Genomic DNA, 230686 nt, shown 5'->3' on the forward strand with positions numbered 1-230686 from the left:
CGCACATTGCATTTACTACAGGCTCTGGAGTTGGAGTAGTGCTTGCAGCGTCCAAATAGATTACTTCATTAAGTAAAGGAATATCCGATCTGATATCAATATTTTGAGTATTTTCCATGAAATACGCTCCTAATTAATTTTAAGTCTATTTGAACCCAGTATAAAGTTACAACTTATTTTTCCTCTATTTTTCTTCTAATTTCACTGGCCATTTCCATGGTAGATGCATTTCCACCAATATCCCCAGTTACAACTTTACCTTCACTTAAAACTTCAACCAGTGCATTTTCAACTGTACGGGCTGCACCATGTTCTTTAAGGTAATCAAGCATCATTACTGCAGATAATATCATTGCAGAAGGATTTGCAATATTTTTTCCAGCAATATCTGGCGCGGATCCGTGCACTGGTTCAAATAAACCACTATTTTCTCCGATATTAGCAGATGGTATTAAACCAAGACCACCAACAAGTCCTGCACCCTCATCTGAAAGTATATCTCCAAATAAATTTGTAGTAACGATCACATTAAACATTTGAGGGTTTGTAATGAAAAACATTGCTGTTGCATCAACATAACGATCATCGGTTTCAATATCTTTATAATCTTCAGCAACTTTGTAAAAAATGTCTTTAAATAATCCATCTGTTTTTTTAAGTACATTTGCCTTGTGAACTGCTGTAACTTTATTTCTGCCATTTTCTTCAGCATAATCAAATGCAAACTTGCAAATTCTTTCTACAGCATTTCTTGTGGTAACTCTTAAAGCAGTGGCTCCCTCTTCTGTTTCTTCTTCAAGCCCAATATAGAGATCTTCTGTGTTTTCCCTAACAATTACAAAATCTAAATTGTCAAACAAAGCTTTAGTGCCAGGGTATGATTTAACAGGCCTTAAATTAACGTAAAGCTCAAGTTCCTGTCTTAATCTGACAATAACATCCGCTGCTGATTCTCCAGCAGCACCAAACAGACATGCCTGCGATTCTTTTACTATATCAATTGTTTCTTCAGGTAAAGGAACTCCTGAGACTGCTTTGCATTCATCTCCTGCGTCTGCAAATGTGTAATCAAATTCAACTTCAAGTGCATCTAAAACATGTAATGCTGCTTCCATAACTTCTTTTCCGATACCGTCTCCAGGTACCACCGCTATTTTGTACATTAAAACACCTTTATCCTTATTTATTAACTGTAAAATTATCTAAAATTTAAGTTTAAACTATTGTATCTATTTTAACATTAACCTTATTTTTATATTTTAATTATTATTTTTGCTTAATTTCGCCCATATATATAAAACTGACATATTCAATGTATTTTCGTCTTCAAACTTACAAACATCGTAATTTGGACTGTAACCATCGTTTTTTCAGATTATATTGATTAGTACATCTTAAATAAGTTTGATCAAAGAATATTCATTTTTATGTTAAAATTGATTGTTTATAGAACTTTAAATTACAAATTTCCTGTTGTAAAAATCACAACGGGGCCTTTTGAACATATACCCATTGTAAACTTCAATAAATCCACATACATACAAATATAAGAACCAATTTTAACTACAATTTTCCCCAGAACCACATAATCCATATCAAAGAGCACTTGATGACATAAAATCGTGCCCACCCCTAAAAATTAATAATTCATTGATATTTAACAAATCTATGTATTATATGCCCATTCATAGCCTTATCAAGCGAGTCTGCAGGTATTTGATGATCAAAAATGATCATAATTTTCTCAGGATCCCAGACTCTAGGAACCTTAATTTCATAAAAAAATTCGGCACATAAATTTTCAGTAATATTACAGGTCATTTAAACATCAATATTAATCATATGGACATATAGATCCATATTATATTCATTAGAACATCTTTATGCGAAAATACACTATTTTATAGTTCCATATGTTCCCAAAATACATCTAAATTCACATAATTAATCAAAATGCTAAAATAAATATTTATTTAATGTTGAAGGCTGTAAAAAGCTTAATTAGGCTGAAAAAAGTTGGCATTTTTAGCAGTTAAGCATATATATCGGGGTGTAAATAGTACTACATATATTATATGACATTAAATTAATTCTTCTAAAAATTTATACATGTAGATTTTAAGTGAGGGCTCAAGATGGAAAATGATGTAAAAAGCGAATATCAGCGAATCAGTGACAAAATCTCATATGACGATTTCCTAAAAAGAATAGAGGACATGAAAAAGGATTATGAAGATGTAAGTTTTATGGATGAGCTTGATATTGCAAGGATGATAGTAGGAGAATATATAGACGAAGAAAACGTTCCACTTGCAAAGGACAACGAACTACGTAAAATATCCGAATTAGAGACAGGTTTGCATGATATAAGCATAACTGGTCGGATAATGAGAATCTCCAACGCTAAAGCATTTGTAACAAAGAAAGGAAAAGAAGGTAAAGTACAAAACATTATGTTATCAGATGATACTGGGGAAATTAGAGTAGTACTCTGGACTGATAACATCAAACAACTTAAAAACTTTTCTGAAGGAGACATTGTCAAAATAAACAATGTAGAAATAAAAGATGGATACAGAAGTGAAGAGGCCCACTTACAAGGCAGATCAACCATCGAAAAAGTTGAGGGCGAAGAAGCAGATAATTTACCAGAATATGCTGAAAAAATAACAAAAATTGCAGACATTAAAGGCGAAATGCAGGTTAATGTAATTGCAAGAGTAGTTAGAATTTCAAGAATAAGAACCTACAACAGCAACGGCAGAGAAGGACAATTCATTACCCTGGATTTAAAGGATGATACAGGTTCAATATCCTTAACTTTATGGAATAAAGATGTTGAGATTATTAATGAAATAGAACTCAAAGAAGGAGATTCTATAAAAATATTAGGTGCCCAAAGCCGTGTTAGAAATGATGAAGTTAATTTAACTCATTCCTGGATTGGAAGGATAATAAAAGATAATTTCGATGTTCCCGAGTATAAAGAAGAAGTTATGAAGATCGGAGACGCCCATGAAATGAAAGATGTCACTTTAATGGGAGTTGTGAGCAAAATACAGGATGCTATCACTTTTCAACGTTCAGATGGAAGTGCTGGATCTGTAAAATCAATTGTAATTTCAGATGAGACAGGTTCCATAAAAATAACTCTCTGGAATGATGATACCAAGCTCGACATCAACAAAGGAGATATCCTGAAAATCACAGGTGGAAATATTGAATTTGATGATTATTCAGAAACTGGTTACAGGGTGAACACTGGATGGAGCAGTAAAATAGTCATAAATCCAGAAGAAGACGCTGGTTTAAAAGAAGTTCTTGAGGAACACAAAAAAGAGCTTGAACCAATCAAAATTGAAGATTTACATAAACTTGAAGATGAAGGAGAAGAAGTGGATATCATTGGAAGAATGATGGATCTTTACGATGCCAATGAATTCCAAAGAGCAGATGGAACTACAGGACTTGTAAGGTCTGTTAAAATCGCTGATGACACTGGAACAGTTCGAGCATCACTATGGGATGACAAAGCAAAGCTCAGGTTAAATAGAGGCGATCTTGTAAAGATAGAAAATGCAAAAACCAGGTTTAGAGACGACAGTGTGGAGCTTAGCATTGGAAAAACAGTTAGAATAATTAAAATAAGTGAGAATGATGCCCAGAGCCTTCCACCTATTGATGAGCTTGAAGGGGAAATGTATAAACCAATTAAAATTAGCGCTTTAGAGAACATAAAAAGTGAAAGAGACGAAGTTGGAATAATTGGACGTATAATTAATTTATATGATGTCAATGAGTTCCAAAGGTCCAATGGAACCATGGGAATGGTCAGAACAGTAGAACTTGCTGATGATACTGGTTCTGTTAGAGCTTCATTTTGGGATGAAAAAGCTGAAATGGGGTTAAACAGAGGCGATGTAATTTGGATTAAAAATGCAAGACCAAGATTCAGAAATGATACTGTTGAACTCAGTGTTGGAAGAGCCACAATGGTAATCAAACCAAAAGATGAAGATATAGCTGCACTTCCTTCACTTGAAGAAATTGAAGAATCAATATATAAAACCAAGAAAATTGAAGAACTTACAGAAGATGATAAAAACATCAAGTTAAGTGGACAAATTATTGAGGCATATGGAGATAGGATACTCTATGAAATGTGTCCAAATTGTAATAAAAGAGTAGAATACGTCGATGATGCATTTGTATGTGATTTCTGCGGAGAGGAAATACAACAACCAAACTATCTCATGATAGTTCCATGTGTAATTGAAGATGACACTGGAACGGTCAGAACAACATTCTTCAGGAAACAAGCTGAAGAATTAATTGGAATGACCACTGAGAAGGCAAATGAAGTGATTATGACGACTGCAGATGAAGGATCACTTGCAGGAAAAGTCGAAGACCTGATTGGCAGCGAGATTACTGTAATCGCAGATGCAAGCTTCGATGAATACAATGAGGAAATAAGGCTCATTGCAAAGAAGATAGTAAAATAGGAAATAAGTTCAAAAATGAATAAGGCAACAGGTGCAGTTTTAAAATATAGAACTTAGATTCCAAAAACTCCTCAAAAAATCTATTCAGATTTTTTGGGCGCTTGAAAAATGTTATACATTTTTCAACTAATTTTACAAACTTTAAAGGAGAATCAAAATGGTCGAATTAGGAGATTTACCCGGTGTTGGGGAAAAAACTGCTCAAAAGTTGATAGATGCAGGTTTTGCAGACATGATGAGACTTGCAACAGCAACTGCCAAAGAACTCAGTGTAAAAGCTGAAATCGGTGAAGGGGTCGCTGAAAAGGTCATTGAAGCTGCAAGGAAAGCTGAATCAATTGATTTTGAAACCGCTTTTGATGTGATGGAACGTAGGAAAGACATAGGTAGAATAACCTGTGGAAGTACTGCTCTTGATGAACTCATTGGTGGTGGAATCGAAACACAATCCATAACAGAAGTATTTGGTGAATTCGGTTCAGGAAAAAGTCAGATATCTCATGAACTTGCAGTTACAGTACAGCTTCCAGAAGAAAAAGGCGGTCTTGATGCAGAATGTGTCTTCATAGATACAGAAAACACATTTAGGCCAGAAAGGATAGAGCAAATTGCAGGAGGATTTGAACTTGATAATGAAGAAGTACTGCAGAAAATACACATTGCAAGAGCCTTTAATTCAAGTCACCAAATCCTGATGGCAGACAAAATAAACGAGTTAATCCAAAGTGGAACAAATATAAAACTGGTTATAGTAGATTCTTTAACTGCGCACTTTAGAGCAGAATACGTAGGAAGGGAAACACTTGCAACAAGGCAACAAAAACTAAACCAGCACCTCCACACGTTACAAAATATTGCAAACACCTACAATGTAGCAGTGTTTGTTACAAACCAGGTGCAGGCAAGACCTGACGCTTTCTTTGGAAGCCCAACAAAAGCTGTCGGAGGTCACGTGCTTGGACACGCTGCAACCTACAGAATATGGCTTAAAAAGGGCCTTGCTGGAAAACGAATTGCAAGACTCGTAGACAGTCCTCATTTACCTGAAGGTGAATCTGTATTCAAGATAGTAACTGAAGGTATTGTTGATTAAGTTACAATGTGAAATAGCATGATAACATTTCATGCCTATTTTCTTCTTATTTTTTGAATTTGTTTTTCAATTAAAAATTGAGATATAAACTTGTTTTAAAAACATAAAAATACAAATTACTAACTTCTTTTTGCCCAAATTCTATAAAATCCTTTAAAATTATAAGTAATAATTATTTCAGGATAGTATTAACCTATTAAGTACAAAAGTAGATACAATAAAAAAGTTTATTTTTAATAAAGTATTACATTTAATTAGAGAAAAATTATCTAAGAAAGTGCATACTTAACTCATTTATAATTCGCCAATAATCTAAAGACACCACTTAAAACAATTATTAAAGTCATTTAGCACAATAATTGACTTAAAATCCAATAAAACTTAAAATAAATCACGCATTAATACTTGCAGGAACTTTACTCACTTATTTCAGTTAAATAGATAGTTTCATCCATAAATTTTGAAAGGGGGTATTTATGGACATGAGTCTAATTAAAAAATTAAGGCTTTCTTTATCGATCATAACCGGTAAGTTAGTAAGATTTGGGCTTAAAACAACAGGAAGGACCGCTACAGCATTACCTGGGAATATTGCGCTTAGAATAGAACCAGATCTTCTGAAAATCGTGAATGAAAGATGTAAAAAGAAAGTTATTGTAACTGGTACAAATGGTAAAACTACCACAAATAACTTAATTGCCCATATATTAGGGGGCAATTTTAAAAATGTCCTCTCAAACTTGAGGGGTGCAAATATGCCCCAAGGCATTGCAAGCAGTTTTATCGAAAACAATAAGGACGAATACGATTGGGGAGTCTTCGAAGTAGATGAAGGCTCTTTTACAAGAATAATGAGAGATATTGAACCAGATTATATCGTTGTGACCAACTTTTTCAGGGACCAGCTCGACAGATATGGGGAAATAGAAAACACTGTATCCATGGTTTATGAAACCATTAAACCTTTAAATACATCCCTTATTTTAAATGCAGACGACCCACTTGTATCTAAATTTAAAAATTTAAATAAAAATAATATATTCTACGGGATTAAAAAGAATAAATTCAGCAGCAAAAATGAAAAAATAGTGGAAACACGAAATTGTCCATCATGCAACAGTTATATTGATTATGAATATTTTAACTATGGACAATTAGGCAGTTACAACTGTAAAGAATGTGGATTTAAAAATCCCTATTATGATTATTACATTGAAAATATCAATTATAAGGATAACAAATATTGTTTTGATATTAATACTGCTAAAGAAACATTTAAAGATACATGTTTTGAGTACGAAGGAATTTACAACATTTATAATTGTTGCGCAGCATTTACGTTTAGCTGCGAAATAGGAATTGGACCATCTGAAATTATTCATAGGATGGAAAATTTTGACTATAAACTAGGAAGAATGGAAGAAATTAAATTTAGAGACAAAATCATAAAAATTGTGCTAACTAAAAATCCCATTGGACTTACAGAAGTAATTAAAAGCATATCCCATGATAAAAGAAGAAAAGCCATTCTTTTTATTTTAAATGATAATCCCGCAGATGGCCAGGATATCTCATGGATATGGGATGCAGGGCTAAGCAAATTCAAGAACATCGAAAACTTAAAAAAAATCTATTGTTCTGGAAAAAGGGCCGAAGATATTGCACTAAGAATTGAATACGCCCATATTCCTACAGAAATTATAAAAATAGATGATGACATGCAGGAATCAATCAAAGAAACAGTTCATGAAGATGTTGAAATTGCATATATACTGCCCACATACACAGCAGTTTTCGAGACCAGGGACATGGTACTAAATTTAACACATGGCAAGTAACCACGATAAACTGTTGAAACTACTCACATATTACATGTCTTGACAGAAGTTTCCTAGATTAAGGATTCCTATTAAATTTAATGTTACGTGGAGGATAAATTATGGAATTAAATATATACCATATGTATCCAGATATTCTAAATTTGTATGGAGACATTGGTAATGTAATCTGCCTGAAAAGGAGATGCGAATGGAGAGGGATTACTCCCCATATAATTAATTTTAGCTTAAATGAGGAGAAACATGATTTAAGTGAAGGAGATATCTTTTTTATAGGCGGCGGATCGGATAGAGGCCAGGGAATAGTATATTCTGATTTTTTAAAATATAAAGATTCTTTTAAAGATATTATCGAAGATTACGGTGTTGTCCTTGCTATATGCGGAGGATATCAACTTTTAGGTGAGAAATATATTGATAATGAAGGTAAAGAAGTCTCTGGTCTTGAGATATTCAATTATTCGACTGTAAGTGAAGAAGGAAGACTAATTGGGAATGTTATAATTGAAAATCAATTAGGATTAACTCCTAAAACTATTGTAGGGTTTGAAAATCATGGTGGAAGGACATACAGCGACTATAACCCTTTAGGGTTAGTAAAATCAGGATATGGAAATAATGGAAAAGATAAAAAAGAAGGTATAGTCTATAAAAACTGCATAGGTACCTATCTTCATGGCCCCATACTTCCAAAAAACCCGCATTTAGCTGATTACTTAATTTTAAAAGCATTACAAAGAAAGTACGAAGTTGAAAAATTACAGTCTTTAAATGATGACTTTGAAAATTTAGCCCATAAAAAAGTAATAAAACTTTACTGTAGATAATATTTTTTTATAAAATAAAAAGCGGCCAATGTGATATGATATGTGTGAACTGCTGGGATTATCATTTAATACACATGTAAGGCCTAATCTGTCTTTTAAAGGATTTCGCCTTAGAGGTAAAGCAAATCCTGATGGATGGGGCATATCTTTTTACCCAGATAAATCTACACAGATTATAAAAGAGCCTTTAGAAGCTGAAGAAAGCTTATTATCCGAATTTATCGAACTTTATCCTAAAATTAAATCAAAAATATTTGTTGCACATGTAAGACTAAATAGCGCCGCACCGCCTGCACATATGAATACTCATCCCTTTGGACGTGAATTAAACGGCATAAGTTTTGCTTTTGCACATAATGGAAATCTAACTAATTATCAAAAAGATTTTGACATTTCTACTTTTAAACCGATTGGTGAAACTGATTCTGAAGCTGCTTTCTGCCATTTACTCAACAGAATAAAGGAAAAAAAGATTAAATTTTTTGATAATTCCAGTTATAGATGGTTACTTGATGAATTAAGGCATATCAACAATTATGGCAAATTTAACTGTATTTTTTCAGATGGCAAACATTTATTCTGTTATTATGACATGAACGGATTTAACAGCCTATTCTACCTTCACCGCGAGGCCCCCTACCACCATACACATCTTTCAGATGAACATTTTGATATACATCTTAAAGAACAAAAATCAACTGAAAAAGAAGGATATATAATAGCTACACGACCTTTAACTGATGAAAAATGGCAAAAGTTTGAGCCAGGGGAACTTAAAATCCTGAAAAATGGCAAAATAATTCGTAATGAGTGAGATTTAATATTCCCCCGAGTTGTTAAATTTATTATTTAAACTAACAAGATACATTCGATTTATTAATGATAAATCACAATTTATAATATAGAACCTGTTTTAAAGCCGTGAATTATTTTTAGTTTTCAAATGCATTTAAAAAAAGCTAAATTAGTATTTAACCATTATTAATAGTGTTAAGGGAATTATATGAACTCAGTTGAAACCATTATCCCCATCATAGCCATGATTCTTCTTGGTTATGTCTTAAAAAGAACCAATGTTTTAAAGGCGGAAGACGCAGTATCTCTAAATAAAATTGTGATAAATATTGCAATTCCATCACTCATATTCCTTGCAATATACAAAGTAAATTTATCTATTCTTCCACTTATAGTTCCAATTCCAATTATATGCATATCTGTTGGAATAATTTCTGGTTTAATTGCTTATTTGATTTTAACTCTTAAAAATTACCCAAATAAAACTAAATGGAGTGTTGTATCAACTAGTGCTCTTTTTAATTCTGGTTTTCTTGGATACCCTGTTGTGCTAGGTGTTTTCGGAACAGATGGATTTATAAGAGCTATTTTCTATGATATGGGCTCTATGATCCTTTTTATAAGTTTTGGAATATTCTTCCTTTTAATGCTAGGTGGAAAATATTCAGATATTTTAAAAAGATCACTCCTGTTTCCTCCACTTTGGGGAATTATCATGGGTCTCCTGTTAAATTTTTTAAATATACCACTTGGATATGTAATTACACAAACATTAACTTACTTAAGTGGCGCTGCCATACCTCTTATAATGATATCCTTAGGGTTATCTATGGAATTTAGAGGAATTAAAGAACATATTGGACTTGCATCATTAGTATCCTCCATAAAATTAGGTATAGCTCCATTAATAGCATTTATAATTGTCCTTATTCTAGGTATGGGTGGCCTTGAAAAATCAGTTACAGTTTTAGAAGCAGGAATGCCCTCAGCAATGCTCGCACTTGTTCTGGCCATTACCTATGAGCTAGACATAAAAGTATCAGCAGCATGTATCTTTTTAAGTACTGTACTGAGTATGATAACTCTCCCTATACTATTATTTTTAGTATGAGACTACAGAATTTGAAGTGATTTAGGGCTTAATTTGGTGTTTCATAAAGAAAATGAACATTATACTATCAAAAATATAAAAAAAATAGAATTAATTTTAATTAAAAATTTCGATGTATTCGTCAAATTGGACTGTAAACTCCATAAAGCTGGTTTTCTTTATCCTAAAAAGTTCAGGAGCTCACGGTTAACTTCTTCAGTATGTGTCCAAGCAATACCATGTGGCCCATCTTTTATTACCACTAATTTACTGTCTTTCACAAAATCAGGCATACGTTTTCCAGAATTAGGGAAAGGAACAATTCGATCCTGATCACCATGAATTATTAGTGTTGGCACATCAATACGCTTGACATCTTCTCTGAAGTCTACTCCCCATGTGTCTACACAATCAATTGACCCTTTCATTGAAGCTTCGACTGCAGTATTCCAGCTTGCCTGATATGCATGTTTACTGACTCGTTTACCTTCGAAAACATCCATATTGTAGAAGTCTGTGCAGAATTTAGTCATAAATGCTGGCCGATCCTCAGTAACTGCGTTTTTAAGCTCCTTAAAAAGACTTTCATCTAATCCTTCAGGGTTATCATCAGCCTTACGAAGGAAAGGAGTGACTGAAGAGATAAGAACAACTTTACTTACATCTCCAGTTCCATATTTTCCAATATATCGAGCGATCTCTTCACCCCCCATTGAATGACTGACCAATGCAAAATCATGTAAATTTAGTTCAGCAATAAGCTTATGCAGGTCTTCAGCAAATGTATCAGGGTCATAACCTGACCAGGGTTGGCTGGAATTTCCAAATCCTCTTCGGTCATAGGTGATAACGCGATAACCTGCATCAAGTAGTGCAGGTATCTGCTTCTCCCATGCACGGCTACTTAATGGATAACCATGAATTAAAATTATCGGTTTTCCTTCACCATAATCTTCATAATGTAAATTTATATCGCCTGAATTTCCTTTACCTACTTTAATAAACGGACACATTTATTTACCTCCACTTTTATTTATACATGTTTAGGCCCAATATTCTAATGAATAAAGCTTTTATAAACGATTTAACTGAGTATACAAAGTTTAAAGATATTGCACCTATTATAATTAAGATATTAAAACTATTAAAAACTTATTATTTTTTAAAGTATAAGTATTACTGACAACTATTCATGTCCCCATAAATGAGCCAGTTAACTATAACACAGAAAAAATAACGCATTAAAACAAGCCTGATTTCAATAAAAAATCTATTTAAATTAGTTTTTTAAACCTGAAACCCATTCAACAGCTAGTTTTAGAGAACAACTAATTCTATGAAAATAAATCAATTAAAAGTAATATATCTAAATTCAATTTAAATCTTCAAAATGAAAAATAAAAATAAATTTAGAGGTAAGACTTTACGTACCTGGATTTTTCATCTCTTATTTTATCCAGTATATACTTTTCATTATCCTCATTTATTATTTCTTTGGCCTTAGGAAAAATTTCTTTTTCTTCTTCATCGATATGAAGCTCTATAATCTCTTGAAGTACTCCCATTTTAGGCATCCATCGTTCGTCGCTTTTATCCAGTTTATCTAATTCATAGATCAATTTTTTGCCAAGTTCATGTTCCTCATATCTTTCAAGGACCATGAATGATTCTTTTTTCCTGAGTGCTGGATAAAAATATATCTCTTCTCCCAGCATATGGGATTCCCATTCTTTTTGGATTTTAGGAAATTGTGAAGGGTCCTTATTTTGTATAGTTTCCCTCAAAAGATTCTTTATATTATCATGGTCATTCTTTAGTAATTCATAAACATTATTTTCTGCCATTTAATCACCTTCTCAAAATCTTTGATTTTTTGTGGTCCCAAAACCTACGATTTTTCATAGCTTTGATTTAATTTAAGGGAACTTTTTTCTAAATTTTTATACATTAATAGATCTGAACTTTAGTAGTAATATTTTTTACTTAATTATTAGTAACATTTTTAAAGTATGCTATTCAAAAGTATAGCTCAAACACAGTTACAAAATTAAAATCATATATAATCAATTATTTTAATCAATAAACGTTTTTTTTAATGGCTAATTTAAAGTTATCTTATCTTATGAGATAACACTATAAAAGAGAGGTGATAATTATGGCACGACGTGGTGGAATGACTACAGAAATACAACAGGCATTAAAGGGTATGGATTACCCTGCAAGTAAACAAGAGTTAATGCAACAGGCCCAAAAGAATAATGCAAGTCAAAATGTTATGCAAGCCATAGAAAATCTACCCGAACAAAAATTTAACTCACCTACTGATGTTCAAAAAGCATGGGGACAAGAAAAGAGATAAAATGTGGGATTAATTCCCACAATTCCTACTTTTCTTATTTTATATTCTAAAATAAATCATTAATGATTTAATTATTTTAAATTATTTAATATTAAATTTCATTTTTTAAATCAAGTTAAAATACACCACAATTGATTGAGGATCTGCTCGTTTAATACATGTTAAAATTTATACCCCCTTATAAAAAAAGAGACAGTTAATAGTTTTGCAAAATTTAATAATAAAAATGAAATCCGATGAGTATTTTTATTAAGTACAAAAGCGAACAATACTTTTATTAAATAAATTTCCCTTACGGGAAAAACAGCAGGTCTTCAATGTTCTCATATATAAACTTTGTATAAAAAAATAAATAGAAAAGTTTATCTGTATCATTGATAGACCTACACCCATATACATAAAAATCATTCATCACACATGTGAAAGGTGATCTAATGGCAGAAGAAAAAAAAGTAGAAACTAGTGAAGAACCTAGAATAGGTGTATACGTTTGTCACTGTGGTATCAACATCGGTGGTGTTGTTGACGTAGTGGCAGTTAGAGATTATGCAGCCACACTTCCAAACGTTGTTGTAGCTGAAGAGTACAAATATTTCTGTTCAGACCCAGGTCAGGAAAAAATCCAGAAGGATATTAAAGAAAAGGGCTTAAACAGAGTAGTAGTAGCAGCATGTTCACCAAGGCTCCACGAGCCAACATTCAGAAGATGTGTATCAGAAGCAGGATTAAACCCATTTTTATTTGAATTCGCGAACTTAAGAGAACACGATTCATGGGTACACATGGATGAACCTGAAGCAGCAACTGAAAAAGCAAAAGACTTAACAAGAATGGCAGTTGCAAAAGCAAGGTTATTAGAACCTCTAGAAGCTGAAACAGTTAGCGTTACAAATACCGCTATGGTTATCGGTGGAGGAGTTGCAGGTATTCAGTCAGCTCTCGATTTAGCTGACATGGGATTCAAAACTTACTTGGTCGAAAAGAACCCAACCATTGGGGGAAGAATGGCCCAGTTAGATAAAACATTCCCAACTCTCGATTGTTCAATGTGTATTCTCGCACCTAAAATGGTAGATGCAGGAAAACACGAAAATATTGAATTATTAGCTTACTCAGAAGTTAAAGATGTAGAAGGATACATCGGTAACTTCAAAGTAACCGTAGAAAGAAAACCAAGATACGTAGACGAAGATCTCTGTGTAGGATGCGGGTCATGTGTAGACGTCTGCCCAATAGAAATACCAAACTACTTCGACGAAGGAATTGGTATGGTTAAAGCGGCATACATTCCATTCCCACAAGCAGTACCTCTCCTCGCTACAATCGACAAAGATTATTGTATCGAATGTGGTCTCTGTGACCAGATATGTGAAAGAGGAGCAGTTCAGCACGATCAGGTAGCTGAAGAAGTTGAACTTGACATAGGTACAATCATCGTTGCAACCGGTTACGACCAGTTCGACGCAAATGAAAAACTTGAATACGGATATGCAGACAACGCAAACGTTATCACAGGATTAGAAATCGAAAGGATGATTAACGCATCAGGACCAACAGAAGGTCACGTATTAAAACCATCTGACGGTAAACACCCAAAAAGCGTTGCATTCATATTATGTGTTGGTTCAAGGGACGAAAAAGTCGGTAACGAATACTGTTCAAGAGTTTGCTGTATGCACTCCATGAAAAACGCTCAGCTCGTTAAAGACCACGAACCTGACACTGAAGTCACTATCTATTACATGGATATAAGGGCATTCGGTAAAGGATTTGAAGAGTTCTACAAACGGTCACAAGAAAAATACGGTATTAAATTTATCAGAGGCCGGCCAGCAGCAATTCTCGGAAACCCTGACCAGACCCTTACAGTAAGGGCAGAAGACAGCTTACTTGGAAGAGTAACTGAATACAACTATGATATGGTTGTACTCGCAGCTGGACTCGTACCACCAGCAGGTGCTAACGAATTAAGACAGACCATTGGGCTCTCCAAGAGTGCAGACGGTTTCTTAATGGAAGCTCACCCAAAACTCAGGCCTGTAGACACACTTACTGAAGGTGTATTCCTTGCAGGTGTAGCACAAGGACCAAAAGATATTCCTGACTCCGTAGCACAAGCATCAGGTGCTGCAGCAAGAGCAGCAATTCCAATGGTTAAAGGTGAAGTGGAAATTGAACCAATTACTGCATACACCGATGAAGACGTATGTGGTGCATGTGCAGTTTGTGTAGAACTCTGTCCATACGGAGCTCTAGCAATAGACGAAGGCCATGCAACTGTTAACATAGCTCTCTGCCACGGATGTGGAACATGCGCTGCAGCATGTCCATCTGGAGCAATGGACCAGAGCCACTTCAAGACTGACCAGATTATGGCTCAGATTGAAGCTGCAATGGGCGGAACCGGAGCACAATCCAAATAGATTAAGGAAATTATTCCTTATCTTTTATTTTTATTTTACAACTATTTCTAACTAATTAACTGTTTTAACTACTTATTTTAGCTTTATAATAGTTTTAGCGCGTTTAATGAAAGAATTTTAATTATAATCATTTTAATGTCCTGTTGACATATACTTAAAGCGTTGGATGCAACTTAAATATGTTTCAAAGCGTTTAAAACTCTTCATTTTTAGCCAGATGTTTTAAAATGATTATTTTAACTAATCAACTGATTTATTTCCAAAAAGGATATATTAATAATATACAAATTAAAGATCAAAATGTATTAAATTACAGTTTATTTTTAAGAATTTTGTAAGGATGGGAGTTTAAAATGGACTACAATGAACTTGGAAATAAATTAAAGGAAATCTTGAAATTAAAAAATGATCCAGTTGCCATAAAATGGTCTGTAAAAGAACCAAGAGATATTGAAAAGGAAGAAGGTAAATCTAGATTTTCTACCAAACTTACGAAAATCGTAGATTTTCGTGCCAACGAAACCATCGGTTTCGTGGCCCCAAACCTTTGCATTTGAGGGCTCCAAAAATTCTATGAATTTTTGAGAGCTAGACAAAGCTATGCACGGCGAAACTTTCTATGCAACTGCTGAAGAAGAGGAATGTATGGGTGGTGCAAGATATTCGGGACTTAAAGACCCAAAGGAATTCCCTGCAAACATGCAAAGTGGTGCATTTTTAGTTCCAATGGGAGTTTACAAGAATATACCTGCAGTTCAACGTTCGTGGAAAAATAATTTGAATGTAGAATGCGGGATTTTTAACGCCGTTATCTTTGCCCCCCCCCCCTTGTAAATGCAGAATTTGAACTGACGTGATATTTGTAGTCTGCAATGCAAAACAGGGGATGGAAATACTCCATGCAAATGCGTATGATTCGGGTGCACATGGCTTAGGTGCTGATTCAGGACCAATATGCAGCTCAATGGCCGCAGTTCCTTATATGACTGGAAAGGTCACCTACGGTTTTGGAGATGTGGGTTCCAGACAGCATATGGATATTAACCCAGAAGATATTATGGTTGCTATTCCTGCAAGTGAATTTTCCCGTATAATATCCAACTTAGAAGAAATGAGAACCAAAAAATTCTTTAAGGAAAGGTGATATTAATTTATTCGCTCATGTCCAAGTCTGTGTACATTTATAATTCATGCTATAACTGGTTAATTTAAATTAAAAATTTCAAGATGTCAACCCATTTGTTTTGTGAACATTCAAAACATGAGCGAATTTATTTTACATTCTTAATTTATCCAGACACTTTTAATTTTGCAGAATTCAGTTTTTTAAGAAAAATCATAGAACTATTTCAATAAAAATCAGAATTTTCAGTGATTAAGTAGTCATTTTTGAAAGTATTTATACTCATTTATTTTATACATAGTTATGTAAAGCTACTTAATTTACATTTACTCGGAGGCAATCAATGTTTAAAGATGAAAAATGTACTCCCGATGTCAAAAACGGAGGACAATTAATGTACGAAAATCAAAAATATGCTCTTAAAATCAAAGAAGTTACTAAAGAACATCATAGATGGATGGAAAATAGTATAAACTTAATTGCAAGTGAAAATATAACCAGTATAGACGTAAGGGAAGCTCTAGCATCAGACCTATCCCACAGATATGCGGAAGGTTTACCATGTGAAAGGCTCTATGAAGGCTGTGAATACATAGACATAATTGAAAACTTAACAATTGACCTATCCAAAAAACTGTTTAATGCTGAACATGCTAATGTACAGCCAAATTCAGGGGTCGTTGCAAACTTAGCCTCATTTTTTGCCCTTACAAATTATAATGACCTCCTTATGGCATTAAATGTGCCTGTAGGTGGCCATATAAGCCATGCAGAAGTCAGTGCAGCCGGAATAAGGGGTTTAAGAATCAAATCACACCCATTCAACAGCGAAACAATGAACATCGATGCCGATGCTATGAAAAAAGAAATTATAAAAAACAAGCCCAAAATGGTTCTTCTTGGCGGTAGTTTATTCTTATTCCCTCACCCTGTAGAAGATGCACGTGAAGCAGCAGACGAAGTAGGTGCAAAAGTTATGTACGACGGAGCACATGTACTCGGTCTTATAGCTGGTGGCCAATTCCAGGACCCTCTTAAAGAAGGAGCTGATATTCTTGCTGGAAGTACCCACAAGACCTTCCCCGGTCCTCAAGGTGGTATGATCCTCTGCAAAGAAGACATAAAAGATAAAATAGACACAGCTGTATTCCCTGGAGTTGTAAGTAACCATCACCTTCACCATGTAGCTGCATTAGGTATTAGTTTAGCAGAAATGCTTGAGTTCGGTGAAGATTATGCAAAACAGATAATTAAAAACGCTAAAGCTCTTGCACAGAGCCTTTATGAACTTGGCTTTGATGTTCTCTGTGAAGACCTAGGATTTACAGAATCTCACCAGGTAGCTATGGATGTTAAGAAAGTAGGCAGTGCAGCTAAAATGGCAAAAGACATGGAAGCTAACAACATCATCCTTAACAAGAACTTACTCCCATGGGACGACCGTAAACGGACCGATGATCCATCCGGCATAAGGGTTGGTACACAGGAAATAACCCGCCGTGGATTAAAAGAAGCTCAAATGGAAGAAGTTGCAGAGTTCATCAAAAAAGTAGCCATGGAAGGTAAAGACGTTAAAGCGGAAGTTACAGAGTTCATGAACCAGTACAACACTGTACACTACTGTTTCAGAGAAGATTTAGCTTATAAATACATTGATTTCTAATTCAACTACTCCCCAAATCTTTTATTTTTCGGCGCGCCAAACACGAAGTGTTTGAGGGCTTTTTTCATAAAAAAAGCCGTCAAAAAATCTTCGATTTTTTGGGCCGCGAATCGAAGATTCGCCGGGATTGATCAAAAAAATCCCTCGAAAATCTTAGCTTGCAAAATTTTTAATTTTGCAGCCCCAAAATTCTACGAATTTTGAGGGATTTTCGGGGCATGTGAAAATTTTCAATTTTCACGGTTGCGAAATTTCATTTCGCAAACATCAAAAACCTTTGTTTTTTGAAGGCCTCGCGAAAAAACTCTGTTTTTTCGCTGCGGTAGAAAGAAATCAACTATTTATTCCCTTTTTTAATATTTCATTAATTAAAAACAATCAAAATTAGAAATCAATATCTTTCTATTTTTTTAACTTTTCAATACTATTTCTATCAATTTTAAAGGCGAAATCAAATTCTCGATTATCTATCTAATTTTATAAATACCACTTTTCTCATATATTGAACAAATTAAAGTTTACAATTTTAATACATTTACGAGGAGATTGAATGAAAATAGCCTTTGGAATTACAGGAGCAGGTCACTTACTTTCAGACAGTGTTGAATTAGTGGAACAGTTAATGACAAAGCATGATGTAACTGTTTTACTTTCAAGTGCAGGAGAAGAAGTTCTCAAGATGTACGGACTTTACGAAAGAATAGAAACAATAACAGGCGGATATTACAACGAATTAATCCGGGAAAAAGACCAGAGATTCAGTTATCCTATAACCGGACGATTTTCACTGGGGAAATATGATCTTCTCATTGTATCCCCTGCAACTTCAAATACCATTGGAAAAATTGTAAGTGGTATTGCAGATTCACTGGTTACAAATGCAGTCGCACAATCTGGAAAAGGCGGAGTTAAAACATGCATAATCCCAGTAGATCTTGAATCAGGGGATGTTGAAACCGTACTGCCATCCAAACTTGAATTAGATACATGTCAAAAATGTGAGCCATGTGCCGCTGCAGCCGCTTGTCCAGGCAATGCAATAACTCCAGGGGTTGAAATAGATCTCCTTAAATGTGAAGGCTGCGGTGCATGTGCAGCAGCATGCCCATTTTCAGCGATTTCTGCCGGGAAAATAATCACCATCCACATGAGGGAAATTGATATTGAAAACACCAAAAAACTCTATGAATTTGAAGGTATTGAAGTTTTAGAACATCCTTCTAATTTAAAAAATCTTTTTTAAACAGAAAGTAAAAATAATAAGTCCACTAAACCTTTATTTTTCCTACAGGATTTAATAAAGAACCATTCAGATTAAAAATATTAATTTTTATTACATTTCTTTTCCAAATATTACAACATATGGAACGCTCACACCCCGAATGTTGTGCAAACAATATCGCTTCATTTTCGTGTGTCACTGTTAATTAAATTGCATTTTTTTAAGATAAATCCCCTATAATCAATTAAACTACAATTTAACATAAAGTATAACTAATGCACAGGATCATGGACATGTAAAAATCGCAATTTTTACGGTCACCAAAACCTTCGAAAACTGTTAAATCTTCGATTTGACGTATCGAAAATTGTAAATTTTCGAATGCTTTGTTTTCGAGGTTCCAAAAATCTCCGATTTTTGAAGACTGTCGGTTTTTGTGAACATGAGCGTTAGAAACTTTTAAGAGGGTATCAATATGGCAGATCAAAACCATCTGGAAAAGTATCGTGAAAAAAGAGATTTTGAAAACACTCCTGAACCATTTACAAGTGAAAAAGTTTCAGATAAGCCAAGATTTGTAGTACAAAAACATGATGCAAGTAAACTCCATTATGATTTCAGGTTGGAAGTTAACGGTGTTTTAAAGTCCTGGGCAATTCCCAAGGGACCTTCTACAGATCCCAGTCAAAAAAGGCTTGCAGTCCCAACAGAAGACCATCCCTTGGACTATATTGATTTTGAGGGAGTTATTCCTGAGGGAAACTACGGCGCAGGCACTGTAATTGTCTGGGACACTGGCACTTATCACAACTTAAATGAAAAAAATGGCCACAAAATCAATATGGAAGAATCTATCAACAAGGGACACGTGGATATCTGGCTTGAAGGCCATAAACTTAAAGGGGGCTATGCCCTTATACGTACAGGAAAAGGAAACCGGAAATTCTGGCTTCTTTTGAAAAAGAAAGATGAAAAAGCAGATAAAAATAAAGACATCCTGATTGATCAGCCAGAATCTGTATTAAGCAGACGTACCATCGATGAGATCATATGAAAAATACGGCAAAAATGAATAAGTTTTTAAAAGTTTAAAAACAAATATGATAGCTAGGAGGTAGTGCATTGGCCGAATCAGAAAATAGAGATTTAAATTATCTTATTGGTGAACTGGAAAATGGTGATTGGAGAAGAAGAGAAGATGCTGTAGAACTTCTTGCAGAATTAGCAGAACCCAAGGCTGTAGATCCTTTAATTAAAGCATTGAAAGATGAAGACTGTCATGTTAGAGAAGCTGCCGCTTTATCGCTTGGTATTTTCGAAGATAAAAAGGTTATTGCTCCACTAATTGAAGCACTGCATGATGAAAGGGCAAGTGTTCGATATGCTGCCGCAGTTGGCCTTTCTGGAGCTGGAGATAAGAGCGCTATAAATCCACTTGAAAAAGCGTCTAATGATGAAAATCCTGTGGTAAAAAAAGTTGCTCAGATGGCTCTAAATTCAATAAAAGAAAGACAATAGAACCACCATATTACTTATTTTTAAATTTATTTATTTAGCATTTTCACACGTAAAATCTAATTCATCCCCTATTTCCGTACCTGATGACTCAATAGTGCCTTTTTCCATTTCTATGACATATTTTGCAGGATTTTTAGGAGTATAAGTTTTCCATGGATCAATTGAAATTATATCAACTACTTTTTTATCAACATCTGCAAAAATGATATCCAGAGGAAACCTTACAAAAAACATGTGAATAGCTGAACCACTTCGACTTCTACTACTTGGAAGCTTTAAAATTAGTCCACGTTTAAGTTCCTTTTTGAACATTGTTCCCCTTAATCTTGAGAAGAATGTATCTGCAATTTCGCTTTCGCCAAGTACAGTAGATTTAGTTCTGTTCATTACTATAAGATGTTTACTATTTGGATAATTCTGCATTTTAAAGCCTCTTTTTATAAATTAAAATTATATGCACATTTTCAATAATCATATGACATTTAACATAAGTATTAAATTTTTTAGATTATCTTACTCTATTCTTTATTAGTAGGGTAAGAATATATTTAAATATCTTAAAAAATAAGAACATATGAGATCACGGTTACTTTGACTTTACATTTTATGACGTATTTGTATAATTAAAAGGGAGGACATTTATGAAAAAAAATATTTTCATTGAAAAGCTCATTCAAAAACCAATTGAACAGCAAGAAATAGAGATAGTAGAAAGAAAAGGTATAGGACACCCCGATAGTATCAGTGACGGAATAGCAGAATCCGTAAGCAGAGCTTTATGCAATGCATATATCGAGCAGTTCGGAGAAATAATGCACCATAACACTGATGAAGTTCAAATTACAGCAGGAGAATCAGACCCAGTATTTGGCGGCGGAGATATAATCAAACCTATGGACATTCTCCTTACAGGAAGAGGAATAGCCGAATTCCATAATGAAAAAAATGGAAAATTAGAAATAAAGAAAATGGGCCTTGACAGAATAGCCATAGCTGCTGCAAAAGAATACTTACGAGAAAATATCATAAACCTCGATGTCGAAACTGCCACAGTCGTAGAATGTAAAATAGGACACGGATCAGGCGATTTAACAGACGTATTTAAAAGAAAAGGAGAAGCACCTTCATCTAACGATACATCATTTGGTGTAGGTTACGCGCCATTTTCAGAAACAGAGAATATAGTACTCGCTACAGAAAATATGCTAAACTCCCGAGACTTTAAAAAGAAATATCCTCAAGTAGGTGAAGATATTAAGGTTATGGGACTTAGAGACGATAACCATATCGTGCTTACAGTTGCTTCAGCCATGGTTTCAAAATATGTTAATGATCTTGACCATTATATCGATGTAAAAGCAAAAGTACACGATGAAGTACAGAAACTTGCCGAAAAGTACACAGAAAGAAATGTAGAAGTTTATATAAACACTGCAGACATTCATGACCCAGAAAATCCTTCAGTTTATCTGACTGTTACTGGAACTTCCGCAGAAATGGGTGACGACGGTTCTGTAGGACGTGGAAACCGTGCAAACGGGTTAATAACACCAAACAGACCTATGTCCATGGAAGCAACTTCCGGAAAGAACCCAATAAACCACGTTGGTAAAATATACAACCTTTTATCAAATAAAATTGCAAATGATATAACTGAAGAAGTTGAAGGGGTAAAACAGGTACATATAATGCTTTTAAGCCAGATAGGAAAACCAATTAACCTTCCAAAGGCTGCAAGTGTCCAAATGATTCTGGAAAATGGATACCAGCTTGAAAATGTTAACAAGCAGGTAGAAGAAGTCACAGATTACTGGTTAGAAAATATAACAAGCATAACTGACATGCTTGTAGCTGGTAAAATCAGGACTTTCTAAGCAAATTTTAAGTGAAAAGGTATATACAATGTATGATGCTTGAATATGCCCCTTAATCTCTTTTTTTTAGCGAATAAGTTTTATATAACTTATATTTTAAATATAATTAGCATAATTTCTAGTAATAGAAAATTCATTTTATAAATATGTAAAGTTATAGCGTATAGACCAAATATAAAGCTTCTATAATACATTTAACCTTTTAAATAAGTCTATTTCTATTGAAATAGTTTAATATATACATTTAGCACATCATGAAAGTTAATTTCTTATAAATTTAAAATAAGTAAATATTTATATTTACTTAGTACAATATTACCCCGTGTGAACTTGATAAGATTAAAAGGGGTGAAAAATTGAAAAGGCAACTATTAATTTTAATTATTTTTTCTATATTAGCCTTGATAACGTGTGAAACAGCTTCAGCATCACCCGATTTAGCGGTAACTTCTGTAAATGTGACAAGTAATGTTTCACCAGGCAGTACAGTAACAATAAATGATACTGTGACTAATCAAGGTGATCAAGCAGCAGATGGATTCACTGTAGGCTATTACATACAGGATGAATATGCTGTAGTTAAAAAACCTGCTAGTCAGCGTAATGCATCTATTTATGGAGATAAAGTAGTCTGGTCTGATTACAGATATGATCGGCAGGAAAGTGATCTTTACTATAAAAATATTACAGGTACAGAAGACGGAGTTATTTATACTCCAGGTGATCAACTTAATCCTGCAATTTATGGAGATGTAATTGTATGGCAGGAAAATTTGTCCTGGTTAGGTAATTCTCATTGGCAAATTCTGGGTTATAATATTCCAGGTAGAGATGATCCAATTAATGATAGTATATACCTATTATACAACACAACTTCTGATCAGATCAATCCATCAATATATCAGGATAAAATAGTCTGGCAGCAGCAGAGATCAGACGGAAGCTGGGACATATATTTATATGACTTCCCAATCACAGACGATATCGCGATGCCCAAAGAGAAATGGATTACGCGAATAACTAAAGACGGTGCTAATCACATTAATCCGTATGTTAATGGAAATTACATTGTATGGCAGCAAGATAATGGAGACGGCATCTGGAATATATACACATATGATCTTTCTACAGGAGATATAAATCGAGTATGTCAATCTTCAGAAAACCAGACTAATCCTGCGCTTTATGGAGATAACGTTGTCTGGCAGCAGTATAACACAACCAGTAAAAACTGGGACATATACATGTATGATCTTTCCGCAGATGAAGAAACCCAAATAACCCATAATACATCCAACCATATTAATCCTGCAATTTACGGGGATAAGATAGTGTGGCAGGACAACAGGAACGGGAACTGGGACATATACATGTACGATTTAACTCTTGGAATTGAAAGGCAGTTAACTATAGACAAAGGGAACCAGATAAACCCTGCAATATATGATAATAAAGTTGTTTGGACTGATGATAGAAACAGTAATGAAGACATCTACATGACAGATGACCTCACATTAGCACCAGAATATACTCGTTACGTTTCAGGTCTAGCAGCAGGAAAATCAGATAGTGCACTGACAAATATAACTTTACCATCGGATTTAAAAGCAAACGTCAATTATTACATACTAGTTATGGCAGATGCAGCGTACGATAACAGCGTTTCTGAATCTAACGAAAATAATAATATAAAATTCAGCGGTGCAATGATTGTACCTGATGCCGACCTCACAATGCCTTCAGTATCTGGGCCTGCTACAGCTCAAACAGGCGGATCAATGGTAGTAGTAAATACTGTGAAAAATATAGGGACCAAAAACTCAAATCCATTCCATGTCTATTTCTATCTCTCAAAAGACGGCACTACATTAAATACCAAGATTGGATCTAGATTTGTTTCAGGAGGTCTCAAAGCAGGTGCATCAAACACTGCATACACAAATCTTACAATTCCATCCAATATCTTTGGAAGCTATTATATTGTAGCAGTAGTTGATCCTCTAAATAAAACATGTGAAACAAATAAATTAAACAATATTGTGGCTTCTTCAACCACTACAAATATATGTGCTCCAGATCTTGTTATTACATCAATAAGCACAGGAACAACCACATACAAAAGAGGAGACAAAATAACCATCCAAAACACAGTAAAAAACCAGGGAAGCTCCACATCAAAAGGTTTCTATGTTAACTTCTATCTCTCAAATGACAGCACTATTACCACATCTGACACCTACCTAGGACAAAGATACATATCAGGAGGTCTCAACGCGGGCATATCAAATACAGAATACACAAACTTTACAATCCCATATGATGCGTCTGGAAATTACTATATCGGGGCGATAGTTGACTCAACTAACACCGTATTTGAATCAGACGAATCAAACAATATAAAAGCATTCTCAACTACCATAGAGGTATGTTCACCTGATCTTGTTATTACATCAATAAGCACCGGGACAACCACATACAAAAGAGGAGACAAAATAACCATCCAAAACACAGTGAAAAACCAGGGGAAAATTGCATCAGGAGGATTTTATGTCAATTTCTATCTCTCAAATGACAGCAACATTACCACATCTGACACCTACCTAGGACAAAGATATATATCAGGTCTCAATGCAGGTGCATCAAATACAACAACCACAAGCTTTACAGTCCCATCCAGCCTATCTGGAAACTATTATATTGGGGCGATAGTTGACTCAACCAACGCAGTTTTTGAATCAGACGAATCAAACAATATAGCGACCTATTCAAACACTATAAATGTAGTCCTTCCTGATCTTGTAGCTTCATCAGTAAGTGCAGGATCAACTTCGTACAGAAGAGGCAGCAAAATGACTATTAAAAACACAGTGAAAAACCAGGGAAAAGTTTCATCCGGAGGATTTTATGTCAAAATTTACATCTACCGAAGCTATAAAGGCAAAATAACTTCCATATACCTTGGTAGACGATACATTAGCTCACTTAAAGCAGGGGCATCAAATACAGCGTACACTAAATTAACTATACCTTCAACTATAGCAAAAGGACTTTACTACTGCAAGATGGTAGTCGATACAGAAAACAAGGTATCAGAGTCCAGCAAATCAAACAATGTGATTAGCAGCGGAACATGGGTGAATATATTTTAAATCAGGGATCTCAAGCTAGCTTGAGAAGAGGGGCAAATACCTCCCTCTAAATTCTTTATTATATCCCCAATATTTTAATTTTTAAAATAACATATCTTAAAACTAAATTTAAACTTTTTTTAAAGGCAAATATAAAAAAGTAGTACATAATTACAAATAAATTTTAAGTTTAAGCTAAAAAGTTTCAGTATAATACCTATGTCTCTAGAGACATAGGTAAATTACTTAATTAATGGCCATCCACTCAATCTTCCCAAAATGAGAGTGGCAATTCATCCTTTTTTATAACTTATTAATAAGGTTTTCGGTAAAATTATAATTTTATAATAATTGACGCCCCATTTGAGAGTTCAAACAAGAGGGTGAGCGGGGCGCCATAATTAGTATAGTGATATTGTATAAAAATTAGTAGGTGTAACATCCCCCCGGAGGCGATACGATCAGTATTAAAAATAGTATCGTTGTAATAGGGGATGCACTACTAGTTAAGATTAAAGGTATTTATATCTTTTTCTATTTCGCAAAAAAATACTATTACCTCAAAAAATATGCGTTAACTTTTAAATATCTGCGAATCAGATATAGATCAAGAATAAATTAATGAAAAAAATGTAATGAAGCACAGAAATTTTTACAAAAAAGCTGATTCTTATATTTAATTTATAAATACCCTAAGGAGAATGAAAATGCCAATAAAAGAGGCCAAGAGATCATACGATACAAAGCTTATAGAAAAAGATATTCAAAAGTTTTGGAATGAAAACAGTATATATCAAAAAACAGACAAATTAAGAGAGAATAGTCCTAAATTTTCATTTTTAGACGGCCCTCCTTATTGTAGTGGTAAAATACACCTGGGAACTGCATGGAATAAAACCATAAAAGACACTTTTTTGCGCTTTAAAAGCATGTCAGGTTTCAACCTGCGGAGACAAGCTGGATGGGATACTCATGGACTTCCTATAGAACACAAAGTAGAAGGGTTACTCGGTTTAAAAAGTAAAAAGGAAATTGAAACTAAAATAGGAATTGCCAATTTTGTAGAAAAATGTAAAGAATTTGCAATCGAAAATAAAGCCCTCATGACCGATCAGTTTAAAATGCTGGGTATATGGATGGACTGGAATAATCCTTATGTTACTTTTGATACTAAATACATGGAATCCTGCTGGTGGACCCTAAAGAAAGCAAACGAAAAAGAACTTCTTATAAACGATCTCAGAGTTATAACATGGTGCCCCCGATGTGAAACAGCACTTGCACTTGCAGAAATCGATTATGAAAATAAAGAAGACCCTTCAATTTATGTTAAATTCCCATTAAAAGAGTCTGAAAACGGTAATGAATACATACTTGTATGGACAACAACACCATGGACCCTTCCTGCTAACATGGCAGTATGTGTACATCCTGATTTTGATTATGCTTATGTTAATGTTAACGGCGAAGTTTATATAATGGCAGAAGCCCTTGTTAGCTCTTTATTCGAAGATCAAGATTATGAAATTCTTAAAACAGTGAAAGGTAGTGATCTTGAGGGCCTTGAATATCAACACCCACTTATAGATGAAATACCTGTTCAAAAAGAATTTACGCATAAAATACTTCCAGGAGAACATGTAACTTTAACAGAAGGTACTGGTTGTGTTCATACCGCTCCAGGACATGGTCCAGACGACTTTGATATTGGTAAAAAATACGGTTTACCAATATTCTGTCCAGTAGATGAGGCAGGACTATTTAAAAAAGAAGCTGGAAAATATGAAGGCGAATTCGTAAAAGAAGCCGATCCTTACATCATAACTGATTTAGATGTACACGGTTTACTCTTTAAAGAAGGCATAATTGACCACAGGTACGGGTTCTGCTGGAGATGTAAAACTCCTATTATATACCTTGCAACACAGCAGTGGTTCCTTAAAGTTACAGACATTAAAGACAAAATGTTATCCGAGTTAGACCATGTTGAATGGGTTCCAGAATGGGCTGGTGAAAGCAGGTTCCGTAACTGGGTTGAAAATGCAAGAGACTGGACAATATCAAGGCAGAGATACTGGGGAATTCCAATTCCAATCTGGAGATGTGAAGACTGTGGAGAAATAACCGTTATAGGATCCATCGACGAGTTAAAAGAGAAAACAGTTAAAGGAACTCTCGAAGGAGATTTCATACACAGACCGTATGTTGATGAAATTACAATCCAGTGTGAATGTGGGGGAGACATGAACCGTGTCCCTGACGTTTTAGACGTGTGGATAGACTCAGGAGTAGCAGGATGGGCAGCTCTGCACTATCCCGAAGAAAAAGAAATGTTTGATGAATGGTTCCCTTACGATTTCATAACAGAAGGACATGATCAAACTAGAGGATGGTTCTATTCACAATTAGGGTGCGGAGTAATATCTTTTGACAAAGCACCATATAAAAAAGTTTTAATGCACGGATTTACCCTCGATGAAGAGGGAAGAAAGATGAGTAAATCCCTCGGAAACGTAGTAGCGCCAGAAGAAGTCATTGAACAGTACGGAGCAGATATACTAAGATTTTATCTACTCTGGGGAAATAAACCATGGGAAGACCTGAAATTCACATGGGATGAGATTAAAAACGTCCAGAAAATGTTCAATATTCTCTGGAATGTTTATGTATTTTCAACTACCTACATGGCAATAGACAATTTCAACCCAACACTGTACACTGAAAAAGATCTTAAATTAAGAGATGAGGACAGATGGATAACTTCACGTGCTAATTCTCTTGCAAAAGAAGTAACAGAAGCTTTAGATTCATTATATCTCCATAAAGCTACAAGGGCTATAAATCATTTCATACTGGAAGATTTGAGCAGATGGTATGTTAGACTCATAAGAGGACGTACATGGGTTGAAAAAGAAGATCCTGATAAATTAGGAGCTTACTTTACACTATATAACGCCTTAAAACTTCTAATTAAAACAATGGCCCCAATAACTCCCCACATTACCGAAGAGATTTACCAGAATCTCATAAAAGGAGTGGAAGAAGATGCTCCTGAAAGTATACATATGGAAGACTGGGAATTCAATGAAGACTTGATTGATACAGAATTAGAAGAAAATATGGATATCGTCAGAGATATCATCGAAGCATGTGCAAGAGGAAGAGATGTTGCAAGATACAAACTTAGATGGCCCGTAAGCGAAATTGTAGTTGTTTCTGAGGACAAAAAAGTTTTAAGCGCAGTTGAATCACTTAAAGCTGTCATAATGGAACAGGCCAATACAAAAGAGATCATAGCAACAGATGAATTTGAAAACCTCAAGATAATTGCAAAACCTAATTTAAAGACCCTTGGACCAAGACTCAGAGGCGATGCACCAAAAGTAATGAAACATCTTACAGAAGCCGACGGATCAGAGATAAAAGCAGTCTTAGATGCTGAAGAAAGTTATTCTGTTGAAGTTGATGACAGAACCATAGAACTTGGTGTTGACGATATTTTATTTGAAACTGAACTTCCAGAAAATCTTGTAAGTGCAGATTTCGATTCTGGAAATGTATTCATAAACACAGAAGTCACTGAAGAAATATTATCCGAAGCAATGTCCAGAGAACTTATAAGAAGAGTTCAAGACATGCGAAAAGACCTTGACTTAGATGTTGAAGCCAATATTCAGGTATTTGTAGAGTGTGATGAAGGTTTCAAAGAATTAATTAAACCATTCTTTGACTTTATTTCCAATGAGGTACGTGCTGAACAGCTGAGTTTTGAGGCACAGGAAGGAGATTATACAAAAGAGTGGAAGATTGAGGATGAAAACCTTAAAATAACTATCAAAAAAACATAATAAAATATTAAAGTGTTTTTGATCAACCGCTCAAAAATTCGTAGAATTTTTGGCCCCCCGAAAATCCCTCAAAATTCGTAGAATTTTGGGGCATCGAAAATTTTTAATTTTCGAAAGCTATGATTTTCGAGGGCTTTTTCCTAAAAATGTTGAAAGGTGGAAGATTGAGGATGAAAACCTCAAAATAACAATTAAAAAAACACAATGAGGTAACAAACCTCAAATAACTCTTAAAAATATACACTAATTAAATATATTAACTACAGCGTGATATCATGACCCTAACAGATTCAGAATGTAAATTTGTAAAAAAAGAACTGGGACGAGACCCCAATTCATTGGAGTATGGTATGCTTGACATAATGTTTTCAGAGCACTGCTCCTATAAAAGCAGCCGTCCTATTTTAAGATTATTCCCAAACGAAGGTAAACATGTTATCCTTGGTCCCGGAGACGATGCGGGAATTGTTGAATTGACAGATGAACTCGCACTTGTTATTGGAATGGAAAGCCACAACCATCCATCCGCAATTGAACCTTATGGTGGTGCTGGAACAGGTATTGGCGGTATACTTAGAGATATCATTTCTATGGGTGCCAAACCGATTGCATTACTTGATTCATTAAGATTTGGACCTCTTGAAGACCAAAAATCAAGGTACATATTTGAATATGTGGTAAAAGGAATTTCAGATTATGGAAATAGAGTAGGAGTCCCAACTGTCGGTGGAGAAATTGAATTTGATGATAATTTCAAATTTAACCCGCTTGTAAATGTTATCTGTGCAGGGCTTGTTAATAAAAGCGATATTGTATTAGGTTCTGCACCTAATGTAGGTGATATCTTTGTCCTTATGGGAGGTACCACAGGAAGAGACGGAATACATGGAGTAACATTTGCATCTGAAGAGCTTACAACTGAATCTGAACTCGAAAGCAGACCTGCAGTTCAAGTAGGAGATCCTTTCACTAAAAAAATGGTTATGGAAGCTACATTTGAAGCACTTGATAAAATTGACGTGGTTGGACTCAAAGATTTAGGCGGCGGAGGCCTGACATGCTGTGTTTCAGAAATGGCTGCTAAAGGCGGAAATGGGGCTGAAGTAGAACTTACAACAATTCCACTTAGGGAAGAAGGAATGACACCATATGAAATAATGCTTTCGGAGTCCCAGGAAAGAATGATTTTTGTTGTAAACCCTAAAGATGTGGACGCGTTAATGGAAATATTCAATAAATACGAACTTCCAGCAGCAGTTATTGGCAAAGTTACAGATACTGGTAGCTTAGTTTTGAAAAAAGAAGGCGAAGTTATAGCAAATGTTCAAACAGAACTTCTTTCAGATCCTCCAGTTGTTAACAGGGAATCATGTAATCCAAAAGAAAAAGGATGCGGACCATCTGAATCTGCGGAATATCAAGAAGTAGAAGATATCGATCCTCAGGAATCTCTTCTCAAACTTCTCTCCTCACAGAACATCGCAAGTAAAAGCTGGGTTTACAGGCAGTACGATCACGAAGTACAGATTAGAACTGTTATTAAACCCGGCGATGATGCAGCAGTTCTTAGAATTGATGATGAAAAGGCCATTGCACTTACCTCAGACTGTAACAGTATACACACAAAGCTCGATCCATACCATGGAGGGGCTGGAGCAATTGCAGAAGCCATAAGAAATGTTGTTTCAATGGGTGCTGAACCAGTATGCGTTGTTGATTGCCTGAACTTTGGAAACCCTGAAAAACCAGATGTTTTCTGGCAGTTTAAAGAATGCATCAAAGGAATGTCAGACATTGCAAACAAATTTGAAACTCCAGTAATAAGCGGTAACGTTAGTTTTTACAACGAAACTGAAGGAGTAACTGTAAATCCTTCCCCAGTTGTGGGTGTTGCAGGTCTAATGAATATAAAAGACATTAGAACTATGGATTTCAAAAATGAAGAAGATAAAATCATATTAATCGGTAAAACTTATCCTGAGCTTGACGGTTCCCAATACCATAAAGAAATTTTTGACATTGTCCAGGGAAAATCTCCAAAGGTGAATATGGATGCTGAATTTGAATCTTCAGAGGCAGTTCTAAAAATAATTCATGAAGATGAAAATGATGCGGTAACAGCGGTTCATGATTGTTCAGCTGGAGGAATAGCCGTTGCAGTTGCTGAAATGGCAATTTCAGGTGATCTTGGAGCAACTATAGATGTTTCAAAGGTGCCTAAAGAAGATAATATAAGTGATGCTGAAACATTATTTTCAGAGTCCAACGCAAGATTCATTGTTACAGTTAAAAGTGAATATGTGGATGAAATATTAAACAAAATAAATGCTCCTGCAGCAGTTATCGGAGAAGTTGGAGGTAAAACTTTAACTATTGACCAGAATCTGATAAATGTAGATATTGAAAAGCTCAAAGAATCATATTATGGAGTAATAGAAAAATTCATGGCTTAATTAGCATGATACAAAATTTTACGGCCTGATGATATGGAAAAAGAGAACTTCAGACAGTTGATTCATGCATCAGGTATCTTTATTGTTTTTGTAAATATTTTTTTAAGCCCCCTCATTGCCATACTCACGTGTATAACAATTGTGCTTATTGTAGAAGCTATTTTTAGAATCGATGAAAATAGAAAAGTATTCTTCTTTTCTTTTATTTTAAGGAAATGCAAACGGGAAAACGACGAACGAGGGTTTGTCTATTTCTTTATTGGAATTATACTGACACTTTATTTATTTAAATTTAACATAGCTATTGCCAATGCTGCAATACTAATTTTTTTACTGGGAGATTCTGCATCCACCATATTTGGAAAAAGATTTGGAAAAACACGGCTACCATTCAATGAAAGGAAAACTGTAGTGGGAACATCTGCATTTTTTATTGTTGCATTAATCGGTGCATTAACTCAACTTCCATTGACTCCTGCATTAGTTGGAGCATTATGTGGTGCTATAACTGAAGCATACAGCCCTATAGATGACAATATTCCAATTCCAGTGATAGCCGGTATTGCAATGAGTTTAGTAGTATACCTTATATAGTAAAGAGATGAAACAATTAATTTCAATATCAAAGTTAATCTTGACACACAATTGAAAATTAAATTAAGCCGGTGAAATATTGCGTCTAAACAAGTTGAATATCATTGGAATCATTATGATTCTTTTTGCAGTCTTACTCGCGGTTACAAGTTTTCTGGACAGTACCATCCTAACACTTACGTACCATCTTATGGAAGGGTCATCTAAAGGTAAATCCCTAATTCTTTTTGCAGTTATGGGCAGTTTCCTGTTACTTTACCCTTTATTCCAATCAAATGGACTAATTGGAAAGAGAATATCATCACTAAGCCCTAGCTTAAAAATAGATGCCCAGAAGTATCTTAAATTCACCATAATAACTATATTCTTTACATATATAGTTGGACTGCTCATTGAAGTCTGGATAAGAATAAAACTTGGCGTGTCCCTTTTCACCATGTTCGTGTCTTATACTGGAAATGAATTCAGCACAACTGCATTAACACATAGTCATGCGTTTAAATCAGTTTTAGGCTATGTAATTCACTCGATGGGAATACACGTTTCTTCAACTATAAATACTGGAGTCCCACTTGCACAGTATACTGTTCCATTCTCACTTATCATCTTAATTACATTCCCCCTGATTTATATAGCAGGAATAACTGCTTTAAGTGAAAAGAGAGACCTTTATAAAGTTTTGCTCGCATTTTTCCTGACCCTCTCCTTTATTACAATGCTTGATGGAGGAATGCTTGATTACCCTGCATGGATTGCTCTTGCGGGTCTTCTAATAATTTATTATGTCAGCAAAAAACCTTTTTCACCGCGAGATTTGTATAAGCCGGCCCTCATAATGGCATTGATTATTATTCTCAGAGTTTCAATCAGTGTATTTGGATCTAATACTGATTTTCATGAATTAACAATTATAGACCCTGTAGACAACATAAACCTAAATGGTTACGATGTTTTAAGTATTCAAAAAGAAGGAAATAAAACAATAGTTGAATTACCCGGAAATCTATCTGATAAACCGCTTTTACTCAAATTGATTCCTGATTTAAAAGGTCAGTGTAGTGGGTTCGCACTTTCATGGAATTATAAAGCCTGGGTATAACTCAGCAACGCCAAAATTTTATTTTTAACCGTGAATTCCATGTCAAGCCTGTGAAAATAAGGTCTTGCATGCCGCACCTTCGTGCGGTAAAAAAAATTAATTTAGAAAACTAAAAAACAGAAGAAATAACATTATTCAAGATAACTTTTGCTGATATTTTTTCCCATTTTAATCATACGTTCATTAAACTCAATGAACTTACTTAAAATTTCCTCTCGGCGCTCTAAAATTAGTCTAACCAGTTGATATTCAGTTGAAATTTTCAAATCCCTAAAAAATACAGAATTAGTATCTCTTACTACCAATATATCTCCTTCAGCCACACGTAGCCTGTAAGAAGTATTGGCGATGATTTCTATTTCATCTCCATCTTTTGTATAACTATTTACTATTTCTGCAATTCTATTCAGTTCAGCATATATCCTGCTTTCAATTTCCAAGCGTTCCTCATGTAATTTTCTAAGATCTTCAGACATGATACCACAAGAATAAATTTATATTAAAAATATTTAAATCTTTGTTAAATCTTTAAGAAATAATTAGAATTAAAAGCCATACATGTTATTTATATGCTAAAACAGATTTGTTATTATATATTTTAAAATTTCATGGCGTAAATCCAAATTTAGATTCATATAATCCGCTTAACCTACCAAAATACCAAATTTAATACATAAATAAAAATTTAGAGCCTAATAGCTCTTTCATGTCTAAAGTATGTTACAGCCAGTGCAAAAATTAGGGTAGATGCTAAAATCGTAGGAATGAAAAATAATATCATATCCCATGAGATAATTGGAGTTGAAGATAATTTAACCATTAGAACTGTTGGAATAATATTTAAAATTCCTTCAAGATAAGGCATTTTTATAAAGAGAGGCATAAAGAAGATAAATGTTGCAAACATTAAAGCAAGTGTTATAGCCGAATTTGCCTCTTTAGTACTGTCAACAAGCATAGATATCAATATCCCCATCCCAATAAATGCTAAACCAATGAAAACAAGCATGAAAATTAAAACAAACACGTTATAAATTGGAACCCCAAGCAAATTCAGTAAAATGATCCATGCAATGCTCTGAATCAGTGAAAATGAAAGAATAGGTAAAATTTTTCCAATTACTACCATTGAACTTGAAATAGGAGTCATAAGAATCATTTCAAATGTTTTTCTCTCTTTTTCCCCCACAATACTATCTGTTACTATGTTACTTGCAAGGAAAAACGGGAGGAGGAGAACAAATGGAACTATGAATCCATACATTATTTCCACAAAATAAGAAGTATTTAAGGCCAATTTCGCTATGTTATCCTCATTAATATTTATTTGATTTAAAATCACTGGATTTTCAATTTTCTGGATCATTTCTTTACTTATTCCTGCAGATTGCAGTTTCTTTTCTAATTTAAATTTATTTACAGCATCACTTATTTTTTCAGATACTATTGGGTAAAAAGGATTAGATGTATCTGATTGAACAAGTATATCCTGTTTTGGAGAAGATGAAACCGTAACTACAGCAATTAATTCTGATCCAAGCAATTTATCAGCTTTACTCATATTTTTGAAATAAACTACATTCAGTTTTTGGGCACTTAGATCATTTGCAATGGTTGAATTTTTCAAATCTTCAGAAATCCCCACTGTAAGATGGGATGTAACTCCAAACTTATCCAGGAGTCCAGGATCAGTTATAACAGCACTTCCTACCCCCAAACCAAACGCCCCAAGAATTATAAATATCTGAACAAACACAACCATGATGTAAATTCGGTTAGTCAATATATCTTGAGCTTCTTTTTTTGCAAGTGCGATTACCTTCATTTTATCTCCTGTAAATTACAAATGATTAAATTCATATGTAAATCTTTTTAGTTAATTTCCTAAAAGCCCCCTGGCTTAATATGCACATAAAATTTACATCTAATTCATCTTTGAAATATTCTTAATACCAACTAATTCAAGGGCCAACCTTACTATACCTGGCCTTGGTCCAAACATTATATCATCTCTTTCAAAGAGTTTTATTGTAATCCAATATGATATGGCACTTATAATAAGTATAGAAATGATTGGAATCATTAAATCTGTCATAGAGATGGGATCACCTGAAAACAGGCGCATTACAAGGGTCATTGGAGAGATGTTAGCTGCGGCTGACTTACTTGAGATATAAGCAAGGGCTGGGATCACGAGAAATCCAACAATCCCTATATAAATAAAGCTTAATCCAATCCCTGCCTCTTTATAATTCTTAGAATATGCTGCTATGACACTTGTTATCCCCACGATCGGAATAGAGGTTAATATAATCACTAAATAAACTAAAATAGGATTTTTAAGGTCAAAACCTGCCACTAACAGTATAAGAATCCACAGTGCTACTTGAACAGCTATTACTAAAACTACTGCCAAATTTTTTCCAATTATAATTTCTCCATGGCTCAAAGGCATGGCTATCAATATTTCTCCTGTTTTCCTCTCCTTTTCACCTACAATACTGTCGATGATCATATTTCCAAAAAGGAAAAGGGGAAGGAAAAGCAGGATTGAAACCATCATTTTTTTAATAAGCTGTAATGGTAAGGACTCTCCTTTTTTTTCTTCCCTAACATCAGGGTCAATTGTACTTGTGGAAGGAACCAGTGAACTTATCCATTGATTAGAGATAGAAGAAGAAATAACTTTAACTGTAGAATTTACCTCCTCAGTCACCACACTCCTCTTCGGATCGGCATAATCAACAAACAGATTTAAAGTAATAGGTTGGAAAGTATCTATTTTACCAATAGAATTTTCAGGAACAATCAACGCAGCTGTGGCCTTACCACTTTTAACCTGGTTTACCGATTCATTACTTCCGAGTGGAGTTATACCAAGAACTTCATGATTCAATTGTTTTTCAAATAAGCCACTTGTATCTGAAACGCCCATTGAAGCAAAATTAGTCAAAGATGGAGATAACGTAACGCCGTTTTCAGATTCTATATTGCCAATAAACATGTTTAAGAAAACTATCATTAAAACTAAGACAGAAAGCTGCATTAAAAAGATCATCAAAAACTTTCTGCTCGAGAGGGTATTTTTAAACTCCCATTTAGTTATAGTTGAAAATCTCATGATAAAACCCTGAAATATCTATTTCACAGCATGAATGAATACATCCTCAAGTGACGGCTCTTTAGTATTTACAGATGCTACATTATGTCCAATCAAGCTAACTATATCTGAAATGTCTTCTTTAGAATTTAAAGATACTTCCAGATTTTTACCCTTTAAGTTTACATTTTCTACAGAATTAAAATTAAGAATTTTATCAGTATCTATATCTGCATGGTTAATTTTTATCTGGAGTATAGTTTGACCGTGAATTTTTGCCTTAAGATAATCAGGAGTGCCCATATCCCTGATTTTACCTCCACTTAAAATCGCGACCCTATCACAGAGAGCATCGGCTTCTTCCATGTAGTGAGTGCACAAAATTATGGTCTTTTCACCTTTAAGGTCTTCTATAAAACTTCTAATTGAAAGTGCAGTAGCAGGGTCCAGTCCCATTGTAGGTTCATCAAATATAATGATTTCTGGATCGTGGATTAAAGCCCTTGCAATACCAATTCTTTGACGTAGCCCCTTTGAAAATGTGTTTATTTTATGTTCTGCGCGATTTTCCATTCCAACAAGCTCAAGAAGCTCATAAACTCTATCGTTAAGCTTTTCTTTTGGGACCCCATAAAGTTCACCAAAATATCTAAGCAGATCGCGTGCTTTAAACCTTTCATATAAATTTGGCTCTTCTGGAAGGTACCCTATCATTGATTTAGTTGTAATTGGATCTTCCAGAACATCGTGTCCACCAACAAAAACAGTCCCCATATCTGGTTTCAATATACCACATATTATCCGTATTGTAGTGGTCTTTCCAGCTCCATTTGGCCCTATGATCCCTAAAAGCTCTCCTTTCTTAATATTCAGGCTTAAATTATCTAAAGCCTGTATTTCACCAAAATATTTAGTGAGAGAGTCTATTTTAATCATATCTTCTTTTAAGTCCAAGGTTTAACCCCTTAAAAACTGTTAAAATCCCTTAAAATCTGTGATTTTGGGGATCCTCAAACGCGAAGCATTCAAAAATCTCTGATTTTTGATGCGTCAAAATTCTTATAATTTTGACAGCGTTTGGGACATGTGAAAACCTTTGGTTTTCACGGTTGCGGAACATTAAAAAATCTCCGATTTTTTATGCAACGAAAAATGCAAAGCATGCAAACACTTCGTGTTTGCTGTTACAAAATCGTAGATTTTGTAAACATTTTTCTCCTGCTTTGTTCTGCAAACATCGGAAATCTTGATTTCCAAATGTTCGAAAAATCTTTTTGATTTTCTCAACCTCAAAAAATTTTTTATTTTTTTGGGCCGTCGAACACATGGTGTTCGGGCCCTACAAATCTTTGATTTGTGGCCAAGGAAACATAGTTTCCTACGGCTTAGAAATCAGAGCAGTCGAAAATTCATAGAATTTTCGTCGCGTCAAAATTTTCAATTTTGACAGATTTCGAAAGGTTCAAAAAATTCATAGAATTTTCCTCAACTTTAGCGTTTGAAAGTTAATTCTTAATTTGTACTGTTTAAATATTTAGAGATATTGATTAGATGTGTTATCTAATATTAATAGTTTATACAAATCTGACAAACAGAAAGCAACTCCTTGTTTAATATTTGATACTATCCAACTTTTTATTGCAATATTTAATCAAATAATAACTTTAAAAGTGGTAGCACAAAACATTAATAATAAAAAATACTTAAATTATCTTATTGTAAAACACGTTCTTCAAGTGTATTTCTCCTTAATTAGATTTATAAAAACGTGGTAAAATGGAAAATGAAAATAAATATAAGAAAGCTGCTTTTGCAGCAGGCTGTTTTTGGGGTATTGAAGAAACATTTAGGACTACAAAAGGAGTCATATCTACTGCGGTAGGTTACATGGGAGGGCATACAGAAAATCCGACCTATGAAAATGTTTGTTCTGGAAGAACTGGCCATGCGGAAACAGTAGAATTGACTTATGATCCTTCGGTGATCACCTACAATGAATTACTGGATATTTTCTGGAAGATCCATGACCCCACAACGCTTAACAGACAGGGGCCAGATATAGGTGAACAGTACAGATCTGTAATTTTCTACTACGACAGCGAACAGGAAAAAGCAGCACGTGCTTCAAAGGAAGAACTTCAACAATCTGGTATGTATAATCGAGATGTTGTAACCGAAATTGTACCTGCAGATAAATTCAAATTTTACATGGCTGAAGATTACCATCAGCAGTATTTGAAAAAAAGAGGACGCAGCAGCTGCAGATTCTAAAATAATTTGCATATAAAAGATATAATTAATTTTATTTCATTTTTTGTGCCTAAAAACATGTTAATTATTTGACATGATATAATAGAGTAATACAAAATAGTGATTTTTGACATAAATTACAAGTGTATTACAAAAATACTATTTAGGAAGAACTTAGATAATTTCCAGACATACATTGCAAGTGTATAACGAATTAATTCAAAAATACTGGTTTTCAATAAGTACAGTCCCTACCACTTAAAATTGCTCCAAATAATTTTCTACTATGGCATCAACTATACACGGCGCATTCCATCCTATGATATCTGCAGCAGCTTCTTCAAGCTCAGGAGGTACATTTTCCATACCGTAAGGCCTGATGACAATTATGGGCTTTTCTAATTTATTTGAAATGTCTATTTGCTTCTTTATAATATCTTTATACTTATTGTATAGCCCTGAAAGAATTATTACAACTCCTACAGGCATTATCTGTTCTTGAAGCTCTTCTCCAGTGATCTTATCTTTTTCAAGTATCCCATAGTTTTTAAACTCAAAATCATGTGCTGCTGCCAATTTCTCAGTAAACGTGTTATATTCTTCCTCATTTTGACCTATATGGCTTATAAATATATTATATAATCTTGATTCTGATTCAAACATTTCATCCACCTACAATTTAATGATCATTTAATTATCATTAATAGAAATTATGGATAAAATTGGTAATTTATTTTTTGATTTAAAAATAGAAATACTTAAAATCTAAAAAGAGGTAAAGGGTTTAAAACGATCTTCACCTCTTAAACCGTAGCTCAGCCCTAACGAATCATGGATTTAACTGCATGTATTATACAATTAAATAATTATATCCATAAGCTCTGTAAGGAACTGTTTTCCATTTTCCGTTTTGGTATAGTTGAACTGATCTGTGTCTGCTGGAATAACTTGTCGCGTATTGAATTACTCTTGATTTGTAGCCTGCAGCTTTGAATTTATTGTTTAAATATGCACTGTATGCCCAACAATCACCTGCATGGTATTTAACTAAGCCAGAAGCAGTACTAACTCCACTTCGGTAGCCGTATCCTGCAGCTGATTTCATAATTGAGTTTAATTTTGGGTCGCTGAATGTATCTGCTTTACCGCTTGAGGTATAAGATGAACTACTGGAACTTGATGCTGCTTTAACTGTACTGGTTTTGTATTTATAATAATATTTCCAGGTATACTTCCAAGTGTACTTCCATGTATAGTACCATCTACCGTGGGATTTATACCAATGTTTATACCAGTGTTTGTACCAGTGCTTATACCATACTTTAACTTTTACACTGGACGCTGCATTCACTTTCAAAACGTCTGTGTGTTCGTTTAGACCAATTTGAGCATTATCATCCGATGCACTTTGGTCCGATGCCCCCACCGCAGAGGGCAAAATGCTTATTGCCATAGCTATTGCTATTAGCAAAGCATACATAGATTGTCGCTTAATTATACCGCCTCCGTGTCCAAAAGTATTAATACACCTACTTAGTACTTCTTGGACAAAACAATAATCAACTTACAGCATATATAAATGTTTTGGTTTTTTTGTCAAAAAAAAGCCTTTATAGCTCTCTTTTTTAGATTTAAGACTCTTTTAAAGTGTATTTAAATGTCGAATTACAGATTAACGCGTTTAGTTTGTATTTTTACTAAATTAGCTCTAATTAAACCCCATTTGAAAAAATTGTCACTAATTGATGCTATTATACATCTAAATTACACGCTCAAATTATGTATAGTATTTACTATCAAGTTCATTCATACATATAATCCTTATACGCATATAAATGTCAAAAATACAATCTACAATATGCTATTTACAGAATTAGCCATTAAATATATGTTATAATAGAAATGATACAAAATTTCATATTTTCCAGATTAATTGAAAATATTATTATTTAAAATGCCCTTCAAAAGTCGATTTATAGTACAGCCAACCCCATAAAACTATAACTTACATACAATCATATACATAACTACTTTTTATACTCAAAATCCATTACAATCAAATTACGGAAGTAGACTGAAATGTTCATATCTGAATTGATACCAGTTAAGGATGCGCTAAAAATCATAGACAACATTGAAATTAAACTTGATATTGAAAGGATTCCTCTTGAAGAAGCATATAATAGAGTCCTTGCAGAAGATATAAAAGCACTTTTAGATTCTCCCTCCTTTGACCGATCTGCTATGGATGGTTATGCAGTAAAAGCTGAAGATACATTCGGATCCTCTGAAACCAGTCCTGCATATTTAAAAGTTGTAGATAGAATAGGTGCTGGCGATACGTCAAAAATAGTTTTAAAGCAGGGTGAAGCTATAAAAATCGCTACTGGGGCACCAATACCAGAAGGTGCAAACGCAGTTGTCATGGAAGAGTATACCTACGAAGAAAACAATGATTTGGAAGTTTCAAAAACATTATTTCCAGGGGAAAATGTTGCCCCCTTTGGAGAAGATTTTAAAAAAGGTGATGAACTCCTAAAATCAGGGGAAATCTTAAGACCTCAAGATATTGGGATAATAACGTCTGCAGGCCATGATACCGTAAATGTATTTAAAAAGCCCAAAATAGGTGTGATAACTACTGGAAACGAACTTGTAATGTCTAAATCAGAGATTAAAGGGGCTAAAATTATAAATTCAAATTATTATACACTAAAAGCACTCGTTGAAAGTACTCTTGCAGTTCCAGAAGTTACCCATTGCGTTGACGATGCACAAAAAGTAAAAGAACAAATTGAAATATTTTTAAAGTCATATGATGCCATAATAACCACTGGAGGCACTGCCATAAGTAAAGGAGATGTTGTGGTAGATGTGGTTGATAAAATGGGAGAAGTTTTAATTCATGGAGCAGCTATAAGACCTGGAAAGCCCTTTGGATTTGGAGTAATAAATGAAACCCCCATATTCATGCTTTCAGGATATCCTGTAGCTTCAATGGTGCAGTTCGATATTTTCACTCGCAATTACCTTCTTAAAATGCAGAATATTCATAAAGAGTTCTCAATCATTAAAAAAACAGCATCTAGAAAGATTGCGTCAACACTTGGCAGAACAGATTATGTTAGAGCAAAAACAGAAGGCAATTTAGTACATCCCCTTAAAATAGATGGATCTGGAATTATAAGATCTATGGTTGAATCCGACTGTTATATCTTGATAGAAGAAAATGTTGAGGGTATAAACGAAGGCGAAGAATGCGACGTTTTACTTTACCATTCGTTAAAGGTATAACTAATTAGATTCATAGTTAAATTTTCAAACTGACAAAATTTATAATTAATATTACGATATAAATAAATATTAACAAATAATAATTTATTATGTGGATTTAAAGGTGATCATGTGGACCCTTATTATGTAATAGAACTTTATGCTATAGCATTTGTTGTTATATGGGTTTTAGCCCTTTTATTTAAGGACAAACTAAAAATTGATGTAAGTGGCCCTCTTTTAATGAGGAGAACTACTCGACTGAGGGATTTTATTGACTCTATTGCTCAAAAGAGTCCCCGATTCTGGCGATGGAGCATGAATATTGGAATACCCATAGCTGTATTTTTTATGTTCCTAATGCTTATTCTACTTGCATATACACTAATAATGGCAATATACGGAATAGTTATTGGTCATGGAGGGGGAGCGGCAGCAGCAGGTGTAGGTGTTGCAATTCCAGGATTGGCCATTCCAGGATCTTCATTCACCGTACCATTTACATATGGATTAATTGCACTTGTAACTGTCATAGTTTTTCATGAGTTTGCACATGGAATCCTGGCAAGGACTGAAGGGATTAAAATCAAATCAATCGGACTACTATTACTTGCCGTTTTACCAGGTGCATTCGTTGAACCTGATGAGGAAGAAGTTAATAAAGCTTCCCGACCTGCAAAACTCAGGATTTATGCCGCAGGATCTATATCTAACCTTGCTGTGGCAGCTGTTGCCATATTACTTATGAATCTGCTGGCATTTTCATTTGTTGGTCCTTCTTTCCATCCGCAAGGAGTAGAAGTCCAAAATACAATGCCTAATACTCCTGCTTATGGAGTTTTGCAAAACGGAATGGTTATAACTCATGTTAACGGCTACGAAGCGACAAATATAAGCACATTTACGGATATACTAAACACTAAGGTTAAGCCCGGTGAAGAAGTTAATATTACGACTAATCAAGGTACGTTTAAACTTAAGGCAATGGCAAACTCTAACAATACAAACCATGCTTATCTAGGAGTAATTGTACAAAATCATTTGACTGTTAATCAAGATGTTACCAGTAAATATGGAGATATAATACCATGGTTCCTGTACAGTTTATACTGGTTATTCTACTGGATAGGCTTTTTAAACCTCGGAATTGGAACTTTCAACTTGCTTCCTTTAAAACCTCTTGACGGAGGATTAATGTTAGAAGAGCTCTTAAATTATGTAACATCAAGCGAATTAGCAAATAAAATTACAAAAACTATTTCAATAATTTCACTCGCACTTGTCGTAGGTTTATTTAGCGTGCTTTTCGGGTCATTAATTGTATAAATGGCTTTATTAAGCCATAATACTATTTTTTTTAATAAATTAATTCTTATCCGTTTTCTCTACCCTACTTATAGCCTTTTCAAATGCCTCTTTATGGAAATTAGCTGCCATCTCCTTTTTACACTCATCATCAGTGAACAATCTCATTTTTGGTGCCCTACAAGGATAATGCTGCAATTTAAGGCCTGCTTTAACAGGTAAATCTTTTAAATCCTGCCCTATCATTTCTTCAGCTACAAAATACGTTGATCCACATGGAGAAGACCTTAAAACTTCTATATCAACAATTTTGTCTCCCTGGCAGTTTACCCTAACAATTGGCCTTCCAAATTTGGATACAAACTCATCAAATACAGGATTACCATTTTCTTGAAGATCACACATGTTTTCAGGGCATGTAACATTTCCCAATCTTTCAAGCTGATTTTTAAACCCTTCCCCTCTCCAGGCAGCCACAATTACCCACCCTACATTATCATGGATCATTTCAACAAGGTCAAGAGCAAGATCCGGATGAAGAATATAAGTTATCAGTATATCTGCACCTTCCAGCCGTTTCAATGCATCCTCAGGAATCTCAATTTCATCCATGAACATGGATACAGGCGGTTCAAGCTCAACAAAATCCGCGTCAAATTCTTTACTTATATATTCATATGCACGTTCTCCATACGGACCATCTGTAGCTATTGCAATTTTTAACATCTTTTCAATCTCCTAGTTCCCATTTACATATATTCAAATTATTTTACTAAATCTTCAATTAAACCAACAATTTCTGGATTAATAAGTTTATAGTGTATCCATACTCCCTCTTTACGTCCTTTGATAAACCCTGCATTTTTAAGTACATTTAAATGATGTGAAATAGTTGATTGGGGCTTTTCAAGAGCCATAATTATTTCACAAACACACAGCTCCCCGTCCTGCAATAAATAAAGTATTTTAAGCCGGGTCGGGTCTGAAATTGCTTTAAATTGATCTGATCTGACTTCAAAAGTTTTATCAGAAGGAATTTTAGATAAAATTTCCTTTAAATTTTCTATCTGGTCATTACAGGGTTTTCCCTTGCCGGTAATTTCACATGTTTTCATAGTTATCCCTGTTAAAAAGCTCAAATTTCGGAATATTTTTCACTCTTTAAATGTGTTAATTTAATCATGCTTTTTCTTTTATCCATTTCTTGATTTCATCTACTGATGGAAGTCTTCCCATTGATTTTATTTCACCTTCAACTGCGAATCCAGGCATGGACATTAAGCCTGCTTCTAATATTTTATCCATATCTTGAATTTTAACGATTTCTATATCCATATCTAATTCTTTTACTGCTTTTTTTACAGCCTTTTCCAGTGCTTTACAATTAGCGCATCCAGTACCGTATACTTGAACTTTCATTTTTTATCACCTTTCTCGGTTTAAATTTTGTCATAAAATGATTTTAACCTATTATGAAATTAAACAGGTATCCTATCAAAATAATAGATACTGCCAGTATTCCAACAAACACTGCCAGAAGCTTTGGTTTCAACACTTTCCTTAAAATTATCATTTCAGGAAAAGAAAGTGCCGTAACAGACATCATAAATGCCAGTGCAGTACCTACAGGAATACCTTTTTCAATAAACACTGCTACTAACGGTATAATACCTGCAGCATTAGAATATAAAGGAACTCCAATAAGAACAGCTACAGGAACTGCTAAAGGATTACCTGGACCAGCATACTTGACTAATAGTTCAGCAGGAGCGTATCCATGTATTAGCGCACCTATACCTATTGCTATAATTACATATGGAGTGACTCTCTTTAAAATGTCGACCATATAGTCCCAACCATATTGAGCACGTTCTTTTAGTGTCATTTTTTCTAATCCAGTTACATTACTACCCGTAGCTTCCATTTTTTTCAGCATTTCATAAACATAGCTTTCAACTTCGCCTTCCAGTTTAAGCCTTCCTATAATTATACCTGCAGCTATAGCTATTATGAGCCCTGAAAGAATATATAAACCAGTTATTTCCCACCCTACCATTCCTAAAAGCAGAATAACTGCTATTTCATTTACCATTGGTGATGAAATCAAAAAAGAAAATGTTACACCCAGAGGTATGCCCGCCTCTACAAAACCTATGAATAAAGGCACCGCTGAACATGAACAAAATGGAGTAATAGTACCTAGGAGAGCTGCCAGTATGTTGCCTAAATACTCGTTCTTCCCGCTGACAATCTGTCTTATCTTAACAGGCGAAATATAACTCCGGAAAAATGATATTACAAATATTAAAACAGCGAGTAAGATCAATATCTTAATAGTATCATATATAAAGAAATTGACTGCGCTCCCCAATGAAGAAGTCTGATTTAAGCCCAATAATGTGTATGTAAGGTAATTAACCATTTCCTGTAATATATCTGCCAAATTATCGCCAACTTTTTTTTAAAGTTTCATTATTTAACTGCCTTAATTTGAACACTGGTGATTTTTCCTACCAGCCGTTCGTCCATGTTTGGCTCTGTGAAATAGTGCTGTTCCACAGTTTGGATATCTTTAAATCCTGCTTCTTTTATTGTATCCAAATAAGCTCCTTTCTCCATAGCTCCTGCAATGCAGTTAGACCATGCGTCAAAACTGCGTTTAATCTCTCCAGGAATATTTCCCTCTGTCACCAGATCTGATACTAAAATATGCCCTCCCGGCCTTAAAACCCTAAAAGCTTCTTTATAAGCTACCAATTTATCAGGCGTAAGGTTAATTACGCAATTACTTATAATAACATCTATAGAATCATCATTAACGGGTAAATTTTCTATTTCTCCCAGTTTAAATTCAACATTTTCATATTTACCTTCTTCAGCATTTTTAACGGCAGTTTCTACCATTTCTTCAGTCATATCTACTCCAATGACTTTACCCGATTCGCCAACCTTGTTTGCTGCAAGAAAAACATCTATTCCCCCGCCAGATCCAAGATCCAATACTGTTTCTCCTTCTTTAAGATCTGCAAGTGCAGTAGGATTGCCGCATCCGAGCCCAAAAACAGCTTCTTCAGGTATACTTTTAATATCTTCCATGGTATACCCTGCAGCTTTAGCCTGTTCAATTGTTAAATCAACTCCAGAGCAGCAAGAACAATAAGATTCTTCTTTTGTCGCTATTTTTGAGTATCTACCCTTTACAAACTCCTTAATTTCTTTTTCGTCCATTATATGCACCATTTCAAATAAGTTTAATTCTATATATCCAAATATATGGATATATTAAATATAAAATTATTGATTTTTCATATAAAAAACAACAAAAATTCAAGCTTATATACTTTGAACTTACAAAATTCATAGTGTCTAATTCCGAAAGGTGAAAAAATAAATGAAAATAGCAATAGTAGGTGCTGGAGCCGGTGGGCTTTCAACAGCCTCTAACATAAGAAAATACAATAAAGATGCGGAAATAACTGTAATTACCATGGGGAAACATATTGCTTATTCCCCTTGTGCTATCCCCTATGTTTTAGGTGGGGAAGTAGAGAATTTTAAGGATATCATTATGCATGAAGCAGAAGATTACCTTGAAAAGAACATAAAGATCATAACTCAAGCAGAAGTTTTTGACATATCAAGCAGCGAAAATAAAATAAAATACCGTCTTATAAACGAAAAAACAGAAGAATATGAATTATCCTATGACTATCTCATTATAGCAACCGGGGCAAGTTCATTCATCCCTCCAATTGAAGGTACTAACCTAAATGGTGTTTTCAAGCTTAGGACCCTTGAAGACGGTCTTAAAATCAATGAATGGGCTGAAAAAAGCCAAAATGCAGTGATTATAGGGGCGAGTTTAATAGGTGTAGAAGTATCATATGCACTCCGGCAAAAGGGCCTTAATGTTACAATGACTGAGATGCTACCTCAAATCATTCCAAGGTCACTGGATCCAGATATGGCAACAATAGTTCAGGATTACCTGGAAAAACACGGCATAAACGTGATTTTAGGGCAGGGAATTGACAAAATCATAGGCGATGAACATGTAGAAGGGGCTGTCTTTGAAGACAATGTTATAGACGCTGATCTGGTCATAATGGCTACTGGAGTCCGGCCTAAAACAAAATTAGCCGAAATGGCAGGGTGTGAACTTGGAAAATGGGCAATAGTGGTCAATGAAAAGATGCAGACATCCATACCAAACATATATGCAGTTGGAGATTGTGTAGAAGTATTCGACGCGATAACTGGAGAGAGCACTCAATCCATGTTAGGAACAACTGCTGTAAGACAGGGAAAAATCGCAGCCAAAAATATCGCAGGAATAACTGCTGAATTTAAACCAGTCCTAAATTCCAATGTCTCCAAAGTTGGAGAACTTGAATTTGGTGCTGTAGGCCTAACAGTTGCATCAGCACGGCAAAACGGAATAGATGCGACATATGGTAAAATTAGAGCTCTTACCAAAGCCCGTTATTATCCTGGGGCAAAAAGAATTGATGTTAAAATTATAAATAATCTTAAAGGACGGATTATTGGATGTCAGCTGATTGGGGAAGAAAGAGTTGCAGAAAGAGTAGATATAATGTCACTCGCTATAATAAAGGGCGTTACCTGCTCTGAACTTGCAACTACAGAATTTTCCTATGCCCCTCCAGTTTCAATGGTTACAGATCCAATTATTCTGGCTGCAGAAGATGCTTGCAGTAAATTAAAATCAGTTAATAAGGAAGAACAAGATTAGTTCTCCTAAAACTTTTTTATTTAAATTTTTAACGCTAAAAAAATTATAATTAACTTAATTATCCAATTAAGCTATCTAAACTTATTCACTTTCTTGCTCATTTTTAAAAGGAACCGCGAATTTTTTCTCAATTTCCTGCCTGTAAAGCGTGTTCATGGAGCAGAAAGGTATAATTCTTCCGTCTGGAACTGCATAGTGTATTACACATCTTCTAACTCTATCCTGATCAAAATTCCATGGATCCATGAAGTGCATGCATGCAATAAGCAGTGACTTTTTATGAAAATCTCCAAGTGCAGAATAGGACCTTTCTTTAAATACTGAGGTCAATATTTTCTTTATATCAACTGATTCTGGTGCTTTTGACGTGTCTATAGTTTTGGGAAGTCCAACTGTTGCCCTTGCTATAGTTTTAGCTTTGCCAGTTAATCCTCCTTTTTCAATATCTTCAGCACTTTTTGTTAAAAGGCCGAATAATCTATCTACATCTATAAACTGTGTAACTGGAATAATTTTATCATCATCAATAAAAATATAAGTAGCAGCACCACAATGAGGATGGCATGTAAATGTAACCTGCTCTTTACCTTCTATAGCCGCGACAAACTCAGAAATTGGGACAACAGATGATGCAGGGTAAAAATCTTCTACTTTAATTTTAGATTCAGTCTGCTCCTCAACTAATTTCTCAAAATCAGGGATTGTTACACGCTGTTCTTCTACTTCATCTGCCGGTGTTCTACCTGCAAATGAAACAGGCTGGAAGTTAATTCCCCTTATAATATCAATATTATCGATTGCAAATCTTATTATATCCCCTACTTGCTGGTCATTTATCCCCTTTATAAGTGTTGGAACTAAAACAATTCCTAAATCTACTTTTCTACAGTTTTCAATTGCCTCTAATTTAGTTGAAAGTAAATCTCTGTTCCTTATTTTGAGGTATGGCTCCTCTGTAACTCCATCAAATTGCAGGTAAACAGTGTTTAATCCTGCTTCTTTAAGCTCTCTTGCAAGGTTTGGATTTTTCGCAAGCTTTATACCATTTGTAGCTATCTGAGTATGTGTAAAACCTTCCTCCTTGGCAAGCTTAACTAGATCAACTATATCTTTCCTGACGGTTGGTTCCCCTCCAGCATACTGTATTGCAGGAGTTGAAACAGGCTGATTATTCCTTAAATTCTGAAGCATACCCCTTATCTCTTCATATGTCGGTTCATAGAGACTTTTTGAAACAGCGGCATTTGCAAAACATACGGGACATTTCATATTACACCTGTTTGTAACATCGATAAGACCCAGAATAGTGTGGCTTTCATGTTCATGGCATAATCCACAATTTGAAGGGCATTCACCATTTAAAGCAGTTTGAGGATTTTCAATTCCTTCCCCTTTATGATCATACTCCGCCGCGTTTTTATAAAGTTCATCGCTGCTCCAGTATGTATTTTCAAACTTTCCATGCTCGTCGCATTCTTTTATTATCTTAACCCGGTCTTCACCTTCATCAACTTCAGCATCAATAATTTGAAGACATTCCGGACATAAACTCTTAGTCTTTTTTATAACCATTATAATACCTCCAGCATCCAATTGGACTTTAAAAATTAAAATTAAATAATTATGATAAATTGTATCCCTTTTGAAGCGTGTTAAATCCCCTTTTACGTTTCACCTCTTAGGTAGTACAACCTATTTCAATAACGTATTTTATTATTGCCAAATCCATATTTTAAAAAATCTACAAGACTACTTGAATTTTCAAGCACTTTTTCCATTTTATAGTCTTCTTCTTCATCAAACATTTCGTTAAAATGGAATACCATATAGTTCAATATTTTTAGGATGAAATCCTCAGAAAATCTATTATTAAAATCTCCATCTTTAATAGCTTTTTTGATTCTTTCCTCAAGCCATGCTTCCTTATTTCTCTCAAGGATATTTTTCGCATATTCGTAAATTTCACTTTCCCTTTCCTTCCGGAACATTATACCCAGTTTAAAATACTTGGGAAATGCAACTGCAAACTCATAAGCTATCTGGACCTGCACTTTAAATCTTTCAAAGATATCTTTTCCTTTAAGATCATCAATACATCCTTTCATACGGTCATTTATGAATTTGCACTCAGCTTTATGGGCAGATTGAAGTAAAAACACGTAAAAAGCCTGTTTATCTTGAAAGTGATAGTAAAAGGTACCTTTGCTGATACCTGCATTTTTAAGGATAATATTTAAGGAAGCATTTTCGTAATTTTTCGCTGTAAATTCATCTAAAGCCGCCTCAATAAGTTCATTTTTTCTTTTAAATGACTTTTGTTCCATTTAATTTATCCTCCATCAGATGGCCTATAAATGAAAGCAGTATATCCTTTTAATCTTCAATACATACACTCTCAATATATACTGGTTTTAAGTGTATTGCAAATATAATATATAAACCTGATGGTCTAGACTATGCAGTCTACAGAATTAAAATTGTTTAAAATAAAAATAGTTTAATTTTGAGGAATTTTCTTAAATTTTATAAAAATTTAAATACTTTCCTTTTCTTAAACTTTTGAAACCTTTTTCAAATGTATCTTATGACCATATCCTTTTTGTTCTTTACTGATTCTATACCTGTAACCTGTAGCCTCTTCAAGTGCCATTGCTGAAGTATTGGTATAAGGACATGTTGTTATTAAGACTCCTTGTTTTTCAAGCTGCTTACACAATCCAAAGAAACGGCAATTTTTTATTTCAAGTTCGGCTTCTCCATCCCTAACCTCATATTCCATATCTCTTGCAAATTTATGTTTAATGAAATATTCTTTTACAGATTGAAAAGCAGATTCTCCATTTGTAAACTCAACACCGTCTTTTTTCAATTCATTGGTAAACGTACGGCCTATTTCTCTAGTTACAGAGTAAGATCCCCTCCCAGATATTGTCCAGAGGCCGTGTGTTAAAGCCAGTATCATAAGAGCCATTGGACCTTCCCCTTCGGATCCTATCTTTTCATCTTCAAGGGGGAAAAACTGATCCTTTTCTATACCGCATATTGGGCAAACCCAGTCTGCAGGAAGATCTTTTAAATCGGTACCTGCTTCAATTCCATTTTCAGGGTCTCCACTACTTGAATCGTAAATATAACTGCATATATCACACTTGTATCTCATTTTATCATCCAATTAACTTTTTTTACCATGATTAAGATTTTTAAGCTTTAGAAAATTTTTATATATCGTTTGGCTTTACCCGAACTATTTATATATTATACACAAATAATGCATATAAATGTTGCTATCTAACTTAAAACCGTAATTAAAAGCAGCTAAAGAGTAATACAGAGAAGATAATCTAAAAATCCATAAAAACATAAATTATAGCCTCAAATCAAATAATAATCTACTAATTACAGAATATGCTTAATAAAACATTCCCAACAATAAAAAAAAAGTAGACCCTTGAAAATTGTATATTTTCAAGGGCGTGAAATGAGAACTTTACTCATCTATCCTAAAATTGCTTTAATATCTTCTTTTGGGTCTCCAATTGGTTTTATATCGTAATTTTCGACCAGTACATTTAGAATATCTTCATTTACCCATGCAGGTATAATTGGACCAAGGTAAATACCTTTAATTCCAAGTGCAAGCAAGCTCCAAAGGATTGCAACGGCTTTCTGCTCCATCCAGCTTAAAACAAATGTGAGTGGAAGCTCGTTTATCTCCAGGCCAAATAATTCTGAAAGTGCAGCTACAATGTCAATTCCAACTATTGCATCGTTACATTGACCAAGGTCTATTAATCTTGGAACTCCCTCAATATCACCAAGCTGAAGGTCATTGTACCTGTATTTACCGCATGCAAGTGTCAATACAACTGTATCTTCAGGTAAATTTTTGACAAATTCTCTATAATAGCTTGTTTTTGGCATTGGGGAATCACATCCTCCAACTACAAAGAATCTCCTTATTTTTCCCGCTTCTACTAATTCTTTAATTTTTGGGGCAAGTGAAAGGACTGTGGAAGCTCCAAATCCTGTTGTAAATACTTTTTCTCCAGGTTCATCTGGAAGTTCTGGTAAAGATTTTGCTTTTTCAATTACTGGGGTAAAGTCGTAATCGTCTATATGCGGGACTCCAGGTAACTGTGCAACTCCTGATGTGAACATTCTTTCTTTATATTCATCTGTTGGTATTAATACACAGTTCGATGTTCCAAGTATTGCGACAGGGTACTTTGAAAATGTTTTCCTCTGATCGAACCATGGTCCCCCAAGTTGCCCGACAAGATGGTCGAATTTTTTAAATTCAGGATATCCATGTGCAGGAAGAAGCTCTGAGTGTGTGTAAACGTTAATTCCTGTCCCTTCTGTTTGTTTAAGCAGTTCATATAATGCTTTAAGGCTGTGACCCGTAGCAACGATACCATGACCTTTTACAGTTCCAGTTTTTACTTCTGTTGGTTCAGGTTCGCCGTATTTTTCTATAAGAGCTTTCTTTAAAAGCTGCATTGTTTTTATGTTCATTTCCCCTGATTCAAGAGCAAGTTTTACAAATTCTCCTGTATCCTGGTTAACATTTGTTAGTGTAGAGTAAAATCCTCTTTCTAAAAATCCATCTACTTCTGGATCGGTATATCCCAATTCTCTTGCGTGGTAAAGATATGCAGATATACCTTTAATTGAAAACAATAGATTGTCTTGAAGTCTTGCAACTGTTGCTCCCTTTCCACAAACACCTTTTACTGTACAACCAGTTCCTCTAGCAGTTTGAGAGCACTGATAACAAAGCATATCTAAGTCTTCTTTTACAGGTGGACAACTTCCGCCTCCTGATGATTCAGAACTTTTCCTACCAAATAGTTCAAATTTCATGTTTTTCCTCCATCTTACTGTGTTCGTCTGCATACGAATGTTTCATTATCTACGAACAATAGCATATATAATTTTCGGTTTTGTTTCATAGTGCACGAACAAAGTATATAAAGAACACCAACATACTTTGTAAACAAGAAAAGTTATCTTATTCAAAAAAATATGATTATCAAAAAAGTTAATATTTAAACATATCATTTTATCTAGGACTAAAGTAGAACTAGATATAAACCTTAAAGAGAGGCTATCTTATGAAAGACACGAATCAAAAAAAATCCCACGATACCCAAATCGGATTATTTGCAACATCAAAGGGTATACGAGCCATAGATAGTCCCGTAAAGTCTAAAATATTATCAATGCTTAGAAAAGGAGAATTAAGCTTTGATCAGATAGTAGCTTCATCTGGAAAGGCCAAATCAACTGTATCAGTACACCTCAAAAAACTGGTAGATGAGGGAATAATCGATTCAAAGCCTGACCCTCAAGATGCACGTAAAAAGATATTTTTTATAAAATCAGAATATATCGGCGAATTGGCACGAAATAAAAAACAGGAAGACGATTTAGAGAGTTACGTCTCCAGCTATGTTTTAAGCGACGGAGACCCGTTCGAATTTTTCAGATTAATGTTTAAGACCATACGTGTAGGCCTAATAAACCAGGGTATTAATATTGACCCCATACTTCACGATGCAGGGATCAAAGTAGGAAAAGCACTATATGAAAGAGTAGCTGACCCCGAAATGAGCAAATTCCTCGGAAATATCGCCCAGTTCTGGGAAACCCACTATCTAGGTAATGTTGAAGTTAAAAATCTTGAACCTTTAATAATTAACGTCAGCGAATGCTATGAATGCAGGCATTTGCCTTACCTTGGAAGACCTGCATGTGCATTTGATGCAGGAATATTAGAAGCTCTTTTTTCATCTTATTACAATGATAAACGAGCCGTTACTGAAACAAAATGCTATGCTATGGGCAATAAATACTGCTGCTTTGTTATAGACAAAAATGAATAGTCAATAAAGACTATTTCAAATTTGTGAGCACTTCAGAACCTAATTTTTTAATATCTCCACTTTGAGAGTATTGATAAAGACCCGCGTATGCAGGAGCTGAATCTTCACTTTTTGGAGGTATAATAACAGCAAATGTCATGGTACATTCATTTTTATCTATCCAGGTACCTGAATTTATATAGACATTCTTTTCCTGTTTTTCATTGAAGGATGTTATGACACGTGCCTCATGAGAATGTCCAAATATAACTATCCTCTTATCAGAATTAGGGTTATTGAAATACTGGACAGATGATTGATCATCAAGATGACTGGCCAAAGCTCCTTTCAAAACTGCTTCTGATGTAGGTATTTTAACAGGGACTAAATTATTAGTTTGCCTTTCCTCCCAACCTTCAATAACTCCCTTATGTAATTTAACATCGATATAACCATTATCTAAATTCTGATATGGTAACACATCGCTTATTGAATAAAAGCCAGTAAATCCATCTATATTTGTGTTTATGACCTTTTCATCGAGCCCTTCTTTTACAGGTAAATCTGTAATAAGGCCTTTCCAGACATTCCAGTAAAGGAAATAAAGATACTGAACCTCTCCAAGTTCATTTTTATTAACAACAGGTAATGGATCATCTCTTTTAGGGCGCCCCTGAATAACTGAACTTGTTGCCATCCTTGTAAAGATATATCCCGGAGGCAGTATGGAATCTGTTTGAGTTATAGATCTGTTTGAAAAATCAGGTGCACAGTAGAAATTATATCTATGTCCATGTTCAACAACTATTTCAGGGAAATCTCCAGGAGTATATGCCCCCAAACCTTTAACATCACGGGCTTCAAATATTCCCGGCATGATGCTTTGAATATCTTCGGAATTTATCAATAAATCATGATTTCCAGGTACATATGTCACCTTTATTATGCCTTCTTTTATTATACGGTTAAAGGCATCCATCACAGGTTTATTGTTTACAGCCACTGCCTTTACAAAGTCCCGCTGTGTTTTTCCATTAAATGTATCCAGATTCATCGGAATAAACCATTCATCGATTAAATCACCGGCTATAACCAGTTCTTTGACATTTGGTGAAGTTCTAACTTGATCTAAGAACTTAACCAGGGCCTCCCTGTTTCTGTTAATTTCAGCGTAGCTGTCGTTTGCACCTAAATGGAGATCACTTATACATAATATCAACGTTCTTTGATTGTTTAAATCCAAAATGCCCTTTGAATCCAGATTAAATGAGTAATCTACAGCAAAGTAATTTGTAAATTCTTCTTTTAAAGATGTTCCACTTACAGATTTTACTCCGCCCTTTATGTGAAGTTTATACTCTTCCCCTTCAGTAAAGTTTGTATTGTCAGATTTACTGATATAAAGAACAGATGATGAATTTTCATCAGAACCTACTATAATATCTTCTTCTATCTCTTTCCCATTAGATTTAACTTTATAAAGTTTTATTCCATCTGAAACTGTATCCATATCTAAATTCTCGCTGAATACTATATTTAATTTCCATGTAGGGCCAATGATAGATGGATCTTCTATTTTATCTGATAAAGGAATCTCTGTTTCTACATTTAGCAGTAGTTTAACTATTTCTTTAGAATTCAAAGGACTAACCTCCTAAGTTAAGGTGTAAACCTAAGCACACTATTTTATTAATTAAATTAATTTTATAGACAAATATAAATTCTCAAGCTTCCATTTAAACATTTCTTTTTATACATCTCCAAAAAATAAGATTATAATTTATTTAATAAAAGGAGCATAAACCGATTAAGAAAAATAACGCTTAATAAAATGATTTACAAATTAAAAGAGTTAATTATATCATTTATAAAGAATTTCCATGATTTTATCCGTGTTTTTAAAGTTTTCTACAACGTAATCTGCCCCACAATCCACTAATTCTTTAACACTGTACATTCCAGTAGCCACTGCTATAGTTTTAAGGTTATATGCTTGAGCTGCTTCTACATCACGAGGAGTATCTCCCACGACAAAAATTTTATCCCCCTTAAATCCAAACTGGTTTTTTGCAATGTTTAAAGCTTTTTTAACCATTAATGAACGGTCAGCGTTGTCGCTTCCAAAACCTCCAAATGAGAAGTAACTATCAAGACCTGCCCTTCCTAGTTTAGCGTGGGCTATAGGCTCTAAATTTCCTGTTACTAATCCTAAAAGCACATTTTTGCGCTGGAGCTCCTCTAAAAGTTCAACAGTTCCCTCAAATACATGTATATCTTCACACTGTACATTTTTCAGGTAGTAATCAGCCATGAAATCCAAACAGTTTTGGAAATCTTTCTGGATTTCTGCTGTAGTTAATCCCCCTAATGTTAATATTTCCTGTAAAATTAGTTTATCACTTTTACCTGCGGCGTTTACACTGTGTACATAATCTTCCATGCCGTAAAATTTCTTAACACCTTCTATATAAGCTTTATAATGACATTCCGCTCCCTGAACTAATGTTCCATCGATATCAAACAGCATTAAAATATTATTTTGAACCATTGTTACCATCTATAATTTTTTAACTTTTGAGATGAATTATAATTTTCAACTTAATATAGTCAACCCACCACTTCAGCCATCTTTTTAAATTCAATTATTTAAAGTTCATTTTTGATAATTAACCCTATAAATATGATTTAAGAAGATATAGGAATATTAAAAGCAGATCAAAGGAAATTTAATGATGTATATAGTCAAATAAATTTTATTTAACGCTCCTGTCCATTATTATGTGCATGGTTTATACTTCATTAACATGTTATATTGAAAAAAAACAAAGCTTGCAAAAACTATGTTTTTGCAGCTATTTAAAATAGTTAAGAAAATTCCCCAATATTAAAAAAAACAAGTAATTTTTAGTGAATTATAAAAAAATCAGGTTTTGAAATTTCCGTGGAGCCATTATTTCTTTAATTCTTGAATGAATATACTGCTTATTAAAGACATAATTCGGCCATTTTCATGATAATTTAGTTTTTTATTTTCCAGAGGGTAAAAATAATTTTTTTCTATGCCGCATACAGGGCAAACCCAATCTGATGGAAGATCCTCTAAATCAGTCCCTGTTTCAATTCCATTTTCAGGATCTCCATTAGCTGGATCGTAAATATAACTGCATACATCACATTTATACATTTATATCACCCGAATAAGGAGGGAATGAGAGAATAAGACAGAAGCGGTAGTCTCATTTATTATTTCTCTCATGAATTTGAAATTGTGTAAGGAGAGATATAAACCCTCGAAAATCTTTCAAAATTTCGATTTAAAAGATTTTCTGGGCCCTCAAAATTCATAGAATTTTGAGCAACAAGGAACGGAGGCGGTATTGTCCTCATTAACATCTCTCCATAACTTTAATTATGTGATAGAGATTAAGTCTATGCAATATGCTCTTGATTTAATCTCTCAATGAATTAAGCAGCGGAGAGAACTTAGATGAAGGGTGGTAGGTTAATTATCGTACAGTATCTCTCCACAAAGTTAATTCAATTAAATAAGGGAGAGAAATAGGTGATCTTTAAGAATCTCTCCCAATTTTGGCATGAGGGAATTGATGATAAACTGAAGCACATAGTTTATTTAAAATATCTTTCTAAAATTCCCTCTAGCATTTTAGCATGGCGGCCTTCATCCCTTGAGCTTTCATCAAAGAAATCATGAGCCGGGTCAATATCACACTCTTTAGCTTTTTTAGCTGCGGCTTTCTTTTCATTGTTAGCCATTGTTTCACCATTTAACATCATTTCAATGTTTTCTTTGAGGGAAGGCTTAATAATTCCACCAAGTTCTGCAAAATGGGAAGCGTGGTTAGCTTCATCCAGTGCAATTCTTGTCAAGACTTCGCCTACTTCTGGAAGGCCGTCTCTTTGTGCCTGGCGGGCCATAGCCAGGTACATTCCTACTTCCTGGCATTCTCCGTTAAAATTGGCCTGAACTGCTTCTTCTATATCTGTGTTTTTACAAATTCCAATTTCGTGTTCGTTTATTATTTCCATTTTAATCTCCTCTATTCCAATTTATTAAAGCCCTTTTATCTCCTGAGCAAGTTTTTTACCTGTCTGGAAGCATTTTTCCAGTTCATCTGCATCAGGTACGTAATATATTTCGTATTGATCTTTTACATCGAATCCACAGTTTTTAAGCTCTTCAGCTAATTTTTTAGGTGCTCCGCCTTCACCACCCATTGATCCAAAGGTCACAGCAAGGCGTTCTCTACCTGTTCTGTTGAACTTAAGGCCGCGGAGGTAAAATATTAAATCTCCTACACTTGGGAACGGTTCATCGTAAATTGTTGGGGCTCCCAGAGCTATCGCTTTACTGTCAAGAATATCTTTCACAATTTCGCTCCTTTCATCTTCGTGGAGGTAATATACTTTTACATCTACTCCTTCACTCATAGCTCCATTTGCTATTGCATGGGCCATCTGCTGGGTTGAATAGTGCATGGTGTCATATATAATGGTTATTTTATCTTCGCATTTTCCAGTGGCCCAATCGCTGTATGCACCTATTACTTTCATTGGATCGGTCCATATCTGCCCGTGTGCAGGGGCAATCATCTTGATTTGTTCAAGAAGGCCTAAATCAGTGACTTCCTGGAATTTTTTAAGTACCAGTTTTGATATTGGGGTGATTAAATTGGCATAAAATTTTTTAGTGGCATCCATAAGCACGTAATCTGGTATTTCATTATCATAAAGCTGTGGGAAGCATAAGTGCTGTCCAAATGCATCATTAGGGAATAAAATACCTTCTTCTGCGTACAGTGTAAACATGCTGTCAGGCCAGTGTAATAAAAATGCATCTAAGAAAGCAAGAGTCTTTCCTCCTAAATCCAGAGCGTCACCAGTTCCTACTGTAACGAAATTAACGTCTGAAACACCTGGGAAATGTTTTTTAAGCCCTTCAACTGCAATTTCAGTACAGTATACAGGTGCTTCCGGGAATTTTTTGTGCAGTTCTGTTAAGACTCCACTGTGGTCTTTTTCAACGTGGTTCTGTACAATCACATCAACTTTAAATTCTCTACCTTCCTTCTTGCAGGCGTCTTCAACACGTGCTATTAATTCTGGAAATGTTCCAGGGTAAGAATTATCTATTAAAGCTGTTTTATCTTCCCCAAAAACCATGTAAGCATTATAACTGGTTCCATCAAGTGTGTAACCATGATATGTTCTTAAATCCCAGTCTAATACTCCAACCCAGTATACTCCTTCCTTAATTTTCATTGACTCTGCTTTCATATTTTTGTCCTCCGTTTTAATATTTTAGTTTGGTTTTATTCTGACTGTATGGTACTATGCGAACTAATTCTATATAAGTTTTTCTGTTTGGTTTTTTCCGAACGTATTGATATACCCGAACTAGTTATATATGATGAAAATCATATTCTCTAAACGTGATTGGTAATGGCTAAAAAAAATCAGAAGAAACAGAAGAACACGGGCGTGAAACTATTCTCAACTGAGAAAGGAATAAATGTCATTAAAAGCCCCATGAAAGCTCAAATATTGTCTTTACTTGAGAAAAATGAAATGAGCTTTGACCGCATCGTGGAAAACACAGGCAAATCCAAATCCACAGTTTCAGAGCACCTTCAAGCCCTGGTAGACGATGGAATAATTGATTACAGGCCAGATCCAGAAGATCGACGGAGAAAAATATTTTATATCAAATCACGCCACTTAGGAGATGTATCTTCTATAAAAGAACTTGAAGAAGGTGCAGAACATTACTTTGCAGGAGTTTCCAATTACAAAGATCCATTTGAATTCTTCAGGCTCATGTTTAGAACCATCAGGGTTGCTCTATTAAAAGAGGGCATAAATATAGATCCTTTACTGCACCAAGCAGGCATAAAAGTTGGGGAAACAGTTTACAATGATCTAGAATCATCAGATACAGAAGAATTCATTAAAAACATTGCAGAATTCTGGGAAGGAAATAAATTAGGGCGAGTTAAAATTGAAAGTACTGAGCCTATAGTTATAAATGCCTACGACTGCTTTGAATGTGAAGATTTACCCCAGATTGGAAGATCTGCATGTGCATTTGATTCAGGAATATTGGAAGCAATTTTTTCAAAACACTTCGGCCATGAAGTTAACGCTGATGAAGTCAAATGCTACGCTAAAGGCGATGACTACTGCTGTTTTGTAATAAAAGAAAAGGAACTTGGAAATCCCGATTATAAAAGTTTAACATCGTAAAATAGTGAAAACATACACTACTTCTTATTATTTTTAAATTTAACAATGGTAGTGGATAAATACTTCTTATCCTCTACAAATCCATTAAATATCTTTTCATCCTTCATGCTGCAGTTTTGAACAGATATTATTTCTTTATCCCTCTTATCCTGATTTATAATGTCTTCAAGCATATCAGAGTGCCTTGATGTTTTCATTATAACAAATGTATCCCCACATGCCATAATCTGGGATAACCTTTCATCTACCTTCGGCACTATAACAATGATCTCATCTTTTTCTGCAAGCTGCATTTTTGCACTTGCCGCACACCCTGTAAATGAGGTTATGCCTGGAATTATCATTGTTTCAAAGTCCATGCCTTCAATTATCTTGAACACGTAAGAGAATGTACTGTAAACAGAAGGGTCCCCTAATGTTATAAATGCAACATCCAGTCCTTTATTCAATTTCTCAATTATAACATGTGCAGCATCGGCCCAATACTTTTGAAGCTCATTTTTGTCTTCAATCATGGGAAAAAGAGGTTCCAAAGTTTCATACTTGCTTTCACGATCATTTAAAACCGGATTTATAATTGATAATGCCACACTTGGCTTTGATTTTGAAGATTTAGGTGCACATATTACATTGACTTTATTCAGTGCCTTTACGGCTTTTACTGTTAAAAGATCAGGGTCTCCAGGCCCCACACCTATACCTATGAATTTGCCTTTTTTCATGAATTTACCTCAAATATAATCTTTAATATCTTTAAATCTTAATTATTAGCTTTAAAATAAGATTAAATTGTATTATTGACTTATTTAAATAGATAATATATGGAACTTACCTATTTATAACATTATTAGAATATAAATGATTATGGATAATGGCTTTTTTTGCAGCGAATGTAAGATGATAAAACAGCGATGCATTTGCTCTACAAAGAAATTAAAGGAAAACAAATCAACAGGAATTCCAAGAGATCACATAGCTAGTCTTAAAATGGAAAATCCCAGTGTAAAAAATAGAATACTAAATAATTTTCCATTTGAAGAACCAAGGGAAGGACAGCTGGAGATAATATCAAAAATTGACAGTGCAATCGAGGAAGGATACAAATATATAATCCTTGAAGCAGGGACTGGAACTGGAAAATCAGCGATAGCAACAACGCTTGCAAGGATGTATGAACCTGCTTATATCCTCACCATGACAAAACAGCTCCAAAGTCAGTACGCAAATGAATTCAGCTATCCTTTAGTTAAAGGAAGAGGAAACTTCTCATGCAAGTCTGGAGATTTAGAGATAAGCTGTGATAATGGAATGTGTCAGACAACCCCCAGATCACAGAAATTTTCCTGTGACTTTGGTGTAACCAAAACTGAGGGTGATGAAGCTCATTTTGCATTTGAAGATGCAGGAGGATTTCCATATTACTTCAAATCCCTGGACAAATGCAGCTACTGGCAGCAGAAAGCAGATGCCGCAAACAGCGACATAACCCTGATGAATTATGATTATGCACTTCTTGAGCTCAATTACGTGAGGCACTTTCCAAAAAGGAATTTCATGGTGCTTGATGAAGCCCACAACATCGAAGATAAGCTCATGCGCAGGTTAGAGGTTAATTTACTAAATCAAAGTCTTGAAAAAGATATTAAAAAAACGATACCTCCACAAATGCTGAATTTCGAAGACCCCGAAGAGTGGATACTTTTCGTTGAAATTCTCCATGATGCCTACAAAGAGATCAACACTAAAAAACTTCCCAAAAATAAGGGCGATAGAATAGTTAGTACTCGGTTTAGACTGCGCGAACTCCTGACTAATTTAGAAGAGCACGCTGAAAACTGGGTTATAGACCCTACCCCTGGCGGAGTGTCATTTAAACCATTGAAAATTGATGTATATGCACAGAATATGCTGTTTAAACATGCAGATATCTGTCTTTTTATGAGTGCAACTATCCTGGATCATCGTTTATTCTGCAAATGGCTTGGAATTGACTATAAAGAGGCTTATCCCCTTAAAATCAAAAGTAATTTTCCAGCATCAGGACGGCCGGTTTATATAAAACCCGTTGGGAACATGTCCCAGAGATCAATTAAATTTACCGCACCTAAAACACTTCCAATCCTTAAAAGGATCATGGATCATCACAAACATGAAAAAGGGTTGATTCACACACATAATTATAAATGTCAAAAATATATAATGGCTAATCTAAAAGATCCACGGTTAATGGGCCACACTTACATAAATAGAGAAATGAAACTGCAGCAGTTCGAAAAAACAGATAAACCAATGGTGCTTGTAAGCCCGTCAATGAGTGAAGGTGTAGACCTCCCCTACGAAAAATGTCAGTTTCAGGTGATTTATAAAATACCATTCCCTTACCTTGGAGATAAACAGGTAAACAGCAGGAAGAAACATGACCCCAAATGGTATGCTTATAAGACCATTATGACTCTTATTCAAGCTTATGGGCGAGGAATGAGAGCAGAAGACGATTTCTGTGCAACTTATATTTTAGACAGGAATATTAAAATGCTGTTTAACAATCCACTTTATAAGGCACTTGTCCCAAGATCATTTAAAGAAGCCATCGCCTTGGAGGAAGAATGGCTAATTACTGACAATTTTGAGGAAGAATACTAGCTAAACCTTTACCAATCCTTTCTTTACATTTTAACTTATTTTTCATATTTTAAAATCCACAGCCCCTGATTTTTATCTGTAATATAAATAAAGCCCCGCCTGTCAACCAGTACATCTTCAGTTTGTGTAACCAGTTCCCCCTCAGGCATTGGACCATAACGTTTTCTTGGCTCAGGAGGCATAAAATATCCAACCTCAACTGGCAAACGTGGATCTTTGACATTATAGACCCTCAAACCAGCATTGAAATGGGCAATATAAAATAATTTACCCTGTTTTTCCACATCCTTGTTGTGCTGCAATATATTAATATTATGCGGGCCTGACCACCCTCCTTTTTGGAAAAAATCGTGATATAGTGCATTTTCAGGTGGAATTGGCTCAGGGAACAATGACAGCAGCATAGGATTTGATGAGTCTGAAATATCCACAATTGAGGCATGATGTAACGGCCCTTTACCATATGACGTGTCCTCCGAATTAACATATGCAAGCCCTTTTTCAGGTAAAGGAAGCACGCTGTGCATGCCGAACTGCAAGTGGAATGGTGGACTAAAACTCAAACGGCTTACTTCCACAGGTTTAGATACGTCACTGATATCAAGTATAATCATGCCCTCCGATCCATAAGGTAAGTATGCCCGGTTATCCACTACATATGGGGGCCCGTGCAATGATATATAAGGATTATGTGGCTTTTCTCCACTCGCTGTATGCTGTCCCGGCGCCCACCACCTTCCATCTTCGACTGGTTGGGCTGGATCGTTGATATTAATGATCACATAAATGTTTCCATCATATCCCGGCATTCCTGCCGCTAAATGTACATAACTACCTCCCGAATAAAAATTCCGATGGGTACCAGTTCCTCCGGTGCGAAATTGCCCTAATTTTCTTGGATTAACAGGATCACTGATATCCCATATGAGCACGCCTTCATCAAAGGGCTCATTGGGATTTCCTCCAAAGTTCGGAAATATCTTCTCCAGTGCAGTGATCATTATGTTATCTGATACTTCCATTTGAAGAGTAAAAGTATTTTCTGGACCGGAAATGAACTTAGCCAATTTAGGCTCTGTTGGATCTGTAACATCTATAATACTCCATCCAGAATGCCAGAAATGCCCAGTATAAAGATACCACCTCCCATCATGTTCACGTATTGACATTTTAAAGGCGGGTCTCCCATCTAGATCACTGTATCCAACCACTTGGACGTTACTTGCCACAAATCCTTGAGGAAGTTCTTCCTTCATTTTATCCCCTTTAATAAACACAGTTATAACTCGTAAATTCCAACGAGACGAGCCTGTACAGTGACATGGTCAGCGATAGCATCTAACAGCTGTTCACGAGTTAATCCCGGTTTTAAGTTAAGAACCTTGTCAAGAGCATATAACCAGAAGTAATAATGATGGGGCCCGTGTCCTGGAGGCGGAGCTGGACCTCCCCACCCCTGTTCTCCATATCCAGTGGTGCCTTCTGTAAAAGCCTTTTTTCCTTCACCTTCAGCAATGCCTGTGATATCTGCAGGTATACCATATACAACCCAATGGGTAAATCCATAAGGAAGTGGAGCATCGGGATCATGGCAAATTAATGCAAATTCTTTCGTATCAGGTGGAGCACCGCTCCACTCCACTGGAGGAGAAATATTATCCGCATCATATACATAACATTCTGGAATACGCTCCAGAGGGTCAAAAGCAGGGCTGTGTATTTGGAGATCTCCTAAATTCAATGCCATAACAAACCTCCTTTAAAAAATATTTCAATTTTAAATATTTCAAGTTGAAGAAGTATTTCTGGTTTGTATTATGTAATTGATTTTTCATATGATCTATTATAATCCAAATCCATAATCCACGCTCCTATGTCCTGATAAAGAATAATTTAAAGCTTTAATATATTGTAAATGATGATAACATCCAAAATTATCAAATAGATACACATATCAAACTAGTATTAAATATACTGTTTATTTTCCAGTATAAATTGATAAAAAGCCGCTGTAATTAAGTTGTAATTTAAAAACTATTTTATAATGAACTTATCTTCAGAGGCAAAAAAGATTTCAGGTAAATGGGTAAGACAACATAATCGTTTTTAAAGTTAATTTGTAATCAACTGTTTTTTAGCTTTGTAAAAATTCTGAAATTTGTGGAAATATCTGTTAGATTTAATATAATCCATATCCAAATAAAAAAAAATTTAATTTTTTCTAGAGTCTTCTACAGAGCCGTTTTATTAAACATTACTGTAAATACATATTGACAATTAAATCACCTTTAACAGTTGAATATTTACCCATTTCCATAACAAAAATAGTTTTTATCAAAGTTTATCTGTTACAAAAACCAATTATGAACTGGTGATTTTAATGTTAGAAACAGTCAGTGATGAAACGGTGATAGATAGAATTTCCGGTTCTATATGTCGGCAAGTAAAAATGGAAGATGCAGAAATTAGCAAAGAAGAATACTCCCATTTAAGCAGTAAAATGGCGAAATACATAGATATTAATTTCACTTCTAATTTTGAATATGAAATAAACTACGAGATCCCTAAAAATATCATGAGAATAGGCATTGACAAATATATGAGCCCAGAATTACCTGAAGAAAAGCTTCTTGAAGAGGAAAAATTATTTAGAGAACGACTAACCGGTTTCAAAACAGCTTATAATCAGTTTAAAGAGGAATTTAAGAAATAGACTTTTCCAGATATTTATTTTAAAAATGTTATGCCTTAAATTAAGTATTGTTTATTTTTGTAAATTATCAATTAAACCTATCGTGCATCTGAACTGTGCAGAGTTATATAAAATTAAGAACATGGATTAAAAAACACTGCTTAAAATGAAAAATTCTTTTAAAATAACTTAATTTATCTATTTTCCGGATATTTTTTAAGGTCTACCAGTGCCGGGCCATGTATAACCTGTCCATAGTAATTATAACGGGACCCGTGACATGGGCAGTCCCATGTTTTTTCTGCGGTGTTCCAAACTAGCGTGCACCCCCTATGGTTACAAACTGCCTGTAAACGATGCATATGCCCTTTTTCATCAAGATATACCGAAAATTTCTCTTTCCCTTTGCTTATCACACGAGCTTCATCCCTGGATAAATCAGGGACTTCCATGTTTGATGGCCATGCTATTTCATTTCCCTGGAACTTCCGGGCGATTTCTAATTTTCCATCATCAGAAGATACAATTGGTTTTGAATTTTTAAATCGTAATGGATCAAATAACTCCACTAAAGGATTTTCTTTGCCAGTTATAAGATCTGTAATTAAATAAGCCGCAGTCGTAGCGTGAGTCATTCCCCAACCTCCAAAAGCAGTTGCAACATAAACTCCAGACTTAGAAGTTTCTCCAATGATAGGCAGTCCGTCAGGAGCGGCATTATCCTGATTAGACCAGTGATATTCAATCGATTCAATTTCCCAATTATCCTCAGCATATTCTTCTAACCGATTATAACACTTTCTGGTATCAATAGGAGTCCCAACAATTTGGTGTTCGCCTGCAATCATGATCATATTACCCCTATCAGTTGGAATTGATCGATATGTGTGAAACGGGTTGAGACATACGTACATCCCATCAGGTAATGTTTTTCTAGCATAATATGCCATTATATATGATCTTGTTATTTTTAACTGAGTGTAAAGATTATCTGGATCATATATTGGGAAATGAGTGGCCACTACAACATTATCTGCTTTAATGGAGCCATTATTAGTTTCAATTTCATAAGGAGTCCCTTCTTTTATCTTAAGAACTCTTGTATTTTCAAATATGTAGCTTCCTTCGCATGTTATTTCTTCAGACAGACCAAGAAGATACTTACGGGGATGAAATTCTGCCTGATTCTGGTAAACCACTCCTGCTTTGGCATTAGGCGCAAAAGAAATATCTTCAACATATGATACTGGAAGTCCAAGTCCAGGTGCTACTTCTGCTTCAGATTTATATATACCTGCCTCCTCTCCAGCTTCAGTGTAAATATAACAGGGAGTCCTGTGGAAATCACAATCTATACCATATTTAGATACTAAATTAGAAACAGATTCTACAGCTTTTAAATTAGCTTCAGCAAACATTTGGGTCTTTTCTTTGCCTAAATTATCCATCATTGTACTGTAAAAAAATGCGTGTGCACTGATCTTTGCAGTAGTAGTGGCAGTTATATCTTCCACTATACGCCTCGCTTCAATCACTGCAACTGATTTACCCACTTCTTTAAGCATTATTGCAGTTGTAAGGCCGGCTATACCTCCACCAAGTACCGCAACATCTACTTTAAGCCCAGTTTCCAATTTGGAAAAGCCTGTTTCAGGAGTACTATCTATCCAGAAGCTTTTTGCTTTTCCAGGTATTTCATCTGACATTTTTATCTCCTACTTTTACCAAATAACAATTTGCATCTTAAAAAATAACAATTTGCATCTTAAAAATAATGTATCAGCTAATATCTTACTGATTCAAGGGTATTCAGTTATTTTATAAACTTAATGGAACACTTGTAGAATGAAAAATCAATGGAATTCTAATGTATAACTTGACATTATATTATTATGTCTGATATGACTTATTAGACTTGCGATTTTTAAACAATTTAGTAATTTAAAATTTTAAAACCCTAAATACTTGTATAATCACTTAATATTAACCAATATACTTTCACCCTCAACTTTAACATTAAAAGTGGGTAAGTCATAAGTTTTTACCGGTGCAATAATTTTTTCTAAGCGTTCTGAATATTTCTTGAGTGCAGGAACTTTTTCCTCTCCAGGAATGGATGTAAGAACTGGTTCTTTAATATTCTTTCCAGTGGTAACGTCAAATTGAGAAGCATGCAACGGGCATATAACAGTGGTTCCCTGGAGACGCCCCATAGAAAGCCTTGCATTCATGTGGCCGCACCTGTCGCTTACAGCATAAATTTTTCCGTCAACATTTGCTAAAAGAATTTCAGTATCTCCTTTCTCAACATGTTTCATACTTCCTTCAGGTAATTCATCCATCTTAGCAACTTCAACAAAACTAATTCTATCACCTCTAAAGTCTATTTTAAAAATAACAACTGATTAAAGCATATTTAATAAAAAAATAAAATTATAATCGTTTATATGTTACTCAGTTGTTTATAAACTCAAATTCTTCTTTATTACATGATTAAAGATTAGTTTACACTATTTTCACATACAGATAAACCAGGAGTAGTAATAATTATTGATTGTGTAACATTTAATAATTTCGCAGGTTGAAAAGTGAGTTTAAAAATTTGATTAATAATTAGCATAACCAAATGATTTCTTTTATCCGAGCGATAGCGAGGCAGATCCAATTTATTTTGAAATCTTCAGTGAATTAAGTTAATGAATCAAAATTAAAATTTATTGAATTAAATATGCGATTAAAATTAGAATTCGCTTTGATTTTAGATTTCCGCAGCGAAGCGAGGATTTTTTGTTTAAACTTTTTCGAGGAAAAAGTTTAGCGGACCTGGGGGGATTTGAACCCCCGACCTTGGGATCCGAAGTCCCACGTCATATTCCTGGCTAGACTACAGGCCCATTTAAATAATTTTCAAATTATGATCAAAATAAAAATGGTACATTATAGCTTATAACTTCATTCATTATAAATTTATTGTAATTTAAATTGAAAATAAATGAAAAAGAGTTTCCATCTGTATTCAAAGAAACGCTAATTTTCATACATACAAAATAATTAGCTCATTGAGATTTTGGGATGATCATTGGAACACCTTCAAAGTTTTTAACATGTACATCGACCCCATAAGTTTCTTTTATAATTTCGGGGGTTATAACTTCTTTTCCCCCAGTAGTGAACACCTGCCCCTCTTTTAATATTATAAATTTATCAGAATATCTTAAGGCAAGGTTTATATCATGCATAACCACAATTGAAGCGATATTGTGGGTATCTGATACTTCCCTTATAATCCTCATCACTTCTAACTGATTTTTTAAGTCAAGGTCACTGGTAGGCTCATCTAAAAGTAAAATCTGAGGTTCCTGAACTAATGCACGTGCTATAACAACTTTCTGCAGTTCTCCACCGCTCAGTTCATTTATGTACCTGAGTGCGTATTCTTCGAGGTTCATGACCTTCAGTATTTTCTCTGTTAATTCTATGTCATTCTTGGAAACATCCCATTTTATGTAAGGCTTTCTACCAAGCAAAACTGCGTCAAAAACTGTGACAAACCCTGTTTCTGAACTTTGAGGTACATAACCAATTTTTCTTGCAATTTCGATGTCTTTCATTTTCTTTATATCTCTATCTTCAACGAAGATCATGCCATCTTTAAACTTCAAAATCCGGTTTATGCATTTCATTAATGTAGATTTTCCAGACCCGTTAACTCCCAGTATTGAAACAAAATCTCCTTTTTTAACCTTAAAGTTCACATCTTTAAGTACTGCTGCATTTCCATAAGAAAATTCGATTTTATCAACTGAAAGAACCATTTTATCGCCCCATTTTTATTATTAGATAAAAGAACAGAGGTGCCCCTAAAAAGGACGTTATAATACCCACCGGCAGTATAATAGGTGACAATACCGCCCTTGCAATTGTATCCGATACTAACAGTATTAAAGCACCGAGAATAGCTGATGCAGGGATTAAAAACCTGTGGTCATTTCCTATAACTCTCCTCATGATATGAGGGGCTATTAAACTTACAAAACCTATAACTCCCAGAAATGCCACCACTACCGCTGATGTAAATGAAGAGATCAGCATTCCATGCAGCCTTATACGCTCTGTATTGACCCCTAATCCTTTTGCAGTCTCTTCTCCGCTTTCAAGGCTGTTGTAATCCCATGCATGATACATGAAATATATCAAAGCCGGTACCAGAAGTATAAACATGAGCCAGACATCGTTCCACATTGCCTTTCCAACATCACCAAATGTCCAGAATACAGTGGCTGCAACCTGAGTGTCAGATGCAAAGTACTGTAAAAACTGTATTCCTGCAATAAATAATGAACTCATCGCTACCCCTGCAAGTATCATTGCCTCAGGTGTTATACCTCTAGTCCTGGCTATTAACAGGATTATGCTGACGCCGATCATTGCCCCTGCAAATGCTGCAAAAACTGTGAGATAAGGGTTGTTTATAATAACCGCATCCGCCTGCACGCTGTTTAAAGTCCCTGCTCCCAAAACTATAATTGCAAATGCCGCCCCAAAAGCCGCGCCCTGTGTAATTCCCATGGTATAAGGGCTGGCTAAAGGGTTCCGAAGTACATTTTGCATTATACATCCTTCAATACCCATGCAGCAGCCTGCAATTATAGCCGCCAGAATCCTTGGAATACGGATGTTCCAGATGATCAAAGCTCCGTCTGCCTGCCTGTTAATTAAAGCATTGATTATGTCATATACAGACAAATTTGCAGCACCTACTTTAATTGAACATATCACTGCTATAACTAGAGCTATAACTAAAAAAACCCCAATGTATGTTTTATTCCGTATATATGACTTATAGTCTGTAACTGTTTTATCTTTAAAGCTCAATTTATCTCACTTTTTTAGCTATTACAATTTTGTCCCTTGAAATTCTTCCAAAAGGGGTGTTAAAACGAGTTATCTTGTGAACGTCCACCACTGAAAATCCCAGGTCTTCCAAAAATTCCAGGTATTCATCAAACAGCAGGTCTCCTTTAAATGTAAATTTTCTAGCTGTTTTATGTGACTTTTCAAAATTGGTGAAATTCCATTCCATATCATCCAGAACATCCTCTAAAGAACCAGGTTGGTCTTCTGGAAAATACTGTTTATTTACAAATAGTCCGCCCATGTTCAGAGAGTTGTAAACTTTTTCAGCGATTTCAGGGTTTTTACCCCCAGGATTGTAAGATGAAAAGATGATATCATAACTTCCGCCAAAATCATCGACGTAAAAGTTTCCAGGAATAGTCTGAACACTGGAATCATACTTCTCAATAAACTTCCGAGTTTCTTCCAAAACATCCGGAAGGTCAAAGACATAACACTGCAAGTCTGGATTCACCTGGCTAAATGCAATAGGATACATCCCATGGCCTCCTGCAAGGTCAAGTAAAGTTTTTGCATTCTTAAATTCATCGTAGTCTGACAACAGTTCAACTGTGTCCTGCAGTTCTCCACATAAGCAGTCGTCAGCCATTCTCTGCACAACCATAGGAAAAATAACCTCTTCTTTTCTTGTTATATTCCCTTTTATGCTGTTAGATAAGTTATTCCATAGATTAACATTCTCTTCTAAAGCAGATATGCATCTAATCCTACTATAACTAGATTTTGAGTTTAAATATAGCTGTGAGGATCTCGTATTTTTATAGAGCTCTCCTGATTTTTCCACCAGGTTCAGGTTTACAAGTATCTCTAAAAGGTAGTTTGCCATTACTGGTTTAATTCCAAGTTTTTCAGAAAGCTGCGTGTAAGTCATTTCCTGTTCTAAAATGTCAAAAACTCCCAGTTCTATGGAAGTTTTAAGGACATTGTATATTTTTAAGCAGTTTAAAGTATTTTCAATAAGTCCATGTAGGTCCTCTGCTGAAACATCTGGACGTTCTGTAATATTCATCTCCTTCACCCCGTAATTCGTAAAATTTGGTTCAAAATGCGTGGCATTTCTTCAACCATTAAAAAAATAAAAAAGAATTTAAAGATTTAACTGTTTGAATCCTCCATACTTCTCCTTCAGGCTGCTGTATATCGATGCCCCGTTTCCAATATCAAAGTTGGTGAATATTTCACCGGCTTTTTCCTCTGGATCTACATCTTTAAACTGCTCTGGATAAAGCACTTTTCCAATATAATAAGCATTTGCAAACATTTCATCCTTATTGTAACTGTAAGCGCAGTAACTTAGTATTCCATAAACATTTCCGTCCTTTATAGCTTTAAGGTTGTTGTACTCTGGGTTTTTACTGGTATCGTTAGTTACAGATGCTAAACTGGCCTCTTCAATGAATATAAAGTTAGGGTTCCATGATATCAACTGTTCTGGATCTATTTGAACTGCATTTGAAGTAGCATTGGCCATATTACTTGCTGCACTTGCGACATTTGAAGCATTCAACATTACAAACGGAGGATAGTACGGATTGGTAGATGTAATGCCATGAGCTCCCCTGTAAGCCTGTCCACCAACATATGCTGTCAGTTTACTGCTGCTTGAAATGTTCTTTGTTCGGTTTGCAAGGTCCTTCTGAGTGGAATCAATATAACTAATAAGTTTCTCTGCCCGGTCTTCCTTACCCAAAACCTTTCCCATTACTCTTAAAGATTTTTTATAGGTATCCATCTGATCAGATGTTCCTACAGCCCCAGTATACACAACAACTGCAGGAATACCTGTTTTATTTTGTATTAAATCTGCATCATCTGCACTTCTGGCAAATACCACGTCTGGCTTGAGTTTGGCTATTTCTTCATAATTTATTATATTTTTACTTCCATCCCCCACAACAGGAAGGTTCATCAGTTCAGGATGGGCCATTATGTATGGCAGCGTAGATCCAATTCCTGTAAAATTGGTTTCTACCTGTTCTATTCCAACCATCTTATCACTGGCATTCAAATATACAATTTCCCTGCCAGAACATCCCGTTCCAACAACTTTATTTACCTGTGCCGGAACCTGAACAGTTCTGCCTGCAACGTCAGTTATGGAAACAGTACCTCCATTACCTGAACTTGCACTACCTGAACCAAAAGCATAGATCAAAGTTCCACATAATAATACCCCTATAATTATAACACCCGTTATAAAATTCCTATTGATAAAATCGCCTCCATTTTGTATAGATTAAGCAAAATCAGTTATAATACTTTCGATCTAAGTAATAATACATTTATAAATGAACTCTTTTAAAGTAATACTTAAACAAGCGATAATAACACGTTTATAAGCAAATTTCAAAAATGTAATACTCAAAAAGGGGCATTTTGTAATACATGATCATGGATCCCCATTTAAAATTAGAACATACACCAAGAGCAGCAAAATAAAAAAAAAACTGTAACCATCATCTTAGATGGTTTTTTAAATACAACCAATATGGTTAAATTATCAAGATTAACTCACTTTCTTAGCTATTATCATTTTATCCTGTGCTTTATTTCCAAAAGACGTGTTAAAATGGTCTATGCGATGTATGCCCACTATAGAAAATCCAAGATCTTCTAAAAATAAAAGATATTCTTCAAATGTCAAATCATCCTTAAATGTGAACCTCTCCTTCGCTTTATTGGATTTCTCAAAGTTGGTGAAGTTCCATTCCATATTATCTAAAAGATCTTCCAGCGAGTTTGAGTCAGCTTCAGGGAAGTACTGCTTAGTTACAAATAATCCTCCCTGATTTAATGAATTGTAAACTTTTTCAGCGATTTTAGGATTTTTACCTCCAGGGTTGTACGATGAGAATATAACATCGTAACTTCCGCCAAAATCATCGGTGTAAAAATTTCCAGGAATAGTCTGAACACTGGAATCATACTTCTCAATAAACTTCCTTGTTTCTCCCAAAACATCCGGGAAGTCAAACACGTAACACTGCAGATCAGGATTTAACTGGCCAAACGCGATTGAATACATTCCATGGCCTCCTGCAAGGTCAAGTAAAGTTTTTGCATTCTTAAATTCACCATAGCTCGCCACCAGTTCAACTGTATCCTGCAGCTCACCACATAGGGCATCTTCAGCCATTACCTGTATAATGAACTGGAAAAAGTTCTCATCTTTTTTTGCTGTTTTACCTTTTAAGGTATGTTTTAAGTTATTCCAAAGATTAAGCGGTTCTTCCATAGATAATATACAGTTAATCCTCTTATAATTCGATTCAGAATTCAAATATGTTCCTGAAACAGATGTATTTTTATAGTTTTCCCCTACTTTCTCTACCAGCCCTAATTTAACAAGTATTTCTAAGAGATAATATGTCAGCACTGGCTCAATTTCAAGTTTTTCAGAAATCTGCCTGCACGTTGTATCCCTATTTAAAATATCAAAAATTCCCATCTCTATCGAAGTTTTTAAGATGTTAAATACTTTTAAACCATTCACAGCATCTTCAACAGTGCTCTGCAGTCTTTCCAACGATATTCCAGGGCGTTCTGTAATATTCATATTATCACCTCAAAATTTTATTTTTAAAATTTTAGAAAATGCGGAGCTTTTCTAACCTTTCGGAAATCAATGACTTCCGATGCCTGAGGAAACTCTGTTTCCTCGGCCGCAAAATTAAAAATTTTGCAGGCATTAAACACTTCGCGTTTGAGGGTCCCAAAAATCTATGATTTTTGAGGATTTTGTGGTTCAGAAAATCATACCATTTCTTAAACCTCAAAAAATAAAAAAAAGTAAATTAAAGATTCAGTTGTTTAAAACCACCATACTGTGTCTTTAATGTACTGTAAACTGATTCACCATTTCCAACATCGAACTCGGTAAATATCTCAGCAGCTTTTTTCTCTGGATCTACGTCCTTAAACTGTTCAGGATAAAGCACTTTTCCAATATAATAAGCATTTGCAAACATTTCATCCTTATTATAACTGTACAGACAGTAGGTTAATACCCCATAAACATCACCGTTTTTAATGGCAGTAATATTTTGATACTCCGGATTTTTAGCTGTATCATTTTCTATTGTAGCTATACTGCCACCTTCAACGAAGATGAAATCAGGGTTCCAATTTATCAACTGCTCTTTATCTATTTGAATAGCATGAATGGTAGCATTTGTATTGTTAATTCCACCTGCAACATTTGAAGCATTTAACATTACAAACGGAGGGTAATATGGATTTGTAGATGTAATACCATGAGTTCCATAGAAAGCCTGTCCTGCAAGATAAACTGTTTTATTACTGTTAATATTGCTAGTACGTTTTGCAAGGTCTTCTTGTGTGGAATCAATGTAACCTGTAAGTTCTTCTGCCCTATCTTCCTTACCTAAAACTTTTCCCATCATTTTTAAAGAGTCTTTATATGTATTCATCTGATCAGATGTTCCAACTGCACCCACATATGCAACAAGAGTTGGAATACCTGTTTTAGATTGGATTTCATCTGCTTGTTCTGCAGTTCCAGCAAATACCACATCTGGCTTGAGTTCTGCTATTTTTTCATAATTTACGGTATCCGTCTTTGCATTTCCAACCACAGGTAACTTCATCAGTTCAGGATGCGCAATGATATAAGGCAGTTGATTTCCCCATCCTCCTGTTGAATTAGTTTCTATCTGTTCTATTCCAACCAGTTTATCACTGGCGTTCAGGTACACTATTTCTCTAGCTGAACACCCTGTCCCTACAACTTTATTTACCTGTGCAGGGACCTGAACAGTCCTGCCTGCAACATCAGTTATAGAAACAGTGTTTCCACTACTTGAACTTAAATTATCTGAACCTAAAGCATAGATCAATGTAGCACTTAATAATACTACAATCGCAATAATACACGCTATCACCTTTGAATTTATAAAATCACCTCCATTTTGTATAAGTTAAGCAAAACAAGTTATAATACTTTCGATCCAAGTAATAATACATTTATAAAGAGGCCGTTCAAAGGTAATAATTTAGATTATAATAATAACACATTTATAAGCAGAAATTAAAAATGTAATACTCAAAAAACTCTATTTTGTAATACTTAAAAAGTAAAAAATCCATTTTAAGTAATATTTTTAAAAAGGGGTATTAAACTGAAGTAAAAATTTTTAAAGATTTCAATTAACTTCATTTTTTACTTTCATGCCAATACCAATGTTATTAACAAATTTGTAGTATCTAATAAACGTTAAATTTGATAAAAAAAGAAAAATTGAATTTAAGTCCTTGAATAATCATTGAAACATGGAATACACACGATGCTGCCATTTTCTACTCGTGCCCTGTGCTCTGCCACCATTTCACCACATTTAGCGCATTTAACTGACTGGAATATCCTGGCTTCTTCAGGAATTTCAATTTTAACATGTTCTATTTTGAATAATTCCTCATCAGGCATGTCAAGGATATCAAAAGAGGCTTTATCCTTTTTTTCTTCAAATTTTGATTTTTCTTCTTCACTGGCAGATCCAGAAAAAGCTTTTTCTCTAATTTCAGCAAATTCAGGGTCCATTTCATCTATGCTCATCTTTAAAGACAGACGCAAAGTATCCCCAGTTTTCCTGTTTACAAATGAATACACATTTTTTCCATGATCTTTAAATATTAAATTTCCTTTACCCATAGTACATCCTGTTACAACCTGTATTGCATCAACACTGCAGCTGTCGTTTTCCACAATAGCCAGGAACTCTTCATCTATTGCCCTATCTGAACCAAGCTCTTTTATGGCTATTTCAGCTGCACGGTATCCTATAGCGGTCCCTGGACAAACATGTCCATGAAACTTAGTAACTTCTGAAAATGGTAATATCCGTATTGACTCTTCCATATTATCACCTGTAATACTTTTATTTTTTAGATTATTGAAAAAAGAATATATTTCAAGCTACCTTATAAATTTGCCGATGAAATAAAAAAAATAGAAGAAACTGTTATCCCCTATAGTCAAGAAATAGTTAAAACCCCAGCACTACAAATATCTATATTTATGTAATGCCAGTTATCAGCTTATTCAGCTCTTCTATGGCAGAATGCATATCTAAAGATTCACCTTGAAGGTTTGTCTGGGCAAGGGTAGACGAATAAGGCAAAATACCTTTAATCGTTATGTTTTTTGCAGCCAGCATCTCTTCTAAAATTAGCCTTGTTTTCTCATCAACTTTATTTAAAACAGCACCAAAATTTTTCCCTGCTTCTTCAGTTAACTTGGCTGCCTTTTCAGTCAATAAAACAGCATCGTTAGAAGGATCAACCACCATCAAAACTGAATCTGCACCTTCCACTATTCCCCTTCCAAAATGTTCTACTCCAGCTTCAGTATCTATTAAAACCCACTGGTCTCTTTCTACTGCCAGGTGGTTCAGGAAATCCCGTGCTATAGCGCCCATAGGACATGCACACCCTTCCATAGTGTGTTCAATTTTTCCGATCTGCATTAAAGCCAGATTCCCATTCCAGCTGACAAATTCTGGTGATAAACTATTCAGATCAGAGTTTTCCATGAAAAATTCCGCCTGCTCGTTTTTTTCTTCTTTAATTTGGGCCATTAACTTGCCCATTACTGCAGGTTTGCCTCCCAAATAATCCATAAGTGCATTTTCTGCAGGTTTAACTCCAAGCATTACCCCTAAACCCAAATTAGATTCATCTGAATCTACTACTAAAACTGTTTTTCCCTGTTCTTTAAGTTCTTTGGCCATTAAAGTCACTAAAGTACTTTTTCCACAGCCGCCTCTTCCACTAATAATTATCTTTGGCATAACAATACTTCCTGCTCATTTACCTGTACCTGGTACCTCTTTTTTCTCATACATCCAGGATAATGGATCTTTACCATCTTCAAACATGGCCCCATAAGGTTCGAATTTATCAATACTCTTAACAGTGCAGAAATGCATTCCCTTGTCTGATTCTGTCATCATTAACGGTTTAGCATTTTCTAGATCCCAGGAACCATCTTCAGGGTTGTAAACATTATCATCTATCTCCAGATGTACCACTTTACCCATAATCAGCAAATAAGGGACACCATTATATTCTTCTTCGTGCATGCTGTGGAGTTTGCATTCCATCCACGCGTAACAGCCTTCAATTCCAGGCACTTGAACTTTTGTAGAAGGTCTTTCTTTTAAATCTGCCAGTTCAAATTCATTAACATCGAAAGGAACATGCATAGCTGTTGGTATCACTTTATCAGCCATATCCGCACCAGGCATGTTGATAACGAATTCTTCTGTGCTTTTAATGTTAACAAATGTATCTCTCATTTTCGCTGAAGCCACACAAACCAGATCAAATGGGCGTAAAATAGGCATGACACATGAATAAGGTGCTATGTTTCTAACGCCATCTTCACTAACTGTAGAAATAAATGATACAGGCAATGGTATCAGCGACTCTCTCTTAAAATTTTCCAATATCATATTACCACCATTACTCCTTAGATTTTCATCCATATAAATATTAGCTTTTTATTAAATAGTATTACTTAATTAGCAAAATACACCGCCAATGTATTATCAATATAAATTAAAATTACCTTAAAATCATTAAAATAAGCTGAGTTATGCATTTAAAAGGCTTTAGTCTGTAAATTAAATTTTTTATATAGGATATAGTATAAATTATTACACAGTAAATTAGATTAATAAAAAAATACTGTCTTCAAAATATTTAATTTTAAAAAAATCAATTAAGCTCAAAGAGGAAATAAACATGCTTGCAAAAAGAATTATACCATGCCTTGACTGTGATTTAAACGTGCCACACGGGCGGGTTGTAAAAGGGGTTGAATTCAAGCAGATTCGATATGCTGGAGAGCCTGTTGACCTTGCAACTCGTTACTATGAAGAAGGGGCGGATGAAATTGTATTTTTAGATATTACGGCATCTCACGAGCGTCGAGAGACCATGACTGATGTTATTAAAGCCACTACTGAAAATGTATTCGTTCCAATTTGCGTGGGCGGGGGGATAAGAAAGCCCGAAGACTATGTTAACATGCTAAAAGCAGGTGCTGACAAATGTTCTACAAACACAGCCGCTATTCACAATCCAGATCTTATTAATGAAGCTTCAAAAGTTGTAGGTTCACAGGCATGTGTAATCGGGATAGATGCAAAGCGCCACTACGTTGAAAACCCAAAAGAAAGCGATGATAAGATCATAGTTGAAACAGATAAAGGCTACTGCTGGTTTGACTGCAGCATATATGGCGGGCGTGAATTCACTGGAATCGATGCAATTGCATGGGCAATTGAATGTGAAGAACGCGGAGCCGGAGAAATCCTGTTAACATCTATGGACCGCGACGGAACCAAAGATGGGTACGATAATTATCTTAACAAAGCCATAAGTGAATCTGTAAATATTCCAGTCATTGCATCTGGTGGTGTAGGTAATCCACAACATATTTACGACGCGTTTACACAAGGCAAAGCAGATGCCGCTTTAGCTGCCAGTATCTTTCACTTTAAAGAGTATTCTGTAGGTTCTGTCAAAGAATATTTAAAGAAAAGAGGAATTCCTGTCAGACTATAATTGTCAGCAGGAATTTAATTATGCTCTTTAAAAAAAATTAAATTTTGAGTAATCCCTTAAAATATTCATAGATCTAGTTTAGAATTTAGATATTCCAATTTATTTCTCAAATTTGTAGATAATCTACTTAAAAGGTACTTTTAATACAAATTAAAATTTAATTTTAACTGCTGAAAATCTAAATACCGATTAATTAATTAATAATTTAAAATTAAAGGTATTTATTACTTATTCTGTATTTTCACTAATTACAAACATTTAAAAACATATAATTAAGTTTAATATTCTATTTTATAGGTTAGATAAAGTAAATAATATTTTATAATAATTTTTAAATGATATTAAGTTAAATATTATATTTAAATTGTATTTTGGTCTTTTTTTTAGTTATAATCAGTTAATAAATTATTATTAATATATCGGAAAATTTAAAAGTTACATCATTCATATCACAGTATTAACTAAAAATATTATATGAGGCAAAATTGCGGGAAAGTGAGTTAAATGAAAGGAGAGCCTGATCTATACGATAGAGTCAGTTTAAATTCAGATGTAACGGTTTATGAACTAGAAAAATATGAAAATGAATCTAATTTTGAGATAATAGAAAGTGTATCCTTCAATAGATGTATCATATGTGGTAAAATTATAGCTCCATGGGAAATTTACGACCATAAATACTGCAAATATTGTGCAGATGTGATTAAATCTACAAATAATAAGCCTTATGGTATGTGTATTAAATGCAATAAGCCTTTTCCTATTTCCCAGCTCTATAAATTAAAATACTGTCCAGATTGTGCAGAAAGAATTCGCACCTGCGAATGCTGCAACACAGAATTCGTTTTTGAAGACGAAAACTCTTTTATTTGCCCATCATGCATAAATACATTATCTAAAGAGTGTATCAAATGTAGAAAAGAATTCATTCCAGAAGGAAATTACAGTTATTTCTGTCCTTCCTGTTATAAAAAGTATCAAACAAATATGGAAATTCAAATCTTAGAAAATTCATCACATGATATAGAACTTCATAAACCACATAAAAAATCAACTGACTTCCATTCTTTAATTAAAAATTTGAATGGGAATAATCCAATTAAACGAGCCCTCGCCCTGGAAACTGTATGTAATATTAAAAATAAATATGCTTTACCAGTAGTAATCAGTGCTTTAAAAAATAAAGATACGAATATCCGGTGGAAAGCAGCTAGATACCTGGGCATTTCCAGAGACAAAAATGCGGTAAAGCCTTTAATTGAAGCATTAAAAGATAAAGAGTTTATTGTCAGGAATAATGCTGTTTGGAGTCTGGGAGAAATAGGAGATAAAAAGGCTATAAAACCTTTAACTCTAGTTTTAGAAGATGAAAATAAATATGTAAGATGTAGCGTAGAAGAAGCTGTTGAAAAAATAAGAAATAATTAGAACAGTAGAGGTTATATCTACTACTTGAAAATAAAAATTAATAATAGCTTTAACGTCTAATCAAGGAGTATGTTAAAACGTTTTTGGTAAAAATTAATTTATTTTCCATTAAAAACTATTTATAACAATATTACATCTAATTTCAGCTATATATCTCCTTAAAATAAATTAAGGCTCTAAATTAGAAGACTAAGAAGAACAAATCCACATAAACCCATAAAATATATATGATATTATTAAAAAATATTAATATTATATGTAACAATATTTCCTAAAAAGGGAGGGTTTTTAGTTAGATTTATAGCTGAAAATATGGAAAAAAATCGAATCAAATACATTGAAACTGATCTTAAAGGTATTCAACTCCTAAGATCAGCCCAATTAAATAAGGGCACTGCTTTTAGTGATACAGAACGAAAAAAATTTTTCTTAAAGGGCCTGCTGCCGCCTGTTATAGAAACTATAGAGGATCAGATGCAAAGAGCCTATCATCAATATTCTTTGCAGACAGATGACCTTCAGAAGAATATATTTTTGAATAATCTTTACAATACCAATGAAACCCTCTTTTTCAGGCTTATATCAGAGTATATTGAAGAGATGATGCCTATAATTTACACGCCAACTGCAGGGCTGGCTATCCAGCACTACAGCAGCGAATTTAGAACACCCCGCGGTATTTATATTTCATATCCTGATCAGAACAATATTGACGAGATCCTGAATAACCTAAGCAACGATATTGATCTGATAGTTCTAACTGATTCTGAACAAATACTTGGAATAGGCGACCAGGGAGCCAATGGCATCGGAATTTCAGTAGCTAAAATTGTAATTTACACCCTATGTGCAGGGATTAATCCCAAAAAAATGCTTCCAGTGATGATTGATGTTGGAACCAATAATCCCCAGTTACTTCGTGACCCTCTTTATATAGGCTGGCGTCATTCCAGGATCCAGGGAGAAGCATATGATCAGTTTGTAAGTAAAGTAATAACAGCCGTCAAACAAAAATTTCCAGATGTGTTTCTTCAATGGGAAGATTTCGGAAAGACAAAAGCTCGATGTAATCTGGATCAATATCAGGATAAAATATGCACATTTAACGATGACATACAGGGTACTGGCGCCGTTGCCATGGCAGCTATCCTCAATGCTTCAAAATTAACCCATATCCAACTATCAGATCACAGAGTATTGATTTTCGGTGCTGGAACAGCTGGCTGCGGTATTGCAGACAGGATCTGCGAATGGATGATAAAAGAAGGGCTGAGTTCTCAAGAAGCCCGTTCAAGGTTCTGGCTTATGGACAGTCAGGGGCTTATAACAAATGATAGAGAAAATCTAGATTATTTCAAAGCTTCATATGCCAGACCACAGGAAGAATCTCAAAACTGGGATAAAAAGAGCAAAATTACATCTCTTTTGGATGTAGTTTGCAATGTAAAGCCCACCATCCTTATTGGTACCAGTGCAGTGAATAACGCCTTTGATATAGAAGTAATTAAAGCCATGGCTTCTGGTGTGGAATATCCCATCATTTTCCCGCTTTCCAACCCCCCCATAATGGCAGAAGCAACTCCTGAAAATATACTCCGCTGGACAGATGGGAATGCCATTGTAGCCACAGGAAGTCCTTACCCTGATGTTATATTAAATGGTAAGTCCATATCAGTGGCCCAATGTAATAATGCATTGATATTCCCAGGGCTAGGCCTAGGAATAATATGTGCTCAGGCAAAAAGAGTGACATCAGGAATGATTGATGCTGCGGTTAAAGAACTGAGCAATTCTGTTAACCTGCAAGATGATCACCACTCCAGATTACTTCCTGAAGTCTCAAGACTGCAGGAAGTGAGCAGAAATATCGCAGTAGCAGTGGTTAAGAAAGCTATTGTGGAGGGAACTGCCAGAATCAACCCAAATGAGGATATTATGGAATTGGTTAATGAAAACATCTGGAAGCCCGTCTATGTTCCCTATCATTAAATAAAACACTTTAAGTTGAATAAAATAGATCCTTAACTTACAAAAACAAATAACATTAAATCAAAAATAATAAACATGAAAATCCGCTGCCCATGGGCTGAAAAAGACCCTTTACTTATAAAATATCATGACCAGGAATGGGGTAGTCCAGTCCATGAGGATAATCTTCTTTTTGAGTTCCTGGTATTAGAAGGAGCACAAGCTGGTTTAAGCTGGGTTACAGTCCTTAAAAAACGGGAAAATTATCGTGAAGCATTTGACAATTTCGATCCTGCTAAAATTTCCCGTTACAACGAGGAAAAAATCGAGGGACTAATGAATAATTCCGGCATAATACGCAACCGCCGTAAGATTTTATCTGCGGTCACTAATGCAAAAGCTGTTTTAAAGATCCAAGAAGAGTTTAGCTCATTTGACTCTTATATCTGGCAGTTTGTAGGCAGAAAACCGATCCAAAGTAAATGGAAACATGCCGAAGATTTACCCACATTTACCGCCCAATCTGAAAATATGAGCAAAGATTTGAAAAAAAGAGGTTTCAAATTTGTGGGGCCTACCATTTGCTACGCGTTCATGCAGGCCGTGGGAATGGTTAATGACCATGTTGTAGATTGTTTCAGGTACTCAGAAATTAAAAATAGAATTTAAAGTCTAACTGAATAGAATCCTAAACTTTCCACTAAAAACGTAGATTTAAAATATAGATTTTTTCATTCTTTTCTTGATTCTGATATCAAAATAAACCCTAATGCCAATAAAGCAAGCCCGCCAGGTACAACTCTACCAATTAATAAACTAATTAATAGTATAACCATACCAATTATTCAGGATAAAGTCCCCAATCTAAATTTCCATTTAGCTTGCATAAGATCATTCTATTTATATATAGAACATTCAATTACAATTTTTTCATTTAAATATAATCCATTGAATAGATATGCTAAAGAATTAAAAGAAGGATAATTTTATCTATTTTATCTGTCCGGAATTAGATTACAATTAGTTAAATAATATCATTAACCTAACCAGAACTAACTCTTCATTTGTCTTTCTATCAAATATTCTGTGGGAATTATCAGGATATACACAATAGAACTCCAATGAGGGATTATAAAAGAGAGCCCCATAGCTAGCAGAGTAATGAGTATAAATGACATGTAAACCCATTTATAGATAGATATTCTGACAGGATCTACTTTTTTATGGATCAACCCCCTTCTAACAGCATAAAACCAGTTTAAAGAAAGAAATACTGCAATTCCCAGCATGTTTAAATTGAAAATGAAGTGAGCCAGCGGAAATTGACCGTAATCTCCCCCAGTTAAAGTGTTAGAAAATGGGACAAGAACGATGAAAAGCAGCCATATCATATTTATCCAGAGCAGAATTTTATCCACCTTTTCTATCTGGTGAAAAGTACGATGGTGTATGTTCCAGAACACACCTAAAAGGACAAAACTAAGGACAAATGATAAAACATCAGGCCATATAGAATAAACAGCGCTTTGGAAGGAAGCACTAGTTACCGGGCCGTTAATAGAAGGAACAGCCAAATTTAAAACCAGTATAGTCATTGCAATGGCAAATATCCCATCTACTAATGTTTCAATCCGACTAGTTGGCATAAATAAATCAGAATCTCTATATTCCATTATTATAAACTCCTATTTTAAAATTATAACTTTTAGTTGATACAAATCATATTCTTCAGATAATCACAGGTATTATCAGTAATTAAATTTAATAATTCTACCCATATCTAATTATAGATGAAATTATATTTAAAAACATTCAAGTAACATGTCATTAGACTTAAGGTAATATTATTTGCAATGAAAAGACCGAGACGATAATATGAAAGATGAAAAACCAGTATTAGGCTTCGATAAATTCCTGATGATGGCACTTTTAAAGGACGGTCCATTAAGTAAAGAGGAACTATGGGAAAAAACCATCTTATTTTTATCCCTGATCTGGTACCAACAGTTACCTGGTAAAGGCCAGCCGTTAACCCAAAACTTGTTCTTTAAAGTTGCCAGTATACGCTCCAAAATAGAGGACGGAAAAGCAAGTAAAGCCACAGGTTCCCCTGAAGAGGAAATGAAAAAGCTGATTGAGAAAGACTTGGTTAAATTAAACGATGAAAACAAATATGAGTTGACCCCTGAAGGTCTGAAAAATGCCAAAATATTCAGAGAGCACATGGAAAAAAGTGCCTCATCAGCAGTGGGTGAGTTAACACCGTCCAGTACTGCCAAAAACACTACTTTTTTAGATGCATTCCTTGCAGTACTTAAACTGGGCAGCGGTATAATAAGCGGGAGTGTTGGATTAATAGCAGATGGTACAGATGCCACTATGGACACAGTTGAATCTATTATGGTTTGGCTTGGAATCAAGTACCATAGAGAGGATCTAAGTACTATTCTGGTAATAATAGGGTTGTTTGTGGCTTCCATAAGCGTTTTATTTGACTCTGTTACCCACATATTAGGAACACTAGCTGGGCATTCAGATCCTATGACTCTACCATTTCTGGTTATAGCTGTTGAAGGAATAGCCATATTGGCAGCGGTCTTTTTATTCTATTACCAGCGCTTCGTTGGAAAAGTTTCCAACAGTTTGACATTAATATCACAGTCTGTGGACTCTAAAAACCACATATTCATCGGTACCTCAGTTATTATAGGTGCTATTTTTGCCATATATGGTATTTACTTCGTAGACGCAGTTATAGGATTATTTGTAGGAGCAGGTATTTTCAGAGATGCTGTTGGATTGCTCAGGGAAGCTATTTCAGCTCAAAGAGGTGAAGAAGAAGATTATTCACAGGAATATAAATTACCACTGGAAGAATGCTGGGAAGAGAATAAATTAATGGCATTCAGAAACTGGATATTATACGCTTTATGGGCAGAAGATCTCAAAACACAGCCCGAAATTATAACATCCCTTAAAAGGGCTTTCCATCCTGATAACTACATTCCAGTACTTAGTGAACTAAATGCAACCTGTAAAGAACACTATGACTTTGAAGGCCAGTTTGAAATTCTGATACATCCATTAAAAGAACATGAACTTTTAATTGAGGAAATTGAAGAGTATGTTATAACTGAAAAAGGTGGAAAACATCTGAAAGCCTTTTTTGACAATTTCAGATACTATGATGTCCACTACTCCGACAAAATATTGCTGGCCATGACTCAAGATACAAAAAAATGAGAAGATATACATGAAACCTGCTTACTTTGATTTATCTGTTGAAAATCTCAAAGAAGCCCGTCAGTTCTTTGAAAATGTTTTTGGCTGGCGCTTTGAAAAGATGTCATTGCCATTTGAGTACTATCGAATTCAAGCTTGAGATCCTGACGGACCAGGAATAGACGGAAGGATTGGAGAACTTAAAGATTTAACATTCGGCAATGGAAAACCTTTGTCAGTGGTAACGGTACCTGTCGTAAATCTCAATGAAGCTATTGAAAAGGTTAAAGAAATCGGATGCAGTATAATAGGGCCAAAAGCTGCTATTCCATGCATTGGATGGTATGCAACGTGTGCTGAACCTGGAGGCCTAATGTTTGGCATGATGCAGCCAGATCCTAAAGCCCAATGAAATCTAAAAATAAACTTGTTCAGATGGAGAATTGACAGGACCCCAATCCAGCTCCTCCACCTTATATCTTATAACTTATAAGTTATAAGATATAACCTAATTCATGACTGTTTTCAAGTATATAAAAAGATAGGGATAGGTTAAATAACCTAAAAAAACTTAATCATGCGCTTGGAACCTTTCTAAATAGATTAACCCCATAAATCTCCCCTGAGATGCAATAATTAGAGGATAAATCAGTAAATTAGCTGCAAAATCAGTGATGTATACATTAAGAGAAATCATTGCACCTACACTGTAAAATATCATGTGGAGAAATCCGGCAAACAATATTAAATAAGCAGCCATTATTGAAAGCCCTGTTAATGAAAGGGCATATTTTTTCAAACCAATGCATTTTATATCCTTGAACACCATTTTAAAATCAAAAGCTGCTCTTAATTGGTTTTTATAAGCCATACGGGGTATTGCTGTAATACTTAAGATATACGCTGAAATATAAAACAGTGATGTAAGCATAAAAAGTCCGATCATGAGCCCCGGATTCAAATTTGCATATCCCATTTTTACGAGCACAAACAATGCAAATTCAGAAATCAACCCAGGTAACATGAAAAATATTACCACTGTAGCGACTTTCAAGCCATCGATAAACATACCTTTCCAGTTTTCAAATGGGGGCAGTTCATAGTTGCCTTCTATTGTGTTTTCAATTATCCTCATAAGGTACCCACCTGCAAATACTGCAGGTACAATCAGAAATACGCCAGAACAGAATAAAAGCCCCAATCCCAGTATCCTCTTGGAATTAGAAAAAGGATACGAGATATACGAATCAGAAAACATTTCAGTTATATTCATAAAAATTCTCCATTTTAAATATTAAATAACATTTCAATTAATAATATCCGTTACATTATTCTCTTTTAAATGAAATATAAATAGCTGATGTAAATGAAGCTTGAGAGATCATTTTATGAAAGAAACACGTTGATTGTAGCCAGAGAACTCTTAGGCTGTGTTTTAGTACATATAACTCCCGAAGGCATAACTAAAGGTAGAATTGTAGAAACAGAAGCTTATATGGGCCCCGAAGATAAAGGTGCACATTCTTACGGAGGCAGGCATACGCCAAGAATGGACCCGCTGTATAAAACAGGGGGATTTGCCTATATTTACCAGCTGCACGGTTATAATTACTGCATTAATGTAGTAACGCAGAAAGAAGGAATACCTCAAGCAGTGCTTATCAGGGGATTAGAACCTGCGGAAGGTCTGGAATTAATGGCAAAACGACGAAAAATTGATATTTCAGATAGCAGGAAAAGTAATCTTAAAAATCTGACTAATGGTCCCTCAAAGCTCTGCCAGGCCATGAATATCAATACTTCTATTAATGGAATTGATTTATGTGGCGATGAAATTTTTATTACAAATCAAACTGGTTTAAAGAGTAACGAAGATATTGTAGCTGCACCTAGAGTTAATATTGATTATGCTGAGGAATACAGGGATAAATTGTGGAGATTTTTGCTCATGGGAAATGCATTTGTAAGCAAAGGTTATAAAAGCCGAAACTTTAAGAGGATGTAATTCTAGCAAGACTCAATTTTTAGTAGATATTTTCCTGTTAATCCCCTTCTAACCATGTTTATACTATTTTTTCATTTTTGAAGGTGTCACCAACTAATATATATTTACATTTTTTAAAATGGCAAAAGTTTTTAAAACTAAAAATCTATAGTTTGACTCTAGAAAAGCTGATTTAAACGATTATAATCCGCTCTTCTAAATTATGGAAAACGGATAATTCCAGTTAATTATACCTTAACTGAAAAAAGCATGGTATTTGGAGCGTTGACAACATGATCAAAACACTTGAGCTAGACTCTTTCGAACAGTACTCTACCATGGGGAATGCCCCAAAATGCCCAAAATGTGGCATTAAAACATGTTTTAATCCATACAGTGATTCTTATAAATGTATTGCATGCGGTTACACTAAACACGTGTCAGAATTGGCTAAAACTCAGAGCTATGTTTCTTTTAGAGATTCGGTTGATTTAAACCAGGACAACAAATATAAAGACCCTTCTTTTATTAACCCATCTAAAGATGAATATAAAACCTGGAACCACATTAAACAGCTTTCAAAAAAATCATATGGAAAATATGACAGAAACTATGAAGCTAAAAAGAAAAGAAAACAGAGAATAGAGAAATATCACTCATATGTCGATATTATCGGCAGTTTAATTAAAATGGATCCCTACTCAATTATAGATGCCAAAGAGATGGTTATATATATTATGAACCAGGACAGGGCCATGAAAAATCTCTGCGGTAACTGTAAAATAGAGGTAATTTTGTCCGCCATATGTCTTTACACTGCATTTATTAAAAATAAAACATCACTTAATCCCGATTTACGCTCTGATCTAGATGAATACTGCTCAGGAAAACTTACTGACAGGTCAATTAGTACTATTTCGCCCAGAGCAGAGCAATATTATGAAAAAACCTTTAAATTAAAGTTTAATGCAGGATACATTATGGAAAGAGAATAGTCCCACTGTGTCCCATATAACTAACAAGTTGGAAAGAGACCAACAGTTAGTTACTTCTTTTATATTAATAATCTAACATTTTTAATTCTCTATTTTAACCAAATATTTACCTGATTTTAAAAATTAAGCATATTATGAAATTAATATTCCCCCAAAACTCTTGTTTTAAGATTTGTATATTAAAATTTATATAACGAAAATTTCACTGTGTCCCATATAATTAACAAGTTGGAAAGGAGGCAGCAGTTAATTATTTCTTTTTGTGTGACGCTCTAAAACTTTTAATTTTATATTTAAACTAAATTTTTATCTGATTTTAAGGATTAACTTAGTTATGAGGCTTAATAATCTCAAATTTTTGTTTTAACGATATTCTGTTAAAAATCATATAATGAAAAAAATCTCGCTGTGTCCCATATAAACAATAAGTTGGAACATAGCAACAATTAATTCTAGTTTTAATTAAAATTTTATAATGTCTAATTTTACGTTAGGTGTATTTACTTGATTTTTTAAAATTAGATCATAAACTATAACATTATCTGAATATATTTAACTCCACTGTGTCCCATATAACTAACAAGTTGGAAACGTGCCCCAATTAATTCTATTCTTGATATTTTATATGCCTATTTTTGAGTTTTAATAGATATTCTCAATTATTGGATTATGATTTTTATTTTAAGTGGATCTTTTATAGTCTATAATATCTTATAGTCTATAATATCCTCTGCTGTGTCCCATATAATTAACAAGTTGGAAAGGAGCCAGCGGCTAATTCTATTTTTGATTAAAATTTTATAATGCTCACCTTTGTATTTATTCCAGATTAACATATTCAACTAATTTTAATTTATTCGAATCATGACATATGCCTACACATTAGTAATAAAACATACAAATTTATTACTATCAAAGAACATAATATAATTAATGCCTGAACTGAACTCCTTAATTGCCAGCATTCTACCCTACGCCCTAGGTGCAGCAGTAAGCCCTGTTATCTTAGCCACAATATTAACTACCGTTTCTCCCACAAGAAGCCCGCGCTTAGCTTCATTCTCCTATTTGTTTGGCGCGATTATATTTTTCCTTATTGTGGCATTTTCAGGCATGTATATTGGCAGTGGCCTTTCTGCTGTAGCCCTGGGTACAATCCACATCGGTGCCATAACTGAAGTTGTTTTAGGCAGTATTCTGATTATTATAGCATTGAAAAGTATTTTTATCCGTGAAGAATCTCGAGAAGGTGGCCTTATCGGATTTGTAAGTTCACTTCGAGAAGATAAGACTTCTTCAACCTTCATAAAATTTTTCTACTTTGGATTCATCGCTTTCCTGGCCAGTTTCGTTACAGATATTCTTGTACTTCAGGCAGGCACTCTTATTGGGCTTTCGAATCCAGGATTTGCACTAGCTGCAGAAACAGTTATTATATTAGGTATTATTACACTTTTAGTGGTTGAAATACCGTTTATTATTTATTTAATATTTGCAAGTAGAGCAAGAAAAGTATTAACTCCTGCCCGTAACTGGATAGTTAATTACGGCGACTATTTTACAACTACAGTATACCTAATTCTGAGCTTTTTCTTCCTTATCAGAGGATTCATGTTTATTTAATTGGATTTAAATTTTGGCAGTTTCTAGCCTGTTAACTTAATTAAACTATTAAAACATGTATCCAATCCATTTTAAACTCTTATACTCCCTTTAATTTGCAACAGGCCTGCATATTCATCTATTCAGTTCAAAGTAGTAATAAAAACTATAATTTTATTACTATTAAGTTAACATAGTATTAGATGCGAGGTGTTTTCCATGCCAGATATTATAACAACAATTAAAGATCCTGAAGATATTCATTTTATTCTTAAAAAGAAAGAAATTGAAGCTGAAAACGTGATAATTTTAACCAAAGGTGATATTCACGGGCTTTTAAATGTTGAAAGAGAGGGATACACTATCAAATTTTTAGAAGGAGACTTCTTCGAAATACTGCATGATATTAAATGTGTTTTTGACCTTACCCCAGAGCCCTGCTTCATTGCAGGCGAAAATGAACTCGACATGTATGTGACTTATTATCTAGCTCAACTCCAAAAAACAATTCCATTCTACGTTTTAGATGATGATAAACTTATATTATTGCCAATGAGCACTTCACATGCATTTACTCATGTTAAAAAGCAGATAATGGAATATTTACATGACCATAACCAGTCCGAGCCTGACGACGTTGTAAGCCATTTAACCAGAGAGTCAGGAGGCAGGGGCAGGAAAGATACATATTCAAAATTAACCATCAACCAGTATTTGCATGAGCTTGAAAGCGCTGATTTAATTAACAGTGAAGGTAACAAATACTCACTCAACGATAAAGGCTCCAGATTCATGGAAATTCTAAGGTAACATCTTAAAATTAAACTCTTTATATTTTTAAAATAACAATTGTTTAGCTATTTTTTAATATTTTAACCAAAGCTATGGTTCATGTGATTAATTTTAAACACCATTACTAAGTTTTAAAATATTTATATCATTTTTAAAAATTTAATCCAGTGAACTATAAATAGAGCATCGCTACAACTCCATACCATATTAGAAAAAGGGGATCAAAATGGAAAAGAAGAAAGTAGCAAAATATGTGGGACTAGGAATAGTTTTAATCGTTTTGATAGCTTTCGCATCTATAGGTCTTGTAATGGGAGATGTTATGAGCTATACAGCAACAGGTTCACAAACTTTAAATCCCAACGGAACCTCAACCGGGAAAGCGTTGGTGGTCTACGATCCAGGAATTACAGGGACAGCGAAAAACGTGGCCGCAGTAATTGCAGGTGATCTACAAGCAAAAGGATATACAGTCACTTTAGCAGGCATTAAAAGTTCAAACGTCATGAATACAACCGGATATAATGTTATTGTTATTGGAGGGCCAGTTTATGCTGGACAACCTGCAAGTTCATTACAATCATATTTATCAGATATAACTCCACCTAAAGAAGCAAAAATTGGTGTATTTACCACAGGATCAGTTGCTGCAAACAGTAATAACACTGCATTCATCAAAAAAGAAATAGCTTTGAATAACACTAATATATACCAGGTAGCAGATGTAATGAAGTTTGTAGATACAAATACCATCAATCAAAAGGCTAGTGAATTTGTAAATGGTTTGCTAGGACAGAGCTGACTTAATTTCAATATTTGAAGTAGGTATAAGCCATCTCATAATCAGAATAATTATTGCATAGTTAAAAAGTGTCACGTAATCTAGTGGAGGCATGAAATATGTCTAAAAATGAAACTAAATCTATCCTTTATCAAAAAACAGCCGGTTTATTAATGGTTATCAGTGGTATTCAATTCATGTTACTTGTAAGTATTGCTGAAACATTGTATCCCGGCTATAATACAGCGAAATATGATCTGAGTTCCCTGGCAGATCTGCCAATACATGAACCTTCATCAACTATTTTCAATGTAACTGTATTTGTAGCAGGTTTACTGGTTTTTATAGCTGCTTACTTTATATATAAACGATACCACGGCAAAATTTTCCCAGTACTTTTAGGCCTTCTTGGAATTGGAGCCATTGGAGTAGGCATATTTCCAGGATACACTGGAAATGTTCATGTTATTTTTGCAATGACATCCTTTCTCTTTGGAAGTTTAGCAATGCTGGCTTCTTTCACTATTTTACGGGATTCACTGCTTAAATATGTTCTTATAGTGCTTGGTGCAGTTGCATTTATTGATATTCTGCTTGTAATTATCCTGCAGGACATGAGCCCTTTTATGGTATTTGGTACAGGGGGAACTGAAAGACTTATTGTTTATCCAGTTATCCTTGGAGTAATTGCTCTAGGAGGCTATCTTACAGGATCAATACATCAAGAAAGTTAATGGGGTTATAAATGAAATAATGCTCTGTTAAGAGCATTATATTTTTGATTTTTAATTCTAACTAAAATTTTAATCTAAAAAATACAAAAATATACGTATTTTTACTAAATATAAGATACTATACATCTCATTTTATGTTTATATCCATTTTAAAGTCTTTATTTATATTGTTTAAATCATAACCACAACCTTTATATACTTTGGTAATATATTACCTATACAAGTAATATATTACCTTTGGAGGGAAAAAATGGACAAAAAAGTAGTATATATAAATTCAATTTTTATCGCTGTTCTTGCAGGTATAGCAACTTTATCCGGCTTATTCTGGAAAGGACTGTATAAACACGAAACAATTTCCATGGCAGCTCAAGCTATGGGCCAGGACTTAATTACACTGATAATAGGTATTCCAATACTTATGGGATCTCTTTATTTAATCCAAAAGAATTCACTTAAAGGCAATTTAATCTGGATGGGAACTCTGTTTTATTTCCTTTATTCTTATGCATCAATGTCCTTTTTAGCATCATATAACCAGTTATTCCTGGTGTACGTGGCTTTATTTTCTCTATCACTGTACACTTTCATTTATGGGCTGCTATCACTGAATGTAAAAACTATCAAGGAAAGTATCACCCCTGGAAAAACCAGCAAAATAGCAGGAGCATTTTTAATCTTTTCAGGAGCAATGATAGCTCTAATGTGGGTAAAAATGATAGTTGATTCGTTATTAACAGGTATTGCTCCAGCTGCACTGGAAAGTTACACTACACTGGTTATTCAAGCCCTGGACATAGGAGTGGTTTTCCCCGCTACTCTACTTGCAGGCATATTAATCCTAAAAGGTAAATCATGGGGATATGCTCTTGTATCTCTACTTTTAATAAAAGCATCACTTATGGGAACTGCTATACTATCCATGATATTCTTCATGGCACAAAATGGAGTAAGTCCGGCAACAGGACAGGTTATCTTCTTTGCAATAATAACTGTTGCAGGAATTTTAATCTCAATTTTATTCTACAACAGGATAAACAATCCATTATACAAAAATGGGCATATTGAACCTAAAAACAGGGAAGCAGCTGCAGACCTGTAAAAATGAAGAGTAATGTAAATAAAAGTGTATTACAAGGTAATTAAAATGAAAGTGTTACTCATTTATGGGACAAGATACGGCACAGCCGCCGAAATTGCAGAAGAAATAAGAAAAGTTATAGAAAGGGAAGGTATTGAAGTTGATTTAGTAGATTCTAAGGGCATTAAAAACTACGATATTCCACCTTATGACATGGTAATTATGGGAAGTGGGATCAAAATAGGCAAATGGACCAAAGGATCGCTTAAATTCATGGAAGATAATAAATCTGCCCTTTCAGATAAAAAGGTGGCACTTTTTGTCACATGCGGTGCCGCCAACATGGAAGAAACCATAACAGAAGGACAGGAAAAATACCTGGATGAAGTGGCTCTAAAATATTTATCGGGTGAACCTGTAGCTACAGGACTTTTTGGAAGCGTATACGACCCAAATGCCAGCCACGGTTTAATGTATAAATTAGCCACCAAGTTCATTATCAAAAAAGGACTGGATAAACAGGAGATAGATACTAGTAAACGTATCGATTACCGAGATTGGGACGAAATAAGGGGATGGGCACTTAATCTAGCAAATATGTTAAAGTAGCAGCCATTAGGTTAGAATCCAAACAAAAGCCGTTAATCCATCTAACAAATTTTTACAAAAAAATTTATTTTTTAAACAGCATAATATACCTTAACTAAAACGCTCCTGTCCATTATTATGTGCATGGTTTATACTTCATTAAAATGTTATATTGAAAAAAACAAAGCTTGCAAAAACTATGTTTTTGCAGCCACAGAACGAAGCTTAAGAAAATGTGCAACATTTTCTTTTGCCGGAGGAAACCCTCGAAATCTATGATTTCGGGGGCAACAAATCAAAGCTGACAAATCTTTCGATTTGTCGCGTCAAAATTGCAAATTTTGACAGCTGTAAAAATGCTATGCATTTTTTACGCATAAAAAATCAGAGATTTTTTAATGATTTGTTAGTTAAATTTCCTCGACCACAAAAACCTGTGGTTTTTTGTAAGTTTCATGTTTGTAAGCTTTGTTTTCCAGGTCTCAAAATCCTAGATTTTGAAGACCTTTGGACTTGAAAGTTTTTTCAATCGGAAAAAATAAAAAATTTTTCCATACTGGTTAATCTAAGTTGAACTTATTTAAAAAAAATCCATTTATTTAATCAACAAATTACATAATAATTTAAATAGTAACTATTTGCACAATAATCCAGACATGAGCGACTTAAAAAGGAAGGTGATTCTATATGTGTGAGGATAGAAACTGTGATTGTAACCATCACCCAGGACATCCTGGAAGATACCACCGGCACCATATGAAAGGCTACAAATCACTAGTTAAAAGGACAGGAAAAGATGTAATTGTACCAGAAGTTCTTTTAGAGGTTGCAGATGTAGATGTTGGCGACTTTTTAGAAATTAGCATTAGAAGCGTTAAAAAACACCACCACCATGATAAATAAAACTTTCTCTTTTTCTTTAAAATTTAAATTTTTTTATAATTTTCAGTCGTATTTACAGTTTAATGAATAAAATTTAGATTATTATTTGAATTTGGGAGATATGACAATTAATTATTCATGTATTTATAAATTCTTTACATTCTTTACCTATTTTACAGTGATTAAATACCTTTTAAATAAAATTATTTTTATTGTAACTGATCCCCCTGTTAATAATAAATTTTATATATTTAGTAATACTAAATAATACATATTACACTATAGTGTGTTTTATACGACTGGCATTGCAACAATAATAAGACATTCCGAAAATATCGCTTATATCCATGAGCAAATGAGAATACAATAGACAAAGCCATAATACTCACAAAAGAAGGATTATATTACCCGAATAATAACGGTGCCCGTTTTATGAAGCTTTTAAGCTAATTTGTATTTAAAGTCTTGGGCATATCTTCATTTAAAAGTGATTTTAAGCCACATTACAAAGTTTGGGGTGTATATAATCTCTTTAAAAAAATTATTCTCTTTAAAAATCTCAAATTATCTCTTTAATCTAAAAAATGCCAGAAATAAATTCCTATTTTTAAACATCCGAATTCTACTAAATTTTTTCGTTTTATTTATATGCCTAAAAACTTTTTTATATGAGTTCATTATTATGGTGACTGAATTCACAATGAGTAATAAAAACTATAAATTTAATATTAATGAAAAAACATAATATCATAATATAATAAAAACACGGAGGTTTTAAATGCCAAGTCTTATAACAACAATCAAAAGGCCTGAAATTATCCAAAACATCCTTAAAAAGGAAGATTTTCAGGCCGATGAAGTTATAATGTTGTCGAAAGACGCTGAAAGAGAAAAAGATGGTTATAAAGTTATTAATTTACAAGGCGACTTCCATGAAGTTGTAGGCGAAATTAAAAATGTTTTTGAAGAAGTTGAAGACCCCTATTTCATAGCTAGCGAAGATAAACTTGATCTCTACGTAGCTTATTATTTAACACAATTCCAGGCATCCACACCGTTATATGTTTTAGACAAAGGTGGACCTGTTTTCCTTCCTGTAAATCCTGCTCATCGTTTTGGTAGTACAAAGATAAGAATACTTGAAGTTTTAAGTAAAAATAATGGCATTACATTTAACCATCTTCTAACTCTCCTAAGTCGTTCATATTCTAAATCTAAAGGTAAAAGGAAAAAATATTCTGAATCAACAGTTTACCAGTACCTTCAAGAATTAGAGAATATGGGTTTAATAGATGTTGAGGTTAAAAGGAATAAAAAATATGCAATCAACGAAAATGGAATTCATTTTATAGAACACATAAAATAAAATCTAATTTTGCAATCTTATCCCTGATTCCCCTTAATTACCTTACTAAATTTAAAATCCGTATTTTACTAATTTTATTATACATTTGTGGTTAAATTGCTGGAGAAATAAGATGAATCCCAAAGAAATTGAAAATAAATTCCCATATTCAGGAATTCCAACATTCTACAAACTCCAGCACACAACTAACTTAAAAAACGTGGATGTGGCTCTAATTGGAATCCCATTTGACCAGGGCACTACAAATCGATCTGGAACGCGCTTTGGACCTCGTGCAGTCCGTATTGCATCCCAAAATTATGGAATTTACATGCATTCTGATGAAGGTGCCTATGATCTAGAGCAAAAAAAGCATATCCTCCATGGTGTAACTCTCATAGATTATGGAGATGTACCTATCCTACCTACATCCACAGCCACCAATATGAAGATGATCTACGATACCTTCAAAAAAATTATAGAAAGCAATGTTTTTCCTGTATGTTTTGGTGGTGATCATTCAATTACTTTTCCAATTCTTGAAGCATTCGATGTCGACTTTGACATAGTTCATTTTGATACTCACCTCGATTTTACAGACAATGTATCAAATGTTAAATTTTCCCATGCAAGCCCAATTAAACGCGCATCTGGCCTTAAGACAGTTAATAATATCACACAAATTGGGATTCGTGGATTTACCGATAGAAAAGCAAATTATGACGAAGCCAAAAAATACAACTCCAAAATTATAACTGCTTCCAATGTCTTTAAAAATGGAATCCAATGGACACTTGGAGAAATACCTGAAACCGAAAATATCTATGTAACCCTTGATATTGACGCCCTTGATATCTCTGCAGTGCCTGGAACAGGTACTCCAGAGCCAGGAGGTTTAAGTTACCTGCAAATGAGAGAAATACTACAAAATTTACCGGGTAAAGGTAACATAATTGGTTTTGATGTTGTTGAAGTTAACCCTCTCTATGATGCAGGGAATATAACATCACAGGTCGCTTCTCGGCTAGCATTGGACTTTTTAGGGGCAATTTTCTAAATCTATAGATACTGTTGCATTATTACTTAATTTTATAGCAAAAAATAAATTTAGGATATCAACTATATCCCAAACTAGTTGGTGGTCTGGATTTATTCTCATAATCATTTTCTTTTATTACAATAGTATCTGCTGCCCTATCCCCTAATCTCTGATTTAAATCACTGTCAGATATGAGAATCATTCCTATAATGTAAAAGAAAAGCCCATCTATTAATCTTAAAATATTTCTTCCAAAACTTGCACCATAACCAATCATGCTCTGATCTTTTTTTACAACTCTTAGTTTAAGCGTTCTTTTTCCAATAGTCCTCCCTTTGCCTAAAGGCCCTTCTAATAAAATAAAATATCCAAAAAAGACAAGTGCATACACTAAATATGCAAGTAAGTTATACGAATCATCTGTAAAATACATGGCTAATACGCTTAAAACAAGTACAACCAATACGAATACAAGTACTGTATCAATTATATAAGCGGCGATTCTACTTCCTAAGCTTGCCAGTTGAATTTCACTATTTTCAACAGGTTTTCTAGAGTGACTATGACTCATATCCCCTTTACTAATTTTGTTTCCATAATCAGGGTTTGATTTCACATTAATATTGTGTAAATTTTCCATATTTTTATACGAGCTCAATTCTTCACCGCAAGAAATACAAAAATTATCATCTTCCGTACTCTCTTTTCCGCATTTTGGACAATACATTCAATCACCTTATCCCCTATGCTATACAGTTGCTGTATTGTAATATTTAAACTCACTGCCGATGAAATCAAGAATTTTTCAATATCCTAAAAATAGAATCTTCCAAAGAGAATCATGTACGGGTTTTAGAAAAATTATTGTAATTTGATGATCTTAAATAATAACGATGCATTATGAAAACCAGATTTAAAATAGAAGCCCATGAATTTAAAGGTCCATTTGATATTGAACTTACTATTGGAAGCGGCCAAACTTCCCAGCCCGCCTGGGAAAAGAAGGGAAAATATTTTCAAGAATTAATATCTGTAAAAAATAAGCCTTGTCTTGTAAAAATATCCCATGCTCCTAATACTGATGATCCCATTGACATAATAGCTGAATCTAAAGAAGAAATAGAAAAAGAATACATTAAAGCTAAAATAATGGAAATTTTTGGGTTAAACGATGATCTCCCCAAATTATACGATTTTTTAAGGAGTGACCCCAAACTGGAACCTACAATCGATTTTTGTAAAGGATTAAGGCTATTTAAAGCGGATAATATATTTGAATCAGTTGTATGCTCCATAACATCTGCCCATAACTCCATAAGGCAGTGGAACAAAGCTATAAACCTATTAAAGGAAAAATTTGGAGATGAATACAAATTCTCATCAGGTACATTCTACTCTTTTCCTAGCCCCCAAATACTTGCAAATGCCCCAGAACATGAATTTGATGAAGAAACATGTAATCCAGAACTGCTTAAAACACGGACATCATGGAAAGACCTTAGAAGCTGCCGTGTAGGTTACAGATCAAAATATATAATTAAAGCATCTGAAATGGTTCAAAATGAAATAAATCTACATGAAATTAGCAAAATGAATTATGAAAATGCCTTCGACACGATACTCAAAATTCCAGGAGTGGGACCAAAGGTAGGTGACTGTATTCTTCTTTATGGCTATGGATTTGGAAAAGCATTTCCAGTAGATATATGGATAAGTAGAATCGTTGCCAAGCTTTATTTTGACGGGAAAAATGTAAGTAATCCTAAAATGAGGAAATTTGGTATAGAACGATTTGGAAATTATGCAGGTTATACTCAGCTGTATCTATTCCATTATGCACGAAAATCTGGGCTTATGAAAACCTTGAAAAAATAGCTAGCAGATAATATTCCATATTAAATAATATCAAAACAGTGGTTAAATAAAGTTATTTTAGCTAAAAAAAGCCTAAAATAATCATGACTACGAAAAAATAGGATATTTACTGATTTAAAATGTAAAAGGTCAAAGAAATTGAGTGATTTATATGGGAGAGGTTTCAGATGCATTAGATGAAGCAGCGAAATCTCAAGGGAACATCGAATATAATTCAACGACATATACCATTCATTTTATGAGTTTATTCCATAACTCACATTAAACCCTTCAAAATCAGAAGTATCACTTTTTAAATGAGATCTTATAAAAAATGAAAATATAAGAGTAACCTGAATTAAAGTCGAATTATCATTCTATAAGTGATTTCAATGGGAGAACTTTCAGATACATTAGACGAATTCAGCAAAGTTTCAAAAGAATTCCAAGGGAAAATACAGAAAATTTTGAAGGATAAGTACTGCTGGAAATGTCCAATGCGAACTACAAGTAAGAACACTTTTTGTAATGAGTTAGACGCATGGATCAGACTTACAGGTGCATTTGAAAGAGGAGTTCAAGATAATATACGTGAAGACATTGATTTAAAGGATAATTTAGAGATTATAACTACAAGATATCTATCAAAGCTCTTGAAAAAATATAATAGGCCTTTAAAATATAATAAAACAATTATTTTAAAATTAAAAGAAGATGTCGAGCCATTTGCTTTTAAAAATGATCTGCTTTTTATTGAAGAAAATCCTGAATCCGTCAAAGTTGGTGATCTGATTTTATGGCCCCAAATTTGCCCTGTATCGTTTTACTGGTTTTCAAAAGCTAAAATACTCGGCATTATCCCATTTAAAATCCTGAAAGTAGAAAAATCATTTCAAAAAGAAGGGCGTAAGTTCGTTAAGGTAGAAAACGGCTTAGAAATTCTATTAGAACATATAACTGGTAAAATAATCAAAATTATAGACAAAGCTGATCCTGTATACTCAAAATTGAATTTATAGCCCTAAAAGCTTAAAAAAATAGGGGTTATTTAAAATTAAAAATTTTATTTGACAAAATAGCCTATATATGTAAGTATATATGCCATAAATATCAATATAAGCCCCCAACCATAGCGTGAAGCAGTTTTATCACCCTTAGATAAAATATATGCTCCAAAAATTACAGGCACTATGGACGCTGCAAAACCCTGCATATATCCATTTTTGATGAAATATATCCCTAAAAGCAGCACCAGTATGCTTATTGCATATCCCATATTTACCAATGTTTTGTATTCAAATGTTTTTCCTTCTTCTTCCACTTTTAACCCCCACATACTATTTTCATATAAAAATAATTTTTACAAAGTATCCACACAATTGGTAAGTAATTTCTTTAATTTAGACTTATTTGAAGGCCATAAAATATATAAAGAACTAATTAGCTTTAAAAATGATGAAGGTTCAGGTATTTCAAGTTTATCCCGCATTTCCTCTGTTGCTGGAAGTCCAGCTAATTTGAGCCTGTTTAATATAGGATCCGCATAACCAGTTGATTCTGCAAAACCTCTGCCAATTGAATGTCCCTCTGGATCTTTTAAATATACTGCACCTTCTGAATAATGTAATCCATTTGCAAAGAATCCAGATTGGCCTCCGCTGACAATTGGGACCATGACAAAATCCCTCATATCTTCTGGAACATCTTCACCAAAGCTAAATTCCCATTTTTGAGGATACCATACATTTGTGATAGGATATAAATCTGTATCCTGTGATTTATCACTTTTTATCCATTCAGTTATCTTTAATCTGCCTTTAACATTTTTAGAGTTATTTTTCTCATCTACATATTTTCCTGATGCCTCAACATCCATTGTTCCAGGGGAATTTGGCCCAGTTTGATTAAGAAACTGCATCATTTCATGTGAATGGATAGATGCCATTGTTAACTCTCTATCTCCCTTAAATTGGGCCATGAACCAATCCCATCCTCCTGCAGCTTTTTTGTTCATATTATTAGCCGCCCTTAAAACTTTTACTCGGGGGCTGCCTGCCGGGAGCATTCCATTACACCATTGATGGTCATACCAGAACTTGCCGCTTTTCAGGGAAATCTCATCTCCGTTGATTCTCAAAACACTTCTATCTGGATCAACTCTAATGTTAGGTACAGAATAATAAAGCGTTCCAACTCCTCCACAGCAGGGATCACATCCCTCTTTACCCTGAAGTAAATATTCTTTGGTCTGTGTGAGTGTAATATCCACTTCAATTTCGGATGGCGAATCTGGATTTAAATCAAAGCCTTTTCCCTTTATTTGCATGGGGAATGTGCTGTCTTCATTTAATGACTTTATTTCATTCTTACCCAACGTATAATTAAATGGATTATTTGAGAAATCTACTAATCCAGTTGTGCCTGCAACTACAATAGGTTTAGAACGGTAATGTTCTCCTCCAGCTTCACTTACAGCAATGTGTAATTCAATAACCTGATTTTCAATATCAGAAAGTCCAAAATGCTTTGCTATATCTACAGGAAGTAATGCGTATTGCCAGAACATAAATTGAACACCGTATTCTTTCCCATTCTCGCCAACACAGCTTCCTACAATAAAATGCCAGCCTAATTGATAATCCCATTGAGGAGCATCATCGCGAGGAATTTTAAAATCAGCATTTGCAGGTATTGGATTATAACCCTTAGAACTGTCCATACCTAAAAAAAATGTCATCGCATATGCTTGATGGGGTGAAAGTGATTTAGAATGCTTAATTAAAGTTTTATAAACATTTTTGTAGCTCGGAGTGAATGAATCGGGGCGTTTTAATCTCTCTTCTAACAAATACTGCATTCTCTCTCCAAAACTTTCATTACTATTTTTTTCACTTATCAATCTTTTAATTATTCCTTCAGGGATCTCTTCGGCATTAAATTCCTGCATCCATAGAATCCGGGCTATATTATCTTTAGTTTCACCATCTAATTTATCAATTAAATCATAGCTTTCCATATGGCCACTTCCTTATTCTCTGTTTTACCAGCTATTCATTAAATAAATCACAGCACCAAAATCATCTTTAGTATTTATTATTTCTCTTCAGTTATTATCCTTTTTGCATAAAAAATATTAATAGATAATAAACAGATAATAAGAGTAAAGATTATGCAGTGTTGAAAAAATGAGGGGAAAAGGAAACTCAAAACGCTTGAATAAATCTAATAAAGTCAAGAAAACCTTGACTGAACTTATTGAATCATATACTTATGATGAAGACATAGACCACATAAAAGATATTTTAAATGCCCTTTTATCCTTTTCTCTTAAAGAAATTTCAGATATCATATTAGAAGAGGCAGTTAAATTAACTGAAAGCAAATACTGTTATGTAGCCTATGTAGATCCTGAAAATAAAGATAGTGTAGGTATTTCATTCACTAAAATGACACATGAATGCGATATGTACGAAGAAATTGGTGAAGCAAGGTTTCCAGTAAGAAAAGATGGGACCTACGGCGGACTTCTGGGATATTCACTGGATACAGGGAAATCATTTTACACCCAAGATGTTACTGGTCATGAAGCTGCGCATGGAATTCCAGAAGGGCATACTCCTGTAAAACAGTTTTTATCTGTTCCTGTATTTTCAACAGGCGCAATTACCGGCCAAATTGTCATCGGCAATCCTAAAAAGGATTATACAGATAAAGATCTGGAAATGATTGAAAAAATAGCTGTTTTTTACGGTACAGTTCTTGAAAAATTATAATTTAAATAAAAAAAAGTAAACCCTTGAAATCTATGATTTCGAGGTATCACAATCAAAGATTGTGAAAATCCTGCAGAAATTCATGAAATTTCTGCGGCACTTAAAATTTCGTTTCAAGCGTTAAAAATCTATGATTTTTAACAGCCCTCGAAAACAAGGTTTCAAGGGATAGAAATTGATTTTATCTTAATGCTTCAGGTGGGTTTCTATTTCTTAAGAAGATTGCTGCGATGTATCCAAGTCCTAAAGTTATTAGAACACCTACAATCAATGCCACTATTCCACCATAAGGATTATCTTCACCTAAAAATGGTATAGTATAATCTGGCATTGGTGCCTCATAAATTCCTGACTCTTCAGTCGTAGATACGTCTTCTGCAGTCTTTTCAAGTCCATCAGGATTGCTTGAAGCTATAAATGGCGCTAAAACAGCAATTATTATGCAGATTACTAATCCTCCCAGGACTAATTTTTTGTCTTTAGGACTCATTTTGCTGCAGCCTCCATAGATTCAGATTTAACTTCTTCAACATTCTTTTTTCGGTTCCATGCAAGTAAATCAGGTCTTACACTTTCAAGTCCCATGATTACTACTACTGTTAAAACTGCTTCGATGATTCCTATTAGCGCATGGTATATTCCCATCATTTCAAGTCCAGGTACAAGTGGGAATGTTCCGGCAAGCCACATTTCTACTGCAACAGCTTCTGCTGCCAAGAAAATAGATAACCATGATGCTACAGCTATGGCTGCTATTTTTCCTATTGATTTTCTTAGGGCTTTAAATGTGAAAAGTCCCACGAAACCACCTATAATTCCCATGTTAAGTACATTAGCACCTATTACTGTTAATCCTCCATCTCCGAAGAATAAACCTTGAACAAGTAGTACTAACGTGAACACTATAACCGCGGCCTCTGGAGCACAAAATACAAGTGCGACTAATGCTCCTCCTACCATATGCCCGCTCGTTCCAAATGCTATAGGAATATTCATGGACATTATAGCAAATATACCCGCAGCTAAAACTGCCATTAAAGGAACCGACTTTTCATCAAGGTTCTTTCTGGCCCATTTCTGTGAGAAGTATAATGCCACAATAAGAATAACAAAATAAATGGCACACTGCCACAAAGGTATAAATCCATTTGGTATATGCATATTTTTCAATCCTCCTTTTACTTTATAAGGATCACTTTTAAGTTAATGAAGTATTACTAAACCTAATTCTAGAGGATGAAAGTTAATACTCCATTTTAACGCCCTATGACCCTTAAACTCTCCGTCTATGCCTTTTAATTTTTAATCATATAAAGCTTTCCATCAGTATTACAAAGACCATTATTTTATCATTAAAAGTAATAAAAAAGTATTACGACGGTTCTATTTTTAATTGAAAATGTAATAACATACCATTTCAGCCATGCAATAAAAAAGAAATAAATGACAATTTCTGATCGTATTTAGATCTATACTAACCTAAAACTCAGCTTAACCTATCTTAAAAAAATAGATGAAAAAATATAAAAAAGTAACCGTCAACCCTCAACCATAATCAATTTACCGCTGCTAGGGTCCTTATATACCGTTCCCATTTGAACGTAACCCTTTCCTTGTCCTGATTGGCTTTGTGGTGTACTGTTGAGTTGTTTACCCTGTTGAATTTCAGCGGCTTTCTTCATGGCCTCCATGGTCTGTTTTTTCTCTTCTGGGGTTGAATCACTGAAAACAACACTCTGCATGTTCCATGACACGACCAGAAATATAAGGAACCCCACGGATAAAACAAGCATTGCATCTACTAAATTAGAGGTGCCTGCCATTGGGTCTTCTTCAGAGGTGTTAAGTAATCTGCGCCGGTTTTTTCGAAGCATTTTCTAAGACCTCCAGAACAGATTCTGCCAGTGTTTCAAGGGTTGAAAGGTTATCTTCATACCAACGTCTTCTAACCTTAGAAATAACATATGCAATACCTCCAGCAGCTAAACCAACAACAGTGGTATCAAAAGCTATTATAATCGCCTGGGCAAGAGTGTTTATATCTCCACCCCCTAAAGCTGCTAAACCCGGACCCATTGGTATTAATGTACCCATAAGTCCAAGGGTTGGGCCAAGCCGTGTTACAATATCTGTCTTCTCAAGACTTTTAGCTATTTTATATTCTTCATTTTCAATTAACTTTCTTGCAAGGGATTCCCTTGATTTTAAGCCTAAATCATCAGACTCTACAATACTCACCAGTATCTCCTTATGATTTTCAGATAAATCACTTTTTTCAACCACTTCCAGTACATGTTCTGGGGTGCCAGGGTTTGACATGTCTTTTATAAGTTTTTTAACGTCCCCCACTTCAAATTTAACCCTGCTTGAATATTCAGAGAGTAAACCTCCAAAACTAACTATCGCATAAACCATAAAGGCTAGCAAACCTATAATAACCGGTATAAGAAGACTCTGGGATATAACATGCAAAGCTGCGCTTAATGCTTCGCTTCCAGGAATTGTCGCCATTAAATCACCTCATTTATTTTTGTATTAAAATACTCCTCTTTTTTGTCACATAAAATCCTGTAAATACAAGTACTACAACAATTAGTAATGCATAAATCAGTGTTTCTGCAGATGGAACAGTTAAAGGACTCATTTGAGATTGAAGAACTGTACTTATATTTGGAATAACTATAGCAGAAGCTAAAAAGTAAAGGCCAACAAAAAGCATGAAATTACCCAGTAAAACAGGGTAAGGCTTTTTTAAAACCTTTACTATTGCACCAGATGCAAAATAAAAAGCAAGTATAGTTATACTAAGGAAAACAGCCGCATAATCCCCAACAAACGCTGTAGAAACTCCTATAAATGGAGAAGCCAGCACTATAGCTGCTATAACTGCCCCAAAACAGCACGGACACGGTGCAATCATTGCAGCACATGATGCCTTAGCATGATTCTTACGATGCACTTTCCACTCCCTAATGGTGTGAAAACCTGCATACATAATTATTACTGACATAGCTAAAAATATAGCGAAATTATAATCATACACAACCTTATAAACAATATCAGTGTGTCCCGAAACTAAAAATGCTAATATAAATATTCCAAGACCGTAAACAGCTGATACTGCCACTGCAGCCTTTTTTGAAAGCCCAGCAAATCCAGATGCAAGCCCGATCTTAATACCGAACACTAAAACTGTAGATAATATTCCCATTTGCCATAATAACTCTAACATAGTAATCAACCCACTTTTTATAGTTTAATTCAATATAATACTTTCTATTTCATTTTTATTATTACTTTTAGCTTTTATTTCCCCCAAAAAATAATACTATTTAATTAAAATTATTACTTCTGGTATTTATTTCAAATATTAGTAATAATTATAGAACAGTTATTACCTAAAAGCTCAAAATATACTTATTTTTATTACAGCATTTCGCCAAATCCGATACCCTCCAGACAATTCCAATTTTCAGTCAATAAAATTCAAAAAAATAAAAAAAAGGAAAATTTATTTTTTAGACTGTTTTAACAGGTTTAAAATATCTTTTTTGAAGTAACCAAGGCCAAGCATGCATAAAATTGATATTACACCAATTATAGCCAGTGCCGGAACTCCTGAAGATCCTGACGCACCACTAGAAGCTGCTGTAGATACTTCATAGGCATTTTTACTACCTGAAGCTACTGAAGCACTGTTACTGCTTGAAGCACTTTTAGTTGCAGCTGTAACCGCTGCTGCTCCAACACTTCCCACGCCGCTTCCAGAAGAACCGGCGCTGCCACTGCCTTTACCTGTACTAGATTGGCCTTTATCAGAATTTTCATTCTGTGAATTTGCCCCTTTAGAGTCTACAGTTAAAGTTTGACTAGTAGCCTTATTCATCATATCCGCGAACTGTTTAAGCTGAGCCGTGCTCAATGAAGAGCTCATCACCACAAAATTGCTGAAATCAATGTTAGCACACGTGTGGTGGCAGCAGGTAACACCATACTGATTAGCGTAATTAATATATTGATTAGCAAGTTCAGTTAAGGTAGCCTTTTCAGCACTCCACATGTTTCTCCGGTTTGCCTCAAGCATCCATCCCAATATAGACGTATATGCGTAGGGGTTCGATTTAAGCAGGGCACTGCGGACATCCGGATTGGTCATGTAATCTTTAGCCAGGGTTTCGTACATCCAATCCTTAACTACGTTGGGCTGCACTGCATCCCATGCAAACATGTAACTTATCTCATTTGCAATTTCATGGGCACCTGAAAATCCTTCGTTAAGCATTCCCTCTTTCCACTTAGGATTTGCAAGTCTGGTTCGGAACTCAGTGGCTAAAAAGTTATCCAATGTCTCTATCTTTGGATTTAACCGTGTGTTGGCAATGTAAACACTGGCATCATTCCCAGAAAGGCTTTTTACAGCCATTGAAAGACCACCCAGATACTGGTAAACATCGTCGTTGTCTAAAACTCCATAATTGTTGTCCCTCACCTGTACAGTTGCCTGTACAGTTTTCAGCTGATCCTTGAACGCCTGAAGTCCCTGTAAACCATAAGTCCCTGCACCATAGATGTAGGACATCCTTGAGAGGTATGTGTCCACGAGATCAGACTGATCTTTCCACTTGGACGTGGATGGTACCTGTGCTGCAACTCCAGTTCCATAACTTCCAGGCGCTTCTCCAAATATTCTGGCCCCTGCCAGGATATCTGCATCTTTAGAGCTCATGCCACTGTTCACATACTTGTTATAGTTGTTCTGGTAGTGCTTCTTAACGAAGTTGTTGCTGGTGCTCTCAGACAGGTTTGCGACCTGACGGAAGGCGTTATCCAGAATGTCTATGGTGTAAGAGAATGTATCCCTGAAGAGACCGCTTATTGTTACAACTACATCGACACGGGGCCTCTGGAGCTCACTCAACGGAGTTACCTTAACACCTACGAATCTACCGGACTTCCATACTGGTTCCAAACCCATGTACCGGAGTATCATAGCTATGGTCTGACCATTAGTACGCATGGTTTCAGTTGACCAGAGCACAACTCCCACTGTTTCAGGGTAGTGTCCATTTTTCTTGTAGTAATCTTTTAGCATGTCATCAGCCATTTTTTTACCTATCTCCCAAGCTGCTTGATCTGGAGCTGATCTTGGGTCAAAGGAATAGAAATTGGAACCTGTCGGAAGCACATCTGGTTTACGAATTGGATCACCACCCAGAGCAGGTGATACGAATTCTCCATTCAAAGCTGCAAGCAGAGCCTCCATTTCATAGTTTTGAGATATTGCCGCCCTTATTTTTGCTCGGAACTCCGCATTGTCTCGGTTTGCAGGATCAAAGCTCACTATGGATTCGACCATCTGATCCAAGATGGTGCCATTCAATGCAACTCCAAATGTATGGAGTCCATAGGGCATGAGTGTGGCTGCAAGATCCTCTAAATGGTGTTCAACTTCATTTTTAATTGTTTCGAAGTTTGCAGTGTTCATGTTGAGATCAATATCCTGATCCAGATTCAGTTTAGTTACAAGTGCTCTGATCTGTTTTTCCAGAGCTGTTTTACGCTGTTTGTCTGCCGTATTGTCATAGCTGTTTATGAGATCCTGAAGGGTCGAAAGATCCCCATAGAGACCTGAAATTATGAGTGGAGCTGTGAGGTGATCAATTATCACTGCGTAACCCCTTCGTTTAGCCTGAGTTCCTTCTCCAGTGTTATCAACAATATAAGGGTAGATGTTAGGCATATCTCCAAGAAGAATATCTGGCCAGTCGTCTTCACCAAGTCCCACACTTTTTCCCGGCAACCATTCCAGGGTCCCGTGTGTTCCCATGTGTATAACTGCATTGGCGCCCATATTCTTCTGCAACCACATGTAGAATGCAATGTATTGATGAGTGGGCGGTAGCGTTGATGAGTGGGCGATGTCTGTGGAGTTTTCTCCCCATCCCCTCATCGGCTGTGCACCAATGAATATGTTACCCAGCATGATACCAGGTAAAACAATTTTACCATTATATACCATGACATTACCTGGGGCAGGACCCCATTTAGCAATTACTTCGTCTTTAAGTTCTTTAGGTAATGTATTAAACCATTTCATGTATTCACTGAGAGGTATGGTTATTGCACCTGCATCCACAACCTTTTTAAGCTCTCCTGGAGCCCATGAACCCACGTTATTTCCAGCTGTCAGGAACAGGTTAATTATAGATTCAACTGAATAGTTGCCTGATACTTTGTACCCTGATGCTTTAAGTGCTTGGAGTATTGCTGATATACTCTCAGGAACGTTGAGATATGAAGCACCGACTCCATCTTTGCCCCCTGCAGTGTTATAGTAAATAATTGCTATCTTTTTCGCATTGTTAGGGAGTGTTTGAAGTAATATCCAGTTATAAACCCGGTTAGTTATTCTTTCTATCCTATCCGGTAGTGGCTGGTAATTTTTGACAACGATTCCTGTGTATGGATCAGTTTCTGCAGATTCAACCCCTCCCATAATGATAGGTTCGATCCTTCCTTCCATTTCAGGCATTGCAACCTGCCAGTAAACTTCACTGGAAAGTCCTGAAGAACTGTTCTTCCAAGCTTCAAGGTCTGAAGCATATATAGGGGCAAATATTGGCACATTCATCTTTTTCAGAAGATCTGTGCTGTTTTGAGGGTTATTGTATATGATATTGTAACCAACACATGCCACAAGGGCACCTATACGAGAGGAGTTACCATTCAAAAAGTATTTTGTTATGGCATTTGCCCGGGCAGTGTCACTTGATGCTGTTATAGCCAGAACCACATTCAAGCCCTTGGCTTCCAGGCTTCTTAGTATACTGATGGACATTTCACCGTTTCCATTGAAGAATGTAGAGGCGTACATCATTATACCTACCCATGCCTTACCAGACTTGTAGTGTCCGCTCTGAGTGTACCATTTCAGGTAGTCGTTCCAGGTTGTAAACTGTGGTGTGGTTGAGTCTGGATGGTATATGAACTCGGTTGGATAGTTTATGACGCTCAGGTTTTCAGAGGGTTCAACATACATGCCAACCCTTTGAAGTGCTCTGAGCTGGAACCTTTCCATGTTGTCTGTACCGGTTCCGTCCCAGTAGGTACGAAGCTCTGTGTCATTGGAATCGATGCTGTCGTTATTTAAAAATGCAACACCACATCTTAAAGCCATTATTTTAGCCTTTGAATCCTGCAGAAGCGGCATTAAATTTGAAAGTGTGCCGGATTCACTTATCATCTCTATGACTATGAGATCCGCCTTGGATGCCGAGTGTTTTATCTTCGCTTTGGTGTCTGCAGATGTTAAATCCGTGCTGGTGAAGAATTTCATGTTGAAGTAGTAGCCCTTGTCCCTGAGTTTCTTGTTGGAATCAACGAACGGCTTGGCATAGGACGAAGATCCACTTATTATAAGCAGGTTATATGCCCTCAAATTTACAGATGTATCACCATAAAGTACAGGATCCGTGGCATCTCTCTGTGAGACTAATACATTCACTGTTTGAGACACATGCCCTAAGGCACCCACAGTCAGTTTGAAACTTGTTTTATCACTGATAAAATTAACCTTATACTGATTATTTTTAACCTTAACAACATTCACATTAGTAATAGTTTTCCCACTGGTGTCTTTTACTTTTACAGTTGGTAGTTTGTTACCAGAAAGAGCCTCTGGATGTTCTAAAGTAACATTCAAGGTGATTTCTGGATCAACAGGTTGTTCTGTACTTTTAATATTATTAGAGTTTGATATTGAATTGTTTATTTGAAATTGACCTGTATCATTACCTCCCTGTGAATTTGCTGCTGATACTCCTCCACATAGAGCTAGCACGAAAACAAATGTAATGATTAATAAAATCGCTTGTTTTTTAATCTTTTTCACCTCCAAAAAATCTCTAATTTTTTGGGGTTTAGAAAATCTCGAAAGAGATTTTTTTCAACCTCCAAAATTTTTATTTTTTGGGGTTCAGAAAATCTCGAAAGAGATTTTTTTCAACCTCCAAAATTTTTATTTTTTGGGGTTCAGAAAATACGAAGTACTTTCTTCAACCTCCAAAATTTTTTAGCAAGTATCCTCTTATTCAAGTATACTTGAATAAAAATCAAGTATAAGTGATATTTAATATTATCTATTTTTTCAAGTTTAGTTTAAAAAAATTAAAGTAAATTTTATATATGAAAAAGAACCAGTCATTGTTGTTGTAAAAAATAAATAATAAAAAAGACATCGAAATGGATCTACCATAAACCTCCTTATTCACGAATAAGATGTCTTTTTAAGGTATCTGGGTTAAACCAGATTCCTATACCCTTTTTTATAGAAAATTAAATTATTATTTTTGAGAAGTTAAAAATTAAGCCCGTGTATACAAAAAATAAAAAAAATAGGAGTTATTTCCTTTTAAATAGATTTGGCATATCCTTTCTGAAATAACCCGCACCTATCAAACCAAGTATAAGGATAACTCCTAATATTGCTGCTAACATTGTATCTTCTGAAGATCCAGATGAAGTTTCTGGTTTAGTTATCTCATACGCTTTTTGTCCCTGATTACCTGCACCAGATTGTGATTTCTGCGAACTTTGTGTAGAACTTGCAGCTGAAGCGTAAGTAACTCCGTTAGAAATTTGACCTGGTGATGAAGTTCCACCTGTAGAAGTAGATCCTCCCTGTTGCGGTTTAGAAGGAGTAGACGTTGCAAATACAGGGTTCTGTGTGGAAGCATACAATTTGATTTTAACTCCATCCACAAGCACAGAATTCATATTTTGGAACATCTCGTTTACAATATTCATGTCCAGAGGATCACCACTCCATCCATTATCTTTAATTGAAGTAGCCAAACTATTAGCTAAAGCTCTTCGAGTATCAGAATCTGCATTCCAGCGGTTTGAATGGATAGCCTGCATAAGGTTATACATGATTGCCTGCTGTGTGTAAGGATTGTTTCTTTTGAAATAGTCATTAAGCCCCAAATTCAAGCTATCTCTGACATATATATCATAAATTGCTTGGAACTGGTTTGAAGTAGCAGTACCTGGATTTAATATATCCCACGCCAGCAGATTCGTAATATCCAAGAAACGGCTGGCTGCACCTGGTCCCTGAGAAATTAATGCGCTAATCCAAGTAGGATTGAAGTAACTAGTTCTTAAATCACGGGCTATCGACTCAGCTAGAGTTTCTGTTTTGGGTTTATCTGGATTTTCAAGATTATTTATGACCATTACAGGTGCAGTACCAGTTATTTTAGTGATAGCTGCGCCCAAACCCCCAAAGTACGCATAGTAGTCGTCATCACCAAGCAGGTCGTTAGCATTTACATCTCTGCTGAAAACCGCCATATCAGTTCCATTGAGGATTGCTGTGTAAAGGTCTACAAGAATTTGGGAAGTCGCATTTGAACCATATAAATAACCAAATGTATTTATATAGGTGTCAATGACTGCCTGCATATTATCCCCACTTTTACCCAGGGTAACCTCTGTTAGCGGGTTATGGTGATTTCCAGGTTCTTGAGAGAATATTCTGGACATCGAAAGCTGCTTAGCATCCCCATCACTGTAGCCTTTTTTAATAAGCATCTGATAGATACCATCTGAATGAGTTTTAACGTAATTTGTTGTGCTGTTGATGGTCGCAGCATATCTTACAGCAGCATCAAGTACATCCAGGACGCATTTATAGTCGTTCAAGTAAAGAGAAGTTGTAGTGATTACAACATCGATTATAGGCCTTCCAAGATTAGGGATTACCTCTGTACCGTTAATATATCCATTACTATCCCATTTAGGTTTTAAACCCATCAAATAGAGTATTTCAGCTTCCATTACACCCTTATCCTGAATTGAATGTGTAGCCCACAGCATGAAGGCTACTTTTTCTGGATATTTTCCATGCTGTTTATAGTAAGAAGACAGCATTTCGTCCACCAGTTTCACAGCGATATTCCATGCTTCCTTGGTAGGTACTGTTCTAGGGTCAAATGAATACATGTTATTTCCAGTAGGAAGCACATTTGGATTTGTAATTGGGTCTCCAATGTTAGATGCAGGAATATAACCCCCATTTAATGCTTTCAAAGTGCTGTTGATCTCGTTAGTTGCCAGTTCAAGATTATTCATGTATATTATGGCCAGATTTAGATAGGCCGTTAAATCAGTTTTAGTTTGGTTTAAGACCGATTTTTGAGCATCTTCAGCTGACATTTTATCAAATAAAACCTTTTCAAGCAGTAAATATACCTGATCATCAGTTAATTTATTCGCGTTCATGTAATCTCTAAACTGGTAACCCAAAAGCGATTGTACCATATAAATAGAATAATTTCCCGTTGGGGGTTCACCAAGCACGTGTAACCCAAGCGTGATGTATTCTGATTCCATTTCCTGCAGATAATCCTGCAGTTCAATAGCGAACTGATCGAAATCCTTGATTGTAGATAAGTTCACATTCATATCTTCATCAAGATGAATAGTTTTGGTCAGCTGTAAAATTGTACTTTTAAGTTCTGCCTTGATGGATGCCGATGTTGATTGATCGAAATATGTATTCAACTTCTGGTTCAGTACTGTTAAATTACCATAAAGCCCTGAAATAGTCATAGTTGGTATTAAATGACTGATCATTACCGCGCCCTGTCTTCTTTGAGGTAAAGTAGATTCACTTCCCTCTACAGTAAATAGATAGATTACAGGCATGTCTTGACTTACAATCGCAGGCCAATCATTTTCACAGTCCAGACCAGTTGCACTCTTTCCTGGTAACCATGCCACCGTACCGTGTCTTCCAAAGTTGATCAATGCATCTGCATTATAAACATTATTTAACCAGAAATAGAATGCCAGGTACTGATGAGTCGGCGGTACGCTGCCACTGTGATACATCACTTCCCCATTCTGAGTGTAACCACGGGATGGTTCAGGAGCCAGAATGATGTTTCCATACTGGATTACAGGTAAAACTAGATACCGTGTACCGTTTTTAGTGTAAACCATTATATCTCCAGGAGCTTCACCCCATGCATCAATAACTTCCTGTCTTTTAGCAGCGTTAAGCTTGTTAAACCATGCTAAATATTGAGATTCAGGAACTAAAACCACAGGATAATTTTCAACCAGCTTTTTCAGGTCTCCAGGTGCCCAGTTACCTATATTTGAACCCTGATTTCTGATGATCACCGCAAGTTCATCTGCTGTAGGAATTTTTTTATTTCCTAAATTATAGCCGCTGTCTTTCAAAGCCTGTAAAAGGTTCACTAAACTGGCATATGCATCTAAATGTCCTGCACTAACTCCAGAACTCAATCCTGGCTGTGAGGTCCAGTAAATGATAGCTACTTTCTTATTAGCATTTGATTTGTATTTAAGGTTTATTTGAGCTATTGATCTATCAATTATCCAGTTTATTTGCCGTGTGATTGGTACTGTTTGAGCTATACCTTTAGAATCTGTTTCTGTGGTTGCAACAACAATGGGATCAATTATACCCTGTTTTTCTCCATTTGTAACTGAGTATGCAAATGTAGCGGATCCTATTCCCTGAGTAGCATTTAGCCATTTTTCATATGAATCTTCATAGGTCAGTGCTTTGATAATAGGGACATTTATGGAAATTAATTCAGCCATTGTATCATTATATGACCGTATCATATCCCATCCGGCAGCACGATAATGCACAACTAAATCTGGAAGGAATTTTCCTTTATACAATAAAAACGTGTTTATATCTACTTGACCTAAAGGATATGTTTCATGATCAAGGAAATATGGGATTACATTGTACCCTTTTGCTTCAAAACCTCTAATTAATGCATCTACTGCAGCTGTATCTGCTTTGTTATATGAAAACTGGCCAAACATAACTGCTACTGTTGGCTTATTTGAATTATATTTTTTGTACCATGCCAGATAGCTGGTTAAATTTGAAAATACTTTATCCGCATCGGGATGATAAATACCGACCTTAACTACAGTACCCGGGGCCTGATAAGTATCTTTTACTCCCAGAAAATTCACTGAGATATATTTTATCATATTCTTTGCATTTTCTGGTGAAAGATTGGTCCAGTACTGCCTAATAGCAGAAAGCTTTGCAGAATCCACATTTGTCGGATTTGACATGTAATAAGTTGTTGTAATGATCACAGGTATATCCTTAGCTTTCGCTTCCTCTATTAGGGGAGTTATTTTATCTAGATTCGGCGTTGAAGTGTATAGATAGTCAATAAATACCAGGTCATATTTAGTGAGATTGAGACCCGCTGGAAGATTTTTAAGTAAGTAGACTTCACTTGTAAAGTGGGTATTTTGATCTAATGCATTCATTAACGTATTTGATACTGCTGAAGAACTTGTAAATAAGAAAACTACTTTTGGTTTTCCTAATTTAAAAGTAGCAGTTCCTTGTAATATTGTTGAATTATTTGAAGTATATTGATGAGTATTTACTATTTGAGACGAAGATTTATGCCCCGTGTAACTCGATGTCACGTTGAATTGAGTTAAATTACTTAGAAATCTCAGTTCATATTCCCCTTTGCTATTGGTCTTAGTAGAACTTAATTTATTTCCATTACCTGATACAGTCACATTTACTCCTGGAAATGGTTTGCTGGTAACACAGTCAAGAACCTGACCTGTAATTTTAACCTCTTTTAATGAACTATTTTGAGAGGAGCTGCTGAGATCAGTTGAATTTATCGTGCCCCCAGAATCACCTCCAGTAGTAGTATTTGCTGCAGACACTGTTCCACACAGTGCCAATATAAAAACAAATGTCGTTATTAGTAATATTACTTGTTTTTTAATACTTTTCACCTCAAAAATCAATGATTTTTGGGTTCAGAAAATCTCGAAAGATTTTCTTCAACCCCCTTTCCTATTTATAAAAGGGTTTAAAGTCTACCAATATTTAATACTTTTTATTACTTATTTATTATTACTTTCAGGTTCAAATTATGGAGTTTAGTAATAAAAAACACATAAAATTATTACAAATTGAGTAAATATTGTTGAATTTGTAATAAATTCTCTAAAAATTAAGTAAGGTCAAGAAAATATATTATACAAGATTAATGACAAAATAAGACTTTTTAAAATCGCTTAAACGTATCCTATTTAAAAAAAAGAACGTAAATAATATTTATTTATATATTATGTACATATTAAGCATTTTTTTATAATAATAATCTTTTTAACTCATAAAATGACATAATTGGTCTTTAAAACTTGAAAAAAAGCAGAGTTTAATGTTATTACTGAATCCTTTAAAAATTCCTAAAAAAGTGCAAAAATGCAATAACCAGAGTAAATAAAAAATATTTATTCTAAATCCTTTTTAACAAAGATAAGATTTTCATCATAATTTAAAATGTATTCTTCAGTTCGCCAGTTGAGTTTTTTTAAAGCGATTTCTACTGTTTCTAAATTCTCTTTATTATATGGAAAAGTGGTCCATGCAACACAGGTGGATTTTCTTTCAAAATCAAAATCTAATTCTTTCAATTTTTCTACTACAAAATCCAATGTTGTTAATTTTTTCATATCTAACAATTCAACGTTATCCTTATAATTCATATTATATCCCTCAAAAAGTTTTTAGGGCATTTTAAATACATTTGAGCGAAATTTAAATGCCCTATACTTTTTAATTGCTTAGGTATGTTTTGGGTTAATTTTTCAAATGTCCTAAGGACATCAAGGGGGAAACTCATGGCAAGACCGTCGAAAAATCTTCGATTTTTCGGGCCTGCAAAATCAGAGATTTTGCAAGGGTAAATTAATAATTAAAGAAGGTATTTTAAACCATTCGTAATAATCAACCAGCTCTTTGCCATTACAAAGAAAGATTAGCGCTTTTTATATATAATACTTTCTATTTATTTGGTATTATTACTTTCATGGCCAATCTAAACAGAATCTTAATACTCATAAAAAAAGTAATAAAAACAGGGGTGCTTTAATAATAACTACAACAAAGTTTTTTCAACAAAAATCAGGTTTTCATCATAGTTTAAATTGTATTCCCTCTTCTCCCAGTCAAGTTTATTTAAACAACTCTTTACAACTCTTAAATTGAATTCATTGTAAGGAAATGTTGTCCATGCTATGCAGGAACCTTTTCCTGCAAAATCTGTGTTTAAAATTACCAGTTTCTCTATTACTTCAGATTCAGCCAAATAGTTATGCTCCACTTTTACTCCCCCGAAATGGAAATCAATATAAAAAATATAATTAAATATCTTATATCTTCAAAACCATTACATTTTAATGTTAATTCTTAGTTTTCCTCTGTTTAAGGAGGAAAAAACATGACAAAGCCAGCAAATCAACATTTACGGTGTGTAAAAATCTTTGATTTTTAACAGATACCGAAAATCAAATTTAAAATATAAAATTATAAATTTTGACATAGATTTTGATACATGTATTCGTATTTAAAGTAATACAAATCTAGTCTTTGCCATTACAAAAACCAATTATAGTTTTTCCATATATAATACTTTCTATTTGGATTTTATTATTACTTTCAGGGCAAATTTAGATGAAATAGTAATACATATACCAAAAATAATGCTCTAATATAATGAGTATCCATATTAATATTCCAATTTCTAATATATCCAGTTAAAACTAAACTTAAAAATGAAAACTTTCTATTTAACCCTGTTACATTAAAAAAAATAAAAGTTAAATCTTTGTAAATACCACCAAGCTTAAACCAAAATAAAAAGATTAACTCCAATAGCTATTTGCCATTCTTCTTTGAGATCTCCAAATTCAATTCCTCAATCTTCTCCTTTAAAATATCTTTCGGCCGTTTCAATATAGAAGGGTCTTCAATTATTTCTTTTGAATACCTCAAAAGTTCCGAATCTTCAAGTAATTCCTTTGAATGCTTTACCAGTTCTAATTCATTTATTATTTCACTTGATTCTTCAAGTATATCCTGTGGTGCAGGTATTATATCTGACTCCTGAATTATCTCTTTAGTTTCAGTGATTTTCTTCCTGTAGATACCCACTGGAGAAAGTATAAGTATAATTATGCTTAAAAAAGCCCCTAACATCATTATCAAGTGCATTCCACTTGTAAAATTATATGCCGCCAGGTCATAGAGCTGATTTTGCTGTAAAGCATCCGGGCTTATGGTGGTATACAGCAGTATGCCTGCAATTGATACTCCAAATACCATTCCCAGATTTCTCATGGTTACTAAAATACTAGAAGCTAATCCTTTCTTTTTATCAGGTATAACGGTCATAATGGCCCTGTTATTTGGGGCCTGAAAGATTGCAGCGCCTATTCCTAAAAGAGCTAATCTCCATACAACATCAAAGACATTAGAGAACATGGTAAGGGAGGTCATAGAATAAAATGCTAAAGCGCTTATTAATGCTCCCATAATTGCCAGAGGTCTTGAACCTAGCCTATCAGCCAATGTCCCACTTACAGGGGCCAAAATCATCATAACTACAGGGTTAACAGTTAATACAACTCCAGTTAATGCAGGATTACATAGTAAAACCTTCTGCAGGTAGAAAGGCATGATAAATAGGATCATATACATGCAGATATAGTTGAAGTACAGACTGAGGTTAAATGCGGAAAATGTTTTGTTTTTAAATATTTCAAGATCCAGAAGGGGATCATCTGCCCTTTTCTCATTCCAGATAAACAACATTAATGTTGTTACAGCCACAACAGCCATTATTATTGTTAAATTATCTAATTTTGATGTCTGAATATCATTAAGCAAGTATACTACAGAAAAAAGGCAAAAATACTGCAATATTGCTCCAGGAACATCTAATTTAACTGGTTTAGTTTCATCTCTTGTTAAAACTTTATAACAAAGCAAAAAACTGGTTATACCCATGGGAATATTTACCAGAAATATAGTTTGCCAGCCAAAGAATGTTTGTATTAACCCCCCAATTGCTGGACCAATCGCCAAACCTGCAGATATGGCCACTGCATATATACCTAAAGCTTTACCAGTTTGACTATGTGGAAAAGCACTCTTAACTATACCTAAAGACACTGAAATCATCAACGCCGCAGCAATTCCCTGTAAGCTCCTGAAAATTATCAAATAAGTTATTGAAGGGGATAAACTACATAAAATTGATGTAGCAAGGAAACTAATCAGCCCCGCCATGTATACCCTTTCATGACCATAGAAATCACCCAATCGGCCAAATAATAAGACAAAACCCAGTAAATTAATTAGATAAGCCGTTATTACCCATTCTGAGCTCGCAATAGTTGTAGAAAAGAAAGCAGTGATTGTAGGTAATGAAACATTAACAATACTAGCGTTAATAGGCACCATTATGGTCCCTATGGCAATTGCAAATAATATCCTCCATTTTTTCTCTAAAACATTCAAAACAGTTTCACCTGAGTATGAAATAGGACCCTATTTAACTTTATTTTATATAATAAGTTGCTAATAAATTTTTTGAACATGCTGATCCTTTAAAATTCAACCATTTATTTATATTTAAAAGCATATTAAGCCATTAATTATGTCAAAATCAAACAAAACAAATAAATTAAAGATGCAATTTTTAAAAAAATTCATAACACCATTTAAAATAAAAATAAATTAGAATAGAGTTATTCGTCAAAGACAGTAACCTTATTCATTACGTCATTCTGTTTTATTTTGTTTACAACATCCATTCCTTTAACAACTTTACCAAAAACGGTATGTACTCCGTCAAGGTGTGGCTGTGGAGAATGGGTAATGAAAAACTGACTACCGCCAGTGTCTTTACCTGCGTGAGCCATGGAAAGAGCTCCTGCACCGTGTTTGTGAGGGTTTATTTCACATTTTATAGTGTAACCGGGCCCACCAGTTCCATTTCCTTTAGGACATCCTCCCTGAATAACAAAGTTAGGTATAACTCTGTGGAAAGTCAGGCCGTTGTAAAATCCTTCTTTTGCAAGCTTTTCAAAGTTAGCTACTGTATTTGGAGCTTCTTTATCAAAAAGTACAAGTTCTATATTCCCTTTATCAGTTTCAATTATTGCCTTTTTCATTTTTTTCACCATCGATTATTTATAATCAAGTAAAAATTTTTAAAATATTAATTAAATTCAAATTTATAGAAAGTGTATTTAATTACTTTCTGAATTCCAGTAATTCTCCCATGAAATAGTGTTTAATGAGATATTAAGATAGATATTTTATCTATTATATATGAATTTAACTACATTTAATCTTTAAATTAACAGATATATGTTTGAAAAAAATGAAATGATCAACTTAAATCATATTTTATTCTTTAGACCCATAAAATTTTTAAATTTTCCGGATGATTTAATAGGCTACAAAACAAATTAATTTAGTAAAATAAATTTCAAAAAGATAATAAAATATTCTACTTATTTGTTACGAAGGTGATTTAATGAATACGGAAGAGATTATGGCTTTAGATAAGGAATACGTCATGCAAACATACGGACGGTATCCTTTAGCCCTTGCAAAGGGACAGGGATCTGTGGTTTGGGACGTGGAAGGTAAAACGTATATTGACTGTTTTGCAGGGATTGCCGTAAACAACGTAGGGCATTCGCACCCAAAGGTTGTAGAGGCCATCTGTAACCAGGCTAAAAGGATGATTCACTGCTCCAATATCTATTATACACAGGAGCAGGTAGAATTAGCAAAATTGCTTACTGAAGTTTCTCCGCATGATAAAGCATTCTTCTGTAACAGCGGTGCAGAAGCAAATGAAGGGGCTGTTAAACTCGCACGGAAATTTACAGGAAACGGCGAAATAATTGCCATGGAAAACTCATTCCACGGACGGACTCTCGCCATGATTACAGCTACAGGCCAGCATAAATACAAAAAGGGATTTGAACCACTATCTCCAGGGTTTACACATGTTCCTTTCGGAGATATCGATGCCGTCGCAGAAACCATAACCGGTGACACAGCTGCAGTTCTGGTTGAGCCAATACAAGGTGAAGGAGGAGTCATAGTACCTCCAGAAGGCTATTTAAAAGAGCTTAAGAAACTCTGTGATGAAAATGACGTTCTTTTAATCTTCGACGAAGTTCAGACCGGGTTTGGAAGGACTGGAGAAATGTTCGCATCCGACCTTTTCGGTGTAACTCCAGACATAACCACAGTTGCTAAAGCATTAGGTGGAGGATTCCCAATAGGTGCTGTACTTGCCCAAAAAGAAGTAGCAGAAGCATTTGAGCCAGGAGACCACGCAGCAACCTTCGGTGGAAATCCACTTGCATGTGCCGCAGCAAAAGCCAGTATTAAAACCATAATTGAAGAAAGTCTCCCTCTAAAAGCAAAAGAAATGGGAGAATACTTTATGTACAAACTCAACGAACAGAAAAAACTGTACGGCATAGTTGAAGATGTGCGTGGCGCTGGTTTAATGATTGGAATGGAAATTGATATTGACTGTTCCAATATTGTGACCACTGCAAGAGAACAGGGTGTTCTTATAAACTGTACAGCAGGTAATGTTTTAAGGTTTTTACCACCGCTTAATATAGATAAAGGTCAGATAGACACTGTTACATGTGTTTTAGAGACTATTTTAAGTGACCTTTCTTAAATTTTATTTTTTAGAGGACATTTTTCTTTTTCTTATTTTCAAATTTTAAAACCATTAATTTAGCTTATTTTCATAAATCAAGCTCTTTACGCCTATTAACGTCCATAAGTCTACGAATATAACCTCTACCAAACATAATCATAAGAAGTATAAAAAGTCCAGCAAAAATATAAAACATACCCATATCTTCTAAATATTCATTGGTTCTAAATAAGAAGATATAAAGTAACGTTAAGCCCCATAGTGCAATTACGCTAAAAATAGCCATATAACAATTTTTATTATAATAGCCTTTATTCTTAAATACCCCAGTTATAATCCAGAGTATCCCTAACAATATAGCAAATATGTTAGGTAACAAGTCACCAGATAATAAAAATAATGGTAATCCCGCAACTATTAAAATACAACCAATTGTAATTATTTTTGAACCTGTTTTCATTTAACTACCTCTTAGATGAACAACTTTTTTGTATTAATAAATTTACCCAACATTATAGAATATTTTTAACTAAAGTTTATGATGCTATTCTTGATGCACTTGAAATTATTGCTGTTATGGTATCCATTATTTCTATAACTACTGCAACATACTTATAATCTCTTAAATATTATAAATTTCAAAAATATATAACATACATATGAAATTACATAAAAATAGCCTAATATTAGCCCTTTTTTTAGTTATAAAATTCTTAAATTTAATTTATTCTGTAATTAAATTATTAAATACCCATAAGAATATTTTAAATAATTAATACACAGTTTTATGATATAAAAATGTTTATAAATGTTCCAAATATTATTTAGATATATATTTGCGTTGTATTTCTACTATTTGAATTATTATCAATAAAAATCAAGTAGATTCAAAATTTCAACTATTTTTCACTCTTTATTTCAACAATATCCCAAAAATGTCAATCTATTTTCAATAAATACCATAAATTCCAGTTAATTTTCCAGTTTTTGAACCTCAACATAAAACACTTTTTATAGTAAGAAGAGAATAAATTTAATGTTTACTTCTTTTTTGGGATTCCAGAATTGAAGTTATCAAAACTGAAAGTTTGCAAATCAAAGCTAGAAATGCTTTGAATTTTTCTTGCATAAAAATCATGGTTGATAATTTGCACCCAAAAAACAAGTTTTTTGGGAAATGGAGAGATATGATGCAATTTGATCTTAAAACAAATGAAAACGGAAATTTAAGCATCGGTGGAGCAGATGCTGTAGAACTTACAGAAAAATATGATACCCCTCTTTACGTCATAGACGAGATGAAAATAAGAGATAATTACAACAGGCTGTACAACGCATTTTCCAGCCAGTACGAAGACTTTAAAATATTCTATGCCTGTAAAGCTAACACAAACCTTGCAGTAATGAGAATACTGGAACAGGAAGGAAGCTGTATTGACGCAGTATCCCCTGGAGAAGTGTATACCTCACTCCTTGCTGGATTTGAACCTGAAAGGATCTTATACACAGGAAACAACGTCACTGACGAAGAACTTAAATTCGCAGTATCATCAGGCGTTACAATCAATCTGGACTCAATTTCGGCCCTTAAAAGGCTTTCAAAATTAACCGACCCTGAAAAAGTTAGAATATCATTCAGGGTAAACCCAATGGTAGGTGCTGGACACCACGAACACTGTATAACTGGTGGTGAACTATCTAAATTTGGCGTAATGGAAAAAGAAGCAGCTGATGTTTACAGCTTAGCGCAGGACCTTGGATTTACACCAGTTGGAATTCACACCCACATAGGATCTGGAATACTTGACCCGGAACCATTCATGCTCGCAGTCGAAACCCTTATGGACATTACAGGAAAAGTACACGAAGAAGCAGGAGTTAAATTTGAATTTATAGACTTCGGTGGCGGGCTTGGAATTCCATACGAACCACATGAAAATAAACTTGACATAGACCACTTCTCAAAAGAAATTGTAGGCCTCTTTAAAAATAAATTAAACGAGTACAACCTTGGAAAACCTACAATGTACCTCGAGCCAGGTAGATATATAGTAGGGAACGCTTCAACACTCCTTACAAAAGTAAATACCATAAAACAGAGTTACAGGAAATTTGCAGGTGTAGACGCTGGTTTTAACACACTTTTACGCCCTTCAATGTACGGATCATACCACCACATCGTGGTTGCAAACAAACCAGAGGCTGAAAACACCCAGAATATCGACATCGCTGGAAACGTGTGTGAATCTGGAGATTTATTTGCAAGGGACAGGCCATTACCTGAAGTTGAAGAAGGGGACATTCTTGCAATCTTAAATGCTGGAGCATATGGATTTTCAATGTCATCACAGTACAATTCACGCCCCAAAACTGCTGAAGTACTTGTAACTGACGGTGAAAGTGAAGTTATAAGGGAAAGAGAAACCTTTGCAGATGTTCTTGCAAAACAGAACGTGCCTGTAAGACTTTTAAAATAGATACAGATTAGCATGCATTAAATAAAAGATAAAATTGTTATGAGGCTTTTAAAGTAGATACACAAGTTACAAAAGTTCCTATGACTTAAATCAATATATAACTTGTAAAGTTTTAAAATAGACATATAATCCACTAGTTTAATGCTTCAAAAGCCTATTTTTAAGGGGCTTAAAATAAATGCTCCTTAAACTTTTAAAAATAACTATCTATCCAAGAAAACTAAAAACAAAATCTTATTAATCTAACGAGGCTTAAGTAATGAGTTTAAAAGAGATTAAATTTTCAAAAATGCACGGACTTGGAAACGATTACATTGTAATCGATGAAACGAATGGAGAAATTATTCCAGAGGACAAAAAACCAGAAGTTACAGCAGAACTCTGCAGACGGGGCTTTTCAATTGGGGCTGACGGGGTTATATTCGTTACTCCATCTACGTCTGAAGATATATGGTTTAGAATCTTCAATTCAGACGGTTCTGAAGCTGAAATGTGCGGAAACGGGATAAGATGCTTCTCTAAGTTTGTATATGACAAAGGGATCATTAATAAAGAAGAAATAGATGTTGAAACGCTCGGCGGTACCAAAAAAGTAGAATTAACCATCGAAGATGGAAAAGTAGCATCTTCAAAGGTTAATATGGGTAATGCAACCTTTAAAACATCAGAAATTCCAATGACAAGTGATAAAGAAGAGTTTCTTGACAGCGAATTAACTGTAAGTGGAAGTCCACTTAGAATAAGTGCTGTAAGTGTTGGAAATCCCCATGCCATAATATTTACTGATAACCTTGATGAAGTACCCTTAAATGAAATGGGCCCTATAATTGAAACCCATGAAGCATTTCCACAGAAAATCAACGTACACTTTGTAAAAATATTAAGTAAAAATGAAATAGACATGATTACATGGGAACGCGGCGCTGGCGTGACATTTGCCTGCGGAACTGGAGCTACTTCCTGCGTACTGGCTGGGTTCAAACTTGGAAAACTCGATAACGATGTCCTGGTACATCTTCCCGGTGGAGATCTTAAAATAAATATTTATGAAAATGGTGAAACTTTAGGCGCGTTCATGGAAGGGGACGCTGTCTTAGTCTTTGACGGGATCATCAAAACTAAGATTTAGTTTTGATGGACTGGCAAAATTGAAAATTTTGCCAAGATAATAAAAATTAATATTTAATTTTTATTGCCTATCAAAATCAAAGATTTTGATAAAATAATCGAAACTAATATTTAGTTTTAGAAAAATACGCAGTATTTTTCTAACCGGAGGAAACTAAGCATTCGAAAATTGAAAATTTTCGATGCGTCAAATCGTAGATTTGACAGTTTCCTCGGCCACAAAATTTACAAGTTTTTAGGCTATCACAATCTTTGATTGTGATGCCCCAAACGTTGCTCAAAATCTATGATTTTGGCACAAGCAAAAACGGAGTTTTTGCATGCTTCGCGTTTGAGGGCTCCCAAAAAATCGAAGCTTTCGAAAATCTCCGATTTTGTAAACATTTCCTAACCTATCGGAAATCATAGATTTCCGATGCCGGAGGAAACTCTGTTTCCTCGGCCGCAAAATTAAAAATTTTGCAGGCATCAAACGCTTTGCGTTTGAATGTCCCAAAAAATCGTAGATTTTTTGAGGATTTTAAGGGATTTTTACAAGAAATAAAACTTAATCTTTAAGTTCTATCACCTATCAAAATATGAAAATTGAGCTTTAATTAAATAAAAGCTCTTACTATTTAATTTTTTTTAAATATTTAAATTCTAGGCTTTTAATTTATTTTCATTCTAAGCTTTTTAATTCAACACTAACCTGTAGTATAATGTAAGTTGCATTTGTAGATTATTCGCTTGTTAACGCCATGTAAACCATTATTCTTCCAAGTTCGGTCATTAGATAGAAGTCTTCAGTCTCTTTTCCTTTTTCTAGAAGATCTGTACTGTAATAAACATGTGCCTTCTCCTCACCAGCTTCAAATTCTTTTGTTTCAAAGTATTTTAAAATTCCTACATCAGATAATTTTTTTAAGTATCCTTTTGCACTATCTTCTGTAATCCCAAATTCCTTATTAATAGATTTAGAATCAATAAATCCATGACAGTCAGCTAATTTTAATATTTCACTCTCTTTCTCACCAAGCACACCTGCAGGGATGACAGGAAGCTGCTGAAGCTCTCCATGACTTAGTACATATGTTGGATTTAAAGAACGCATTTGAGCAAACCATAAAAGATATACACCGATTCTATCTGGCCTAACTATAATTGAAAAATCATCCTCATCATTTAAAATAGCATTAACTTTATGGATAATATCTTCAAATCGGTTTTTTATCTTTACATAATCCGTTTTTACTTCAAAATCTCTGAATTTCGCTTTTTTGGATGATATTATTATCATCCTATCTGGTTTAACTTCAGATACCGCCTCTTGAATATTATTTTTACTTTTAAGATTTGTTATCAATATTTTTTCACTCATGATATCACCAACAAGCTAGAGGTAAAGAAATAGAAAAATTTTAGTTTTTTATATTAAAATAACTATAATTTTCTGAGTGTATGTTCAAGCACAACTGCATTATTGTGTTCTTTATCTTTTGCAGAATAAATTAAAGTTACTTTACCTTTATCTTTTTCTATTTCCTTTATTTCATCAATTAGCTTACTTTTGTCTTTTAACTCACTCGAAAATTCATTGAATTTTCGGTGCCCCAAACATGATATGTTTGGGGGCTTCTTCGTATTTGTTTTCAAACTCTTTCCATTTTTTAGGGTCGTGCGCAAAACATTTTCTTAGATCATTGCTTGGTGCAATCTCTTTCATCCAGGTATCTAGATTTGCCTTTTCCTTGGATACTCCCCTAGGCCAGATCATATCAACGAGAATTCTAAATCCGTCATCTTCACTGGATGACTCATAGGCCTGCAAAAATCTGTGATTTTTGCGGCCACAAAACCAAGAGTTAAAGAAACTTCGTTTCTTTACACCAAAAATCTGTGATTTTTGAAGTTTTGTAGGCTCTTTTTATCTTTATCATTTTATCACTTTTAATACTATGGTTAAAATTAATAATAAGTTTTTTTAACCGTCAAAATCTTTGATTTTGTGGCATGAAAAATTTTCAATTTTTCGACGGCCGTCAAAAAATCGTAGATTTTTTGGGTCTCAAAAATGTAATTTTTGAAGACTGTCAAAAAACCATCTGTTTTTTAACGCACGAAAAATGAAGCATGCAAACACTCTGTGTTTGCTGTGTCAAATCAGAGATTTGACAATATTCAAAAATTGAAAATTTTCGATGTTTGCAAAACATTTGGTTTTGCAACCGTAAAAAATTGAAAATTTTTTACATTTTGAAAGAAATCTACGATTTCCTGAACAGCAAAAATGTAGTTTTTGCATGCGTCAAAATCGTAGATTTTGACGTATCGAAAATTGAAAATTTTCGAATACTTTGTTTTTCGACTGCTGTCAAAACTTTTAATTTTAACACCTGCCATTGATTTTTCCATTTAAAAGAATTCTACAAATATAAAAAACGAAATATAACTTAAAAACTACAGGGCATAACTAAAATTTAAACAAAAAAGTGGCAAATTAGTTTTTACTTTATTTAAGGCAAGTAAACACAAAAAATTCAATTTTAAAAATACTGAATCAAAAATAAAAAGGTAATATATGTTAAATTATCCTGCCCTTTGAATGCATTCCCTTCTTAACTTCAAAAGATCCTTTTTCCTTTTTTTAAGGTCATCTACTTCTTTAACAATTTCGGGGAATTTCTCCATGATACATTTAACTACTTTATCTTCATGGATCCATGTGCAGTCCTGGCAGCTCCAGACTCCTTTGTCTTTTATCCATTTACCCCCAGTAGAACTATCTCCGCATGGATAAAACGGACAGTAACAGAAAGTACAGCTCTGTCCCTCTTCATGACATGGATAATATTCACAATCTAAATTAGGGCCTTCAACTATTTCGCCCTCTAAAAAGCGTTCATAGAACTCTTTTGAAAGTGGATGTATATCTGATCGGATCATATAACCCCTTGGAGTTATCATATATCCATCCTGAACGTAAGTCATGGAATTTCCGATAATTACAGTTGTAGACATGTTTATTTCATGATCCTTAAGTTTTTCAAGTGTTGTTACTGTAGTATCTACTCCATTATCTCCACTTTTTACTATCCCAACAGGAGTAGATGGTTTTTTGTTTTCAAGTAAGACCCTGTAAGCTTCATTAAATGGTTCTTTCCTTGTTTTACTCCTTGGATTATATATAGCAATTACAAAGTCCCCTTTTGATGCAAACTCTACCTTTCTTTTTATTTCAGATAAGGGAGTTAAAATATCACTTAAACTTATAACTGCAAAATCATGGAGAGGTGCCCCAAGTTTGGACGCTGCAAAGGTTGCTGCAGTTACACCAGGTATAACTTCCACTTCAATATCACTGTACTTGCCAATTAATTGAAAAACAACATTTCCCATTCCAAATACGCCGGGATCTCCAGAACTTATAATTGCAACATTCTTACCTTCCCTAGATTTTTGTATAGCTATTTCAGCTCGTTCTATTTCATCGCCCATTCCCTTTTTAATTATTTCTTTCCCATCTAGCAGGTCTTCTATGGGTTTTATGTAAGCTTTGTAAGCGATTATAACTTCACAGTTCTTAATTGCATTTAAAGCCCTTATACTCATGTCTTCTCTGGAAGGCCCTATGCCTATAACGCTGATCATCGAATCACCATGTTAAAAAATTAATTATTCTTTATAAAAATATAGTTAGTTTAAGCTTTAACTTAAACTAATCATTCTATTTAGATTTTATCTGCTTAAGCGATGTTATCTTGATTGTGTTAACATCCACTGCTATACCTTTTGTTTTCTGCTCTCCAGTTGCTGTTGCAGTCAAATTATAAGTCGCACTTTGGCTTATTACTATTTGCCCACTTGTAAACGCACTATTAGAACTATTTGCAGTTGTTTCATTTTCCTTATACCCTGTTGCTGAAATAGTCACATTTACGTTACCGCCACTTGAGCTAACTATTATAGCAGATATTGAGTCAATATTAATTCCATCAAGCTGAGTTTTACTTTTAAGGGCCTGTGAAACCCCATCCACATTTGTAACATTGTATGTTTTAGTGATGCTCACTTTTGAACCTATGCCTATACTGTCCCAAATAGCAGTTAGTTTACTGACCTGCATATCTATAACTTTCCCAACATCAGGGGGTTGGGAAGTTACTATAGTGTACGAGCTTAAAAGTCCTGCTTCAAAAATTATCCCGAAGAGTAAGAGGAAAAATATAAATTTTATAATCCTTGGCAAATTTTATCACCTTAAATAATTTATTTTAGTATACTTTCTTAACATGAATTTTTAAATTGATTAACTTAGTTTTGTGAGTTAAATTAGATTAATATTATAATATGATGTTATAAATATACATACAAAAAGCTTTGCACGGGGTAGTCATGAGCGATGATATCATTTTAAAGTTCACCAATGCCAACATTTTGATAAACGATAAAGCATATGAACGCATAATAACTCAAGAAAATTCAATTAAATTCACAGAATCATTAATAGAAGATATAGTGTACTCAAATCAGAATATAATTGTTTTAACTGAAGAAATTCTGGATCAATACCTGGAAAAAAATGGTTTAAAAGAAGAAATAAATAACGAAATTATCCCAGAGAATGTGGATATAAACCCCCCTGTTTCCCAGAGTAAATTCCAAACTGGAATGCCCTTTGATTTTCACGTGATTCAGGACACCACTAAGAAATCATATACAAGCGGGGAAGTTAAGGACTTTATTACTTATTTTAACAGCAGATATGAACAATTACGTAATATTTTAAATAAAAGAAGGGAATTAAAGGATCACCGCCCTATTAATAGAATAGGAAAGAGTGAAGAGGTCATCAAAATAATAGGAATGGTAAATGACATCAAAAACACCAAAAACAGCCATAAAATAATAGAATTAGAGGATGAGACTGGAAGTACTAGTGTTCTTGTACATAACGAAAGCGGTCAACTCTATGAAAAAGCTGAGAAAATTGTAAGAGATGAAGTTATTGGTATAATTGGAAGTAAAAAAGGAACATTAGTAATAGCCTCAGATATTATACAGCCAGGAGTTCCAAGAATCGCTGAAAAACCCATGGATTTTGGAGCAGTTTTTATTTCTGATGTCCACATAGGTAGTTCTACTTTTCTTGAAGATGCATTTAATAGATTCATAAAATGGATAAACGGAGATTTTGGTGATGATAACCAGCAAGAAATCGCTAACGATGTTAAATATCTAGTTTTAGGCGGAGATACAGTTGATGGAATTGGTATATACCCCAACCAGGAAAAAGAGCTCACTATAAAAGATATTTATGAACAGTACGACGAAGCTGCAAGACTTCTTGGAGATATCCGAAGTGACATTAAAATAGTAATATCCCCCGGAAACCACGATGCAGTAAGATTAGCCGAACCACAACCTGCCCTTCCAGAAACATACGCCAAGTCCCTTTACGAGCTTAAAAATGCAGAATTTGTAAGTAATCCCGGAGTTGTAAGTTTAGATGGGATTAATACACTTATATATCATGGAAGAAGCTTCGATGATATGGCGATGTCTGTCAAAGGGTTTTCCCACCAGCGGACAGATTTGGTAATGACTGAACTTATAGAAAAAAGGCATTTAGCACCCATATATGGGGAAAGAACCCCTCTTGCATCGGAATATGAAGATCATCTCGTCATAAAAGAAGTTCCAGATATATTCCATACAGGGCATGTGCATATTAATGCATATAAACGGCATAAAGGTATCCACCTGATAAATTCAGGAACCTTCCAGTCCCAGACAGAGTTTCAGAAAATTTACAACATCGTGCCAACATGTGCAGAAGTCCCAGTGATACATAGAGGCTCATTTAAACTCTTAAAATTTGCTTAAATGTGAAATAGTTTCACATAAATTTATTATTTTCATGATTAAATCTTTAAAAATAGCTACTTAATAAATTATAAATAAAAAGACATTACATCAAGTGATTTAAATGGATAAAAACCTAATTATAAAAGGATTAGTTGATACTTCACATTATGTTTACAAAAAAGGCCTTGTACCCGGAAAATCTGGAAATATAAGCTGTAGATTTTATGAAGAAGGAATATCAAAAATTGCAATTACAAGAAGCGGTATTGCCAAAAGAAACGTAGAAGCAGATGATATTATCATAATAGATATGGATGGAAATGTACTTGAGGGAGATAAAAAACCATCTATGGAAACTTTTCTGCATCTTGGAATCTACAGGGAAAGAGATGACATAAACAGTATTGTACATTCACATTCGCCATTTGCAACTGGTTTTTCAATGTCAGGTAAAAAATTAAAAAGATTAGAAGGATTTGGACCCATTGAAACTCCTTATATCCCATATGTGAAGTATGCAGCACCCGGAAGCGAAGAACTTGCTAAAGACACTGCTTTCATGATGAAAGACAACGATGCAGTGGTACTGAAAAACCATGGAACAGTTGCTGCAGGTGTCAATCTTGATGAAGCAACTCTTCTTGCTGAATTTATAGAAGATATTGCTAAAATACAGTATATCGCACACACTTTAAGCTTAAATTCTGATACATCAGTCTAATTTTAAAATTAATTCAATAATTTTTTCATTTTAAATTATTAAAAATGAGGCAGAGAACGGAGAAAGTTCTCTGCCATGTGGAGTTAATTAAGTCATGTTTTTTTTGTTTGGTATGGAATTCGCTTTCAACCTAGATATCCTATCTTTCGTAGTAATGACGGGTGAATCTGTGATATACAATAGTTAGGATCTAGAATATTGTTTCAAGCTCATTTCCCAATATCATACATACATTACCTAATTCTTCTAGCGTTGCCTGTACTACTCCACACAAACCATTAACAATGGTTACAATTAGGGGTTCACAATTGGTGGATACATTTGTACTTATCTGCGATGTATCTTCAGATAATGGAACATCTGATGAGTCAATTACAGTAGAATTACCATTATCTAATTCATTTACACCCTCATCTTGACTCTCATTTAATTGATCTATATCATATGGGCCATCATATCCAAATTCAATGTTTAATTCAGCGAACATGTAATATCCGTCTCCATCAAACTGATCATTTGCGTTTAACTCATCAAAATTATCATTTTCATATGACGGACTTGATACATCACCCAGATAATCAGTGCCTTCATCAACAGTATCTAATACTTCCAACAAATCATTACCTGTATCATCAAATTCATCCATACTTGCGGAGTCATCCATATTACTGTCATCTAGTTCATCAATGTGCTCAATATCTTCACCTGGCGCATTAAATGAACTAACGGTGTAATCATTAGTTTCATCTGACTGATCATCTGATGTATCTTCTAAATCTGATTGATCCACCACCATGTAATTACCAATATAGTTACCATCATCGTCATATCCATCAATATAACCACTATCTCCATCTGCTGGATCTGATACAGCAAAGGAAGTTACATCATCATTAGAGGATTCTGTTACCTCAGCTACATTTTTAATATTACTATTGATTTGTTTAACTGCTTTAGAAGTGGCAGTTTGTTGATCTGCAGGGGAATTTGCTGCAAATGCTGGTGTCACTCCAATCATTAAGATTACAAGAAAAATTACCATCCATAATTTCATACCATCACATCCAATTATAACAATTCATGATTTTGATTAATAAGTTTCATAGTATATAATCTTAACTATTTTAACGGCGTATTAACGGCTATTAATTGTTCTATTAAGGCAATATTGCTCTTAAGTGACAAATAAGATTTATATAAGATCATTTTACAAAATTAATATTACTATAACTGAATAGATAGAAACAAAGTCATATTATCCAAAATTCGAATTAAATATACTGACAAATAGCAAATAAAGTCTAAAATTTGGACTAAATATACGAAAGTAGAATAAACCTAAATTGGACTAAATATTTGACAGGAATTAGTGAAATAAAGTCCAAGTCTCAGACTAAAAACAGTGAAATAAAGTCCAAATTTCAGACTAAATACTAACAAAAACAGTAGAATAAAATCCAAGTCTCAGACCAAATATACTGACAAATAGCAAATAAAGTCCAAATTTTGGACTTAAATTTAGAGAAAATAATTAATTTACATAATGCCTTCTAAAAACCTTAATTTATTTTCAACTTTACACTATTATTCAAAGAAGCATATTATCTCAAATTAGATTAAGTTAATTAATTTATTTTCAACTTTACAATATTATTCAAAAAAGCATATTATCTCAAATTAGATTAAGTTAATTAATTTATTTTCAACTTTACAATATTATTCAAAAAAGCATATTATCTCAAATTAAAATTATTAAATTAATTACAGATCTACAATGTTTAAAAGATAAATAATTCACTTAAACTAGAAATTAAAAGTTAGATATGATATAGATCTAAAAAAGAAAGTTTTGAGAAAATATCAGCTAAAAATAACCTTAAGTTACCTATGCTGACATCAATCAAAAGTAGCTAAATTAAGTTAATATTTATTTAAAATTAAATTCAGTCTCTAACAGACTCTAGTTCGCTTAAAATATTCCATATAAGGGTTCTCGCATGTATTGGGATGTTTGGATCATTACTAATTTCATCAAGTATTGAAATTACAGTACTTGCACGAACAGTAGGCTCTTCCGCATCTTTTGCCAATATATCCTTAGATTCCTCTGCTGCCCTCCTAATATTTCTAGGAACGCTTGTATCTTCCATTATATGTTGTAATATCTGATTAACACGATCAAATGCCTCTTCATTCATAATGTGACCTCCATAATATTTTTAGATAAAAGAATTCATAAAATAATCTAACTATTATTTTTTATATTTGATAAGCTAAAAACCTTTTGGTATTTCCATAATTCACTTATTTTTATTTGAATTTAAAAAATTTAAGATTTCATCCATGAACTTCATATCAAAGGTAATATAACCTGCTTTATCATTACATAACTTTAATTTTTTAGCCGTTAGAAACCACAGCAATAGATATAGTAACGCCATTAAATGACGTTTTCTTCAATACAAGTCTAGAATTCTTTCCAGCTGCTATTAACGCAACTGGCTCACAAACTCCATAAATACCAAATTTTTTCTTAACAAATGATGATTTTGAATATCCATCATAGTTAAAATTTTTTAATTTATCTAAAGGAACTATTTCAAGGGGCATGTTAAATTCAGAAACTGCTTCAATTATTCCCTTCTCATTCCTTTTCATTTCACCTGTTGAAATCACATCAATTCTTGCAACTGGTAATTTAAGAGTACTCATTGCACTTGTAATTGCACCTTCAACCTTTTGTTTTGAAATGTCCCTTCGTGCACCTACACCAACCACGAATTTTTTAGGTTTTAAAATAATTTCAGTATCTTCAAATAATACTTTTAAATTATTTTCACCAGATTCAACCAAATTGTAAGAAGATTTAACCTGAGGATCATCTGAAATAAAGCTAAGCCTTAACGGAACAAATAGTTCAGGAAATTCATCTCTGACTAAAGCAGAATTTATACTTTTTATTCCTCCCTGATTTTTAATATCCAGATAATATTTTTTTGCAAGTGAATCTATCCCTAATTTACCATGTACATCTGTAGCTGTTGTTATAACCGGGTCTGCGCAGGTAATTTCTGCAATTTTCTTTGTAATTTCATTGGCACCACCAAAATGACCTGAAAGTAAGCTTATAACATGTTTTCCAGCGTCGTCCATGACCAGGACTGCAGGATCTTCCAGTTTACTTTCAAGTAATCCGCAAATATTTCTTACCATAATTCCAGATGCCATTATGCCAATTATACAGTCATATTTGCTGAATACAGATTGTAATGTCTTTTTAACGTTTTTGTGGAATATATCAACGCCGGTTATTGTAGGATCCTCTGCAAGATTTTCCAGGATTTTAGATGCAAGATCCTGAGAATCCTTGGTTATGGTGATTATTGCAATTTTCAAAGAAAAAATCTCCATTATACTTCAATTAGAATGTAACTTCTAAACAAATACCATATATAAAATAAGTTTTCTACATTAAAATACTGTTTGGTATAGAGTAACATCATACCACTTTAAAATTTCATAATATACTCAATTTTGGCATTTAAATGGCAGTTTAATTTAATTATAGCACTTTTTAATTTAAGTTTTTAAAAAGGCGAAAAAATTTAACTGATATTAAAGAAAATAAATACATCTCGATAAATTTGATGAACTTATTGAGGTTAATAGTGAAAGCTAAGAACTATTTAGAAAAAGCGGCTGAATATCAGCTAGAAGTGAGTAAGCTGTTATGAATCGTGTCTTCAAGGACATAACCCATCTAATTTTTTTAAATCAAAATTACAGCAATTTATAATATTATTATTAAATATAAAAGATTTATAAGCATATATTCAACAGAATATTTATATTTTTTCTCTTTTTTTTGGATTAATGAAACACTAAATAACAGTTATAAAAAATAAAAATTAAATTAATTGCCTTAAAGAGATAGGAAAAAGGTTTAACACCTTTTCCATTCGGGTTTAACCTGGAATGTTACTAGATAGAATATGATCATTATGACTGCGATACTTATGAGTTCATAGGCCGGATCTATTGCTGCCTGAGTAAATAGCGATGGTGTTTGCAGAATTGAAGCTTGAGGATGAATGATAGCCGATTCATAGATATTATTAGCAGCATGCATACCAATAGCTAGCTCTAACGTTCCACTTTTAAGAGTGATAAATGCTAATGAGAATCCAACTACTACATAATAAACCATTGCTAGAATTCCACCTGCACTGATTTCAGGGTTTACTATATGGGGTAATAAGAACAAAATACCGTTTATCAGTGCTAGCACTAAAAAATTTCTGGTTAACAGCCCTGTTCCCTGCATCCAGTAACCTCTGTAAGTGAGCTCTTCACTAGTAGTTTGAAGTGGTATCAACACTAAAATAAATGGCAGGAAGTACAAAAACTGCGAAATATTACTAGCATTAAACTGGATGTTTGATGGGTTCAATCCATATAAAAGAACATCTGAAAGGACTAAAAGCAGGAAAAAAAATCCAAACCCATAGAGAATAGGCTTCACGTTGATATTTTTAAATGGAGTTACAAGTGTAGAAAATGGTCTTTGATGCACATAACGGACGCTTATGAACACCCCAATTATTCCACAAATTGCCGGACACATGGTAACCACAAAATATGCCAGCGGGGTGATTGAACTGATGTTAAGTGTTCCAAGATTAACTGATGATCCAAAGGCCATTGCAACGATGAATTGTACTGCAGCGCCAACAATATAAATAAAAAAATAAATAATAAATATTCCAATAATATACCTTATTAAACTTGTTTTACCTTTACGAGCTTGATCAAGAAATGTTTCCATTAGATATCACCTTTTATTAGCAAACCAAATATTGAATTATCTCTTAAATAAACTTTTCTTACATAAATTCATTAATATTAACTATTTCATAGCAAATAACATATGATTTAATCTTATTTATCATGAATTAAAAAAATTTAAATGATTCTAATGAAAAGAAGTCTAAGAATTATTTTTTTTAAATTTATTTATTCATATCTCCTCTGATTAATATTAATTAACAGATACTTGCAATCAATATGAAAAAGAGATGAATAGACTATTTTAATTTTCATAGGCTGTCCCAGTCCTACCAAATCATATGAATACCCATTCATAGAAATGATCTGTTTCAAATATCAAATATTTAACATAATCAGTTTATATATCTCATGAACTTTGTAAATATTTTATTTGCAATTATGAGGAGTAATAGAATATCTCTTACTTTTTTAAATAGTCCTGCAGCGATAATTTATATAATCACTTAAATATGGCTTTATAATTTTTACCTATTAATAAAATATGCCCTATTTTTTTAAATTAATACATTAAATTACATTTAGGCAAAAATGAATTAATTAAATCTAAATTATCCATTTATCAATCAAAAATAATCTTTTTTAAAACCCTTTTCAAATATAAAAAAGAGTAAAATATATTACATTTACAAATAAATTTAATACTTAGCTAAGAAAAGCGTATGGGTAATGGTAAATAAAAATTCACAATCGAGAGTTATTTAGAATTATATCTTGGTGTATCCATGTACGTAATAGTAATGGGCGGTGGAAGAGTAGGACTTAACTTATCATCCTTTTTAATTTCAGATGGACAGGAAGTTACACTTATTGAAAATAACGAAGAATTATGCTCAAAGGCCGCAGCAGAATTAGACGCTATGATAATTTGCGGTAACGGCACCGATACAAAAACGCTGGAAGAAGCGGAAATAAAAGGTGCGGACGTTTTCGTGGCAGCTACAGGAAATGATGAAACAAACCTGCTGGCATGTATCCTTGTTAAAGATTACAACGTTCCCAAAATCATTACCAGAATAAGCGATCATACCCATGCTAAAGCATTTAAAAATGCAGGCATCGATTCAGCCATAAGTCCGGAACTTACTGCAGCCAGTTACCTTGAAAAAATAATACTAAGGCCAAAAATAGCAGATCTGGTAGTCCTGGGAAAAGGAGATGCAGAATTACTCGATGTTAGTGTAGAAAATGACAAAGTCATTGGCAAAAAAATAGGTGATATAAGTCCAACCAAGGATTATATCATAGTATCAGTACATGAAAATGGAAAAATAACAATCCCCATGATGGACACAATCATTGAAAGAGGTTCTAAAATCTCAATTCTTGCAAAAACAGAGTCTATAAAGAAAGTTATAGATTTATTCACATAAAAAGATAATATACATTTAAATATGATTTAATAAGCTTAAATGAGTTAAAATAAATGATTAAATACATTAATACTTAAACTTTTAAACAAGTCATAAAACCCAATGTACAAAATGAAAACATACATATTATCATTATAAACTTCTTTTTTCTGGCTTCTTTTTTATAAAATTCATGGAGCATATAATAAATTGCCCCTATAATCAGGAATATACCTATTAATAAAAGATAATAATTCATATATTTAGTTTAAAAATTGTTGTATAAATATATTCAAGCTAAATTCATTAAAAATTAAAATACATTCTCAAAAGAAGATAAAAATAAAATATAAAGTTTATTAATTACAGCATACTCTTAAAAAATCATAAATATGTGAAAGGAGTATAGCAAAGAATCTAAATAGTAAATGGATTACAATTCACAAACAAATGAATCCATAAATCATATCAAAGCTGTAAAAATCCCAAATAAAACAGATGCAGCTAAAATAAATAATAAAACCGTTATTTTAGACAGCAATACTGCTTCTGTAATTTTGTCAGTTGTTAATGGGCTTAATTCATCCCCAATTTCATAATAATCTATTTTTTCAAGTTTAATATCAAGAGCACCAGCTGCTGCGGCCATAGAAAATCCTGAATTTGGACTGTCTGGTTTTCTCGCATCTCTACTCATTATTTTATATGCATTTTTCCAGTTTAACCTTAAAAAAGCAGCCGCAATTACAATAAGAACTCCTGTAATCCTTGCAGGCATAAAATTCAAAACATCATCCAGTTTTGCAGGAAACCAGCCTATTTTTATCTTTTCAGGTGTTTTGTAGCCTACCATGGCATCAAGCGTATTTATAACCCTGTACACAACAGCCCCAAGAACTCCAAATATAAATGCATAAAACAAAGGAGCTATAATAGAATCTGTAATATTCTCTGTTAGCGTTTCTATTGTTGCAGATACCAAATCTTCTTCATTAAGTTCCATTGTATTTCTGCTTACAAGATAAGACATTGATTTTCTCGCTTTTTTAATATTATGATCTATATCATTTTTCATACTTTCTGCAGAAGTTAATAGGACCTTAATTGCAAATGTAGTCGATAAAATTATAGAAGAAACTAAAATGTATAGTATGTAATTGAATGCTGACAGATGGAGTAAGACATAGGTTGCAAGTGTAAAAATCATTACAGCCATGAATGTTAAAATTATTCCAGAAATTTTACTTCTGTAGTTGATAAGATACTCCCTGAAAAAATCTATTACTTTCCCCATCCAGACTACAGGGTGTATTTTTGCAGGCAGTTCACCGAATATGACATCGATAATTACTGCGATTATGATTATAAAGAGAGTTGATTGGAGATACATTGAATTCCTCTAGATTTATTTATATGAAATTTTGTAAATTAGTTTATATTCTTGAATAATCTAATATTCTTCGAAGGAATAAATATGGATATCGTAGGCATATTCTATGAAGTATCTAAAACTATGCGTTCAGATTTTTAAAAAACGCGAAAAACAATTGAAAAACATCCTAGACTAAATATAAAGTCATATGAAGAAATTTTTAGAAAGTTTCTTAGAAAATATTTGCCTGAATCATTAAATATAGCTACAGGACTCCTTGTTGATTCTAATGGGAATTTTTCCAGGTAACTGGACGTAATTATTTCAGATAAGGCAAAAACACTTATTTTCTTCAGTGGTGGAGATATTCGAGTTATACCAATTGAATGTGCATATGCAGTTATTGAAATTAAGGCCTTTTTAAATTCCAAAGAATTAAATAATGCCTTTAAAAACATGGAAAGTGCTAAAAATCTTGAAAAAAAAGCTTATTTTAAAGAAAATGGCCCTATTACACATATAAATAAATTATATGGAAAAATGGGAAGATTGGCCTTTAAACTATTATATTTTTGCATATGACTCTATTACCCTAGTTAAATTGGCTGAAACAGAACATAAAAAACATTGATAAAAATTTGCCAGAACACACGAAGATAGATAGCATTTGTGTTCTTGATAAAGGAGTCATTTGTAATAGAAGAAATGATGAAAAAATAGATGCTCTTCCACAACCAGGATCTAATCTTCATGTTGTCCAAACGAATGTTTCACTTCTTTTACTTTATGCATTGACCAGTATTTATTTTAACCAGTTAATATCCCCAATTTTAATTTTAATAGTTATTTAGTAGGAATTAAAATTCTAAAATAACAATTTTTATAACTAAACATTGTTAATCAGTTGAAAAGCAAGATAGGACTATATTTACATCAAGAAATGTGAAAAATATTTTATAGAATTTTTACACTTGAAATTTAGCTATTAGACGTTAAAATAATTTATATTTGTAAATACACTTGAAAAGTAACTCTATTATTTTTAGTACATCTCATATTTTTTTCACTTGAAATCAATCTATTCAACATATTTCACTAAATTTTATTGATTTACACTTGAAATACAACTGTTAGTTACAGAATCCAATAAAAAATCTTAATTTACACTTAAATTTAACTGAAATAATTTTAAGAGTTATATATTTTAAAATTTACACTTGAAATCTATCTATTTAACATAAAACAATAAATTTTATTGATTTACACTTGAAATACAACTGTTAAGTACATAACTTGATAAAACCATTAAATTTACACTTGAAACTTAAGTCTAATAATTTTAAAATTTGTAGAGTTAAATTTTACACTTGAAACGCGCCTATTCAAATTAATCTCAACAACTTTTATCGATTTACACTTGAAATTTAACTCTAAGCGCTAAATTCATAATATTGTTAAATTTTAATAATTTAAACATGGTTTAAATGATTTTAAAGGTTGTATATTAAGACATTACATTTAAAATATATCTATTTAAAGTAATTACAACGCGTTTCATTTAGTTATAGCAAAAAGTACATTTACATGTCACATGATAAAAAAAAGTTAAATTTACACTTTAAACTTGGCTTTAAGTACTAAATTTATAATAATATTAATTTTAACATTTTATACGTCATTTAAATAATTTTAAATGTTATATTTTAGAATATTAAACTTGAAAGGTATCCATTAAACTTAATTTCAATAATTTTTGTTGATTTATACTTAAAATTAGTATTTATGTGTTAAATATAACAAAAAGATTAAACTTACACTTAAAAAACAACTTAGACTAATTTCAACAGATTTATAATGACTTTACACTTGCAAAGTAACTAAGCTAATTTCAACATGTTTACGGTTATTTTACACTTGAAACGCGACTCTACTTATTTTAACATGTTTAATACACTTAAAAAGAAGCTGTTCAAATCTGATTTTATTACTCATTATCGCTTAACTATAACTTGAAATTTGCATGTTGAAATGACAAAAAACTAAACTTACACTTGAAAGGTAACTAAGCTAATTTTAACAAACTTATAGCTCCTTTACACTTGAAATAAAGGTTATGGTAAATAAAAATAAAAAATTTAAATTTAAATCAATTATTTTTTTTCTAAACATTTTATAACAAGACAAATTTTAAGTTACTTTTTTAAAAAAATTTCACTAGACAAATTTTAATATAATAAATAGATTTTTTAAGCATGGATTAAATATGGGTATACTATTAAAGTACAAGTTACACTTGAAACGCAAGTAGGTGTTAAAAAATGTCAAAAATTGAAAGTAAAGTTCAAAAATGGCTCTCTGATGAAGGTCTCTTCAGACAAAAAGTTCCTGATGACAATACAAATTTTCATTTCATGATAAATTACCCTGAAGGCCATGTTCTAGACATTATTCAGCCAAAAGGAAAAGATGACATGGTTTTAATTGCATGTGCAACCAATGTAAGTCCAGAACATCAAACTGAGATTAAAAAATTATCAAGTAAAAAAAGAGAAGATTTTATCTGGGATATAAGGTTTCTTTTAAATAGTCAGTTCGTTGATTTCCAGCTGCAGCATCCAGACAATATTTTACAGAATTTTGTAATTACAGAAGAAATTTTTGAAGATGGATTGAACAAAGACAGGTTAATTTCAACTGTAAAAAAGATCTTCAGAGCCAAGTTACAGGGAATCTGGAAAATACAGAGAGAATTCGGACTTGGAGAAGAGAGTCAAGGAAGTATTCAACAGGATAACATGTATGTATAACTCTTAAATTCATTTTTTAATGGATATAAATTTTTTATTTTGATTTTAGCATATTTTATATAATTATAATTTGATTATAATCATTTATATATAGTTATAAGTTAAAATATGGCTATAAAACTTATAAATACGTGATTTATATATTTTCCTGGTTTTTTACGGTGTAAACTTACAACCAACAGGATGTATTATATCAAAAATTAAAACAGATATTACACTTGAAATAGATGTCATGAGACTATTTACTAACTTAAATAATAAAACAAATGCATTAATCTATTACTTATCATGAAATGTGTAATTCATGAAAAGAATATAGAAAATATCAGGATAAATTTAATTTTTAAATTTTGATACAGTTGAAATTGTAGTCAAAATAAAACAAATTTTAAGGTATAACAACAAAAAATACAATCAAATTTACGGTTAAAACATCATAAACAATCTAAAATTTAAATTATATTCATAAATATATTATTAAAAGATTAAATCTAAAATTTAAACATTGAAACACATAACTAACAAAATACACTTGAAACATAACTGTTTTAAGAGAAACCTAACACTGAAAACAAATACAAAAAAATGAAAATTATTTTTTAGATTGCATATTACAAAGCAAGACATGCATTTCAAGTGTAAATAATTTCTCAAAAATTAATTTTTAGTCAAGAAGACATGCATTTCAAGTGTATTATAAAATAAGCTTTGTAAAGTAAAAATTTTTTATCTGTTTTAATATCTTTTTTTCATAAAACCACTTTAAAAAAAATGTAAATTTTATCATATCATCTTTAATTAATAATTTAAATCATAAAAATGACTTTTATATTTATTTTAAAATAACAAATTTGGTTACGATATAATATAAGGCCAAAAAAACTTAATAAATTGATTCAAAACATTTAGATTATACAAACATTCATACTAAATAAATTAAGATTAAATATCCTGTTTAGATCATATTTATCAAGTTGTACTATGCTTTTTACATCAAAATATTAAATTATTACTTTTTTAATGGATAAAATACTTTTTTACAGTTGAAATGTATGTTATTTAAGATATATGTGAAAATACAATATTTAATTTCATTTTAACTGATTTTTTAATCATAATGAATATTTCATATATTTGTAATGAATTAAAAGTTGTAATATTAATAAATAAAGCTAAATGTAGCTTTAATGACAAAAATATTATTATAATGGTAGTTTTATGTATTTTAAGATATAAAAATAAAATATAAGCAAATGATTTTAATATAAAGTTTTTATAATTTAATAGATAACATAAATCATTGATTCCATAGGGTTTTTGACTTAAAAATTAAGTATATATTATTTATATTTATTTTTACCAGATTTAAACGATTAATTAACAAATTTATACTATATAAAATACTTTAATCTATTTTTAGATTGTAATAAGCTCTAAATTATGATTATAAGTTCAAAATAAATTCTAATCTATTTTTATATTAAATATATGGTTTAAAATTATATTTTATATCAGTTTAATAATTTGAATTATTTTTAAAATCCAAACAGCAGGTAATGTTTCATTTTATCAAAGTTAGTATAGGGTTTATCTATTATTAAAACTGCATAGATCCTGCTAATAGTTTTATAATTTACTTATTCTACTTTTATATAAATTATTTTGTATAATCAAATGAAATTAAGCTTTAATTTATAAATAGTTAATTTTATGCACTTTTAAATTATAATATATATTATGTTTTACACTTAAAATTCAATTATTGGACATATAATTACAATATACAGCTTATTTACACTTGAAATATAACTCTATTAATTTTAATGATTTTATTATAGCATTATACTTGAAATATATGTTGTAATAATCTAAAAAGTATAATAATCAGATATTATTATTAATTATTAGATTATGTTCTAATATTTTTAATTTACCACAATAACTGCAAGTGTAAATATAATTAAAAGCAATAATTATTTATTTGTACCAAATTGAAATATTTTCAAATATATTTCAATTCATAATTTGATTAAAAGTTTATTTATACTTATTTTTTCTTATTAAAATTATAATTGATTTTTATACCTTTAATAACATTGTATTATACTTAAGGGATTAAATACAGCTTAAAATAGTTATTAAAAACAAAATATTTTTTTAATTATTGTATATCAATTAGAACTTTTGAACTGGACTATTTTTAATTTAATTATATCTAATCTGTTTTTATTATTATACTCCAATTAAAAAACTTGAAAAATTTATTTTATTTGTAAATATTAATAAATTAAATTATAAAACTTCTAAACTACTTTAGTTTCTGTATTTTAACTATTGTAGATGTATTATACGAAAATATATCCAAATACTATTTTTTTAAACTTAAAGTTGAGTTAAAGCGTATATTTGATATAATTATTATAAATAGAACTAATATTTACTATTTTAAAATTACAGTTGAAATATTATTAATATCCTTATTAGTTAGATCTAATTTACACTGGAAAAACTACTGGTATCTACAATCATAGGGGTTATATTGTCTTATTTGCATTATATTTTTGTTTCAGGTTCAATTGTACTTGTTTATTTTATGTATTTCTAATTTTTTAATTATATTTGAGATATTTGAAGTTATCTACGTTGATATATTAAAAACTAAAATAAATTGAGATATCAATATTAAATTTAATACCTTTCGTTAATTTTATTTATAATTAAATGCTCATTAATTTATTTACATCTAAATTTACACTTGAAATAGTACTGATATTTATTTTAATTACTATATAATCTTGAATTATATTTAAAATATTCAATTTTTTCTTAAATTGACATATAATCTCACATTATGCTTAAAATGGTACTGATATGTTCAATTGATCTATAATTTTAAATTACACTTGAAATAGTATGATATATTTATCATTTATTAGTTTACAATTTTAAATCACGTTTAGAATAGTACTAATATGTTATTAGTTTATAACTTTTAATCACTTTAGAATGGTATGATATGTTTATTGATTTATAATTTTTAATTACGTTTAGAATAGTACTGATATGTTATTAGTTTATAATTTAAATTAGACCTGAAATAGTGTAGATCTATTTTAATTGGTTCCTAATTTTTGAGTTAAACTTAAAATGGTGTATTTTACATTAATTAAGTTAAATAGATTCAAATTACATTTGAAATAGATGTTAATAAACTTTAATTGATTAATTTTAAATTATATTCGTAATAATTTGATGTATTTTAAATTGATCCTTAACTTTAAGTTACACTTGAACTGGTACTGATATTTATTTTAATCAATTTATAATCCTGAATTAAACTTGAAATATTGCATCTTCTCTTAATTAGCTTATAATCTCAACTTATGCTTAACCAATACTGATGTAATTGGTTTATAATTTTAAATTATACTTAAACTAATGCAGATCTAATTATAATCCGTTCATAATTTTTAATTACTTAAAATAACATTGATATTTGATTTATAATTTGAAACACTTGAAATGATGATTTTATATTAATTAATTTAAATAATCTTAAATCATGCTTAAAATAGTGTTAAATTTACTTTAATTGACTTTATACTCTTAAATTAATCCTTAAAATAATATTAAGTTACTTTAATAATCTTATACTCTTAAAATATACTTAAAACAGTGTTAAGTTTATTTCAATGAATTTTATACTCTTAAATTAATCTTTAGAATAGTATTAAATCCATTTCAACTGATTTTATACTCTTAACTTGATCCTTAAAGCTAACTAAATTTGCTTAAATGAATTTTATACTCTAAATACATTTAAAACATTATTAAACTTGCTTTAATAATCTTATAATATTGAATTAATCCTTAAAGCTATGCTAATTTTAATTTAATTGATTTTATACTCTTAAATTAATTCTTAGAATAGTAGTATTAAATTTACTCTAATTAGTTTTATACTATTAAATATCGTTAAAACAGTGTTAAATTTGCTTTGATAATCTTATAATATTAAATTAATCCTTAAAATAATATTAAGTTATTTTAATAATCCTATACTCTTAAATTAGCTTTAAATAGTGTATTTTATCCTAATTAATTTAAATCTTAAAATAGTACAAGCATCTACTTTATTTAATAATCTCAAATTATGCATAAAATACCACTTTTTAGCATATAAACTGTTCTAATGTTTTATTTAAATATTTAATTATGATTCATGGTTCTTCTTGAATTACACTTGAAACAGTACTATTATTTGGTTTATATTAAGTATAGAATATACCTGAAATATTTTTATTTAAAGTTAAATTTGAGATATTTTTTCAACCTTATTTCAATATAGTCTCATTTACACCGCATTTAAATATTAATATGTTTCAATTGTCGGATGTTTACAATAATGCAAATTTGTTTATGATCTTTGTACATTTGATACAGTTGAAATGACTCTCTGCATAAAATCATTCATTAATTCATGAATCAAATGTTACACTTGAAATGCATGTCCCTTACAAGATTAAAATTTCAAAATATTTTAAAGAATTATTTGTTTACACTTGAAATGTAGGTCTCATTATCTACGAATTAAACCTGATCTAGAAAATCCATTTAAATACTTCAAATCTGATAAACATTGGATAAAAGTATTTTATATTAAAAATTATATTTTTAAAAGGCTTGAATTTTATTTTAAAGTTACGAAATCTTGTTTTTATAATTTATTAATACTTTTATTTTTTAAATTATTAAGTTTAACTGGCAACATCTGCTTCAAAATGTTTTTTACACTTGAAATGCATGTCTCTTGTTAAAATGAAAATTTTAGTTTATGATTTTTTTACACTTGAAATGCATGTCCTTTTAATAGGAAATTTTAATACAAATAATGTTGAATTTATTATTTTACACTTGAAATGCACCTCTCTGTTTGAACATTTATATGAGTTGAGTGACAATTTAATTTACTAGAGAAAGATTTCAAGTGTATTGATATTTTTCGATCATTCTTTTGAAGCTTGAAGTATTATTAATTAAAGGCTTCTTTTAACTATAAATAAGTGGTCAGTATGAACATCTTTGAAGAACTCGGTGAAAAAAACACTGTTTTTAAGTGCAAAAAATTTTTGGATCATAGATTTTTACCTGATAAGTTACCTCACCGTGAAGAACAGATCCGATCTGTTGCTAAATATTGGATTGAAGCTTTAAATAGCGTCACTCCACCAGATATAACTATTTACGGTAAGACAGGTACTGGAAAGACAGCAGTAGCTAAATTTACAAAAAAACAATTATTACAGATGGCAAAGGACAAAAATCTTAATGTAAGGGTAGAATATGTAAGATGTACTGATTACACAACTGAATATCAAGTTATAGCTCATCTATGTCAGCAAATGGGTCAAAACGTTCCTTATAGAGGTTGGACAAAAGCTGAAGTGATACAATCATTCAGAAATCTTTTTAAAAAGAATGTATTTGGAAAGGACCTTATTTTAATTATTCTTCTTGATGAAATCGATATATTATTGAAAAACGATGGTGATGGTCTTCTTTATACTCTTACAAGAACTGAAAACGTTGCAATTGCGTCTATAAGTAACTACGTTGATTTTAAAAAATTCATAAAACCAAGGGTAAAAAGCAGTTTACGTGATCGAGAGATTGTTTTCCCACCGTACAATGCTCAACAACTTGTTGATATCCTGGAAGAAAGGGCCGCATTGTCTTTTAGAGACAATGTCTTAAATGATGATGTAATTCCACTTTGTGCAGCTCTTGCAGCAAAAGAAGAAGGTGATGCTAGATATGCTCTGGACCTCCTCAGGACTTCAGGTGAACTTGCAGATGAAAAATGTTCTGACATCGTATTTGAGGATTATGTAAGGGAAGCAAAGGACCATATTGAGCATAACAAAGTTACTGATATCATAATGACTTTACCAAGCCAGCAGCAGAAAGTTCTGGAATCATTACTCTATCTTACTAAAAGAAAAGAAGAAATAACATCCGGAAGACTCTATGAAGTTTATAAAGAAGTTTCTAAGGGAGATTCAGTGTCTTACCGGCGAATATTTGACTTTATAAATGAATTAGAAATGTTAGGGCTTATTTCAACTAAAACAATCTCAAGAGGTAGAGGTAGAGGACGAACAAATATTATAGATTTACAGTGTGAAATTAGTCTTCTTGAGGATGCTATGTGGAGCGCATAGTGTCATAACTTTATATTTTTATACCTATAAAAAAAATTAAGGATTAACACAAGCATAAAACTTATTTTCACTTGAAATGTATCTTAATTATATTTTAGAGCGTTTATCTTAAGATTAATTAATTTTTAGTATTTTAAAATTTTTAAAATAAAAAATAAATGATTTATATTAGTTAAAATTAGTTTTATAGATTACTCATAGCTAATATAATTAACTGACTTTATTTAATTACTGATTTTAACAGGGCCATTCTAACAGGTACTCCATAGAAAGCCTGTTCAAAGTATCTGCCCTGTGGAGTATTATCAACATCATGCGATATTTCATCGATTCTAGGCAGTGGATGCATTACAATGGCATCACTTCCCTCTAAAAGCTTGGAAGTAATTGTATAAGCCCCTTTGATTTTTAAATATTCTGCAGGATCAGGGAATCTTTCCTTCTGGATCCTTGTCACGTAAAGAACATCTGTTTTATCCAATACATCATGGATATTTTTAGTTTCATACACATCAACTCCACTTTTACTTAGGTCATGGAGAATTTCGCGGGGCATTTTAAGTTCTTTTGGTGATACGAAGCTCACATCAACATCGAACTTTGCAAGTGCATATGCCAGGGAATGTACAGTCCTTCCATATTTAAGGTCTCCCACAAGTGCAATACGTAAGTCATCAATTCTTCCAAGGATTCGTTTCATAGTATAAAGATCAAGCATTGTTTGAGTTGGGTGCTGACCAGCACCGTCTCCAGCATTTATTACAGGAACATCAACTATATTCGCGACAAAACGGGCAGTTCCTTCCATATTATGCCTTATAACAAGTGCATCAGAATATTCCCCTACTATCCGCACGGTATCTGTTAAATTTTCACCCTTTGTTGCAGAACTTGTCCCGGCTTCTGCAAAACCAATTGTGCTGCCGCCTAAACGTTTCATTGCAGCTTCGAATGAAAGCCTTGTCCTTGTTGATGGTTCATAAAAAAGCATTCCCAGCAGTTTTCCAGACAGCGCATCTGATTTTTTCTCTGATCTAGCGATAGGTTCCATTTCTTCGGCTAGTTTCAGGATATATTCTATATCTTTTCTGTCAAAATCCCTTATTGAAATAATATCTTTTTGATTGAAAGCCATAAACACACCATAACTGAACTTTTAAGATTATTCGTAGTGATTTTAAGTTTATTGATTAATTTGAGAATCTAATTAAAATATTCTTATTTTCTTTAGATTCTAATCATATTTTAAGTTTATAGTAAATGACATATGAAAATTCCCTCAAAAAATCAAAGCCTTCAAAAACCGCTGGTTTTTGATGTTTGAAAATCGTAGATTTTCAACCGTGAAAATTTTCAATTTTCACATGCCCCGAAATTCTACGAATTTCGAGGGATTTTTTGGGGCATGGAAAAAATTTCTAATTTTTTCCGGTTGCGAAACATAGTTTCGCAAACATCAAAAATGTTGTCAAATCTCTCAAAACCATAGGTTTTGGAGCCCTCGAAAATCAAAGATTTTCGGGGCGTCGAAAAACATTGTTTTCGACAGCATAAATTGAAGCTGTAAAACATGCTGTGCATGTTTTACGCATAAAAAATCTACGATTTTTTAAGATTTGTAAGCTCTGATTTGACACAGCAAAAATCTACGATTTTTGCATGCTTTGCATTTTTGAAAGCTGTCAAAAACTGAAAGTTTTTGACGCGACAAATACTTGTGTTTGTCAGCTATGAATTTTCACGGTTACGGAACTCTCGAAATTCGTAGAATTTCGGAGCACAAAAATCTCTGATTTTTGGAGGTTAAATCACATAAACAAATTATCTTACTAAATATTGGTCATTCACTGTGTTATACTACAAATTCCTTGCAAATGTCAGGTAACCAGTATGGCCCACAGCTCTTGTTTTAGGCCTAGTTCCCTTAGCTTTTACTTCAATTTCGCGTAAATTACATTCAACAGTATTTAGATCTGAAAAACCGAATTTTTTAAGCACTTTATGAAGTATCTGGACCTGTTCAATGTAAGGAGCATAAGTCGCAATATAACCTCCAGTTTTAAGAGCCTCTTTGGCATGTTCTACAACATCCCACGGCCTTGGCAAATCCAAAAATATTACGTCAACATCTTTTTCTTCGATTCCTTCACTGATATCTTTGCATTTAATATGCACGTTTTCAAGGCCAAAATTCTCCACGTTACGCTTTGCAATTTCTGTAAAGTCTTCACGGATCTCGTACGAGTTCACTTCACCTTCTTTTCCCACGATATTTCCGAAATGCAGCGCAGTTGCTCCGGCTCCAGTCCCGGCATCAATTACCCTGTCGCCAGAACCCATACCTGTAAATGCTGTTATAATTCCTATATCTTTAGGTAGGATTATTGAACATTTTCTTTCCATTAAATCAATGTAGTCATTGATATTTGCCTTTAAAACTTTAAATTCATGACCTAAATGAGTTTTAAGGATATCTCCAGGTTTACCATTTTCCATATCCTCTTTTGTTATAAAACCAAAGTTAGTGTGAAATTCTTCATCCCGGGCAATGTATTTCTTACCCCTTTCATCCATTAAAATGCGCAATATTTTCACTCCTCATGTTTAATAATATGTATTTTGAATTTAATTTAAGTTGATAATTAATTGCTTGATATTTGATTATCCCTATTTTGTATATTTAAAATAAAGTAAATAGCACTATTTGATCATGTATCTATTTAAGGTAACCTTAAATAACCCCTATTTTTCAGTTTGTCTACTTTATAAGGGTATTCCAGCGTATTTTTGATCTTTTAGATAATATTTATTTTGTATCTCTATTTATATTATTTTGTAAGGCTTATTTTTCTGATTCATCAACTTCTATGAGCTTTTTAGTTTTATTTTCACTGATTTTTCTAAAACCTGAACTCACCACATCAACTATGCTTTTGGCTATTTTATCTCCAATTCCTTCCACTGATTTAAGTTCTCCCTGTGATGCATTAATGATATTTTTCACAGAACCGAATTCATTGAGCAGTTTTTTAGCAGTAACTGGACCAATATTTGGCAGTGACTCTACAATGTACAGCTGCTGTTCGTATAATGTAAGTGGTTTTTTCTCGGTTCTGACCTGTACAGGTGATTTGTCCTGTATCTGTTCTCTTATAGCGATTCTTAAAATCATTGCTGCAGTGTCTTCTTCAGATCTTGTTGGAATTATTGGAATACCAAAATCAACAGCTATAGATGATAGAGCTCCTCTTATTGCATTTGGATTAAGGAGGGAAGAATACAGATCATCTCCTTCCAGTATAATTACAGGCTTTCTGAAGTTTTCCACCAGCTCTTTTGCTTGTTTATACAGCCTTTTGTCAATAATTGAGCCTACAAAGTCTTTTGCAGTTTTTCGTTCGATTCCAACTTCACCACTAACTTGATAATCTGCTACAGGGAGAGCTTTTACTTCAATAACTGCTTCTAATTTATCAAGTTCGCGTAAAACTCTGGAATTACCTTCCCTTGAATCCGCGTATATTAGAGGTTTTATAACCTTTTCTCCATCTGTTTCTTCTACTCGGGGAATCATTTTTACAATTTCATTCGGTGCTATATTTCGTTTAACTCTCTTAGAAAGCTGTTTTTTCATCCGGTTCTCTTTATTAATACTTGTCCAGTAATAAGCCTCATCTCTAGTACCTTTAGTAATTAAAATGTACATTTTACCTTTATTTTTCCTTCCAGTTCTCCCACGACGTTGTATCATTCTTATTTCTGATGGAACTGGTTCATAGAGAATTACAAGGTCCACTGCAGGTATATCGATACCTTCCTCGGCAACACTTGTGGATATTAAAACATCATAAACACCCATTTTAAAAGCTTTGATTACTTCTTTCTGTTTTTTCTGGGTTAATCCCTTTTCACCTTCTTTTGAAGCCTGGCCAAAGAATTTTACCGCATTAATTCCTTCTTCCCCACATTTTTCATATATTCGATCTACTGTATCTCTAAACTGTGTGAAAACAATTATTTTAGAGTCTTTATTATTAAGCTCTTTTTTTAGAATATCTGCCAGTAATTGAAGTTTCGGGTGTTCAATTCCATTTTCATGTGCTTTCTTGGTGAGGCGAATTGCATTTGAAAAATCTTCATCCATGAGAAGGCCTTTAGCAGCCTTTGTTCTTTTCTTTTTTAGGCGGTCGAAATACTTGTCAAGTGTGCTTATTCCCTGGGTCTCCAGGAGTTCAACAGCATGCATTGCATTTATAACTGCAGTTAGCACTGAAACTGCATAATAACATTTTTTAGGTGGATTAGAACTCTGTGCAATTCTTTTCTGGGCAGCCCCTTTAGCTATTAAAACATCCTTTTTACCCATATTCACTGACTTTATAACGCCCATTTTCTTAAGCGTATTCAGTCTTGCCTTTAAGGTGGTGTCAATATATTTTTTTATTTCTTTGAGCTCTTCTGTAAGCTCCGTCTTTATCCATTTGACTTCAACTGGGTTAAAGTAAGGTGCAACGTCAGGATCTTCTTCGCTTTTAATGATCACCTCATTTATAAAGAGATTTTCGCATACTTCATTAATTTTATCTTCAACTGACCCTGGAGAAGCTGTAAGTCCAAGCACCAATGGATGTTTGCTTTGCTGCAGGTATTTACCTGCTAAATAAACGTAAGAATAAGATCCAACTCCCCTGTGGCATTCATCAAATACGACCAGTGAAACGTTTTCCATGGAATATCTGGACGATATCAAGTCCGATTCTATAGTTTGGGGGGTTGCACATATGACTTGATGATCGTTCCATCTTTTAATTCTCTCTTCTGGCTTTACATCACCAGTTAAAGATGTTGCTGGAATATTTAAAAATTCCCTGAAGCTTTCCTCGTGCTGGACAACAAGGGGCTTGCTTGGTGCGAGAATAAGAACTTTTGAGCCCTTGAAATTTTTGATCCGCTCTGCTCCAACTAAAACTGCTACTATTGTCTTTCCAAGCGCTGTAGGTGCTACTATCATTGTGTTTCCTTTTTTAAGCACGTCTGCAGCTAAAAGTTGTTGATAAAGCCGTGATTCTATTTTTTGATCCTTGATTAGGGGGTGTTCTATCCACTTTTGCATGGTTTTTATATTGGGCATGATCATATAAAAAGTTCAATTTTAAATTGAGTATATGAGATTGAAATATTAACTTAATCCATTTAAATCCTGAAATTAGGATCTTAACCAATTTAAATATATAATTAAGCTATTATATCCTTTTAATAGTTAAAAAGAGAAAGCTTTTTTATATGGAAATTAATTCATAATTAAATAAGATATAATTAATTCAAAGTGCTGTTACATTATCTAATTTACTCGGGGGGAATTTTATGGATATAGGGGATTATTATTCAAAATCGATTGAAAGTTTTAGAAGAAATTGGAAAATAACTGTACCTTCAATAGTAGCTTCAATATTAACTGTATTATTACTTATTGTGGCCTTTTTTGGGGTAATGGCAACTTTATCGCCAAATTTAAGTATTATAGGAAATTTCACACCATCTATATTCTCTCAAATTAATTCAAATACACTGCTTACAGCTGGCCTGATTCTACTAATCATCGAAATACTGATATTTATTATAAATGCATTTAGAACTGCTGCTACAGTTGGAATGGCTAAACAAATAATAATGGACGGTTCTGCAAGTCTTGATACTGCATGGAAAGATGGGATAAAATTTTTCCCTAAAATATTCGTGGTTTCAATTATAAAAACGATTTTAACAGCTATAATAGCTATACCTATAATTTTAGGATTTTATTTGCTTTTTAATAATATGATACTAAGTGGAATTTCAGTGGTTTTAATCGGATCCATAATACTCTTCATTGGGTTTATTTTAATTTCACTGATATTCTTTGTATTTAACCAGTCAATAGTTGTAGGCCAAAAATCAGTTATAGGCTCAATTAAAGACAGCTACGATATATTCTGGAATAATAAATTAACTGTATTTCTGGTTGCACTCATTAATACAGTTATCTCGATGGGAATAGGTTTTATACTGGGGATTATTTCGATTCCTTTAACTGTTGTAGCCGGTCCATTTGCAACTCAGATTTTAGGGCTTTTGGTAAGTATCATACTTGTTCCTTATTTTGCCCTGGTGATGACTTACATGTACATGGAATTAAAAATGGGTTTCCAGTGGATTAATGGGGATGTAAAGGATCATATAGTGTCAACTGAAAAATAAGAACTTTAACTGGTAATATGAGCTTTAATAAAAATAAGAAAATGTTTAAATCCTAAAAAAAACATTAAGTTAGATGAAAAAAATTAAAAAGCGTAAAATAGAGAAATAGGTGTAATTTTGTCTATTTTCAACAATTATATTTTCAAAACCCTCGAAAACTGTTAAATCTTAAAAAATCTACGATTTTTTACGCGACAAATCGAAGATTTGTCAGCTTAGATTTAACGTTGAGGAAATCTGCGATTTTCGAAAGTTTCTTTCAATCTCAAAATCTAGAAGATTTTGAAGATCATTGAAAACAATATTGTTTATTTTTTAAATTAAATTTTGAAAATCGGTAAATACCTCATTATCTATTTTTCGACAATCATGTTCTCTAATTCATCGAAAACAACATCTAAGCCGCACATACTGGGCACGTAATTCGCTGCTTTAGCGGAATCAACTCCAATAACATCAAAACCAAGCTCTTCAATTGGCGCAACTACCATGCATGTATCACAGACCATTTTTCCGCCGGCTTTTTCAATCATGTCAGTGTAACCCATCCTGTCGGCCGCGGCCTTTACTGAAATTGAGGTGCAAACCCATAATTCGTTTTGAAGCTGTTTTCCAGTCACTTTCTCTGCAATAGTCTTAATTTCTTCGATGGATGCATGTGGACAGCCTAAGCATATTAAATCTGGTTTTTTACTGCTTGTTGAAAGTTTTTCTTTTGCTTCGTTGATTTCTTGTCTGCCAATGCTGATTTTTTCCAGATCGCTGGTTTTCAACCCTTCAAGTGCAAACTTGTATTCTGGAGTTAAGTTTTCAACATGGTAAAGTGCAACGGCGCCTGATGATGCAAGTGCAGCACCTAAACTTTTCAAATTATCTCTTTTTGAGGTGTTTTTAAATTTAAAATAAGGTACTCCGTCACCCACAGCTTTCCCAATAATGTAACCAATAGCACCGTAATCTGTTCCCTTAATTTCAGTATCAAGTTCAACAATTAAATTAGCTTTCCTTTCTTCGTCGAGATGGTAACCATATTCTGGGGTTTTTCCACAGATTGCAGCCGAAAGTGCTCCAGGCCCTCCTTCTCTGTTTGTTTTAGCACCGATTACTGAGTTTACATATGCTACAGCAGATGATTCGGACCATGCGATGTGATCTCCGGTCATGGGAACGTTCCCGACAAGATAAGGAGTACATGTACATGTGGTGGTTATATCCATCTTCCTGTAGGCTTCAATTATCTTTAACTGCCATTTTGTAAATTCATCACTAAATCCAAGGTCTCTTCTATCGAGGTCAACACCAGCAGGGTTTAAGGTTGATGGAACTATGACTTCTGCATCCTGAGCCATGTCCTCTAAAAATTCTAAACCGGCATCTCCAATTGTTTTATATGAAACTCCGGATATCTGTGCTGATGTTATATTCACCAGTTTTTCAGCGTTGTATATATCACCTAAGGCGACTAATATTTCCATACTTTTTTGAACTGAAGACCCGTATTCGCCTTCGAGCATTTTTTCTTCTTGGGGTGTAAGGTACATAAAAATCACTAAAATTTTTAATTTATTAGCTTCCAGTTGAAGCTAAATTGGTGTATTTTTTATATTTAATATCTTCAAGATTTATTTTGAATTTATTTTTATATTCATTTTAATTTAATTTATATTTACTTAACCCGATCAAAAATAGTAATTTATTTTATTTTGCATGTTTTATTGATAAAACTGCTTGATAATGAGTTTTAATGGATAAAATGTTGAAACTACTTGAAATAAATCACTGGGCTGTATTAAAACAAATTAATAAAAATAGAAATGGGAATTTAAGTTAGAACTGGATTTAAAATAAAAAAAAATTCATTGACGGATCTGAGTCCCAACTATCTCATCAACGATATCAGTGAAATTATCCATATCTTTAAAAGGCACCACTGCACCTGCAGCGATATTATGGCCTCCACCAGCTCCATTGAAACTTTTAGCAGCTTCACCAAGGGCATAACCCAGGTTCACGCCTTTTTTAATGAGGTCCATGCTGGTCCTTCCAGATATTTTTATGATATTGTCCATCTTTGATATGGCAATCACTGGCTTATTTGGGTTTAAAATTTCAAGTTCAAGTCCAATACTCGATATTGTACCCATTAAACTTTTCCTGGCTTTGTCTTCAGTGTAAATATATTGGATATTATCTAATTGAACTGATCCCTCTTTTTTAATCCAGTCTATGCCTTTAACCAGACCGTCTCTGTATTTTTTAGCAAATGTTATGCCTTCTTCAAGAGCATTCTCTCTTTCCCCAATGCAAATGCTCAGTCCGACACCGTATTTTTTATTTTTACCGCAGGCATCTAGGATCCTTGAATAATCTTCGATATTTCGTAAAGCGGGAGTTTCACGTGGTATGCTGTAAACTTTGTCAAATATTTTAGGGGTTATCTTGATGAGTTCTTCTTTTAACAGGTCCTTTTCTTCCTCTGCTAAATCATCGAACTTAATCCCATAAGATAATCCTCTATCTTCCAGGAATGCTTTAGTTCCTTCAGGATCTCCAGAAATACCCTTTAAAGCAGGGTTAAAAGTATATGAAAGCGCTTTATAAAGTGGTTCTTCCTTTTTATAGGTTATTTTAAGGTCTTCATGTTCTTCGATTACACCTGCATTAAGACCTTCATCAAGCATCATCTTGTTGACGCCTATGATCTCTTCACTGCACTGCATATCTCCGTAAGCACCGACTAATGCAAGTCCTGTAAGCTCTACATTGTCCATTCCACGGACGGTTAAATAAGAAACTCCTGAAGCACTTACGTCTCTTGTTCCGTCCATTCCAAAGAGATGAGGATTTACATGAATTAAATTTTCATATTCCTTGTCTTGATCACCTAACACCTGATGATGGTCGGCAATTATGGAATCCGCTTTTAATTTACTTATAAGATCAGGGTATGCACTACCCATATCACAGAAAACGAATAATTTGTACCTTTCGTTCCTTAATTTTCTTACGAACTCTTCTTTGAGTCTTGGAACTATTGTGACGTGGAATTTACCGCCTTGTTTGGAAATTGCGTTACACATTACTCCTGCAGCGGACAATCCATCAGAATCATTGTGTGAGATTACTCTCACAACATGATCCTTTTTAATATGCTCCTTTAAAATGGAGCAGGCTTCTTCAGCTCTATTTAACAAGTAATGCTGCGCTTCTTGGGTCATATCTCCATCCTTCAGGGAGTACACCTTCGTTTGTGTAGTATCTGACTAATCTTCTTATTTTAGATTCGATAATCCTTAAACCTCTCCTTGTGTGGAGGTCTTTTGGATTTTCTTCAAGGTGTTCCCTTATGTTTACAGCTCTTCTTATGAGGTTCATGAGATCTTCAGGGTATTCAAGTCCCTGGTCATGTTTTTCCAGAATTTTGGTTATTTTCTGGCCGGTTATGAGTTTAACATCTGGGATTCCGTACTGGTCTCTTAATATAATTCCGATTTTACTTGTGGAGTTTCCTTCTTTTGTGAGTTTTAAAATTAACTCTTCTATTTCTTCGGTTGAGTATTCAACCCATTCAGGCTTAATTGCCATTAAAATCACCTCAAAAATTTTTTATTTTTGTGCCTCGAACACGAAGCATGCAAAAACGAAGTTTTTGCTGCGTCAAAATTCAAAGAATTTTGACAGTGTTCGGGCATTCGAAATCGGAGCCTATAAAAATCGAAGATTTTTGTGGCGTCAAAATCTTTGATTTTGACAGATTTCGAAAGGTTCGGAAAATCCCTCAAAATCTTCGATTTTGGGGCATCAAAACCTAAGGTTTTGAAAGCTTTGATTTTCCTCAACCTCTTAATTAATTAGCTTAATTGAATTTTCAAATAGTCAGTCCTCTGCAGCATGCTTATTTAACCATGATGCAAATTTCTCAAGTGACCTTCTCCTGTGAGAAAATTCATTTTTTTCATCTGTTGTAAGCTCTCCAAAGGTCTTATCATATCCTTCTGGAATAAAAAGCGGATCGTAAGCAAATCCATGATTGCCCCGCTCTTCGTATGCAATATGTCCTGGAACAGCGCCTAAAAAAACCTCGGGCTCGGCTTTGGGTGTGCAGTAGCCAATAACCGACCTGAATTCGGCGTACCTGTCTTCAACATCATTCATGAGCTTTAAAATGCCTTTATTACCAAGTGTTTCCTGCACGTAGGACGAATAAGTCCCTGGAAACCAGTTTAAGGCTTTAATAAGAAGACCAGCATCTTCTACTATTGCAGGTCCTTCTAGTTTGCTTGCAGCATACTCTGCGCCAAATTTGGCTACATCGACCAGCTCTCCCTGCACTTCAGGGTAGCCTAAATCTGTATGTTCAAGCTCTATGCCAAATTTTTCAAAAATTCCTTTGGCTTCTTTAACTTTGTGTTTGTTACCAGTTATAAAGTTTATGACTTTGACCATTTTTTACCATTCCGCCTGAAAATCGATCCTGTGAATGTTTTCTATTTCTTTGAATCTATAATTAAATTTAACAAATCAATATAAAATTATTTAAATTCTGTTAAAACTTGCTGGAATGGTAATTGAATGAATTGTTATTCTGGATTGTAGCGTAAATTTTTCCGTTTTTTCTGTCTATCATACAGTTCAGTCTGCACCAGATCAGCAACTTTTTTATGGCTGTCACGGTAGGCATCCCAAACTGAAATACACCATCTTTGGATCATTTCACCCCTTTCATGGCCTCTTGGAGCTTCAAGGACATCATAAACTGTAACATACCCTCTTTGCACGGGTAAATCAAATTTTGGCCATTCTTTTCTATGTTTTGCCAGTTTAACATGTGCTATTTGCACTTCTCTTCCTGAAAAGTCTTTTTCTATATGCAGATAAAGGCCAATAAGGGCGAATGTGATGGTGATTGGTTTTGTATTTTCATCTGCATACTGAGCTGCAAAGGCGTTAACTGCATACTGGTGGATAAATGAAGGATCTGGATGAGTTTGTGTGTAGCAGGAAAGTTTGTAGAACATTTCCGGTTCAGATTTCGCTGTTTTCATGGTTGTATTCCTTATCTGACTGTAGCTGAGAAGGTAGTAATTAATCTTGCCCTGTATTATTTACAGTGTACCTTCTTCTTCCCTCAATTTCATCAATTTTTTCAGCTATCTCTCTATAATCATCGGCAGTTTCATATCCTTTCAAGATTTCTGTAAAGCATAAATCTGCAATTTTGTAGTGGATGCCACCGATTGCTTTTTTAAATACCAGGAGGTCAACACCTTTATCCTCAACTAAGTCTGAATTTTTTCCAAGTCCAAAGTCTATGAAAACTACGCTGTCATCTTCTAGAATTAAATTTGAAGTTGTAAGGTCCCCGTGAATTATGCCGCAGTTGTGCAGCTTTGCTATATTTTCACCTATTTTCCTTGAAATCACTTTTATTTCATCCAGGGAAGCATCTTCAAAAACATCTTTAATTAGTTTTCCTTCGATTTTTTCTAAAACGAGGGCATGTTCTTTCCTATTTATGTCATATATGAGCGGGGTTTTGACTTCGCACATTTTGGCTTCGCCTAAAAGTTTTGCTTCTTTCTTTGTCCTCTTTTTCCGCAGCCTGCGGTCAATTTCAGGAATTCTGTAACTTTTTGGGATTCTCTGTTTAACAAATGCTTCGTGATTCAGCCATTTACATGTGTAAATGTTTGCTTCTGCCCCTTTTTCTGCAATTTTCCCCGGTAAAACCAGATGTTTTCCTGATTTATGCATCCAGGGAACGTCAACCTGGTCTGTCCTGTACTTTTGGATCACAGTTGTATCCTCTATCTGCTGAGTTAACCCGTATTTATACATCAACTGCCCCATCCAGGCAATCATAGCTCCATTATCTCCACAGTACTTCATAGGCGGCATATAAAACTCTGCAAAATGTTCTTCGGCCATTATACTTACCATTTCGCGCAGCCTGCTGTTTGCAGCAACCCCTCCACACAGCAAGACTTCTCGTTTTTTAGTATGAGCTAAAGCTCGCTCTGTTACTTCAACAAGCATTGAAAAAGCAGTTTCCTGTAGACTGTAACATACATCACTTAAAGGTGCTCCACCTTCGTATTTCCTTAAAGCGGCAGTTAAAAGTCCTGAAAATGAAAGATCCATTCCTTTAACAGCATAGGGAAGTTTAATGTATTCTTCTGCTTTACCTGCCAGTTTTTCAACCTCTGGTCCTCCAGGGTGTCCAAGGCCAACATCCCTTGCAAACTGGTCGAGGCAATTTCCTATAGCTATATCCAGGGTTTCTCCAAATACTCTGTATCTTTCAGACTCAAAAGCGATTACCTGAGTATTTCCTCCACTTACATAGAGCGAAACCGGATCTTCTGCTCCAGTTGTGAGTTTTCCAATTTCAACATGACCTATACAGTGGTTTACTCCAACTATGGGGACATTCAGCGAAAGTGCAAGAGATCTTGCAGCAGTTGCGGTGGTTCTAAGTCCGGGTCCAAGTCCTGGGCCCCGAGAAAAAGCAACTAAGTCTATATCCTCTATATTTAGTTTTGATTCTTTAAGAGCGTCTTTTATTAAAGGAACAATTGCGGCAGCATGATGTTCTGCAGCTTCACGTGGATGAATACCCCCACTTTCTGGAATTAGGGGATTTCCACATGATGCTAAGATCCCACCGTTGCTGTCAACGATCCCAACCCCTGTCTTTTCTGCAGTTCCTTCTATTCCTATACAAATCAATTATATCACGTCAATAAGTTCAATAAATCTATAAATAGTTATATTTGGCTTTAAAGAGTTAGCCATTTATTTACCAATAAATAATTATATTTTTATGTATATCTAACACTCATGTGCACACTTCATGCTTTATGTTAAATTATAATATCAATTAATTATGAAATTATATTTGGAAGATTGTAATTTACTTAACCATATAACTCATAAAAATTCAAAGTAATATCGGCACAACCATTTAGACATGGGCGTATCTAATACTTTGAACGTGTAATTAAATAATTTTTTAGTTTTTGTTAAATATCTACTTCATGGATATGTTGACTAAATTACCTATAATTTTGTATATATGGCATTAATCATGTTATTTAATGTATATTTTTAGTTAAATTTGATTTAAAGGGTATGTGCTCTTTTATTTAAGATTAAAATGTATTTAAATAATTATAATTTTGTTAGTTACACTTGAAATGGATGTCTTTCGACTAAGTTTATATGAATATGCAACTGTTTTAATTATCTAAGTCTTAAATATTCTGTTTATGTCATTTAATTAGAAGGTATTTAAGTTTAAAATACTTTATATGACTTAATTTTTGATATATCTTGAAAATAAGTTTAAATTTTGCTTGAATCAAGCTGTATCTCATTTCTGCGAAATCATGCAAATTATATTATATTGAATTTAACAAATAGAATGCAAATGAGTGCAAGGATTAGGTGAATATCAATGAAAACTTTATCAGATAATGCAATTTCAGATGCCAGTACCATTAATAAAAATATAAAATGCTACGGATCATCAGAAATTTTAAGTGAAATAAAAGAAAAGGATTCTTTATTTTTATGCGTAATGGCAACTACAAAAACGTCTAATATTCCTGGAATAACTGGAGCAGGCGCTACACCTGAACTTACAGAATATACTCCTGCTGCAGATCTGGAACTTGTAATATGCGGCGAACCAAAATGTCTACCCGAGATCCCACAAACAGTGACTGGAGATGCGGTTGCTCCAACTCCGGCGGTGATAACAAAAGCATCTCTTGAACTTGCAGATGTCCCTATAATGGTAGTTGATGCGGGGGCTGGAATAAAACCGGATCTTCCTTACATTAAACTGGGCAATGGGCCTGGTGAAGATGTAAGAACTGGAAATGCAGTTCCAAATGCAAGAGAAATATTTGAAAAAGGAGTTTTACTTGGAAAAACTTTATCAAAATTAACAGATCACCTTATAATTGGAGAAAGTACTCCTGCAGGAACAACAACTGCTTTAGGTGTCTTAACAGCCTTAGGATATGATGCGAAACAGAAGGTAAGCGGGAGCATGCCTGAAAACCCCCATGATTTAAAATATGAAGCAGTAATGGAAGGCCTTAAAGCTGCAGGGTATATGGAAGGAGAAGTTGTGGAAGACGCCCTGAGGGCTGTTGAAATCGTTGGAGATCCAACTATCCCTGCTGTAGCAGGAATTGTAATGGGTTCATCTATATCCATTGTGCTTGCTGGAGGTACACAGATGACTGCAGTGTGTTCTGTTATTAAAGGCATTGATCCTGAGTTTGATTTCTCTAAGCTGTGCATTGCAACAACTATTTTTGTTGCAGAAGATGAAACAGCAGATATTAACCAGCTGACCCGTCAGGTTGCTGAAATAGATATTTTTGCAGTTGACCCTGAATTTGAAAAATCTTCCGTTGCAGGGCTTAAAAATTACTTAGACGGTTCTGTAAAAGAAGGGGTCGGTGCTGGTGGAGCAATGATGGCTGCATTACTTAAAGATGTTCCTATGGATAATATAAGATTGAAAATCGAAGAATTATGCGATAAAATCTTTTAACCATATGTTTTGAAGATAAATGTATTATCAAAACGTTAAAAATTAGATTGAACATGATTGGACATGAAAATTTAAATAAAAAAGTTATAAACTGCTTGAAACATGCGGCACCATCTAAATACTCTTTTTTAATTTTTAGTTTATTTTATGTATCTGGTCTGGTATTTTCAATCTTAAAACCACAATATGCGGCATCTTTTTTTTATTATGGGTTCTTTCTTGGAGTTATGGAAGTTAAAATACAATTTCCAGATATTATTTCATTAAATTACATTCTAAATCAATTTATTTATTATTTAGGAAGAATTTCATTTGATATTTTTTTAAATAATATTACATTAATGGTTTTATGTGTCTTCACAGGTGTTGCTATTGTTCCTGTTATGTTAACAGGTTTATTCGCGTTTTCAGGGTCTCTTACAGGCATGCTTGTAATGAAATTTGGAATTTTTAAGGCTGTTTTGATACTTTTAGGATCTTTTCATCTGCCGCTGGAGATTTTAGCTGCTCTTTTATCAATAGATGCATTTTTAAAGTTTTATGGCTCTTTTGCAAATGCAATATTGAAGCATGATTTCACTGTATTTAAAGCTCTTAAAAATGAATTTTTGCCTTTGATTTTAAGTATTGCTGTAGTTTTAGCTACCGCTGCTATTTTAGAGGTCTTTTGGAGCACGTGGTGGGTGTACATCCTTACTAATCACTATATTTCGTGGTATGATTTCTATTTTGGTGTCCGCTCTGTTTTTGTATACTAATTTTTCAGATATAGGAAGCTTTAAATAGGGCTTATGTTAGAATTACATAACATGATGTTAGAAATTTATAACTTTATGTTGGAAATAAATAACTTAAAGGGGAGTTAAATATTTAAGGCTGTGAAAATATGGAAAATAAATTTAAGTATATGATATTGGGATTTTTGGTGATTGTGGGAATTTTAGGATATATATTTAAATCAAACAGTATGCTGTATTATCTCCTTATTTCCTTACTAGGGGGTTATTTGATATCAACAGCAGTTGATCATTTATTAAAAGAAGCAAAAAACAAAGGGAAAATGAACCTACTTACCTGGTTTGGGTCTGCAGTATTAATTCTGTCAGGGATTATGGTGATGGTTCTTGATGTAACAAACATTGTTTTTGGAATTCTGGTATTTTTAGGATTATTTGCCTTAATGATCAGCTTTTTTTACTATATTGGCATGGAAGAGCCTAAAGATGAACGTTTGAAGAAAATAGGGACTACTGCTACCACTTACTCGTGGCATCTAACTTTACTTATCCTATGTTCTATCCTTATTTCTAGTATATGGTCTGGAGATAAGAGTGTCAGCATATCCAGCTTAGGTTTGATACTGTTTGTTATGGTGGCTACAATGCTTGGCGTTAATATCTATTTAAACCGAAAGGGTGATGTAGACTAATTAATAAGATTTTAAATTTCTAAATCTTGAATTATTGTATAAAACAGCTATATGGCTGAAAATGGAGAGAAGTGAATATAATGGAAACAGAATTCAATCACTACTGGGGTTCGTTAGGAATTTTAGGCTTAATGGGATATGTACTGGAAAGTCCAATATATTATGTCTTTTTTGGGTTTTTCTTGCTTTTTTTAGTGCCTATTTTTAATAAATTTAGAAAAAAAGAGGATAATAAAAGAAATGAAAGTAAATTTAGCAACTATGACATGTATAATGTAAGTATATGGTTTGGTTCAGTGGCTTTAATGGTTTCGGGGATTATAATGGTAGTTACAAAGACTATGAGTGACTTGCTATCGGTTTTCCTTCTTTTGGGTATAATGGGCTTGATGACTAATTTCTTTACATATATGGGGATGGATAAAAAAGCTCGAGATGAACGTTTAAGGAAAATAGGAACATTTGCAGCAACTTATTCATGGTATATAACTTTAATATTCGTTACTTTCCTTGTATTAAATATGTACTGGGGGCAAAATATACACAACCCAATTGAATTAATGGGCGTGACAATTTTTGTCATGGTATCTACCATGCTTATAGCTAATACAGTTTTAAGCCGTAGGGGCGACATAGAATAAGTGGGATCATATGAAAACAAGAATAAAAGAATTCAGGGCTAAATACAACTTGACTCAGGCGGAACTTGCTGAAAAAGTTGGTGTCAGGAGGGAAACTATTGTATTTCTTGAAAAGGGGAAATATAATCCCTCGCTTAAATTAGCTCATGATATTGCTGTAATTTTAGAAACTAGCATTGATGAACTGTTTATTTTTGAGGAATAACAGTTCGAAAAATTAATTTTTAAAAAAAATAGAAAAGTAGTTTTTATAAATGGTAGATATAGCTTAAAATTATTGCCAGCGGACCTACTATCCAGCAGTAGTAAGCAAATGGAAGTAAATTTCTTTCCTTTATTAATTTTAGCATAAATTTCACGGCTAGATAACCGCTTATAATTGCAGCTATAAAACCAGCTATGGCAGCTGCACTGCTGATATCCATAATAGAACTGATGTCCTTTGCCTGCACGAGGGCTGCCCCTAATATTGCAGGTATGGATAGTAAGAAACTATAACGTGCTGCTAATTCTCTTTCAACTCCTAAAAATAGTCCTGTAGAAATTGTAGCTCCTGAACGGGATATTCCGGGGGCTATAGAAAATGCTTGAGCAATACCAATTATTATGGAGTTTTTAAGGCTCATTTCTTTTAAGCTTGTTTTGTCACTGATTTTTCTTGACACCATCTCTGATCCCCAAAGTAAAAATCCAGTTACAATTAAAAATACTCCTACCATAGTTATGCTGTTAAATAAACTTTCGAAGCTTGATTTGAAGAGAATTCCAGCTAATCCTGCAGGTATACTACCAATTATTATAAACCATGCTAGTTTTTTGAATTGGTTTTCTTGTAGGCCCTTGAGGAACTGGCCCCGAGGTATGTCTAATAAGCTGGAGAAGAATGATTTGAACATGTTTACTATATCGTTCCAGAAATAAGCTACTACCGCTATCAGTGTTCCAATATGTAACAGGGTATCATAAGCTAAGCTTGAGGTGGTCCCAATGATGTAAGGGACAAATACCAGGTGAGCTGAGCTGCTTACAGGTAAAAATTCAGTTAATCCCTGAACAATCCCTAGAACTAGTGCTTGAATTATATCCATTTTATCACCAAAATATTATATTTAATAGAAATTGAGTTAAAATTATTATTAATTTGAAATGCATTTTAACTCGTGTACGTTTATAATAAGAACTTAATATACATTATCATTCATAAAATTGATGGATAATTTTAATCAAAACATGATTTTGGGAATTATACTGCCTTTATATGAAGTTAAATGGATTCAATAGTGATTTAATGAAAAAATGGATATTTGTATTAGCTGTCTTAGCTTTAATTATTGCAGTCTCTGGATGTACAACCAGTCAACAGGCACCGGCTAATAAGACTTACTCTGAAAATGGTTTATCATTCATTTATCCTGGAACTTGGAGTGAACTAGATAAAACAGCTTATCAGAGTGCTTTAGATGATAAAGGTGAAATATTAGCAGCTGTAGGTGATGGATCTACAATTTTTGGGGTAGCCCGGCTTAACAAGATTAAGAATCATACAGATGTCACATTGAACAGTTTGGTAATATATTATAATGCTACGCTAAACGTTAACGGTACAAAATATGTATCAGAAGGCCCTGTAACTGTTGGTGGAGTTAAAGGATATGAAATAACTGTAAAAGCATCAGAAAATTATTTATCTGGAGTTTTGTTCATTAAAAATCGTACAGCTTATCTGGCTGTTTTTGAATCCTCTGATAATGATCAAAAAACGTTTAATCAGATATTAAATAGCCTTAAAATACCTTAAATTTTATTTTTTTATCATATTGCATTTTAATTAATATATGAAATTCTGCATTTAATGAAGTTTTAACAAATACTAGTATAAGTTTTTAGGTTTAAGTTTTAACTTAGAACTTATAAGTTGTAACTGACTAACTTCTAATGCATTTTGATTATAACTTAGAAGTTATAACTTATTCTTAACCAACTTCTAATTTGATTTCAGTTTTAACTTGGAACTTATAAGTTGTAATTGATCTATTTCTAACTCCATTTCATTAGAACTTAAATCTTATAACTTATTATTGACTAACTTCTAACAACATTTTTCTTATAACTTGGAACTTATAACTATGTTGTAAAATTAATCAAATTTTTAAATGAGTTAAATTTTTGAATTTAATTGAAAGAATGGATGGGTAGTTCTATTAAAAATGCTCTAATAACTTATAACTATTATCTTATATCTTATAAGATATAACTTATAATCTTAAGATCCGTTGTAATTATTATAATTACTCTATAAAAGTTAACCAGCCGTGTTCATCTTCCTCAACACCTCCAACGATGTTGAAGAACCTGGTCTGTAATTTTTCTGTAATTTCTCCCCGCTTTCCATTCCCGATTTTTATCCCGTCAACAGATCTGACAGGGGTAACTTCAGCTGCTGTACCTGTCATGAAAATTTCATCTGCAAGGTAAAGCATTTCCCTTGGAATGGGCTCTTCATTTACTTTAATTCCCATATCTTCAGCTAATTTAGTTATAGAGTCCCTTGTGATTCCAGAAAGCAGAGACAAAGAAGCGTGTGGAGTGTACAGTTCACCATCTTTAACTAAAAATACGTTTTCACCACTTCCTTCACTAACTGTTCCATGGTAATCAAGCATTATTGCCTCATCAAAACCATTGCTTACAGATTCCATCTTTGCCAGTTGAGAATTCATATAGTTGGCCCCTGCCTTTGCCATATTAGGAAGTGTATTTGGCGCCATTCGCCTCCATGTTGAGACACCTATATCTACACCATTTTCAATGGCCTCATCACCAAGATATTTTCCCCATTCCCATGCTGCAATTACAGTATCCATAGGGCAGTTCAAGGGGTAAACACCCAATTCTTTATATCCTCTAAATGCAATAGGCCGTATATAGCAGTCTTTTAAGTTGTTAATCTTTACAGTTTCGATTATAGCATCGCAAATTTCATCTACGGTGTATGGAATTTCCATCCTGTAGATCTTTCCAGAATTAAACAACCTTTCAACGTGCTCTCGCAAACGCAATATAGCGGAGCCTTTTTTTGTGTTGTAGCATCTTATGCCTTCAAATACGCTTGAACCGTAGTGAACAACGTGAGATAGAACATGTATATTTGCGTCTTTCCAGTTAACGAATTCACCGTTAAACCATATTTTTCCAGTTTCATCAAAAGCCATTGTTATCCCTCTTTTAAACTTTGATTAATTTTAAGAAATCAATGTATTACGCTAAATCATATTCCTGCTATTGGATTTGATTTATTTTTCTATGCAATATTTATCAATAGTATATAATAAAATGTAGGAATATAAAAATCAGTTGATAATTTGAATTAGTTTAGGAAAAGTTTATATAGGAACAAAGCTTAAATTTCATTTTCCGAAGTTTATTTCTCAACGCTTTTTTGGAAAAAGTTTATATACATTACTTGACAATAGTCAAAAATACGCATAAAGGGCCGGTGGTCTAGGGGTATGATACCTCGCTTACAACGAGGTGATCACGAGTTCGAATCTCGTCCGGCCCATTAGAATAAACTAACTATTTTTTCTGCATTAATTTAGCAAAGTTAATTTTCATGTTAACCATTTGTTATTTATCTTACTTTTAACACGTATTTGAAATATTTAACCTGATTTTAAAGACTTAAATTAAAATAAATTGAAAATAAGTAGTTTATTTATTTAAATGAGATTAAATAGTTTTAGAAAATTTCTCCTATTTTAAAGATTTTAGAAAATTACAATTAAGTTATAACGCCTAAAAGTGTTGAATTTACAAAAAATATATAATTTTTAAAAGTTTTTGAGGATTTAGCACATTAATTCAGGTTAAAAATATTAGTGCTATGTATATAATCAGGGTCACGAAAAATACTGTACTTCCCCTTATTAGAGTTACAGTTATATCTCTTTCTACAGCCATTACTATTCCATAAGACAGCACAGCTGCAATAAAAATCCTTAAAATCCCTAAAAGTGCCTTATTTATATGTATAAGATAGGGTATAAGTGTTGAAACAGCTAATACAATTATAATAAGTGCTATTGGATTACTTAATAAAGTTTTACTCCATTTTTTAAAGTTATTGGATACGTCACTATTTGATATATTCCTTTTCTTCCCGGTCAGCGAACCTCTTCTACCCCGACTTAGGAAGGAACTACCTGCAGAATCAGAAGGAAGTACATAGGTTTCTTCATCCTCTTCTACTTCTTCGTCATCATAATTTTCACTAGTTTCTATATTCTTCTTGGAAAGTGATTTGGCAATATTCATCAATTCATCTTTATCTATGAGGGTGATATTTCTACCATTTGCATAACCCAGGGCATTATCTGAAAAAGTTGAGGTTGTTATAACTATTACCTTGGATGCCTGGAGGGTTTTTGCTACCATTTCCATTTCTTTAAGTACATCTAAACCTACTTTCCACCTTTCTTCGTAGTTTTTACACGCTACTACTACGCCGATATCTCCTAAAACAGTAGGTAAAACTCCGTATATGTCCACAAGGTGCTTTGATGTTTTAAAGTATTTATGGACCTTAAATCCAGACTTTTCCATGATTTTAGCTACAAAATCGACCAATCTATTTTTTTCCAACTTCCTCACCCTTGAATTGGAGATATTCAATTATATTAGATGTATCAATGTTTTATAAATGATTTATATTTCCCTATTTTCATTAGTTAATATGTTGTATTTACTTTTAACTGATGGTATAAATAATATTTATTTTTATTAACTTCCAGTAACCTTTTTGAATGTTGAAATATAGATATGTGCATCATGCGAATTTTAATAACTAATGATGACGGGGTTAACTCATCTGGGATTGTAGCAGCAAAAGATGCTGTTCGTGAACTTGGGGATATCTACGTCGTGGCACCAGCAACACAGCAAAGCGGAATAGGACATGCACTCACACTTTTTGAACCAATGAGAGTTAGTTCATCTAATTTAAGGGATGGAAGCGAGGCTTATTCAGTTTCAGGAACACCAACAGACTCTTTAATACTTGGAATGTATGAAATAATGGATGAAAAACCAGATCTAGTTATTTCAGGTATTAATATTGGTGAAAATCTAGGCATGGCCGAACTTACAACTTCGGGTACCATAGGCGCGGCAATGGAGGCCGCTGCTCATGGAGTACCTGCTATAGCTGCTTCTATACAGGTTACAAGAGATGATATTAAATTTCACGATGGCCATGTAGACCTTGATTTTAGCTTCGCTCAGAAAGTTATAAAAAGACTTTCTAAGATGATCATCAAAAAAGGCCTTCCTGAAGGAATCGATTTTTTAAATTTAAACATCCCTTCACATCCAGAAAGCCATAAAATTAAATTAACACGGCTTGGAAAGAGAATGTATTCTATCCATATTCAAAAAAGACTTGATCCAAGGGGAAGAGAATATTACTGGATCGCAGGGGATCCTGTAGGAGTAGATGAAGAGGGCACTGATGTACATGTGCTCAGGTATGATAAATGTCCTACTATAACTCCTGTATCGCTTGATTGTACCTCTGATCTTCATTTAATGAAAGATTGGCTTGAATAAATAAATTTTTTATTTATTAACAGTCTATCGGGATCTGATGGAAATATTAGATATAAACGGAAAACAAATCCATAGGAATCTGCAAGTTAAGTATATAAGGACGCATACAACTGGAAAGGTAACTGATATTCTAGTTAAAGAAGATACTGTATGGGTTAAACTTGATTCCAGCGGTCTTTACTATAGGATTGATTATATTGAGGTCATCGAAAATAATGGAGCATATATAAAGCCAGATAAAAATAAAAAAAGAGTAAAGTCTGGAAAATTTGGCGTTGCGAATCCAGCTGTGATTTCTGATCATGCAGACGGCCCTGGTTATGGAGGGGGTTGAATTTCTATTTTTTTTAAACGGTTAAATTTCTTTTAGATTTAGTAAATTAATTTAAATATCTATTTTTTGTTTATATTCTATCAGATGCTGTTGTTTGTTTTTACGGAGCAATATTGCTCTAAAAGAGCAATTAGAACTCTTAAATTAACCTTAAAATAGTTAATATTATATATCATAATACTTGTTTATTAATTGATAAGCTTGAATATATATGAATTATTAAAATTCATCATATTATGACTTTTAGAGACATTATGGGCTCAGTTTTGGGCTAATTACTGGCTGCAGAATATACTATAGGTTGGGAGAATTTTGATAATATTTAATATTAAAAAAGGCCATCTTAAATAAGGAGTAATCAACATGTCCAGGATAACATTTTTAGATAATGCATCGGGAAGTAAAAACAATTGGTGGAGATACATTTTAACCATTATTTTAACATGGCCAGTGCCTATGGCAGTGACAGCAGTGATTTTTATCCCTGTCTTCATAATTTTTGGATTAATAGCTATAGCAACCAATACTTCGGACATGTCTTATACAATAGCTTCAAATCCTTTATTTGAACTTTTATTAACTGGTATATCTGCCGCAATTTCGATTTTACTCCTTTATTTATGCATAGAATTTATCCATAAAAGGAAATTCATATCTATAATTAACACGGTCTGTAGAGTAGATTGGGTAAGAATATTAAAAGGTGCGGGAATATGGTTTGCTATTTTAACAGTCGGGTCATTAATTGAGTTAATAATTGATCCAGGCAGTGTTAAAGTAACTTTTAATCCAAGTACATTTATTTTCCTCCTGCTTTTGAGTCTGCTGGTATTTCCACTTCAAGCATCCTTTGAAGAGCTGTTTTTTAGAGGATATCTTATGCAGGCAGTAGGGATACTCACAAAAAAGCCAATAATTCCTTTAATGGTTACATCTGTAATTTTTGCGGCTCTTCACTTCTGGAACGGTACAGATATGATTATGAGTGTAGATATAGTGCTCCAGGTATTTATTATTGGAATAACACTTGGTATAATAACTTTAGGAGAAAACAGGCTGGAAACAGCAATGGGAGTGCACATTGCAAACAATATCTTTGTCTCTGTAGTAGTTAATAGTGCAAGTGGTGGATTTGAAGGTCTTCCATCTATATTAACATCATATGGAACCCCTAATCCTGTAACAGATGTTCCAATATTTGTTTTATATGCTTTAGCATTGATAGGCGTTGTTTTCTGGAATAAAAAAGATATGTTGCTCAATATTTTCAGGGATACAGTTGATGTAGAAATGGATAAAATTGAAGCTAAAGAGATTTAATTAACGAAATGGGGTGTTACAATGCATTATGTTCACCCTATATTAAATCGAATCTTATTAATTCATGCTAAAATAGTTAATATTATATGCTAAAACATCAGTATACCGAATTAGTATTAATTATGAATAAATTATGAAAAATAATCATTTTTCATGTTATTGAGCGTGGAAAATTGAGAATGAATGAAAAATGGAGATAAATTATGAAATTTCATCCAATAGTTAAATTATGGGGAAAACCAGTTCAAAAGACAGTGTCAATGTTTAAACGATAAAAAATTTAAAGAGCTTAATATTGGACAATATATCTCTGATTATTTTTTAAATTTCAAATTTAATGGAGGAAATACATTGAAAAATGAAGTTTTTATTTTAATGGGGCTTATTGTAATTACTATATTAGTTACAGGTTGTATTGATCTAAATAATTACAAATTAATGGGAGAATATAATCTAACGAAAGATAATAATACGCAAACTGTTATTATAACTCTTCCGGAGGGAGTAAATCACGCTAAAATAGAAATCGTGAATATGACAAAAACTACTAACTCTGCTGTGAGTTTAGATTGTTATGCTTTGAGCATAATTCCTCAAGAAGGAAAACCCGCATCTAACTATGCTAACAATACAGTAGATTATGAAGCATTTTCAATACAAGATTCTCCTGTTCCATTAAATAGAAGTTTAACATTAGATACAAATAATGCAAAGAGCATATTAATAGTGCTTTCTTCTGGAAAAGGCATTGTTAAAGTATCTACAGCTTAGTTTAAATTATAACTCTTAATTTAGTTTTTAATAGATTATAATACAAAAAGAGGACTATTTGGGAGGATAGTCATGTCGTACATTACATTTACTACGACTACAGTTACAACAGAACAGGTAGTTTGGTTCTTTGTAGGCCTATTATTGTTTTATTGATAGTTGTATGGCTAGTTATTAGACATAAAAAGAAATCAGGAATGTGAAATGGGTGGAATGTTAAAGAATTATAATTTAAAATCTTATTAAATGAGCTTAATGGAGTTTTTAGAGGAACTTAATTATATATGCGTTAATTCCCTGAAAAATTTTATTTCTTCTCTACTGATTCCCCTTAACATAAAAATAATTGTTATATAAACAGCTGAGCATATGATGATAGTCGCTAAAATCCCAATAGCAGATACTGGGTTTATAACTAAAATAACGGTTGACATCACTATAGATGCTATAAGACTTTTAAGCAGGAATTTAAAGTCAAATTCTATTTTAATGTATTTTTGAGAATAGATTAAAGTGACTACTAAGGTAAACAGGTATGCTGTGAGTGTTGCGATTGCTGCGGCAATTATACCAAAACTGGGTATGAATATAATATTTAGAATTACATTAATGGCAGCAGCAGCCATCCACTGTGAACCCATAATTTTTGTTTTCTTTTCCAATATCAGAATTTGGACAATTATCCCATATAATCCCACTAAAAGCGCGCCTAATGCAACAAAAGGGGTTATAAAATAACCATTCTGTGCGAATTCTGGTTTATGTGTTATTACAAGGAGTAGTGGTTCTGATAGAAAGGATAAACCAAAGACTGCAGGTATCGCTAGCAGCATGAAATATTTAATAGAATAGTCTAAATGTTTTTTAACTTCTCCTATTTCATTTTGATCATAATATTTTGACAGTAAAGCTGGTAAAATAAAACTAAACGGTGCTGCAAACATTGTTATTACAATACCCAGGGTATATGCAGGCGTATAATAACTAACAAATGTTGTTCCCAGTATAAACAGGATTAGATAACGGTCGCTTGCATCTACTATCCAGCTGGATAAATTACCTGGAATTGTGGGCATACCAAATGATAGATATTTGCGTATGCTTTTAAATTTAGGGAGTTTAAATCCAATTTGGCGAAGAACTAACCAAATTGAAGCTAAAGCTACAATAAATTGCGCTATGAAATATCCAAATATGGCTCCTTCTATTTTATGGCCTGATTCTAGAAGGCATACTACTATGGCTACCATGAGATATGTCTGTATCAGTGAAAGTATTGAGATTATTTTCATCTGCTGGAATGTTCTAAAGAAACTGGAGAAAGAAATGTATATTATACTTGCTAAAGTAGTTAAGGTCAATAATGTGGATATTACTGTATTGCCATTAAAAAGAATTAATGCTATCTGTTTTGATAATAAAAGAAGTATTATTGAGGTAATTATGCCTACAAATAGTAATAAAAATGTAATAGAATAAAATTCTTCTTTTATATTCTCTTTTTCAGTTTTAATAGCTAAAAATCTAACCATTGAATATGGAAGGCCTAGTGTTACAATTAAGGGTATGATCCCAACAGTTGTAATAAATATGGTCCATATTGCATAATCTTGAGTTGTTAAATTTTGGGTTAAAAATGGCAGTAAAATAAGTGAACTTAAACTTACAAATATATTTGTCACGCCGAATAAGCCAATTCGCTGTACAAAAAGCTTATATTCGCTCAAAAGCTCACCATTATCTGATTATTAACAAATGCTGTATTTGAGTCTTGTATTTTTGTTAATTCTGGTATTTAAATCGATGTAAGTATCAAGACATACAAGGTTAATAATAGAATAAAGTAACATATTAAGATTACTAAAATACACATTTCTACTTTCTATTTAAATAAATCATTACTTGCCTATGATAGGTAAACTGGGTTTAAAATACAAAAACAAGCTAAAATCACTAACAAAAATTTGGATTTTAAATAGCTTAATCCGAGATATGGGTTTATTAATAGTAAATGATGTAAAAAAGTTAAAAAACGAATACATTTGGTAAACAAGGATTAAAATAAAGTTCTTTTATTTAACCACAGGCATACCTAAAATATCCTTTTCTCCTTCAAAAACGGCTTTTGCGATCTGGGCGCTTCCAACAGAACCTGATCTTTCCCCAATTCTAACAACCGGTGCAATATTTTCAACCTCTTTTTTAATGGCACCAAATATATCGATTGGTTCTTGCATAGATCCAGTAGAGCCAGTTAATATAATCCCATCAACATTTTTTGCTATTCCTGCAAGCCCATAGATCTCCATCACGATTGTCATAATCATGGTATCTATAGCAAGTTTTGCTTTACTGTCGCATTTTAAATAATTTTTAATGATTTCATCTTTCATATGGCTTACTTTTCCATATACATCAGCTATTTTTACAGCTCCTGCACGTGAAAAACATTCATTGGCAGTTCTAACTCCGTCATCGATATCCCTAATCATTTTAAGGTCAAGCGGGCCGTGAATAGTTCCCATAGCACCTATACATGCATCCATTGCTCCTTTGATTATCCCGTCTTCAATCAGCATAGTTACCGTATTAGAACTGATATCTGCTACTATCATATTTTTAAAGCCTGTTTCCATGAACGCGTTATAACATATACTGACTTTTTCAGAGCTGGCATGATGAGAATAAGCAGCTTTAAAACGTTTATCAAGGCACGTGGTTTCATCGTGAATTCCAGGTATTACAACTGTTGGAATCCCTGAATTTTTGATTTCATCGTAAACTGCTGTTCCGCCACCTGTTACTTTTCCAGCGCCTTCCATTGATTTAATTCCTCTGTTTTTCACTTTTTCTATTGGAGTCACGGCTTTTAGGGCATCTCCCATGGCATAGGTTATTGCCATGAGGTCAATTGAGTTTAAATCAACTCTTTTTGAAAGTTCTTTTAATGCAGAGACTTTTCCAGCAGATAAGTCTTCCCGCAGGATTTTAAAATGAGTAGTTTCGTTATCGAGAATTGTAAAAGAGACTCCTGTAGTCCCATGATCCATTCCAACAAATACCATGGATTCACCTTTATGCAATTATAAAATATCAAATAATTTCGAGCTTAAAATTTAAAAACAAAAAAAGGGGATTATTTTTGTAATCCGCAAAGTTTCCTGAGTTTTGTACCTACCTTTTCAATCTGGAGGTCGTCTTCCATTGCTCTCATTCTACCGAGCATAGGAGCTTTGGCCTGGTTTTCAAGGGCAAATTCTTTGGTAAATTTACCAGTCTGGATTTCTTTGAGAATTTCTTTCATAGCAGCCCTTGATTCGTCGGTTATAACTCTATCTCTTCTTGTAAGTCCTCCGTATTCTGCGGTGTTACTTACATCGTGCCACATTCCAGCAAAACCCTGTTTGTATATGAGGTCTACTATGAGTTTTAATTCGTGGCATGTTTCGAAGTATGCGATTTCTGGCTGGTATCCAGCATCTACAAGTGTTTGGAAACCTGCTTTTATTAGCTCAGTTGCTCCTCCACAGAGTACTGCCTGTTCACCGAATAAATCAGTTTCTGTTTCTTCTTTGAAGGTTGTTTCAAGTACTCCTGCTCTTGTAAGTCCTGATCCTTTGGCCATTGCAAGTGCAATTTCTTTTGCATTTCCAGTTGCGTCTTGTTCGACTGCTACGAGTCCTGGAACTCCAAATCCTTCTTCGTATTCTCTTCTAACTGTTGCACCAGGTGCTTTTGGAGCTACCATTGTAACATTAACATTTGCAGGTGCTTTTATGTAGTTGTAGTGTATGTTGTACCCGTGTGAGAATGAAAGGGTGTTGCCTTCTTCTAACCCTTCTTCAATTGCGTTTGCATAAACTGCAGCTTGAATTTCGTCAGGGATTAATATGTGAATTACGTCTGCTTTTAAAGCTGCTTCTTCCATGGTTAATACAGTTAAACCATCAGCTTTTGCTTTATCCCATGATGCTCCGCCTTTTCTAAGTCCGACAACAACATTTAATCCACTTTCAGACATGTTTAATGCTTGTGCCCTTCCCTGGCTACCATAACCTATAACTGCTATAGTTTTATCTTTTAAAACGTCTAAATCTACGTCTTTTTCGTAATGTATATTCATTTAATGCCTCCAAAAAATATTTTCACTATTTTTTGAGGTTCAGAAAATCTCTCAAAAATTCTTCGAATTTTTGGAGCACGAAACCAAATGTTTCGTAAGCTTCGATTTTTCTCAACCTCCCGATGATTTTGAGTTAAACGATTTACCGTAATGGGTAAAAAATTAATGCCACTACAATATTTGAACCGTGGATTTATAAATTTTATCATAGCATATTTTTGACCCTAAATTAAGCGCTGAAATTAGAAGTTGTGTGCTAAAATAGTAATTCCTAGGAAAATTAAGACAAATAGTAAAATTATGTGTCCGTATTTTTTAATTTTATCCCCTAAAATACTGTTTTCTACCAAATTAAAGCTGATATAACACCATACTGCGATCATTACTATAAATACTGATATTACAACGAGCATCTGATGGAGTCCTATACTTGCAAATAGGGGGACATAAACTCCAATATTATCTCCGCCGTTTGTAAATGAAACAAGTGCCACCAACGATGACTTTGAATTTCTAAATTTTGAAAAAAAGCCCTTATTTTCTTCATTTATATTATAATTTGCTGAAATATCTTTGTTATCTTTTAAATCCTTTAGATTTTTGAGCCCGATAATTATGGGCAATATACCAAGCATCCCGATCCAGTTAACTGGAATAACTAACTTTAAAAAATAGCTTAATGCACTTATGGCAATTAAAGCCATAACTCCAATATACTGACCTAAAACAATCTGTTTAACCTTAAATTCTTTATTTGAAAAGAATATCATTAAAACAAAAAGATCATCAAGATTAGTTGCTATAAACATTGCAACAGCTGTAAAAATTAGAAAGATAAATTCTATCATGGTACAAAATAATAAATAGGGGCCCTCAAAAATCGTTGATTTTTGGGCCGAGGAAACACAGCATGCAAACACAAAGTGTTTGCTGCCCGGAAAATCGTAGATTTTCCGACGGCATTCGAAAATTTTCAATTTTTGATGTTTGAGGAACATAGTTCCTCAACCGCAAAAAACTTTGTTTTTTGCATGTTGAAGGAAATCTTTGATTTCCTGAACAGCAAAATCCTACGGATTTCGCATGCGTCAAATCAAAGCTGGAGAAAAATGTTATGCATTTTTCTACGCGTAAAAAAATCGTAGCTTACGAAAATCGTAGATTTTCGTGCCCCAAAAATTCTTCGAATTTTTGAGGGATTTTTTTAAGATTTGACAGTTTCCTACGGCATGTAAAAATCATAGAATTTTCGAGTGCATTAAATAGTTTTAACACCTCTAGACATTGCAGTAGGGCCTGTCCTTGCAATTTCTTTGATTCCGAAACCTTTTACAAGGTCGATAAGAGCGTCAATTTTATCTGATGCCCCTGTCATCTCTATGGTGAGAGTTTCAGGGCTTACATCTATTACACGTCCTCTAAAGATATTTACATATTGAACAACTTCGGCCCTTACTTTTTCTGTTGGTGAATGAACTTTAATCAGGCAAAGCTCTCTTTTAACAGTATTTTCAGGCTCCAGATCTCTTACTTTAATGACATCTATGATCTTGTTCAACTGTTTTGTAATCTGTTCCAGGACTTTCCCGTCGCCTTTTGCAATTATGGTCATTCGAGCGATTTCCTCTTGCTCTGAAGTTCCAACTGTGATGCTCTCTATGTTAAATCCCCTTCTTGTAAAGAGTCCTGCAACTCTCTGGAGTACACCAGGCTTATGAAGTACAAGTGCGCTAATAATGTGGGTTCTTTGATCTTCCATCTTAATCACCTGCCCTTTCTTTAGCTGTTTCATGATATGGTATATCTTCAGAGTGGTTAGACTCGGTTTTGTACTCCCCAACTATTTCGGTGAGGCCGCATCCTGGCGGTACCATTGGAAGGATTTCATCTGGATCAATTGTAACGTCGATGAGTGTTGGTTCACCTGAGTTAATTGCACTGGACAGTACCTCACGAAGTTCACCAGGCTTTTCTACACGGTCTGCAGCAACTCCAAATGCTTCTGCAAGTTTAACAAAGTCAGGAGACTCTCCTAAGTGAGTATGTGATAACCTTTTCTCGTAAAATAGGTTTTGCCACTGAGCAACCATTCCTAAATATCTGTTATCTAAAACACATATTACAACTGGAATGTCGTATTCTTTCACAGTTGCAAGTTCCTGTGATACCATTAAGAACCCACCGTCACCTGCAACAGCTACAACATCGCTTTCAGGCATTGCAACTTTTGCACCTATTGCAGCAGGGAACCCGAATCCCATAGTTCCAAGCCCTCCAGATGATAAGAATGTTTTAGGTTTTCTGGATGTGAAGTAGTGAGCCATCCACATCTGGTTCTGCCCAACATCTGTTGTAACGATTGTATCATCATCTACAGCTTCTGCTATCTCCTTTATAACCTGCTGTGGTTTTAATGGTGTGTCATCAAATGACATTTTAGGTATGCATGTCTGTTTGAAGTTTTTAACACGGTTTACCCATTCCATGCTTTTATTGCTCATTTTATTTTGAGAGATAGCTCTTATGAGGTTTGATAAAATGATCTTTGCATCACCAACAATCGGAATGTCAACATCTACATTTTTCCCTATTTCTGCAGGGTCGATATCTATGTGGATTATTTTGGCATTTTTAGCAAATTCACTTATTTTTCCGGTTGTCCTGTCTGAGAACCTGCATCCAACAGCAATCAGACAATCACATTTATCTACAGCAAAATTAGCAGGTAATCTGCCGTGCATCCCGAGCATTCCAAGGGAAAGGTCATGATCTTCAGGGAAAGATCCTTTACCAAGAAGTGAAGTTGTTACAGGAGCTTTAACTAATTCTGAAAGCTTTAAAAGCTCTTCTGATGAATTTGATATAATAACTCCGCCACCTGCAAGTATAACTGGTTTTTTAGCGTTTCCAATTAAGCTTGCTGCCCTCTTTATCTGTAAAGGGTGGCCTTTTCTTGTTGGTTTGTATCCTGGTAAAGTGATTTTGACATCATTTTCAAAATCTAGTTCCTGTTCCTGGATATCTTTTGGTAGATCTAGAACTACTGGTCCAGGTCTTCCTGTTCCGGCTATATAAAATGCTGATTTAACCATTTCGGGAATTTCTTTTGAAGTTATAGGTTGGAAATTATGTTTAGTAATAGGCATTGTCATTCCAATTGTATCTACTTCCTGGAACGCGTCATTACCAATTAGTCCTGTTGGAACCTGTCCTGCAATAGCTACGATTGGGGATGAGTCCATATAAGCAGTTGCTATCCCTGTCACGAGATTTGTTGCTCCAGGACCTGATGTTGCAATACAAACACCCACTTTTCCAGATGCCCTTGCATATCCATCTGCAGCGTGAGCTGCGCATTGTTCATGTCTTACTAAAATGTGTCTTAGGTCAGAATCGTAGATCATATCGTATAGAGGAAGTAACTGTCCCCCGGGATATCCAAATACAACATCTACTCCCTGATTTTCCAGTGATTTAAGTAGTGCTTCTCCGCCTCTCATTATAAACACCTGTAAAATTTATGTATATTATTGGCTAGTTTTCATATTTATTTATTCTGAGATATATTAATGTTCATATGATCTCTTTTGGATAGCTGGAATTAATTATGATCCAACCATACTTAATATTTAAAATTAAATTAATATTAAAGAGGATATTCTCATTTTTAAACCAGATTTAGATCCAAAAATAATCAGTTAGCAGCAATATAGGCTCTAAACTTATTTTTTTATTAGTTGAAATATTAATGGGTAAATACTTAATTTATAAGCTTTGAATATTTTAAAATTTCCTCAAAAATTGGAACATATAATTAAATCATGTATCTGCTGAATCTAATGTCTTTAATGACCTTGCTTGTTAAGAACTTCTTCTATAGCGCTGCGCAGTTCACTATCAACAAAAGGTTTTACTAAATAACCAAAAGGCCCTGTTATTTTTGCCCTGTTAAGTGTCTGATTGTCAGAATGTGCTGTAAGATATATTATGGGAATATCAAAATGTTCACGTATTCGCTCAGCAGTTTCTATTCCGTCAATTTCTCCCTTAAGTACAATATCCATCAACACTAAGTCTGGTTGGGATTTTTTAACTTCTTCGATAGCTTTTTCTCCAGAAGATACAACAGCCAGCACACCATAACCAAGACGTTCTACTTTATCCTGTATATCCAGCGCCACGATGCTTTCATCTTCAACTATCAGTATATTTACCATTATTAAGCTCCTCTAATGACTTCTCTGCATTAATTTAGTTCATGCTGTTATTTATAGCCATTTTTTCTAATTATATGTAATTATTCATTATGTTGTGTCACTTGTATTTTCTTTAGGTTATTGCTGTTATCTGATAAACATATAACGAGCAGCAATTTTAATATTTTTAATAGTTTTATCTATAGGTTTATCTATTAAATAATAAACCATTTTTATAGGGGTCATGTCTATAGATTTATAAAAGGAGAATTTATAGAGATAATAAAAAATCAGGAAATTTTTAGTCTTTAGTTTTTATATCAAAAATAGGTACTTAATTTAAAATTTCAATTTCACATGATTTTATTTAAAGGAGGATTTATATGAAGATTCTTGTAGTAGGTACAGGGGCGAGGGAACACGCTATTTGTAAAGCAGTAGAAGGAAATGCAGAATTATACTCAGTTATGAGCAATAAAAATCCGGGGATAGCGCGGATATCTAAATATCAGATAGGAAGTGAAAACGATATTGAAGCTGTAAAGAAGTTTGCAGTGGAAAATAAGATTGATATAGCTGTAATTGGGCCGGAAGCCCCTCTTGAAAAGGGTATTGTAGACGCACTGCAGGCAGAAGGCATAGGCTGTGTTGGGCCAACCATGGAAGCAGCTAAAATTGAGACTGATAAAGTTTTCATGAGAAACCTTTTTGAAAACTATAAAATACCAGGATCTTTAACCTACAGGGTTTTTGATAACTATGAAGATATCAGCGATTTCATCGATGAATTTGGGGAAGATATTGTTGTTAAACCTGTAGGGCTAACCGGTGGAAAAGGAGTTAAAATTGTTGGAGAACAATTAAAAGATCTAGAAGAAGCTAAAAGCTACGCTAAAGAAGTAGTAGACACTAAAATGGGCGGATATGCCAGTGTAGTACTCGAAGAACGAGCTATAGGTGAAGAATTTACAGTTCAGGCATTTGTAGATGGTAAGAACATAGCCCCAATGCCTGCAGCTCAGGACCACCCATATGCATTTGAAGGAGACGAAGGGCCTATAACTGGAGGAATGGGGTCTTATTCTGATAAAGGGGGTTTACTTCCATTTTTAGATAAAAAAAGTTATGATGAATCTGTTAAAATAATGGAAGAAACAGTAAAAGCTATTAATAAAGAGGTTGGACCTTACAAAGGATTTTTATATGGACAGTTCATGCTGTGCAGGGACGGCCCGAAGCTCATAGAATACAATGCCCGGTTCGGTGATCCAGAAGCCATGAACGTTCTATCTCTGCTTAATTCTAATTTTGTAGATATCTGTGAAGGCATCGTTAACGGGAATCTTAAAGGAGCTAAATTTGAAGATAAAGCTACCGTTTGTAAATACATCGTGCCAGAAGGATACCCTGGAAATGCAGTTCCAAACCAGGTAATCGATGTGGACGAAGCTAAAATTAACGAAGCCGGCGCCCAGGTTTATTATGCTGCTGTAAATGAAAAGGATGGAAAAGTTTACTCCTCTTCTTCAAGAGCCCTTGGCCTCGTTGCAATTGGTGAATCAATAGAAGAAGCTGAAAAGCTGTGTGAAGACGCTACAAAATACGTAAAAGGTGATGTTTATCACAGAAGGGATGTTGGAACAACAAATCTTGTACAGAAACGAGTTAAACACATGGAAGAAATCAGAAAATAATTCAAGGAGTAACAAAAGAATTACATTATTTTATAGTGAATAACCAAATACTCTGGATTAATTGATCTATAAAAAATGTATTTTGTTTTAAACCCTCAAAAACCAAAGTTTTTGGGGTTCAAGAAATGATATACATTTCTTTCAACCTGCAAAAAATTTTTGATTTTTGCGGTTCAGGAAAAACTGTCAAAAATCTACGATTTTTGACGCAGCAAACACGAAGTGTTTGCATGCTGCGTTTTTCATTCAACCTCTAAAATTTTGTTAACAAAATTTTGGGGTTTCGAAAATCCTAAAGAATTTTCCTCAACATCCAAATAATAGCTGATTTTTTGGGGTTTCGAAAAATTCCATTTTTCCTTCAATTTATTAAATCTAAATTCAATTAATTATCTAAAAGTTATTAAATTTAAAAAGTTATGTTATTTGCTATAAATTAACTTGAAAATCTCTAATAGCTTATTATTAAACTGAAATAGAATAGAATGAATTATAATGGATGATGAACTGAATAAAAAGGTTAAATCATTCTGTTTTGCTTAAATTCTCTAGAAAATAATTCATTTAGAATTAGAGAAAAGTAGATATAGTATGATTTAAATAAACATCTCCTTCAATAAATAAGGCATAAGGAATACAATTTGGAGTGAAAATATGAATCATCTTTTATCAATGGAAGATGCCCGGGATCATGTAAATGAAATACTGGATCTCTCTAAAAAATTTAAGAATGGAGAAATCCCTGGAGAACCTTTGGCTAAGAAAACACTTGCCATGGTTTTTGAGAAGGCATCAACAAGGACTAGAATATCTTTTGAAGTTGGAATGTATCAGCTTGGTGGAAACGCGCTTTATCTATCTAGAGAAGACCTTCAACTTGGTCGTGGTGAAATAGTAGAAGATACTGCCAGAGTTATGAGTAGATATGTTGATGGAGTAATGATCAGGGCCAAGGAACATGATGATGTTTTAGAATTTTCACGATATTCTGATGTACCAGTTATTAATGGCCTTACAAACAAGGAACATCCTTGTCAGGCATTTGCAGACATTTTAACCATATATGAAAAGAAAAATAGTTTTGATGTAAAACTTGCCTTTGTTGGAGATGGAAACAACGTCTGTAATTCATTATTATTTGCATCGGCATTTGTAGGGATGGACATGGATGTAGTATGCCCTCCGGGATATGAACCGGATGCTGAAATATTTAAAAAGGCCAAAAAATACGCTGAAGAAACTGGTGCAGAACTTAAAATAGGTAATGATATTGAAGATGGAGTTGAAGGTGCCGACGCTGTTTATACTGATGTATGGATCAGTATGGGAGACGAGGAAGAGGCTTCAAAAAGACTCAAGGCATTTGCTGCTTATCAGGTAAACAAAGACCTTATGGGTCAGGCAAATGAAGATGCAATTATTTTGCACTGTTTACCGGCTATTCGGGGACAGGAAATTACTGCAGACATGTTGAATTCCGCCCAGTCAGCAATATGGGACCAGGCTGAAAACAGGCTCCACGCCCAGAAAGCGGTGCTTTACAAATTACTGGGGAAGAAATAACCCAGATATTTTCTTTAATACAATTATTTTTTTTCATTCAATATTGTTTTTTAAATTTTAAGCCACTTTTTCTAATTTATTTAAATGAAGCAAGAAAACCATTTACAACATCTCTTGCAGACTGTATTAACGGATTTTTTGATTTTACAGGTGTTTGCATATTCTTCAACCTGTCGATTCTGAAATAAACAGGAGGATGAGTATCCCACGATAGCCATTTTGGAATTTTAGACCCCACTTTTTCCATTTGGAGCCTTTGATATGCTATTTTTCGAAGCGCCTCTGCAAGTACATCTGGCTGACCAACCTTCATGGCTGATAAAAGGTCTGCCCTGGTTTCAAAGAACTTGGCAACGAAGAAAATAAGGGCCATGATTACTATTATGTATATTATGGGGTTAATAATTACAATGGGGAACAGGACAGTAAATCTCAATAGGAACTCGCCGGAGATTATGCTGAACAGTATTATGGGGTCTCTTCCTTGAAGATGCCCCATTTCATGACCTAAAACGCTTAATATTTCCTTTTCATTTAATTGAACAAGTAAACCAGTTGTGATGAGTACAAGTCCTTTACTTGGGGTAGGACCAGTAGCTGCTGCATTTGCAATCATGGTATTTGAGATCACGATTTTAGGCATAGGCAGGCCAAAACTATCGGCAGCTTTTTTAACGATGTCGTACACATTGACGGTTTTATACAGGCTACGGTATGGATTGCAGCTGAAGCCGTACTTTTCCAGAACTTCGTCTCCAAGCTTACAGGTAGGCTTTATGCCCTGATTAAATGTCCTTTCGTAGATTTCCTTTTTTATCTGCGTTACAGTTTCTTTTCCAAATTTTTCCTGAAACTCTTTAAATTCTTTAAATGGCAGCTGGTACTCCAGTATATGAACATAAGGATTTTGAAGGGAAACATTCCATTTATTCCCATATGCAAGGATTTTATTTGAAAAAAGGACAATTACAAACTGAGAAATTAAAATAAGGGCCACTGCATAATATAATCCGAATAAAAAGAATAAAACGATATTAAATGCAAAAAACAGGATGTAAACTAAAAGGAGGCTGCTGGTAAAAAGCTGGTCTCCAGTGCGTTTTTTGGATGTAGGGGGCTGCTCGGGTATGACTCTTTCTCCTTCCACCCATGAAAAATAAATGGTTGAACTGCGGACGTTATCTTCAAATAGATGAACCATGAAGTAAATATCGTCTTTAACTGATTCTGTAAATTTAGAAGGAGTTCCATCAATGGGTATTAATGTGAGTTCTACAGGATTTCCTGATTTAACTTCTGCATCTATCTGAAAACCCTTTGTAGGGTCTCTTGCTGTAAATAATAATCGATTACCATTGTCTTCTCTTATTATTTTCGCATTTGAGAAGTACTCCGGCTTAACCATCAAGTAATTTTCATCAATAAAACTTAGAACTTCGTCGTGGTATTCTTGGGATATATCAAAATCAATTAAAAAAGTTTGAGTTTCAGGGATTTCAATCATTATATAACTATTATTTGTCTTTATAAGTTAAATAATTTATGAAAACCCATTTAGAATCTTTTCTTTTTAAAAAGGGATTCATATTTCAGTTAATGAAAAAGAAAAAAAATTGGGAATATACTGGAAACAACCTCTGGTTACATGGATTCAGGGGCTTTTATTCCCATAAGATCAAGACAGTTTCTAATAGTTATCCTTGACTTATCCACCAGAAGTAACCTGTCAACCTCTTCTTCTGCACCTATTACTGGAACAGACTTGTAGAACCTGTTGAATGTCCCTGCCAGGTCCATAGCATACTGTGCAAGAGGATGTATCCTGTTAATTTTTGTTGATTCTTCAATAATAGATGTGAACTTAGAAAGCATTTTTACAAGTTCTATTTCAAAAGGATGGTTTAAAATTTGGTCGTGAGTATCGATACCTGCATCAAAACCTGCTTTTTCAAGCAGCTTGCATGCCCTTGCATGGGCGTATTGAATCGATGCACATCCCCTTTCAAAACTGAGGGCTTCTTCCCATTTAAACACTATATGCTTTTCTGGAGATAATTTAACTATGAAATACCGTATAGCACCTATACCAATGTCTATAGCAATTTTAAGGGCTTCTTCATCAGTTAAATCTGACCTCCTATTTTTAATTTCAAAAAGAGCACGGTTTACCGCTTCATCAACCAATTCATCCACTGAAATAAACACTCCTCTTCGTGTAGACATTGAACCTTCAGGGAGAGTTATAAACTCATAAAATACAACTTCTGGGCTTTTTCCATCTAATAAGTTAAGTGCTATGCTTATCTGGTCCACTGCAAGCTTGTGGTCGGATCCTAAGATGTCTATCATTTCATCAGAGTTGTCTGATTTTTCAAGGTGATAAGCAAGGTCCCTTGTTGAATAAAGAGAAGTTCCATCGGATCTTGTAAGTACAAGCTCTTTTTCTATGCCGTAATCTTCAAGGGGAAGGTATAAAACTTCATTTCTTTTAGTGTATTTACTCAGTTTGTTCAGAATTCCGCTGACGGCTTGATTTCTTATAAACTTGCTTTCCCAGACAAAAGCGTCGTGGTAAATGTTTAAATCATTTAATGTGGACTCAATTCCACTTATGCATTTTTTTACGATGTTTTTAAAGACTTTTTCAAGCTCTGGATCAGTACCACTTTCATATCTTTTTAAAAGTGCACTAACTTCTGTTTTAAGGCTCTCGTCGGCACGTAATTTTTCATTTATCTGGAAGTAGATTTTTCCAATTTCATGATCTACTTTTTCTTTTTCTTCTATTTTAAAATCGAAATTTAGTAATCCCCAGGCAATTATGCCTATTTGCCGACCCATATCATTTACATAATACTGAGTTTCTACATTATACCCGGCAGACCGAAGTATCCTTGCTAAAGAATCTCCTATTATCGCATTTCTAACGTGGCCAATGTGTAATGGCCCGTTAGGGTTTGCAGATGTGTGTTCGAGGATTATTTTTTTATTTTTATCTTCTAACTGCCCGTAATTTTCATCTATGGAGTCTAAAACCAGTTTTGAAAAGTTGTCATAATTTATGAAGAAATTGATGTAAGGACCTTTCATTTCAACAGACTTGAAAATTTCAGGAATTTCTATAACATTTAAAATGTCTTTGGTTATTTCCATGGGTGGTTTTTTAAGCTGTTTTGCAAGTTGAAATGAGACTGTTGATGCGAGATCTCCAAGATCTGCATTTGGAGGTTCCTCAACTTTAATTTCAGATGGTTTTTCATATCCTAAAGATTCAATTGCACTTTCTAAAGATTTAACTGCTTCTTTTTCTAGCATTCTGTACATAGATTCACCGTATAATCGTTATAATGTATAATTAGCTTGATTCAGAAATCGTATACATTTATGAAAATTAAATAAATAGTTTTTCAAAATTCTTTATAACATTAAGATATTTAGTTATTTTCTATTAAATAATATTTTCAAAAAATTATATAAATTTTTTAAACTTTCGAAATCTGTCAAAACATGTGTTTTGACACAGCAAACACTGTCAAACACAAAAGTGTTTGATGCCGGAAGAAATTGCGCTTCTCGGCCGCAAAACGAAGCTGGAGAAAATGCGAAGCATTTTTTTGCCGGAGGAAATCATATTTCCTCGGCCGCAAAAACCAAAGGTTTTTGCAGGCTTAAAAAATCAAAGATTTTTTAAAGTTTTGCAGGCAACGAAAACGGAGTTTTCGTATGCTTTGTGTTTGCATGCTCTGATTTTTGTCGATTTTCAAAATTACAAATATTTAAAAAAAATTAGATTTTAAAATTTTATAATCCCCTAATCCAAAGTGAAATATATCCAATTTTAGGTATAACAACCGGCTTTCCATTTGATGTTAAGACTTTTGAAACTATTTGATTTTGATAAACTGGTTCTGGATCTTGTGCTGGATTGTTATCTCCTTTTGCTATAAAATAGGTGGTTCCATTCTCTGCTTTATGAACTGCAATAACCCTATGAAGTACCTCTTCTGGAATCCAGGTTGCATTATAGATTATTATATCTCCAACTTGGATTTTACTGGGGTTATTTTCAACTTTAACAATATCTCCTCTGTAAATAGAGGGTTCCATGGATGTTGAGACCATAACTACATATTCTGTAGATCTTGAACTGCTTGATGCTGAAGTAAGCCCTATTACTCCAATTACAGAAGCTATGCCAACTACAGCAATCATACAGACTATTAAAATTAAGAGTTTAGCTTTTTTCTGCATTCTGATTTAAGCCTCCTAATAAAATTAATTTTTTGATTGGGTGTTGGTTTTCCTTAGTTATAAAATAATTGAAATATTTAGTATCATATTTAAAAAAGTAAAACGAAGTTTAAACTCACTGAATTATTTTAAATAAATAGATAGGCAAAAATAAGCAATGATTCAAAATATGAAGTAATATTTTATTTATTAAAACTGATTTATGTATTTAAATTTAAAATAAAAAGATAATAAATTGATAACCGTCAATTTATATAATCTTATCATAATCCTCTGATCCATAGCGTTATATATCCAATTTTAGGTATAATCAGGGGTTGCCCACCTATATCAACAACCTTCGAGATCACCTGGTCTGGGAATTGTACTGGATAGGGGTCGGCTGTTGGATTGTTATCTCCCTTTGTTATGAGATACGTGCTTCCATTAGACGTTTTATATATCTCTTTAACTCTGTGAATTACAGGTTCTGGAAACCATGTTGCATGATAGACAACTATATCTCCTACCTGGACGCTGCTTGGGTTTTGATCTACTACGACTATGTCTCCCCTGTACATTACGGGTTCCATACTTCCAGAGACAACAACATTCATATGCTGCGCTATGATTACTCCTGCGAGTATAATTATAATGTAGGTTGCTATTTCTTTATAATTCACTTTTTCACCTTTATTAAGGGTATCATAGCTTAATTTAAAATATATTTAAGAAATTAAGCCTTAATTGAATATTGGCAATAAAAAAAGAAATTGCCAGTTGATTTTATTATAATCCTCTAATCCACAGTGTTATATACCCTATTTTAGGTATAATCAGGGGCTGTCCATTTATGGATACAACTTTTGAAACCACCTGGTCTGGGTATTGTACCGGATATGGATCGGGCACTTGGTTGTTATCTCCCTTTGTTATGAGATACGTGCTTCCATTAGACGTTTTATATATCTCTTTGACTCTATGGATTACATCTTCATTAACCCATGTTGCTTTGTAAACAACTATATCTCCTACCTGGACGCTGCTTGGGTTTTTATCGACTACGACTATGTCTCCCCTGTACATTATGGGTTCCATACTTCCTGAGACAACAACATTCATATGCTGCGCTACAACTATTCCAATGAGTATGATCACGATATAAGTTGCTATTTCTTTATAATTCACTTTCTCCCTCTATCAAGGATTTTGTCTAAATTTATGGACTTTAAATGATTTATAGATTTGCCCAAATATTATTTTTTAATATTATGTGATTTATTAAGTCAAGTAACATAAACTTACTGGCCCTGCGATTTTAGGCAGATTATATTCAAATTAAAGCATGAAAATTGGATTTAAAAAGGAAAGATAAAAAATTAAGTTTTTATTATAATTACCTTAAAACAGCTCCTTTATCTGCAGAACTTGCCATCTTTCTGTATCTTGAAAGCCATCCTTTAACCTTTTTATCGGGCATTACTACATTTTCAAGCCTATTTTTAAGTTCTTCCTCTTCAACTTCGGTTTCGAGAATTCCGTTATTCATATCTATTTTTATAATGTCTCCATCTTTTAGGGCAGCTATTGGCCCTTTTTCCATAGCTTCAGGAGATATATGTCCAATACAAGGTCCTCTTGTTCCGCCGGAGAATCTTCCATCGGTTATAAGTGCAACTGTTTTTAACCCCATGCCGGATATGGCAGAAGTTGGGTTCAGCATTTCACGCATTCCAGGGCCGCCCTTTGGTCCTTCGTATCTTATTACAACTACGTCCCCTTCTTTGATTTCATGGTTAAAAATTGCAGTAACACACGCGTCTTCACCGTCAAAAACTTTTGCTGGGCCAGTGTGTACTTTCATATCTTCATTTACACCTGCTACTTTAACTACAGATCCCCTTGGAGCTAAGTTGCCTTTTAATATTGCAAGTCCTCCTTCTTTACTGTAAGGATTACTTAATGGCCTTATAACTTCATCATCTGCAACTTCTGCATCTTTAATATTTTCACCAAGGGTTTTTCCAGTACATGTTAGAGTATCCTGGTTTATTTTATCTTTGATTACCTTTAAAACCGCAGGTATGCCTCCAGCATTATCTAAATCCAACAGGCTGTGAACTCCTGATGGGCGCAGTTTGGTTATGTGCGGAATTTTTTTACTAAATTCATCAAATGAATCAATGGTTATATTAACTCCTTTATCTTCAAGTTCGCTTGCTATTGCAGGAATGTGTAAAGTAGTATTTGATGATCCTCCAAGTGCAAGATCAGCTGCTATAGCATTTTCAAATGCTTCCTGAGTCATTATTTTAGATGGAGTTATATTTTTATCCAGCAATTCTATTATTTTGGCTCCAGATTGGCGTGCTATTTGTCTTTTTTTAGCGTCAACAGCATGGGCTGTTGCGCAGTATGGTAAACTCATTCCTAATACTTCTGTTATGCATGCCATTGTGTTTGCAGTGAAAAGACCGGCACATGAACCTGCTCCAGGGCATGCACATCTTTCAAGCTCGTCAAGTTCTTCCTCTGTCATTTTGCCTGATGATACGGCCCCAACACCTTCAGAAACAGATATAAAATCTACTGGTTTACCTTTAAACTCACCAGGTTTCATAGGTCCTCCTGTAACGACAATTGAAGGTATATCCAGCCTTGCTGCAGCCATTAACATTCCAGGAACTACTTTATCGCATGTTGGGATTAATACGAGCGCATCCATCTGGTGGGCCTGTGCCATGCTTTCTACAGTATCTGCTATTATCTCCCTTGAAGCAAGGGAATATTTCATTCCTTCATGACCCATTGATATGCCGTCGCAAATGGCCATTGTATTAAATTCGAAAGGTACTCCACCTGCTTCGCTTATTCCCTGTTTAACTGCATCAGCTACTTCATTAAGGTGAATGTGTCCGGGTACTATGCTGGTAAAACTATTTGCAACACCTATAAATGGTTTGTTCATTTCTTCATCTGTTACTCCGCATGCTCTAAGTAAAGATCTGTGGGGAGCTTTTTGTAATCCTTTTTTAATAGCATCGCTTCTCATTGAATCACCATAAAACTTCTATTTAAGATATATTTTACAAATAACGAATAATACTGACTTAATCCTATTTAAACGGTTATTTTTGATTAATAGAATTAGTGTATTAATATCTTTAAATATAATCATATTAATTTCTTTTTATGTATTATAAATGTACTGTATTCTATTTTTATTGATATAAAATGATCTTATGTCAAATTTCTAGTTATCATTTGCAATTTGATTTAATGTTTAAATGCATATGGCAGTACGTTCTAGTTTATATGTATTTTATAAGTACAAGCTCTGGTGGAACTCAACAGGTTAGACAGGTTATAATGCCACGTTTGATTTGAAGTTCATTACTTATAGATCAAAAAACAGAGTATTAGTATGCATATAGATATCGTCTTAAAATTTTTAATTGCTTTAGCAATTGGGGCGTTAATTGGGATTGAAAGGGAACGAAAACAGGTAAATAAAAGTGAATTTGCAGGTATCAGGACATTTATCTTAATTGCACTCATGGGAATACTTTCTACATATATAAATGAAATTTACTCTAATTTTTTAGTTATATCTTTTTTAGGTTTAATCGTGCTTGTAGGCTTAAGTTACATGGTAAGCACACGGGAAACTGGAGACATTGGTATTACAACTGAGGTTGTAGCTCTTCTTACTTTTATTTTAGGTGCATTATGTTACACTGATGATGGAATAAAAATAGCTCCAATATTTGCAATTATAATAACAGCTTTACTGGCGGCAAAATCATATATACATAAATTTGTAAGGAAAATAAGTGAAAAAGAGTTAATAAATACCCTGAAATTTCTTATAATTGCATTTGTGATTCTTCCATTACTTCCTGATCAGACAATGGGGCCTCTGGATGTATTCAATCCATATCAAATCTGGCTTGTAGTCGTTTTTATTTCAGCAATAAGTTATGCGGGATACATAATGATGAAATTAGTTGGGGCAGAAAGGGGATTGGGATTAACAGGGATCGTTGGAGGACTGGTATCAAGTACTGCAGTTACAACGGCAATGGCCTCAAGGGTTAAAGAAAGCGAGTTTATTATAAGAGCAGCAGTATTTGCAACGGTTATAGCGAGTTCAATGATGTTTTTAAGGATTCTTTTTGAGGTACTGGTTATAAATCCTGATCTTGTATCTCTTCTTATGGTCCCGATGTTAAGCATGGGAATTTTAGGGATTGCACTCGGGGTACTGGCATGGAAAACTACAAAAGTTAAGGAAGTTGGGGAAGAAATCAAATTTAAAAACCCTTTTTCCCTTAGACCTGCACTCATATTTGGAGTTCTGTTTTTAGTCATTCTTTTCATGTCAAAAATTGCAGATATCTATTTTGGAAGCAGCGGCCTTTATGTGGCAAGTATTATATCTGGCGTCGCTGATGTTGACGCTATAACCATAAGTATGGCGCTTCTTGCAAAGACTACTATCTCACAGGATGTAGCAGTAACTGCCATAACCATTGCAGCTATTTCTAACACTGTAATGAAGTTTGGAATAGCTTTATTTATTGGTACAAGGCGTTTTGGACAAATAATATGCGTAATTTTTGCTGCAATCATTACAACTGGACTTATCGCCGTCTTCTTTATTTAAATGGATATTTTCTTTTTAAGTAGCACGATTGTTTAATTTTTATAATCAGAAATATTCACTAAAGTGATCCAATAAAAATTTAAATACTCTAAACCTAAAGTTTAATGACAAATATAAAATTCATTTAATTGAAATAAATAGTATCAAGCAAAATTATTGATTTTAAAGTTTAGAATCATTTTATAAATTATTTCAGTTTACAGGTGAGAAAATGAGGATACTTTTGATTCACTCTGATTACTTAAGATATAAAACAAAGTCCAAAACAAAAATAGCGGAAAAAATAGAAGATGAAAAGAAAGGCGGCGAATTTGACAACGCTTTAGTGGTTTTTACTGCAGTTGAAAGGGAAGATGAAAAAGATACAGATGCAATAATTGAAAGTGCTGTATCTGAAATAATGAACGTTTCAAGCCAGGTAAAACCTGATAATGTGATTATATACCCTTATGCTCATTTAAGTTCATCTTTGAGCTCTCCAGATTCTGCAAAGAATATTTTAAAGGGTATGGAGTCTAAATTAAATGAAGAAGGGGTTTCAGCCTCGAGGATTCCATTTGGCTGGTACAAGTCATTTGAAATCTCATGTAAAGGACACCCATTATCTGAACTTTCAAGGACCATAACTGTAAAACCTAAAGAAGAGGAAAAAGCAGAAGAAGAACCTTCAAAATGGTACATTTTAAATAAAGGAGAACTTTCAGACCCTGAAGGGTATGAATATGAAAATGAGGATCTCAGAAAATTGATGATGTACGAACTGGGTAAAATGGAATCTTCTGGCGAAGAACCACCTCACGTTAAATTAATGCGTGAAAAAGGTCTTTCAGACTATGAACCATCTGCAGATGTCGGTCATTTACGCTGGTATCCTAAAGGAAGACTAATCCGTGACCTTCTTTCAGATTACGTTTACAATCTTGTAACTGAATATGGGGCTATGCCTGTTGAAACTCCAATAATGTACGACCTTGCAGACGAAGCAATACGCACACACGCAGATAAATTTGGAGAAAGGCAGTACAGGATGGGTACTAAAAAAGAACTCATGCTAAGATTCGCATGCTGCTTCGGAGCGTTTAGAATACTTTCAGACTCCTTTTTAACCTGGAAAAATCTCCCAGTTGGGCTTTACGAGCTTTCAACATACAGTTTTAGATTAGAGAAAAGAGGGGAAGTTGTAGGTCTTAAGAGACTTAGAGGGTTTACCATGCCTGATTTCCACTCTGTATGCAGGGATATACCTCAGTCTATGGAAGAATTTGAAAGGCAAATTGATATGTGTATGCAGACTGGAGATGACCTTAATGTAAACTATGAAGTTATTTTCAGGGCGACACAGGACTTTTTCGATGAAAATAAGGAATGGATGTATAAAGCTGCAGAAAAGGTTGGAAAACCAATGCTTCTTGAAATTTTACCAAGACGTAAACATTACTGGATATCCAAAATGGACTTTGCAGCTATTGACTACCTTGGAAGACCTATAGAAAACCCTACAATACAGATAGATGTTGAAAGCGCTGAAAGATTTGATATAAACTACATCAATGAAAAAGAAGAGGAAGAATATCCTATAATCATCCACTGCAGCCCAACAGGAAGTATAGAACGTGTTATAGGCAGCTTACTTGAAAAAACTGCCATTGAACTTAGAGAAAACCCTAAAAAAATGCCGATGCTGCCTGTATGGCTTTCACCAATTCAGGTGAGGGTGATCCCAATTGCTGAAAGGCATTTCGATTTCGCCCTTTCACTTGCTGAATACTTGAAAGACAGCAACATAAGGGTTGATGTTGATGAAAGGTCTGAAACAGTAGGTAAAAAGATAAGAAACGCTGGAAAAGAATGGGTTCCATATACTATCGTAATTGGAGATAATGAACTTGAAAAAGACCAGTTTACTGTAAACATCCGTGAAACCAATGAAAAAGTATTGATGGATAAGGATGAGTTAACTGCGAGAATCCACGATGAAATTAAAGGAATGCCGTTTAGAAAGTTACCGTTACCTGTAAAGCTTTCAAAAAGAGTTAATTTTTAATTAACTCTATTACTTATTCTTCTTTTTCTATTCTTTCAATGGTTATCTGTGTCTGAGAACCAATTATACCATCAGTAACAATTTTTTTAGCACTCTGAAACTGTATGACTGCATCACGGGTTTTTTCTCCAAAAATACCATCTTCTTCTCCAGCTTTATAACCATGAGCATTTAACCAGTGCTGTATATCCTTTACCTGTCTTCCAGTGTCTCCTTCTTTTAATATATGTTTCATATTTAACACTCCTTAAAATCTGATCTTATACGTGTTATTTTATAATTAAAAATTAATAAAATTATACCCTTTTTTAATAAATAATCTCTTGAAGATAATTGTTTCTAAGCATTATACTTTTTTATTATGATAATTATTGAAGGGTAGGTGTTTAAAAGCGGTTATTTTCAAGTTAATTAGCATATATGGAAATAGTTATATTCTATTAACTTTTGCAGTATCACTAAATTTACCACAAGTCCATAATGTATTCTATTTTTTAAGTAAATCCCGATTAATTTCGTTATATCTGCATTCATTTAGAAAGCTTTAAAAATTATAAGTTATAACTTAAAATTTAGAAGTACAAAGGAGAAAAGTTTATGGGCGAAACAATTGCAATACTTAACCAAAAAGGCGGCTGTGGAAAGACAACCACTGCAGTTAATTTATCAACAGCTTTAGCACTTAATAATAAAAGAGTTTTATTAATAGATATTGATCCGCAGGGCAATGCCACAACAAGCTTTGGGATACCTAAAAGTGAGATTGAAAAAACTATTTACACTACGCTAACCGGAAAAAACCCCGTAGAAGAAGCAATCATCCCAACAGGAATCGACAGACTGGATCTTGTTGCAAGTAATATAGCACTAAGCGGTGCTGAAATTGAATTAAGCGGTGAAATAGGGTTTCATTCAATATTAAATGAACGTTTAGAAAATATAAAAGACTCTTACGACTATATTCTCATTGATGTTCCTCCATCCCTGGGGGTACTTACCATAAATTCGCTGGTGGCATCTGACAGCGTAATAATCCCAATTCAGGCAGAATTCTATGCACTTGAAGGAATGGCGGATCTTATGGAAGCTATGCAGCTTGTAGGGAACCGTTTAAACAGCCCTTGCAACATAAAAGGTATTTTACTTACTTTATATGACTCAAGGACAAGGCTTGGAAGGGACGTATATGAAAACGTTAAAGAATACTTTGGAGAGAAAGAAAACATCTTTGAAATAAGTATTCCTCGAAATGTTAAACTCGCAGAAGCCCCAAGTCACGGAAAACCAGGTGTTCTTTACGACGAAGAATGTAAAGGTTCAACTGCATACATGGAACTTGCAGAAGAAATAATAAATATGGAGGCTGCAAAATGAGTAAAACAGATAAGAAACAGGGAGGAGCGCTCGGACGAGGATTAGATGCATTAATCAGCAAGGAATATGTTAAAGATTCCGAAGTTGAACCTGTTAAAGAAGAAATTGTCACAGAAGAGCCAGTAAAAAACTTAGAAGAACCTGCTGAAGTAGATGTAATTCATCAAAAAATAATAGATGCAATTTTAGAAGATGTCCAGAAAAATCCCCGAGTTTCATTTTGGTCTGCTAGGACTGCTGCAGTGTTGAGGTTTTTAAGAAAAACAGAGCCTGAATTCAGTATCAGCAGTGAAGCATCACTTTTAATGGAAGAAGCGGTAAAGGAGAAATACCCTGAAATCTGGGAAATGTTTGAAGAACACCTCTAAACCATGAAAATCAAGATTTTTAAGAAAAATCAATATTTTTTTCTATTTTTATTAAAATTTTTAACACCCCAAGTTGAAGAGTTTGGGGTGCTAAGTTAGATCGATCCTGTACAAATCATATAATTTTATGGCAAGATTTGAAGATCATTTCCTACTATACTGGTTATCACTTATAAGTGAGTAGGTATAAGTTACAAGTTGTAAGATTTAACTTATAACTTCAAAGTTATAACTTATACTCAAACTGAATTAAAGGTTGGGGGGTGTGTTTAACAAAAAATTAGAAACTTAATGTAGCTTGATAAGATTTATTTAGTTTTATAAAAGGTTCAGCACGTTTTACAGCCACGCCCAGCTCTTGAAGCTCTTCTAGTTTTTCAAAACGTTTGCCCCGTTTCCTTAAAGTTATAATTCTTTTTGCAGATATTTTACCTATCCCTGGAACTCGTATAAGTTCATCATATGATGCTTCATTGATTTCAGTTGGGAATAAGTCCATATTATTCAGGGCAAAAGAATATTTGGGGTCTATTTGCGTATCTATATTCCCATTTTCATCGAATACCAGTTCATCTAAATTAAAACCGTAGGAGTTTAATAAAAAATCAGCCTGGTAAAGCCTTGAAGTTCTTTTGGGATGAGGTATCTCATGGTTTTCAAGTGGAGTATCTTCTAGTGGGCTAAAAGCACTGAAATAACTTCTTTTAAGTTCTAATTTATCGTACAACTTTTTGGTCATGCTTAAAATTTCTTCATCATTTTCATCTGTAGCCCCAATGATAAACTGTGTGGTCTGTCCTGACGGTGCCATAGCAGGGTCCCTTTTTGCTAATTTGCTGATCCATTTCATCCGCCTTAAAATATCTATGTTGTAATTTTTAGTGCTTGTAAGTTCTTCAAATCCATCAGGAGTTGCAGCTTCCATATTTATGCTTACCCTGTCTGCCAGGTGCATGGCACTTTTAATTAAATCGTAAGATGTCCCTGGAAGGATTTTAAGGTGTATATATCCGTCATACCCGCAGTCTCTAAGTATCCTTGCAACTTCAACTTCCTTTTCCATGGAAGTGTTTATGTCTCCAGAAATTCCAGAGCTTAAGAATAATCCTTCCACGTGTCTTCTGTTGAAGTAATTCAAAAACAGGTTTGAAAGTTCTTGAGGCGTATATTCAAAACGTTCGCAGTTCCTGCCGCTGCGGTTTACGCAGTATTTACAGTCATTTGAACATTTATTAGTCATTAATACTTTGAATAAAGGTATGCAGCGCCCATCCGGTGCAGTACTATTGTATACTCCCAGCATTTTGCCTGATGCATAAATTTCGAAATTGGGGTCTGCGTAATTACACAGGTCGTACTTTGCTGATTCTCCAAGAACTTTGAGTTTTTGTACCGTATTCATTATATCATATTATATCGAAAATAGTATTATAATTTATTCTAAATGAGTAATGGATAAGTATATGTCTGGTACCACTACTTTTACGAAAATCTAAATTTTAGTTTAAAATGTATTTTAAAATCATTTTTATCATAATATTTTAAGTATATAGTTTTTATTTTTAAATCCTACAAAAAACTCATATAATTTAGTTACATAAAGTTTATTACGTATTATATTGCATTAAATATTATTTTAATAATCTAAATAACAAAATAATGGGTTTATATGGGTTAAAAAGAAATTTTAAATATTTTTATCGAGGTTATAGTTATAAAACTCAACTTAAATTATTTAAAAAATTAATCTTGTAAAAACATAATTTTATTTTCTGAATGTATGAAAGTACCAGTCAATTATTTTTTTAAAAGGTTAAAATTAGTTATTAGCATATAAATTACTTTTTTTGGAAGATAGTGCTGAAAAATGAGTGACGTAGTCTAAATTAAATTAGGGGTACTGCTGAACATTCTTTTAGAAGAAAATATCTGCAAGAGGAAAACATCTAATACTTAAGTTTTTATAAAATAGGCCCCTTTGGAAGCTATTATACTAAAAATAAGAACCTCTAACAGGCATTTCTGTTTCTAAAATATAATTCCTTTTAATTCAGTTTTAAATTAAAAAATAGGATGTAAATGGGCCTTTTTTTAGATTTTAGACCACAATATTTAAATGTAATAATAAATACAATATCCGTATTACAAAAGTGATTGTTTAAAAAATATGCGTGGAGGAGATATAATTACGCCAAAACAATGGTGTTTACCGATAGTGATACTTAGTGTTGCCCTGGTCGGATTGTTTTCTGGAGTTTTAAATGATCAAAGCGCAAATTATTCAACTGGACCTAAAGTTGTGCAGTCCCCACCTCAAGCAAATACTGCTCAAGTAACTTCTGAGCCAAAAGCTAAAGCTAAAGTTAGAAAGGACGCACTGGTAGTAACTGCCAGGTGTTCATGCAGTTGTTATCAAGATTATAAATTACACGACCCTTCATGGATAAATTATTGTCCGGTATGTCATCAACGTGGCACGCTTATATTTGAAAGAACAAGCGACTGCCCTGAAGGAATGATACGATGCACTTGTTGTGATGCCGATTTCTGTGCAGTGCACGGTAAAGAGCATGTTTGCAGCCACCCTACATATTTGATGCCTGCTTAATCGAATGATTAAGTACAAAAATTCTTTTTTTTCACCTGAAAATCTCTCAAAAATTAAAGCTTGCGAAACTTTCAAAAACCATAGGTTTTTGAAGCACAAATCGTAGATTTGTAAGCGTTGTTTCGCGCCATCGAAATCTCTGATTTCGTGGCCCCGAACACTAGGTGTTCGAGGGCTCCAAACCCTTTGGGTTTGAGAGATTGTGACAGCTATCAAAACTAACGTTTTTATGCTCTGAAAATCCTTAAAATTTTGATTTTGGACTTTGAAAATGAGTTGGGGCTATGTTCAGTGTTTGCATGCTTAGCATTTGACGTATTTTAAATAACAGTACAGTATCATCTATTTGAATACAGTCAAAATGTATAAATAACAAAACATCACCATCTCAAAATGGTGATTGAAGATGTCAATTTACATGATCATAGGAATCATTATACTTATCTTAATTATTTTAGCAGTAGTTGTTGGGATAATTTTCATGTACAATAACCTTGTTGGATTACGTAACCGGGTTAAAAATGCATGGTCCCAAATAGATGTTCAGCTAAACAGAAGGGCTGACCTGATACCTAACCTGGTAGAAACAGTTAAAGGGTATGCTAAACACGAAAAAGGTGTATTCGAAGAGGTTACTAAGGCAAGATCTGGCCTTATGAACGCTCAAACAGTTCAAGAAAGTGCAGAAGCAAATAACATGTTAACTGGTGCTTTGAAAAGCCTTTTTGCGGTAGCAGAAAATTACCCTGATTTAAAAGCAAATCAAAATTTCAGGGACTTACAAAGTCAGCTGGCAGAAACTGAGGATAAAATAGCCTATTCAAGGCAGTTTTACAACGATACTGTACTCATGTACAACAACAAGATCCAGATGTTTCCAAGCAACTTAATAGCCCGCCAGTTTAACTTCACCGAGTCAGAATTCTTTGAAGTGGAAGAATCAGCTCGTTCAGTTCCAAAAGTACAGTTTTAGGTGGGTTCAATGGATAAAAAACATTTTATCTCATTTACTTTACTATTTTTACTTACAGTCTCAGTATTTTCAACTGCAGCATTTGCAAAGGATTATTCCATACCTTCTATTGATATGGATCTCTTTCCACAGAGCGATGGAACGCTGCATGTTAAAGAAGTCATTCATTACTCCTTTACAGGGACTTACAATGGAATATACCGAGATATACCGATAAGCGGTAACCAACAGTTGAAAAATATAAAAGTATCAGCACAGGGAGCTTATACTGCATCTACAGTAACTTATTCTGGGGGGATGGAACAGATAAAAGTATATTTATATTCTAACTCTCAAAAAACAACTCCCATAACTGATAAAGATGTTACAGTTACCATTGAATATGATTTTTTACATGGAATTAAGTTCTACAATGATGTGGCCGAACTCCAGTATGAATTAGTGGGTACACAGTGGGACAAAGATATTGGGGCAGTTAATGCAAATATACACCTCAAATCAAGTAATGGTGTACAATACTGGTTAAATCCTCCTTATTTTGCTGAAAATTCCAGCTGGAGCGGCAATACTTTAAATGTAGTGGGTAAAACTGTTCCTTCAGGAGATTTCTTTGAACTCAGGATGGTCATACCTAAAAGTCAATTTGCAGCAAACCCCACAAATGGAGTTATAATAAACCAGGACGGCTTGAGTCAAATTGAAAAGATTCAAAATGATTATCAAAACGAATTAAACTTTAAATCAACTCTTTATGCAGTACTGGCAGTTATATTCTTACTCGCATGTTTCATACCTCTGCTTATTTACTTCCGCTATGGAAGGGAGCCAAAAATCAACTACCGGGCAGAATATGAACGGGATGTGCCAACTGATGATTTACCTGCTGTGGTAAATGCTATATCTGGTAAAGGGTTAGGCAAAAAAGTAGGCGAGCCTGACATGGATGGGTTTAGAGCTACTATAATGGACCTTATAAACCGTAAATACCTTTTAATTGAGGATGTTCCAAAAACACTTGATAAGGATAAGGATAAATCTATTTCAATTAGAGTCAACGAAAACAAAAATCTGGAAGAACTCACAAACTTCGAATATGATGTCATCACCATCCTGAAAAAGTTTGAAGAGGACGGTGTCATTAATTTAGATAACCTTAAAACTGATTTAAAGGATCGAGACATGGCACAGTCATTCAAAGAATCATACGGTATATGGGAAAGTGATTTAAAAAGTGAATTTTTAAATGATGGAATTATGGACCAGATATTCCTGAAAAAGGGAGACACATACCTCAAGATTTTTGGAGTAATTGGTTTAGTTGCTGCAGCAGCTACATTCTTTTTCACAATATCTGATCCTCTGCCAGCATCGGGATATGCGTTATTTGCGTCATTTGTTCTGGGTATTGTGGCCATTATATCGCTTATAATGCCTCAAAAGGTTGCAGGGCAGTGGACTACTCATGGTGAAGAATTTGATGCTAAATGGCATAACTTCAAGAAATATATCCAGGATTTCAGCCTCATAAAGGAATATCCACCTGAATCTATTAAGGTATGGAACAAATATCTGGTATATGCAACTGCACTTGGGGTGGCAGATAAAGTCAGGAAAACCATGGAAATGAGTCTTCCAGATGACCAGCTGGCCCAAAGTGATATCTTCCTGTTCCACTACTACGGTGGATACTGGCTCCTTTCGTCTGGTTTAGACACTGGTATGAACACTGCAGCAGCTGCAAACTCCGGCGGAAGTGATTTTGGTGGAGTCGGCGGTGTCGGCGGTGGATTTGGAGGAGGTGGAGGTGGAGCATTTTAAGCTCTCTTCAACCTTTTAAAATTTTAATCTTTTTATTTTTTTCATAATTTCAAACTAAATTTTTAAATATTACTTTCTATTATTAAATCATATGAATATTTATGTAGCTTTTTACTACCTATCAGCGATTTTAATGTTATTAGTATCTTTTATACCTTTAATTATTTATTTGATGTATGGTAGGGAACCAAAAATTAGTTATAGCACAAATTATGAAGTGGATTTACCCACTGATGATCCTCCTGCAATTGTAAACGCTATATGCAGTGGTTTTTCAAAAAAGGTTGGAGAACCAGATATGAACGGTTTTATAGCTACAATAATGGATTTAATTGATAGAAATTACCTGATTTTAAGTAATAAGACACATGATGGAAAATATAATTCGCCAGGATCGCTTTTCCTGGAGATTAATCCTGACTATGATCCAGATACTCTTTGGGATTTTGAAGTAGGTGTTTTAAATTTTTTGCAAGAGTATGAGCAGAATAGTATCATATCTATGGATTTAGTTTCTGAGAGCCTTCATTATTATAATAGTGCAGACTTCTTCAAAGAAACATATAAAAATTGGAAAAATGAAGTTAAACAAACTTTATTAACTAATGGAAGCTTAAAAGAAGCATTTTTAAGGAAGGGGGATAAATACATAAAGATTTTTGGAATTACAGGATTAGTATTATCTATTGTAGTCTCCTATGTAGTGCTTTCTGACTTTTGGGCATTAACATTTACTATTGTATATTTGTTTTTTATATATTCTGCATTCTTAAAGACAAAGGATACACGCACGATAATTTTTGGGATTGAGGGATTGATAATAGTTGCTTGGTACTTATTTGAAATTATTTCTGGTTCTTTACTATCAGTTAAAATTCTCTTTCTTTCTTCATTAGTTTTAGGGGTAATATCTATGGTTTCATTAATGCTGCCTGAAAAAATTGCTGGTCAATGGACTAATTATGGCAGGGAATACTATGCAAAGTGGCATAGTTTCAAAAGATATATTGAAGATTACAGTTTAATAAAAGAATATTCTCCCGAATCGGTTAATGTTTGGAATAGATATCTGGTATATGCTACGGCTTTAGGAGTTGCTGATGAAGTTGAAAATGCAATGAAGTTTTCAATTCCGTATGATCAATTGAGGGGAAGTGATCTATACAGTTTCCATTATTACAATAGCCCCACAGCTATGCTTAAGAATGCATTAGATGCAGCGTTAGAGCTAGATTAACTTCAATTCTAAGTAGAAGATTTTGCAATGATTTTTAGAAGATATATCTTAACTTAACCTTTGAACTCTAAAAAAAGAGGATAGTAACATGTACATTGATGTAAATAATTATTTTATAAGTGTTTTAATGATCTTAATATCATCTATGCCTATTTTTATTTACTTAATGTATGGTAGGGAGCCTAAAATTGATTATAGTACAAAATATGAAATGGACTTACCAACTGATGATCCTCCTGCAATAGTAAATGCTATCTATGATGGTCTTTCAAAAGAAGTTGGAGAACCCGATATAAATGGCTTTAAAGCCACAATAATGGATTTAATTGATAGAAATTATTGATTTTAACTAATAAAACATCTAATGGGGATTATTGCTCCCCAGGATCACTTTTTCTGGAAATTAACCCCGAATATGACACGGATACCCTATGGAAATTTGAAGAGGAAATTTTACACTTCCTTAAAGAATATGAACAGGACGGCATCGTATCTATGGATTTAGTTTCTGAAAGTCTTCATTATTATAATAGTGCAAGATTTTTCAAGTATACTTATAATAACTGGCAAAAAGAAGTTAAAAAGGCAATAATGGATGGAAATTTTAAAGATACATTCCATTCAAAAGGTGATGAGTATTTAAAAATTTTTGGACTTTTAGGGATGGTTGTAGCATTAAGTGCATTTTTTTATGCATTAGATCCAACACGTAATGCATTTCCTGTTTTGATATCGTCTATTATTTTAGGAGTAATGGCGCTAATTTCTATTATTTTACCTCAAAAGGTTGCTGGACAATGGACTACCTATGGCAGGGAATACTATACGATGTGGCATAACTTTAAAAAATATATTGAAGATTATAGCTTAATAAAAGAATATTCACCTGAGTCAGTTAAGGTATGGAATAGATATCTGGTTTATGCTACAGCTCTAGGCGTTGCTGAAGGAGTTAAAAGAGCTATGGAACTGTCAATTCAAGATGATAAACTGATAGAGAATGATATATACAGTTTCGATTGCTATAATGATTATATATCTTCATTGAATGATGCAGAAGATACTAAACCTGATTCAGACAGATTTTAATAGCTTTAAAAGATTAAATTGTTGGAACACACTATAACTTGTAAAAATCATTAATGCAGTTTTTATCTTTAAATTTTTAAAATTTTTTTCAAACTAAATTTTTAAATAACATCTCACCTTATTACATTATATGAGAATAGTCTTAGCAGGAACAGGAAGTGCAGTAGGGAAAACAACCATTTCAACAGGCATTATGAAGGCATTGTCTGAAGAATACAGAGTTCAGCCATTTAAAGCAGGTCCTGACTACATAGATACATCGTATCATACCCTTGCAACTGGAAATAATTCAAGAAATCTCGATTCATTTTTCATGTCTGACGGGCAAATAAGAACCTCATTTGAACGAGGTATAAGGACATCAAACGCTGATTTTGGGATAATTGAAGGCGTAAGGGGGCTTTATGAAGGAATAAGCCCTATTAATGATGTGGGAAGCACAGCGTCCATCGCAAAAGCACTTGACGCGCCAGTTATACTTATTTTAAACTCCAGGAGTCTTGTAAAAAGCGCAGCAGCTGTTGTAATTGGGTTTAAAACACTTGATCCGACCATTAAAATTGAAGGGGTAATTTTAAACCAGGTAAAAAATAAAAATCACTACCTTAAAACCAAAGAAGCGGTTGAAAAACTGGCAGGCGTGGATGTAATTGGAGGAATTCAAAGGGACGACGCTATAAAAGTAGAACAAAGGCATCTTGGGCTTGTACCTGCAGTAGAACGTGAAAATTTATTGAGCTACATTGACAAATGGGGAGAAATTATCAAGGAAAATATAGATATGGATGCCCTCATTTCTATAATGAAGAACGCTCGGAAGTTACCTGAAGGAAGGGAAGATACATGGCAGGAAGAAAACAGGAAAAAGGTTAAAATTGGAGTTGCCATGGATGAAGTATTCAACTTTTATTATACGGAAAATATAGAATCTCTGGAAGCTAACAATGCAAAAGTAGTTCCATTCAGCCCTTTTAAAGACGAAGAACTTCCTGATGTTGATGGAATTTATATCGGGGGAGGTTACCCTGAAATTTTTGCAAAGGAACTTGAGCAGAACGAATCTATGAGGAGGTCCGTCCTTAAATTCCACCAGGATGGGAACCCAATTTATGCTGAATGCGGAGGGCTCATGTACCTTACAAATTCCATAAATGGGAAAAAAATGTGCGAAATTTTCAATTATGACTCTGTAATGACTAAAAAAGTTCAGGGTTTAAGTTATGTAATTTCTAAGGCTATAAAAGATAATATAATTACAAAGAAGGGCGATGTGTTTAGAGGTCATGAGTTCCATTACTCTAAAGTCCTGGTAAATGGTAAGCCTGAATATGCATTTAAAATACTCAGGGGAAAAGGCATAGAAAATTCACTGGACGGTCTCATGAGTAAAAACACAGTTGCAAGTTATGTACATACCCATGTTGCAGCATGCCCTCAGTTTGCCTCTAACTTTACCAGAAGTGCTGGAGATAACTAAGGTTCGCGAAACTTTTTATAGAATGCAGATAAAGAAACTGTATAATTTAATAAAAATTATCATTTAATTAAACTTAAAAAATTAGCATGGAAAAATCATGAAAGTTAAAAACGTAGATATATTTTCGCCATATCTTGTAATAGTAGGGATAATTTTATATGTATCACTTGCACTCGTTGCATATCAGTACCACTTAAGGGGTTTAGATTTTGTATCTGGTGAAACGCTGTTTGCAGCATTCTTCGGGTCATTATTTTTTGTTATAGGCGCACTTACGCCTAAAATTATTGGTAAATATAATTTAGTACCTAAATTGAATACAGGCAATATTTCAAAGGACAAGCTTAATGATAAACTGAAAAATTCTAAGCTCAATGTTATTTTAAATGAAAAAGTTTTATTTGCAGTTGTTTTATTTGCAATATTCTTGGAACTTTTAAACACTTATTTACTGGGAGGAATTCCTCTTTTCAGCGGCTACCTTAAATCAAAGGCAACTAATGATCTCTGGAGAGTTTCTTATATACTGTTTTTACCTGCAATAAACATATTAATTGCAAAATATCATAACAGATGGTATTATCTCTTGTTTGTAATAGGGCTGGCACTATTTGCGGCTACTGGTTACAGGACCACCACAATGGCCATATTAATCAGCGTATTTATAACAGTTTACTACACAAGAGGACTGCAGTTCAAGCATTTCTTAATATTTGCAGTGGTTGCAGCAGTTATTGGAATTGCAGTAGGATATATAGCAGTTAAATCCATTGAATGGCAGCAGTGGACCTTAAATCCTATTCAGTTAGTCTTCTACAGGGCAGGGTTTACATTCATGGTCTTTGATAAAATTGTTCACATGGCAGGAGCTACGCATGGTGCGATGCTTCATGATACATTTTCAACAGTGGGTCATCCACGGTATATTGTAGGTGATGTGGTCCTTGGATACCATAAAATGATCACTCCAACTATATTTGGTCCTGCAATGCTCGATTTCGGATATATTGCACTTGCTATCCAGATGTTTATGATTGGTCTGTTCTTAAGGCTGCTTCATTCGGCACATAAGTTAGCAGATGGGGTATTTACTGCAGTTTATGCCGTAATTCTTGCACACACTCTTATCTGGATTGAAACAGGACCTACTGACTTCATAGTATGGTTGTTCTACGCACTTGCAGTTATAGCTCTGGTAGTGTTTGCAAAGAATGTGTGGGGAATTTCAAAAAAGGGTTCAAAACCTGAAAATATTTAATTATTTTTTTTATTTTATTAAATTCGTACTATACAAATCTTGTTCTATTTATGGTGCATTGCTGCCAACTTAAATCAAAATTAAAGGGGTAATGTGACGTTAAAATAGTTAATATTATATACTATGGAGTTTATTAATTATAGTAGGAAAAATTATAGGATCGGAGGCGGTTCTTTTAATTTTTTAAAATAAGGCTTGGCAGAGACTTTGGAGTTCGTTGTAATTCCAAAGTTTCCCAAAAACCTCAAAAAGTTTTTGGGGATTGAAGGAAAAACTATAGTTTTTCCTGAACCGCGAAATTATAAATTTCGCAGGCCCCAAAACACGCAGTGTTTGAGGCCGGTGAATCCCTCAAAAATCAGAGATTTTGAGGGCTTCGTGTTCGACGGCCGCAGAAATCCTCAAAAATCGAAAAATTTCGATTTTTGGGAGTAGAAAAATGTTGTAAAAATTTTCAATTTTTACACATTGAAAATCGAAGATTTTCAAATGCTTTGCATTTTTCTAAAATTCTATGAATTTCTGCAGGGTCTTTTTTTATTTTTTTTACAAGATTTATCATATATTGTATATAATCCTTGCTTAACTCATAAAAAATTCTAATAATACCTATTTTTGACGGTAAGCCTTTTGTAGCACCGAAAAGTATGAATAGGTATTGTATTCTAATTAATAAACAGGGGGCGAGATATTATCTCCAGTATTTTACTTCCAGATTTTTAGAAGTTTCGTCCCCCTATCCCCTTTTGTTTAAGTTAAAAGTTTTCGGTTGCAGTTAAAATAAATTTTAAATTTTCAAATCTAAACCCTATTATAAGTTAAAAGTAATAACTTTTAACTTATACTCATTTTTAAATATATTTCCCGTAAACTCATTTAATCATTTAAACAGTTTTCATAAGTCACATAAAACGTTATGTGCTACTGTGAAAATAATAAAGACTTTATTTTCTATTAACAATTTTTATGTGGGGCGTATAGAGTGACCACCTTCAAGCACCTCGGTTATCTCTTACTCTCCGTATAACCTATTTTGAGGATCTAGTTACTAGATCCTGATTAGTTTAAATGTAGTATATGTGCTGATTTTCACATAATATTAGCTAATGTACTTTTAATACAATAATTTTATAATATTAAATTCTTTTTTGATTTAAAGAGCAATATTGCCCTCTTAAAACAAATTTAAGCTGTTAATACAACGTTAAAATAGTTAATATTATATACTATGAAATTTATCATTAAAAATTAGAAATTAATAATATCGGAGGCGGTATTATGAAAATAATAAAAATAGTTTTGATGGTAGCTCTAGCAATTGGGTTAGCGTCAGTATTTGCTGGTGCAGTCTCTGCTGCGGATCAAACAAGCGATCCTGTAATTGCCAAAGAAGGAAATGATGACGTAGGAGTTGCTCTTCAAACAACAGGACAAAATGAAAGTGGAAACATATCTAAAATAGATTTAAATGGGGCTGCAAAGCCAGAAGAAACAGTTAGTGTGGAAAATTCAACAATATCTGGGCCAATTGCCAAAATTGACACTACAGGTATTATAATGCAGTCAACTAGTTACAACTGTGGGCCTGCTGCGCTTGCAACTGTTTTAAATAACCTTGGAATTAATGCAACGGAACAGGAATTAGCAAGTTTAGCTGGAACAGATAAATCTGGGACTACAATGTATGGTTTAGTGCATGCAGCGCAGTCAAAAGGATTAAAAGTTAGGGGAATGAGATTATCTCAGGATAAACTTAAGAAGAATGACATTGTTGTTTTAAATATTGATGGTGTTACTCATTATAGTATTGTGAAAGAAGTGACTAATGAAAGTGTTAAACTGATGGATCCATCTCTTGGAAATATTAAAATGTCTAAGGAAGAGTTCAACAAGTTTTATAGTGGGAATGCGATTGTTATAATTGATTCAAGTATATCCTTAAATGATTTAAATAATTCTATAGAAAATGAAATAGTTACAAATTCAAATGAGTTACAATTAGGAAAGTTACAAAGTATAAAAGGAAAAGGTAAAACAAAAATTATTGTAAGATTTTTAAAAAAAGGATGGGTATTTATCAGTAATATCAGCGTAGTAGCATGGTTAATTTCTATCATGCCTGAAAGTTGGAAGAACTGGTTTTATGGTACAATAAATAGCGCTTATGCTACTTATAAACATAATCAAGAAGTAATGAAAAGAAAATATGGAATGGAATATGATCCTATTGATTTTTGTATAGTAATTTAAATCAATCATGATTTAGTAACTAGATATATAAAATGGGTTATTCATTTTTTACTTTTTAGATATAACATTGAGTAATCATAAAATAATCAAGATGTTGGGCTTAAAATGAAAAATAAACCGTTTATAATTAGTATAGTGGGCGTGTTCATAATAACTATACTAATGTCAGTTATAGGACATTTAGAGAAATTTACGTTTTTTTATTTCATTAAAAACAATATAGTATATTTTATAATCTGTTTAATATTACTTGATATGCTTATGACTTATACATTAATGGAACTTATTAAGGTCACAGTGAGATGGGCAGAAAGATATTATCTTGTAAAATCATCTAAAATTCTTTTAATTAGTATTTTAATCGTATTTGGATTTAATATATGGGGATTAATATATTCACTCATTTTTAAAATGAATTTGGGTGAAAATTTATTAGCTGTAACGTTTAATGCTTATGTACTGTTTTTTATAATATATTTATTATTTAAATATTTATTGGGCAGGCAGCATAACCAAATAAAAAATATGAAAGAGTAGGAGGATTTATGAAAGCATAATTAGTTATATTTTATATTTTTAGTAACTTTAATATTTTTTTTAGATAAATAGATGATTAGGGGTATAGCTAGGGAATTATTGATACTGTCGACATTTCAGTCTGATTTTTCAAGAACCCGCAGGTGGAAAGAATTTAAAATTAATTAAGTCCTGTGAACTGTTTTTGCATATTTTTTCACTGAGGAGATATTGGCGTAAAATTAACATGGCCAGATAAAATCAAAATAATCATTGATAATACAAAAATGGGTATATACTGCAAGCAACGTTTTAAAATGAGTTATACGCGAAAAATAGTATAGTTTAACCTTTTAAAGGATATAATCTTAAAATTTATCAGTGGTTGCATTATCCTTTTAATGTTAAGTTAGGAAATACACCTATAAAAACTTAATCATCAAAATTAAATCAAAAAGTACTTATTATATTATTTAAATAGCTACAGCCGGTGATATAATGGTTGTAAAAATAGGAATCATTAAATGTGGTAACATAGGTACCTCTCCAGTACTCGATTTATTACTCGATGAGAGGGCAGACAGACCAAACATAGACGTTTGTGTAATAGGATCTGGAGCTAAAATGAACCCAGACGAAATTGAAAAAGCTGTACCATTAATGCTCGAAATGGAAAGGGACTTCGTTATATTCATAAGCCCAAACCCTGGTGCACCAGGCCCTGCTAAAGCAAGAGAATTATTATCTGCAGCAGACGTACCTGCAATCATAATTGGTGACGCTCCTGGACTCAGAGCTAAAGATGAAATGAACGAACAAGGATTAGGTTACATCATAGTTAAAGCAGACCCAATGATCGGTGCAAGAAGAGAATTCCTCGACCCAACCGAAATGGCTTCATTCAACTCCGATGTTATAAAAGTATTAGCACTTACCGGAGCATACAGAGTTGTCCAGAACACAATCGACGAAGTAGTAACTACCGTCGAAGCTGGAAACGAAATAGAACTCCCAAAAGTTGTTATAACAAGAGACAAAGCTGTAGAAGCTGCTGCATTTGCTAGCCCATACGCAAAAGCAAAAGCAATGGCTGCTTACGAAATAGCAACCAAAGTAGCTGATATCGACGTAGAAGGTTGTTTCATGACCAAAGGTGCTGAAAACTACATACCAATCGTTGCATCTGCTCACGAAATGCTTAAAGTCGCAGCTGACTTAGCTACACAAGCAAGAGAAATTGAAAAAGCTAACGACACCGTCGTAAGAACTCCTCACGGTGGAAAAGGCGAAACTCTCGCTAAATGCTGCTTAATGGAAAAACCAGAATAAATGAGTCTATAAGCGGTCTTCGGACTGCTTAACTACTTATTTTTGAACTGCTTATTTTGAATTGAAATATTACTTGAACTATTTTTTGATATTGAATTGATTTTGTGCATTTAATCATATTATTTTTAGATAGAATAGGTATATAACAGGTATAAATAAAAATACCGTGCTGCTTAGGTATGGATTTATGAAAGATAGTGCAATTGCTGCCAGTGCGATTAATGGTGTGAATAAATTGCTTTTTTTAATGGGTTTATCGTATGGAATGGCTTCTTCGGCTATATAACCTCTTTTGACAGCATAATTCCAGTTGATATAGAATAGTAATCCTATAGCGAATATATTCAGATCAAAGAAAATCTGTGAAAATTCATATTGCCCAAAGCTGTTTACCAGCGACGTACTGAAGGGTACCAATGCGATAAACATGAGCCACATTATATTAATCCATAAAATAGTACTGTTTGCACGTTTAATTACAAAGAATATGTGGTGGTTCATCCAGAAAATGCCGAGGAGAACGAAACTGAGGAAATAAATCAATAGTTTAGGCAGTAGAGATATAATATAAATCTGGAAGTCTGCTGCTGAATGGAAGCGAATAGAAGGTATTTCAATACTTAAAACGAGCAGTGTCATTGTAATTGCAAATATTCCATCTACAAGAGTTTCTAATCGGTTCTTTGGAATTGTAATGCTAATTTTAGATCTTTTTAAAGCCATTAAAATCATCTATACTTGTAATGAATATTATTTTATATTTTATACTTCCTATATTCTAGGTTTAAAATAGCCAATATAATTCTATTTTTTAATTATATTGAAAAGTTTTCAGTCCATGATAAATTTCTCAAAATATTTGACAGTCAAATAACACAACTATTAAATAATAACTTATGCAAATATAATAGGTAAGATGGGACTTCCTTTCAGTTAATAAAACAATCTTAGAGGGTATTACTCCATGACTGATAAGACTGAGCAGAAAATTTTAGATGCTGCCTTAAAAATATTCTCGGAAGAAGGATTTAAAGGTGCTACCACTCGAGTTATAGCACAGGAATCTGGATTTAGCGAGCTAACCTTATTTCGAAAATTTGAAACCAAGGAAAATCTTTTTAACTCTGTTTTAATTAAAAATAGAGAAGATATACTGGAAGAATTAGATTCAATGCTGGTTGATAAGGGATTTGAAGATAATAAATGGTTTTTAGAGACCTTAATAAAAAATTTAGCTGCCTTAACTGAAAATAACTTTGAATTTGTCCATATTCTAGTTTATAATAAACGTCAAATTGCAGGAGATATATTGATGGAGATTATAAGCCATATCAGCCAGTACATAGAAAGAGTTTCTCCAGAGAAGTATACTGACTCTCAGGTATTTGCTTTAAACATTTTCTCATTTGTATACTTCGTTGTTTTTGATAAAAACCGGCGTAACTTTTTTGATTGTGATAAAGCCATTAATGAGTTTATAGATCACTCTGTAAAGTGTTGTAATATAAGTTGAATTTTATTATTTATTTCACTTTAAATAGTGGTTTTAAATTACGTTAAATATTAGTTAGTACTTGCAAATATTGTAATATATTATTTGGTGGGGGTAACAACTTTATATTTTAAAATTAACCAAGCAAAATCTTTAAATAAAGATTTAAACAGATATACTAGATAATATGATGGTTTTTTTTAATCAAATAATTGGAATGGATTATACAGTGGTTATTTATGACGGGTGAAACTGAACAAAAAATTTTAGAGGCTGCTCTAAATTTATTTGCAGAAAAGGGTTATACTGGGGCTACTACCAGAGTTATAGCAGAAGAAGCAGGTGTTAGTGAATTAACACTATTTAGAAAATTTAAAACTAAAAAAAATCTTTTTGACACGATTATATCTCAAAATCTTGAAAAAATGAAAAAAGACCTTCAATCAATACTTATAAACAAAAAATTTAATAGCAATGGTGAATTTTTAGAAACTTTCATCAAAAATTACGTAGAATCAGTTGAAGAAAATTTTGAAGTATTCTTTTTAGTTATTAACGATGGCACTGGGGAATTTGAACAATCTCTGTCTGAATTTTTCAGGGAATCTGCAGAATATATTGAAAAAAATATTGGAAACAGCAACATAGATCCGGAGGCATTTGCTCTTACAATAGCTGGATTTACCTACATTATTTGCATTGAAAAACATAAAGGGCGCACTATATTCAATCAAGAAGAAGTAATAAAGAATTTTATAAATAATTCTGTTAAGTGTGTTCAATAACCAATATTTCCTTTTTTTATCTAAACCTTTAATGCTGTAGTCATAATAGGGGGATTACTATTTTTTAATATTAAAAATGCATTAACTTTTATTTTTTTAGCCTATTTTATTATTTAATCATTTCAAATACAGTTAAATAATCAGATTAATAAATAATACATATCCGATCTTATCTAAATATATTTTTTAATAGGATAAATGGTGAATTCATGATAGAAAAGCTGATTGAAAGATTTTTTGAGGCTGCAAGCATGCAGCGATGGAATGACCATATACGGCCAGTTGAATTAACAGAACTTGATAAACAGGCCCATAAGATGGTGATAGCGTATGTCATCGCTAAGATTGAAGAAGATAGGAAAGGTAAAGGCCATGTTAACTGGTTAAATCTTATAGAAAGCTTTATTTTTGAGTTTCTTTACAGGTTAGTTTTAACAGATATCAAGCCTCCAGTTTTTCATAGAATGATGGCAGAAAGGCGTCATGAATTAAATAATCACGTTTTAACTGAGCTTAAAGAAGATTTTGACTATTTAAATGATGAAAAATTCAAACATAAATTTGAAAGTTATTTTATGCGGGATGAAAATACCCTTGAGAGGAGAATACTCCGTGCTGCACATTATTTGGCTACAAACTGGGAATTTAAGATAATATATCACTCAGCTCCTTTTATTTATGGAATAGAAAAGACAAAGGAGAATATAGAAAATCAAATTGAAGATCACTATGATTTAATCGGTGTTCAAAAAATTCTGCTTGGGAAGAAATCCTATGGATTTGTGGATCTCTGCGGTCAGCTGCGTTTCCAGAAAAGATGGGCACATTCCCCTCGAGTACCAGAAACTTCAGTTCTGGGGCATATGCTGATAGTGGCCATAACCGCTTATTTATGCACCATTAAAATGGAAAGTGAACCATGTGAGAGGAGAGTTTATAATAATTTCTTTGCAGGCTTATTCCATGATTTGCCTGAGGTATCTACCAGGGATATCATTTCCCCAATAAAAAGCGCCGCAGGATTAGAAGATATAATCAAAGACTACGAAAATGAGCGTATGAAGGAAGAAGTACTCCCTTTACTTCCTAAAACATGGCACGACGAGATGAAATACTTTACTGAAGATGAATTTGAAAATAAGATTAAAAAAGAAGGCGTACCTCAAAAAGGAATTAAATTTAAGGAAATGAATAAAAAGTACAATAGAAATGAATATTCTCCAATTGATGGAGAATTAATAAGGGCATGTGATAAACTCGCTGCATTTATTGAGACTAACCTGTCTATAGAATATGGAATAACTTCCAGATATCTTGAAGAAGGTAGAGAAAATATCTTTGATGCCTATAGAAATAAGGTAATTTCTGGAACAGATTTTGGCAGGATATTCAATTATTTTTATAAGAAAAAATGGTAGTCCTAATTAGAACAGGTAATTTCGCTGCTACTAATTTAATTTGATTATTTTTTAATTCTATTCAAATTTTTATATATTTTTAAAAGTATCATTCAAGTTATTTTAATGTTAAATTCTTTTTAAATTCTCTTTTTAATGGATAAAGACTACTTAAATTTCTTTAAATATGTAATAACGTATTAAATATCATTATTTTCAAAACATTTATAAGCTCAGATACATAATCTGGAAGCTAATGAAAATACGAGGATATTTAATTGATAGAAAGATTTTAACGATTGTATTACTGATCTCATTTACATTGGTTGGACTAATATCTATGACCGTAATTAAAGGTAATCCCTTAAATACTGGAAAAAATAATGGTAATCTGTTAAATGCTCAAGATGAGGTATATGCTTCAACTCCAGTGACAGTAAATGTTTTAATTTACGATGGTGAAGGGGTAATTCCTGAAAGTGTTGAAGGGATAAAGGATTGTTTGGATTATGCAAATAGTGGAAATCTTGATTTGGATGTATATTTCAATTATTCAACCACAGAAGAAATTAATTCGCAAACTTTGTCAGGCTATGATATTTTGGTCATGCCTGGAGGCCTTGGAATAACTTATATTAACAATCCTGAAATTAATGCTGAAGACCTAAAAAATTTTGTTAAAAATGGCAACGGCTACGTTGGGATATGTGCAGGCGCTTATGCAGCATCTAAACATGTTGACGGTGAGTATGATGGATGGGGAATTGCATCTGATATAAATTCTAAGCCTGTAGATTATGTGGGCAATTTATCGATTTCAATGACTTCCAGTGGAGAAAATATTTTGAATTCGCAAAAATTCTCAAATTTTGAAGGCCAAAAAACCAACAGTTTTTTGAGCACTCTGGATAATGTAACAATTTACCACTGGAACGGCCCTGCAATGTATAAAACAGATGGTTCTAATGATCCTCTGGCAGTTTATACCGATAACAAAACGGGTTACCAGAATTATGCTGCAATCGCCACTGATACGTATGGATCAGGAAGGGTTGTGTTATCAGGGCCTCATCCTGAACTTTCTCCTCAAAAACCTGAAATGCTGGCGTGCATGATTTTGTGGGCTTTTAAAAAGATTTAACCATATTTAATAAGAATTTAATTTCAAGATCCGTCAATTAGTTGAATTTTTTCATGTTTTAAATTCTAAGACTATTTGTTAAAATTTTATCGTTGATTAAATAGAAAAAGATCCAGCTTTAACTTACAATAACATGGAATTATTTTTTATATTTGTAAATTAAGTAAGCTAAAACTCCCAATATGCATATTACTATAATTATATCCAGTATGTGGAAATATCCTTTAATTATGCTCCAGTGAGGGCCTAATTGAACTCCGATATAACCTAAAACAAAGGTCCAGGGCAGTGATCCTAAAAAAGTATATATTGTAAACTTTTTGAGGTCCATTCTGGCTATTCCTGCAGGTAGTGATATAAAAGTCCTGATTATAGGTAACATACGGCTTATAAGAACTGCCTCATGTCCATATCTTTCAAACCATGCATCTGCTAAATCCAGTTTACTGGGACTGATGAGTATATACTTCCCATACTTTTCCAGAAAAGGCCGTCCTCCTTTAAATCCAACAAAATAAGCGATTAAGGCACCTAAAAGATTTCCTAAAGCCCCTACAATACCTATGCCTAGAAGGGTCATTTTTCCTTCTGATACTGCAAACCCTGCAAAGGGCATTATCACTTCACTTGGAAGGGGAATACATGCACTTTCAATGGTCATTCCAATGAAAACACCCCAGTAGCCTAAACGGCCTATTATATCAATTGCAAAATTACTCACAAGTTCGATTATACTTATCATGAAATTTTTTTCTCCATTAATACCTATTTTTTCCGTATTAAAAAATTTAATAAATAGGATTTTAAATTAATCCGTATAAATAGCTTATAATCAAAGTCGCGGCTCCTACTATCCAGCAGTAGTAAGCAAATATCATTAATGTTCTTTCTTTTATCAATTTAAGGAGGAGCTTGATTGCAAGGAAACCAACAATAAGTGCTGCCAGGAATCCAGCTACAAGTGCTGCAGTGTTTGCTTCTAGTCCATTACCTATATCTTTAACCTGTACCAGTGCCGCTCCAGCTATGGCTGGGATTGCCAGTAAAAAGCTGTACCGCGCTGCTAATTCTCTTTCTAATCCTGAAAATAGACCTGCCGCGATAGTAGATCCAGATCGGGAGATTCCGGGGGCTATGGCGAATGCTTGAAAAATACCAATGCTTAGGGCATTTTTAAAGTTTACCTCTTTGATTTCTTTATGTCCGGTTTTTACCCTTTCAGCGGCCCAGAGCAGGACACCTGTTATAAGCAGGAAAAAGCCCACTGCAGCATAGTTATTGAAAAGAGCTTCAAACTGTTTATTGAGTAGTATGCCTGTTAAGGCTGCAGGGATGGTTCCTATTACTAAAAGCCAAACTAATCTTTTAGAGGGGTCTTCCCTTAAACCAGTTCTGAATTTTCCCCTGAAAATATCAAGGATGCTTGAAACAAAACCAGTTATGATATGGATTATATCTTTCCAGAAGTATGCTATTACAGCTAACAATGTACCTAAATGTAAAAGGGTATCAAAAGCAACGGCTTGACTAGGGTTTGCGTAATTTACGTTTATTAACTGTGGTACCAGAACCAAGTGAGCAGAACTGCTTACTGGCAGAAACTCTGTTAATCCTTGAACAATTCCCAGGATTATGGCTTGAATTATCGTTATATCCATTTCATCACCTTTATTGAAATTATTTATTGTTATATCCTGAGGTTACAGTTAAGTAATTATTCCAGACTCACACCCCAATCTGTACCTAATATTTTCAAGTAGTTTATTGGGATATTTTAGAGCAGGTAAAAAAAATAGTTAAATCAAAAAAAGAGGGATATAGATTAATCCCATGTTATTTTAAATAGGATGGCAAGTGCTATTAATTGAGCTATATTAACGAGAAGTAACACGAAATATACTCCGGTACCACCTATTTCATGTATTTCTACACCTAAAATTGAGAATATGGCCAGAGCTAGAATTGCAAGAATATTTTCAATTAGTAGAATTGTTGAGAAATATAGAAGGCCTGTGGTGAATTTAGATTTCAATTGTTTGTAACTTTCAAGGTAAAAGTAAACTAATCCAGACAGTAAGCAAACATTTGCAATTCCTACTGCAATAGCAGTATATATTATCATATGGTTTAAAAAGACCAGTTCCACCATTATTTTTACCCCTTAAATTTGTATCATGATTTTTCGGTTATTTTTTCCCAGATTTCCTGGAAAATACCATAGTTTTGTTCTACTTCTTCAGTTAAGAAATATAATTTACTGTAGGAATCTCCAGTGGATTTAATTACTTTATTCTCCTCTAAAATTTTAAGATGGTGCCTTACAGTTTTATAATCTAAATCAAGTTCCTTTGCAAGCTGATGAGCATTATAAGGTCTACCATGGAGCGTTTTAATAATTCTGGCACGGTTTATACCTCCCCTTTTACCAGTTATCAACCACCAAAGCAGCTTTTCCATGTACTTCATACGCTCAATACCTTGTGTTTTATTTAATCAGATTATGTATCTATTCTCTTTAATATATTAAATCGTGCTTTTTGTGGACTGTATTAACTTATACTATTACTCTAATGTTTAAAATTTGAATTTGACAAAAGGTAGGGAGTTACCATTGTTCATATCTTACAAGTTCAGATAAGTCCTTACGTTCTTTGGTACCGGGTTCGTCTGCCGGATATCATAAGGGAGTAAATACAACTGGTTCAACGCCTTCGGGTAACTTTAAAATTTCTTTAGCAGCGTCGGCATCAAAAGCCCCAATCCAACATGTTCCAAGTCCAGTGCTTGTAGCATTGAAAAATCGTTGATTTTTTATGCCCCAAACACTTCGTGTTTGAGGGCAGCAAGAATTATATGGTCCATAACGATTGTTGCATCTATATCCATAAAGTTTTTGCCGTCTCTCCTTGTCCATGCCTTATCGCTAACTGCACATACACATATTAAGAGAGGGGGTTGGACAAACCATCCTGCAGGATAAATGCGGTTTAATTCATTTTCACGGTCTTTTGTAGGTATAACTATGATCTGGAAAGGCTGATAGTTGGTTGCTGTAGGTGCAAGGCGAGCTGCTTCAAGTACTGTATTCAGTTTTTCATTTTCTATATCGTCTGGTTTATATGCTCTTACACTGTACCGTTTTTCAATTAATTCTAAAAATTCCATTTTTATTCCTCCAATTATTCGTGAATTTTAATTTTTAGTACTTAAAACGTATAATATGAATATATTTTTAAAATTAAGCATTATTATGTATTTATGATAACTTAATTCTGGAAGTAACAGTTATTGATATGGTTATTATTTATTTTATTTATTATATGAAAGAATTACGGTTAAATTCATCTTCTTAATTTTATTTGGGATGTTATATTAATTGGCAAATATTGTTATTTTAAGCTTAAAGAAACATTTTTGTATTGCAAATTCCAAAAATAGAAAGTAACTGCTCTAAAGAGTGAATGAAAATTTAACCAATACAAAAAAGATCAAGGGGGCTTTAAACTGGTCAAAGATTTTGAGCATATATACGATAATTATACTCGTATGATGCTTTTTGCAAACTCCAATAAGCACAAAATAGAAAGTATACACGAAGAAATGGCCGCAATACAGGAAGCGCACCATGAAATAGTGAATGAACCTCAAACTCCGGCTGAACTATTGAATTCAATAGAAGGACTAAAATCAAGACTTGACGCGTTACATGAAGAAGTAGATGCAATTTTGTATCAGTACGGTGCAATCCATGAGATGCTGCATCAGGTAGATGTAATGATATCAGATTACTACAAGATGGATATAGAAATCTCTTCGTATGAGTTAAATGGAATGGAACAGGATCTTTTAAGCGTTAAAGATGAGTATAAACGGTTTAAATTATTAAAATCGGAAATAGGTGCTGTAACTGAAAAAATAGTAGATAGAAGGATTTAAAATTTGAATTAAATGTTATACCTATCCTAATTTGGAAAATAAGTCTAATTTTTGAAATATTGGGGAAATCTCTCAAAAATTCCCTCGAAATCCTCAAAAAAATTTTCAATTTTTTTGGGAGTTAGAAAATATTTCATATTTTCTAAAGTTCGTAGAATTTCGGGGCATCAAAAACCGCAGGTTTTTGAAGGCTTCGAATTTTTGGAGCACTCAAACACTTTGTGTTTGTAAGTTCCAATTTCCGAACGTTAAAAATCGTAGATTTTTTTAAAGGATTAGAGAACACCCTTTGTACTTGGGATTATATCGTGTTCAATCCGTAATGCATCTTTTAAAGCCCTTGCAAATGCCTTAAAGAGTGATTCTATTTTATGGTGGTCGTTTTCACCTTCCACCCGTGCATTGATATTAATCCTTGCAGAATTTGCAAAGGATTCAAAGAAGTGTTCAACATTTTCTGTACTCAGGTCGCCAACTTTCGCATTTTTAAATTCGAAGTTTAAGACACTGTAACTTCTTCCGCTTATATCCACGGCTACAGTTGCCAGGGCGTCGTCCATAGGGATTATTGCATGTGACATCCTTTTTATTCCTTTTTTGTCTCCTATTGCACCTGCAAATGTTTCTCCAAGTAATATTCCCACATCTTCAACTGTATGGTGATCATCTACTTTTACATCGCCTTTAGCTTTAACACCAAGGTCGAAAAAGCCGTGTCTTGCAAAAGAGTCCAGCATATGATCAAAAAAGTCAATTCCTGTGCTTACATCTGATTTTCCATTTCCATCGATATCTAACGAAATTTCAATGTCTGTTTCAGATGTTTTTCTGCTCATTTTCATGCATCGATCTGTCATTTTTGAACCTTCTTACAGATATTTATTCACTTTTTTTAAATGCTTCCTCATCTTCTTTACCATCTCTAATTACACGTATTGCATCTACAGGGCACCTTGAGGCACAGTTAATGCATACATGACAGTATTCTAAATGCGAAGCTTTTGCCTTTTTATCTTTACCTATGCTCCATATTTTAGGTCCTTTAGGGCACGCTTCTCTGCACTTTCCACAGCCTATGCATTTTTCTTTATCTACTTCGATCCTCATGTTAATTACATTGTAATTTGCAGTTAATATAATTTGCAGGCTTGATTTTTGAAGTCCAGTACAGACAGGCATTATTTAATAATAGTATTTTTTTAAATTCCACACATTTAAAAATTCTCTAGTTTTAATTTACAGGCTACATTTTAACTATGGTGGCTGAAGCAGCTTTAAAACCTATAAATATGTCCATTCCAAGTGTTAAACCAAGTTTTTCTCTGGAATAATCTGTAACGTCTACATAAAGCTTTGCATTGTTCAGCTGGACAGTGAGCCTTATCATCTCATTGTTAAGTTCCATTCCAATTATTTTGCCTTCAAACACATTTCTAACACTTGATTCATAGGGTTTTAACGTTACAAAAATATCATCGGGGCTTATTAAAACAAGTACTTTATCTCCCTTATTAAAATCATGGTCTAATGGAATTACTATGGTTTTTCCTTCTATATCCACATGCATAACCTTATTCTTTTCGTAAATTCCTGTAATTTTACCTTCTACTTCATTTACTTCAGAATGCTTTTTAAGGATACTTGTTAGCTTGGTATATTCCCAGAGTATTTGTTTACCTATATCGGTAACACTGCTTGCACCTCCGCCCCCTTTTCCCCCTCTTTGGGTGGAAACGATTGAAGATCCAAGTTTCTCTTCCATTATCTCAATGTTTTTAAGGGCTGTCCTGTAGGGAATGCCTGTTTTTTTGGATGCTTTCATTATGGATCCGTATTCATCGATGTGTTTAAGGAGAAGGAATTTTTTGTAATTTAATGATACCTGTTTTCCGCCAATTGAAATTTCCATTTCCAGTTTATATTCTGGTTTTTCTTCTATGTCCATAAAAAGCCCCTATAATTTTATAATAATTCAAGTTAGAAATGAACTTTGGTATATTCTTTCTAATTTTTTCTATATATTATTTTACAAACCTATCTATAAATTTAACTACCTTTTCAACTGCACCAGAGAGCGGGCCGAATTTCTTGCTGTATCTTCTAACTACTCGTATGTCCCTTTTTGTAAATCCGCCTATTAATGCAAAAACAATTGTGTATACAATAGGTGCAATTATGATTCCTGCCAAAAGTCCTATATCTGTTTTAGGCAATAATAATAGTGGAATTCCCATAATAATGGTTGCAAATCCAATTTTAGCAAAATCAAGATGTGGTAGTTTTACTTCTGTTATATGGCAAGTTTTCCATAGTATTACAACCATTATTGAAAATGCAACTATGGTGGTTGCAACAGCTGCTCCTATAATTCCATACATTGGAACCATAAGGAAATTCAATATGATATTCATCACGGTTCCTATAATTAGGATAATCATAGGAAGCCTTGGGTGTCCCATTCCCTGTATTATACTTGATGATACCATGAAAAGGGTGTAAAATGTCATTCCAACAACCAGTATGCTTAGTGCAGGGGCTCCAAAAATATAATTGGATCCAAATAGCAGGCTGAGAAGAGGTTGTGCGAATATTGCAATTCCAACACAAAGTGGAAGCACTAACAGTACCACATAACGATATGATTGAGTTATATAATTTTCAAGAAGCACTTTGTCCTTTAAACTCGCAGCTTCAGAAGCTGCAGGGAGTATCACAGCTGCCACTGAAAGAGAAATTATGAGGGGAAGCCTTGCAATAGGATCTGCAGTTGTATAATACCCTGCATCCTGTGCAGGTAAATATCTACCTATAACAAGAGGCCCTACATCATATATGGCCATTTCTGAAAGTGCAGTTATAGCTACAGGTATTGAAAAGACTAAAAGTGTTTTCAAAAGCACTAATTCATCCTTAAAACTAATTTTATTGACGGGTTTTGGGAAGAGTACCCATACATATTTCTTAAGGAGTATAAGGGAAACTATGGAAGAAGCTATGAACCCAAAAGCGGTTCCAAGAACTGCTCCTGCTGCATAAAAACCAATGGAAACAAATGTAACAGCCATACCTATCATAAATACCTGTTCTACCGCACGACTGGCTACAACAAGCTCCATCTTATAAACACCCTGGAATGCACCCCTTAAAGCTCCAACTATGACACTAAATGGAGTTATAAGTGCAACGGCTTGAAGTGGATAAACCATGGCTGGTTTCTGGAAATAGAAATTTGCTATCCAGCTTGCGGAAAAGAATATGAGAATACCAAAAAGAGTCCCTGCCACCATCATAAATTTGAGGGAAGTTAAAATAACCTGTCTTGCCATGTCCTTTTCATCGACAGCATTATGTTGTGCCACAAATTTAGAAATTGCTGGAGGAAAACCTCCTGCAGATAGTACCTGGAATATGCCTTGAAACGGTGTTGTAAGGCCCACTAATCCATATCCCTCAGGTCCAAGCATTCTGCTTAATATAAATCTATAAAGATAACCGCCTACTCTAAAGAACAGGTAGCTGACCATCATCAAAAAGCTTCCTCTGAGTATCTTTGAACTTCCATTTGAGCTTTGATTTGGTGTTTCCTGTAAATTTGATTCTGATTCTTCCATTAACTCACCGAAAATAATTATTCTGGAAAATTAGCATGTAGGTTTTCTAATTGCCCGGTATCCTTTATATACATTGTCACGCCGTTAATTAGATAATATGAATATCAAGTTTTTTAACATAATTCTGTTTATTCAATATGGAATTAAAAGTGTTTAATGGTTTGCTTAATAATTATTATTCTAATAAAACGCTTATTTAACTCTTATTTAGTTTATAATGATTTATTATTGAATTTTTATCCTTTAAATTGTTATTATTTGGCTTTCATGATAAAAAAGTCATTAAAAACATTTTAATATGATAGAAACTTTTAAATAATAATTTAATTACAATAATTTTGTTTTGTAATAATTTACAATTCAGTATTTAGAATATAAATCAATATGAAGGGGATTAAAACGCAATCAACTTATAGACATTTAAATAAGATCATAGCTTTGGTTTTTTTATTTAGTATTGCTTTTACTGTATTGTCTACTGTTAACATAGTTTCTGCTGATCAGTCAATCATTTATGTGAATGATTCTGGGGGCGATGACAGCTGGAATGGTTTGTCTGCAACTTGGATATCAGATACATTGGGCCCTAAAAAGTCAATTAAAAATGCAACAGGAACCGTAATTAGTGGTGGAACAGTAAATATTGCAAATGGGCGTTATTTCGGAGAAAATAACACCAACATAGTTATTGACAAGAATATAACCATTGCTGGGGAAAGCAGAGAGAACACAATTATAAACGGTACAGGTTCCGCGCAGATATTCACCATTCAAAAGGGTATAAATGTAGTTATCAAAAATTTAACCTTTGTAAATGGAACTGCGACCCAGAATTTGACACTTGCAGATAAGAATATAACTGCAGGCGGTGCCATTTGCAATTTTGGGAATTTAACTATCATTAACGGTACTTTTAGAGGTAACACAGCAACAAGTGAAGATATGTCCAAGAAACACGTTGTTGCCGGCGGCGCTGTATATAATGCTGGAGATTTGACTGTTACTGGCAGTGATTTTATAAATAACACTGCAACAGGTAATTTAATCGGTAACAATGGGACTGTAGGTGGTTCTATTTTTAACATTGGAATTTTAACTGTGGATACCAGTAACTTCACAGGTAACAGTGCAACTGCAGGTGGTGCAATTTATAATTTAGGAGTTTTAACAGTTCTTAACAGTATTTTCACAGGTAACACTGCAGCAGGGAACAACGTAACATCAGGTGGTGCTATATACAATGAATATAACAGTACTTTGAACCTTAATGGGGGTATTTTGAATATATATGGCAGTAATTTCACAGGTAACCAGGCATCAGGTAACGGCACATCTGGTGGTGGTGCGATAGGTAATGAAAAAAATTTAACCATTAAAAATAGTACTTTTACAGGTAACAAAGTTATTAGCACAGGTAACACTGCAATGGGCGGTGCTATATTCAATATAGGTAATTTAACTGTAACAAACTGTAAGTTTGGATTAAATGCTTTAACAGGAAACACGGCAAATGGTAAAAATAACGCTTCAGCTGCAGGTGCTATTTTAAATAGTGGAAATTTAACCATTAATGGAAGTGAATTTAATTATAATACTGCATATTTTGGCGGTGCTGTCTACAATGGAGGTAATTTAACTGTAACTGGCAGTAATTTTACAGGTAACACTGCAATGGGCGGTGCTATATTCAATACAGGTAGTTCAACCATAACCAGCAGTAATTTCACAGGTAACGCTGCAAATAGTGCAAAAGGGCATTCAATTGGAGGGGCTATTTCAAATTCAGGTGTTTTAAATGTAAATAACAGTAAATTCAGTGGCAACACTGCAACTAACGGTGGTGCTATTTGTAATGATGGTAATGCAACTGTAATTAACTGTACTTTCACTGGTAACAAAGTAACCAGCTCAGATATTACTGTAGAAAATTATGGCGGCGCCATTTACAATGAAGGTAAATTGAGTGTCAGCGGCAGCAATTTCACAGGAAATCGCGCAGTCAGTACAAATGCCATGAATCTGGCATACGGCGGCGGTGCAATTTTCAATTTCAAAGAAGCAACAATTAAAACCAGTAAATTCAGCGGCAACCTTGCTGATTTTGGCGGTGCCATTTCTAACATAGGTAAATTGAGTGTCAGCAGCAGCACTTTTACAGGAAACCGTGCAGTCAGCACAATTTCAAGTTATGCGTTCGACGGCGGTGCAATCTCCAATAATGGTAATTTAACCGTTACTTACAGTACTTTTACCGGTAATGTTGGAGATGTAGGAGGTGCTATTAGTAATTGGGGCAATTCAACTACCACTGTAATAGGCAGTACTTTTACAGGCAATAACGCGACTTCTGACGGCGGTGCCATTTACAATGAGGGTAAATTGACTGTAAATTTCTGTAGAATTATTGGAAATCTGGTTAAAGTACCTACATATGTATCCAGTACTGGGCACGTTTTAGAAGATATAAATAACTATAAGGGATCCATTAATGTCAAATACAACTGGTGGGGTTCAAATTCAGGCCCATCAAAAGGCAGAATCATCGGTGCAACTGTTAGTCCATGGCTGGTTTTAACTTTAAGAGCAAGCCCTACTACCATTAAAGCTAGAGGGACATCAAATATATATGCAGACTTCTTCTATGATTCAAATGGTGGTTATCACAGCTATTCTGGTGGCCATGTTCCAGATGGAATACCAATAAGTTTTACCACTAAATTTGGGACCATAAACAGTAAATCATCTACAGTTAATGGAGTTGCGAAGTCTACTTTAAAAGCAGGATCAACAGGTGGTATTGTCAACGTTGCAGCTAAGACTGACAGTCAAACAGTGCAAATTCCACTAAAAGTAACTTCAACCTATCCAAAAAACGGCGTTTTAGGCTGCTCAAGAACTGCAAATATCTACATTAAATTCAGTCAAAATATCAAAGCAAGTACATACTGGTCTAAGATATATGTTAAAAACCTCAAAACAGGAAAAAAAGTTTCAATTAGCAAATGGATTTCAGGAAACACACTTTACATCAAGACTAGCTCAAGGAGATATGCATACTACTGGTATCAGGTTTACATTCCTGCGGGAGCAGTAAAAGACTACGCAAATCATAATTTATCTACAAGGTACACATTTAAATTCAAAACAGGGAGATAATAGAATTTAATTCCCATTTTTATTTTTTTTAATTTTTTATTAAACAATTCTTAAATCTATCCAATTTTTTGTATAGGATGGTCATTATATGAAATGTAAAAACTGCGGGACTGAAAATCAGGAAAAGGAACAGTATTGTAGAAAATGTGGGAAATCTTTCTATGAATTAACTTTTAAAGAAGCAGTTTCCAGAGCAATTTTTAATCCTAACTGGTTAAATGTGGGATTAGGTGTCATTGCATCTTTTATTATTCTGGCCATCTTTTATGGATTTATGGATGCTTTTGATACTTTTGCTTATGGAATGATACCTGCATTACTTACTGGTGGAGCTATCACAGGGATACTGTTTTATAATCGAAATGTTAGGGCTAATTATGATTATGTCCCTAGTATAAGTGGGGCAGTAACTGGTTTAATTGCAGGATTTGCTGTTTTAATAACAATTATGGCCCAATATAGAGGTTCAAATGGATTAATTTTGTTCATATATTTGCCGGGTTATGTTTTTTGGGGATTTGTGGGTGGAGCATTAGGTACTATTGTAAATATGTTGCGAAAGGAAAATATCAAACTAATAGTCCCTCTTGCAGCGTTTTTAATCTTAATACTATCAGTAGGGGGTTATTTTCTTAACCAATCTAATATGGATACTCATTATGAAACAGATTATGATAATCAGTTACTTTCTTTGACTTTTGATGATTTACTGCAAACTGAAGCGGATGCTTTTTTAAACAAGACAGCAAACAGTGCTCAGCAGAATGTGAATAATCTGAAAGAAGCCCAGAAAAGGTATCAAAGAATGCAAAATATAACAAAGGACGCATCACTATGGAATAATGAAATGATAAATGATGCAACATCGGATATAAAGAAGGAATATGCACAAGCTTTAGGGCAATATATAAACCTTAAATTGAGTTATTATGATGAAATGGAATTGGGGATAAAATCTAGCATAAATGGAAATAGTAAGGAAGCCCAAAAACACTACCAAAATGCTAAGAATTTAGTTCCAAAGATACAAAGTCAAGAAAATCTGCTTACAACAATCAATAACAAAGATACTCAATTCAAACAGTATGTAGGCCAAAAAATAGCAAATTCTAAAGAATATGCAAAGTATAATCAGGAACAAGGAGAATTAATGACATTTCCATTTGGAGTGCCTGATTCGTAATATTTTAATTTCTATTTTAAATGGATTTAGGTTATTGTCTAGATCTAATTAGAAGGTATCAGAAATTTTTTATTAGTTTTAGAGATCTATCTCAACGTTCTCTAAAAAGTTTGAAAAATTCCTGACAGTCTTTTTAAGGACCCTGAAACCTTCTTTATCATTTTTAACACCTTCAAGGGAGTCCTGTGACCAGAAGGTCGCCCCTAAATTGGCCCCAAATGCGCCGCCGCTTACTGGAACTGCCCCGTTAAGTATATAAAAAGTGAATATTTGCTGGATTACAAGTTCCTGGCCGCCGTGTCTATCGCCCCCGACTGAAATGGCCATACCAACTTTTCCCCTCAAAAAGTTAATGTCTGCAGCGCCCATAGCTCTTGTTCTGTCCATAACCATTTTTAACTGGGCACTGATCCCTCCATTATAACATGGAGAAGCAAATACAAGTCCATCCGCCTCACGGATTAAATCATAGACTTTATACATATCATCTTTGATTATACATTCCTTTTTCTTTAGACAGTAATTACAGTGTCTGCAAGGACTGATATCCTTTCCCCTGACGCTGAAAAAATTTGTCTCGAATCCTTTATCCTCAAGCATGCTTAAAGCTTCATTTAAAACATAGTCTGTGGCCTGTTTTCTTGGACTTCCGCATATACCTACTATCATTATTAACTCTCCGAGTATAATGTATGTAACCAGATAGAATTTGTGTGTGGAAATTTCAATGGAATTTCCAGTTTAAATAACCTTATAATAAATAGGTTCTTTTTAATTAAAATATTATAACTATTTTTCACTTATATTTTCAACTACAAAGTTTTCAGTTATCCATAAACCTATCACGTTTAAATCCGGAAATAAATTCTTAATCTGTTTTACTGCAGTATTAATCTGATTTTTATGTGTTAAATCATCAACAGGATTTGCAGCACAGTCATAATGTCCAACTACGAAAATATTTTTAGATCCATGCCCTGAAATCGAAACTTCAACATTTTTTAGGATTTCATGGATATCTGAATTTTCAGCGGCTAAAAATCCGTCCATTCCAGCTTTAGTTATCATATCTACATATTTTACGTTATAATTTTCAGTAATCCAGTTAATTGCAGGTAGTTGTACTCTTCCGTCTATACAGTTCAGGCAGGTGGCAAAGGTCATTGCATTTCCTCCGGGACTATTAAATGCTTAAAAATAGTGAAAATATTGTTTAGTAACTTAAAAAAAGTAGTTGAGCATAGCAGAGCTATGCTTTAAAAAATAAGTTAAATTGCTTCGTCTTCATCAAGAGCAAGTCTCATGGTGTCAGGGTCTTGAGGCATGTGGGCTAAGAAGTCTTCAGCTGCACGCCTTACATCTCTGGAACCTATGATATACCTTCCAACGATAATGATGCTTGCACCGCTTGTAAGTGCCTTATCCACTTTGTCAGGTGTTATTCCGCCTGCAACAGCAACAAGTCCGTTTTTACCAAGGATTTCTTTGATCTGGTTGATGTTACCCCATTCTGTTACTTCTGCTTCAGCTTCTCCACGTTCTTTTGCAGCGGTTTCTAAGTCAACATTTCTGTGTAACAGGACAATGTCAGGTTTAAATCTTAATGACTGGAGTTTTTCAACGAAGTTTTCCACGTTCATCATGTCCAGTATGGAATATATTCCCTGTTTCATTGCTTCGTGAATTGCTTTTTCGATGGATTCGACGGTTCCGAGTCCAGAGATTGCAACAGCATCAGCAGTTTCGTCT

General features: G+C 33.7%; 199 protein-coding genes, 2 tRNA genes and 1 pseudogene (2 of these 202 only partly in view). 91 read left to right on the forward strand and 111 right to left on the reverse strand.

Going from position 1 to position 230686, the window contains the following annotated elements; genetic code table 11:
- From AAGU07_RS08440 to AAGU07_RS08450, 3 genes are all read right to left on the reverse strand, one after another.
- A protein-coding gene (locus AAGU07_RS08440) for a cysteine desulfurase (RefSeq protein ID WP_342458668.1) crosses the window boundary here: on the reverse strand, nt 1-118 show its 5' end (the start). It extends 1091 nt beyond the left edge of the window; only the first 118 of its 1209 coding nucleotides appear in the window; it begins with the start codon at nt 116-118; its stop codon lies off the left edge, out of view.
- Nucleotides 119-173: 55 nt separating this feature from the next.
- Entirely contained in the window at nt 174-1163 is a 990-nt protein-coding gene (locus AAGU07_RS08445) for an isocitrate/isopropylmalate family dehydrogenase (RefSeq protein ID WP_342458669.1), read from the reverse strand.
- Between the two features lie 484 nt (nt 1164-1647).
- Nucleotides 1648-1821: a hypothetical protein gene (locus AAGU07_RS08450; RefSeq protein ID WP_342458670.1), complete on the reverse strand. Its 174-nt coding sequence runs from the start codon at nt 1819-1821 to the stop codon at nt 1648-1650.
- Nucleotides 1822-2135: 314 nt separating this feature from the next.
- On the opposite strand from AAGU07_RS08450, the gene AAGU07_RS08455 reads away from it, so the two are divergent.
- The 6 genes from AAGU07_RS08455 (at nt 2136) to AAGU07_RS08480 (ending at nt 10169) form a co-directional block, all read left to right on the forward strand.
- Nucleotides 2136-4505, forward strand: a complete 2370-nt coding sequence (locus tag AAGU07_RS08455; RefSeq protein WP_342458671.1) for an OB-fold nucleic acid binding domain-containing protein — start codon at nt 2136-2138, stop codon at nt 4503-4505.
- A 157-nt stretch (nt 4506-4662) separates the two neighbouring features.
- A complete protein-coding gene (gene radA / locus AAGU07_RS08460; protein ID WP_342458672.1) occupies nt 4663-5598 on the forward strand; it encodes a DNA repair and recombination protein RadA in 936 nt (311 codons plus the stop codon).
- Nucleotides 5599-6074: 476 nt separating this feature from the next.
- Complete coding sequence (locus AAGU07_RS08465) at nt 6075-7436, forward strand: MurT ligase domain-containing protein (RefSeq protein WP_342458673.1); 1362 nt, start codon at nt 6075-6077, stop codon at nt 7434-7436.
- A gap of 101 nt (nt 7437-7537) precedes the next feature.
- Nucleotides 7538-8263: a glutamine amidotransferase gene (locus tag AAGU07_RS08470; protein WP_342458674.1), complete on the forward strand. Its 726-nt coding sequence runs from the start codon at nt 7538-7540 to the stop codon at nt 8261-8263.
- Between the two features lie 40 nt (nt 8264-8303).
- Nucleotides 8304-9077: a class II glutamine amidotransferase gene (locus tag AAGU07_RS08475; RefSeq protein WP_342458675.1), complete on the forward strand. Its 774-nt coding sequence runs from the start codon at nt 8304-8306 to the stop codon at nt 9075-9077.
- A 189-nt stretch (nt 9078-9266) separates the two neighbouring features.
- Entirely contained in the window at nt 9267-10169 is a 903-nt protein-coding gene (locus AAGU07_RS08480) for an AEC family transporter (RefSeq protein WP_342458676.1), read from the forward strand.
- A 158-nt stretch (nt 10170-10327) separates the two neighbouring features.
- Here the strand turns inward: AAGU07_RS08480 and AAGU07_RS08485 are convergent, their stop codons facing one another.
- Nucleotides 10328-11161, reverse strand: coding sequence for an alpha/beta hydrolase (locus AAGU07_RS08485; protein ID WP_342458677.1), 834 nt, complete (start codon nt 11159-11161; stop codon nt 10328-10330).
- A gap of 396 nt (nt 11162-11557) precedes the next feature.
- Nucleotides 11558-11992, reverse strand: coding sequence for a hemerythrin domain-containing protein (locus AAGU07_RS08490; protein ID WP_342458678.1), 435 nt, complete (start codon nt 11990-11992; stop codon nt 11558-11560).
- A gap of 311 nt (nt 11993-12303) precedes the next feature.
- Between AAGU07_RS08490 and AAGU07_RS08495 the strand changes: the two genes are divergently transcribed.
- From AAGU07_RS08495 to AAGU07_RS08525, 7 genes and pseudogenes are all read left to right on the forward strand, one after another.
- Nucleotides 12304-12507 (forward strand): DUF2795 domain-containing protein, encoded by a 204-nt coding sequence (locus tag AAGU07_RS08495; RefSeq protein ID WP_342458679.1) that lies wholly within the window; start codon nt 12304-12306, stop codon nt 12505-12507.
- Nucleotides 12508-12941: 434 nt separating this feature from the next.
- A complete protein-coding gene (locus AAGU07_RS08500) occupies nt 12942-14930 on the forward strand; it encodes a CoB--CoM heterodisulfide reductase iron-sulfur subunit A family protein (RefSeq protein WP_342458680.1) in 1989 nt (662 codons plus the stop codon).
- Between the two features lie 353 nt (nt 14931-15283).
- Nucleotides 15284-16074, forward strand: a pseudogene (locus tag AAGU07_RS08505) (DUF169 domain-containing protein).
- A 373-nt stretch (nt 16075-16447) separates the two neighbouring features.
- On the forward strand, nt 16448-17716 hold the full coding sequence (glyA, locus tag AAGU07_RS08510) for a serine hydroxymethyltransferase (RefSeq protein ID WP_342459361.1): 1269 nt from the start codon (nt 16448-16450) through the stop codon (nt 17714-17716).
- Nucleotides 17717-18266: 550 nt separating this feature from the next.
- Nucleotides 18267-18959: a dihydromethanopterin reductase (acceptor) gene (locus tag AAGU07_RS08515; protein ID WP_342458681.1), complete on the forward strand. Its 693-nt coding sequence runs from the start codon at nt 18267-18269 to the stop codon at nt 18957-18959.
- A 454-nt stretch (nt 18960-19413) separates the two neighbouring features.
- Nucleotides 19414-19992, forward strand: coding sequence for a DNA polymerase ligase N-terminal domain-containing protein (locus AAGU07_RS08520; protein ID WP_342458682.1), 579 nt, complete (start codon nt 19414-19416; stop codon nt 19990-19992).
- A 68-nt stretch (nt 19993-20060) separates the two neighbouring features.
- A complete protein-coding gene (locus AAGU07_RS08525) occupies nt 20061-20456 on the forward strand; it encodes a HEAT repeat domain-containing protein (protein WP_342458683.1) in 396 nt (131 codons plus the stop codon).
- Nucleotides 20457-20486: 30 nt separating this feature from the next.
- Here the strand turns inward: AAGU07_RS08525 and AAGU07_RS08530 are convergent, their stop codons facing one another.
- Nucleotides 20487-20879, reverse strand: coding sequence for a DUF192 domain-containing protein (locus tag AAGU07_RS08530; protein ID WP_342458684.1), 393 nt, complete (start codon nt 20877-20879; stop codon nt 20487-20489).
- Between the two features lie 218 nt (nt 20880-21097).
- Here AAGU07_RS08530 and AAGU07_RS08535 point away from each other — a divergent pair, with 218 nt between their 5' ends.
- The 6 genes from AAGU07_RS08535 to AAGU07_RS08560 all read left to right on the forward strand — a co-directional run bounded on the left by AAGU07_RS08535 (nt 21098) and on the right by AAGU07_RS08560 (nt 33452).
- The gene (locus AAGU07_RS08535) at nt 21098-22330 is read left to right on the forward strand and encodes a methionine adenosyltransferase (protein ID WP_342458685.1); all 1233 of its coding nucleotides are present in this window, start codon (nt 21098-21100) and stop codon (nt 22328-22330) included.
- Nucleotides 22331-22686: 356 nt separating this feature from the next.
- Nucleotides 22687-25479 (forward strand): CARDB domain-containing protein, encoded by a 2793-nt coding sequence (locus AAGU07_RS08540; protein WP_342458686.1) that lies wholly within the window; start codon nt 22687-22689, stop codon nt 25477-25479.
- A 686-nt stretch (nt 25480-26165) separates the two neighbouring features.
- Nucleotides 26166-29306, forward strand: coding sequence for an isoleucine--tRNA ligase (gene ileS / locus AAGU07_RS08545; RefSeq protein WP_342458687.1), 3141 nt, complete (start codon nt 26166-26168; stop codon nt 29304-29306).
- A gap of 275 nt (nt 29307-29581) precedes the next feature.
- The gene (purL, locus tag AAGU07_RS08550) at nt 29582-31759 is read left to right on the forward strand and encodes a phosphoribosylformylglycinamidine synthase subunit PurL (RefSeq protein WP_342458688.1); all 2178 of its coding nucleotides are present in this window, start codon (nt 29582-29584) and stop codon (nt 31757-31759) included.
- Nucleotides 31760-31792: 33 nt separating this feature from the next.
- Nucleotides 31793-32353 carry a phosphatidate cytidylyltransferase gene (locus AAGU07_RS08555; RefSeq protein WP_342458689.1) on the forward strand — a complete coding sequence of 187 codons (561 nt, stop codon included), beginning with the start codon at nt 31793-31795 and terminating at the stop codon, nt 32351-32353.
- A gap of 79 nt (nt 32354-32432) precedes the next feature.
- Complete coding sequence (locus AAGU07_RS08560) at nt 32433-33452, forward strand: hypothetical protein (RefSeq protein ID WP_342458690.1); 1020 nt, start codon at nt 32433-32435, stop codon at nt 33450-33452.
- 131 nt (nt 33453-33583) lie between these two features.
- Here the strand turns inward: AAGU07_RS08560 and AAGU07_RS08565 are convergent, their stop codons facing one another.
- The 4 genes from AAGU07_RS08565 to AAGU07_RS08580 form a co-directional block, all read right to left on the reverse strand.
- Nucleotides 33584-33928 carry a hypothetical protein gene (locus tag AAGU07_RS08565; RefSeq protein ID WP_342458691.1) on the reverse strand — a complete coding sequence of 115 codons (345 nt, stop codon included), beginning with the start codon at nt 33926-33928 and terminating at the stop codon, nt 33584-33586.
- A 209-nt stretch (nt 33929-34137) separates the two neighbouring features.
- The gene (locus AAGU07_RS08570; RefSeq protein WP_342458692.1) at nt 34138-35277 is read right to left on the reverse strand and encodes an ABC transporter permease; all 1140 of its coding nucleotides are present in this window, start codon (nt 35275-35277) and stop codon (nt 34138-34140) included.
- 99 nt (nt 35278-35376) lie between these two features.
- The gene (locus AAGU07_RS08575) at nt 35377-36573 is read right to left on the reverse strand and encodes an ABC transporter permease (protein WP_342458693.1); all 1197 of its coding nucleotides are present in this window, start codon (nt 36571-36573) and stop codon (nt 35377-35379) included.
- Between the two features lie 18 nt (nt 36574-36591).
- A complete protein-coding gene (locus AAGU07_RS08580; protein WP_342458694.1) occupies nt 36592-37506 on the reverse strand; it encodes an ABC transporter ATP-binding protein in 915 nt (304 codons plus the stop codon).
- A gap of 822 nt (nt 37507-38328) precedes the next feature.
- Here AAGU07_RS08580 and msrA point away from each other — a divergent pair.
- Entirely contained in the window at nt 38329-38823 is a 495-nt protein-coding gene (msrA, locus tag AAGU07_RS08585) for a peptide-methionine (S)-S-oxide reductase MsrA (protein ID WP_342458695.1), read from the forward strand.
- A gap of 237 nt (nt 38824-39060) precedes the next feature.
- Here the strand turns inward: msrA and AAGU07_RS08590 are convergent, their stop codons facing one another.
- Both AAGU07_RS08590 and AAGU07_RS08595 read right to left on the reverse strand, forming a co-directional pair.
- Nucleotides 39061-39465: a TIR domain-containing protein gene (locus AAGU07_RS08590; RefSeq protein WP_342458696.1), complete on the reverse strand. Its 405-nt coding sequence runs from the start codon at nt 39463-39465 to the stop codon at nt 39061-39063.
- A gap of 187 nt (nt 39466-39652) precedes the next feature.
- Entirely contained in the window at nt 39653-40282 is a 630-nt protein-coding gene (locus AAGU07_RS08595; protein ID WP_069583971.1) for a hypothetical protein, read from the reverse strand.
- A gap of 599 nt (nt 40283-40881) precedes the next feature.
- Here AAGU07_RS08595 and glp point away from each other — a divergent pair.
- The gene (gene glp, locus AAGU07_RS08600) at nt 40882-42096 is read left to right on the forward strand and encodes a gephyrin-like molybdotransferase Glp (protein ID WP_342458697.1); all 1215 of its coding nucleotides are present in this window, start codon (nt 40882-40884) and stop codon (nt 42094-42096) included.
- A gap of 111 nt (nt 42097-42207) precedes the next feature.
- Nucleotides 42208-43401 (forward strand): site-2 protease family protein, encoded by a 1194-nt coding sequence (locus AAGU07_RS08605; protein WP_342458698.1) that lies wholly within the window; start codon nt 42208-42210, stop codon nt 43399-43401.
- A 39-nt stretch (nt 43402-43440) separates the two neighbouring features.
- Here AAGU07_RS08605 and AAGU07_RS08610 read toward each other — a convergent pair whose 3' ends face one another.
- The 5 genes from AAGU07_RS08610 to arsM all read right to left on the reverse strand — a co-directional run bounded on the left by AAGU07_RS08610 (nt 43441) and on the right by arsM (nt 46608).
- Nucleotides 43441-44106: a DUF166 domain-containing protein gene (locus tag AAGU07_RS08610; RefSeq protein WP_342458699.1), complete on the reverse strand. Its 666-nt coding sequence runs from the start codon at nt 44104-44106 to the stop codon at nt 43441-43443.
- A gap of 38 nt (nt 44107-44144) precedes the next feature.
- Complete coding sequence (locus AAGU07_RS08615) at nt 44145-44495, reverse strand: metalloregulator ArsR/SmtB family transcription factor (protein ID WP_342458700.1); 351 nt, start codon at nt 44493-44495, stop codon at nt 44145-44147.
- 64 nt (nt 44496-44559) lie between these two features.
- Nucleotides 44560-44799, reverse strand: a complete 240-nt coding sequence (locus AAGU07_RS08620; protein ID WP_342458701.1) for a thioredoxin family protein — start codon at nt 44797-44799, stop codon at nt 44560-44562.
- 43 nt (nt 44800-44842) lie between these two features.
- The gene (locus AAGU07_RS08625) at nt 44843-45823 is read right to left on the reverse strand and encodes a permease (RefSeq protein WP_342458702.1); all 981 of its coding nucleotides are present in this window, start codon (nt 45821-45823) and stop codon (nt 44843-44845) included.
- Nucleotides 45824-45852: 29 nt separating this feature from the next.
- The gene (arsM, locus tag AAGU07_RS08630; RefSeq protein ID WP_342458703.1) at nt 45853-46608 is read right to left on the reverse strand and encodes an arsenite methyltransferase; all 756 of its coding nucleotides are present in this window, start codon (nt 46606-46608) and stop codon (nt 45853-45855) included.
- Between the two features lie 163 nt (nt 46609-46771).
- Here arsM and AAGU07_RS08635 point away from each other — a divergent pair, with 163 nt between their 5' ends.
- Complete coding sequence (locus AAGU07_RS08635) at nt 46772-48133, forward strand: FAD-dependent oxidoreductase (protein WP_342458704.1); 1362 nt, start codon at nt 46772-46774, stop codon at nt 48131-48133.
- A gap of 81 nt (nt 48134-48214) precedes the next feature.
- On the opposite strand, the gene tes is transcribed toward AAGU07_RS08635, so the two are convergent.
- The 4 genes from tes to hcp all read right to left on the reverse strand — a co-directional run bounded on the left by tes (nt 48215) and on the right by hcp (nt 52915).
- Nucleotides 48215-49705: a tetraether lipid synthase Tes gene (gene tes, locus AAGU07_RS08640; protein WP_342458705.1), complete on the reverse strand. Its 1491-nt coding sequence runs from the start codon at nt 49703-49705 to the stop codon at nt 48215-48217.
- Nucleotides 49706-49830: 125 nt separating this feature from the next.
- Nucleotides 49831-50457, reverse strand: a complete 627-nt coding sequence (locus AAGU07_RS08645) for a TetR/AcrR family transcriptional regulator (RefSeq protein WP_342458706.1) — start codon at nt 50455-50457, stop codon at nt 49831-49833.
- Between the two features lie 227 nt (nt 50458-50684).
- On the reverse strand, nt 50685-51293 hold the full coding sequence (locus AAGU07_RS08650; protein ID WP_342458707.1) for a rubredoxin: 609 nt from the start codon (nt 51291-51293) through the stop codon (nt 50685-50687).
- Between the two features lie 335 nt (nt 51294-51628).
- Nucleotides 51629-52915: a hydroxylamine reductase gene (gene hcp / locus AAGU07_RS08655; RefSeq protein WP_342459362.1), complete on the reverse strand. Its 1287-nt coding sequence runs from the start codon at nt 52913-52915 to the stop codon at nt 51629-51631.
- A 332-nt stretch (nt 52916-53247) separates the two neighbouring features.
- On the opposite strand from hcp, the gene AAGU07_RS08660 reads away from it, so the two are divergent.
- Entirely contained in the window at nt 53248-54018 is a 771-nt protein-coding gene (locus tag AAGU07_RS08660) for a V4R domain-containing protein (protein ID WP_342458708.1), read from the forward strand.
- A 10-nt stretch (nt 54019-54028) separates the two neighbouring features.
- On the opposite strand, the gene AAGU07_RS08665 is transcribed toward AAGU07_RS08660, so the two are convergent.
- From AAGU07_RS08665 to AAGU07_RS08690, 6 genes are all read right to left on the reverse strand, one after another.
- Nucleotides 54029-55639 (reverse strand): metallophosphoesterase, encoded by a 1611-nt coding sequence (locus AAGU07_RS08665; protein WP_342458709.1) that lies wholly within the window; start codon nt 55637-55639, stop codon nt 54029-54031.
- Nucleotides 55640-55858: 219 nt separating this feature from the next.
- Nucleotides 55859-56545 (reverse strand): HAD family hydrolase, encoded by a 687-nt coding sequence (locus AAGU07_RS08670; RefSeq protein ID WP_342458710.1) that lies wholly within the window; start codon nt 56543-56545, stop codon nt 55859-55861.
- A 402-nt stretch (nt 56546-56947) separates the two neighbouring features.
- Complete coding sequence (locus AAGU07_RS08675; protein ID WP_342458711.1) at nt 56948-57181, reverse strand: rubredoxin; 234 nt, start codon at nt 57179-57181, stop codon at nt 56948-56950.
- A 68-nt stretch (nt 57182-57249) separates the two neighbouring features.
- Nucleotides 57250-57384: a hypothetical protein gene (locus AAGU07_RS08680; protein WP_342458712.1), complete on the reverse strand. Its 135-nt coding sequence runs from the start codon at nt 57382-57384 to the stop codon at nt 57250-57252.
- 240 nt (nt 57385-57624) lie between these two features.
- A complete protein-coding gene (locus tag AAGU07_RS08685; RefSeq protein ID WP_084689138.1) occupies nt 57625-58044 on the reverse strand; it encodes a ferritin family protein in 420 nt (139 codons plus the stop codon).
- A 24-nt stretch (nt 58045-58068) separates the two neighbouring features.
- Complete coding sequence (locus AAGU07_RS08690) at nt 58069-59292, reverse strand: FprA family A-type flavoprotein (RefSeq protein WP_342458713.1); 1224 nt, start codon at nt 59290-59292, stop codon at nt 58069-58071.
- Nucleotides 59293-59457: 165 nt separating this feature from the next.
- Here AAGU07_RS08690 and AAGU07_RS08695 point away from each other — a divergent pair, with 165 nt between their 5' ends.
- Complete coding sequence (locus tag AAGU07_RS08695) at nt 59458-60258, forward strand: V4R domain-containing protein (RefSeq protein ID WP_342458714.1); 801 nt, start codon at nt 59458-59460, stop codon at nt 60256-60258.
- A gap of 17 nt (nt 60259-60275) precedes the next feature.
- Here the strand turns inward: AAGU07_RS08695 and cobI are convergent, their stop codons facing one another.
- Nucleotides 60276-60980: a precorrin-2 C(20)-methyltransferase gene (cobI, locus tag AAGU07_RS08700; protein WP_342458715.1), complete on the reverse strand. Its 705-nt coding sequence runs from the start codon at nt 60978-60980 to the stop codon at nt 60276-60278.
- A gap of 142 nt (nt 60981-61122) precedes the next feature.
- Between cobI and AAGU07_RS08705 the strand changes: the two genes are divergently transcribed.
- A complete protein-coding gene (locus AAGU07_RS08705; protein WP_342459363.1) occupies nt 61123-62901 on the forward strand; it encodes an ATP-dependent DNA helicase in 1779 nt (592 codons plus the stop codon).
- Nucleotides 62902-62936: 35 nt separating this feature from the next.
- Here the strand turns inward: AAGU07_RS08705 and AAGU07_RS08710 are convergent, their stop codons facing one another.
- Nucleotides 62937-64157 (reverse strand): hypothetical protein, encoded by a 1221-nt coding sequence (locus AAGU07_RS08710; protein ID WP_342458716.1) that lies wholly within the window; start codon nt 64155-64157, stop codon nt 62937-62939.
- 23 nt (nt 64158-64180) lie between these two features.
- Nucleotides 64181-64648, reverse strand: coding sequence for a YbhB/YbcL family Raf kinase inhibitor-like protein (locus AAGU07_RS08715; protein ID WP_342458717.1), 468 nt, complete (start codon nt 64646-64648; stop codon nt 64181-64183).
- Between the two features lie 633 nt (nt 64649-65281).
- On the opposite strand from AAGU07_RS08715, the gene AAGU07_RS08720 reads away from it, so the two are divergent.
- Complete coding sequence (locus tag AAGU07_RS08720) at nt 65282-65614, forward strand: hypothetical protein (RefSeq protein ID WP_342458718.1); 333 nt, start codon at nt 65282-65284, stop codon at nt 65612-65614.
- Between the two features lie 173 nt (nt 65615-65787).
- Here the strand turns inward: AAGU07_RS08720 and AAGU07_RS08725 are convergent, their stop codons facing one another.
- The 12 genes from AAGU07_RS08725 to AAGU07_RS08780 form a co-directional block, all read right to left on the reverse strand.
- Nucleotides 65788-67299 carry an FAD-dependent oxidoreductase gene (locus AAGU07_RS08725; RefSeq protein ID WP_342458719.1) on the reverse strand — a complete coding sequence of 504 codons (1512 nt, stop codon included), beginning with the start codon at nt 67297-67299 and terminating at the stop codon, nt 65788-65790.
- A 267-nt stretch (nt 67300-67566) separates the two neighbouring features.
- The gene (locus tag AAGU07_RS08730) at nt 67567-67989 is read right to left on the reverse strand and encodes a Rieske 2Fe-2S domain-containing protein (RefSeq protein WP_342459364.1); all 423 of its coding nucleotides are present in this window, start codon (nt 67987-67989) and stop codon (nt 67567-67569) included.
- 422 nt (nt 67990-68411) lie between these two features.
- A tRNA-Arg gene (locus tag AAGU07_RS08735) sits at nt 68412-68487 on the reverse strand.
- 162 nt (nt 68488-68649) lie between these two features.
- A complete protein-coding gene (locus AAGU07_RS08740; RefSeq protein ID WP_342458720.1) occupies nt 68650-69408 on the reverse strand; it encodes an ABC transporter ATP-binding protein in 759 nt (252 codons plus the stop codon).
- Between the two features lies 1 nt (nt 69409).
- Entirely contained in the window at nt 69410-70468 is a 1059-nt protein-coding gene (locus AAGU07_RS08745) for an iron ABC transporter permease (RefSeq protein ID WP_342458721.1), read from the reverse strand.
- A gap of 1 nt (nt 70469) precedes the next feature.
- A complete protein-coding gene (locus AAGU07_RS08750; RefSeq protein ID WP_342458722.1) occupies nt 70470-71519 on the reverse strand; it encodes a class I SAM-dependent methyltransferase in 1050 nt (349 codons plus the stop codon).
- Between the two features lie 78 nt (nt 71520-71597).
- Nucleotides 71598-72665, reverse strand: coding sequence for an iron ABC transporter substrate-binding protein (locus AAGU07_RS08755; protein WP_342458723.1), 1068 nt, complete (start codon nt 72663-72665; stop codon nt 71598-71600).
- A 351-nt stretch (nt 72666-73016) separates the two neighbouring features.
- Nucleotides 73017-74066, reverse strand: coding sequence for a class I SAM-dependent methyltransferase (locus tag AAGU07_RS08760; protein ID WP_342458724.1), 1050 nt, complete (start codon nt 74064-74066; stop codon nt 73017-73019).
- A gap of 238 nt (nt 74067-74304) precedes the next feature.
- A complete protein-coding gene (locus tag AAGU07_RS08765) occupies nt 74305-75366 on the reverse strand; it encodes an iron ABC transporter substrate-binding protein (protein ID WP_342458725.1) in 1062 nt (353 codons plus the stop codon).
- 407 nt (nt 75367-75773) lie between these two features.
- On the reverse strand, nt 75774-76385 hold the full coding sequence (locus tag AAGU07_RS08770) for an FmdE family protein (RefSeq protein WP_342458726.1): 612 nt from the start codon (nt 76383-76385) through the stop codon (nt 75774-75776).
- A 157-nt stretch (nt 76386-76542) separates the two neighbouring features.
- Complete coding sequence (locus tag AAGU07_RS08775) at nt 76543-77316, reverse strand: AAA family ATPase (protein WP_342458727.1); 774 nt, start codon at nt 77314-77316, stop codon at nt 76543-76545.
- Nucleotides 77317-77331: 15 nt separating this feature from the next.
- Nucleotides 77332-77979, reverse strand: coding sequence for a flavin reductase family protein (locus AAGU07_RS08780; RefSeq protein WP_342458728.1), 648 nt, complete (start codon nt 77977-77979; stop codon nt 77332-77334).
- A gap of 292 nt (nt 77980-78271) precedes the next feature.
- Between AAGU07_RS08780 and hisF the strand changes: the two genes are divergently transcribed.
- The 4 genes from hisF (at nt 78272) to AAGU07_RS08800 (ending at nt 83161) form a co-directional block, all read left to right on the forward strand.
- Complete coding sequence (hisF, locus tag AAGU07_RS08785; RefSeq protein ID WP_342458729.1) at nt 78272-79096, forward strand: imidazole glycerol phosphate synthase subunit HisF; 825 nt, start codon at nt 78272-78274, stop codon at nt 79094-79096.
- Nucleotides 79097-79600: 504 nt separating this feature from the next.
- Entirely contained in the window at nt 79601-80524 is a 924-nt protein-coding gene (locus AAGU07_RS08790; protein WP_342458730.1) for a HEAT repeat domain-containing protein, read from the forward strand.
- A gap of 312 nt (nt 80525-80836) precedes the next feature.
- Nucleotides 80837-82513: an NAD-dependent malic enzyme gene (locus AAGU07_RS08795; protein ID WP_342458731.1), complete on the forward strand. Its 1677-nt coding sequence runs from the start codon at nt 80837-80839 to the stop codon at nt 82511-82513.
- Between the two features lie 75 nt (nt 82514-82588).
- Complete coding sequence (locus AAGU07_RS08800; protein ID WP_342458732.1) at nt 82589-83161, forward strand: DNA-3-methyladenine glycosylase I; 573 nt, start codon at nt 82589-82591, stop codon at nt 83159-83161.
- A gap of 383 nt (nt 83162-83544) precedes the next feature.
- On the opposite strand, the gene AAGU07_RS08805 is transcribed toward AAGU07_RS08800, so the two are convergent.
- A complete protein-coding gene (locus tag AAGU07_RS08805) occupies nt 83545-84165 on the reverse strand; it encodes a TMEM175 family protein (protein ID WP_342458733.1) in 621 nt (206 codons plus the stop codon).
- A gap of 202 nt (nt 84166-84367) precedes the next feature.
- Here AAGU07_RS08805 and AAGU07_RS08810 point away from each other — a divergent pair, with 202 nt between their 5' ends.
- Together AAGU07_RS08810 and AAGU07_RS08815 are read left to right on the forward strand one after the other, a co-directional pair.
- The gene (locus AAGU07_RS08810) at nt 84368-85735 is read left to right on the forward strand and encodes a cation transporter (protein ID WP_342458734.1); all 1368 of its coding nucleotides are present in this window, start codon (nt 84368-84370) and stop codon (nt 85733-85735) included.
- A 10-nt stretch (nt 85736-85745) separates the two neighbouring features.
- Complete coding sequence (locus AAGU07_RS08815) at nt 85746-85874, forward strand: hypothetical protein (protein ID WP_342458735.1); 129 nt, start codon at nt 85746-85748, stop codon at nt 85872-85874.
- On the opposite strand, the gene AAGU07_RS08820 is transcribed toward AAGU07_RS08815, so the two are convergent.
- Together AAGU07_RS08820 and AAGU07_RS08825 are read right to left on the reverse strand one after the other, a co-directional pair.
- Nucleotides 85865-86098: a hypothetical protein gene (locus tag AAGU07_RS08820; RefSeq protein WP_342458736.1), complete on the reverse strand. Its 234-nt coding sequence runs from the start codon at nt 86096-86098 to the stop codon at nt 85865-85867. The two genes, AAGU07_RS08815 and AAGU07_RS08820, sit on opposite strands and share 10 nt — an antisense overlap.
- A 187-nt stretch (nt 86099-86285) precedes the next feature.
- Nucleotides 86286-86987: a DUF4013 domain-containing protein gene (locus AAGU07_RS08825; protein WP_342458737.1), complete on the reverse strand. Its 702-nt coding sequence runs from the start codon at nt 86985-86987 to the stop codon at nt 86286-86288.
- A 93-nt stretch (nt 86988-87080) separates the two neighbouring features.
- On the opposite strand from AAGU07_RS08825, the gene AAGU07_RS08830 reads away from it, so the two are divergent.
- The 11 genes from AAGU07_RS08830 to speB all read left to right on the forward strand — a co-directional run bounded on the left by AAGU07_RS08830 (nt 87081) and on the right by speB (nt 97555).
- The gene (locus tag AAGU07_RS08830) at nt 87081-87719 is read left to right on the forward strand and encodes a DNA-3-methyladenine glycosylase (RefSeq protein WP_342458738.1); all 639 of its coding nucleotides are present in this window, start codon (nt 87081-87083) and stop codon (nt 87717-87719) included.
- Nucleotides 87720-87991: 272 nt separating this feature from the next.
- Nucleotides 87992-88693: a hypothetical protein gene (locus AAGU07_RS08835; protein ID WP_342458739.1), complete on the forward strand. Its 702-nt coding sequence runs from the start codon at nt 87992-87994 to the stop codon at nt 88691-88693.
- A gap of 933 nt (nt 88694-89626) precedes the next feature.
- Entirely contained in the window at nt 89627-90316 is a 690-nt protein-coding gene (locus tag AAGU07_RS08840; RefSeq protein WP_342458740.1) for a GAP family protein, read from the forward strand.
- 198 nt (nt 90317-90514) lie between these two features.
- Nucleotides 90515-91105 (forward strand): hypothetical protein, encoded by a 591-nt coding sequence (locus tag AAGU07_RS08845; protein ID WP_342458741.1) that lies wholly within the window; start codon nt 90515-90517, stop codon nt 91103-91105.
- 208 nt (nt 91106-91313) lie between these two features.
- Nucleotides 91314-91889 (forward strand): flavodoxin domain-containing protein, encoded by a 576-nt coding sequence (locus AAGU07_RS08850; RefSeq protein ID WP_342458742.1) that lies wholly within the window; start codon nt 91314-91316, stop codon nt 91887-91889.
- Between the two features lie 98 nt (nt 91890-91987).
- Nucleotides 91988-92602 carry a DUF998 domain-containing protein gene (locus AAGU07_RS08855; protein WP_342458743.1) on the forward strand — a complete coding sequence of 205 codons (615 nt, stop codon included), beginning with the start codon at nt 91988-91990 and terminating at the stop codon, nt 92600-92602.
- 250 nt (nt 92603-92852) lie between these two features.
- A complete protein-coding gene (locus AAGU07_RS08860) occupies nt 92853-93704 on the forward strand; it encodes a hypothetical protein (protein ID WP_342458744.1) in 852 nt (283 codons plus the stop codon).
- 45 nt (nt 93705-93749) lie between these two features.
- Entirely contained in the window at nt 93750-94292 is a 543-nt protein-coding gene (locus AAGU07_RS08865) for a flavodoxin domain-containing protein (RefSeq protein WP_342458745.1), read from the forward strand.
- Between the two features lie 666 nt (nt 94293-94958).
- Nucleotides 94959-95174 (forward strand): hypothetical protein, encoded by a 216-nt coding sequence (locus tag AAGU07_RS08870; protein WP_342458746.1) that lies wholly within the window; start codon nt 94959-94961, stop codon nt 95172-95174.
- 757 nt (nt 95175-95931) lie between these two features.
- Nucleotides 95932-96519 (forward strand): hypothetical protein, encoded by a 588-nt coding sequence (locus AAGU07_RS08875; RefSeq protein WP_342458747.1) that lies wholly within the window; start codon nt 95932-95934, stop codon nt 96517-96519.
- A gap of 112 nt (nt 96520-96631) precedes the next feature.
- Nucleotides 96632-97555 (forward strand): agmatinase, encoded by a 924-nt coding sequence (gene speB, locus AAGU07_RS08880; protein ID WP_342458748.1) that lies wholly within the window; start codon nt 96632-96634, stop codon nt 97553-97555.
- Nucleotides 97556-97613: 58 nt separating this feature from the next.
- On the opposite strand, the gene AAGU07_RS08885 is transcribed toward speB, so the two are convergent.
- Nucleotides 97614-98264 carry an RDD family protein gene (locus tag AAGU07_RS08885; protein ID WP_342458749.1) on the reverse strand — a complete coding sequence of 217 codons (651 nt, stop codon included), beginning with the start codon at nt 98262-98264 and terminating at the stop codon, nt 97614-97616.
- A gap of 173 nt (nt 98265-98437) precedes the next feature.
- Between AAGU07_RS08885 and AAGU07_RS08890 the strand changes: the two genes are divergently transcribed.
- Both AAGU07_RS08890 and AAGU07_RS08895 read left to right on the forward strand, forming a co-directional pair.
- The gene (locus AAGU07_RS08890; RefSeq protein ID WP_342458750.1) at nt 98438-99412 is read left to right on the forward strand and encodes a DNA glycosylase; all 975 of its coding nucleotides are present in this window, start codon (nt 98438-98440) and stop codon (nt 99410-99412) included.
- Between the two features lie 371 nt (nt 99413-99783).
- Nucleotides 99784-100410 carry a hypothetical protein gene (locus tag AAGU07_RS08895; protein ID WP_342458751.1) on the forward strand — a complete coding sequence of 209 codons (627 nt, stop codon included), beginning with the start codon at nt 99784-99786 and terminating at the stop codon, nt 100408-100410.
- A gap of 44 nt (nt 100411-100454) precedes the next feature.
- On the opposite strand, the gene AAGU07_RS08900 is transcribed toward AAGU07_RS08895, so the two are convergent.
- Both AAGU07_RS08900 and AAGU07_RS08905 read right to left on the reverse strand, forming a co-directional pair.
- A complete protein-coding gene (locus AAGU07_RS08900) occupies nt 100455-100712 on the reverse strand; it encodes a hypothetical protein (protein WP_342458752.1) in 258 nt (85 codons plus the stop codon).
- A 39-nt stretch (nt 100713-100751) separates the two neighbouring features.
- On the reverse strand, nt 100752-102407 hold the full coding sequence (locus tag AAGU07_RS08905) for a lipocalin-like domain-containing protein (RefSeq protein ID WP_342458753.1): 1656 nt from the start codon (nt 102405-102407) through the stop codon (nt 100752-100754).
- A 169-nt stretch (nt 102408-102576) separates the two neighbouring features.
- On the opposite strand from AAGU07_RS08905, the gene AAGU07_RS08910 reads away from it, so the two are divergent.
- Entirely contained in the window at nt 102577-103164 is a 588-nt protein-coding gene (locus AAGU07_RS08910) for a GAF domain-containing protein (RefSeq protein ID WP_342458754.1), read from the forward strand.
- Between the two features lie 181 nt (nt 103165-103345).
- On the opposite strand, the gene AAGU07_RS08915 is transcribed toward AAGU07_RS08910, so the two are convergent.
- The 11 genes from AAGU07_RS08915 to AAGU07_RS08965 form a co-directional block, all read right to left on the reverse strand.
- Nucleotides 103346-103654, reverse strand: a complete 309-nt coding sequence (locus AAGU07_RS08915; RefSeq protein WP_342458755.1) for a PDGLE domain-containing protein — start codon at nt 103652-103654, stop codon at nt 103346-103348.
- On the reverse strand, nt 103651-104325 hold the full coding sequence (gene cbiM, locus AAGU07_RS08920; RefSeq protein WP_342458756.1) for a cobalt transporter CbiM: 675 nt from the start codon (nt 104323-104325) through the stop codon (nt 103651-103653). The genes AAGU07_RS08915 and cbiM overlap by 4 nt, the downstream gene beginning before the upstream one ends.
- A gap of 377 nt (nt 104326-104702) precedes the next feature.
- Complete coding sequence (locus AAGU07_RS08925) at nt 104703-105038, reverse strand: DUF2149 domain-containing protein (RefSeq protein ID WP_342458757.1); 336 nt, start codon at nt 105036-105038, stop codon at nt 104703-104705.
- Nucleotides 105007-105675, reverse strand: coding sequence for a MotA/TolQ/ExbB proton channel family protein (locus AAGU07_RS08930; RefSeq protein WP_342458758.1), 669 nt, complete (start codon nt 105673-105675; stop codon nt 105007-105009). Before AAGU07_RS08930 ends, AAGU07_RS08925 begins: the two co-directional genes overlap by 32 nt.
- Before the next feature lie 13 nt (nt 105676-105688).
- A complete protein-coding gene (locus AAGU07_RS08935) occupies nt 105689-106396 on the reverse strand; it encodes a DUF2162 domain-containing protein (RefSeq protein ID WP_342458759.1) in 708 nt (235 codons plus the stop codon).
- 279 nt (nt 106397-106675) lie between these two features.
- Nucleotides 106676-111055 (reverse strand): cobaltochelatase subunit CobN, encoded by a 4380-nt coding sequence (locus AAGU07_RS08940; RefSeq protein WP_342458760.1) that lies wholly within the window; start codon nt 111053-111055, stop codon nt 106676-106678.
- Between the two features lie 509 nt (nt 111056-111564).
- Nucleotides 111565-115920 carry a cobaltochelatase subunit CobN gene (locus tag AAGU07_RS08945; protein ID WP_342458761.1) on the reverse strand — a complete coding sequence of 1452 codons (4356 nt, stop codon included), beginning with the start codon at nt 115918-115920 and terminating at the stop codon, nt 111565-111567.
- 576 nt (nt 115921-116496) lie between these two features.
- Nucleotides 116497-116751, reverse strand: coding sequence for a hypothetical protein (locus tag AAGU07_RS08950; RefSeq protein ID WP_342458762.1), 255 nt, complete (start codon nt 116749-116751; stop codon nt 116497-116499).
- Nucleotides 116752-117143: 392 nt separating this feature from the next.
- Nucleotides 117144-117353: a hypothetical protein gene (locus tag AAGU07_RS08955; RefSeq protein WP_157203579.1), complete on the reverse strand. Its 210-nt coding sequence runs from the start codon at nt 117351-117353 to the stop codon at nt 117144-117146.
- 569 nt (nt 117354-117922) lie between these two features.
- Complete coding sequence (locus AAGU07_RS08960; protein WP_342458763.1) at nt 117923-119566, reverse strand: DHA2 family efflux MFS transporter permease subunit; 1644 nt, start codon at nt 119564-119566, stop codon at nt 117923-117925.
- Nucleotides 119567-119796: 230 nt separating this feature from the next.
- Nucleotides 119797-120222 carry a peptidylprolyl isomerase gene (locus AAGU07_RS08965; protein ID WP_048082192.1) on the reverse strand — a complete coding sequence of 142 codons (426 nt, stop codon included), beginning with the start codon at nt 120220-120222 and terminating at the stop codon, nt 119797-119799.
- 368 nt (nt 120223-120590) lie between these two features.
- Here AAGU07_RS08965 and AAGU07_RS08970 point away from each other — a divergent pair, with 368 nt between their 5' ends.
- Nucleotides 120591-121766 carry an acetylornithine transaminase gene (locus AAGU07_RS08970; protein ID WP_342458764.1) on the forward strand — a complete coding sequence of 392 codons (1176 nt, stop codon included), beginning with the start codon at nt 120591-120593 and terminating at the stop codon, nt 121764-121766.
- Between the two features lie 70 nt (nt 121767-121836).
- Here the strand turns inward: AAGU07_RS08970 and AAGU07_RS08975 are convergent, their stop codons facing one another.
- Nucleotides 121837-122208 carry a hypothetical protein gene (locus tag AAGU07_RS08975; protein WP_342458765.1) on the reverse strand — a complete coding sequence of 124 codons (372 nt, stop codon included), beginning with the start codon at nt 122206-122208 and terminating at the stop codon, nt 121837-121839.
- Nucleotides 122209-122938: 730 nt separating this feature from the next.
- On the opposite strand from AAGU07_RS08975, the gene lysA reads away from it, so the two are divergent.
- Together lysA and dapF are read left to right on the forward strand one after the other, a co-directional pair.
- A complete protein-coding gene (gene lysA, locus AAGU07_RS08980) occupies nt 122939-124225 on the forward strand; it encodes a diaminopimelate decarboxylase (RefSeq protein ID WP_342458766.1) in 1287 nt (428 codons plus the stop codon).
- Nucleotides 124226-124484: 259 nt separating this feature from the next.
- Entirely contained in the window at nt 124485-125354 is an 870-nt protein-coding gene (dapF, locus tag AAGU07_RS08985; protein WP_342458767.1) for a diaminopimelate epimerase, read from the forward strand.
- A 720-nt stretch (nt 125355-126074) separates the two neighbouring features.
- On the opposite strand, the gene AAGU07_RS08990 is transcribed toward dapF, so the two are convergent.
- The 5 genes from AAGU07_RS08990 to AAGU07_RS09010 all read right to left on the reverse strand — a co-directional run bounded on the left by AAGU07_RS08990 (nt 126075) and on the right by AAGU07_RS09010 (nt 129581).
- Entirely contained in the window at nt 126075-126713 is a 639-nt protein-coding gene (locus tag AAGU07_RS08990; protein ID WP_342458768.1) for a hypothetical protein, read from the reverse strand.
- A gap of 62 nt (nt 126714-126775) precedes the next feature.
- Nucleotides 126776-127018: a DUF488 family protein gene (locus AAGU07_RS08995; RefSeq protein ID WP_342458769.1), complete on the reverse strand. Its 243-nt coding sequence runs from the start codon at nt 127016-127018 to the stop codon at nt 126776-126778.
- Complete coding sequence (locus tag AAGU07_RS09000; RefSeq protein ID WP_342458770.1) at nt 126927-127163, reverse strand: DUF488 family protein; 237 nt, start codon at nt 127161-127163, stop codon at nt 126927-126929. The genes AAGU07_RS08995 and AAGU07_RS09000 overlap by 92 nt, the downstream gene beginning before the upstream one ends.
- Before the next feature lie 758 nt (nt 127164-127921).
- Nucleotides 127922-128983, reverse strand: a complete 1062-nt coding sequence (gene cobJ / locus AAGU07_RS09005; protein WP_342458771.1) for a precorrin-3B C(17)-methyltransferase — start codon at nt 128981-128983, stop codon at nt 127922-127924.
- A gap of 76 nt (nt 128984-129059) precedes the next feature.
- A complete protein-coding gene (locus tag AAGU07_RS09010) occupies nt 129060-129581 on the reverse strand; it encodes a hypothetical protein (RefSeq protein ID WP_342458772.1) in 522 nt (173 codons plus the stop codon).
- Nucleotides 129582-129727: 146 nt separating this feature from the next.
- On the opposite strand from AAGU07_RS09010, the gene AAGU07_RS09015 reads away from it, so the two are divergent.
- Complete coding sequence (locus AAGU07_RS09015) at nt 129728-131218, forward strand: DNA-directed DNA polymerase II small subunit (protein WP_342458773.1); 1491 nt, start codon at nt 129728-129730, stop codon at nt 131216-131218.
- A gap of 103 nt (nt 131219-131321) precedes the next feature.
- The gene (locus AAGU07_RS09020) at nt 131322-131921 is read left to right on the forward strand and encodes a class II aldolase/adducin family protein (RefSeq protein ID WP_342458774.1); all 600 of its coding nucleotides are present in this window, start codon (nt 131322-131324) and stop codon (nt 131919-131921) included.
- Nucleotides 131922-132111: 190 nt separating this feature from the next.
- On the opposite strand, the gene AAGU07_RS09025 is transcribed toward AAGU07_RS09020, so the two are convergent.
- From AAGU07_RS09025 to AAGU07_RS09040, 4 genes are all read right to left on the reverse strand, one after another.
- On the reverse strand, nt 132112-132975 hold the full coding sequence (locus tag AAGU07_RS09025) for a hypothetical protein (RefSeq protein WP_342458775.1): 864 nt from the start codon (nt 132973-132975) through the stop codon (nt 132112-132114).
- A gap of 889 nt (nt 132976-133864) precedes the next feature.
- On the reverse strand, nt 133865-134119 hold the full coding sequence (locus tag AAGU07_RS09030) for a UPF0147 family protein (RefSeq protein ID WP_342458776.1): 255 nt from the start codon (nt 134117-134119) through the stop codon (nt 133865-133867).
- Between the two features lie 202 nt (nt 134120-134321).
- Complete coding sequence (locus AAGU07_RS09035; RefSeq protein ID WP_342458777.1) at nt 134322-135317, reverse strand: cobalt-precorrin 5A hydrolase; 996 nt, start codon at nt 135315-135317, stop codon at nt 134322-134324.
- A 547-nt stretch (nt 135318-135864) separates the two neighbouring features.
- A complete protein-coding gene (locus tag AAGU07_RS09040; protein ID WP_342458778.1) occupies nt 135865-136746 on the reverse strand; it encodes a type II CAAX endopeptidase family protein in 882 nt (293 codons plus the stop codon).
- 745 nt (nt 136747-137491) lie between these two features.
- Here AAGU07_RS09040 and AAGU07_RS09045 point away from each other — a divergent pair.
- Nucleotides 137492-138139 (forward strand): TrkA family potassium uptake protein, encoded by a 648-nt coding sequence (locus AAGU07_RS09045; protein ID WP_342458779.1) that lies wholly within the window; start codon nt 137492-137494, stop codon nt 138137-138139.
- Between the two features lie 442 nt (nt 138140-138581).
- Here the strand turns inward: AAGU07_RS09045 and AAGU07_RS09050 are convergent, their stop codons facing one another.
- Entirely contained in the window at nt 138582-139508 is a 927-nt protein-coding gene (locus AAGU07_RS09050) for a cobalamin biosynthesis protein (protein ID WP_342458780.1), read from the reverse strand.
- 2300 nt (nt 139509-141808) lie between these two features.
- On the opposite strand from AAGU07_RS09050, the gene AAGU07_RS09055 reads away from it, so the two are divergent.
- Together AAGU07_RS09055 and AAGU07_RS09060 are read left to right on the forward strand one after the other, a co-directional pair.
- Complete coding sequence (locus AAGU07_RS09055; RefSeq protein WP_342458781.1) at nt 141809-142297, forward strand: DUF2299 family protein; 489 nt, start codon at nt 141809-141811, stop codon at nt 142295-142297.
- A 5072-nt stretch (nt 142298-147369) separates the two neighbouring features.
- Complete coding sequence (locus AAGU07_RS09060; protein WP_069582080.1) at nt 147370-148518, forward strand: orc1/cdc6 family replication initiation protein; 1149 nt, start codon at nt 147370-147372, stop codon at nt 148516-148518.
- A 220-nt stretch (nt 148519-148738) separates the two neighbouring features.
- Here the strand turns inward: AAGU07_RS09060 and pyrB are convergent, their stop codons facing one another.
- The 3 genes from pyrB to AAGU07_RS09075 form a co-directional block, all read right to left on the reverse strand.
- A complete protein-coding gene (gene pyrB, locus AAGU07_RS09065) occupies nt 148739-149653 on the reverse strand; it encodes an aspartate carbamoyltransferase (protein ID WP_342458782.1) in 915 nt (304 codons plus the stop codon).
- 722 nt (nt 149654-150375) lie between these two features.
- The gene (locus AAGU07_RS09070) at nt 150376-151104 is read right to left on the reverse strand and encodes a tRNA (adenine-N1)-methyltransferase (protein WP_342458783.1); all 729 of its coding nucleotides are present in this window, start codon (nt 151102-151104) and stop codon (nt 150376-150378) included.
- A gap of 256 nt (nt 151105-151360) precedes the next feature.
- Nucleotides 151361-153631 carry a DEAD/DEAH box helicase gene (locus AAGU07_RS09075; protein ID WP_342459365.1) on the reverse strand — a complete coding sequence of 757 codons (2271 nt, stop codon included), beginning with the start codon at nt 153629-153631 and terminating at the stop codon, nt 151361-151363.
- Between the two features lie 251 nt (nt 153632-153882).
- On the opposite strand from AAGU07_RS09075, the gene AAGU07_RS09080 reads away from it, so the two are divergent.
- Complete coding sequence (locus tag AAGU07_RS09080; protein ID WP_342458784.1) at nt 153883-154755, forward strand: hypothetical protein; 873 nt, start codon at nt 153883-153885, stop codon at nt 154753-154755.
- A 353-nt stretch (nt 154756-155108) separates the two neighbouring features.
- Here the strand turns inward: AAGU07_RS09080 and AAGU07_RS09085 are convergent, their stop codons facing one another.
- From AAGU07_RS09085 to AAGU07_RS09110, 6 genes are all read right to left on the reverse strand, one after another.
- Complete coding sequence (locus AAGU07_RS09085; RefSeq protein ID WP_342458785.1) at nt 155109-156296, reverse strand: aconitase X catalytic domain-containing protein; 1188 nt, start codon at nt 156294-156296, stop codon at nt 155109-155111.
- A 315-nt stretch (nt 156297-156611) separates the two neighbouring features.
- A complete protein-coding gene (locus AAGU07_RS09090; RefSeq protein ID WP_342458786.1) occupies nt 156612-157973 on the reverse strand; it encodes a DHH family phosphoesterase in 1362 nt (453 codons plus the stop codon).
- On the reverse strand, nt 157939-158340 hold the full coding sequence (locus tag AAGU07_RS09095; RefSeq protein WP_342458787.1) for a 30S ribosomal protein S15: 402 nt from the start codon (nt 158338-158340) through the stop codon (nt 157939-157941). The genes AAGU07_RS09090 and AAGU07_RS09095 overlap by 35 nt, the downstream gene beginning before the upstream one ends.
- 291 nt (nt 158341-158631) lie before the next feature.
- The gene (locus AAGU07_RS09100; protein ID WP_342458788.1) at nt 158632-159201 is read right to left on the reverse strand and encodes an XTP/dITP diphosphatase; all 570 of its coding nucleotides are present in this window, start codon (nt 159199-159201) and stop codon (nt 158632-158634) included.
- A gap of 134 nt (nt 159202-159335) precedes the next feature.
- Entirely contained in the window at nt 159336-159800 is a 465-nt protein-coding gene (locus tag AAGU07_RS09105) for a DUF5946 family protein (protein ID WP_342458789.1), read from the reverse strand.
- 40 nt (nt 159801-159840) lie between these two features.
- A complete protein-coding gene (locus AAGU07_RS09110; RefSeq protein WP_342458790.1) occupies nt 159841-161484 on the reverse strand; it encodes a bifunctional N(6)-L-threonylcarbamoyladenine synthase/serine/threonine protein kinase in 1644 nt (547 codons plus the stop codon).
- Between the two features lie 727 nt (nt 161485-162211).
- Between AAGU07_RS09110 and cobT the strand changes: the two genes are divergently transcribed.
- The 5 genes from cobT (at nt 162212) to AAGU07_RS09135 (ending at nt 165599) form a co-directional block, all read left to right on the forward strand.
- The gene (gene cobT, locus AAGU07_RS09115) at nt 162212-163324 is read left to right on the forward strand and encodes a nicotinate mononucleotide-dependent phosphoribosyltransferase CobT (protein ID WP_342458791.1); all 1113 of its coding nucleotides are present in this window, start codon (nt 162212-162214) and stop codon (nt 163322-163324) included.
- Between the two features lie 53 nt (nt 163325-163377).
- Nucleotides 163378-164082 carry a stage II sporulation protein M gene (locus AAGU07_RS09120; protein WP_342458792.1) on the forward strand — a complete coding sequence of 235 codons (705 nt, stop codon included), beginning with the start codon at nt 163378-163380 and terminating at the stop codon, nt 164080-164082.
- A 248-nt stretch (nt 164083-164330) separates the two neighbouring features.
- On the forward strand, nt 164331-164753 hold the full coding sequence (locus AAGU07_RS09125) for a hypothetical protein (RefSeq protein WP_342458793.1): 423 nt from the start codon (nt 164331-164333) through the stop codon (nt 164751-164753).
- 80 nt (nt 164754-164833) lie between these two features.
- On the forward strand, nt 164834-165394 hold the full coding sequence (locus tag AAGU07_RS09130) for a hypothetical protein (protein ID WP_342458794.1): 561 nt from the start codon (nt 164834-164836) through the stop codon (nt 165392-165394).
- 10 nt (nt 165395-165404) lie between these two features.
- Nucleotides 165405-165599 carry a helix-turn-helix transcriptional regulator gene (locus AAGU07_RS09135; protein ID WP_048082002.1) on the forward strand — a complete coding sequence of 65 codons (195 nt, stop codon included), beginning with the start codon at nt 165405-165407 and terminating at the stop codon, nt 165597-165599.
- 43 nt (nt 165600-165642) lie between these two features.
- Here AAGU07_RS09135 and uppP (AAGU07_RS09140) read toward each other — a convergent pair whose 3' ends face one another.
- Nucleotides 165643-166482 carry an undecaprenyl-diphosphatase UppP gene (gene uppP / locus AAGU07_RS09140; protein WP_342458795.1) on the reverse strand — a complete coding sequence of 280 codons (840 nt, stop codon included), beginning with the start codon at nt 166480-166482 and terminating at the stop codon, nt 165643-165645.
- Nucleotides 166483-166682: 200 nt separating this feature from the next.
- Here uppP (AAGU07_RS09140) and AAGU07_RS09145 point away from each other — a divergent pair, with 200 nt between their 5' ends.
- A complete protein-coding gene (locus AAGU07_RS09145; RefSeq protein ID WP_342458796.1) occupies nt 166683-167192 on the forward strand; it encodes a PsbP-related protein in 510 nt (169 codons plus the stop codon).
- 490 nt (nt 167193-167682) lie between these two features.
- Here AAGU07_RS09145 and AAGU07_RS09150 read toward each other — a convergent pair whose 3' ends face one another.
- The gene (locus AAGU07_RS09150; RefSeq protein ID WP_342458797.1) at nt 167683-168606 is read right to left on the reverse strand and encodes a branched-chain amino acid transaminase; all 924 of its coding nucleotides are present in this window, start codon (nt 168604-168606) and stop codon (nt 167683-167685) included.
- A 278-nt stretch (nt 168607-168884) separates the two neighbouring features.
- On the opposite strand from AAGU07_RS09150, the gene AAGU07_RS09155 reads away from it, so the two are divergent.
- Nucleotides 168885-168956, forward strand: a tRNA-Val gene (locus AAGU07_RS09155).
- A 299-nt stretch (nt 168957-169255) separates the two neighbouring features.
- Here AAGU07_RS09155 and AAGU07_RS09160 read toward each other — a convergent pair.
- Complete coding sequence (locus AAGU07_RS09160; protein WP_342458798.1) at nt 169256-170044, reverse strand: restriction endonuclease; 789 nt, start codon at nt 170042-170044, stop codon at nt 169256-169258.
- 177 nt (nt 170045-170221) lie between these two features.
- On the opposite strand from AAGU07_RS09160, the gene surE reads away from it, so the two are divergent.
- From surE to AAGU07_RS09180, 4 genes are all read left to right on the forward strand, one after another.
- Entirely contained in the window at nt 170222-170998 is a 777-nt protein-coding gene (surE, locus tag AAGU07_RS09165; protein ID WP_342458799.1) for a 5'/3'-nucleotidase SurE, read from the forward strand.
- A 37-nt stretch (nt 170999-171035) separates the two neighbouring features.
- Nucleotides 171036-171332: a DUF2098 family protein gene (locus tag AAGU07_RS09170; protein WP_342458800.1), complete on the forward strand. Its 297-nt coding sequence runs from the start codon at nt 171036-171038 to the stop codon at nt 171330-171332.
- A gap of 363 nt (nt 171333-171695) precedes the next feature.
- Complete coding sequence (locus AAGU07_RS09175; protein WP_342458801.1) at nt 171696-172652, forward strand: CPBP family intramembrane glutamic endopeptidase; 957 nt, start codon at nt 171696-171698, stop codon at nt 172650-172652.
- Nucleotides 172653-173003: 351 nt separating this feature from the next.
- Nucleotides 173004-173423 carry a hypothetical protein gene (locus tag AAGU07_RS09180; protein WP_342458802.1) on the forward strand — a complete coding sequence of 140 codons (420 nt, stop codon included), beginning with the start codon at nt 173004-173006 and terminating at the stop codon, nt 173421-173423.
- 278 nt (nt 173424-173701) lie between these two features.
- On the opposite strand, the gene AAGU07_RS09185 is transcribed toward AAGU07_RS09180, so the two are convergent.
- The 7 genes from AAGU07_RS09185 to AAGU07_RS09215 form a co-directional block, all read right to left on the reverse strand.
- A complete protein-coding gene (locus AAGU07_RS09185) occupies nt 173702-175150 on the reverse strand; it encodes an oligosaccharide flippase family protein (protein WP_342458803.1) in 1449 nt (482 codons plus the stop codon).
- Between the two features lie 345 nt (nt 175151-175495).
- A complete protein-coding gene (locus tag AAGU07_RS09190) occupies nt 175496-176488 on the reverse strand; it encodes a methanogenesis marker 12 protein (protein ID WP_342458804.1) in 993 nt (330 codons plus the stop codon).
- A 71-nt stretch (nt 176489-176559) separates the two neighbouring features.
- Nucleotides 176560-177546 (reverse strand): ketol-acid reductoisomerase, encoded by a 987-nt coding sequence (gene ilvC, locus AAGU07_RS09195; protein WP_342458805.1) that lies wholly within the window; start codon nt 177544-177546, stop codon nt 176560-176562.
- Nucleotides 177547-177788: 242 nt separating this feature from the next.
- Nucleotides 177789-178355 (reverse strand): cadmium resistance transporter, encoded by a 567-nt coding sequence (locus AAGU07_RS09200; RefSeq protein WP_342458806.1) that lies wholly within the window; start codon nt 178353-178355, stop codon nt 177789-177791.
- Nucleotides 178356-178804: 449 nt separating this feature from the next.
- Nucleotides 178805-179305, reverse strand: coding sequence for an acetolactate synthase small subunit (gene ilvN / locus AAGU07_RS09205; RefSeq protein ID WP_342458807.1), 501 nt, complete (start codon nt 179303-179305; stop codon nt 178805-178807).
- 1 nt (nt 179306) lies between these two features.
- On the reverse strand, nt 179307-181046 hold the full coding sequence (locus AAGU07_RS09210) for an acetolactate synthase large subunit (RefSeq protein WP_342458808.1): 1740 nt from the start codon (nt 181044-181046) through the stop codon (nt 179307-179309).
- A gap of 345 nt (nt 181047-181391) precedes the next feature.
- Nucleotides 181392-181763, reverse strand: coding sequence for a response regulator (locus AAGU07_RS09215; protein WP_342458809.1), 372 nt, complete (start codon nt 181761-181763; stop codon nt 181392-181394).
- A 362-nt stretch (nt 181764-182125) separates the two neighbouring features.
- Between AAGU07_RS09215 and purD the strand changes: the two genes are divergently transcribed.
- The gene (gene purD, locus AAGU07_RS09220) at nt 182126-183436 is read left to right on the forward strand and encodes a phosphoribosylamine--glycine ligase (RefSeq protein ID WP_342458810.1); all 1311 of its coding nucleotides are present in this window, start codon (nt 182126-182128) and stop codon (nt 183434-183436) included.
- A gap of 654 nt (nt 183437-184090) precedes the next feature.
- Nucleotides 184091-184999, forward strand: coding sequence for an ornithine carbamoyltransferase (gene argF / locus AAGU07_RS09225; protein ID WP_342458811.1), 909 nt, complete (start codon nt 184091-184093; stop codon nt 184997-184999).
- 76 nt (nt 185000-185075) lie between these two features.
- Here argF and AAGU07_RS09230 read toward each other — a convergent pair whose 3' ends face one another.
- The gene (locus AAGU07_RS09230; RefSeq protein WP_342458812.1) at nt 185076-186503 is read right to left on the reverse strand and encodes a M48 family metallopeptidase; all 1428 of its coding nucleotides are present in this window, start codon (nt 186501-186503) and stop codon (nt 185076-185078) included.
- Nucleotides 186504-186640: 137 nt separating this feature from the next.
- Entirely contained in the window at nt 186641-188323 is a 1683-nt protein-coding gene (gene argS, locus AAGU07_RS09235; protein WP_342458813.1) for an arginine--tRNA ligase, read from the reverse strand.
- Between the two features lie 227 nt (nt 188324-188550).
- Between argS and AAGU07_RS09240 the strand changes: the two genes are divergently transcribed.
- Nucleotides 188551-188796, forward strand: a complete 246-nt coding sequence (locus AAGU07_RS09240; protein ID WP_342458814.1) for a hypothetical protein — start codon at nt 188551-188553, stop codon at nt 188794-188796.
- 4 nt (nt 188797-188800) lie between these two features.
- On the opposite strand, the gene AAGU07_RS09245 is transcribed toward AAGU07_RS09240, so the two are convergent.
- The 4 genes from AAGU07_RS09245 to ilvD form a co-directional block, all read right to left on the reverse strand.
- Nucleotides 188801-189250 carry a signal peptidase I gene (locus AAGU07_RS09245; RefSeq protein ID WP_342458815.1) on the reverse strand — a complete coding sequence of 150 codons (450 nt, stop codon included), beginning with the start codon at nt 189248-189250 and terminating at the stop codon, nt 188801-188803.
- Nucleotides 189251-189513: 263 nt separating this feature from the next.
- Complete coding sequence (locus AAGU07_RS09250; RefSeq protein ID WP_342458816.1) at nt 189514-189912, reverse strand: signal peptidase I; 399 nt, start codon at nt 189910-189912, stop codon at nt 189514-189516.
- 106 nt (nt 189913-190018) lie between these two features.
- Complete coding sequence (locus tag AAGU07_RS09255) at nt 190019-190417, reverse strand: signal peptidase I (protein WP_342458817.1); 399 nt, start codon at nt 190415-190417, stop codon at nt 190019-190021.
- 208 nt (nt 190418-190625) lie between these two features.
- Entirely contained in the window at nt 190626-192281 is a 1656-nt protein-coding gene (gene ilvD / locus AAGU07_RS09260) for a dihydroxy-acid dehydratase (protein WP_342458818.1), read from the reverse strand.
- Between the two features lie 372 nt (nt 192282-192653).
- Here ilvD and AAGU07_RS09265 point away from each other — a divergent pair, with 372 nt between their 5' ends.
- Complete coding sequence (locus AAGU07_RS09265; protein WP_342458819.1) at nt 192654-193895, forward strand: DUF4010 domain-containing protein; 1242 nt, start codon at nt 192654-192656, stop codon at nt 193893-193895.
- Between the two features lie 211 nt (nt 193896-194106).
- Nucleotides 194107-195939, forward strand: a complete 1833-nt coding sequence (locus AAGU07_RS09270; RefSeq protein ID WP_342458820.1) for a threonine--tRNA ligase — start codon at nt 194107-194109, stop codon at nt 195937-195939.
- Nucleotides 195940-195952: 13 nt separating this feature from the next.
- On the opposite strand, the gene AAGU07_RS09275 is transcribed toward AAGU07_RS09270, so the two are convergent.
- Nucleotides 195953-196174, reverse strand: a complete 222-nt coding sequence (locus AAGU07_RS09275; RefSeq protein WP_069582243.1) for a peptidoglycan-binding domain-containing protein — start codon at nt 196172-196174, stop codon at nt 195953-195955.
- A 362-nt stretch (nt 196175-196536) separates the two neighbouring features.
- Between AAGU07_RS09275 and AAGU07_RS09280 the strand changes: the two genes are divergently transcribed.
- Both AAGU07_RS09280 and AAGU07_RS09285 read left to right on the forward strand, forming a co-directional pair.
- Nucleotides 196537-197313, forward strand: coding sequence for a ParA family protein (locus tag AAGU07_RS09280; RefSeq protein ID WP_342458821.1), 777 nt, complete (start codon nt 196537-196539; stop codon nt 197311-197313).
- Nucleotides 197310-197681, forward strand: a complete 372-nt coding sequence (locus tag AAGU07_RS09285; RefSeq protein ID WP_342458822.1) for a hypothetical protein — start codon at nt 197310-197312, stop codon at nt 197679-197681. The genes AAGU07_RS09280 and AAGU07_RS09285 overlap by 4 nt, the downstream gene beginning before the upstream one ends.
- Before the next feature lie 280 nt (nt 197682-197961).
- Here AAGU07_RS09285 and AAGU07_RS09290 read toward each other — a convergent pair whose 3' ends face one another.
- Entirely contained in the window at nt 197962-199083 is a 1122-nt protein-coding gene (locus AAGU07_RS09290) for a putative DNA modification/repair radical SAM protein (RefSeq protein ID WP_342458823.1), read from the reverse strand.
- Nucleotides 199084-199896: 813 nt separating this feature from the next.
- Here AAGU07_RS09290 and AAGU07_RS09295 point away from each other — a divergent pair.
- The 10 genes from AAGU07_RS09295 (at nt 199897) to AAGU07_RS09340 (ending at nt 212236) form a co-directional block, all read left to right on the forward strand.
- Nucleotides 199897-200289, forward strand: a complete 393-nt coding sequence (locus tag AAGU07_RS09295) for a hypothetical protein (protein WP_342458824.1) — start codon at nt 199897-199899, stop codon at nt 200287-200289.
- Nucleotides 200290-200695: 406 nt separating this feature from the next.
- The gene (locus AAGU07_RS09300; RefSeq protein WP_342458825.1) at nt 200696-201262 is read left to right on the forward strand and encodes a LemA family protein; all 567 of its coding nucleotides are present in this window, start codon (nt 200696-200698) and stop codon (nt 201260-201262) included.
- A gap of 9 nt (nt 201263-201271) precedes the next feature.
- Complete coding sequence (locus tag AAGU07_RS09305) at nt 201272-203080, forward strand: DUF2207 domain-containing protein (protein WP_342458826.1); 1809 nt, start codon at nt 201272-201274, stop codon at nt 203078-203080.
- Nucleotides 203081-203213: 133 nt separating this feature from the next.
- Nucleotides 203214-204317, forward strand: a complete 1104-nt coding sequence (locus AAGU07_RS09310) for a DUF2207 domain-containing protein (RefSeq protein ID WP_342458827.1) — start codon at nt 203214-203216, stop codon at nt 204315-204317.
- An 88-nt stretch (nt 204318-204405) separates the two neighbouring features.
- Nucleotides 204406-204660, forward strand: a complete 255-nt coding sequence (locus tag AAGU07_RS09315; protein ID WP_342458828.1) for a hypothetical protein — start codon at nt 204406-204408, stop codon at nt 204658-204660.
- On the forward strand, nt 204657-205406 hold the full coding sequence (locus AAGU07_RS09320) for a DUF2207 domain-containing protein (RefSeq protein ID WP_342458829.1): 750 nt from the start codon (nt 204657-204659) through the stop codon (nt 205404-205406). The genes AAGU07_RS09315 and AAGU07_RS09320 overlap by 4 nt, the downstream gene beginning before the upstream one ends.
- 130 nt (nt 205407-205536) lie before the next feature.
- Complete coding sequence (gene cfbB, locus AAGU07_RS09325; RefSeq protein ID WP_342458830.1) at nt 205537-206883, forward strand: Ni-sirohydrochlorin a,c-diamide synthase; 1347 nt, start codon at nt 205537-205539, stop codon at nt 206881-206883.
- Nucleotides 206884-206980: 97 nt separating this feature from the next.
- A complete protein-coding gene (locus AAGU07_RS09330) occupies nt 206981-208141 on the forward strand; it encodes an oligosaccharide repeat unit polymerase family protein (protein WP_342458831.1) in 1161 nt (386 codons plus the stop codon).
- Between the two features lie 1278 nt (nt 208142-209419).
- The gene (locus AAGU07_RS09335) at nt 209420-210391 is read left to right on the forward strand and encodes a cysteine peptidase family C39 domain-containing protein (RefSeq protein ID WP_342458832.1); all 972 of its coding nucleotides are present in this window, start codon (nt 209420-209422) and stop codon (nt 210389-210391) included.
- A 1014-nt stretch (nt 210392-211405) separates the two neighbouring features.
- Nucleotides 211406-212236 (forward strand): F420-dependent methylenetetrahydromethanopterin dehydrogenase, encoded by an 831-nt coding sequence (locus AAGU07_RS09340; protein WP_342458833.1) that lies wholly within the window; start codon nt 211406-211408, stop codon nt 212234-212236.
- 114 nt (nt 212237-212350) lie between these two features.
- Here AAGU07_RS09340 and AAGU07_RS09345 read toward each other — a convergent pair whose 3' ends face one another.
- Nucleotides 212351-212959: a TMEM175 family protein gene (locus AAGU07_RS09345; RefSeq protein WP_342458834.1), complete on the reverse strand. Its 609-nt coding sequence runs from the start codon at nt 212957-212959 to the stop codon at nt 212351-212353.
- 241 nt (nt 212960-213200) lie between these two features.
- On the opposite strand from AAGU07_RS09345, the gene AAGU07_RS09350 reads away from it, so the two are divergent.
- From AAGU07_RS09350 to AAGU07_RS09365, 4 genes are all read left to right on the forward strand, one after another.
- A complete protein-coding gene (locus AAGU07_RS09350; RefSeq protein WP_342458835.1) occupies nt 213201-213749 on the forward strand; it encodes a TetR/AcrR family transcriptional regulator in 549 nt (182 codons plus the stop codon).
- Nucleotides 213750-213967: 218 nt separating this feature from the next.
- Complete coding sequence (locus tag AAGU07_RS09355; RefSeq protein ID WP_342458836.1) at nt 213968-214513, forward strand: TetR/AcrR family transcriptional regulator; 546 nt, start codon at nt 213968-213970, stop codon at nt 214511-214513.
- A gap of 209 nt (nt 214514-214722) precedes the next feature.
- On the forward strand, nt 214723-215931 hold the full coding sequence (locus tag AAGU07_RS09360) for an HD domain-containing protein (RefSeq protein WP_342458837.1): 1209 nt from the start codon (nt 214723-214725) through the stop codon (nt 215929-215931).
- 235 nt (nt 215932-216166) lie between these two features.
- Nucleotides 216167-217051, forward strand: a complete 885-nt coding sequence (locus AAGU07_RS09365; protein ID WP_342458838.1) for a BPL-N domain-containing protein — start codon at nt 216167-216169, stop codon at nt 217049-217051.
- Nucleotides 217052-217190: 139 nt separating this feature from the next.
- Here the strand turns inward: AAGU07_RS09365 and AAGU07_RS09370 are convergent, their stop codons facing one another.
- The 6 genes from AAGU07_RS09370 to AAGU07_RS09395 all read right to left on the reverse strand — a co-directional run bounded on the left by AAGU07_RS09370 (nt 217191) and on the right by AAGU07_RS09395 (nt 220216).
- Nucleotides 217191-217793 carry a DedA family protein gene (locus tag AAGU07_RS09370; protein WP_342458839.1) on the reverse strand — a complete coding sequence of 201 codons (603 nt, stop codon included), beginning with the start codon at nt 217791-217793 and terminating at the stop codon, nt 217191-217193.
- Nucleotides 217794-217854: 61 nt separating this feature from the next.
- Nucleotides 217855-218703, reverse strand: a complete 849-nt coding sequence (gene uppP, locus AAGU07_RS09375; RefSeq protein ID WP_342459366.1) for an undecaprenyl-diphosphatase UppP — start codon at nt 218701-218703, stop codon at nt 217855-217857.
- A 170-nt stretch (nt 218704-218873) separates the two neighbouring features.
- On the reverse strand, nt 218874-219200 hold the full coding sequence (locus tag AAGU07_RS09380) for a hypothetical protein (protein ID WP_342458840.1): 327 nt from the start codon (nt 219198-219200) through the stop codon (nt 218874-218876).
- Between the two features lie 23 nt (nt 219201-219223).
- Nucleotides 219224-219517 (reverse strand): winged helix-turn-helix domain-containing protein, encoded by a 294-nt coding sequence (locus tag AAGU07_RS09385; RefSeq protein WP_342458841.1) that lies wholly within the window; start codon nt 219515-219517, stop codon nt 219224-219226.
- A 211-nt stretch (nt 219518-219728) separates the two neighbouring features.
- On the reverse strand, nt 219729-219965 hold the full coding sequence (locus tag AAGU07_RS09390) for a nitroreductase family protein (protein WP_342458842.1): 237 nt from the start codon (nt 219963-219965) through the stop codon (nt 219729-219731).
- Complete coding sequence (locus tag AAGU07_RS09395) at nt 219863-220216, reverse strand: nitroreductase family protein (protein ID WP_342458843.1); 354 nt, start codon at nt 220214-220216, stop codon at nt 219863-219865. The genes AAGU07_RS09390 and AAGU07_RS09395 overlap by 103 nt, the downstream gene beginning before the upstream one ends.
- 381 nt (nt 220217-220597) lie before the next feature.
- Here AAGU07_RS09395 and AAGU07_RS09400 point away from each other — a divergent pair, with 381 nt between their 5' ends.
- Nucleotides 220598-220987 carry a hypothetical protein gene (locus AAGU07_RS09400; RefSeq protein WP_342458844.1) on the forward strand — a complete coding sequence of 130 codons (390 nt, stop codon included), beginning with the start codon at nt 220598-220600 and terminating at the stop codon, nt 220985-220987.
- A 275-nt stretch (nt 220988-221262) separates the two neighbouring features.
- On the opposite strand, the gene hisB is transcribed toward AAGU07_RS09400, so the two are convergent.
- From hisB to AAGU07_RS09420, 4 genes are all read right to left on the reverse strand, one after another.
- The gene (hisB, locus tag AAGU07_RS09405) at nt 221263-221844 is read right to left on the reverse strand and encodes an imidazoleglycerol-phosphate dehydratase HisB (protein WP_342458845.1); all 582 of its coding nucleotides are present in this window, start codon (nt 221842-221844) and stop codon (nt 221263-221265) included.
- Between the two features lie 22 nt (nt 221845-221866).
- Complete coding sequence (locus tag AAGU07_RS09410; RefSeq protein WP_342458846.1) at nt 221867-222166, reverse strand: ferredoxin family protein; 300 nt, start codon at nt 222164-222166, stop codon at nt 221867-221869.
- 64 nt (nt 222167-222230) lie between these two features.
- Nucleotides 222231-222932, reverse strand: coding sequence for a TOBE domain-containing protein (locus AAGU07_RS09415; RefSeq protein WP_342458847.1), 702 nt, complete (start codon nt 222930-222932; stop codon nt 222231-222233).
- 76 nt (nt 222933-223008) lie between these two features.
- Nucleotides 223009-224598: a flippase gene (locus AAGU07_RS09420; protein WP_342458848.1), complete on the reverse strand. Its 1590-nt coding sequence runs from the start codon at nt 224596-224598 to the stop codon at nt 223009-223011.
- Between the two features lie 471 nt (nt 224599-225069).
- Between AAGU07_RS09420 and AAGU07_RS09425 the strand changes: the two genes are divergently transcribed.
- Nucleotides 225070-227754 carry an Ig-like domain-containing protein gene (locus AAGU07_RS09425; protein ID WP_342458849.1) on the forward strand — a complete coding sequence of 895 codons (2685 nt, stop codon included), beginning with the start codon at nt 225070-225072 and terminating at the stop codon, nt 227752-227754.
- Between the two features lie 88 nt (nt 227755-227842).
- Nucleotides 227843-228937 (forward strand): hypothetical protein, encoded by a 1095-nt coding sequence (locus tag AAGU07_RS09430; RefSeq protein WP_342458850.1) that lies wholly within the window; start codon nt 227843-227845, stop codon nt 228935-228937.
- A gap of 78 nt (nt 228938-229015) precedes the next feature.
- On the opposite strand, the gene AAGU07_RS09435 is transcribed toward AAGU07_RS09430, so the two are convergent.
- From AAGU07_RS09435 to AAGU07_RS09445, 3 genes are all read right to left on the reverse strand, one after another.
- Nucleotides 229016-229609, reverse strand: a complete 594-nt coding sequence (locus AAGU07_RS09435; RefSeq protein ID WP_342459367.1) for a flavodoxin family protein — start codon at nt 229607-229609, stop codon at nt 229016-229018.
- A 117-nt stretch (nt 229610-229726) separates the two neighbouring features.
- A complete protein-coding gene (locus AAGU07_RS09440) occupies nt 229727-230101 on the reverse strand; it encodes a carbonic anhydrase (protein ID WP_342458851.1) in 375 nt (124 codons plus the stop codon).
- A 104-nt stretch (nt 230102-230205) separates the two neighbouring features.
- Nucleotides 230206-230686: the 3' portion of a bifunctional 5,6,7,8-tetrahydromethanopterin hydro-lyase/3-hexulose-6-phosphate synthase gene (locus AAGU07_RS09445; protein ID WP_048081917.1), read on the reverse strand. 740 nt of this gene lie beyond the right edge of the window; the window shows 481 of its 1221 coding nt (coding positions 741-1221); its start codon lies off the right edge, out of view; its stop codon occupies nt 230206-230208.

The sequence above is a fragment of the Methanobacterium sp. genome (assembly GCF_038562635.1).
Taxonomy (GTDB): domain Archaea; phylum Methanobacteriota; class Methanobacteria; order Methanobacteriales; family Methanobacteriaceae; genus Methanobacterium_D.

Coding starts and splice junctions, on each gene's coding strand:
- AAGU07_RS08445 (WP_342458669.1), bottom strand. CDS start 1,163: ATGTACAAAATAGCGGTGGTACCTGGAGACGGTATCGGAAAAGAAGTT.
- AAGU07_RS08450 (WP_342458670.1), bottom strand. CDS start 1,821: ATGACCTGTAATATTACTGAAAATTTATGTGCCGAATTTTTTTATGAA.
- AAGU07_RS08455 (WP_342458671.1), top strand. CDS start 2,136: ATGGAAAATGATGTAAAAAGCGAATATCAGCGAATCAGTGACAAAATC.
- radA (WP_342458672.1), top strand. CDS start 4,663: ATGGTCGAATTAGGAGATTTACCCGGTGTTGGGGAAAAAACTGCTCAA.
- AAGU07_RS08465 (WP_342458673.1), top strand. CDS start 6,075: ATGGACATGAGTCTAATTAAAAAATTAAGGCTTTCTTTATCGATCATA.
- AAGU07_RS08470 (WP_342458674.1), top strand. CDS start 7,538: ATGGAATTAAATATATACCATATGTATCCAGATATTCTAAATTTGTAT.
- AAGU07_RS08475 (WP_342458675.1), top strand. CDS start 8,304: ATGTGTGAACTGCTGGGATTATCATTTAATACACATGTAAGGCCTAAT.
- AAGU07_RS08480 (WP_342458676.1), top strand. CDS start 9,267: ATGAACTCAGTTGAAACCATTATCCCCATCATAGCCATGATTCTTCTT.
- AAGU07_RS08485 (WP_342458677.1), bottom strand. CDS start 11,161: ATGTGTCCGTTTATTAAAGTAGGTAAAGGAAATTCAGGCGATATAAAT.
- AAGU07_RS08490 (WP_342458678.1), bottom strand. CDS start 11,992: ATGGCAGAAAATAATGTTTATGAATTACTAAAGAATGACCATGATAAT.
- AAGU07_RS08495 (WP_342458679.1), top strand. CDS start 12,304: ATGGCACGACGTGGTGGAATGACTACAGAAATACAACAGGCATTAAAG.
- AAGU07_RS08500 (WP_342458680.1), top strand. CDS start 12,942: ATGGCAGAAGAAAAAAAAGTAGAAACTAGTGAAGAACCTAGAATAGGT.
- glyA (WP_342459361.1), top strand. CDS start 16,448: ATGTACGAAAATCAAAAATATGCTCTTAAAATCAAAGAAGTTACTAAA.
- AAGU07_RS08515 (WP_342458681.1), top strand. CDS start 18,267: ATGAAAATAGCCTTTGGAATTACAGGAGCAGGTCACTTACTTTCAGAC.
- AAGU07_RS08520 (WP_342458682.1), top strand. CDS start 19,414: ATGGCAGATCAAAACCATCTGGAAAAGTATCGTGAAAAAAGAGATTTT.
- AAGU07_RS08530 (WP_342458684.1), bottom strand. CDS start 20,879: ATGCAGAATTATCCAAATAGTAAACATCTTATAGTAATGAACAGAACT.
- AAGU07_RS08535 (WP_342458685.1), top strand. CDS start 21,098: ATGAAAAAAAATATTTTCATTGAAAAGCTCATTCAAAAACCAATTGAA.
- ileS (WP_342458687.1), top strand. CDS start 26,166: ATGCCAATAAAAGAGGCCAAGAGATCATACGATACAAAGCTTATAGAA.
- purL (WP_342458688.1), top strand. CDS start 29,582: ATGACCCTAACAGATTCAGAATGTAAATTTGTAAAAAAAGAACTGGGA.
- AAGU07_RS08555 (WP_342458689.1), top strand. CDS start 31,793: ATGGAAAAAGAGAACTTCAGACAGTTGATTCATGCATCAGGTATCTTT.
- AAGU07_RS08565 (WP_342458691.1), bottom strand. CDS start 33,928: ATGTCTGAAGATCTTAGAAAATTACATGAGGAACGCTTGGAAATTGAA.
- AAGU07_RS08570 (WP_342458692.1), bottom strand. CDS start 35,277: ATGAAGGTAATCGCACTTGCAAAAAAAGAAGCTCAAGATATATTGACT.
- AAGU07_RS08575 (WP_342458693.1), bottom strand. CDS start 36,573: ATGAGATTTTCAACTATAACTAAATGGGAGTTTAAAAATACCCTCTCG.
- msrA (WP_342458695.1), top strand. CDS start 38,329: ATGGAAAATGAAAATAAATATAAGAAAGCTGCTTTTGCAGCAGGCTGT.
- AAGU07_RS08590 (WP_342458696.1), bottom strand. CDS start 39,465: ATGTTTGAATCAGAATCAAGATTATATAATATATTTATAAGCCATATA.
- AAGU07_RS08595 (WP_069583971.1), bottom strand. CDS start 40,282: ATGTATGCTTTGCTAATAGCAATAGCTATGGCAATAAGCATTTTGCCC.
- glp (WP_342458697.1), top strand. CDS start 40,882: ATGTTCATATCTGAATTGATACCAGTTAAGGATGCGCTAAAAATCATA.
- AAGU07_RS08610 (WP_342458699.1), bottom strand. CDS start 44,106: ATGTTAAAAATTGCAATAGCTACAGATGGTCCGTATGGAGAACGTGCA.
- AAGU07_RS08615 (WP_342458700.1), bottom strand. CDS start 44,495: ATGAAAACATGTGAAATTACCGGCAAGGGAAAACCCTGTAATGACCAG.
- AAGU07_RS08620 (WP_342458701.1), bottom strand. CDS start 44,799: ATGAAAGTTCAAGTATACGGTACTGGATGCGCTAATTGTAAAGCACTG.
- arsM (WP_342458703.1), bottom strand. CDS start 46,608: ATGGACGAAAAAGAAATTAAGGAGTTTGTAAAGGGTAGATACTCAAAA.
- AAGU07_RS08635 (WP_342458704.1), top strand. CDS start 46,772: ATGAAAATAGCAATAGTAGGTGCTGGAGCCGGTGGGCTTTCAACAGCC.
- tes (WP_342458705.1), bottom strand. CDS start 49,705: ATGGTTATAAAAAAGACTAAGAGTTTATGTCCGGAATGTCTTCAAATT.
- AAGU07_RS08645 (WP_342458706.1), bottom strand. CDS start 50,457: ATGGAACAAAAGTCATTTAAAAGAAAAAATGAACTTATTGAGGCGGCT.
- AAGU07_RS08650 (WP_342458707.1), bottom strand. CDS start 51,293: ATGAGATACAAGTGTGATATATGCAGTTATATTTACGATTCAAGTAGT.
- hcp (WP_342459362.1), bottom strand. CDS start 52,915: ATGCTTTGTTATCAGTGCTCTCAAACTGCTAGAGGAACTGGTTGTACA.
- AAGU07_RS08660 (WP_342458708.1), top strand. CDS start 53,248: ATGAAAGACACGAATCAAAAAAAATCCCACGATACCCAAATCGGATTA.
- AAGU07_RS08670 (WP_342458710.1), bottom strand. CDS start 56,545: ATGGTTCAAAATAATATTTTAATGCTGTTTGATATCGATGGAACATTA.
- AAGU07_RS08675 (WP_342458711.1), bottom strand. CDS start 57,181: ATGTATAAATGTGATGTATGCAGTTATATTTACGATCCAGCTAATGGA.
- AAGU07_RS08680 (WP_342458712.1), bottom strand. CDS start 57,384: ATGAGGACAATACCGCCTCCGTTCCTTGTTGCTCAAAATTCTATGAAT.
- AAGU07_RS08685 (WP_084689138.1), bottom strand. CDS start 58,044: ATGGAAATAATAAACGAACACGAAATTGGAATTTGTAAAAACACAGAT.
- AAGU07_RS08690 (WP_342458713.1), bottom strand. CDS start 59,292: ATGAAAGCAGAGTCAATGAAAATTAAGGAAGGAGTATACTGGGTTGGA.
- AAGU07_RS08695 (WP_342458714.1), top strand. CDS start 59,458: ATGGCTAAAAAAAATCAGAAGAAACAGAAGAACACGGGCGTGAAACTA.
- cobI (WP_342458715.1), bottom strand. CDS start 60,980: ATGAAAAAAGGCAAATTCATAGGTATAGGTGTGGGGCCTGGAGACCCT.
- AAGU07_RS08705 (WP_342459363.1), top strand. CDS start 61,123: ATGGATAATGGCTTTTTTTGCAGCGAATGTAAGATGATAAAACAGCGA.
- AAGU07_RS08710 (WP_342458716.1), bottom strand. CDS start 64,157: ATGAAGGAAGAACTTCCTCAAGGATTTGTGGCAAGTAACGTCCAAGTG.
- AAGU07_RS08715 (WP_342458717.1), bottom strand. CDS start 64,648: ATGGCATTGAATTTAGGAGATCTCCAAATACACAGCCCTGCTTTTGAC.
- AAGU07_RS08720 (WP_342458718.1), top strand. CDS start 65,282: ATGTTAGAAACAGTCAGTGATGAAACGGTGATAGATAGAATTTCCGGT.
- AAGU07_RS08725 (WP_342458719.1), bottom strand. CDS start 67,299: ATGTCAGATGAAATACCTGGAAAAGCAAAAAGCTTCTGGATAGATAGT.
- AAGU07_RS08740 (WP_342458720.1), bottom strand. CDS start 69,408: ATGGTTCTTTCAGTTGATAAAATCGAATTTTCTTATGGAAATGCAGCA.
- AAGU07_RS08750 (WP_342458722.1), bottom strand. CDS start 71,519: ATGAATATTACAGAACGTCCAGATGTTTCAGCAGAGGACCTACATGGA.
- AAGU07_RS08760 (WP_342458724.1), bottom strand. CDS start 74,066: ATGAATATTACAGAACGCCCTGGAATATCGTTGGAAAGACTGCAGAGC.
- AAGU07_RS08770 (WP_342458726.1), bottom strand. CDS start 76,385: ATGGAAGAGTCAATACGGATATTACCATTTTCAGAAGTTACTAAGTTT.
- AAGU07_RS08775 (WP_342458727.1), bottom strand. CDS start 77,316: ATGCCAAAGATAATTATTAGTGGAAGAGGCGGCTGTGGAAAAAGTACT.
- AAGU07_RS08780 (WP_342458728.1), bottom strand. CDS start 77,979: ATGATATTGGAAAATTTTAAGAGAGAGTCGCTGATACCATTGCCTGTA.
- hisF (WP_342458729.1), top strand. CDS start 78,272: ATGCTTGCAAAAAGAATTATACCATGCCTTGACTGTGATTTAAACGTG.
- AAGU07_RS08790 (WP_342458730.1), top strand. CDS start 79,601: ATGAAAGGAGAGCCTGATCTATACGATAGAGTCAGTTTAAATTCAGAT.
- AAGU07_RS08795 (WP_342458731.1), top strand. CDS start 80,837: ATGGAAAAAAATCGAATCAAATACATTGAAACTGATCTTAAAGGTATT.
- AAGU07_RS08800 (WP_342458732.1), top strand. CDS start 82,589: ATGAAAATCCGCTGCCCATGGGCTGAAAAAGACCCTTTACTTATAAAA.
- AAGU07_RS08805 (WP_342458733.1), bottom strand. CDS start 84,165: ATGGAATATAGAGATTCTGATTTATTTATGCCAACTAGTCGGATTGAA.
- AAGU07_RS08810 (WP_342458734.1), top strand. CDS start 84,368: ATGAAAGATGAAAAACCAGTATTAGGCTTCGATAAATTCCTGATGATG.
- AAGU07_RS08815 (WP_342458735.1), top strand. CDS start 85,746: ATGAAACCTGCTTACTTTGATTTATCTGTTGAAAATCTCAAAGAAGCC.
- AAGU07_RS08820 (WP_342458736.1), bottom strand. CDS start 86,098: ATGCCAAACATTAGGCCTCCAGGTTCAGCACACGTTGCATACCATCCA.
- AAGU07_RS08825 (WP_342458737.1), bottom strand. CDS start 86,987: ATGAATATAACTGAAATGTTTTCTGATTCGTATATCTCGTATCCTTTT.
- AAGU07_RS08830 (WP_342458738.1), top strand. CDS start 87,081: ATGAAGCTTGAGAGATCATTTTATGAAAGAAACACGTTGATTGTAGCC.
- AAGU07_RS08835 (WP_342458739.1), top strand. CDS start 87,992: ATGATCAAAACACTTGAGCTAGACTCTTTCGAACAGTACTCTACCATG.
- AAGU07_RS08840 (WP_342458740.1), top strand. CDS start 89,627: ATGCCTGAACTGAACTCCTTAATTGCCAGCATTCTACCCTACGCCCTA.
- AAGU07_RS08845 (WP_342458741.1), top strand. CDS start 90,515: ATGCCAGATATTATAACAACAATTAAAGATCCTGAAGATATTCATTTT.
- AAGU07_RS08850 (WP_342458742.1), top strand. CDS start 91,314: ATGGAAAAGAAGAAAGTAGCAAAATATGTGGGACTAGGAATAGTTTTA.
- AAGU07_RS08855 (WP_342458743.1), top strand. CDS start 91,988: ATGTCTAAAAATGAAACTAAATCTATCCTTTATCAAAAAACAGCCGGT.
- AAGU07_RS08860 (WP_342458744.1), top strand. CDS start 92,853: ATGGACAAAAAAGTAGTATATATAAATTCAATTTTTATCGCTGTTCTT.
- AAGU07_RS08865 (WP_342458745.1), top strand. CDS start 93,750: ATGAAAGTGTTACTCATTTATGGGACAAGATACGGCACAGCCGCCGAA.
- AAGU07_RS08870 (WP_342458746.1), top strand. CDS start 94,959: ATGTGTGAGGATAGAAACTGTGATTGTAACCATCACCCAGGACATCCT.
- AAGU07_RS08875 (WP_342458747.1), top strand. CDS start 95,932: ATGCCAAGTCTTATAACAACAATCAAAAGGCCTGAAATTATCCAAAAC.
- speB (WP_342458748.1), top strand. CDS start 96,632: ATGAATCCCAAAGAAATTGAAAATAAATTCCCATATTCAGGAATTCCA.
- AAGU07_RS08885 (WP_342458749.1), bottom strand. CDS start 98,264: ATGTATTGTCCAAAATGCGGAAAAGAGAGTACGGAAGATGATAATTTT.
- AAGU07_RS08890 (WP_342458750.1), top strand. CDS start 98,438: ATGAAAACCAGATTTAAAATAGAAGCCCATGAATTTAAAGGTCCATTT.
- AAGU07_RS08895 (WP_342458751.1), top strand. CDS start 99,784: ATGGGAGAACTTTCAGATACATTAGACGAATTCAGCAAAGTTTCAAAA.
- AAGU07_RS08905 (WP_342458753.1), bottom strand. CDS start 102,407: ATGGAAAGCTATGATTTAATTGATAAATTAGATGGTGAAACTAAAGAT.
- AAGU07_RS08910 (WP_342458754.1), top strand. CDS start 102,577: ATGAGGGGAAAAGGAAACTCAAAACGCTTGAATAAATCTAATAAAGTC.
- AAGU07_RS08915 (WP_342458755.1), bottom strand. CDS start 103,654: ATGAGTCCTAAAGACAAAAAATTAGTCCTGGGAGGATTAGTAATCTGC.
- cbiM (WP_342458756.1), bottom strand. CDS start 104,325: ATGCATATACCAAATGGATTTATACCTTTGTGGCAGTGTGCCATTTAT.
- AAGU07_RS08925 (WP_342458757.1), bottom strand. CDS start 105,038: ATGCTTCGAAAAAACCGGCGCAGATTACTTAACACCTCTGAAGAAGAC.
- AAGU07_RS08930 (WP_342458758.1), bottom strand. CDS start 105,675: ATGGCGACAATTCCTGGAAGCGAAGCATTAAGCGCAGCTTTGCATGTT.
- AAGU07_RS08935 (WP_342458759.1), bottom strand. CDS start 106,396: ATGTTAGAGTTATTATGGCAAATGGGAATATTATCTACAGTTTTAGTG.
- AAGU07_RS08950 (WP_342458762.1), bottom strand. CDS start 116,751: ATGAATTATAAGGATAACGTTGAATTGTTAGATATGAAAAAATTAACA.
- AAGU07_RS08965 (WP_048082192.1), bottom strand. CDS start 120,222: ATGAAAAAGGCAATAATTGAAACTGATAAAGGGAATATAGAACTTGTA.
- AAGU07_RS08970 (WP_342458764.1), top strand. CDS start 120,591: ATGAATACGGAAGAGATTATGGCTTTAGATAAGGAATACGTCATGCAA.
- AAGU07_RS08975 (WP_342458765.1), bottom strand. CDS start 122,208: ATGAAAACAGGTTCAAAAATAATTACAATTGGTTGTATTTTAATAGTT.
- lysA (WP_342458766.1), top strand. CDS start 122,939: ATGCAATTTGATCTTAAAACAAATGAAAACGGAAATTTAAGCATCGGT.
- dapF (WP_342458767.1), top strand. CDS start 124,485: ATGAGTTTAAAAGAGATTAAATTTTCAAAAATGCACGGACTTGGAAAC.
- AAGU07_RS08990 (WP_342458768.1), bottom strand. CDS start 126,713: ATGAGTGAAAAAATATTGATAACAAATCTTAAAAGTAAAAATAATATT.
- cobJ (WP_342458771.1), bottom strand. CDS start 128,983: ATGATCAGCGTTATAGGCATAGGGCCTTCCAGAGAAGACATGAGTATA.
- AAGU07_RS09015 (WP_342458773.1), top strand. CDS start 129,728: ATGAGCGATGATATCATTTTAAAGTTCACCAATGCCAACATTTTGATA.
- AAGU07_RS09020 (WP_342458774.1), top strand. CDS start 131,322: ATGGATAAAAACCTAATTATAAAAGGATTAGTTGATACTTCACATTAT.
- AAGU07_RS09025 (WP_342458775.1), bottom strand. CDS start 132,975: ATGAAATTATGGATGGTAATTTTTCTTGTAATCTTAATGATTGGAGTG.
- AAGU07_RS09030 (WP_342458776.1), bottom strand. CDS start 134,119: ATGAATGAAGAGGCATTTGATCGTGTTAATCAGATATTACAACATATA.
- AAGU07_RS09040 (WP_342458778.1), bottom strand. CDS start 136,746: ATGGAAACATTTCTTGATCAAGCTCGTAAAGGTAAAACAAGTTTAATA.
- AAGU07_RS09045 (WP_342458779.1), top strand. CDS start 137,492: ATGTACGTAATAGTAATGGGCGGTGGAAGAGTAGGACTTAACTTATCA.
- AAGU07_RS09050 (WP_342458780.1), bottom strand. CDS start 139,508: ATGTATCTCCAATCAACTCTCTTTATAATCATAATCGCAGTAATTATC.
- AAGU07_RS09055 (WP_342458781.1), top strand. CDS start 141,809: ATGTCAAAAATTGAAAGTAAAGTTCAAAAATGGCTCTCTGATGAAGGT.
- AAGU07_RS09060 (WP_069582080.1), top strand. CDS start 147,370: ATGAACATCTTTGAAGAACTCGGTGAAAAAAACACTGTTTTTAAGTGC.
- pyrB (WP_342458782.1), bottom strand. CDS start 149,653: ATGGCTTTCAATCAAAAAGATATTATTTCAATAAGGGATTTTGACAGA.
- AAGU07_RS09075 (WP_342459365.1), bottom strand. CDS start 153,631: ATGCAAAAGTGGATAGAACACCCCCTAATCAAGGATCAAAAAATAGAA.
- AAGU07_RS09080 (WP_342458784.1), top strand. CDS start 153,883: ATGGATATAGGGGATTATTATTCAAAATCGATTGAAAGTTTTAGAAGA.
- AAGU07_RS09085 (WP_342458785.1), bottom strand. CDS start 156,296: ATGTACCTTACACCCCAAGAAGAAAAAATGCTCGAAGGCGAATACGGG.
- AAGU07_RS09090 (WP_342458786.1), bottom strand. CDS start 157,973: ATGACCCAAGAAGCGCAGCATTACTTGTTAAATAGAGCTGAAGAAGCC.
- AAGU07_RS09095 (WP_342458787.1), bottom strand. CDS start 158,340: ATGGCAATTAAGCCTGAATGGGTTGAATACTCAACCGAAGAAATAGAA.
- AAGU07_RS09100 (WP_342458788.1), bottom strand. CDS start 159,201: ATGGTCAAAGTCATAAACTTTATAACTGGTAACAAACACAAAGTTAAA.
- AAGU07_RS09105 (WP_342458789.1), bottom strand. CDS start 159,800: ATGAAAACAGCGAAATCTGAACCGGAAATGTTCTACAAACTTTCCTGC.
- cobT (WP_342458791.1), top strand. CDS start 162,212: ATGAAAACTTTATCAGATAATGCAATTTCAGATGCCAGTACCATTAAT.
- AAGU07_RS09120 (WP_342458792.1), top strand. CDS start 163,378: ATGATTGGACATGAAAATTTAAATAAAAAAGTTATAAACTGCTTGAAA.
- AAGU07_RS09130 (WP_342458794.1), top strand. CDS start 164,834: ATGGAAACAGAATTCAATCACTACTGGGGTTCGTTAGGAATTTTAGGC.
- AAGU07_RS09135 (WP_048082002.1), top strand. CDS start 165,405: ATGAAAACAAGAATAAAAGAATTCAGGGCTAAATACAACTTGACTCAG.
- uppP (WP_342458795.1), bottom strand. CDS start 166,482: ATGGATATAATTCAAGCACTAGTTCTAGGGATTGTTCAGGGATTAACT.
- AAGU07_RS09145 (WP_342458796.1), top strand. CDS start 166,683: ATGAAAAAATGGATATTTGTATTAGCTGTCTTAGCTTTAATTATTGCA.
- AAGU07_RS09150 (WP_342458797.1), bottom strand. CDS start 168,606: ATGGCTTTTGATGAAACTGGAAAAATATGGTTTAACGGTGAATTCGTT.
- surE (WP_342458799.1), top strand. CDS start 170,222: ATGCGAATTTTAATAACTAATGATGACGGGGTTAACTCATCTGGGATT.
- AAGU07_RS09170 (WP_342458800.1), top strand. CDS start 171,036: ATGGAAATATTAGATATAAACGGAAAACAAATCCATAGGAATCTGCAA.
- AAGU07_RS09175 (WP_342458801.1), top strand. CDS start 171,696: ATGTCCAGGATAACATTTTTAGATAATGCATCGGGAAGTAAAAACAAT.
- AAGU07_RS09190 (WP_342458804.1), bottom strand. CDS start 176,488: ATGGTATTTGTTGGAATGGATCATGGGACTACAGGAGTCTCTTTTACA.
- ilvC (WP_342458805.1), bottom strand. CDS start 177,546: ATGAATATACATTACGAAAAAGACGTAGATTTAGACGTTTTAAAAGAT.
- AAGU07_RS09200 (WP_342458806.1), bottom strand. CDS start 178,355: ATGTTTATAGCAACTAATCTTGATGATCTTTTTGTTTTAATGATATTC.
- ilvN (WP_342458807.1), bottom strand. CDS start 179,305: ATGGAAGATCAAAGAACCCACATTATTAGCGCACTTGTACTTCATAAG.
- AAGU07_RS09210 (WP_342458808.1), bottom strand. CDS start 181,046: ATGAGAGGCGGAGAAGCACTACTTAAATCACTGGAAAATCAGGGAGTA.
- AAGU07_RS09215 (WP_342458809.1), bottom strand. CDS start 181,763: ATGGTAAATATACTGATAGTTGAAGATGAAAGCATCGTGGCGCTGGAT.
- purD (WP_342458810.1), top strand. CDS start 182,126: ATGAAGATTCTTGTAGTAGGTACAGGGGCGAGGGAACACGCTATTTGT.
- argF (WP_342458811.1), top strand. CDS start 184,091: ATGAATCATCTTTTATCAATGGAAGATGCCCGGGATCATGTAAATGAA.
- AAGU07_RS09230 (WP_342458812.1), bottom strand. CDS start 186,503: ATGATTGAAATCCCTGAAACTCAAACTTTTTTAATTGATTTTGATATA.
- argS (WP_342458813.1), bottom strand. CDS start 188,323: ATGTACAGAATGCTAGAAAAAGAAGCAGTTAAATCTTTAGAAAGTGCA.
- AAGU07_RS09240 (WP_342458814.1), top strand. CDS start 188,551: ATGCCGGAAGAAATTGCGCTTCTCGGCCGCAAAACGAAGCTGGAGAAA.
- AAGU07_RS09245 (WP_342458815.1), bottom strand. CDS start 189,250: ATGCAGAAAAAAGCTAAACTCTTAATTTTAATAGTCTGTATGATTGCT.
- ilvD (WP_342458818.1), bottom strand. CDS start 192,281: ATGAGAAGCGATGCTATTAAAAAAGGATTACAAAAAGCTCCCCACAGA.
- AAGU07_RS09265 (WP_342458819.1), top strand. CDS start 192,654: ATGCATATAGATATCGTCTTAAAATTTTTAATTGCTTTAGCAATTGGG.
- AAGU07_RS09270 (WP_342458820.1), top strand. CDS start 194,107: ATGAGGATACTTTTGATTCACTCTGATTACTTAAGATATAAAACAAAG.
- AAGU07_RS09275 (WP_069582243.1), bottom strand. CDS start 196,174: ATGAAACATATATTAAAAGAAGGAGACACTGGAAGACAGGTAAAGGAT.
- AAGU07_RS09280 (WP_342458821.1), top strand. CDS start 196,537: ATGGGCGAAACAATTGCAATACTTAACCAAAAAGGCGGCTGTGGAAAG.
- AAGU07_RS09285 (WP_342458822.1), top strand. CDS start 197,310: ATGAGTAAAACAGATAAGAAACAGGGAGGAGCGCTCGGACGAGGATTA.
- AAGU07_RS09290 (WP_342458823.1), bottom strand. CDS start 199,083: ATGAATACGGTACAAAAACTCAAAGTTCTTGGAGAATCAGCAAAGTAC.
- AAGU07_RS09300 (WP_342458825.1), top strand. CDS start 200,696: ATGTCAATTTACATGATCATAGGAATCATTATACTTATCTTAATTATT.
- AAGU07_RS09305 (WP_342458826.1), top strand. CDS start 201,272: ATGGATAAAAAACATTTTATCTCATTTACTTTACTATTTTTACTTACA.
- AAGU07_RS09310 (WP_342458827.1), top strand. CDS start 203,214: ATGTTATTAGTATCTTTTATACCTTTAATTATTTATTTGATGTATGGT.
- AAGU07_RS09315 (WP_342458828.1), top strand. CDS start 204,406: ATGTACATTGATGTAAATAATTATTTTATAAGTGTTTTAATGATCTTA.
- cfbB (WP_342458830.1), top strand. CDS start 205,537: ATGAGAATAGTCTTAGCAGGAACAGGAAGTGCAGTAGGGAAAACAACC.
- AAGU07_RS09330 (WP_342458831.1), top strand. CDS start 206,981: ATGAAAGTTAAAAACGTAGATATATTTTCGCCATATCTTGTAATAGTA.
- AAGU07_RS09335 (WP_342458832.1), top strand. CDS start 209,420: ATGAAAATAATAAAAATAGTTTTGATGGTAGCTCTAGCAATTGGGTTA.
- AAGU07_RS09340 (WP_342458833.1), top strand. CDS start 211,406: ATGGTTGTAAAAATAGGAATCATTAAATGTGGTAACATAGGTACCTCT.
- AAGU07_RS09345 (WP_342458834.1), bottom strand. CDS start 212,959: ATGGCTTTAAAAAGATCTAAAATTAGCATTACAATTCCAAAGAACCGA.
- AAGU07_RS09350 (WP_342458835.1), top strand. CDS start 213,201: ATGACTGATAAGACTGAGCAGAAAATTTTAGATGCTGCCTTAAAAATA.
- AAGU07_RS09355 (WP_342458836.1), top strand. CDS start 213,968: ATGACGGGTGAAACTGAACAAAAAATTTTAGAGGCTGCTCTAAATTTA.
- AAGU07_RS09360 (WP_342458837.1), top strand. CDS start 214,723: ATGATAGAAAAGCTGATTGAAAGATTTTTTGAGGCTGCAAGCATGCAG.
- AAGU07_RS09365 (WP_342458838.1), top strand. CDS start 216,167: ATGAAAATACGAGGATATTTAATTGATAGAAAGATTTTAACGATTGTA.
- AAGU07_RS09370 (WP_342458839.1), bottom strand. CDS start 217,793: ATGATAAGTATAATCGAACTTGTGAGTAATTTTGCAATTGATATAATA.
- AAGU07_RS09380 (WP_342458840.1), bottom strand. CDS start 219,200: ATGGTGGAACTGGTCTTTTTAAACCATATGATAATATATACTGCTATT.
- AAGU07_RS09385 (WP_342458841.1), bottom strand. CDS start 219,517: ATGAAGTACATGGAAAAGCTGCTTTGGTGGTTGATAACTGGTAAAAGG.
- AAGU07_RS09390 (WP_342458842.1), bottom strand. CDS start 219,965: ATGGACAAGGAGAGACGGCAAAAACTTTATGGATATAGATGCAACAAT.
- AAGU07_RS09395 (WP_342458843.1), bottom strand. CDS start 220,216: ATGGAATTTTTAGAATTAATTGAAAAACGGTACAGTGTAAGAGCATAT.
- AAGU07_RS09400 (WP_342458844.1), top strand. CDS start 220,598: ATGATGCTTTTTGCAAACTCCAATAAGCACAAAATAGAAAGTATACAC.
- hisB (WP_342458845.1), bottom strand. CDS start 221,844: ATGACAGATCGATGCATGAAAATGAGCAGAAAAACATCTGAAACAGAC.
- AAGU07_RS09410 (WP_342458846.1), bottom strand. CDS start 222,166: ATGCCTGTCTGTACTGGACTTCAAAAATCAAGCCTGCAAATTATATTA.
- AAGU07_RS09415 (WP_342458847.1), bottom strand. CDS start 222,932: ATGGACATAGAAGAAAAACCAGAATATAAACTGGAAATGGAAATTTCA.
- AAGU07_RS09420 (WP_342458848.1), bottom strand. CDS start 224,598: ATGGAAGAATCAGAATCAAATTTACAGGAAACACCAAATCAAAGCTCA.
- AAGU07_RS09430 (WP_342458850.1), top strand. CDS start 227,843: ATGAAATGTAAAAACTGCGGGACTGAAAATCAGGAAAAGGAACAGTAT.
- AAGU07_RS09440 (WP_342458851.1), bottom strand. CDS start 230,101: ATGACCTTTGCCACCTGCCTGAACTGTATAGACGGAAGAGTACAACTA.